We start from the raw sequence: 224,224 nt of genomic DNA, 5'->3' as shown, positions 1-224,224 counted from the left end.
CGTTCGGCCAGCAGCCCGGCCAGTGCCTGATTGACCATGCGGTGCCGGTCCACGCGGGATCGGCCGGCAAAGGCCTCCGCCACGATCTCCACCGTGAAATGGCTTTCGCCGCGCGCGTCATGGCCGGCATGGCCGCGATGTTTCTCGCTGTCGTCGATCACGGCCAGCCGTTGGGGGGAAAGGGCGGAGCGCAGGCTGCGCTCGATCTCGGCCGCGACCGGCCCGGTTTTCTGCTCGCTCATCGCCCCTATATAGGTCGTTTTGCCGGGGAGATGACAAGGTGGCGGACGGGGCACGGAACACACGCTTTCACGGCCGGGTGCCGGGCGAGCGGATGTGCTCGGCACCTGGCTGTTCCCAGCCGGGCGAGTTTCGCGCGCCGCTGGAAAGCGGCCATCGTTCCGATTTCGATGGGCCGGGCGACTGGCGCTTCCTGTGCCTGGATCATGTTCGCGAGTTCAATCAGCGCTATAATTTCTTCTCCGGCATGACGGCGGAGGAGATTGCCGCCCAGCAGCGGCCCTATGCGGGCTGGGAGCGGGAGACGCGCGCTTTCTCTGCCGCAGGCGCCGATCTGCCGCCCAAATGGGCCGATTTCCACGATCCGCTGGATGCAATCCAGGCGCGTTTCCGCGCGACGCGGCCGGAGGAGCGCAAGGATGGGCGGCCGCTTTCGGGCGAGGATCGCACGGCGCTGAAGGTGCTGGGGCTGGAGGTGGATGCTGATCGCCGCGCGCTGCGCGAACGATATTCGGAGCTTGTCCGCCGCTATCATCCCGATCGGAACGGCGGGGATCGCAGCCACGAAGGCGCGCTGCAAAAGGTGATCGAGGCCTATCAGCTTCTCCGGAAAGCGCCCGCTTTCGCGTAAGCCTTTCCGTCACCCGATCCGTTTCGCCACCTCTTCCCATTGCTCGGCCACCTTGGCCCAGCCCTGTTCGAAGCCCATCGCCCTGTGCTGCTCATAGGCGTCCCGGCTCCAGTGGCGCGCGCGGCCGCGATAGAGCGTCTTGGTTCCCTGCGGCTCGAATTCGAAGAAGCCGACCATGAACGGACCGGCCGGCTTCCAGCCCAGCTGGAACGCATCGGTGAACACGATCAGCCGCTCGGGCACCACCTCCAGATAGACGCCCTCGTTGGGCATCACCTCGCCGTTCGGGCCATACATGGTGACGGCCGAACGGCCGCCCGCGCGCAGATCCATCACCTGCACTTCGGCGCGCCACGGCGGCGGGCAGAACCATTCGTTCAGATGATCGGTATAGGCTTTCCACAGCGCCGCGACCGGCACGCCCATCAGCCGTTCGATGGAAAGCTCCAGCGCATCGCTCATGCATCCTCTCCCCGGAAGGCGCGCTCGATCGCGGCCACATCGATCCTTCGCATCGTCATCATCGCCTCCATCGTCCGCCTGGCGGCCGCGCGATCGGGCGAGGCCATCGCCTCGTTCAGCGCGCGCGGCGTGATCTGCCAGGAAAAACCCCAGCGATCCTTGCACCAGCCGCAGGCGCTCTCCACGCCGCCATTGCCGACGATCGCGTCCCAGTAGCGATCCGTCTCCTCCTGATCCTCGGTCTGCACCATCAGGCTCACCGCCTCGTTGGGCTGGAAGATCGGGCCGCCGTTGAGGCCCAGGAAGGGCCTGCCCAAAACGGTGAATTCCACCGTCAGCTCCATGCCCTGATGGCCGCCCGGAAAGTCCGCCGCCGCCGCCGCGACGGGTCCGACATGGCTGTCGGGAAAGACGCTCGCATAGAATGAGGCGGCCTCGCGCGCCTCGCCATGATCGAACCAGAGGCAGGTGACGAGCTTCTCCATCGCCGCCGCCTCAGGTAATCGGGGCGGAGACGAAGCCGACCGCGGCACCCTGCGGATCGATCGCGAGGATCACACGCTCGCCGCCGGGCACCTCCATCGGCCCCATCACCACCTGGCCACCTTCGGCCCGTATCGTCTCCACCGCCGCATCCACATCCGCGATGCGGAAATAGAAGATCCAGGCGGCCACGGGCTGGTTGGGCTGCTGGCGCATCACCGCGCCGAAGGGCTCGGTGCCATGAGCGGTGCGCAGGAAATGATATTCCCCCATTTCGCCCATCGGCATCGCGCCTTCCTTCACGAAGCCGAAGAGCGTGCCGTAGAAATGGAGCGCCGCCGCATCATCCGGCGCGATCAGCTCGTTCCAGCTGCAATGGCCCGGCGCCCGGCGATCATAAGCGGTGCTGCGCTCGTCCGGCTCGCCACGCATCACATAGATGTTCACGCCCTGCGGATCGGCCAGGAAGGCGAAGCGGCCCACGCCGGGCATGTCCATCGCCGGCATGTGCAGCCTGCCGCCCCGCGCCTCGATCGCGTCGACCGCCGCGTCGACATCGTCCACGCCGATATAGCCGTGCCATGTCGGCCGCATCGGCGCGCCATCGGGCAGCTTCATCAGGCCGCCGGCATTCTGGCCGTCAGGCGCGGTGAGGATCCGGTAATCCATCGGGGAAGGCTCGCCGTTCAGCACGGCGCGGGCGATCGTCCAGCCTGCCACTTTCTCGTAAAAGGCCTGCGCCGCGTCCGCATCGCTCGTCAGCAACTCGTACCAGATCCATTCGCCATGATGGTTGCGTGGCATCGTCTCTCTCCTTGCTGGTCGCCTTCCCGATGAGGCCTTATCGATCGAGGATCGGCGCGAATCCGCCGAACATCATGCGCTTGCCGTCAAAAGGCATGTCGGCGGGCGGGGTCTTCATCCGATCATCCGCCAGGAAGGTCTGCATGCCGGTGTCGCGCACAGCGCGGCTCGGCCATTCAACCCAGGAGAAGACGATCGTTTCCCCTTCGGCCGCGTGCGTGGCGCGATGGAAATCGGTGATGTGCCCGTGCGGCACATTGTCGCCCCAGGCCTCGACATAGCGGGTCACGCCATGATCGCGGAAAATCGCGCAAACGGTGCGGGCCAGGCTCAGATAGGCCTCCCGATTGGCCGCCGGCACGGCCAGCACGAAGCCATCGACATAGCCCATGTCGCCGCCCGGCCCCTCGTCCATCATCACGTCGAAGCCGCCATAGATCATGCGCTGTCCGTCGAAGGGCAGGGGAGGCATCTCGCCCATGCGCGGATCGGTCATGATCTTCTCGACGGCGGCGTCATAGGCGGCGCGATCGGGATATTCGATCCAGCTGAACAGCACCGCTTCGTCCTCGCGGCGCTGCACCGCGCCGTGAAAATCGTTCAGCTTGCCCGCCGGCACATCATCGCCCCATGCTTCCACCAGTCGCGTCGCGCCGAATTCCTTGAACAGTGGAAGCGCGCCTGCCGCATGATCGCGATAGGCCGCCTTGTTGGCGATCGGCACGGGCGTGAGAAAGCCCTGCACGTAGGTCATGCCCCCGCCTCCTGCCTTGGCGGTTCGCGCCAGCCGGCCGGCGGCTGGCCGGTGAAGCCCGCCATCTGCGCCGCCAGCGCGCGCTGGAAGGCGGGGCGCTCCGTCCCGCGCGCCACATAGGCTTCCAGCATGGGCTGCGCCTTCAACAGCGGATCCCCGTCCATGATGCGCAGGACCGCGATCATCAGCAGATCGCCCGCGCTGAACGCGCCGTCATACCATTGCCGGTCGCCCAGCCGATCGGCCGTCCGGGCGAAGCGATCCGCGATCCGTTTCTCCACGCCCGGCAGGCGCGGCGCGGACCAGGGCTTGTCCGCCTCGAAGGCGGTGCACATCGCATGATCCATGATGAAGGGCTCGACCGAGTTGATCGCGGCAAAGCTCCATTCCAGCGCCTTGGCGCGGCCGGCGGGGTCGGCGGGCAGCAGCCCGGCCCGCGTTTCGGCGATGTGCAGCACGATCGCACCGGATTCGAAAAGGGCGGTGCCATCGCCCTCATAGGTCGGCACCTGACCATAAGGTTGCAGGGTGCGATGCTCGGGCCGCTTCTGTGCGCCCTGGCTCAGATAGCGCACGTCATAGGGCTGGCCCACTTCCTCCAGCGCCCAGCGCACGCGCAGATCGCGCACCTGGCCCTTGGCGAAATCGGGCACCCAGTCATAGGCGGTGATGACAGGTTTCATCCTCTCTCTCCCGTTTTCGGTTGAACGCACGGGCGCGCGGATCCGTTCGTCGCGCGGCCGGGTCCGCGTGCGGTCAGGCCGGAACCTGCTCCGCCGCCTCGCCCATCGTCTGCGCGGCGGCCGCCATATCCATGAAGAAGGGGCCGTAGCCGTGGCCGTCGAGATCCTCGAAGGCGCGCGAATACATGAAGCCCAGATCCTCCGGATCGTGCAACTCGCGCCCGCCCGCCGCCAGCGCCTTTTCGGTGAAGGCGTCCACATCGGCGCGGCTGTCGAACGCATAAGCGTAGAGCGCGCCGCTCACCGTCCGCGCGTCGATGATCTCCTTGCTGGTGAAGGTGCGATAGAAATCATGGCCCAGCAGCATCACGTAGATCGCGTCGGACCAGACCATTGCCGACGCCTTCTCGTTGGAGAACATCGCGTTCTTCTCGAAGCCGATCGCCTCGTAGAAGGCGGTCGCCTTCGCCACGTCCGCCACGGGCAGGTTCACGAAGATCGTTTTCGCCATCGTCACTCTCCTTTGCGCCGATTCGATTTGCTCAGGATGACAATGTGAGTTATTAAAAACAACTATGAAGTTAGAAAAAGTGACTGACGCCGAAAAAAGGACGCCGAAACGGTGGTATGACGATGCCTGCGGCACGGCGCTGGCGCTGGAGCTGGTGGGCGAACGCTGGTCGATGCTGATCGTGCGCGAGCTGATGTACGGCCCCCGCCGCTTCGGCGAACTGAAGGCGAGCCTGCCGGGGATCAGCGCGAACGTGCTGACGCAGCGGCTGGAAAGCCTGGAAGAGGCCGCGATCCTGATCCGCCGCCGGCTGCCCGCGCCCGCCAATGTACAGGTCTATGATCTCACGGCGTGGGGGCGTGAAAGCGAGACGGCGATCATGGCGCTGGGCAAATGGGCCACGCGTTCGCCGCTGCACGATCCCTCCGCCTTCATGAGCGGGGCTTCGCTGATGATGTCGATGCGCACCCTGCTGGTGCCGGGGCGGATGGGCGATCTGGCCTTCGCGCTCGGCCTGCGGCTGGGCGCGGACCATTTCTCCGCCGAGGTGGGAGGGGACAGGATCGAGGTGAGCCGCGGCCATGCCGGGCAGCCGGATCTGACGATCGAGGCCGAGCAAGCCCTGCCGATCCTCGCCTTTCTCTATGGCAAGATGCCGCCCGAGCCGATGGAGGCCGATGGCCGGCTGCGCATCGGCGGCGATCGCGCGCTCGCGGCTCGATTCGCGGCATTGTTCGAGTTGCCGGCCAAAATCTGAGGGCCGAATGAAGCATTGCGATCACCGCGCCGCCTGCTTAGGCACCGGGCGAGGCACCGGCCTTTCCGTGCCCCGATTTTGAAGTCTTCGAGGATCGCATGACCGACATCCCCAACGTCCAGCCCGACAGTCGCGACGCGACGGTGCTCGATGCGCCGGACAAGATGGTCAAGGTGCGCGACCTGTTCGGCATCGACAGCGATCTGGAGGTGCCCGCTTTTTCCGAAGCGGACGAGCGCGTGCCCGATCTGGATCCGGCCTATGTGTTCGATCCGGAAACCACGCTCGCCATCTGCGCCGGCTTCGCCTTCAATCGCCGCGTGATGGTGCAGGGCTATCACGGCACCGGCAAATCCAGCCATATCGAGCAGGTTGCCGCGCGCCTGAACTGGCCGTGCATCCGCATCAATCTGGATGCGCATATCAGCCGTATCGACCTGATCGGGCGCGATGCGATCGTGCTGCGCGATGGCCAGCAGGTGACGGAATTCCGCGAAGGCCTGCTGCCCTGGGCGCTGCAGACGCCTTCGGCGCTCGTATTCGACGAATATGATGCCGGCCGGCCGGATGTGATGTTCGTGATCCAGCGCGTGCTGGAAACGGAGGGCAAGCTCACGCTGCTCGATCAGAATCGCGTGATCCGCCCGAACCCGTGGTTCCGCCTGTTCGCCACCGCCAACACGGTGGGCCTGGGCGACACGACCGGCCTCTATCACGGCACCCAGCAGATCAATCAGGGCCAGATGGATCGCTGGAACATCGTCATCACGCTCAATTATCTGCCGGCCGCCACCGAGGCGCGGATCGTGCTCGCCAAGAGCGGCGAATATGACAAGCCGGAGGGCAAGAAGACGGTCGACAACATGGTCAAGGTCGCCGAGCTGACGCGCCAGGGCTTCATGGCCGGCGACATTTCCACCGTTATGTCGCCCCGCACCGTGATCTCGTGGGCGCAGAATGCTCTGATCTTCGGCGATATCGGCTTTGCCTTCCGCCTTTCCTTCCTCAACAAGTGCGACGAGGCGGAGCGCGCGCTGGTGGCCGAATATTATCAGCGCGTGTTCGGCAAGGAATTGCCCGAAAGCGTCGTGGCCAAGAAATAGGCGATGGCCGAACGCACGCCCATCGAAGCCTTTCGCGAGGTGCTGGCGGGCACCGCGCGGGCGATGGCGCATGAGCCGGAGCTGGAGCTGAGCTTCACCTCCGAGGCGCCCTCCTCCTCGTTCAAGCAGGTGCGCGTGCCGATGCCGGGGCGGGGGCTTCCGGCGGAGCAGGTGGCCGAGGCGCGGGGCTTCGCGGACAGCTTCGCATTGCGCGAACGCTATCATGATGCGGCGCTCCACGCCCGCAACGCGCCCGCCGAAGCCACCGCGCGCGCCGTGTTCGATGCGGTGGAGCAGGCGCGGGTGGAGGCGCTGGGCGCGCGGGCGATGGAGGGCGTGCGCGCGAACCTCACCCATGCGCTGGAAACGCGTCTGCGCTCCGATCCGCTGACGCGTGCACGCTCCAAGGCCGAAGTCCCGCTCAGCACCGCCGTCGCGCTGATGGTGCGCGAGCGGCTGACCGGGGACGCGCCGCCCGCATCCGCGCGGGCCGGGCTGGATTTCGTGCGCGACTGGATCGAGGACAAGGCCGGTGGCGGGCTGGATGCGCTGGGCCTCGCGCTCGACGATCAATCCGCCTTTGCCGCGCTGGCCAGCCGGCTGCTGCAGGATCTGCAGCTCGTGGAGGCCGAAATCGCGCCGAACGAGCCCGACGACGCGAACGAATCGGATGGCCAGGACGAAGCGGAGGAATCCGGCGAGAGCGAGCAGGATCAGGAACAGCCCGGCGATTCGGATCAGACGCAGGCGGAGCAGCGCGCCGAGCAGGGCCAGGATAGCGAGCAGGATGCCGCCGGCCAGGAGGAGCAGGACGGCGATTTCGAGGGCGACAGCGAAATGGACGAGGATGGGCAGGACGGCATGCTGCCGACCCGCCCGAATCGCCCGGGCGGCGACATGCCCGGCACGCTCGACTATCAGAGCTACACGACCCGCTTCGACGAGGTGGTGGAGGCGACCGAACTCTGCACCGAGGAAGAGCTCACCCGGCTTCGCGCCTATCTGGATCAGCAGCTCACCCATTTGCAGGGCGCGGTGACGAAGCTCGCCAACCGGCTCCAGCGCCGGCTGATGGCGCAGCAGAGCCGCAGCTGGGATTTCGATCAGGAGGAGGGGCTGCTGGATGCGGCGCGGCTCGCGCGCATCGTCGTCAGCCCCGGCCACTCGCTGTCCTACAAGATCGAGCGCGAGACGGATTTCCGCGATACGATCGTGAGCCTGCTGATCGACAATTCGGGCTCGATGCGCGGCCGCCCCATCTCGATCGCGGCGATCTCGGCGGACATCATGGCGCGCACGCTGGAACGGTGCGGCGTGAAGGTCGAGATACTGGGTTTCACCACGCGCGCGTGGAAGGGCGGTCAATCGCGCGAGGCGTGGCTCGCCGCGGGCCGCCCGGCCTCACCGGGCCGGCTCAACGATCTGCGCCACATCGTCTACAAGCGCGCGGACGAGCCCTATCGCCGCGCGCGCAAGAATCTCGGGCTGATGATGCGCGAGGGGCTGCTCAAGGAGAATATCGACGGCGAGGCGCTGCTCTGGGCGCACAATCGCCTGATGGCGCGGCCGGAGGAGCGCAAGATCCTGATGGTGATCTCCGATGGCGCGCCGGTGGACGATTCCACGCTCTCGGTGAATTCGGGAAGCTATCTGGAGCGGCATCTGCGGCAGGTGATCGCCTGGATCGAAAGCCGTTCGCCCGCGCAATTGGTCGCCATCGGTATCGGCCATGACGTGACGCGTTATTATGCGCGCGCGGTGACGATCATGGATGCCGAGCAGCTTGGCGGCACGATGATCGAGCAGCTGGCCGGCCTGTTCGACGACGCCTGATCGGTATCCCGCAAATCCGATTGCCGGCGCCCCTGCGGGAGCAGGAGCCCGCTGCTGCCGGCGAATCGGATGGGATCATCGGTATCCCGCCTGTGCGGGGATGATCTGAAAGGATCGCTCTCAGCAATCCCGATCGATTGCGCGACCCGCCAGCGCGCCTACGCCCGCGCCCACGATGGTGCCGACGCCGCGATCGCCGCGGCCCGCCACCGAATTGCCCAGAAGGCCACCGGCGATCGCGCCGATGATCGTGCCGCCCGTGCCCTTGTCGCACCGGCCACGGCCGCGATAGCCGCGCCGGTCGTTGCCCGGGCCGCGCTGATAGCCGCGATCATCATAGCCATAGCCGCGACGCGAATCGCCACGATCATAGCCGTCGCGCTCGTAGCCGCGCTGATCGATCTGCTGATAATAGCCACGGTTGCCCTGCCAGCGCTGGGCATCGGCCGCAGCGGGCACGGCAGCGGCGGCGGCGAGCATCGCCGCAGCAAAGCCGATCTGCCTGAACATCGCCACTCTCCTAGCACCACGGCAAACATGCCGGGGATGGGACAGTCCCCATCCACGAATCGCTTTGTAGCGATTCGCGGCTGAGTGGCATCTGAATGGAGCCGTTAGCGGAGGTTCAGCCTCCGCCGGGGCACCATTCAGGCAGCGATCTTGGACTTCTCGATCTCGCGCTTCAGGCGACGGGCGCGCAGCGAGAGCTTCTCGGCCGAGGTCTTCAGCAGCCAGTTGTCGAGGCCGCCGACATGCTCGACAGAGCGCAGGCCGTGCGTGGAGACACGCAGGCGCACGCCCTTGCCCAGGGAATCGGAAATCAGCGTCACGTTCTGCAGGTTCGGCAGGAACGTCCGCTTGGTCTTGTTGTTAGCGTGGGACACATTGTGGCCCACCTGCCGACCCTTGCCGGTCAGCTCGCAAATACGCGCCATGCGCTCAAATCCCGTAAAGATCGGTGTTTCCCGGAAGGTCGCGCCCCTTAAGGGACATGGCGCGGTGCGTCAAGGTTGCAGGCGCATTCGCTGCAACCGGAACGGGGGCGAACCGTTGTCCGATGATAATATCGGAAAGGATTCGTCTGTCATGCGCGCGATCGTTTCGCTTCTCGCCCTCGTCGTGATTCTGGGCATCATCGGCGTCGCCACGGGATTCTTCAAATTCTCCGCCACGCCTGGCGAAATGCCGAAGATCGCGGTTTCCGGCGGCTCGCTGCCCCGCGTCAGTGCCGATGCCGGTTCGATCTCCCTTGGCTCCCGCAACGAAGCCGTGTCCGTGCCGGAGGTGAAGGTCGCCACCAAGCAGACTTCGGTGGAGGTGCCTACCGTTGCCGTACGGAAGCCGGACTGATGGAGGTCGCGAATCCTCCCGCGCGCCCTTCGATCGGCGCTCTGATCGCCGCCGTCCTGCTACCGCCGCTGGCCGTGTATCTCGCGCGGGGATTCGGCCCGGCATTCTGGATCTCGGCCGTGCTCACGCTCTTCTGGTGGCTGCCGGGTGTGATTTTCGCCCTCGTGATGCTCTTTACGCCCCCTCCCGCGACGTAAAGCATCGAATAGCAGCCGTCCGATTGACTCGATTTTCCGCCTCGCCCCCAATGCCCTGAAGGGGCGATGAGGGGGGTGAAATGGAGCAGGCGGAAGGGCGTCCGGGGCTGAACCGGCGTGAGATGCTGGCGGCCGCGGGTATCGGTGCGGCGGCCTTCGCGGCTTCGGCGCCGGCAATGGCCGCCGGCGGCTCGCAGCGGCCGATTCTCTTCACCCACATCGGCATCCTCATCGGGGATCGCGTTCGCGAGGACGCGGCCCTGCTGGTGGTGGGCGACAGGATTGCCGCGATCGACGGGACGGATGCATTGCGCGCCGCCCATCCCGATGCGGAGATCCATGACGGGCGCGGCAAGGTGTTGCTGCCCGGGCTGGTCAATTGCCACGCGCATCTTTCGGCCACGATCGCGCGCGGCTTCAACGAGGATTTCGGCTTTCCCAATTCGGCCCGGCTGAAGCTGACGCCGGAGAGCCTGCTTTCGCCCGACGAGCGCCGGCTGATGGTCACGATCGGCGCGCTGGAGGCGATTCGCACCGGAACCACCACCCTCGTCGAAAATGTTTCCGGCATCGCGCCGCATGCCGAGGCGCTCGCCGGATCGGGGCTCCGCATGGTCTTCGCCGAATCGGTGCGCGACAGCGAGAATGTGGCCGGTCCCATGGCGCCCGAAGGGCTCGCCGCCAGCGTCCGGCCGATTTTCTCGCAGAGGAAGCGGGAAGAGGGGATGGCGCGGATCGAATCGCTCCATTCCCGGTGGCATGGCGCCGATGGCGGCCGGATCAGCGTCTTTCCCGCAGCCGCCCTGGCGGAAACCTCCTCGCCCGAATTGCTGCGCGATGTCCGCGCCTTCGCCGACAAGCACGGACTGAGTTACACGATCCACCTGTCACAGAGCGTGGCCGAGGTGGATTTCATGAAGCGCTGGTGGGGCATGAGCCCGCCCGCTTTCCTCGATCGGGCCGGCTTCCTGGGGCCGCGCCTGTTCGCCGCGCATTGCCGCTATCTGGACGATGCCGATATCGCGCTGCTCGGCCGCACGAAGACGATGATCTCGCATCAGGCCGGCATGGCGGCCAATCGCGGCGTGATCCCGCCCATCGCGCGGCTGCGCGCAGCGGGGGCGGGGATCGCGAACGGGACGGACAACAACACCAACGATGTCTTCTCCGTCATGCGCACGGCGCTGCTGACGGAGCGGATCAGCCGCAACGATCCGTTTCCGGGCGTGCTGCCCCAGCCGGAAGACATGTTCGAGGATGCCACGCTGGGCGGCGCCACCGCGCTTGGGCATCGATCGCTGACCGGATCGATCGAGGTGGGCAAGAAGGCCGATCTGATCGTTCTGGATACGCAGCGCGCCTATCTCGTGCCGTGCGGCCGCATCCTTTCCGCCTGGATTCACAATGGCCAGCCGTCGGACATTGTCGCCAGCATGGTGGATGGCCGCTTCCTGATGCGGGAGGGCAGAATCCTCTCGCTCGATGAACCTGCGCTCATCGCCGAGGCGGACAAGGTCGGGCGGCGGATCTGGGGGCAGGTGCACGCGGCGGGCCCGATCGCCATTCCCGGCCGGCCGAACGCATGAGGCGGATGGCCCAAATATTGCGTTGCAGCAAACTGCGTGACTTGGCACATTGATGCTGAAAAGCGGGGCGACGGGGCGATTTCATATGGATAAGCTAGGCAATGCGCCGACACGGCGTGAGCTTCTGACCGCGATCGGCATGATTGGCGGCACCGCCGCCCTGTATCAGGCGATGACGACGATGGCGCATGCCGCCGAGACGCAATTCGCCGGCCCGCCCAATCTTTCCGGCGCGCGCAGGGGGGCCAGCGTCGTCATTCTGGGGGCGGGCCTCGCCGGCATGCTCGCCGCCTATGAACTTGCGAAGGCGGGCTACAAGGTCCGTATCCTCGAATATCAGAACAGGGCCGGCGGGCGGAACTGGTCGCTCTATGGCGGCGATACCTATACCGAGCTGGGGGGTGCCACGCAGAAGGTGCGGTTCGCGCCGGGCAATTATCTCAATCCCGGCCCGTGGCGCATCCCGCACCACCACCGCACCCTGCTCCATTACTGCAAGTCATTCGGCGTGAAGCTGGAGCCGTTCATCCAGTTCAATCACAATGCCTATGTCCATAATGATGCGTTCGGGGGCAAACCGCAGCGTTTCAAGGCGCTTGCCGCCGATTTCGAGGGCAATGTCGCCGAGCTGCTCAACAAGGCGATCGATCAGAAGGCGCTGGATACGGCGCTGACGGCCGAGGATCGCGATCGCCTGAAGGAGGCGCTGCGCGACTGGGGCATGCTCGACAAGGACATGCGCTACGCGAAGAATCTGCGCTCGTCCGAGCATCGCGGCTTCGATCGGCCGCCCGGCGGCGGGGTGAACGGCGCTCCGATCCCGTCCGAGCCCTTCGCGTTCAAGGATGTGCTGGATAGCCGCATCTGGACGCAGATGGCGTTCTTCATGAACTATGAATTCCAGACGACCATGTTCCAGCCGGTCGGCGGCATGGGCATGATCGGCAAGGCCTTCGCCCAGCAGGTCCAGCCGCTCCTCACCTTCAATGCGAAGGTGACGAAGCTGATGCAGGACAGGAAGGGCGTCACCGTCAGCTACACCGATACCGCCACGGGGGAGGCGAAGACGGAGCGCGCCGATTATTGCGTCTGCACGATCCCGCTCGGCATCCTCAACCAGATCGAGAGCAACCTTTCCGATCCGATGAAGGCCGCCGTCTCGGCCGTGCCTTATTCGAATTCGGTGAAGATCGGCCTCGAGATGGGCCGCCGCTTCTGGGAGGAGGATCAGGCCATCTATGGTGGCCACAGCTTCACCAATCAGGAGATCAGCCTGATCTCCTATCCCAATTTCGATTATCTGAAGGATGGTCCCGCCGTGTTGCTGGGCGCCTTCGCCAGCGGCATGGGCGCCTATCGCCTCGGCGGGATGACCCCGGAGGAGCGGATCGAGGCAGCGCTTAGCCAGGGCTCCGTCTTCCACCCGCAGCAATATCGGAAGGAATATCGCAACGGCGCGTCCGTCGCGTGGAGCCGGGTGCCCTGGACGATGGGCTGTTGCGCGCGCTGGAACGAGGATACGCGCAAGGCGCATTACCAGACGCTCGTCGGGGTCGACGATCGGGTGGTGCTCGCGGGCGAACATGCCTCCTATGTCGGCTGCTGGATGGAAGGCGCGCTGCTTTCCTCGCTCGACGCCATCACCCGTCTGCACAAGCGCGCGCTGGAGGCCTGATCCGATGCCGAAGACGATCCGCCGCACCGCCACGCCCCTGCTGGCGATCACGGCCGCCCTGCTCGTGGCCCGCGCGGCGCGGGCCGACGAGCCTGGCCCAGGCGGCACCAAGGCGCCCGTGCCCGTGACGGGCGAACAGGTGTACAAGACGGTCTGCCAATCCTGCCATATGGCGGATGGCAGGGGCGCCGAGGGCGCCGGCCGGATGCCGGCGCTGGCCAGCAATCCGCGCCTCGCCGCCGCAGCTTATCCGATCGTGATGATCGCGAAGGGCCGTGGCGCGATGCCGGGCTTCGTGGGTACGCTAAGCCCCGCGCAGGCCGCCAATGTGGTCGGCTACATCCGCACCCATTTCGGCAACAATTTCGCAGCCCCCGTGACCGAAGCGGATGTGGCGAAGCTCTATGGTGTTCCGCCCGCGGCCGAGCGATAGTCCGGGGACTGCATCACCCTGAATCACGTGCAGGATGCTGAAGTTCCTATTCCAGCATTTCCCGCACCTTCACCGCCAGCGCATCCATCGCGAACGGCTTCGTGAGCAGGGCCATGTTGGGATCGAGCTGGCGATTGCCGATCACGGCATTCTCGGCATAGCCGGTGATGAAGAGCACGCGCAGATCGGGTGACAGCGCCAGCGCGGCATCAGCCACCTGGCGCCCGTTCATCTGGCCGGGCAGGCCCACATCCGTGACGAGCAGATCGACGCGGGCGCCGGATTGCAGGATGCGAAGTGCCGCCGCGCCGTCGCCCGCCTCCAGAGGCGTATGGCCCATTTCCTCCAGGACTTCGGTTACGAGCATCCGCACGGTGGGCTCGTCGTCCACGACCAGAATCGTTCGCGCGTCTGCACTGCGGCCCTGTTCGGCGAGCCCCACCTCGCCGGGCGGCTGTTCCTCGCCATCGGCGGCCCCGTCGTGGCGCGGCAGGTAGATGCACACGGTGGTGCCGATGCCCAACTCCGTATAGATGCGCACCTGGCCGCCCGACTGGCGCGCAAAGCCATAGATCATCGAAAGGCCGAGGCCGGTTCCCTCGCCCAGCGGTTTGGTGGTGTAGAAGGGATCGAAGGCGCGGGCCTGCACCTGGGGGGTCATACCGGTGCCGGTATCGGTCACGCAGATGGACAGATATTGGCCGGGGTCCAGATCGCGTTCCCGCGCCGCGCGGGCATCGAGCCATTTGTTCGCGGTCTCGATCGTGATCCGGCCGCCCTCCGGCATGGCGTCGCGCGCGTTGATGCACAGGTTGAGCACGGCATTTTCCAGCTGGTTCGGATCCACCATGGCCGGCCACAGGCCCATCGCACCGACCACTTCCACCTGAATGGCAGGCCCCACGGTACGACACACGAGCTCCTCGATCCCGGCGATGAGGCGATTCACGTCGACCGGCTTGGGATCCAGCGTCTGCCGCCGCGAAAAGGCGAGCAACCGATGCGTCAGCGCCGCGGCGCGCCGTGCCGCGCCCTGGGCGGCCGTGATATAGCGATCCAGCTCTCCCGCGCGTCCTTGCGCGATCCGTGCCTGCATCATCTCGATCGCGCCGGAAATGCCGGTCAGCAGATTGTTGAAATCGTGCGCCAGGCCGCCCGTCAACTGGCCCACCGCCTCCATCTTCTGCGCCTGGCGCAGGCTGTCCTCGGCGAGCAGCAGATCGCGTGTGCGCGCCTCGACCTGCGCCTCGAGCGAGGAATTGAGCGTCGCCAGTTCCTGTTCCGCGCGGCGCCTTTCCACGGCGAAGCGTGTCCGCTCCGCCACTTCGCGCACGAAGTCGATCTCCTCGCGTGACCAGGCTCGTGGCCGGTCCTGATTGACGAAGAGCAGGGCGACGAACTGGCCGTTCTCGATCAACGGCAGGTTGATGAGCGCGTGGACCTGGAGCGATTTGGGCATGTGTGCCACGCCACGGGTGCGGGGATCTTCGTCGACATCGGCGATGACGACCGCCTCGCCGGCCTGAAGATCGTCGATGAAACTGCCATAATCCCGGAAATGGAGCGTGCCGGGATAGGTCGAAATTCCGGGCGCGGCCCATTCGCGTTCCGGGCGGATCGTCTCGGCGGCGGGATCGACCACGCCATAGCCGGCGCGGCTCGCGCCCAGCGAGCGGCCCAGTACCTCCGCGGCCGCATAAGCGAGATCCCCTGCGTCGCCCGACGCGCCCAGCCGGTCGCCCAGTTCCAGCAAGGCCGCGAGCCTCAGTTCCGCCGATTTGCGGGCATGAATATCGAAGCTCGCGCCTGGAAAGCGCAGCGGTGTCCCGTCTGGCGCCATCTCGCATTGCCCGCGCGATGCCATCCATCGCCAGTGTCCGTCCGGCCCGATCACGCGATATTGGGTGTCGTAGGTCTCGCCGGTGGTGATGGCCCGGTCCACCGCGGCACGGACCTGTTCCACGTCATCGGGATGGACGCCGTCGAAGAATGCAGCGATCGGCGCGCCCTGGGCGGCGCGCGCCGGATCCACGCCGAACAGGGCCGCAAAGCCTTCATCGGCGCGGACCAGATCGTTCTGCACATCCCAGTCCCACATGCCGATGCTGGGCGCGCCGCCGAATGGAATGGCCGGCGGGCGCCCGGCGGCGCCCCGTTCGATCTCGATCGCTACCTGACGGGCCAGCGCCTCCAGCGCCAGCGCCTGCCGGTCGGTCAGCCCCTCCGGTCGCGGTATCACGTCGATCGCGCAAAGGCTGCCGAGGGGATGTCCGCCTGCCGTGACGATCGGATAGCCGGCGTAGAAGCGAATGTGCGGCGGCTGGGTGACGAGGCTGAAATGCCGCGTGCGCGGATCGATCGCGAGATCGGGAATCACGAACAGCGCATCCTGCTCGATCGCCAGCGCGCAGACGGAGGTGTCGACATGCGTCTGCGTGACGTTCACGCCGGTCTTCGCCTTGAACCATTGGCGGTCACGATCGACGAGGCTGACGAGCGCGATGGGCACGTCGCATATCGCGCCGGCGATGGCGACGATATCGTCGAACGGCCCCTCGGGTGGTGTATCGAGGATGTTGGCGTCGATCAGGGCGGCCAGTCGCCGTTGTTCGGAAGGGGAGCCGGGCCGGGCAGCGTGATCGGTCATGCACGGCCATAACCCGCGGGGCGTGATCGCGCTCCCTGAAAATCGGATCGCCGCTTCACAAGTGCGCCACGCTGTGCCAGCCAAGATGGATGAACGAGGAAGAGCGCGAAGCGCGCGAGGCGGCCGCCCGTATCGGTATCGATCTGCCGGATCAGTGCGTGCCAGGCGTCGTCGAAAATCTGCGCCTGCTCGCGCATCACGCCGCCCTGCTGAATGCGGCACCCGAAGAGACGCACGCGGCGTGACGCTCGCCACGATTGCCGCCGATGTCCGGGCCGGGCGCCGGAGTGCCGTCGCCGTCGCGCGCGAAGCGATCGAGGCTCTTCGCGCGGATCCCTATGTTGCGGTCACGCATGTCCTGGAGGCGCGCGCACTGGCGGAGGCGGAGGCCGTGGACGCCATCGTTGCCGGCGGCGGGGATCCGGGGCCGCTGGCCGGCGTGCCCTATGGCGTGAAGGATCTGTTCGATGTGGCGGGCCTGCCCACCACCGCCGGCGCGCGCGCCCGGATCGATGCGCCGCCCGCCGCCACCGATGCGGAGGCGATCCGACGCCTGCGTGCGGCCGGCGCCGTGCTCGTCGCGACGCTGAACATGGATGAATTCGCCTACGGCTTCGCCACGATCAACGCGCATTTCGGCACGACCCGCAATCCCCACGATCCGGCACGGCTCGCTGGCGGTTCTTCCGGTGGATCGGCGGCGGTTGTGGCGGGTGGCCTCCTGCCACTCGCGCTGGGATCGGATACGAACGGATCGATCCGCATCCCCGCAGCCCTGTGCGGCGTCTATGGCCTCAAGCCCACCCATGCCGCGCTTCCGCTGGACGGCGTTTATCCCTTCGTGGACAGTTTCGACGATATCGGCCCCTTCGCTGCCGACATTGCCGGCCTGCGCCTGGCGACGGAGGTGCTGCGAGGGGAGGCCTGGGCCGAAGAGGCGCCGGCGCGGATAGCGATGCTGGGCGGCTGGTTCGCCGAAAATCTCTCGCCGGACATGGCCGCCGCGCGGGATCGCATCGCCGCGCATCTCGGCGCGGGCACGGTCGAGCTTCCCTCCGTCGATATCGCGCGGTCCGCCGCCTTCCTGATGACCGCCCACGAGGGCGGGCAATTCCACACGCCGGGGCTGGCCGATCATGCCCTGCTCTACGATCCCGCCACGCGCGACCGGCTGATCGCGGGTGCCACCCTAGCACCGGAAATCGTGGAGCGTGCCCATCGTTTCCGCCGCTGGTTCGCCGCGCAGGCCGATCGCCTCTTTTCGCGATGGGATGTGCTGATCGCGCCCGCCACGCCCTGCGCCGCGCCGCCGATTGCGGATCCCATGATCGTCTTGGGCGGGCAGCGCGTGCCGGCACGCGCGCATCTGGGCATCTATACGCAGCCGCTGAGCTTCATCGGTCTGCCTTCTCTGGCCGTGCCGCTACGGGCGTGCGGGCCGCTTCCGCTGGGCTTGCAGCTTGTGGGGCCGCCCGGCGGCGAGGCGCGCTTGTTTGCGCTGGCCGCACGGCTGGAGGCGGAGGGATTTGCCGGGGGCTGGCCGCGTCCCGGCTTGTAAGGGCAAGGCTGTGTGCTAGACCGGTACGGTCGGGGGTAGAAACCTTCCCGCATATGCTCGTTTCGTCGGGCATCCCGTTTCTTTTCGACCGAAAAGTGCGGTTTTTGGCGGAGCCGGTAATGAAGGGAGCGGGATGAAAGCCCGCCGAAACGGAGAGGTGGAGTTGCGATCGGGGGACAGGATTTGGCGACATCGTCTTTGGGCGAAATGACATCGGCGGGCTGGCTGGAGCGTCGCTTCGGCCTTGCGGAACGTGGCACCAACGTCCGCACCGAAATTGCCGCCGGGGCGACCACCTTCCTGACCATGGCCTATATCGTGCTGGTCAATCCGGCGATCCTGGGGCAGGCGGGCATGCCCGTCGCGGCCGTCGCCGCCTCCACCTGCTTCGCCGCCGCCTTCGCCTGCATCCTGATGGGCCTCGTCGCGAACATGCCGCTGGCGCTGGCGCCCGGCATGGGGCTGAACGCCTATTTCAGCTTCACGGTGGTGCAGGGCATGGGCGTGCCCTGGCCGATCGCGCTGGGCTGCGTCTTCATTTCGGGCCTGTGCTTCCTTGCCCTGACCCTGGGTGGCGTGCGTCAGGCGATCGTGCGCGCGCTGCCGCCGCATCTGCTGGCTGCTACCGCGGGCGGCATCGGCCTGTTCATCGGCTTCGTCGGGCTGCGCAATGCGGGGATCGTCACCTCGTCCCCGGCCACGATCGTCTCCCTCGGCAATCTGCATGCGCCATCCGCATGGCTCGCCATTCTCGGCCTCATCATCATCACCGGGCTCAGCATCTGGCGGGTTCGGGGCGCGATCCTGATCGGTATCGTCGCCACCACCATTGTCGCCTGGCTGCTGGGCGAGGTGAAGATGACGCCCGATCCCTATGATCTGGGCGCGATCGGCGGCACCGCGTTCAAGCTGGATCTGGCTGGCGTGCTCGGCTTCGGCGGCAAGGCCGGGCTCGGCGTGCTGGAAATCCTGTTCGTCTTCCTCTTCGTCGATCTGCTCGACAATATCGGCACGCTCGTGGGCGTCACCCGCCGGGCCGGCCTGATCGGCGCCGATGGCGAGATCCCCCGCCTGAACCGTATCCTCCTGGCGGATTCGGTCGCCACGATGGCCGGCGCCATTGCGGGGACGAGCACCGTGACCTCCTATGTCGAAAGCGCCGCCGGCGTGGAGGCGGGCGGGCGCACCGGGCTGACGGCGATCGTCACCGGCATCCTGTTCTTCCTCACCATGTTCGTGGCGCCCTATGCGCAGTTGGTGCCGCTGGCCGCCACCGCGCCCGCGCTGATTCTGGTGGGGGCGCTGATGATGGCGCCGCTGGTGGATGTGGAATGGCATGATCCGATGGAGGCGATCCCGGCCTTCCTCACGGTCGCGCTGATCCCGCTCACCTTCTCGATCGCCAACGGCCTCGCCTTCGGCATCACCGCCCATGCGGCGTTGCGCATCATGCGCGGCAAGGCCGGCACGAAGGATGCGGCGCTGCTGATCCTCGCGGGGCTGTTTGTGATCCGCTTCGTCTGGCTTACGGCCGCCTGATGCTGGAAACACCAAGAAGCTACCGGGGCATGGTCACATCGCCCCACCATCTCGCCAGCCAGGCGGGTCTCGATATCCTCAAGGAAGGCGGCACCGCGGTCGAGGCAGCCGTGGCGATGGCGGCGGCGCTTGCTGTCGTCTATCCCCACATGACCGGCATTGGCGGCGACGGCTTCTGGCTTGTCGCGGAGCCGGACGGGCGCGTGCGCGGGATCGATGCGTGCGGGCGCGCGGCGGCGGCCGCCGATCTTTCGCTCTATGCCGGGTGCGATGCGATCCCCACGCGCGGCTCGCTTGCCGCCAATACGGTGGCGGGCACCATTTCGGGCTGGCAGGCGGCCCTGTCCTTCTCTCCCGGCCGCCTGCCCCTCTCGCGCCTGCTGCGCGATGCGATCCATCATGCGGAGGCGGGCGCGCCCGTCTCGCGCAGCTTCGTCGAGACGCTGGCCGCCAAGCGGCATGAGCTGGCGGATCTCCCCGGCTTTCTCGATGCCTATACGGCGGATGGCAGTCGCCTGCGTCAGTTGCGTCTGGGCGAAACGCTGCGGCGCATCGCCGAAGATGGCTGCGATTCCTATTATCGCGGCGCGCTCGCGGCCGATATCGCCGCCGATCTGGCGAGCGTCGGCAGCCCCGTGACGGCCGCCGATCTGGCTGCCCACCGCGCTCTGGACGTGACGCCGCTTTCGGTCGGCGCGTTCGGCGCGACGCTCTATAACATGACCCCGCCCACGCAGGGCCTTGCCGCCCTGCTGATCCTCGCCGTGCTGGAACGGCTGGGCGATCCGGGGCCGCAGGATGGGTTCGGCCATCTTCACGGCCTCGTCGAAAGCGTGAAGCAGGCCTTCCTGATCCGCGACAGGCATGTTGGCGATCCGGACGGGATGACGATCGATCCGCAGGCCCTGCTGGACGATTCCGCCGCGCTGGATGCGATGGCGGCGCGGATCGATCCGGCAAGGGCGCTCCCCTGGCCCCAGCCGCCATCGGCGGGCGACACCACCTGGTTCGGTGCGATCGATGGCGAGGGCCGCGTCGTCAGCGTCATCCAGAGCATCTTCTTCGAATTCGGATCGGGCATGGTGCTGCCGAAGACCGGGATCGTCTGGCAGAACAGGGGCTCCAGCTTCCGGCTGGCGGAGGCCGGCTGGAATCCGCTCCGGCCCGGCGCCAAACCCTTCCACACGCTCAATCCCGCGCTGGCGAAATTCGCCGACGGGCGAACCATGGCCTATGGCACGATGGGGGGCGAGGGCCAGCCGCAGACGCAGGCGCAGATCTTCGCCCGCTATGTCCGCTACGGCGTTCCGCTGCAGGAAGCGGTGACGGCGCCGCGTTTCCTGCTCGGCCGCACCTGGGGCGAGCAGAGCGTGACGCTGAAGCTGGAGGATCGTTTCCCGCCGGATACGGTCGCGGCGCTGCGCGGTGCGGGGCACGATATCGAAATGCTGCCGCCCTTCACCTCCACGATGGGCCATGCCGGCATGCTGGTCCGCTATCCGGATGGCTTGCTGGAAGGCGCCACCGATCCGCGCAGCGATGGTCAGGTGGCGGCGTGGTGAATTCCGCCTCCGGCGCGCGCGCCAGGGCACGGTGCGATGCGCTGGGTGTGGCACCCTATAGCGATAGCGAAACCGGCCTGTTCCGCGCCTATCTCACGCCGGCTCATGCCCGCGCGCAGGAGGCGATCGGGGCGTGGATGGTCGATGCCGGGATGCTGGTGCGGCTGGATCAGGCCGCGAATCTCGTCGGCCGCTACGAGGGCACTGATCCCGCTGCCCCGGCCCTGATGTTCGGCAGCCATATCGATAGCGTGCGCGATGCGGGGCGCTACGATGGGCCGCTGGGTGTGATGCTGGCGATCGAGCTGGTCGCGCGGCTGAACGGGGCCGGGCGCCGCCTGCCCTTCCCGATCGAGGTGGTCGCGTTCGGCGATGAGGAAGGCTCGCGCTTCCCCGCCTCGATGCTCACCAGTCGCGCGGTGGCCGGCACGCTGGAGCCCGGCGCGCTGGACGTGGCGGATCGGGCTGGGGTGACGGTTGGCGACGCCCTTCGCGCTTTTAATCCTGACGATGGTGACGACGGAACGGCGATCACGCCGTGGCCGGATCGGCTCGGTATCGGGACCTTCTTCAAAGCCGCCCGTCCCGTAGGCTCGGTCCTCGCCTTCATCGAGCCCCATATCGAACAAGGCCCCGTCCTCGAATCCGAGGGCCTCGCGGTCGGCACTGTCACCGGCATCGCCGCGCAGCTGCGCTATCAGGTCGCCGTCACCGGTGTCGCGGGCCATGCCGGCACCACCGCGATGGGCCTGCGCCGTGACGCGCTCGCCGCCGCCGCCGAGATGGTCCTCGCGATCGAGACCATCGCGTCCCGCGCGGGCGGCGATGTCGTCGCCACGGTCGGGCGGATGCAGGTCGGCCCCGGCGCGGTCAACGTGATCCCAGGCAAGGTGGATTTTTCCATCGACGTTCGCTCCGGTGATCCGCAGTCGCGCGACGACACCGCCGAGCAGATCGTCGACACGATCGCAGACATCGCCGACCGGCGCGGCGTGGATTTCAACGTGGAGCGCGTGCAGGATCTGCCCGCTGCCCCGTGCGATCCGAAGCTGATGGCGCTGATGGATCAGGCCATCGCCCGCTGCGGGCAGCCGCCGCGCCGGCTGGTTTCGGGCGCCGGCCATGATACGATGGTGATGGCGGCGCTCGCGCCCACGGCGATGCTGTTCCTCCGTTGCCAAGGCGGGATCAGCCACAATCCGGCCGAAAGCGTGACCGACGCGGATTGCGATATCGCGCTCGATGTCCTCACCGCCTTCGTCGATCTTCTGGGAGATGATTTCCTTGCCTGATCTGTTCCGCGAGATCGATCCGCCGCAGCGCCTGCTGATGGGCCCCGGCCCGATCAATGCGCATCCGCGCGTGCTGCGCGCGATGGCGGCGGATCTGCTCGGCCAGTTCGATCCCGAAATGACGGCGTACATGAACGAGGTCATGGCGCTCTACCGGCCGATCTTCGGTACGGAAAATCGCTGGACCTTCCTGGTGGATGGCACGGCGCGCGCGGGCATCGAGGCGGCGCTCGTCTCGCTGGTGGCGCCGGGATCCAAGGTGCTGGTCGTCAATTTCGGCCGCTTCGGATTGCTGCTCACCGAAATCCTGGATCGCATCGGCGCGATCGTGGAGATCGTGGAGGCGCCCTGGGGCGAAGTGGTGCCGCTGGATCAGATCGCGCACGCGATCGAGCGGTTCGGGCCGAAGGTGGTCGCCACCGTCCATGGCGATACGTCGACGACGATGGCGCAGCCGCTGGAAGGGCTGGGCGCGCTCTGCCGCGCGGCCGGCGCGCTTTCCTATGTGGATGCCACCGCCACGATCGGCGGCATGGAAATCGCCGCCGGTCGCTGGGGCGTGGATGTGGTGACGGGCGGCCTGCAGAAATGCCTGGGCGGGCCTTCGGGCTCGGCGCCGATCACGATTTCGGAGGCGGCGGCGGAGAGGATCTTCTCGCGCCGGCATGTCGAGCTGGGGCTGCAGAGCGGCGATGGCCAGGCCGAGGCGCGGGGCCGGCGGATCGGCTCCAACTATTTCGATCTGGCGATGATTATGGATTACTGGTCCGAAAAGCGCCTGAACCACCATACCGAGGCGACGACCATGCTCTATGGCGCGCGGGAATGCGCGCGCATCGTGCTGGGCGAAGGGCTGGAGGCGCGCTTCGCCCGTCATGCCTCGGCCGGCCGCGCGATGACGGCGGGCCTGCGCGCCATGGGCCTCACCGTCTATGGCGACGATCGCTATCGGATGACCAATGTCACCGGCGTGCTGATTCCCGAGGGTATCGATGGGGAGCGCGTGCGCAGGCGGATGCGTGAGGATTTCGAGATCGAGATCGGCACGGCCTTCGGTCCGCTGGCGGGCAAGATCTGGCGGATCGGGGCGATGGGCTACAATGCGATGAAGCATAAGGTGCTCATCACGCTTGGCGCGCTGGAAGCCGCCCTGCGCGCCGAAGGCTTCGTCGCGCCGCCGGGCGCGGGCGTGGATGCCGCGCTGGAGGCGTGGGGATGAGCGGGGCTTTCCCGATCCATTCCGGGGCGAAGTGGCGGGATCGCGGCCGTCTCCCGACTTCGCGGGGCACGAACGGATTATGGGCATGACGCGCAATCTCGCCGGCTATGGCGCCTCGCCGCCCGATCCGCGCTGGCCGGGTGGCGCGCGCGTCGCCGTGCAGTTCGTCATCAATTATGAGGAGGGCGCGGAAAATAGCGTCCTCAATGGCGATAGGGGTTCGGAAGCCTTCCTGTCCGAAATGGTCGGCGCGGCCAGCCATCCCGCCCGGGCGATGGCGATGGAAAGCCTCTATGAATATGGCAGCCGCGCCGGCTTCTGGCGGTTGCATCGCATCTTCACCGAACGGCAGGCGCCTGTCACCGTCTTCGGCGTCGCGAAGGCGATGGAGATGAATCCGGAGGCCGTGGCGGCGATGCGCGCGGCCGATTGGGAAATCGCCAGCCACGGCCTGCGCTGGATCGATTATCAATATGTGCCGGAAGAGGTGGAGCGCGCCCATATCGCCGAGGCGATCGCGCTGCACGAAAGGCTGACGGGCCAGCGCCCGCTCGGCTGGTATCAGGGCCGCACCTCGCCCAACACGGCCCGTCTCGCCGCGGAAGAGGGCGGCTTCGTCTATGATGCGGACAGCTATGCGGACGACCTGCCCTATTGGGATCGGCAGCATGCCGGAGAGACCGGGCGCCCGCAGCTGATCGTGCCCTACACGCTGGACGTGAACGACATGAAGTTCGTGGCACTCAACGGCTTCACCGCGCCCGACCAGTTCTTCGCCTATCTGCGCGATACGTTCGATCAGCTTCGCGCGGAGGGCGGCCGGATGATGTCGGTGGGGCTGCACGGCCGCATCGCCGGCAAGCCCGCGCGTGCCGCCGCCGTGGCCCGCTTCCTCGATCACGTCATCGCCAGTGGCGACGCCTGGATCGCACGCCGCATCGATATTGCCCGCCATTGGATGGAGTTCCACCCGGCATGATCTTCAACGATCCCGATACCGTCGCCGCCGTTCGCAAGGCTTTCGATGCCTATGAGGCGGCGTTGATGGCGGATGACGTGCCGGCGATGGACGCGCTCTTCCATCATGCCGATACCACCGTGCGCTATGGCGTGGGGGAGGTGCTCTACGGCATCGACGAAATACGCGAATTCCGCAAAGGGCGGGGCGGATCGCCGCAGCGCACGCTGGAGCGAGTCGAGATCGCGACCTTCGATACAGATCTCGCGATCACGAACGCCGAATTTCGCCGCGAGGGCGATCCGCGCCGCGGCCGCCAGAGCCAGACGTGGGTGCGCTTTCCGGATGGCTGGAAGGTGGTTTCCGCCCATGTCTCGATGGAAGGAAGCCATTCGTGACGATCGAGGCGATCAACGCGCTTTCGGCGGCGGATTTCATCGCGCGCTTCGGCTTCCTGTTCGAACATTCGCCATGGATCGTGCGCGAGGCCGAGAAGCGCCGCCCCTTCGCCCATATCGTGGCGATGGAGGATGCGATGGCGGCGATCGTCGCCGAGGCATCGCATGTCGACCAGCTCAAATTGCTGCGCGCCCATCCGGAGCTGGCGAGCAAGGCGGCGATCGACAAGACGCTGACCGAGGCCTCCAATGCCGAGCAGGCTTCGGCCGGGCTCGATCGGCTCAGCCAGGAGGAGTTCGATCTCTTCCATGATCTCAACCGCCGCTACCGGGATCGCTTCGGCTTTCCCTTCATCATCTGCGTGAGGCTGACGAACAAGGCCGGCATCCTTGCCTCGATGGAGACCAGGCTCGCCAATAGCGAGGCCGAGGAAATCGCCACCGCGCTGGGCGAGATTGGCAAGATCGTCCATCTCCGCCTGCAGGATGCGATGGCATGAGCCTCGTCGATCTCGAACAGCGCGTCCGCGACGATCTCGCCGCGCTCGATCATGGCAAGCCCAGCTGGGTTCGGCCGCGCGATGGCGTGTACGATGTCGTCATCGTGGGGGGCGGACAATCGGGCCTCGGCGCCGCCTTCGGCCTCATGCGGGAGCGGATTTCGAACATCCTCGTCATCGACGAGAATCCGGCGGGCTATGAAGGCCCATGGGATACCTATGCGCGGATGATCACGCTGCGCACGCCGAAGACGATCACCTCGATCGATCTGGGCGTGCCGAGCCTCACCTTCCGCGCTTATTGGGAGGCCCGGGCCGGCAAGGCGGCGTGGGAGGAGATCGACAAGATCCCCCGGCGCGACTGGATGGCCTATCTGCGCTGGTATCGTGGCGTGCTCGATCTGCCGGTGCGCAACGAGACGAAGCTCGTCCGCGTCGAGCCGCTGGAGGGCGGGGTGCATCGCCTGCACGTCACAGGCGCCGGCGCGCCGGAAGGCGGCATTCTTCTCGCGCGCAAGGTGGTGCTCGCCACCGGCATCCAGGGCGGCGGCGAATGGCATGTGCCGGGTTTCATCCGCGCCAGCCTGCCCGCCTCGCGCTATGCGCACACTTCCGAGCCGATCGATTTCGCCGCGTTGCGCGGCGCCCGTATCGGCATCCTCGGCGGCGGCGCGTCCGCCTTCGACAATGCGCAGCACGCCCTTTCGGAGGGTGTGGCGGAAGTGCATGTCTTCCTGCGCCGCGCCGAGATGCCGCGCGTCAATCCGATCCGCTTCATGGAGGCATCCGGGCTCGTGGGCCGTTTCACCGGGCTCGACGATGCCGGCAAATATGCGGTGATGGAAAGCTTCCTGCGGCGGAACCAGCCGCCCACCAACGATACGTTCGGCCGCGCTGCCGCCTATCCCGGCTTCACGCTGCATCTGGGCGAGCCGTGGGAAAGCGTGCGCGAGGAAGGGGAGGGCGTCGTCGTCGAGACGCCCAGGGGCGCCTACCCCTTCGATTTCCTGATCCTCTCGACCGGGCTGCTCACGGACGTGAAGCTGCGGCCCGAACTGGCCGATGTGGCGGACGACATTCTGCGCTGGGCGGATCGTTATGATGCGCCGGCCGATCTCGCCAATCCGCTGATCGATGCCCATCCCTATCTGGGGCCGGGATTCGAGATGATGGGGCGCGATGTGGCGGCGGAGGCGCGCGTCCATGGCCTGTTCGCGTTCAATTATTCGGCGCTCATCAGCCTGGGCCTGTCGGCCGCCGCGCTTTCCGGCCTCAAATACGCGGTGCCGCGTCTTGTGGAAGGCATAGCACGCCAGATCTTCCTGGATGACCGGGAACAGATTTTGGGCGATTATCATGCCTATGCGGAGCTGGAATTCGTGCAGGACCTCTCCGCCGAGGAGGCACGCGCGTGAGCCTTTCGACGCATGTGCTGGATACCACACATGGCTGCCCGGCGGCCGGGGTGGCGCTCGTGCTCGAACGGGACGGGGAAATGCTGTTCGAAGGGGCGACGGACGGTGACGGCCGCTGCCCCGCGCTGAAAGGTCTGGGCTTCCCGGCCGGGCGCTATACCCTGCATTTCGCGGTGGCGGATTATTTCCGGGCGAGGGGCATCGTGCTCCCCGAGCCTCCCTTCCTCGATCGCGTCCGCATCGATTTCGGCCTCGCTGACGAAGGCGCGCATTATCATGTGCCGCTGCTCGTCTCCCCCTTCGGCTATTCCACCTATCGGGGCAGCTGAGGTGAGCGTGCGTTTCCTTCTCGACGGTGAGGTGATCGAGACCGGGCCGATCGATCCGACCCTCACGCTGCTCGATTTCCTCCGTTACCGCCTGTGCCGCACTGGCACGAAGGAAGGCTGTGCCGAGGGGGATTGCGGCGCCTGCACCGTGCTGGTGGGCACGCTTGCCGAAGGGCGGAATGCGATCGGCTGGCGCGCGGTCAATGCCTGCATCCTGTTCATGGGCATGATCGACGGCCGCGCGCTGATGACGGTGGAAAGCCTGAGCGGGCGGGCGCCGATCCAGCGCGAGATGATCGCGCGGCACGGATCGCAATGCGGCTTCTGCACACCCGGCTTCGTCATGTCGCTCCACGGTCGCAGCATCGGTGCCAGCGGCTGCGAACTTCCGGTGGCGGACGTGATCGCGGGCAATCTCTGCCGCTGTACCGGCTATGGCCCGATCCTTGCCAGCGGCGAGGCGGTGCCGCCGCAAGGCTGGCATGACCATGCGATGGTCGAGGCGCTGGCGGCGATCCAGCGCGAGGAACCGCTGGCCTTTACCTTCTCCGATCCGCTCGCCGGCCGCACGCGCAGCTGGTTCGCGCCGCGCACGATCGATCAGCTGGCCGATCATCTGCTGGACCATCCCGACGCGCGCATCGTGGCGGGCGCCACCGATGTCGGCCTGTGGGTGACGAAGCAGCACCGCATCCTCGACGAGGTCGTCTGGGTCGGCGACGTGCGGGATTTCAACCTGAGCACGCCGCATGACGATGGTTCCTGGACCTTCGCGGCCGGCGTCACCTATGCGAGCGCGCATCCCCTGCTCGCCGAAATCCATCCCGATCTGGGCGAACTCGTCCGCCGCATCGGCGGCTTGCAGGTCCGCAATTCGGGCACGATCGGCGGCAATATCGCCAATGGCTCGCCGATCGGGGACGGGCCACCGGCGCTGATCGCGCTGGGCGCCACGCTCGTGCTGCGCCGGGGCAGCGAAACGCGCGAGTTGCCGCTGGAGGATTATTTCCTCGCTTATGGCAGGCAGGATCGGCGCCCCGGTGAATTCGTGCTGGCCGTGCGCGTGCCACCGGCCCCGTCTTTCTATCGCGTCGTCAAACTGTCGAAGCGGTTCGACAGCGACATTTCCGCCGTCTGCGGTGCCTTCGGCCTTGAGATCGAGGAGGGCATCGTCCGCTCCGCACGCATCGCGTTCGGCGGCATGGCGGCGACACCCAGGCGCGCATCGGCGTGCGAGGCGGCGCTCGTCGGGAAGGCCTGGAGCGAGGCCGCGGCCGAAGCCGCCGCGCTCGCGCTCGCGGAGGATTATGCGCCGCTCAGCGACATGCGCGGCTCCTCGGAATATCGTCTGCTCGTCGCGCAGAATCTGGTCCGCCGCCTCTGGGCGGAAAGTGCCGGTGACGAGCCCGTCTCCGTGCTGGCGCTGGCCGATGGCTGAGCGCGATCCGCCCCGCCCGCGCGCGGTCCGCCAGCCGCTGCCCCATGACAGCGCCGCCGCCCATGTCGCGGGTGCCGCGCTCTATGTGGACGATCAGCCGGAGCCAGCCAATCTGCTGCACCTCGCCTTCGGGCAGAGCGCGCAGGCGCGGGCGCGGATCCTGGCCATGGATCTGTCGGCCGTCCGCGCCGCGCCGGGCGTGGTGGCGGTCTTCGGCCGCGACGACATACCGGGCAAGAACAGCGTCGGCCCCATCTTCGACGATGACAAGCTCTTCGCCGAGGAGGATGCCTATTGCGTCGGGCAGGCTTTGTTCGTCGTCGCCGCGACCAGCGCGGTCGCCGCGCGGCGGGCCGCCAGGCTGGCGAAGGTCGATTATGAGACGCAGCTCCCGCTGGTCACGATTGCTGCGGCGCGCGCGGCCGGTTCGGCCCTCGAGGGCGCGCAGCATATGGGGCGCGGGGACGCTCATGCTGCACTCGATACTGCGCAGTATAGGCTCTCCGGCAGCATCGAGATTGGCGGGCAGGACCATTTCTATCTCGAAGGCCATATCGCGATCGCCACGCCGGGCGAGGGGGGGACGATCCACATCCTCTCTTCCACCCAGCATCCAAGCGAGATCCAGCATATCGTCTCCAAATTGCTGCATATTCCGCATGCGGATGTGACTGTGGAGGTGCGCCGCATGGGGGGCGCGTTCGGTGGCAAGGAAAGCCAGGCATCGCTTTTCGCCGCCGCCTGCGCGCTCGTCGCGAGCAAGACCGGCCGCCCCGCCAAATTCCGTGTCGATCGTGATGACGATATGGTGATGACCGGCAAGCGTCATGATTTCACCGCCGATTATGATGTGGGCTTCGATGATCGGGGCCGGATCGAGGGCATTCGCCTCGAGCTTGCCTCCCGCTGCGGCGCGACCGACGATCTGAGCCGCTCGATCAACGATCGGGCGATGTTCCATGCCGACAATTGCTATTATCTGCCCGTGGTCGAGATCGTCAGCCACAGGCTGAAGACCAATACGGTTTCGAATACCGCCTTTCGGGGCTTTGGCGGCCCGCAGGGCATGGTCGCGATCGAGCGGGTGATGGATGCGATCGCGGATGCGACCGGGCTCGATCCGCTCGCCGTACGCCGGATCAATCTCTATGGATCGCCGGGGGACGGATCGGGCCGCGATGTCACGCCCTATCACATGCAGGTGGCGGACAATATCGCGCCGGAGCTGATCGAGGCGCTGGCGGCGTCCTCCGATTATGCCGCGCGCGCGGCGGCGGTGGAGGAATGGAACGCCACCCATCGCATCATCAAGAAGGGCATCGCGCTCACGCCCGTGAAGTTCGGCATCAGCTTCACGACCACGCATCTCAATCAGGCGGGCGCGCTGGTGCTCGTCTATTCGGATGGCTCGATCCAGCTGAATCATGGCGGCACCGAAATGGGGCAGGGCCTCTATATCAAGGTGGCGCAGGTGGTGGCCGACGTGTTCGGCGTGGGCGTGGATCTGGTGCGGATCACGGCGACCACAACGGCCAAGGTTCCCAATACATCGGCCACCGCCGCCTCCTCGGGCGCGGACCTGAATGGCATGGCCGCCCAGCGCGCGGCCGAGACGATCCGTGATCGGCTGGCGGTGCTGGCGGGCGAACTTCACGGCTGCGCGCCCGATGCCGTGCGCTTCAGCGCCGAAGGTGTTCGCGCGGGCGATGTGCTGGTGCCCTTTTCCGAACTGTGCCGGCAGGCGCATCTCGCGCGCATCTCGCTCGCGGCGACCGGCTTCTACGCGACGCCGGAAATCTTCTACGATCGCGCCACGCACAGTGGCCGGCCCTTCTATTATTTCGCTTATGGCGCCTCCGTCTCCGAAGTCGCGATCGATACGCTGACCGGCGAGCACAAGGTGCTGGCCGTCGATATCCTCCACGATGTCGGCCGCAGCCTGAATCCGGCGATCGATCATGGCCAGATCGAGGGTGGCTTTATCCAGGGGATGGGCTGGCTCACCAGCGAGGAACTGGTGTTCGACGAGGCCGGGCGCCTGCGCACCCACGCGCCATCCACCTACAAGATCCCCACGGCGAGCGATCGGCCGAAGCGCATGGAGATCGCCTTGTGGGATGGGCGCAACGTGGAGCCCACCGTCCATCGATCGAAGGCGGTGGGGGAGCCGCCGCTGATGCTGCCCATCTCGGTCTTTTCGGCTCTCACCCGCGCGGTGGCGGCCGCCGCGCCGGGCAAGGGGCTGCCCGCGCTCGACGCGCCCGCCACGCCGGAGCGGATCCTGCGCGCGATCGGCGAATTGCGCGCGCGGCCCGCCCGCCCGTGACGGAACTGCTCAGAACCCACGCCACCGCCCGGATCACCGTGCTCGCCACCGAGGGATCGGCGCCGCGCGGTGCCGGCACGGCGATGACCGTGACGGTGGATAGCGTGGAGGGCACGATCGGAGGCGGCAATCTGGAATATCGCGCGATCGAGCAGGCGCGCCTGCTCCTCGCTTATCCGGATGGTGCCTGGCGGGTGCAGGATTATCCGCTCGGCCCCCTGCTCGGCCAATGTTGCGGGGGGCGTGTGCGCCTGCTGATCGAGCGGATGGATGGGCCGCTGCCGGAGGGAGATGTGCTCGTCTTCGGGCAGGATCGCGTACGGCGTGAGCCGGGCGATGCGCCGCTTCCCGCCGCGCGCGGCGCCAGGCCGCAGCAGGGCGAGCGCTGGCTTTCACCATCGGATATGCCGCGCACCCCGCTTATGCTGTTCGGCGCGGGCCATGTCGGCCGCGCGGTGGCGCGCGTGCTGGAAGGCCTGCCCTATCTGGTCGGCTGGTATGATACGCGCCCCGATTATGCCGACACGCCGGGCGTCACGCTCTGCGCGGAGACCGATATCGAGCAATGCGTCGCCGAATTGCAGGGGCATGGCGCGATCCTCATCATGACGCACGATCATGCGCTGGATTATCGCCTCGCCCGCAGCGCGCTCGCCGGCACGGCGCGCTATATCGGGTTGATCGGATCGCGCACCAAGCGCGCGCGCTTCGTCTCCCGGCTGGAGGCGGAAGGGCTGGATGTCACCCGCCTGGTCTGCCCCGTCGGGCTGCCCGGCATCGCCGGCAAGGAGCCTGCCGTGATCGCGACCGCCATCGCCGCGCAACTGCTGCTGGAATGCGCGCCATGAGCGCCTGGGGCGTCCGCGCCGAGCTGCTCGCCGTCCGCGCCGATCCAGCCACGGCGGGCGCGGAGGCGATCGTGCATCATGCCGATGGCCTGATCGTGATCGAGGATGGCATCGTCGCCGGCTTCGGCGGGCATGATGCCCTGATCGATCGCCACCCGACCTTGCCGATCGAGGATCGGCGCGGGCTGCTGCTGGTGCCGGGCTTCATCGATTGCCATGTCCATTATCCGCAGACCGAGCGGATCGCCGCGCATGGCCTGCAATTGCTGGACTGGCTGGAACGGCACATCTTCCCGGCCGAACAGGCTTTCGTCGATCGCGCGCATGCGGATGCGATCGCCGCCTTCTTCCTCGATGAGCTGCTGCGCAACGGCACGACCAGCGCGCTCGTCTTCGCGACCGTCCATGCCCAGTCGGTGGATGCGCTGTTCGAAGCGGCGCTGGATCGCGACATGCGGATCATCTCGGGCAAGACGCTGATGGACCGGCAGGCGCCGGCCGCCCTGTGCGACACGGCCGAAAGCGGGCGGGCCGAAAGCGAGGCGCTGATCGGGCGATGGCGCGGACGGGGGCGGCTGGGCTATGCCGTCACGCCGCGCTTCGCGCTCACCTCCACGCCCGCGCAGCTGGCGAGCGCGGGCGATCTGCTGGCGGCGCATCCCGATGCCCTGCTCCATACGCATCTTTCCGAGAATCTCGGCGAAATCGCCGCCGTGGGCGAAGCCTTTCCCGAGGCGGCGGACTATCTGGATGTCTATGCCCGCGCCGGGCTGGTGGGCTCCCGTTCGGTCTTCGCGCATGGCATCCATCTGGATGATGGCGCGATGGCGCGCCTTGCCTCCGCAGGCTCGGCAATCGCCTTCTGCCCCACGTCGAATCTCTTTCTGGGCTCGGGCCTGTTCGATCTCGCCCGGGCCGATGCGCATGGCGTGTGCGTCGGCATGGGCACGGATGTGGGCGCGGGCACCAGCTTCTCGATCCTCCACACGCTGGGAGAGGCCTACAAGGTCTGCCAGATGCGCGGCGCGAGCCTCGATCCGTTCCGCGCTTTGTGGCTGGCGACGGGCGCGGGCGCGGCGGCGCTTTCCATCGCCGATCGGGTGGGTGGGCTGGCGCCGGGGCAGGAAGCCGATTTCGTGCTGCTCGATCCGGCGGCGACGCCGCTGCTCGCGCGGCGGACGGCGGGCTGCACGCTCGCCGAAAAGCTGTTCGCACTACAGATATTGGGCGATGATCGGGCGGTGGCCGAAACATGGCTTGCCGGCCGCCCGGCGCACCGGCGCGCGTCAGACGCTCGCGAGCTTCTCTGACGAGAGCAGGGCCGTGGAAACCGCAGAGGAGAGGCCCGCCAGCGTATAAGGTTTACGCAGAACGTCATGGCCGGCGAAGCTTTCCGCCTCGCCCGCCTCACCGACATAGCCGGTGACGAACAGCACCGCGAGATCGGGATGGCGCGGGCGCACGGCGCTTACCAGTTCGGGGCCGGTCATGCCCGGCATCAGCACGTCGGTAATCATCAGGCGGATATCGTCGCGCGCACCCAGCAGGACGATCGCCTCGTCGCCGCTGTCGCACAGCAGGGGCTCGTAGCCGAGTTCCGCCAGCGCCTCGCCCGTGGCGGAGCGCACGCGGATATCGTCCTCCACCACCAGGATCGTTTCCCGCGCCGTCGGCTGCGACACGATCACGGGCGCGTCCGCGGCGGGCTCGGCGGCCGCCAATTCTCCTTTGTGGCGCGGCAGATAGAGTGAAACGGTGGTGCCTTCGCCCTCGCGGCTCCGCAGGATCACGTCGCCGCCCGATTGGCGCGCGAAGCCGAAGATCTGGCTCAGGCCCAGGCCGGTTCCCTCGCCCACCGGCTTGGTCGTGAAGAAGGGCTCGAACACGCGATCCAGCACCGCCTGGCTCATCCCCTTGCCATTATCCGTCACGGCGATGCGGACATAATCGCCCTTGCCGAGCACGCCGATCGCGCCATCGGCCAGTCTTTCGTTCGTGGCGCTCATGTCGAGGATGCCAGCGCCGCCCATTGCGTCACGCGCGTTTACGCACAGGTTCAGGATCGCGTTTTCCAGCTGGAAGGGATCGATCCAGACCGGCCACAGCTTGGGCTCGGCCGCCATCCGCACCTCGATCCGTTCGCCGATCGTGCGATCGATCAGATCCTGCATGCCGTGGATCAGGCGTCCAGCGTCGATCGCCTGCGGCATCAGCGGCTCGGCGCGCGCGAAGGTCAGCAGGCGGCGGGTGAGCGTCGCGGCGCGCGTGGCACCGTCCATCGCGCTCTCGATATGGCGCGAGGCTTCCGCCGCCTGCTCGGTCACGCGCTTGCGGGCAAGCTCCAGCCCGCCAATCACCACCGCCAGCATATTGTTGAAATCGTGCGCGATGCCGCCGGTCAGCTGGCCCACGGCCTCCATCTTCTGGACCTGCCGCAGCTTGGCCTCCGCCTCCTCGCGGGTCGCCGCCTCCGCCAGCAGCCTGCGGTTGGCGGTGCTCAGTTCCTCGGTGCGCTGCGCGACGGCGCGTTCCAGCGCCATGGCGCGATCCAGCTCCGCCAGCGTTTCCTCATTGGCGATGCGCCGTTCGTTGAGCGCGGTCACCAGCATCCAGCCGGCGGCGATGGCGGAGAGCATCAGCACCGCGCCAACGGCCGACATCATCTTGGTCATCAGATTGGATCGATAGGAAGAGGCGAGGGCCTGGCTGTCGCGCTCATCCAGCAGCACGCGCTCGCTGTCGATGATCTGGCGCAGCAGCAGCGCGATATCCAGCACGTCGTCCGATCGTCCCGCATGGCCGAAGATGGAAAGGGCGGCGCTGTTCTGCTTGTAGTTGAGGCGCGTCGCCGCGTCGCGCAGTTCGTCCCCGCGCTTGTCGTAGAGCGCCTGCAGCGCATCCAGCCGGGCGAGCTGCGGCGGATCGTCGCGCATCAGCGATCGCAGCCGGGAAAGCTTCGTGCCGGCCGTCTGCCATTCGTCGTAGAAGAGGGTGCCCTTCTCGCGATCGGTGTTGATGATCGCCCGGCCGAGCGCGGCCTCCGCGCGCGCCATTGCGCCATCCACCTCGCCGGTCAGCAGGATGACGTTGAAGCTGTGCTGCCGGCGCGCCTGGGCGGCATCCCGCTCCTCGGTCGATCGCTGGACGAGGATGATGAGCGCCGCGAGCAGCAGGGCGGCCAGCAACGTGAACAGCCCCGCCAGGATGCGCGCGCGCAGCGGCCCCGCATCGGCTCTCGCGAAATCACCGCCTTCGGCCATTCCGTCGTCCTTACGCGCTCCGCCGGCCGGGCGAAGACCAGAAGATCAGGCGATATGCCCGATCGCGCGGCCGGCGGCGGCGAAGATATCCAGAATTTCGCCCACCTGCGAATCCGTATGTTCCGCACAAAGCGAGCAACGGAGCAGATAAGTGCCGGCCGGCGTCGCCGGCGGCCGCGCGAGATTCACGTAGAGCCCACCTTCCAGCAGCGCCTGCCACAGCGCCACGGCGGTCTCCTGATCGGGCAGCACCACGGCGATGATGGCGGACTGCGCCGTTTCGGTGGCGATACTGAAGCCCAGCTGGCGCAGGCCGGCATGCAGGCGCCGGCTGTTCTTCCACAGGTGCGCGCGCTTGTCCGATGCATGCATCAGCTTGCGGATCGACGTAGCGGCGGTCGCCACCACCGACGGCGGGAGCGAGGCTGTGAACACATAAGGCCGGCAGACGAGGCGCAGCACCTCGAAATCGGGATGGTTGGAGACGCAGAAGCCGCCGACCGTGCCGACCGACTTCGAAAAGGTGCCGACGACGAAATCGATATCGTCCTCGACGCCCATTTCCTCATAGACGCCGCGCCCGTTCGGCCCGAAAAAGCCCATGCCGTGCGCTTCGTCGCACAGGATCATCGCGCCATGCTTCTTGGCGACGGCCACCATTTCCGGCAGCGGCGCCACGTCTCCGAACATCGAATAGACGCCTTCGAGCACGACGAGCTTGCCCGCATCGGCCGGCAGGCGGCCCAGCCGCTTGTCGAGATCCTCCACGCTATTGTGGCGGAAGCGCACGATCTCGGCATTGCCCAGCCAGCAGCCGTCATAGATGGAGGCATGGCTGTCGGCGTCGAGGATGATGTAATCCCCCTTGCCTGCGATCGTGGAGATGATGCCGAGATTGGCCTGATAGCCGGTCGAGAAGACGATCGCGTGATCGGTCCCGTAAAATTCCTTGAGGGCGTCCTCGCATTCCTTGTGGCCCTGATAGGTGCCGTTGAGGACACGGCTGCCGGTCGTGCCCGCGCCATATTCGTCGAGCGCCTTCTTGCCGGCGGCGACGACATCGGGATCGAACGTCATGCCCATATAATTGTAGGTGCCGAGCAGGATCGTCTTGCGCCCCTGGATGACGGCCTCTGTCGGCGAAGTCACCTGGGTCATGACGATCGAGAAGGGATCGCGCACACCGGTTGCGAGCAGCGCCTCCCGCTCCTCGATCAGGGGCCGGAATTTGGCCATCAGATCGCGGCCGCCGGGGGCGACGCGATCGCTGGTGGCGATCGCGTCGGGCGTTTCTACCGAATCGGTCACTTGTCTGCCTTCAGTTTCTGGACCGCATCGGCGAGCTGGCCCACCGTCTCGATTTCCGCCTGCATGTTCATCGTGATGAGGATGTCGAATTCGTCCTCGATCGCGGCCACGAAATCCATCACGGTGAGGCTGTCCCACTCCAGATCGCCCGCAAACGTGGTCCCTTCCGTCAGCGCTACGCGCTTCTTGTTGAAAGGCTCGATCTGCTCTGCAATCTGGGCGAATATGTCGTCGCGCTCGCTCATCGGGATCCTTTAGGAATGACGGGTCCGCTTGCCAAGCGAATGCGGCGGCGATGTGACGCAAGCCAACAGGGCCGAACCGCCGGATGACCGAAGAGAGAGAGCCGAAGCCGCCGGCCAGCCCGGCAAACGCCATTCACCTGATCCGCACGACGCAGCAGGCGCATTATGCACTCAGCCAGATGGCGGATCAGAAGGCGTCGATCCTGATGGCCGCCACCTTCGTGATCTTCACGATCACGATCGGGCAGGCCAAGGCAGGCACGCCCCCGCCCGCGGCCCTGCTGGTGCTGGGCGGATTCGCCTTCCTTTCCGCCGTGCTGACGATGCTGGCGCTGCTGCCCGCGATCAGGGCGCGGCCGGGCGGCACGCTGAACCTGCTCTTCTTTGGTTCCTTCACCCAGCTGGATCAGGAAGAATATGTCCGGCGGATGCTGATCGCGATGGAGACGGACGAATCCATCTTCCGCACGATGGCGACGGACATCTACCAGAATGGCAAGGTGCTCGCGGGCAAGAAATACCGGCTGCTGGGCTATGCCTATCGCGTCTTCCTGGTCGGGCTCACGGCCAGTCTGCTTACCTTCATCGCCCATTATGTGTGAGGCGCATGGGGCCGAAAGCGGGGCGACGCCCTGACGCCGCGGGCTAGAGCCAGCCCGCCGCCTTGTACCACGCGGCCGTCTCCGCAAGGCCTTGTGCCGTATCCAACTGCGGGCGCCAGAGCCCTTCCGGAGGCCGCCGGGCTGGTGAGATCGTCCAGTCCGGATGGCAGAAATAGGCGACGCGATCGGGCGTCAGCTTGGCGCCGGATCCACGGATCCGGCCATCCGCCGCCGCCACCCAGCGCAATATCCGCGCCGGCACCGACAGGGGCAGCACGCGGCGGCCGATCGCGCGGCCGATCATCCGGGCGAATTCCACATGGCTCCAGCCGCCCTGATGGCCATCATCGGGCTCGTAGAGGTGCGTGATGCTGGCGTGCGCGTCCACGCAGTCGAGCAGCAGGCGGCAGAGATCGGAGACGGCGATGACCGAAAGACTGCCGCCCGGCGGCAGCGGCACCACGCCCGAGCGGGCCAGCCGGAACAGTTCGAGGATCTCCCGATCGCCGGGGCCATAAACGGCGGGCGGACGGATGATCGTCCAGTCGCCGCCCGATGCGATCACGCTCTCCTCGGATTCCGCCTTGGAACGGCCATAAGCGGACAGGCCGGGTTCGCGCGCGGCCAGGGAGGAGACGTGGATGAAACGGCGGATCCCCGCGCGGGTGGCGGCATCGATCATCGCCTCGGTCCCCAGCACGTTGCCGCGCCGAAAATCCTCGTCGCTGCCGTTGATGATTCCCGCCACGTGGATCACCGAATCGCAGCCCTCGACCAGGGCGCCGAGGCTTTCCGGACGGTCGAGCGCGCCTTCGACCCAGACGATGCCCTCGCGCGCCGGCTGGGGGCGCCGCGTGAGCGCGCGCAGCCGGTGGCCGCGCGCCAGTGCCAGATCGATGAGGTGGGATCCGACGAACCCGGTGCCGCCCGTGACGGCGATCAGGCTCACACCAGCACCAGATGATCGCGATGGACCATCGAGGAACGCGGCGCATAACCAAGCAGATCGGCATGGGCGTCGCTCCGCCGGCCGATGATCCGGGCCGCGTCGATCGCATCATATTCGGCAAGACCGCGCGCCAGCAGATGGCCGTCCGCATCGACGATCTCGACGACGTCGCCGCGCGCGAACGCGCCTTCCACGCCTGTCGCACCGGCCGCGAGCAGGCTGCGACCGTCGCGCAACGCCTTCGCCGCGCCCGCATCCACAATGATCCGTCCACGCGCCGTGAGTCGCCCGGCCAGCCAGGCCTTGCGCCCGCGCTTGCCGGCCCCGCCCCAGAAGAGCGTGCCGATGCCCGTGTCGGCGAAGCGGGCGAGGGGGTGATCGACGCGGCCGGACACGATCGCGAGATGCGCGCCCGATCCCTGCGCGATCCGTGCCGCCTCCAGCTTGGAGATCATGCCGCCCGATCCCATGCCGGATGCGGAGCCGCCATCCGCCATGGCGCGGATGCGGGCATCGACGACGCGCACCTCCGGCACCAGCGTCGCGTTCGGATCGACGCCGGGATTGGCCGTATAGAGGCCGTCTATGTCCGAAAGCAGGATCACGCCCTGCGCCGCCGCCGCCTGGCCCACGCGCGCGGCGAGGCGATCATTGTCGCCGAAGCGGATTTCGGTGGTGGCGACCGAATCATTCTCGTTGATGACGGGCACCACGCCCAGCGCGAGCAGGCGATCCAGAGTCGCGGCGGCGTTCAGATAGCGCCGCCTGTCCTCCAGATCATCCAGTGTCACCAGCATCTGCGCCGCGACGAGGCCCTTTTCGTGGAGCAATTGCGCCCAGGCGGAGGAGAGGCCGATCTGGCCGGTCGCCGCCGCCGCCTGCGCATCCTCCAGGCTGACCCTCCCCCCCTTGGGCAGGCCCAGCACGCGCGCGCCCAGGGCGATCGCGCCGGACGAGACGATCGCCACCTGCTGCCCCGCCTTACGGCGCGCGGCGACATCGGCCACCACGGTTTCCAGCCATTCACGCCGGATGTGGCCGGCCTTGTCCACGAGCAGGGCCGAGCCGATCTTGACGATCAGCCGGGGGCAGTTGGCAGGCGAGAGACGGTCGGAGATCAGAGCGGCGACCACTCGATCGCATCCTCGCCCTTATCGTCCTCGTCGACCGAATCATGGTCGGATCCGATTTCCTCGAGCAACCTGTCCAGAACCCAGTCGAGCCCCGTGCCGGCCGCTCCGGACATCGGGATGACGGGCGCGCCGCTGGCCTGCTCCAGCTCGGTCGTGAGCGCCTCGATCAGTTCGTCGTCGAGCGTGTCGATCTTGTTGAGGACGACGACGACCGGCTTGTCGACCAGCCCCGCGCCATAGGCATCCAGCTCGTCACGCACGATGCGGTAGCTTTCGGCCACGTCCTCGTCATTGGCGTCCACCAGATGCAGCAGCACGCGGCAGCGCTCGATATGGCCAAGAAAGCGATCGCCGATGCCGGCGCCTTCGGCCGCGCCCTCGATCAGCCCCGGAATGTCGGCAACCACGAATTCGCGATTGCGATGGCGGACGACGCCCAGCTGCGGGCGTGTCGTGGTGAAGGCATAGGCCCCCACCTTCGCCTGCGCATTGGTGACGGCGTTGATGAAGGTGGACTTGCCGGCATTGGGCAGGCCGACGAGCCCGGCATCGGCCAGCAGCTTCAGCCGCAGCCATACCCACATTTCCTCGCTCGGCCAGCCGGGGCCGTGCTGGCGCGGGGCGCGGTTGGTGGATGTCTTGTAGCTGGCATTGCCGCGCCCGCCATCGCCGCCGCGCAGGAAGACGCGCTTTTCGCCGGCCTTGGTGAAATCCGCGAGCACGTCCTCCTTGTCTTCGGAGAGGATCTGCGTGCCGACCGGAACCTGGATGACGAGATCGTCGCCGCCGGCGCCCGTACGATTCGATCCCGCGCCGCCATGGCCGCGCGGCGCGCGGAAATGCTGGGTATAGCGGAAGTCGATCAGCGTGTTCAGGCCGGGGACGGCCTCGAAGATCACGTCGCCGCCCTTGCCGCCATTGCCCCCGTCGGGGCCGCCATATTCGATGAACTTCTCGCGCCGGAACGACACGGCGCCGGGGCCGCCGGCGCCGGAGCGGATGAAGATCTTGGCCTGATCCAGAAAATGCATGCGCGCCGCTTAGCGCCTTAGGGGCGGGACGTCACCCGGAGAGGGGCGCCGCATGCAAACGATCGGTGCCCCGGCGGAAGCCGGAGCCCAGGGCCGCCTATGTGTCGCCCGGCGGCCCGGTGCTCCCGCCCGCGCGGGGCACGATCACGCGATGGAGAAAATCACGCCGCGAGCGGCGCATTCTCCGCTTGGTCCGATACGGCCTCGCCCCGTGCGAAACGGGGGCGGATGAAGCCCTTCACGTCCATCTCGCCGCGCCTGCCCAGGCTGTGCAGCCGGCCGATCTCGCCGGTCGGCCGGAAGCCGAGCTTGCGCAGCACGGCGCCCGAGGCGGGATTGTCCAGCGCGTGGCTGGCGATCAGGTGCGGCAGGCGCAGCGTCTCGTCGCAGATGGCGACGAGCGCCCGGCCGGCCTCCGTGGCATAGCCCCGCGCCCAATGGGCCCGGGCCAGCCAGTAGCCCAGCTCCGGCGTGCCGTTCACGCCATCGTGGATGCCGATCCCGCCGATCAGTTCGGGTGTGCCGCCCTCCCGGCGGAAGATCAGCATGCGGGGTCGATCCTGCTGCTGGGGTAGCGACAGGAACTGCTCGGCATCGCCGAGCGCATAGGGCCACGGCGCGCGCGCCAGGTTCCGGATGACCGCATGGTCCCCGATCGCCCGGCTCAAGGCGGGGGCATCCTCAATCCAGCCCGGCCGGAGCAGCAGGCGTTCTGTTATGGCAAACATGGGTTACTCTCCCTGCCCTCTTGTTATCGCCCGTGCATTACGCGCGAGCGACAACGGCGTTTCAGAGCGTGTCAGGGAGATACGAAAAAAGGGAGCCGGGGCGACCCGTCTCCCTGATCGTCCGCCGCAGCGGACTTTCGGGTCGCCCTTGGGACGACCCGTTTTCACGTTCGTCCGATTATTCGGCCGCGATCGCGGTGATCACGGATACGTACTTGCGGCCAAGCTTGCCGTCATGAAACGACACGCGGCCTTCGGCCATCGCGAACAAGGTATGATCCTTGCCCATGCCGACGTTCACGCCGGGATACACCTTCGTGCCGCGCTGGCGGATGATGATGTTGCCGCCGATCACTTCCTGACCGCCGAACTTCTTCACGCCGAGACGGCGGCCTGCCGAATCGCGACCGTTGCGGGACGAACCGCCTGCCTTCTTATGTGCCATGGCTCAGCTGCTCCTTACGCTTCGGCGGCGGCCGGCGTTTCCGCCTTGGCAGCCTTGGTCTTGGCCGGCGCCTTCTGGTCGCCGATCGCGGTGATCTTCAGGATCGTGTGATACTGGCGGTGGCCGTTGCGGCGGCGATAATTGTGGCGGCGACGCTTCTTGAAGACGATCACCTTCTCGCCGCGGCCCTGCGCCACGATCTCGGCCGAGACCACGAGGCCCTCGACCGACTTGAGATCGCCACCTTCGCCCGCCAGCAGAACGTCGGAGAGGGACACGGCAGCGCCGGCCTCACCCTCGAGCTTCTCGACGACGATCTTGTCTCCGGCGGCGACGCGATATTGCTTGCCGCCCGTGCGCACGATTGCGAACATGGGCCTCATCTTCTTTCAAATCTGGATCGCGCGCCAAATGGCCACGGAGGGCGCACCCCGCGCGAGAAGCGGCGCAGCTAAGTGATCGTCCCGATTCTGTCAACCTGAGTCTGGCATTGTCGCGCGTTCATGGCGCGGCGGTGGATCTCAGCCGCGCATTTTCCTGCAGGAATTTCTGGAAGCAGCCCGTCTGGCCGAAGCTGCCGATCGGGTTGCAGCTGTTCGGAATGCCCTGCTGGTTCACATTTTCCAGCACCTGCGCGGTGCCGGCCCAGCTTCCGTCACGCGCGGCATTATAGTCCTGTTTCCGCAGCTTGGGCGGAATCCGGTAGCGATCGCTCTCGGGCTGCCGTGCGCACACGACGATCTCGTCATCCGAACTTTTCGGGCAGGGATCGTCGCCATAGACGACCAATGTGGAAATGCGCGTCGGCGGTGCGCCCTCGGTCACCTTCGCGGAAGCGGCCGGCGCGAGCAGGATCAGCATGCCCGCCAGCAGGGAGGCCGCCCCGCGCATCACTGCTGCCCCTTCACGATCGCGCGGATGCCGGTGTCGCCGGTCGGTTCCGAATCGGTCGGCGAGCGCGTCTGCTCGGCCTGCGCCTTCCGTTCCGATCGGGCCTGGTTCATCAGCTTGGACCAGCAGCCCGTCCAGCCGCCGGCGCCCGTGGCCGTGCAGCTCGATGTGCCGCCCGCGCCGGCATATTCCAGGCTCTTGGCGCGATCGGTCCAGCGATCATTCGGCCCCGGATTGGTCGTGCGCAGCTCTTCCGGAATACGATAGCGATCGCTTTCGGGCTTGCGCGCGCAGACCACCACTTCCTCGCCCGCCTTCGTGGTCGGGCAGGGATCCTTGCCATAGACGACGAGCACCCTCTCGCTCGCCTGGGCGGCGGCGGGTGCTGCGATGCCGAATCCTCCGAAGAGGGCAGCCGTTGCGGCGGCGAACAGAAGCGGCTTCGACATGGTTCGGGCTTTCCTGATCGAGAGAGGCGAAACGCGCGAGATCATCCTCATATCCGTTTCGAAAGAGCGATGGCGGCGCGGCAGCCCAGCCTGATCGCGGCCGACAGGACGGGATAGGCGGGCGCGCGCTCCGCGCCGGCGGCCAGCGCCGTATCGCGATGCTCCACCTCCTCGGCCTGGAATTCCTCGATCATGGCGCCGAGTTCGGGATCGTTGCTGCCGAGCTTGCGGCGCTGATCCTCGTAATGATGGTCGATCTCCGTCTCGATCGCGGCAGTGCAGGCCATCGCCGCCTCGGGTGAGATCAGCGCGGTCGCCGCGCCCAGCGCGTGGCCGGCGACGTGCCAGAACGGGGCGAGGAGGGTGGGCCGCACGCCCCGCTCCGTCATCAGAGCGTTGAAGCGGGCGAGATGATTGGCCTCCTGCGCCGCCATGCGGGCGATCGCGCGTGACGCGGGATGGCGATCGCCGAGAATGGCGAGCTGGCCCGCATAGATGCGCGTCGCGCCATATTCCCCCGCCTGATCGACGCGAATCATCGATTCGCGTTCGCGGCGGGAGGGCGGAATCAGCGGGCCGGGCGCGTCAGACATAGAGCCCATATGGCGATGCCGCCGGCCAGGGAGAAGAGCGCATTGAAGCCGGCCATGCTGATGCCGAACAGGCTCCAGGCGGCGGCGTCGCAGCGGATGAGTGGTGCGGCGAGCAGCGCCTTCAATGGATCACCCCCGCCCAGCGAGACGCTGGTGCAGCGCGTGAAACCGGACCACCAATGATATTCCACGCCCGCATGAAACACACCGATCGCGCCCGATGCCAGGATGGCGAGGCCCGCCAGCAGCGTGAAGGCGCGCGAAACGCCGGGCACGCCGCGCATTACGAACGCGAGAATCGCCAGCGGGAGCGCCGTATAATGGGCCCATCGCTGCCAGTGGCACATTTCGCACGGCGGATAGCCGCCGATCAGCTGGAAGCCCCATGCGCCGGCCAGCAGCAGCGCCGGCACGGCAAGCGCCAGCGCGCGCGCCGGCGCGAGCATGCCCTGCCGGGATGCGGCCATCAGCGCGCGCGGGTCTTGGCCGCGCCCGGCTGCGGCGCCGCGCCCGCCATCGCCGTCTGCACGGTGGGCGTGCCGAGGCGGGCGATCGTCTTGATCGCATAATCCAGCTGGAAGTCGGTGATATTCTCCTTCTTCAGCTGTTCCGCCGTGGCGCCGAAGCGGGGATCGGGCTTGCCGTCATCCTCCAGCAATTTGTCGTCGGCCTTCACCTCGTTGATCAGGTGATGGCGCAGATCCGATTCGCGCATCCGCGGCCGCCCGCGGCGATCCGCATCGGTCAGCTGCGGCACGATGATGTCAGGATCGATCCCGCCTTCCTGCACGGAGCGGCCCGAAGGGGTGTAATAACGCGCGATCGTCAGGCGCAGCGCCGTATCGTCGGTCAGCGGCATCACCGTCTGCACCGATCCCTTGCCGAAGCTGCGTTCGCCGAGGATCAGCGCGCGCTTGTGATCCTGTAGCGCGCCGGCGACGATTTCCGCCGCCGATGCCGTGCCCGGATCCACCAGCACCACCACGGGCAGGCCATGCGCGTCGTCGCCCGGCCTTGCATAATAACGCTGGATGTCGGTCTTCTCGCGGCCGCGCTGCGAGACGATCTCGCCATGATCGAGGAAGCTGTCCGAAACCTCGATCGCCTGATCGAGGAGGCCGCCGGGATTGGAGCGCAGATCGACGACATAGCCGAGCGGGCGATGGCCGAGCGCCTTGTCGATCGAGACAATCGCCGAGCGCACGCCCGGCCCCGTCACCTTGGAGAAGCTGTTGATGTTGATGATGCCGACATCACCCTTCACCTCCCACTTCACCGCCTTGATCTCGATCAGCTCGCGCTTGAGCGTCACGTCGAAGGGCTTGTCCCGGCCGGGGCGGACGATGGTGAGGCGTACGTCGGATCCCGGCGGGCCCTTCATCTTGTCGACCGCATCGTCCAGCTGCTCGCCATAGATCAGCTTGCCGTCGACATGGGTGATATAGTCGCCGCTCTTGATGCCGGCGCGATAGGCGGGCGTATCCTCGGTGGGCGTGACGACCTTGATCACGCCGTCCTCGCCCTGCACGGTCAGGCCGACGCCGCCATAATTGCCCTCGGTAGTCGTCTTCATGTTCTTGAAGTCGCGCGCATCGAGATAGGAGCTGTGCGGATCGAGGCTGGAGAGCATGCCGTCTATGGCGCCCTTGATCAGCGTCTTGTCGTCCACCTTGTCGACATATTCGGCCTTCACCCGCTCGAAGATCGACATGAACTGGTCGAGCTCCTTGTAGGTCTCGACATCGCTTGCCGCCGTACTGGCGGTGAAGGCGGGGATCAGCGCCATCGCCGCGACGAGGCCGGCGCTTTTCAGCAGCAGGGATTTACGCATCGCCATCCTTCTCGAACATCCAACCTTTCTAGCGCCTTTATGGAAGGCGGGAAACAGAGGGACGGAACAGGGGAGCCCGCGATTTATCTTCAGGGCCGGAGCGCATCCGCCATCGCGACGATATCCACCGGCCGCCCCGCATGGCGCAATTCGATCAGCAGCCTGCGCCCCGAACGGCCGATCGAGGCGCCCTGGAAGAGATCCGCGCCCAGCTCGGTCGAGGTGCGCGAGAGGCCGGCGACGAGGCTCGTCCAGCCATGGCCATGATCGATGATGACGATATCGCCGTAATTCCGGAACGTGCCTGCATAGAGGACATGACCCGCGGCCGGAGCGGGCACCGGCAGGCCGCTTTCCGTCGCGAGCGTGAGCCCGCGGGACCGCACGCCATCTGCATCGCGCTCATCCGTGCCGGCGACGACGCGGCCGAAGGCCGGCAATCGATAGAGGCCGCCTCCCGGCCGGGCCGGGCCGGTGCCGGGCGCGTCGGGGCGCAACAGCGGGCCGGGCAGGGCGGCCAGCCTTTGGGCGGCTTCATGATCGCGCCGCTCATCACCCAGCGCCGATCCCAGCGCCGCGCTCTCCTCCGCCAGGCCGCGCAGCCGTTCGCGCTCCGCCTCCGCCGCCTCCGCGAGCACGGTGCGCCGCTCGACCAGATCGAGGCGCGATCGGGCGAGCAGCAGACGGCGCTGTTCGAGCAGGCGGCGCGAAGCTGCCAGATCCGCCAGCGCGCGGGCGCTTTCGTCGCGCAGGGCCGTGCGCCTCTCCAGTTCCTCGGCCAGCGCGGCATTCTGCGCAGCGATCCGCTCGCGCATGTGCCGGATCAGCAGGCTCAGATGCGCGGCCTCCTTAAGGCTCGCGCCGCTGACGAGCGCGAGTGCAGGCGGGCGCCGCGCCACGCGCGCCAGCGCGGCCGTCATGCCGGCGATCGGCGCGCGGGTTTCGGCGATGCGCGCCGCCTGTGCCTTTTCGGCGGCGTTGGCGGCGATCACCCGATCGCGCGCGGCGCGCAGCGCAGCCTCGGCCTCGCCCAGTTGCCGGGCCAGTTCGGTGGCCTGCTGATCGGCACGGGCGACGGCGGCGGCGCTGCGATCGTGCTGGCTCGCCAGCGAGGCGGCGCGCCGTTCGGAGCGTGCCTGCTCCTCCTGTGTCCGCCGCAGCGCGCCGGCGGTCCCGTCCTCCTTGGCCGGGATGGCCGCCGACGCGGTGGTCAGCAGCAGAACGGAGAGCAACGCCTTCATCCCTCGCGATGATAGGGATGGCCGGCGATGATACTCGTCGCGCGCCAGAGCTGTTCGGCCAGCATCGCGCGGGCCATCATATGCGGCCAGGTCATCGCGCCGAAGCTGATGAGCAGATCAGCCTGCCTGCGGGCCTCGTCGTCGAAGCCGTCGGCGGCGCCGATCAGGAAGCGCGCCTCGCGCACGCCGTCATCGCGCCAGCGCCCGAGTCGCCCGGCGAAGGCGACGGAGCCGAGCGCCGCGCCCTTTTCATCCAGCATGATGGTGACGGAAGATGTGGCGGGCGGCGGCACCCGGCCGCCACGATCGGGCAGTTCGGTCACCCTGGTGGGCCAGGCGACACGATCGAGATAGCGGGAGACCAGCTCCGCTTCCGGCCCCCGGCCTATCCGCCCGCGGGCGACGATATGGAGCAGCACGCCGGGCTGGATCGGGATCAGGCGGCGCCCAGGCCCGATTCGGTCGGCCGGCCGGGCGCGTCGCCAAATGCCCACATGCGCTCCAGATTGTAGAAGCTGCGGACTTCGGGACGGAAGAGATGGACGATCACGTCGCCTGCATCGATCAGCACCCAATCGGCGGTGGGCATGCCTTCCACGCGGGGGCTGCGCCCGGTCATCGCCTTGATCTTGTCGACCAGCTTGGCAGCCATGGAGCCGACCTGGCGGCTCGACCGGCCGGAGGCGACGACCATGTAATCGGCGATGCTGGATTTTCCGACCAGCGGAATCGAAACCGTTTCAACGGCCTGGTCATCGTCCAGCGAGGCGAGGACCATGGTGTGAAGCTGGTCGCTACTGTCTCCCGGATCGGAAGGAGTCAGCGGTTGGGCGGCAGCGGGCAATTGACCTCCTGGGGAAGCACGCGGCGCGTCAAACGGTCGCGCGGCGTCGGGGATGAGATGGAGACGAACCAATCGGGCCTCAGCCCGCGCGCTTGGGTCGCGGATCGCGGATCGGGGCGGAAGCGCAGCAGCACGAGCGCCGGCAGACTCCACTTCGTCCAGTGTCTCTCCTGGTCTGCGCGCCGGACGAAGCGCCGCAGCCAACCCATCGCAGGTGCGTTGAGGGCGGCGCCATCATAACCCGGACGGGCGATAACCGCAATCGGCATGGTGCGGGCGATCCTGCGCCAGCCTTTCCAGCGATGAAACTGGACGAGATTGTCCGCCCCCATGATCCAGATGAAGCGCCGGCGGGGGTAGAGCCTGACGAGCCGGATCAGCGTATCGACGGTATAGCGCGTGCCTAGCCGCGCCTCGATCGCGGTGGGCACGATCCGCGTGCCGCGCGCCATCCGTTCGGCCGAGGCGAGCCGGGCCGCGAGCGGCGCCATGTCGGGCGCGCCGGCCTTCAGCGGATTGCCCGGCGAGACCAGCCACCACATCTCGTCGAGATCCAGCGCCTCGATCGCCGCCAGGCTGATTCCGCGATGGCCGGCATGGGCCGGATTGAAGGAGCCGCCGAGCAGGCCGGTCGGCCTGCGGCTGGGCTTTCCGGCGCGGCGCGGCCGGACCCCGTCTCTCAAGGCCGGGTCTGACCGGTCCCGCGCACCAGCCATTTGTATGTTGTGAGCCCTTCCAGCGCGACCGGGCCGCGCGCGTGAAGCCGGCCGGTCGAGATGCCGATCTCCGCGCCCAGCCCGAATTCGCCGCCATCGGCGAACTGGGTGGAGGCGTTCCACATCACGATCGCCGAATCGACCTCGGCCAGGAAGGCTTCGGCGGTCGCCTCATCCTCCGTCACAATCGCATCCGTATGGTGCGATCCGTGGGCCGCGATATGCGCCGTGGCACCGGCGAGCCCGTCGACGAAGGTCACGGCGATGATCGCCTCGAGATATTCGGTATCCCAGTCCTCGGCATCCGCGGGAATGGCGCGGGGCTCGATCGCAAGGATTTCGGGCGTGCCGCGCACCTCGCAGCCGGCATCGGCCAGCGCGGCGAGGATCGGGGCGGGATCGGCATAGGCGCGATCGATCAGCAAGGTTTCCGTCGCGCCGCAGACGCCGGTGCGCCGCAGCTTCGCATTGATGGTGAGGGCGAGTGCCTTGGCCGGATCGGCGGCGCGATCGATATAGAGGTGGTTGATCCCGTCGAGATGCGCGAGCACGGGAACGCGCGCCTCTTCCTGCACGCGTGCGACGAGGCCCTTGCCGCCGCGCGGGATGATCACGTCGATCAGGCCCTGCGCGGCCAGCATCGCGCCCACCGCCGCGCGATCCGTGACGGGCACGAACTGGATCGCATCGGCGGGTAGGCCGGCCGCTTCCAGCCCGGCGACGAGGCAATCGTGGATCGCGCGATTGCTGGCCCGCGCTTCCGATCCGCCACGCAGGATCACGGCATTGCCGGCCATCAGCGCCAGTGCGCCGGCATCGGCGGTCACGTTCGGGCGGCTTTCGTAGATGATGCCGACCACGCCCAGCGGAACGCGGACGCGGCTGAGGCAAAGGCCGTTGGGCCGCTCGACGCGGTCGATCGTCGAACCCACCGGATCGGGCAGCGCCGCCACGTCTTCCAGCGCGCCCGCGATGCCCGCGATGCGCTTCTCGTCCAGCCGCAGGCGGTCCAGCATCGCGGAGGAGAGGCCGGCGGCTTCTGCGCGCGCGACATCGTCGGCATTGGCGGAAAGGATCGCGGCCGCTTCGCCGCGCAGGATGCGGGCCGCGTGCGATAAGGCGGCGGCCTTCCGCTCCGTTGGCGCGCGCGCGAGGATCGCTGCGGCGGCACGGGCGCGGACCGCCATCCCGTTCACGAGGGCGGCGGCATCGATGGGAAGCGCGTCTGTCATGGCGCTGCCATTTAGCATGGTCGGGCGGATCTCCTAGCCAATCCTTGCCCTTTCCCACCCTTTCGGCTAGGGCGCCCGCCATTCGTTCCTGACGAACGAGACGATCAGAGCACGACTCCGCCCAGGGAGCGTGTACGCCGGCCGACGAGGTTTCGTCCGCCGGCGCGTCTTGCGTTGGGGCAAATCCGTCCCCGCCTTCAGGCGGAAAAGGTGAGTTCGAGGCCCATGTTCGACAGTCTCAGCGATCGGCTTTCCGCGACGTTCGATCGTCTGCGTGGCCGTGGCGCGCTGAACGAGAGCGATGTGCGGGATGCGATGCGCGAAGTGCGCATCGCCCTGCTCGAGGCCGATGTCGCGCTGCCGGTGGTGCGCGAATTCGTCGACAAGGCCACGGAGGCGGCGGTCGGCCAGAATGTGCTGAAGTCGGTCACCCCCGGCCAGCAGGTCGTCAAGATCGTCCATGATGCGCTGGTCGACATGCTCGGGGCCGAAGCGTCGGATCTGATGCTGGAGGTCACCCCGCCGGCCATCGTGATGATGGTCGGCCTGCAGGGCTCCGGCAAGACCACCACCACCGCCAAGATCGCCAAGCGCCTGAAGGAGCGTGGCGCGAAGAAGGTGCTGATGGCGTCGCTGGACGTCAATCGCCCGGCTGCGCAGGAGCAGCTGGCGGTGCTCGGCGGCCAGGCGGACGTGCAGACGCTGCCGATCGTGCCCGGCCAGCAGCCGGTGGAGATTGCGCGGCGCGCGCTCCAGTCCGCGAAGCTGCAGGGCTTCGATGTGCTGATGCTCGATACGGCGGGCCGCCTCCATGTCGATCAGGCGCTGATGGACGAGATGAAGGCTGTCGCCGACATCGCGAATCCCACCGAGATCCTGCTCGTCGTCGATGCGCTGACCGGCCAGGATGCCGTCAACGTCGCCAAGAGCTTCACCGATCAGGTGCCGCTCACCGGCGTGGTGCTCACCCGCATGGATGGCGATGCGCGCGGTGGTGCCGCGCTCTCGATGCGCGCCGTCACCGGCCGTCCGATCAAGTTCGTCGGCACGGGCGAGAAGCTGGATGGGCTGGAGCAGTTCCATCCCGAGCGCGTTGCCGGCCGTATCCTCGGCATGGGCGACGTCGTCAGCCTCGTGGAGCGCGCGGCCGAGACCATCAAGGTGGAGGAGGCGGAAGCGCTCGCCCGCCGGATGGAAGAGGGCAAGTTCGACCTCAACGATCTGCGCTCCCAGCTCAACCAGATGAAGCGGATGGGCGGTCTTTCCGGCCTCGCCGCGATGCTGCCCGGCGTGAAGCAGGTGAAGCAGGCGATGGCGAGCGGCGCTGCCGACGACAGGCATCTGGTGCGGCTGGAGGCGATGCTCTCCTCGATGACCGCGAAGGAGCGCGCCAAGCCGGAGATCATCGCCGCCAAGCGCAAGATCCGCATCGCCAAGGGCTCCGGCACGACCGTGCAGGACGTCAACAAGCTCCTGAAAATGCATCAGGAGATGGCCGGCATGATGAAGAAGATGAAGAAGATGGGTGGCCTCAAGGGGTTGGCCAAGCTCTTCGGCGGCGGCGGGGGTGACCTCAACGCCATGATGGAAGGCGTAGGCCTTCCGCCGGGCGGCATGCCGCCCATGCCGGGCCTGCCCGGCGGTGGCAATCCGCAGGGCCTCCCTCCGGGTTTCCAGAATTTCCTGAAGAAACGCTGATTTAGACGACCGACCCGAACCATCTCGTCATTCCGGCCCGGGGGCCGGGATCCATGTCTCTCTCCCAACGCACTGTCGCGAGCGGATGGAGAGATGGGCACCGGCCTCCGCCGGGGCGGCGAAACGAAACCTAGAAGAAGGAATATCCCATGTCCGTTTCCATTCGCCTGTCGCGCGGCGGTTCCAAGAAGCGCCCTTATTATCGTATCGTCGTCGCCAATTCGCGCGCCCCGCGCGATGGCGCCTTCATCGAGAAGATCGGCACCTACAATCCGCTCCTCGCCAAGGATGATGCCAAGCGCGTCGTGCTCGACAATGATCGCGCCAAGCATTGGCTGTCGGTCGGTGCGCAGCCGACGGATCGCGTCGCCCGCTTCCTCGACGCGGCCGGTCTGAAGGAGCGCGCCGCGCGCAACAACCCGAAGAAGGCCGAGCCGGGCGAGAAGGCCAAGGAGCGTGCCGAGAAGCTGGCCGCCGCCGAGGCCGCTGCCAACCCGCCGGCGGCGGAGCCGGTGGCAGAAGCCGCGGCCGAAGAGACCGCCGAGGCTTGAGGACCGGATCGGTGGCCTGCGCGTTGTCCTGCCGTGAAAACGACAAGGAGAGGCACGATGGCCACCGCCCCGATTCATACCGATCCCGCCGAAGGGCCGCGCGAGGATGAGCCGGCCGCCGGCAAGGGACGGTTCGACGATGGCGGGCAAGGCGTCTCCGCGCCCGAGCCCGCCGAAGGCGCCGACGACGCCCCTGCGGGCGGACCCGACTCGCCCCGCTGACCCGCCGCCCGCCGCCGCTGCCGTGGGCGAGCGGATGGTGACCTTGGCCGTCATCATCGGCGCGCACGGCATCGCCGGCGAATGCCGCCTGAAGCTCTTCACGGATGATCTGAAGGCTTATCCCGGCGTGCGCGCGGGCGGGCGCGATCTGCGCCTTTTGTCGCTGCGCCATGGCGCCAACGGGGCGATCGCCCGGTTCGAGGGCATCGGGGATCGCAACGCCGCCGAATTGCTGCGCGGCACCGAGCTTTCCGTGCCTCGTTCCGCTTTGCCCACGCTGGGGCCAGGCGAATATTATCATGCCGATCTGATCGGCCTTCCGTGCCTCTCGGATACGGGAGAAGCGCTGGGCCGTGTCGTCGCGGTCGAGAATTTCGGCGCGGGCGACGTGATCGAGATCGGCCGGGAGGGCGGCGGCACCTTCATGGTGCCGATGAACAAGGATGCCGTGCCCGACTGGAATGACGAACGCCTCGTGGTGGACGCCGCCTTCATCGCCTAGTATATACGCCCGTATATACGGAGGCTCGCATGAGCGAGGAATATCGCGCGAAGGTCTTCAAGTCCGGCAATTCGCTCGCGCTGCGTCTCCCCAAGGCACTGGGCTTCCAGGAAGGCGCGGAGATGCTGCTTCGCGAAGAACAGGGTCGCTATGTGGTCGAGCCCGCGGAGCGACCGAAGCGCAAGATCAATCTCGATGGTCTTGCCGGTTCCATGCCCGGATTGCGGCCTTTCGAGCCGGAGGAGCGCGAGTTCGAGGAGCCGCCGCGCATCTGGGACGATGCCGATTGGCCGGGCTGGAAGGCGATCCGCTAGGTGCGATATCTGCTGGATGCCGACGCGTGCATAGCTTTGCTGGCCGGGCAGGATAATCTGGTGCGGCGGGCCTCCGAGTGTGATGAGGATGATTTCGTCATTTCGGCCATCGCCTTCGCGGAGGTTGCCCGCGGAAGCGGGAATGGCACGGCGCCGCCCGTCTCGATGCTGGATGTGCTTCGGCAGCGAATACCCGTCATGCCGTTCGACGAGCTGGCGGCGCAGCACTATGCGATGCTGCCGTTCAGGCGCGGAAGCTATGATCGGCTGATCGCGGCTCATGCTTTGTCGCTCGGATTGACGCTCGTCACGGGCAACGAACGCGATTTCGCCGACATGCCCGGCCTCAAGGTCGAAAACTGGACGCTGCCCCCGGAGCCAATTGCGTGACGCTCGACACCTTCTTCCTGCTGCTCGTGCCCACCTATCTCGTGCTGATCGCCTATGGGCAGGTTGGCGCGCGCAAGCGGAGGCTTTCGGCGCGCGCGCGCGCGATCGCGGCGGTGCTGCGTGTCGCTTTGCCGCCGGTCGCCCTCGTCGCGGTCTTGCTGTGGGAGGGCGATCCGGCCCTGTCCCACGCCTGGCTGCCGGTCGTGGCGGGAATGGCGGCGGCGGGCGCGGTCGTCGCGGCACTGGTCGAGTTCGTCGCGCCGAAGGTGGGCGCGTGACCGGCGCCGTGTGAGATCCTATCGTCTTTCGATCATGGCAGGGGGAAACGGCATGCTTCGGCAGCTCATGGCATTCGTCGCGATGGCGATCGGATGTGGCACAACGGCCGCCGCGGCCGCGCCGGACGGGATCGGGCCGGACAAGGCGGCGCTCGCCGAAGTGGATCGCATCTTCGATCATTGGGCGATCGATGCGCATGTGCCGGGGCTCGTCTATGGCCTCGTTGTCGATGGCAAGCTCGTCCATGTGCGGGGCGTCGGCGTGCAGGATGTCGTCTCGAAAAAGCCCGTCTCGCCTGACAGCCTGTTTCGCATCGCCTCCATGTCCAAGGCGTTCACCGCGCTCGCCATCCTGAAGCTGCGCGATGAAGGCAGGATCGTGCTGGATGCGCCGGCCGAAACCTATGTGCCCGAGCTGAAGGGCTGGAAATATCCCACGGCCGACAGCCCGAAGATCACGGTGCGCAACCTGCTCACCCACTCGGCCGGCTTCGTCGAGGATAATCCCTGGGGTGATCGCCAGCAGGTGATGCCCGAAGCGGAGTTCACCGCCGTGCTGAAGGCGGGCGTGCCTTTCGCCCGCGCGCCGGGTGTGAGCATGGAATATTCGAATTTCGGCTATGCCACGCTCGGGCGGATCGTCTCGAACGTCTCGGGTGTCCGCTACGAGGAGTATATCCGCCGCAATTTCATGATTCCGCTCGGCATGGCGTCCACGGGTTATGACGTCTTCGCCTCGCCCGCCTCCGCCCGCGCGATCGGCTATCGCTGGCAGGACAATGGCTATGTCCGCGAGCCGGATATGAAGGATGGCGCGTTCGGTGCCATGGGCGGCGTCGAGACCAGCGCGAACGATTATGCGAAATGGGTGGAATTCCTGCTCTCCGCCTGGCCCGCGCGCGATGGGGTCGACACCGGTCCGGTCGGGCGCGCCACCGTGCGCGAGATCGTGACCGGCGCGAACTTCGCCACGGCGGCGATGCGCAATCCCGCGATCGGCGGCGCGCCCTGCCGGCAGGCGGTGGCCTATGGCATGGCGTGGCGCGTGATCGACGATTGCGATCTGGGCCGTGTCGTCACGCATACGGGCGGCTATCCCGGCTATGGATCGGTGGTGATGCTGCTGCCCGAAAAGGGCGTCGGCCTCTTCGCCTTCGCCAGCAAGACCTATGGCGGCGCCTCGCTGCCCGCCTTCCGCGCGATGCTGGCCCTGAACAAGGCCGGCGCGCTCCAGGATCGCGGGACGGAGGTGAGCCCCGGTCTCGCCTCGGCCTATGATGCGGCGCGCGCGGTATGGCGGACGGGCGCGATCGAAAGCGCGCCGCTTGCCAACAACATGCTGATGGATCGCGATGCGCCGCGCTGGAAGGCGCTGATCGAGGGGCTGAAGGCACAGGTTGGCACGTGCGATATGGATGCGCCGATCACGCCTTACTGGGCGATGGAGGGCCGCTTCCTGTGGACCTGCGAACATGGCCGGATCGCCGGCCGCGTCCAGCGTGCGCCAACGCCCGCGGTGACGCTGCAGGCGCTGGAATTCGCGGTGCAGGCGCCTTGAGGAGATAAGGTGCCTTGTTCGATCTCGCGATATTATGTCTGGTGTGCGTGGTTCCGACGATCGGGTTCGCGTTTCTGATCGATCGCAGGCGACCTTCATGGAGCTTCGCCAAGACCGCATTCGTCGCTGCGATCCCCTTGCCGCTCCTGGTATCGCTGCTTTTGATCTACATCATCGTAGATGCAGCCCGCACGCCATTCGAGAAATGCGGTGTGGATGCCTGCGCAATGGCGATCGCCTTCTCGGCTGTGGGCATCATATACTGTCTCGCCGCTTATTTTGTGGCGGCTATCATTGCGGCGATTGTTCTGCGTAAGCGGCTCGGGTGATGACCTTCTCCGCCACCGTCCTCACCCTTTATCCCGAGATGTTTCCCGGCCCGTTGGGGCTGAGCCTTGCCGGGCGGGCGCTGGCGGAGGGGCGCTGGAGCATCGATCCGGTGCAGATCCGCGATTTCGCGACGGACAGGCATCGCTCGGTGGATGATACGCCGGCCGGCGGCGGATCGGGCATGGTGCTCCGCGCCGATGTGGTGGCGGCCGCGATCGATGCCACGGCCAAGCCCGGCGTGCCCCTGCTGGCGATGACGCCACGCGGGAAGCCACTCACGCAGGAGCGTGTCCGCAGCCTCGCCGCCGGGCCGGGCGTCGCGATTCTCTGCGGCCGATTCGAGGGATTCGACCAGCGCCTGTTCGAGGCGCGCGCGATCGAGGAGGTTTCGATCGGCGATTATGTGCTTTCCGGGGGCGAAACCGCCGCGATCGTGCTGCTGGATGCTTGCGTCAGGCTGCTTCCCGGAGTAATGGGCGCCGCTTCGAGCGGAGACGAGGAAAGCTTCGAAGCGGGCCTCCTCGAATATCCGCATTATACCCGACCGCAAATGTGGGAGGGCCGCACGATCCCCGAAGTGCTGCGATCGGGGGATCATGCGGCGATCAAGGCATGGCGTCAGTCCATGGCCGAGATCGATACACGGCTAAGGCGGCCGGATCTTTGGGAGCGCCATATCGGCGCTCGGGTCCAGTCGCCCTCTGGCGCGCGGCAGAAGAAGGACGAATGAGATGAACCTCATCCAGCAGCTCGAGGCCGAGCAGATCGCGGCGCTGACCGCCAAGCGCGCCATTCCCGAATTCCGCCCCGGCGATACGCTGAAGGTCGGCGTGAAGGTCGTCGAAGGCGAGCGCACCCGCGTCCAGTCCTATGAGGGCGTGTGCATCGCGCGCTCGAACAAGGGCATGGGCTCCTCGTTCACCGTGCGGAAGATCTCGTTCGGTGAGGGCGTCGAGCGCGTCTTCCCGCTCTATTCGCCGAACATCGATTCGATTGACGTGGTCCGCAAGGGCGTCGTCCGTCGCGCGAAGCTTTATTATCTGCGTGGTCGCACCGGCAAGTCGGCCCGTATCGCCGAGCGTCGCGACAATCGCGAGAAGGCCGTGGCTGAGGCGTAAGCCAGGGATCGGGGCTGGTTCGGCCGGTCCCTTTTTCCGCCACCGGGCTGGTCGTTCCGGTCCGTCAGGCAAAAGAGAAGGCGCCGTCGCGGTCATCCGCGGGCGCCTTTTTCATGTCCGTTGGTCTTTTTGCAGCGGGTGCGGGGATTCCGCATCGTGCCCTTCGAAAAAGCTTTCGGGGCGGGACGGTCCCGAAGGCCGTCGACCGCTCCGCATCCTCGCCTCAGGCGGCGAAGATCGCTCCAACCACCAGCGCCTGCGCGGCAACCGCGATCAGGATGGAGGTGGCAGCTTCGAACTTGAACACGTTAAATCTCCCCAAGGGTGCAAAATAGGCCGCATGCTTGTGCGGTGCCGCGCAGATAGGGATTAAACGCTTAATCGCAACTTAATAACGGTTCGGCGCACATTGCAAAATATGCAAGTTATCATGCAACATCTAAAATACTGATTTTCCTGTATTTTATATTTTGTCCGAAAATATCGCGGGATGCGCGCCAAAGCGTAATATTGCTGCGCTGCGGCACGCCCAGTCATGCTTTTGATGCGAGCGGGGCAACGGGATGGCCGGAGCTGCCGCGATCCGATCGCTCCGGATCGTCGCCTCCCATTTCGCCATTTTCCGTGCCGTCCGAGGCGACGGGCTCAGCCTGAGCCCCGCGAAATCGCCCTACAGGCCGGCATTGTCCCCGATCGCCTTGCCGATCGCGGCCCAATCGATATCGTCGCCGTCGCGCGCGATCGTCTGCAGCAGGTGATCGCGGATGATGCCCAGCAGTGGCATCGGCACGCGCGCGCCATTCGCCGCCTCGGCCACCAGGTTCATGTCCTTCAGGCCCAGCGGCGCGGGAAAGCCGGCGGGGCGGAAGGCGCCCTCGATCAGTGCCGGCCCGTAATTGCGGTAAACCGGGGCGCCGAAGAGCGTGCCCGTCAGAACATCGAACAGGATCTGCCTGTCGAGCCCGTTCTTGGCGGCGAGCGCCATCGCTTCGCCCATCGCCTCGATCGCGGACATGATCATGAAATTGCCGCACAGCTTCACGAGGTTTGCGGTCGCCTGATCCTCGCCCGCCACGAAGGTGCGCTGGCCGATCGCATCGAAGATCGGCTGGGCGAAAGCGATGCTCGCTGGGGCACCACCCGCCACGATATTGAGTTGAGCCGCCTCGGCGGCCGGAGGACGCCCGAAGACGGGCGCGGAAACATAGCGCTCACCCTGCACTTCGGTCAGGCGCCGGGCGAGCGCGAGGCTGATCGTGCTGAGGCCGACATGGATCGGCGCGGCCTTGGCCGAAAGCAGGCCTTGCGCCCCGAAGACGACGGCCTCCACCGCGCGATCGTCCGCCAGCATGGTCAGCACGATCTCGGCCCCTGTCGCCGCCTCGGCCGGGGAGGACGCGCTTCCGGCGCCGGCCTCCACCAGCGACGCGGCCTTGTCCGGAGATCGGTTCCAGACGGTCAGCGCATGCCCGGCCTTGAGGATGTTGCGCGCGATCGCGCCCCCCATATTGCCCAGGCCGAGGAGCGCGACGCGCATCGGATCAGCGCCGGTGCTCGCCCCTGACGCGGCGCACGGTGCCGGAGCTGGCGCGCATCACGATGCTCTCGGTGGTGAGGAAGCCCTTGCGCACCTTCACGCCTTCCAGCAGCGAACCATCCGTCACGCCGGTGGCGGCAAAGATGGCGTCGCCCTTCACCAGATCCTCCAGCTCATAGATCTTGTCGAGATCGGTCACGCCCCACTTGGCGGCGCGGCCGCGCTCGTCATCGTTGCGGAACAGGAGCTTGCCCTGGAACTGGCCGCCGACGCAGGCGAGCGCGGCCGCGGCCAGCACGCCTTCCGGCGCGCCACCCGAGCCGAAATAGATGTCGATCGTCGTATCGGGATTGGTGCAGGCGATCACGCCCGCTACGTCGCCATCGGGGATCAGCATGATGCCCACGCCCAGCGCGCGCAGTTCGGCGATCAGCGCATCGTGGCGCGGCCGATCGAGCACGCAGGCGATGATCTCGTTCGGTGCGACGCCCTTGGCGGCGGCCAGCGCCTTGATATTCTCGGTCGGTGTCTTGGTGAGGCTGACGAGGCCCTTCTCATAGCCCGGCCCGATGGCGAGCTTTTCCATATAGACGTCCGGCGCGTTGAGCAGGCCACCCTCTTCGGCGATGGCCAGCACGGCCAGCGCATTGGGATAGGCCTTGGCCGTGAGCGTCGTGCCCTCCAGCGGATCCAGCGCGATATCGATCCTGGGGCTGCCGGGCGAGGCCTTGCCCACTTTCTCGCCGATATAGAGCATCGGAGCCTCGTCGCGCTCGCCTTCGCCGATCACGACCGTTCCGTCGAAATCCAGCTCGTTGAAGGCTTTGCGCATCGCTTCGACGGCGGCGGCGTCGGCGGCCTTCTCGTCGCCCCGGCCGACGAGGGTGGATGCAGCGATCGCTGCGGCTTCGGTGACGCGCACCATTTCGAGAACGAGAACGCGATCGAGCGCCTTCGAAGCCGTGACTGCCACCCTTTTACTCCCTGACTGTCGGATCCCGCCGGGGATAGGACGGCCATGTTACCTTGTCGAGAAGCGCCATGCTTGACGGCGGCCCCCGATGCGCGCGAAACCGCGCAAATGCACCGGATCGCCTCCCTTCAGACGCAAGCCCGCCGCCCCGGCGGCGCGCGCGCGATCCCGTGCCGGGTGCGGCCTTCCTAGCCGCTCTTCCGCTCGACCGCCGCGACGCGACCGCCTTTCCGGCGGATGCGATCGCGCGCGCCGCCGGCTTTCCCGAACGGAGACCGACATGAGCCTTCACTATCCCGATGACGATGCGATCGCGCGTCTGGGCGAAGCCTTCCTCGCCTGCGCGCTGCCCAAGGCGGAATGGACGCACGCCGCCCATTTCGCCACGACCCTGTGGTTGTTGCGCCGCCAGCCGGAAATCGTGCCCGAGCGCGACTTGCCGGCGCTGATCCGCGCCTACAACGCCTCGGTCGGGGGCGTGAATGACGATCACAATGGCTATCATGAGACGATCACGCGGGCCTCGATCCGCGCGGCCCGCTCTTTCCTCGCCGGGCGGTCGGGGGATGAGCCGCTGCATGAGGCCGTGGATGTGCTGATGGCGGGCCCGCTCGGCCGATCCGACTGGCCGCTGACATACTGGACACGCGACAGCCTCTTTTCGGTCGAGGCCCGGCGTGGCTGGATCGCCCCCGATCTTGCGGCGTTTCCTTCCTAGCGTTCGATTCCCGTGCATTCGGACGTCGCGTTTCAGGCTAATTCAGCCTGGGGGGTGCAAGGTCGGGCCGATGATGTCGAGGTCGAGAAGCCGGATGCGGATCGTGCCGCTGCTGATCGCGCTGGCGGGCGCGGCTCCGGCGCTCGCCAGCGTGGTGGGGCCGCCGGTCCCTGTCGTGCCGAAGCAGACGCCTTTCCAGCAGGCGGTGGCCTTCGCGCATCGCGACGATCCGATTCCGCCGGCGCCCACGCCCGTCAGCTGCAAGAATGCGAAGGGCGAAACCAGCACGGCCTGCGGCGTGAAGGAAGGTGCTCGCCCGCCATCCATGCCCTGCCGCCGCAAGGATGGGGAGATCGTGGTCTGCGCGATCGTCGGCCGCTCGCCCGATCGCATTCCGCTGCCCGATGAGCGCGGCCCCGCCCACCATCCCGGCGAGTTCGCGAAAGCCGATGTCGGGCAGGGGCCGTTCCCGCCGAGGCCCGGCCTCACGCTCATCACCTTCGGCATGAGCAAGGCCGCGAAGGTGCGGAACGAGACGCTGAAGATGATTTATGCGAAGGAAGCCGCCGAGCAGGCCGCGGCCGATCGCGCCGCGCGTCAGGCCGAAGTGGATCAGGCCGCGCTCGACGCTGCCGCCGCACCGGAATAAGCGCGCTCTTTCGAAGCGCTCCGTTCTGCCCCATGCTGGGCAGGGATTTGGAAGGGCGGTGCGCGATGCGAATGGTTGCGATGATCGTCGCGCTCGGGATGGCCGTCTCGGCATCCGCCCAGACCTCCGGCCCGCCCGCGCCGGTCGCCGCAAAGACGAGCCCGGCGGAACAGGCGATCGATGCCTATCAGAAGAGCGAGCAGCCTCGTGCCGCTCCGGCGTCCGCGCGCTGCCGGCCTCGGGGAGGGGGCGATGCAATCACCGTCTGTGGCGTCCGGGAAGGCGCGCGGGCACCCCTGCCCAACGATCAGAGCATCCGCGATGGCGCGCGCACGGCGACAGGCGAACTGCCGTCGACGGCGGGCATTCACTATACCAACCCGGTCGGCATCATGCCGCGCACGGGCGCGCAGGTGACGCTGCGGGGCGATGGCAAGATCAAGGCCAAGGGGATGGGCCAGTAGCGACCGGACAGGTCACGTTCGGCATCGCAGCGGCGCTCCCGTTCCGGCGGTGCGGACCGGCATCGCCCCCGCGAAGCAACGTTCGGCGCCCGGGGACTGGCTTCAAGCCTCCAGGATGTGCATCCACATCGGCGCGGCCGTGAGGCTGGGGGAGCCTTCCAGCTTCTCCAGCGCATGGGCCACCGAACGCTCCGGTCCCTCGTGCGTGACGAGCACGATCAGCACGCCGCCGTCGGCGGCCGGCCCGCGCTGGATGAGGCTTTCGATCGAGACGCCGGCATCGCGCATCGCGGCGGTCAGCTCGGCCAGCACGCCGGGCTTGTCGACCACGGTGAAGCGCAGATAGGCACGGCCAAGTCGCTCGCCCGCGGGGGCCGCGGGCATCGCGGCGAGGCTGGCGACCGGCATGCCGAAGGCCGGGCCATATTCGCCGCGCGCGATATCGATCAGGTCCGCCACCACGGCGCTTGCGGTCGGGCCTTCGCCCGCGCCCCGGCCCTGGAAGAGAAGCCGGCCCACATAATTGCCCTCGGCCACCACCGCGTTCAGCGATCCGGTGACGTGCGCCAGCGGATGATCGACCGGCACAAGGCAGGGGTGGACGCGCTGGACGAGCCCCTTGGCCGTCGCTTCGCCCAGGCCGACGAGCCGGATCTTGAAGCCGAGCGCGGCCGCCTCGGCGATGTCGGCGGCCTTGACATCGCGTATGCCGGTGATTGCCACCGATCCGAAATCCACCTTCGCCCCGAAGGCGAGGCTGGCGAGGATCGAAAGCTTGTGCGCGGCATCCACGCCATCGATGTCGAAGCTGGGATCCGCTTCTGCATAGCCCAGCGCCTGCGCCTCCGCGAGCACGTCGCCGAAGTCGCGGCCGGCGCTCTCCATCGTCGAGAGGATATAGTTGCAGGTGCCGTTGAGGATGCCGAAGACGTGCTGGATCTCGTTGGCGGCGGCGCCTTCGCGCAGCCCCTTGATGACGGGGATGCCGCCCGCCACCGCCGCTTCATATTTGAGCGCCACGCCTTTGGCCTCGGCGGCATCCGCCAGCTCCAGCCCGTGATGCGCGAGCATCGCCTTGTTGGCGGTGACGAAGCTCTTGCCGCCGGCCAGCGTCGCGCGGGCGAGCGTCAGCGCCGGCCCGTCCGATCCGCCGACCAGTTCCACCACCACGTCCACATCGTCACGCGTGGCCAGATCGGCCGCATCGTCGGCCCAGGCGAAGCGGGCGATGTCCACGCCGCGATCACGGCTGCGATCGCGCGCGGAAACCGCGACGATCTCGATCGCGCGGCCGGCGCGCCGTTCGATCAGGGCGGCGTTCGTATCGAGCAGCTTCACGACGCCGGCGCCGACATTGCCGAGGCCGGCGAGCGCGATGCGGAGAGGTTTGGTCATTCCGGTCAATTCTCCAAAAACCATGTGTGCCGAGCGTCGGGCCGTGGCGCCGGGCGAGGACGAGGCGCGCATGGCCTCGCATCCCGGCTTCGCCCGATGCTGTCCATCCCTGGATTATGCCCGGGATGGATGGATCCTGTTGCCTTCTCTATTCATGGCTGCGCCCGAAATCGGGCCGCGCATCGTCCTGGCCCTGTTCGATGATCGATCGGCGGATGGCGCGGGTGCGTGTGAAGAGATCGAACAATTGCTCTCCGTCGCCCCAGCGGATCGCGCGTTGCAGCATCGTCACGTCCTCGGTCAGCCGCTGGAGGATCTCCAGCACGGCCTCGCGATTGTTCAGGAACACGTCGCGCCACATCGTGGGATCGGATGCGGCGATGCGCGTGAAATCGCGGAAGCCGCCCGCCGAATATTTGATCACCTCGCTCTGAGTCACCTCTTCCAGGTCGGATGCGGTGCCCACGATCGAATAGGCGATCAGATGCGGCACGTGGCTGGTGACGGCCAGCACCAGATCATGATGGTGGGCATCCATGATCTCCACCCGCGCGCCCAGCGCTTCCCAGAAAGCGGAGACGCGCATCACGGCGGTGGGATCGGTGTCGCCCTCGGGCGTGAGGATGCACCAGCGGCCGCGAAACAGCGTGGCGAAGCCCGAATCCGGCCCGCTATGCTCGGTGCCGGCGACGGGATGGCCCGGCACGATCACTGTGTGGGGCAATGCCTTGCGGATGGCGGTCGCCACCGAAACCTTGGCGCCGCCCACGTCGCTGACGATCGCGTCCGCCGGCAGATCCGCCGCGATCGCATGGGCGGCGGCGCCCATCGCGCCTACCGGCACGCAGAGCATCACGAGATCGGCATCGATCACCGCCGTCCCGGCCGTATCCGCGATATCGTCGCACAGATCGATCTCGCGGGCGCGGGCGCGCACGGCGGGATCGGCATCGAAGCCCGTGACGCGCACTGTCGGCATCGCCGCGCGTATGCCGCGCGCGATCGAGGAGCCGATCAGGCCCAGCCCGAGGATCGTGACCCGCGAGAAAGCCAGCATCAGGCGCCGATCTCCCCGATCATTTCGCGCAGGCCGGCGATCACGGCGCGCATCGCCGCTTCCTCGCCGATCGTGATCCGAAGCGCATGCGGCAGCCCCTGTCCGGGCAGCCAGCGCGTTGCATAGCCCCTCTCCATCAGCCCCTTGTAGGCGGTTTCGGCCGAAAGCGCGCCTTCGAACAGCACGAGCACGAAATTCGCCTTGCTGGGCACGGCGCGGAGGCCGGCATTGCCGAGGCCCGTAATCTGATCCACGAACCAGCCGCGCCAGCGATCATTGTGCGCCTTGCTGCGCGCGACGAACTCCGTGTCGCCCAGCGCCGCGATCGCCGCATCCAGCCCGCCGGTCGCGACGTTGAAGGGGGCGCGGATGCGCTGCATCGCCTCGATCACCGGCGCCGGGCCGTAGCCCCAGCCGATCCGCCCGGCCGCCAGACCGAAAATCTTCGAGAAGGTGCGCGTCACGATCACGTTCGGCTCTGTCCGCGCGAGGGCGAGGCCGCCATCCTCATCCTCGGGATCCAGATATTCGGTATAGGCCTGATCCACCACGAGCAGGCAATCCTTCGGCAGGCCGGCGTGCAGCCGGGCCAGTTCCGCGCGACTCGTATAGGTGCCGGTGGGATTGTTGGGATTCGCGACAAACACGACGCGCGTCTTCGCGGTCACGGCCGCGAGCAGCGCGTCCACGTCGGTCGCATAATCGCTGTCCGGCGCCTCGACGGGCACGGCGCCGACGCGCCGCGCCGCGATCGGATAGACGGAGAAGCCGTAGCGGACATACAGCACCTCATCGCCCACGCCGGCAAAGGCGCCGGTCGCCAGGTGGAGCACCTCGTCCGATCCGGTGCCGTGGATCAGGCGGTCCGGCTCCAGCCCGTAATGCGCGCCGATCGCGTCGCGCAGGGCGATCGCGCTGCCGTCCGGATAGATTTCCAGCGCCGCGGCGGCCGACGCAAAGGCGGCGCGCGCGGCCGGGCTGGTGCCCAGCGGATTCTCGTTGGAGGAAAGCTTCGTCATCGGGCGCCCGTCGTCGCTCGTCGAGCGGCCGGGGACGTAGGGGGCGATGGCGTCGATCCAGGGTTTGGGGGCGGGCGCGTTCATAAAGGCTCGATCTGGCGAAGGCCGCCCGTCCACGGGATGAGCGGGGGAAGAGAAGATCGTTGCGCCATTAGAGCAGCCCCGCGCAAAACCCAACCCGCCGCCCTTTGTTGACAGCGGGCTGCGCCGGACCTAGCCGCCCGCGATGCTCGCCGCTCCTGCTCTTGACGATCAGCGCTTCGGCCTCGCCCGGCGGGCGGTCCTGCCCGGGCCGCTGATGCTGGATGGCGGCGCCAGCCTCTCGCAGGTCGAGATCGCCTACGAAACCTATGGCGCGCTGAATGCCGATGCCTCGAACGCCATCCTGATCTGCCATGCGCTGACGGGCGACCAGCATGTCGCCTCGGTCCATCCGCGCACGGGCAAGCCGGGCTGGTGGTCGCGCATGGTGGGTGAGGGCAAGCCGGTCGATCCGGCGCGGCATTTCATCATCTGCGCCAATGTGCTGGGATCCTGCATGGGTTCGTCCGGCCCGGCCTCGATCGATCCCGCCACGGGCGTGCCCTATGCGATGCGCTTCCCGGTCATCACGATCCGCGACATGGTGCGCGCGCAGGCGCTGCTGCTCGATCATCTGGGCGTGTGGAATCTGGCGGCGGTGGTCGGCGGATCGATGGGCGGGATGCAGGCGCTGGAATGGGCGGCGACCTATCCGGCGCGCGTACGCTCCGCCGTGGTCATCGCCAGTGCCGCGCGCCATTCCGCCCAGAATATCGCCTTCCATGAAGTGGGGCGGCAGGCGGTGATGGCCGATCCCAACTGGCGCGGCGGCAATTATTACAAAAGCGGCGAGGGGCCCTCGGCCGGTCTCGCCGTGGCGCGGATGGCGGCGCACATCACCTATCTTTCCGAAGTGGGGCTCACGGGCAAGTTCGGCCGCCGCCTGCAGGCGCGCGAGGCGAAGACGTTCGGCTTCGACGCCGATTTCCAGGTCGAATCCTATCTGCGCCACCAGGGACTGAGCTTCGTCGATCGATTCGACGCCAACTCCTATCTCTATATCACGCGGGCGATGGACTATTTCGATCTGGCCGAGGAGCATGGCGGGCTGCTGGCCGATGCCTTCCGGGGATCGAAGACGCGTTTCTGCCTCGCCAGCTTCGACAGTGACTGGCTGTATCCCACCGCCGAATCGCGCGCGATCGTCCACGCCCTGAACGCATCGGGTGCGGCGGCGAGCTTCGTGGAACTGTCCGCGCCCTATGGGCATGACAGTTTCCTGCTCGATGTGCCGGAACTGTTCCGCGTCGTCGATGGCTTCCTGCGGGCGGACGCATGAGCATCACCCTGTCCGACGACAAGGGCCTGCTGGATGTGGCGCGCATCCATGGCTGGCTGGCGAACAGCTATTGGTCGCCGGGCATCGCCCGATCGCTCGTGGAAAAGGCGATCGCGGGATCGCACTGTATCGGCGCCTATGACGAGGCGGGCGTACAGATCGGCTTCGCCCGGATGATCACCGATCATGCGACTTTCGCCTGGCTGGCCGATGTGTTCGTGGACGAAGGCGCGCGCGGGCGGGGTGTGGGCCGCGCGATGGTCGGCTGGTTCCTCGATCACCCCGATTTCGCGGGGCTGCGCCGGATCGGCCTTGTCACCGCCGATGCGCATGGCGTGTATGAGGCGCTGGGCTTCCACGCCCCGCTGCGCCCGGATCGCCATATGGAGCGGCTCTCGCCGGATGCGGCAGCGGCGCTGCGGGAGGCCGCGCGATGAGCCTGCGCCCGGATCTCCAGATCATCGCGAACAATGTCGCGCGCGGGTCGCGCGTGCTGGACGTCGGCTGCGGCGATGGCGAGTTGATGGCATCGCTGCGCGATCTGTGCGGCGTCGATGCGCGCGGGCTGGAGCTGGATCCCGCCAATGTTTCGGCGGCGGTGGCGCGCGGGCTTTCGGTGGTGCAGGGCGATGTCGAGACCGATCTCGCTTACTACCCCGATCGCGCCTTCGATTATGCGATCCTCAGCCAGACGCTGCAAACGGCGCGCTCGCCGGATCGCGTCCTGTCCGAATTGCTGCGCATCGGCGCGCGGGCCTTCGTCTCCTTCCCCAATTTCGGCTATTGGCGGGTGCGCGCCTCCTTCCTGTTCGGCGGGCGCATGCCGGTGACGCCCGCTTTGCCGGTCAGCTGGTATGAGACGGAAAATATCCACCAGCTTACGATCGACGATTTCCGCGCCTTCATCGCGGAACGCGGCGTCACGGTGGAGGGGGAGTGGTTCCTTTCCGGCGCGCGCGGCGTGAAGGGCGCGGCGGCCAATCTGCGCGCCGAACATGCGGTGTTCCTGCTGCGGAAATGACGGTGCCACGCCCTGTCATCCTGAAACGGGTTCAGGATGACGGGTGTTTCTGAAGAAAACCGCGAACGGTCAGCCGCGCAGCCTGGCGCCCGCCTTTTCCGCCGCCGCCACGATCCTGGCCGAAATGGCCTGTAGATCGGCGTCGGTGAAGCTCTTCTCGGCCGGCTGAAGCGTTACCGCCACGGCCAGCGACGCCTCGTCCTCGCCCAGCCCCGCGCCCTCGAAGATATCGAACAGGCTGACGTCGACGATCGCGCCCTTGTCCGCGCCACGGATCGCGCGGAGCAGGCTGTCGGCCGGCATCGCGCGCGGGGCGAGGAAGGCGAAATCGCGCGTCACGGCCTGCAATGCGGGCGGCGCATAGGCCGTGCGCATCCGGCCCGCCTCGCGGCGCGCAGGGATCGCATCCAGATAGATTTCGGCCGCCACGGCCGGCCCCTCGAGATCGAGCGTCCGGAGCAGTGAGGGATGCAGTTCGCCCAGTTCCGCCAGGATCGTCTTCGGCCCCAGCCGCAGCGAGGCGGAGCGGCCCGGATGCCAGATCGATCCGGTCGCCTCCATCACCTGCAGCCGATCGGCCGGCGCACCGGCGGCGGCGAGCAGGGCCGTCACCTCGGCCTTGGCATCCAGCGCATCGAAGCCGCCGGCCTTGCCCGTGCGCCAGTCACGCGCGCCGCGCTCACCCACCAGAAGCAGGCCGAGCGTCGCGCGTTCGCCATCCTTCAGATAGCGGCGGCCGATTTCGAACAGGCGGATGCTGGTGGCGCCGCGTGCCCGGTTGCGTCGTGCCGCCGCGATCAGGCCCGGCAAAAGCGAAGGGCGCATCGCCTTCATGTCGGCGCTGATCGGATTGGCGAGCGTCCAGGCGGCGCCGCCGAAGGCGGCCGCGTCCGCCTCGGAGAGGAAGCTCCAGGTGATCGCCTCGTCTAGCCCGCGCGCGGCGGCGGCGCGGCGCATCCCGCGCTCGATCTTCTGTTCGGGCGTGGCGGTGGGCCGGGCGACCCCGTCCGGGCGGGGAAGCGCCACGGAGGGCACGCTGTCCAGCCCCTCGATGCGCACGATCTCCTCGACGATATCGGCCACGCCGTCCACGTCGCGGCGCCAGCTCGGCGCGCTGACCGTCCATGATCCGTCGACACCGAAGCCCAGGCTCTGGAGGATCGCGCGCTGGCGATCGGCCGCCACCTCGATCCCCGCGATGCGGAGCGTGGCGGCGGGATCATATTTGAACGTGTGGCGCCCGGCCGGCGGGCTGCCCGCTTCCACCACCTCGGTTGGCTTGCCGCCGCAGATTTCGATGACGAGACGCGTGGCGATGGCCAATCCGTCGCCCAGGAAGGCCGGATCCACCCCGCGCTCGAAGCGAGCCCGCGCGTCGCTGGTCAGGCCCAGCTTGCCGCCGGTGCGCGCGATCGCCTCGGGCGTGAAGTAGGCACACTCGATCAAAACGTCGGCAGTCGTCCCCGAAACGCCCGATTCCTCGCCGCCCATGATGCCGCCGATATCGTGGACATGCGCGTCGTCCGCGATCACCGTCATCGTCTCGTCGAGCGCATAGGTCTTGCCGTTGAGCGCCAGCACCGTTTCGCCCGCCTTCGCCCTGCGCGCGACGAGCCCGCCCGAAAGTTTGGCGAGATCATAGACGTGGAGCGGGCGGCCATGATCCAGCATCACATAATTGGTGATGTCGACGAGCGCCGAGATCGGGCGCTGGCCCACGGCGAGCAGGCGGCGCTGCATCCATTCGGGCGAGGCGCCGTTGGTGACGCCCATCACGGCGCGGCCGAAGAAAGCGGGGCAGCCTTCGGGATCCAGCGTGGCGATGGCGATCGGGGCGGGCGTGTCGGTGCGGAAGCCCGGCACGTCCAGCGGCTTCAGCTTGCCGAGGCCGGCGGCGGCCAGATCGCGCGCAATGCCGCGCACGCCCATGCAATCCTGACGGTTGGGCGTGATGGCGATATCGATCACCGGATCGGCAAGGCCCGCATATTCGGCGAAGGCCGTGCCCACCGGCGCATCGGCCGGCAGCTCGATGATGCCGTCATGGCCCTCACCTATCTCCAGCTCCCGGGCCGAACACATCATGCCGTTCGATTCGACGCCGCGGATCGCGGCGACGCGCAATTCCATGCCGTTGGCGGGCACAATCGCGCCAGCTTGCCCGAATACGCCGATCAGCCCGGCACGCGCATTGGGCGCTCCGCAGACGACTTGCAGCGGAACGCCATCGCCGGAATCGACCGTGAGCACCTGCAGCTTGTCCGCCTGCGGATGCGGGGCGGCGGTGAGCACGCGCGCCACGGTGAACCCGCCGAGCCTGGCCGACGGATCCTCGACGCTTTCCACCTCGAGGCCGATGCGGGTGAGCGTGTCGGCGATCACCTCCACCCCGGCATCCGTATCGAGATGCTCCTTGAGCCACGAAAGGGTGAACTTCATGCGCCCACTCCCCCGCTCAGCGTGGGAATATCCAGCGCGCGGAAGCCGTAGTGGCGCAGCCAGCGCAGATCGCCGTCGAAGAAGGCGCGCAGATCATCCATCCCATATTTGAGCATCGCCAGCCGATCGACGCCGGTGCCGAAGGCGAAACCCTGCCACTCGGCAGGGTCCAGTCCCGCGGCGGCGATCACCTTGGGGTGGACCATGCCGGAGCCCAGCACCTCCATCCAGCCGCCATTGGGGCCGTTGGGATCGCCGCCGATCACGCGGCGTCCCTTTTCGACCGAATAGCCGACGTCCACCTCCACCGAAGGCTCCGTGAAGGGGAAATACGAGGGGCGCAGCCGCAGCACGATGTCGTCGCGCTCGAAGAAAGCCTTGAGGAAGGTTTCCAGCGTCCAGCGCAGATGGCCGAGATGGATGCCGCGATCGATGACGAGGCCCTCGATCTGGTGGAACATCGGCGTGTGCGTGGCATCGCTATCCGAACGATAGACGCGGCCCGGCGCGATGATGCGGATGGGCGGCGGCGTCTGCGTCATCGTCCGGATCTGGACGGGGGAGGTGTGCGTGCGGAGCAGCATCCTGCGCCCTTCCGCGTCCACGTCCGGGAAATAGAAGGTGTCGTGCATCGCGCGCGCCGGGTGCGTTTCCGGAATGTTGAGCGCGGTGAAATTGTGCCAGTCGTCCTCGATCTCGGGTCCGGTGGCGACGGCGAAGCCCAGATCGGCGAAGATTTCCGCCAGCTCGTCCATCACCTGCGCGACCGGATGGACCGAGCCTTGCGGGCCGGTCGCCACCGGGCGCGTCATGTCCAACCGTTCGGAGGCGAGGCGCGCGCCGAGCGCGGCTTCGTCGAGCGCCGCCTTGCGGGTCGCGATCGCATCGGCCACCGCCGTGCGCAGGGCCTGAATGGCGGGTGCCTTCTCCTGCCGCTCCTCGGGCGACATCGCGCCAAGGGTCTTCAGCAGCAGGGTGATCGATCCCGATTTGCCAAGGGCCGAAACGCGCAGCGCCTCAAGGCCGGCATCGTCGGCAGCCGCAATCGCCGCGAGGAGGTCGCGTTCCGTAGTCTGTAAGTCTGTCATGGCCCGATCCGTAGTCCGGGCGCCTTTGGCATCCGGCGCCCGCCCAACGCAAGGGCTGCGCGCCCGTCCCGCGCCCCCGCGTTTGATTTATTGCCCCCCCGCCTTATGGTTTGCGGCTCGAAACGGGGTGCGGCGCAGAAACGATGAATCATATCCGTGCGCTCGATGGCCTGCGGGCGCTCGCCGTTTCGATTGTGTTCGTCGCGCATTGCGGGCTGGAGCGGCTGGTCCCCGGCGGTCTCGGCGTCACGATCTTCTTCTTCCTGAGCGGCTATCTCATAACGTCGCTGCTCCGTTCGGAAGTCGCGCAGCTCGGCAAGGTCGATCTGCGCGGCTTCTATATGCGGCGCACCCTGCGCATCTGGCCGTCCCTCTATCTTACGGTCGCCTTCACCGGGCTGGTCAGCCTGTTCATGCCGATCGATCCCCCGATCCAGGCGACGGGCGTGGTGGCGCAACTCGCCTTCCTGTCCAATTATGCCGGGCAACTGGGCCTTGGCGCCGGGGTTCCGTGGATACCGCTCTGGAGCCTGGCGGTGGAGGAGCATTTCTACCTGCTCTTTCCGATCCTGTTCGCCACGATCCTGCTTGGCCGCGCGCCGCGCACCATCGCGCTCTGGTGCGCTGTCGGCTGCCTGCTGGTGCTGGCGGTGCGGATCGTCTCCGTGCCCCTGCTGGGCGAGAATATCGGCCAGATCTATTATTGGAGCCACACCCGGATCGACAGCATCCTCTTCGGCTGTTGTCTGGCCCTGTGGCAGAATCCGGTGCTGGATGAGGCGGCGTGGCGGCCGAAGCCCTGGCATTTCGCGGCCGCCGTCGCGGTGCTGCTGCTGTGCCTGCTCGTCCGCAGCGAACTGTTCCGGCAGACGCTGCGTTACACGCTCCAGGGCGCGGCCCTGTTCGTGATCTTCTCGTTCGTGATCTGGGATCGCGGGCTGATCGCGCGCTGGCTTTCCTGTCGTCCCGCCCGGCTGATCGGGCTTTATTCCTACACGCTCTATCTGGTGCATGTGCCGATCATCGAGCTGATCCGCTTCCTGCGCCCCGGCCTGCCGATCCTGGCGATGATCCCGATCGCGGGGGTTCTCTCGATGCTCTATGCGGCCGCCATGTATCGGCTGGTGGAGGCGCCCGCCGCGCGCTGGCGTCGATCGCTGCATCGCGTGGATGCGGACGTGGACATGGTGCCCGCCGGTTGAGCGCCCAAACGAAAACGGCCCGGCTCGCAGGGAGCCGGGCCGTTCTGTTCCGTCCGTATCGGCTGGCTTACGCCGCGACGCGGGCGCCTTCCGGAAGCGCTGCCTTCGCCTGGGCGACGATCGCCGAGAAGGTGGCGCCTTCGTTCATCGCCAGATCGGCCAGAACCTTGCGGTCCAGATCGATGCCGGCCAGCTTCAGGCCGTGCATGAACACACCATAGGTGAGGCCTTCGGTGCGGACAGCGGCGTTGATGCGCTGGATCCAGAGAGCGCGGAAATTGCGCTTGTTCACCTTGCGGTCGCGATAGGCATACTGACCCGCCTTCTCCACCGCCTGGCGGGCGATACGGATCGTATTCTTGCGGCGGCCGTAATAGCCCTTCGCATCCTCAAGGATGCGCTTGTGCTTCGCGTGCGTGGTTACGCCGCGCTTGACGCGTGCCATGTCCCGCTAACTCCTTACTTGAGGCCGTAGGGCGCCCAGCGCTTCACCGTCGCCGTATCGGCGTCGGAAAGCACGGAAGTGCCGCGGTTCTGGCGGATATATTTCGCATTGTGGCTGATCAGCCGGTGGCGCTTGCCGGCGACGCCGTGCTTCAACAGACCGGTCGCAGTCATCTTGAAGCGCTTCTTGACGCCGCTCTTCGTCTTCAGCTTGGGCATTTTCGTCTCCTTTTCGAGGCGATCAGGAACGGCCACGGCAGCCCACACTAGCCGGGCAGTTCTCGCGATAATCGCTTGGAAGCGCGCGCCTATAGGGAAGTCGCCGGAGATTCGCAACCGGAACCGAGCGTCGCCCCGAAGGGTTGGGCGCAGATGGTCGATTTGTCCAACCATCCGTCCCTGAAGGGCGATCGCGGCGGCGCTTCGGGGCGCCGCGATCCGGCGGCCACTGCGATCGCGACGGGCGTTTCGCTGGTCGCCACGCTCTTCGGCCTGCTGTTTCTCGCCTGGCTGGTGCTGTTCGTCACCAAGGGCCGCTTCCTCAAGCACACGTTCGAACGTGTCGCCAGCCGCATGGCGGAACGCGACATCAAGGTGGCGGGCGACTTCAACTTCTATTTCGATCCGATCGACGTGAAGTTCCTGGCCGAGGGGCTGACGGTTGCCAATCCGTCATGGGCTTCCAGGCCCAATCTTTTCGCCTCGAAGCTGATCGATACGCGGATCGAGACGATTCCGCTGATCTTCGGACGCCGCAATGTGGAATGGCTGAGCCTCATCGACGGCGCGGTCTGGCTGGAATGGGACAAGGCGCACAAGCGCAACAGCTGGACGTTCGGCGATCCGGACAAGCCGGGCGAACCTTTCGAAATGCCGCTGATCCGCAGGGCGGCCGTGACGGGCACCGCCGTCCATTATGGCGATCCGGCGATGCGGCTGTTCGCGGACGTGCGTTTCCAGGCGATCAGCGCGCGCGACACGCGCTTCGCCAGCAACATCCGGTTTGCCGGGGAGGGCACTGCGCGGGGCATCCCCTTCACGCTCACCGGCAGCCAGACGTCGCCCAACGAGGTGATGGCCGGCGGCCGCAACCAGTTCGAGCTTCATGCCCGCGCGGCGCGATCCAGCCTGGACGTTTCCGGCACGCTGCCGGGCGCCACGCAGATCGAAGGCGCGGATCTCGCCGTGCAGGTGCGCGGCCAGAATCTGCGCAACCTCTTCGATCTCGCCGGAATCGCCGTTCCCGATACGCGCGCCTATCGCCTGCGATCGCACCTCACCAAGCGCGGCCGCGATTATGAATTCACGCGCATCGCCGGCAGCTACGGCAGCAGTGATATCGGCGGCGCCATGACGGTCACGGTGCCGCGCGCCGGGACGGCGGATCGCCTGTTTCTGAAGGCCGATCTCGCCAGCCGGCGCGTCGACATGATCGATATCGGGCCGTTCATCGGCTATAACCCCGATGCGCTCGCCACCAGCGGCGCCACCGCCGCCGTGAAGCAGGACGCCGCCTATCCGCGCATCCTGCCCGATGCGCCGCTGCGCGTGGACGCCATCAAGGCGTTTGACGCCAAGGTGACCTATAAGGTGGCCGATATCCGCCAGCCTTTCGTGCCGATCACGAATATCCTGCTCGGCCTCGATCTCGATCATTCGCTGATGAAGCTCAGCCCGCTCAATTTCGATATGGCGGGCGGCCATGTCGACAGCGATATCGCGATCAATGCGCGCGAACCCGCGATCGTCACCGATTATGATATCCGCATGTCGCCCACGCCGATGGGCAAATTGCTCGCGCGCTTCGGCGTCGACAATGGCGGCACGACGGGCACGATCAAGGCGCGCGTGAAGATGACGGGCACTGGCAATACGGTGCGCGATTCGCTGGCGAGCTCCAACGGCCGCATCGCCGTGATCCTGCCGCGCGGCACCTTCTGGACCAGCTATACCCAGCTTTCCGAATTCGATGTCGGCACATTCGTGCAGAAGATGTTCGAAAAGAAGCTGAAGGAACCGGTGCAGATCAATTGCGGCCTGATCGGCTTCACGGTGCGCGATGGCATTGCGGCGGCCGATCCGGTGCTGATCGATACCAGCAAGAATGTGATGACGGCCAAGGGCGGATTCAGCTTCCGCGACGAATCGATGAGCCTGTCCTTCCGGGCGGATGCCAAGAAGTTCAGCCTGTTCTCCGGCCAGTCCCCGGTGGGCATAGGCGGCCACTTTGCGGCGCCAGCGATCCAGATCGTCACGCCGCAATTGCTGGCACGGGGCGGTGCCAGCGTGGCGCTGGGCGTTGCGGCGAGCCCGCTGGCGGCGATCCTCGCCTTCGTGGATCCGGGCGATGCGAAGGCGGCGGCGTGCGGGCCGGTGCTGGCGGGTGCCAGCGCGGCCGCGCAGCGCACCGACAAGGGCGATCCGCGCAAGGACGTCGGCAAGGGCAAGAGTGCCGACTGGAAGGCCCAGCACGACAAGAAGCCGATAAAGCTTTGAGAGAAGGCCAGAAAATGCGCGGAAAAGCGGGTTCTTGAAGGCGTGCCGGCCCGCGCATCATCAAGCTTCCCGGCGGCGGCTTTTCTATGGAAGGCCGGGCAGGGGAGCGCCCCGGCGCCGCTTTATGCCACCTCACGCTGGAAGAGGCGCGGGTCGATCAGGAGGTGAGGGCCGTGATCGCCTCCTCGATCAGCGCGGGATCGCCCGCCGCGATCACCCGGCCGTCGCTCTCGCGGCCGAGCGACTGTCCCGCCCAGTCGGTCATGCGGCCGCCCGCGCCCTCGACCACGGGCACCAGTGCCGCGAAATCATAGAGCTTCAGATTGGCCTCCACGACCAGATCGATATGGCCCGACGCGACAAGCCCGTAATTGTGGCAATCGCCACCCCAGATCGTGTCGCGCACCTGGCCGCGCAGCCGATCGAATCCCGGCTGGTCCGCTTCGGGAAACAGATAAGGTCCCGTAGTGCCCAGATGCGCCCTGGCCAGCGCGGCGCAGGCACGGGTGGCGGCAGGCGCGCCGTTGAAGGTGGTGGGCCGGCCGGCGGCGCCGATCCAGCGCTCGCGCGCGATCGGCTGATCGATCAGGCCCAGGAGCGGCCGATCCTCTTCCAGCAGGGCGATCAGCGTACCGAAGAGGGGGCGTCCGGCCAGAAAGGCGCGCGTGCCGTCGATCGGATCGATCACCCAGATGCGGGCGGCCTCCTCACGCGCGACGCCATATTCCTCGCCGATGATGCCATCCTGCGGGCGTTCGGCTTCCAGAATGGCGCGGATCGCGGCCTCCGCGGCGCGATCCGCCTGCGTGACCGGGGAGGCATCCGGCTTGGTCTCGATCTCGAAACGCGCGCGGAAGAAGGGGCGGATCGCCGCGCCGGCCGCATCGGCCAGCCGCTCGATCAGAAGGATGTCGGCATCGGTCATCGCGCCGGTCTAGCGTCTGGAACGCGCTCCTCCTAGCCGCGCCGGCATCGTCCGATCGGCCCGCATACGTTGCCGGGAGGCGCCGAACCGACCTAGGGATGGGGCAGCGCAACGTCAGGGAGCATGTTTTGATCGGTTCGGAAGGGCAGGAGGAGCGGAGCAAGATCGCGCGCTGGTGGCGGATGATGGTGGTCGGCGGGGTCGATCATGATCGGGTGCTGCGCCAGATCGCGGAGGATTCGGGCTGGTCGGGCCGCTATGCCTTCCTGATCGTGATTTCGGGCGCGATTTCCCTGCTCGGTCTGCTCATGCCCTCCGTAGCGGTGTTGATCGGGGCCATGCTGCTCTCTCCGTTGATGATGCCGATCATCGGTCTGGGCTTCGGCATCGCGACGCTGGATTTCCATGAGATGCGGCGCACCGCGACGGCGCTGTGCGCGGGGGCCGCGATCGCCATCGCCCAGACGGTGGTCTTCGTGTCGATCTCGCCGTTGCAGACCATCACCAGTGAAATTGCGGGGCGCACCCAGCCGACCCTGTTCGATCTGCTCGTTGCCCTGCTGTCCGCGATCGCCGGCGGCTATGCGCTGATTCGCGGGCGCGGCGGCACGGTGGTGGGCGTGGCCATCGCCATCGCCCTGATGCCGCCGCTCGTCGTCGTCGGCTTCGGCATCGCGACCGCGAACTGGACGGTCTTTTCGGGCTCTCTGCTCCTGTTCCTCACCAACGCCGTCACCATCGCGCTCACGGCGGCGCTGGTGGCGCGCGTTTATGGTTTCGGCAGCCATCTTTCGCCCGCTCATACCGGCTGGCAGCTTGTGCTGTTCGTCGTGGCGCTGGGCCTGCTTTCCATCCCGCTCGGCACCACGCTGCGCCGGATCGCGTTCGAGGCGGTCGCCCAGCGCCAGGTGCGCGATGCCGTGCGCGCGCCCTTCCCGGATGGATCCCGCCTCAGCCAGATGGATATCGATCATTCCGCCGATCCGATGCGGATCCGCGCCGTGATTCTCACGCCCCGGCTCGATCCCACGGCCGATCGGCGGATCGCGGCCGATCTGCGGCGCAGGCTGGCACGGCCCGTGGATGTGCATGTCGATCAGCTGCGCATTTCGCTGGATGCGGGTGCTGCCGAAGCCGCCCAGATCGCGCGCGCGACGGAAAATGCCCGCGATGCCGTGGCCGGCGCCCGCGATCGCGCCGTCGGCGATCTGGCGCTGATCGCGGGCGTCGATCCGGGAACCGTTCAGGTGGATATGGCGGCGCACCGGCTGGCGGCGACGGCATCCGCCCTGCCCGGCCTTGGCCTCGCCGGCTATCGCGCGCTGGAAATGCGGGCCGGTCGATCGCTCTCCGGCTGGTCGGTGGCCCTGAGCCCGCCGGCGGACGCCGCTCTGCCGTCGATTTCGATCGATCAGGGCGTGATCGACAGCGTCGCGCTGGATCTCGCGGCCTGGGCTTCGGCCCGGCAGCAGAGGATCGTTTCGGTCGAGGGCGGCCTGCTTGCGCAAAGGCGCGCCGTCGCGGCGGGAATCGTGGCGCGCGGTGGCCGGGCCGAGGCGGGGGATTCGCGCGGTGGCCTGCGGCTGGCCTGGGCCGAAGTGGCGACGGACGAGTCACGCGGAACGACCGCCCTCTCCCGACCGATAGCAAAATAGGGCGATGCGGCCGTTTCTCGCCGAGTGGGAGGAGCGTTCGAAGGTTTGACGATAGCCATCGCCTGCATGATATGTTGCACCTGCGAAGGTGGTGGATGCGGATCGTCATAATCGATGACAGCGGGGCACGGGCGTCGGTCCTTGAGGAAGGGCTGCGCGATGCGGGCTATGAGGACATCCACCTCGTTTCGGCGCGTGGCGCTTTCGTGGCGCGGCTGGAACGGCTGTCCCCCGATGTGGTGCTGATGGACCTCGGCAATCCCAGCCGCGACGCGCTGGAGGAGATGCTGCTGGTGAGCCGGGCGCTGGCGCGGCCGATCGCGATGTTCGTCGATCAATCGGACGATGCCATGATCGGGGCGGCTATCGATGCCGGGGTTTCGGCTTATGTGGTGGATGGATTGCGCAAGGATCGGGTGAAGCCGATCATCGATCTGGCCGTGCGCCGCTTCAACGCCTTCGCGCGGATGCGCAGCGAACTGGATGAGGCGCGGACGCAACTGGCGGACCGCAAGGTGATCGATCGCGCCAAATCGATCCTGATGGCGAGCCGGAACCTGAGCGAACCCGAAGCCTATGCGCTCCTGCGCACATCGGCGATGAACCAGGGAAAGAAGATGGCCGATGTCGCCACCGCGTTGATCACCGCGCACGATCTGCTGGGAGGGGGCGCATGATCCCCGTACGCGCCGCCTTCCTGGGGCTGACGGACGCGGCCGTTCTGGTCGCCGCGCGCGAGCGGGGCTTTGCCGAGGCGGAGGGCGTGGATCTCACGCTGATCCGCGATACGAGCTGGGCGACGTTGCGCGACAGGCTCGTCTACGGTCACGTCCAGGCCGCGCACATGCTGGCGCCGCTGGCCGTGGCGGTGACGCTGGGGCTGAGCCAGCAACCGGCGGAGCTGGCGGCGCCCTACAAGCTGAGCGTCAACGGCAATCTCGTCGTCATGTCGACCGACTTTGCCGCCGCGCTGGATCAGGATCTGGGCGCACGACTGGAGGATCCGCTGGCGACGGCGCATGATTTCGCCGCCGCGATCGGGCTGCATCGGCGCAAGCCCGTGATCGGCGTCGTCCATCGCCATTCCAGCCACGCGCTGATGCTGCGCTACTGGCTGGCGAGCGCCGGGGTCGATCCCGATCGCGATGTGGTGCTGCGCGTGCTGCCTCCTTCGCTGATGGTGGAAGCGATGGCGCTGGGGGAAACGGATGGCTTCTGCGCGGGCGAACCTTGGGGCAGCGCCGCGATCGAGGCGGGGCTGGCCGAAGCGGTGGCCGTGGGCGAGCGGATCTGGCGGCGCGGCGTGGAAAAGACGCTGACCTTCCGGCGCGACTGGATGGAGCGCAATCCCGATACGGTCGATCGGCTGTTGCGCGCGACCGCGCATGCCGCCGCCTGGTGCGACGATCCGGCCAATCGCGAGGCGCTGGTTTCGCTCCTCGGCCGGAGCGACATCGTGGACCAGCCGGCCGAGCTGATCGCCCGCGCGCTTTCGGGAAGCATCCTGCCCCGCCGGGGGGCGCCGCCCGTTCCGATCCGGGATTTCATCCTGTTCTCGCGCGAAGCGACGGGCTTTCCGTGGCGGAGCCAGGCGCTTTGGATCTATTCGCAATTCGTGCGCTGGAAGATGATCGAGCCGAGCGGGGAGCGCGAGGCGGCGGCCGGCGCGGTCTTCCGGCCGGATATTTATCGCCGTGCGCTGGCGGGCACGGACCTGCCGATGCCGGGGGCGAGCAGCAAGGTGGAGGGAGCGCTCGAATCGGCCCAGAGCGTGACGACCGTGCGCGGGGCGCTCACCCTGGGGCCGGACCGCTTCTTCGATGGACGCATCTTCGATCCCGACGATATCGCCAAGTATCTCTCTCAACTTCCATGATATTCGGCGCGCCGATTTTTTGCTTGCCAAAATGGGATAGTTCACGGATTTTTATAGGCAAGCACGCGGTGTCGCGCGCTGCATCGGGATAGCGCCCAGCGCCGGGCCGCCTCTCCCACCTAATCGAACCAGCAAAGCCGCTGTCCGCAGCCTGCATCGCAGGCCGCCGGATCGCGGCTTTTTTTCGTTTCACGCACATTTTTTGGGGGGACATCATGGCCACGGCTGCATGGGATCGCTCGGTGAGCGACGCGAATGAAGGCAAGGCTGGCGGCTTCTGGCAGGCGGGGCACAAGCCCACGTTGATCGCCGCCTTTCTCTATTTCGATCTGGCCTTCATGGTCTGGGTTCTGCTTGGCCCGCTTGGGCCGGAAATCGCCAAGACGCTGCATCTCTCCGCTGCCCAGAAAGGCCTGATGGTGGCAACGCCCACGCTGGCCGGCGCGATCCTGCGCGTCGTGAATGGCCTGCTGGTGGATCGCATCGGCCCGAAGCGCTCGGGCGCGATCAGCCAGGTCATCGTGATCGTGGGTCTCGCCTTTGCTTACTTCACCGGCGTCTCCAGTTTCGCCGGCACGCTGGCGCTGGGCGTGATCCTCGGTTTTGCCGGGGCAAGCTTCGCGATCGCGCTGCCGCTCGCCAGTCGCTGGTATCCGGCGGAGCATCAGGGCAAGGCGATGGGGATCGCCGGAATGGGCAATTCGGGCACGGTGCTCGCCTCGCTCTTCGCGCCGATGCTGGCAAAGCTGTTCGGCTGGAATGCCGTGCTGGGCCTTGCCTGCATCCCGCTCGCGATCGTGCTGGTGCTCTACCTTGTCATGGCGAAGGATGCGCCGAACGCGCCCGCACCGCGCCGGATCAAGGATTATGCGGAACTGCTGAAGACCGCCGATGCGTGGTGGTTCATGGCTTTCTACAGCGTCACCTTCGGCGGGTTCGTCGGTCTGGCCGCATCACTGCCCATCTACTTCACCGATCAATTCGGGCTGACGACGATCATGGCCGGCTATTGCACGGCGGCCTGCGTATTCGCCGGTTCGCTGATCCGTCCGATCGGCGGCGCGGTGGGCGACCAGATCGGCGGCGTGAAGACGCTCGCCATCGCTTATGTGATCGCCGCCCTCGCCCTGATCGGGGTCAGCAGCGCATCCACGGTGGCGATGGCGCTGGGCCTGTTCGTCGTGGCGATGCTGGCACTGGGCGCGGGCAATGGCGCGGTTTTCCAGCTCGTGCCGCAGCGCTTCGCCAGCGACATCGGCATCATGACCGGGCTGGTCGGCATGGCAGGCGGCATCGGCGGCTTCTACCTCGCCTCCTCGCTCGGCTTCGCCAAGCAACTGACCGGCAGCTTCCAATATGGCTTCCTGATCTTCGCGGGCCTTGCCTGCGCGGCATTGATCGGCCTGAACCTCGTCAAGCATCGCTGGCGGCGGACGTGGGGCGCGACGATTTCCGCCAGGATCTGAATTCGAGGGGCCGGGGAAGGATGCTCGTTCCTCCCCGGTCCACGAGGCCAGCCTCCCGGGGGGCGGGCGGCCTGCCAAAGGGGGACATATGCGCAATCTCATGATGACGGCGGCCTGCGCGGCCGTCGCGGGGCCGGCCTGCGCCGCGCCCATCACGCTGAAGCCGATCGCCGAGCTTCGTTTTCGTTATGAAAATGTCGATCAGGAGGGCCTCGCCCACACATCCGGAGACGATTTCTCGATCCGCGGGCGGCTGGGCCTCTCGGGCACGAGCGGGAGGATTTCCGCCATCGTGATCGGGCAGGGCGCGGTCTCTCCGGCCGGAGATGCCTATGATGGGCTGAACGGCCTCGCCAATCGTCCGCTGGTGGCCGATCCGGACAATATCGCGCTCTATGTCGCCCAGATCCAGTACAGGGCGCCGGGCGTGACGGTGACGGCGGGCCGCCAGCGCATCGTGCTGGATGACGAGCGTTTCGTCGGAAATGTCGCCTTCCGCGACAATGCCCAGACCTTCGATGCCGTGCGGGCGGAGGCGACGCCGATCAGGGGCCTGAAGGCGGACGTGAGCTATGTGTGGGGCGTTCGCACGATCTGGGGTTTTCAGGGAACCGGCGCGCGGCAGCAGGCCGTATCCGGCGATACCGTCCTCGCCAACCTTTCCTATGTGACCAGCCTCGGCACGCTGACGGGCTTCGGCTATTGGATCGATCAGGACGAGGCCGCCGTGCAGGGCTTTCGCCTGTCCAGCAAGACGGTCGGCGCGCGTTTCGCGGGCAGTCACGCTTTTTCGAAGACGGCGAAGCTCAGCTATCAATTGAGCTACGCGCACCAGACGGATTTTCACAACAATCCGAACGCTTATGCGGCCGATTATTATCTGGCGGACGCGATGCTTGAATGGCGGATGCTCCGGATCGGCGCCGGATATGAAGTGCTGGGCGCCGACAGGGGCGTGGCGCTGACCAGCTTCCAGACTCCACTGGGCACCAATTTCAAATTCCAGGGATGGGCCGACAAATTCCTGACGACCCCGCCGAATGGCGTGCGCGATCTTTATGGAAGCGCGGGCTATGGCTGGAAGAAAGCGGGGCCTTTTGCCGGCGTGCTCGCGCAGATCGTCTATCACGATTTTCGCAGCGATCGGCTGGATCAGCATTATGGAACCGAATGGGATGTGATCCTGTCCGGCAAGATCGGCAAGACGACCCTTTCCGTGCGCTATGCGGATTATGATGCCCGGCGCTTTGCTGCGGATACGCGCAAGATCTGGCTTCAGGCGGACTGGGCGTTTTGATGATCGGGATCGATCGGGACGCTTGCAAAAGCGGCCGATTCGGGGCATTGCTGGGGGGTGAGGGCAACGATGCCCGAGCCCCCATAATTCCGGCGATCCGAGGAAGGCTCGATCCGGAATGCGTCGCTCCGGCCCCGGCCGGCTTACGATGAATGGCAAGGCCGCCATCCAGACCACGGTTCATCCCGTGGTCCGGATGGCGGCCTTTTTCGTTTCTGGAGCTTGGACATGGACTTTCAGGAATTCGACCGGCCCGAAGACACTGCTCTGACCGAAGCGGTGACGATCCCCGACCGCGCGCGCCTGATCGTGATCGGGAACGGCATGGCCGGGTGCCGTGCCGTGGAAGAACTGCTGGCCCGCGATGCCGGCCGCTATCGCGTCACGATCTTCGGGGCCGAGCCACATGTGAACTACAACCGGATCATGCTCTCGCCGGTGCTGGCCGGAGAGAAGACGTTCGAGGAGATCGTCATCAACGGGCATGGCTGGTATGCCGATAATGAGATCGATCTGGTTACCGGGGATCCGGTGATCGCGATCGATCGCGATGCGAAGACGGTGACGGCCCAATCCGGCCGGATCGCGCATTATGACAAGCTGCTGATCGCCACCGGATCCGATCCGTTCATCATCCCCGTGCCGGGCAAGGATTTGCCGGGCGTGATCAGCTTCCGCGACATGAAGGATGTCGATGCGATGCTGGCGGCCGCCGGAAAGGGCGGCGACGCGGTCGTGATCGGCGGCGGCCTGCTCGGGCTGGAGGCGGCGCACGGCCTTACCCTGCGGGGCATGAAGGTGACGGTCATTCACCTGATGCCGACGCTGATGGAACGACAGCTGGACGAGGCGGCGGGCTGGCTGCTCAAGACGGCGCTGGAAGCCCGCGGCCAGACGATCCTGACCGGCGCGGATACGGCGGAAATCTTCGGCGACGGCAAGGTGCAGGGTGTGCGCCTGAAGGATGGTCGCGAAATCCCGGCAAGCCTGGTCGTCATGGCGGTTGGTATCCGTCCGTCCACGGCGCTGGCCCGCGCCGCCGGCCTGGAGGTCAATCGCGGCATCCGCGTCGACGATCATATGGTGACGTCCGATCCGGACGTGCTCGCCGTCGGCGAATGCGTCGAGCATGACGGCAACGTCTATGGCCTCGTGGCCCCCCTGTGGGAGATGTGCCGCAGCCTGGCCGACGGTCTGGTCATGCGGCCAAGCGGCTATCGCGGCTCGGTCACCTCGACGAAGCTGAAGGTCGCGGGCCTCGATGTCTTTTCGGCGGGCGATTTTTCGGGTGGCCCGGGCGCGGAGGATATCGTGCTGCGCGATGCCGCGCGCGGCATCTACAAGCGTGTCGTGCTGCGCGACGATCGCGTGATCGGCGCGGTGCTTTATGGCGATACCGTCGACGGCAGCTGGTATTTCGATCTGCTGAAGAAGGGCGAGAGCGTCGCCGACATTCGCGACGTGCTGATCTATGGCCAGGCCTTCGCCTCCGGGGGTGGGCTGGCGGACCCTAAGGCGGCCGTTGCGGCGCTCTCGGACGATGCCGAGATTTGCGGCTGCAACGGCGTCAGCAAGGGGCAGGTCGTGGCTTCCATCGCGGGCGGCGCATGCAGCCTGGATGCGGTGCGCTCCACCTGCAAGGCTTCGGCCAGCTGCGGATCGTGCACCGGCCTGGTCGAGACGCTGCTGGCGCTGACGCTGGGTGACGGCGTCCAGTCCGGCCCGAAGACGATGTGCAAATGCACGAGCTTCGGCCACGATGATGTCCGCCGCGAGATCGTGGCGCAGGACATGCGCTCCATCCCCGAGGTGATGCAGAAGCTGCACTGGTCGACGCCCGACGGCTGCTCCTCCTGCCGGCCCGCGCTCAATTACTATCTGCTGTGCGCGCTGCCCGGCGATTATGTCGACGATCAGCAGAGCCGCTTCGTCAACGAGCGGCTGCATGCGAACATCCAGAAGGACGGTACCTACTCGGTCGTGCCGCGCATGTGGGGCGGGCTGACCAATCCCCGCGAACTGCGCGCCATCGCCGATGTCGTCGAGAAATATGATGCACCGATGGTGAAGGTGACGGGCGGCCAGCGCCTCGACATCTTCGGTATCAGGAAGGAGGATCTGCCCGCCGTCTGGGCCGATCTCAACGCCGCCGGCATGGTTTCCGGGCACGCTTATGGCAAGGCGCTGCGCACCGTGAAGACCTGCGTCGGCTCCGAATGGTGCCGCTTCGGCACGCAGGACTCCACCGGGCTCGGCGTGAAGCTGGAACGCGGCTTCTGGGGCAGCTGGATGCCCCACAAGTTCAAGATGGCGGTTTCCGGCTGTCCGCGAAACTGCGCCGAGGCGACGATCAAGGACTTCGGCATCGTCTGCGTGGATTCGGGCTATGAGCTTCATGTCGGCGGCAATGGCGGAATCCATGTCCGCGCGACCGACCTGCTGGCGAAGGTCACGACCGAAGAGGAGGCGATCCATCATGCCGCCGCCTTCGTGCAGCTGTATCGCGAACAGGCCCGCTATCTGGAGCGCACCGCCCCCTGGATCGAGCGCGTCGGCCTCGATCATGTGAAGCGGCATGTGGTGGAGGATGAAGCGGGCCGGGACGCGCTGGCCGCGCGCTTCTGGCATTCGCAATCCTTTTCCCAGGACGATCCCTGGGCGGAGCGGGCCTCGGGCGACCGCGCCGATCTCCACCAGCCGCTTTCCCCCGCTTTTGCGTTCGCGGAGTGACGCGCATGACAGACTGGATCGATATCGCGGCTTTCTCCGATATTCCCCTGCGCGGCAGCCGCACGCTGGACTGGGGCGGAACGCCGGTTGCCATCTTCCGCACGCATGACGATGAGGTGTTCGCGCTGGTGGATCGCTGCCCTCACAAGGGCGGCCCGTTGAGCCAGGGCATCGTCCATGGCCATGCCGTCGCCTGCCCGCTGCACAACGTCCGGATCGCGCTGGCGACCGGGGCGGCGATCGGCGACGACAGCGGCTGCACGCCGACCGTGCCCGTCCGCAGGGATGGCGATCGCGTGCTGATCGCGATGCCGGTCCGGGCTGCGGCCTGAGATGGCCGAGCCCGTCCGCACGACCTGCGCCTATTGCGGCGTCGGCTGCGGCATCCTGGCCGAGCGGACGGGCGAGCGCGCGCTCTCGATCAAGGGCGATCCCGATCATCCCGCCAATCGCGGTCGGCTCTGTTCGAAGGGGACGCATCTGGGCGAGACGGTGGGGCTGGAAGGGCGCCTGCTGCATCCGATGATCGGCAGGCGCCGGGCGAGCTGGGACAAGGCGCTGGATCTCGTCGCACGTCGCTTCGCCGAGACGATCGCCGCGCACGGGCCGGACAGCGTGGCCTTCTACGTCTCCGGCCAGTTGCTGACCGAGGATTATTACCTCGCCAACAAGCTGATGAAGGGCTTCATCGGATCGGCCAATATCGACACCAATTCACGCCTTTGCATGTCGAGCGCGGTCGCGGGGCATATGCGGGCGTTCGGCGAGGATATCGTGCCGGCCACCTATGGCGATCTGGACGAGGCCGATCTGGTCGTGCTCGTCGGATCGAACACGGCCTGGTGCCATCCGATCGTCTATCAGCGGATCATGGCGGCGCGCGCCGCGCGCGGCACGAAGCTGGTGGTCATCGATCCGCGCCGGACGGAGACGTGCGAGGAGGCGGATCTGCACCTGCCGCTCCGCCCCGGCAGCGACGTGGCATTGATGAACGGCCTGCTCGCACACTGCCGGCGCGAGGGGCTGATCGACGAAGCCTATCTGGCGGCGCGGGTGGAAACGCCCGAAGGCTTCTGGGAGGAGATCGGGACGGGCGATGATCTCGGCTCCGTCGCCGCCGCCTGCGATCTGGCGCCCGCCGATCTCCAGCGCTTCTACGATCTGTTCGCGGCGAACCCGCGTACCGTCACGCTGTTCAGCCAGGGGATCAACCAGTCGATCCGCGGCACCGATCAGGTCAACGCGATCATCAATCTGCATCTGGCGACGGGGCGGATCGGCAAGCCGGGCGCGGCGCCCTTCTCGATCACCGGGCAGCCCAATGCGATGGGCGGGCGCGAGGTGGGGGGGCTGGCCTCCACGCTCGCCGCGCATCGCGGCTTCGGCGCGGAGGACATCGCCGATGTCGGCCGCTTCTGGGCCTCCCCAGGAATGGCGACGAAGCCGGGGCTCAAGGCGGTCGATCTGTTTCGCGCGATCGGCGAGGGCCGGATCAAGGCTTTGTGGGTGATGGCGACCAACCCGGCCGTGTCCCTGCCCGATGCCGGCCGGGTGCGCGAGGCGCTGGCGACCTGTCCGTTCGTCGTCGTGTCGGACGTGATCGCCGAAACGGACACCAGCCGCTACGCCCATGTTCGCCTTCCCGCATCCGCATGGGCCGAGAAGGATGGCACCGTGACCAATTCGGAACGCCGCGTCAGCCGCCAGCGCGCCGTGCTGCCGCCGCCGGGCGAAGCGAGGCCCGACTGGTGGATCATCAATCAGGTCGGGCGTCGAATGGGGTGGAAGAGTGCGTTCGTCTATGATCGCCCGGCCGACATATGGCGCGAACATGCGCGGCTCACCGCCTATCGCAACGATGGCCGGCGCCTGCTGAACCTGCGTGCGAAGGCCGCGATCGGCAACGCCGATTATGATGCGATGGAACCGTTCATCTGGGGGGGCGATGCCTTCGCCTCGCATCCCTTTTCCACGCCGGACGGCAAGGCGCGCCTGATCCCGGTACGCCAGCGTGCGATCGATGCGCCGTTGCGCGAATGGCCGATGACGCTGAACACCGGCCGCTATCGCGATCAATGGCATACGATGACGCGCACCGGACTTTCACCGAAGCTGGCGCGCCATCGCGAGGAGCCGGTCGTCGAGATCCATCCGCGCGATGCGGAGGAACGGGGGGTCCACGAAGGTGAGCTCGCGCGCATTTCCACGCCGGTCGGATCCAGTCTTTTTCGCGTGGGCATCAGCGAAGGGCAGAGGCGGGGAGAGCTTTTCACCCCGATCCACTGGACGGACCGGACATCGACGGCGGGGCGCACGGGCCTTTTACCCCGCCCCCTCGTCGATCCCCATTCCGGCCAGCCGGGCTTCAAGAATACGCCGGCCCGGATCGAGCCCGTGTCGATCGACTGGCGCGGTTTCCTGATCGTCAGGGGTGCCGCACCCGCGATCGATTGCCTGTGGGCGACGAAAGTGGCGGTGCCGGGCGGCACCCTCGTCGAACTTGCGGGCGTGGGCGATCCCGCCGCGATCGAACGCGCGCTGCCGAAAGGCGAACGGATCGAAGCGAGCGATCCCGCGCGCGGCAGTCGCCGGATCGCGATCCTTGAGGATGGCCGCCTGATCGCGACCCTTTTCCTCACGGCGAGCGGCGAATTGCCATCGCGCGACTGGCTGATCGGCCAGCTGGACATGATACAGGGGCTTGCCGTTCTGGCGGGGCGCGCGCCGGGCGCGCGCGCCGATACGGGGCCGATCGTCTGCGTCTGCTTCAATGTCGGCCTGCACGCGATCATAGCCGCGATCCGCGATCAGCGGCTCGCGACCGTGCCGGAAATCGGCACCGCGCTTTCGGCGGGCACCAATTGCGGCTCCTGCCGCCCGGCCCTTTCCCGAATTCTCACCGATCAGCTTGCGGAGACGACCGATGCAGGATGAGTTCGCCCCCGGCAGCGTCTGGCTCGTGGGCGCCGGACCCGGCGATCCGGATCTGTTGACCCGCAAGGCGGAACGGCTCCTTGCCCGCGCCGATATCATCTTCCACGATGCGCTGGTCGGCCCGGAAATCCTGAAGCTGGCGCCACAGGCCGAGCTTGTCTCGGTCGGCAAGCGAGCCGGGCGGCATTCCAGGGATCAGGGAACGATCGATCGCCTGCTGGTGGACGCGGCAACCGCAGGCCGGCGTGTGCTGCGCCTCAAGGGTGGAGATCCCTCGATCTTCGGGCGATCGAATGAGGAACTGACGGCGCTGGCGGCGGCGGGTATCCCGGCGCGCATCTGCCCCGGCATCACCGCCGCCAGCGCCACTGCGGCCTCCGCCGGGCTGTCGCTCTCGCTGCGTGGCATCGCCCGGCGGGTGCAGTTCGTGACGGCCCACAGCCGGCGCGGCATGGCGCTGGATCTCGATTGGCAGGCGCTGGCCGATCCGGCCTGCACCCTTGCCGTCTATATGGGGCGGGATGCCGCGCCCGAGATCAGCCGCTCGCTCGTCTCCGCCGGCTTGCCCAGCGATACGCCGGTGCTCATCGCCTGCAACGTGTCGCTGCCGGAAGAGCAGATAGTGCGTACCCGGCTCGATCTGCTTCCGATTGCGGCGCGGGCGATCGTTGAAGGCGCGCCGGCGCTTATCCTGATCGGGGAGGCCGTTGGCGCAGAGCCTGCCGCGCCGCGCCAGGCGAGGAGCAATGCGCCCATGGCAACGCCGCGCATCGATCACGGCCAGGCCGTTCGGAAAAAATCGGAGATTGCGACGCGAGATAATCTCGCAAAATCGCCTCTAAGCTATTGAAAGCCTAGAATGGTGACCCCTACGGGAATCGAACCCGTGTTTCAGCCGTGAAAGGGTCGGAATAGGCTGTATTCCATGTTCACGCAAGTTCAACTCGCTCGCCCTGGAAGAGGAATGTTGATCGGGATTGTTCGCACAGATTCACGAAGGTATATTCGACGCATAATTGACGATTTCGAAGGCTGACACGTGGCTAAGACGCTCCGCGAAACCCAGATTAGCGGTCGGGCTGAGCGGAAGCGGCTGCCCATCAGCCCGAAGCCATACTGGCGCGGGATCGATCCAGACGTTCATCTAGGTTATCGGAAGGGAAGCCGCGGCGGAAAGTGGTTGGTTCGCTGGCGTGTGGATGAAGGCTATCAACAACGGCCGCTCGGAACCGCCGATGACGAGCTGCATGAGGGAACGCTGGACTTTACTGCCGCAATCAAAGCCGCCCGCTCAGTCGTTTCAAAAGCCAGAGTCGAAGCTCGCTCAGGCGTCGAGAGTCCCCCAATCAACGTCGCTACTGCGCTCGAAACTTATATAGCGGCTCGGGACGCACGCGACGCGATGCGGCGGGGGCGCCCGACGCACTCCGATGCTCACAACCGGCTTCGCAAGTATGTAATCGGCCGAGAGCGTTCAGGTAAGCGAAGCGCGATTGATCCTTCGCCGCTTGCATCCATCTCCCTCAGGGATCTCGACGAGCGCCACTTGGACGAGTGGCTGGACGGACTTCCGATCTCGCTGAAACACACGTCCAGACAGCGCCTAACCAATGATCTCAAAGCAGCGTTGAATGAGGCTTATGCAGCCAACCGCAGCGCTTTGCCGACCATGCTACCTGCGATCGTGAAGCATGGCTTGCGTCCGCGAAAGCGTGATGAGGCGCCTGCAGACGATCTGGCCCGTCCCAATCAGCTTTTGAGCGATGAGAAAGTGAAGCTGGTGCTGGAAGCCGCCAGACAGGTCGATTCAGAACAAGGGTGGGAAGGAGACCTCTTCCGGTTGTTTGCCGTTCTCGCCGCGACAGGAGCTCGCTTTTCACAAGTGGTTCGAATGCGGGTCGGTGACGTTCAAGAAGCGTCCCTTCGTCTTATGGTGCCGGTCAGTCGGAAAGGGTGGGGCGAGCGTCGCGGCACCGTGCCGGTGGCGGTCGGACCGGATATATTGAGCCTTCTCACGCCAATTCTAAATCGGCCACTCGCTGCTAACCTGCTCGAGCGTTGGCGAAAAAGGCAGGTATCTGGGACGATCCGATGGGAACGAGCCAGTCGTGGCGCGTGGCTCACGCCCGCTGAAATTGTGCGACCTTGGGCGCGTATCCGGCAAATAGCTCACTTGTCGGAGGAAACTGTCCCCTACGCCTTGCGGCACTCGAGCATTGTTCGGGCAATCCGTCAAAATCTCCCCATCCGCCTAGTTGCGTCAATTCATGACACCTCGGTCCAAATGATTGAACGTCACTATGGTCGATATATCGCTGACGGATTGGACGAGTTAGCTGCTCGGGCCGTCGTACCACTAATATCTTCTGAGCCGCGCCCGGATTTAGCGAATTAGGGGGGGCAATTAGTGAAATCGTTATATAATCAGCGCATGCCCTTTAAAGATCGACGCTTTATATGGAGGGTAGAATCGGGGAAAGTCCCTCACTGGTTTCAAGTTTATGTCGGGCTTGCCTATCGAGATTTGACCGCCTTTGCCGCTTATTTGTTGCATCACGGATACGTACCCGACTCGGAACTTCGTAATAATTTGTTGGATTTGTGTTCCGACGATCCATCAAAAACAGGTCTTAGATTGTACCTCGGTAAGTACGTTCTTCCATCAGAGCTTCAGGCCCTGATGCTGGCAGCCGAAAGACTGACCAAAATTGACCTTGAAAGGCTTTTGCGCGTTTTAACCGCGCAGTCAGGGCGGCGCGTCGTCGTGCGTCAGCACCCCGGACTATCACGTGCGGCCCGCGGCGCCGTCGACGAGACGCGAATGGCAGGTGCCGGACTGGCGATCGCGAAACACCTTCAGAGTGTTGGAGCGGACCAACACGGGAAGCTTAAACGCGCCAAATTTGAGGCCGGCCAGACCTTTGGTATTAGCCCGCGTTCCGTTGAGGCTGAATGGTCGAAGTGGAAGGACACCCTCACCAGGCGCCAAATCGCGTTGGACAAACTGCGTGCGGATCGCGATCCACAGTAGGCACGGAATTTGCGGATATTCAGCTTTGCGGCACGTTTAGGGCGCCGATAGATACTCTGCCGGTCCAACGCGAACGCCAGCGGCGTTCTACCAGGAGTCCGGAAATGTCTGAACTTTCGCCACTAGCGTATTCAATCGCAGAAGCTTGTCGCGTGTCCTCGCTTGGCAGAACATCAATGTTCGCCGCGATCGCAAGGGGCGACCTCCAAGTGACGCGTATCGGGCGCCGCACGCTAGTGCAGGCCGAATCGTTGCAACGGTTCGTCGGAGCAAGACCGTGACGCTCGACTATCTTATCGGCGGCCCAAGCATCGGCTGCAATCTTGAACACGTTGAGGCGATCCGAGAAGATAATTCTCAAGGCGAACACGCTGATTTTACGCTGATTTCAGCCGATGCCTCGTGCGTACACGTGGGCGCGGCAGAGATCAGTTCGCCATCAAGTTCTGAATTTGGCTTTCGGATTGAGGATCGGGGTACGCGGCGCCACGGCGGAGTAACACGTTCGCATGTAGCCACCGCAGCACTAAGCAACACTCGCGTCCGGGAGATCATCTCAGCCGCGCAGGAGGCCATCCTGATGGGTCTGCCTCTGAACGCCTTTATCACGATCGACCTTGAACTGGGCGGTATCACCGACTGCGTTTCAGCAACCGGGGAGTTCCTGAGGCACGCGAAACGCTGGCTGCGAGGCCGAGGCGTCGAGACCGCGCATGTTTGGGTGCAGGAGCCCGGAGAGGTCGTCGGGCAGCATGTTCACCTGCTGCTGCATCTGGCCCCTACCGTCCGCCGGGAGTTCTTCCGTCGACATCGCGGCTGGCTGAAACGTTGCGGCGCTAAGTCGGCGGCGGGGTTGGTCGACAGCAGCGCGGTTGGAAAGTCGTATGAAGCGGCACTGGGAGACACGCTGTCCCGCAACGACTACCTCATCAACCTTCGCCACGTGATTGACTACGTGGTGAAAGAGGCCAGCACAGAGACGCACCTCGCCTTCGGCCTCCGGACGCCGGCCAAAGGCGGGATCGTGATCGGGAAGCGCTCGTCCAGTTCTGAGAACATCAACCGTGCGGCCCGCGCTCGCCGTGGGCGGGAATATGGGCCAGGGTCGCCCTGGCACATTGCCCTCGCTGACCTCTCCCAATGCACCGACCCGAGCCGCGAGCCTACCGAGAGTGAGCATTCGCCTTCTCGGTCAGAAGCGAGAGGGCTGCCGCATGGCTGACGAGAGAGCACTTGATACGAGCGGCGCCGCGACGGCAGCCGGGACGACGCCACCTCCCGCGTTGAACGATACGGAGGCCCTTATGGCCAGCTTTTCGAGCTCGTGGCGGCCTCACGGTTGCAATGTACCTCAGTTCTCGACCCCGGCGCGTAGCGCGCCTCCGCGCCAAGCGCCCGTGCCGCTGCAACCGCGCTCATCACCCCCGGAGGATATTCGCCGCGCGGGGGCCGCCGCCCGCGTCCGCACCGGCAAGCGGCGACCAAGCCTCGGGCTAGCGATCGACGTTACCGAAGAGGGTTATGCACTCGGCCCGCCCCATGACGACCAAGATGGCTGGGAGGCCATGCTGTGTGACCTATTTGGGACGGGCTCAGTCGTCACGGCAACATATCACCTGGGGCAATTGGCCCAGATGTGCCGCACAGAGTTACATGAGCAAACAGGACAGAATGTCCCGTCGCACGCAGAGCTGCTCGCCGCTCTCAACATGGTGGCCGGTTTTCGACCGCGCAACGAAGCGCAGTGCGCTGTCGCTGTTGGCGCAGTTGCCATGCACCTTATGATGATGCGTTTGGCAACTGACACGCTGTCGACGATGCAGATCCGCCATCCGGACGCAGCATTATCGGCAAAGCTCGGCCGCACGGTCGCCATGCAAGTTCAGACGCTATCTGGTCTTCAAGGCAAAACGAGCCAGCAGCGCATAATTGTGAAGCAGGAGCGCCATGATCACCGACATCAGCATATTCACATCGAGGGGGGTTCCGCGAAAATCAACGACCAACCCCATGGACCAAGCTCTCTCCCTATCGACACCGCCAATGGAACTCGCTGCGATGCGGTTGGCCAACCTTCGGGCTGCGCCGCGCTGTCTGGCAAAGGGTCGAAGCGGAAAGCCGTGTCAGTCACCGGCGACAAAGGGTAAAGCGCGCTGCAGGCTGCATGGCGGTGCCGTTGGAAGCGGCGCCCCTCACGGGTCGCGCAATGGGGCATTCACAAATGGCGCTTGGACTGAGGAGGCTATTCGTCAGCGTCGCGATGCGGATCGGATTCTCGCTTCGGCGAGGGCACAGCTCGCCGCTCTGCGAGGTTGACGCTTCGTTCGGCTCCGACACCAAGTTGAGGTGTCGTGTCATTCGGATTGCCCGCGCCGATCCAGCGCAGGACGACCTGTCCTGTCCCGATAATTGAAGACGGCCTCAGGTCGCTATCGAGCTGGAGACGGATCTGATGGCCACCAGAGGCATGCTGCTTGATGTCTCCCCGAAACAGGCATAGCTTAATTTTATCCGTCCGGGTCTGAACAGCCTTGGCGGTGCGCATGACGCGCTGAGCACGGGTCCGCTCTGTCGGGCGGCTCCCGAAATACAATAGCCTCCTGGCGAATACGGGAGGCGTGCTGCCCCGTGCTCGCACGTGTTCAACCACCCGGCTCCGGCCGGGAGAGCAGGGGGAATGGTATGAAGCTCGTCGCTTTGATCGGAATTATCTCGCTTCCAAGCGCTGCGTTCGCTGGGGTGTGCCCGGACGGCAGTTATGTCTCGGGCGAATGCAAACTAGCGCCGAATGGCCGATTTGTGGGAGGAACGCCGACGCTAGCGCCCAATGGCGCATACGTAGGCGGAGCGCCTCGTCTCGCTCCGAATGGCCAGTTTATCGGCACCGGTAACGCTGGTCGTTCGACCTCGACGAAAATGTGCCCAGACGGGAGCTACGTGGTTGGCTCCCGCTGCAAAATGCAGCCGGATGGAACCTATACCGGTGAATAGTGGCGCGTTTCTTGGATATAAAAATAACATGACAAAAAAAGATTGGGATGGCGCTTCGCGCATGTCAGTTTGGTGGGGCGTGATCAACCTGCTCGTGAGCCGTTGGATCCCCCCATCGGTCGGGACGGTGTTCTTTTACATGGCCGTCTTTTTTGTCATTCTTGGCATGCTCAACCTTCCGAAGCGTCCAACAACCAAAGAGCAATTATTCGACCCCAACTTTTAAGGCGTCAGCCTCTCGCCGTTTTCATTTGCGTCGGCATACCAGCTTAAAAGCGAGGGGCGATGGATCGCCTTCAAGATTGCACTCACGCGACAACCGCGATCTTCCGATTGCAACAATGCTCTATCTCCGTTCTGGTATGTGCGGATGGCGAGTTGAACTGCATTGGAGCACGAACATGCAGCATGACGTGCGGCTGAGAGCCGGCGCGCGGGCGATCTGCTACCCGTCCGAAGATTGGTTGCCGGTCGCCTGTTCAGAAGCCCAAGATAGGGATTGCGACGAAGTCGCACTTCTTTTCCGTAGACATTAAATAAGAACCGCAGCGCCTCCCTTCGTTTAGAATAACGCGCGACAATTGCGTAAAAGGACGGAATCCTATGATGTTGCTCCCACCGCCGACGTAAACGCGCTCGAATCGGCAAACTGGGGCAAAATTGCAAATCCATGATGCGCTGCAGCGCAGAATGCGTTAACGTGTGTCCGTGGGGAACCTTCGTGCCTTTGCGCGCTCGCGACATCTAGCCGCTCTGTGGCTTCTCGCGGCTGTGTTTCTGATCAGAGCAGTTGTTCCCACTGGCTATATGCTGGCCTGGAATGGCTCTGCTCCGACCGTCGAACTATGCGATGGCATGGCGACGACGCCCATGCAGTCGATGCACATGCCCATGATGGGGCACCACAGTGGCCACGAAGAGCCAACCAAGAAGTCGAGCAGGGACCAAATGCCCTGTGCGTTCGGAGCAGCAACCGCACATTCCAGCGTGAGCGTGGATCCCGCCCTGCTTGCGGCGGCGATCATTTTCATCGTCGTTACGGTTGCCTTCAGCCCGGTTGCGCAAGGTCGGCTCGCCCGGGCTCGTCCGTACCTGCGGCCGCCTCTGAGAGGTCCACCAGTCCTCTAAACGGTGTCGCGCGCTCGCGTATCGAGCGCGCCTTTGCTGTTCGCTCCGTAAGCGAGAAGCACGATCGTGTCGGCCTACGCCGGCACTGCTGACACTCGGCACGCGCCGTTCATCGGCGCGCCCAAAATTGGACCATCGATGATCAAGATGAAGATGCTCGCCGCCATATCGGTGGCGGCGCTGGCGGCCGCGCACGTCGATGCGCAATCCACAGCGGAGCGACGGGCGGAACTGCTTCGCCAGCGTGCGGCGATCGATGCTGAACTGCAGGCGCTCGACACGAACGAACCTCGACAAGACGACTCCGCTGCTGGTCGGACCGCGACCGCATCGTCGGCTCCCGGCCGTACGTCAGAAGTAACTGGCGATGAAATCCTCGTCACCGGAAAAGCGTTGTCGCTCACGACGCAAGTGACCGGACAGACGGTTACCACCGTTGCCGACACCGCCTTTCGAAACACGCCGGCAACCACCATCGCCGACATCGTGAAGCTGTCGCCCGGCATCGCGGTGATCCAGGGCAATGGTCCCCGCGACGTCGGTGTCTCAATCCGTGGTTCGAACGCCCGCAACAGCTTCGGGGCTCGCAACATCCAGGTGTTCGAGGACGACTTTCCTGTCACTCAGCCGGACGGCCTCGCGCGCTTCGATCTGACCGATCCACATGCCTATGGCGCGGTCGACATCGTTCGCGGCCCGTCTTCCGCCCGCTATGGAAACTACGGCATAGGCGGAGCGGTCAATTTCCGCACGCGTCGCGGGCGCGACATCAAAGGCGCGGAGATCGGCCTCGATGGCGGCAGCTACGGCTATGCCAGCCTCTACGGCACGGTCGGCGATGCCGGCCCCAACTTCGAATATGCGGTGTTCGGTAGCTTCGTCCGCGCCGATGGCTCGACCGAACATAATCATTATGAGACGGGCACCATCAATGCGCTCGCCACTTACGCGCTGTCCGATCGCGATCGAGTGACAGCCAAGGTGATCTACAATGAGGGCGAGTTCCAGCTCTCGACCCGGCTTTCCTACAACCAGTATCTGCAGAACCCCTATCAGGACGGCTGCAAGGTCGCCGCGACGGTTGCTCCCGGATGCGGCACCATCTCTGTGCTGGCGAACGGTATTAATGGCACCCGGATCGCCCAAACGGCGACCGAAGGCGACCTCGCGCGCAACGACCGCCGAACGATCATCGGCGCGCGCTACGAGCATGACTTCGCCTCGGATCTCACTTGGCGGACGCAGGCTACGTTCGACAGCCGTGTCGTCAATCAACCGACCAGCGCGACCCCGTTCAAGGGCACGCTCGACAGCTACAACATCACCTCGGACCTAACCTATCGCGGCGGCCTGTTCGGGCTGGAGGGCACAAGCTTCCTCGGCGTTTTCTACAATTATCTCGATAATCAGAGCTACTCGTTCAACAAGACGCCGGCTGGCCGGAACGGCTTCGGCGCATTGACCCAGACCGTGTTTGGCGACGTGCGTAACATGGGTGTACGGGCACGGCAGGAACTGACGCTCACCGGCAGCCTCCAGTTCATCGCTGGGATCGGCGTGGAACGGTCGATCCTGAACGTTCGTCAGACGGCCTATACCTATCCGGTCAACGCCAATCCGACACTGACGCTGATCCCGGCGCTCCGCCACTATTTCAACATCGCACCCGAGGCGGCCTTGTTCTGGCAGGCCACGAAAGCGGTTCGGCTGCATGCGCGGGTCGGCACCGGCTACGGCATCCCCCAGGCGGGAAACCTGTTCGTTACCGATCAAGGAGTGCCCGGCAACAATACCGCGCTCAAGACGCAAAAGAATGTCGGCGTCGATCTCGGTGCGGAGCTGGCCCTGAGCGACAATCTCAAGGCCGAACTCACCGGCTATTATGAGTGGTTCCGCAACGAGCAGCTCAGCCAGTCGGCCGGCGTCAATTTGCTCAACTACGTCACCAACGCCCCGCGCTCGATCCATAAGGGCGTGGAGCTTGGGCTTGCCTGGAAACCTCTGCCCAGCATCCTGCCTGGAGCGAAGCTTGAGGCCGCCTACAGCTACAACCACCAGAGCTATACGAATTATGTCGAGCGGCTGACCTCTGGCGCAGTCTCGGCTCAGTTCGATCGCGACGGCAACCACATACCCGGCGTGATCCCAACGTTCGTCAACGGCCGCGCTGGCTATGATCAGCCCGACGGACCGCTCGCCGGCCTCGGCGGGTTTGCAGAGCTAAGCTATCGCAGCAGCTACTTCATCGACAATGGCAACTTGCTGAAGATCCCTGACATCACGCTGGTCAACCTCAACCTTCATTACGATCCTCCGAAGGGCCTGGGCGTGTGGTCCCGGATGAGCTTCTTCGCATCGGTCCAGAATGTGTTCGACAAGACCTATGTCGGGTCTGCCTCGATCATCTCGGACAGCCTGAACGTGGCGACGGGTCAGCAGAACCCGGCCACCACGCTAATGAACACCACCGGGTCCATCTACGCGGGCTTCCCGCGCAGCGTGTTCGCCGGCGTCAAGACGCGGTTCTGAGGAGGTCATCCATGACAGACACGCTCGTCCGCAAGCCCACCTTCTACAATTCGGTATGGCGTTGGCACTTTTACGCCGGCCTATTCTGCATTCCGTTCGTGATCTGGCTGGCTCTGACCGGGGCTATCTATCTCTGGCGTCCGCAGATCGAAGCTTGGCTTGATCGACCTTACACGCATCTAGCCTTGAATGGAGCCGCCGCCACGCCTGACGCCCAGGTTGCGGCCGCCTTGGAGGCTGTTCCCGGCTCCAGTTTCGCCAAATATGAACTTCCGCAGGCTTTCGATAGCGCTGTGCAGATCCTTGTCCAAAAGGATGGCGAGGCCAGTCGGGTGTATGTTCACCCGGCGACGGCCGAGGTGCTCAACGTGGCGGTCGAGGAAAGCCGGCCGCTTCGGCTGGTGTTTCATCTCCACGGCGAGCTGCTCGCGGGGCCAGTCGGCAGTTATCTTGTCGAAATAGCAGCTTGCTGGGCGATCGTGATGATCGTGACGGGACTCTACCTCTGGTGGCCCCGAAGCGCGAAGGGTGTTGCCGGCGTGCTGTATCCCCGGCTGCGCAGTGGATCTCGTATCTTCTGGCGGGACATCCACGCCACAACCGGAATCTGGGTCTCGTTTTTCGCTCTGATCCTGATCCTGACCGGGCTTCCCTGGGCTAAGGCGTGGGGAAGCTATCTCGGCGAAATCCGACAGATCACTGGGACTGCATCCGGACCTATCGACTGGACGATCGGAGGCAAGGCGCCGGACGCCGGTGACGGCGGTGGTGAGCACGCCGGGCATATGGGAATGGGCCACATGGCGGGCATGGCGATGCCAGTCGCGGAAATGATGCGCCCTGGAGATCTTATGCGCGTTATCACCGCAGCCGTTCCCGCAGGACTGGCACCGCCGGTCCAGATCTCACCGCCCAAAAAGGTAGGCGGAGCGTGGTCGGTGTCGTCAAACGCCGCTGATCGGCCACTGCGCGGCGACATGAAGGTGGACGGTGCCACCGGGCGGGTCATATCGCGGACGGACTTCGAACAACGCCACTGGATCGATCAGATGGTCGGATATGGCGTCGCCGTCCATGAGGGCGCGCTGTTCGGTTTGCTCAATCAGATCATCGGCACGCTGACGGCGCTGTTCCTTGTCATGCTCGCCGTCTCTGGAATGGTAATGTGGTGGCGGCGTCGGCCTACGGGACTACTCGGGGCACCGATCCCGCTCAGCCGTCCGCGATTTGGCTTGGGGTTAATCGCCATCATTGTGGCGCTCGGCATTTATCTGCCGATGTTCGGTGCGACCCTACTGCTCGTGCTCGCGACCGAAAAGCTGTTGCTGGTTAGAGTTCCTGGCACGCGCCGCTGGCTTGGGCTCCGCGCGCCCGCTGTAGCCTGACCAGACGAGGGAAAAAAGATGCTGACAGGGATGCTTTTGCTCGCAGCGACAGCCGCCGCTGACCGACAGGTCGAGATCAACTTCGAGGGCGTGGTCGGCGCCACGCCTTTTCGATGCGGTCAGACCTATGCCGGAATCGGCAAGCCCGCTGCGACCGTCCGGCCCACTGACTTGCGCTTCTATGTGACCAACGTGGCTTTGATCGACGGCAAGGGGCACTCGACGCCGGTAAAGCTCGACCAAGATGGGCTCTGGCAGCAACGCGATGTGGCGCTGATCGATCTGGAAGACGGATCGGGGCCATGTCGCGGCGGCAATTCCGGCATCAATCGAGCGGTGAAAGGCAAGGTGCCGGCGGGCGCCTATGTCGGTCTCTCTTTCCGCGTTGGGCTGCCGGAGGATCTCAACCACGGCGATGCGACCATCGCCAAATCGCCGCTCAACTTCACCGCGATGTTCTGGAGTTGGCAGGCCGGTTACCGGTTCTTCAAGGTCGATCTGGAGACGGTCGGCGCGCCGATGGCGGACTTGCCCGGGACGGGCGGCATGGCTGGCATGAAGGGCATGAGTCGGCAGACCGGCTTCGCCGTCCATATCGGCAGCACGGGATGCGGAGCCGGAGCGATGACGGCGCGGCCGGCCGCGACTTGTTCCGTTCCGAACCGCGCGGCAGTCCGCTTCGAGAAGTTCGATCCCGCAAAGGACAAGGTGGTCGTCGATCTTGCGGCGATCCTGTCCGGCACTGATGTCGGGCATAATACGCCGAACACCGCGCCCGGCTGCATGTCTGGCGATGATCCGGATTGTGGGCCGATCTTCGCGGCGTTCGGTCTGCCTTTCCCAGGTCAGCCCGCGCCTGCGCAGCGCGCCTTCTCGAAGCGCTAGAAGGCTGGCTGTCCAATGGCGGGACGTCGCTTGCTGCACGCCTTCATGGCATTCGGTGCTGCGCTATTTGTCATGGGCGCGGCACGGCAGCAGACCTATCGCTTCGCTGTTCCGTCCTGGGTGCCTCAGCCTCCAGCCGAGGAAGTGGCGGGCATGAGCGCCGCCAAGATCGCGCTCGGTCGACAGCTCTTCTACGACACCCGCCTTTCCTCGAACGGGTCGCTTTCGTGCGGGAATTGCCACGAACAGGCCCATGCTTTCACCGATGGCCTACGCGTCCATGTCGGTGTCCACGGCGATGACGGCATTCGCAACGTGCCGAGCATCGTTAACCTGGCGTGGATGCCCGCGCTCAACTGGGCTAATCCGGCGCTCAGCCGGCTGGAAGCGCAGGCGCTGATCCCGCTGTTCGGCTCGACGCCCGTCGAAATGGGGATGGGCGGCACCGAGGAAAAGCTGTTTGACACGCTGACGAGGGACCCGGCGATGTTCGCCCTGCTGAAGGCGGCTTTTCCGGACAAGGATCGGTTCGATCTCGAAGCGCTGACTGGTGGTCTGGCGGCGTTCATCAAGACGATCATTTCGTTCGACAGTCCTTATGATCGCTACAAAAGAGGCGGCGATCCCCATGCGATCTCGGCGGCTGCCAAGCGCGGCGAGGCGCTCTTCTTCAGCGAGCGGCTGGAGTGCGCACACTGCCACGGCGGTCTCAATTTCAGCGACAATTTCCAAAGTGCGGATGCGCCGTTCCCCGAGTTCGGCTTCCACAATACGGGTCTCTATAACGAGGACGGGCAGGGCGCATATCCGAAGCTCAACACCGGCGCGCGAGAGATCACCGGCATAGCCGACGACGAGGGCCGCTTCCGCTCGCCCTCTCTGCGGAACGTGGCGATTACGGCCCCCTACATGCACGACGGCTCGATCGCGACCTTGGCCGAGGTGATCCGCGACCATTATGCCATTGGGGGACGAGCGGCCAAGGGGCCGCATGGCGCGAGCCCGCTGCGCGATCCGCTGATCACGGGCTTCGAGATCAGTGACGCCGAGATCGCCGATGTCGAAGCGTTCCTCGCGACGCTCACGGATAAGGCACTGACGACCAATCCGGCTTACAGCGATCCGCACAACGGGCGCGCTGATATGGACGGCAAGTTGGCGACGATCCCCGCTGGCAAGTGATGGCATGCGTCACGCTAGTTGAAGAGCCACCCAGCAACAGGTTCGACGTTTGTATCGGAAACGACCGGATGCGAGCCCCATTCATAGACTGCATCGGAAAATAGCTTGACGGGGTTTCGATCCGCTCTGTAAATGAGAGCCACGATTTCGATACGGGAGATCATCGTCCCATGGCTCGCACCTTCGCCTACTGCCGCGTCAGCACCGTTGACCAGACCACCGACAATCAGGCCCATGAGATCGAGGCGGCAGGCTTCGCCGTGGAGCCCAAGCGGGTCGTAGCTGAGACCGTCTCGGGGTCAGTGGCTGCGATGGAGCGCAAAGGCTTCGCCTCGCTGGTTGCCCGGATGGAGGACGGCGACGTGCTGATCGTCACCAAGCTGGACCGGCTCGGGCGCAACGCGATGGACGTGCGCGCCACGGTCGAGCGGCTGGCGGCGGAAGGCGTCCGCGTACACTGCCTCGCGCTCGGAGGCGTCGATCTCACCAGCGCCGCCGGCAAGATGACCATGGGCGTCCTGAGCGCAGTGGCGGAGTTCGAGCGCGACCTATTAATCGAGCGGACGCAGGCGGGCCTCTCCCGGGCCAAGGCTGAGGGGAAGGCCCTCGGGCGTCCCACGGCGCTCTCCAAGGCGCAGCAGGAGACCATCAGGGCGCGGCGGGCGACCGGGGCGTCGCTGGGCGTGCTGGCGAAAGAGTATGGCGTCAGCCGCGCTGCGATCCAGCGGGTTGAGAAGCGTGTGGCGGGCGCTTTGTCCTCGATGATCGGGTGAGGCTTAGAAGCTCAAACCGGCGCGTGCATTTCGGGATCGCCGGGCGGAAGATACCCCCGTGAGGTGTATTCTAAACGCGTCCGGGACTGCCTTGCTTACAAACCCCGTCGCCTTGGCATTTGTTCACAGCGTTGCGAGCACCGGTTGCACGGGCCGCCGCATGAAAAGCGTTGGCTTTCCGTACTGATTGCCATTCAAACCGTCCAAAGTGTGAGTGATGTCGTAGCCTTGGCCAAGCTTACTGGTCCAGCGGTCGGCGGAGAGCATTCGCGCGGCATGTTTCGGCCGACCAAGCTTCTCGTAAAGCACAATTTTCTCGAAACCGTCTTCCCATTCGCCGTCATCACAAGCAGCGTAGCCGATCGTCTCAAACGCCCTGATAAACGCCAAACGCGTATCAGTAGTAGGCGCGCCCGGGGGCCAATTCCCCTTCCCGGGCCACCAAAATTCCTGATTTTTCCCAGCCGCCCATGCGATGCAGTTATAAACAGCGTCGCATGGGCTGGTGATCTCAAAGTGAGTACCTTCGAGCCTTGGAAACCGTTGAATAGCCCAAGCGCGAGTGCCTGGATTATCTAGCGCTCCAGCCACTTCAGCCAAATCCGCACGGTTTCACCGAGATTGCCCTGAGCCTCTGCCGTGACCGGATCGGCTCCCGTAATTTCTTCCAATGCAAGAAAGATGAAAGACGGCTGGCGGCGCAGCGCCGAGGCGATCCAAGGTATCGCGCGGTCGCCGCGTCCCACGATGGCTCGATAGCTGTCATGGTCGCGCATGTCGTCTGGAAGCGAGTCGAGTTCCGAATCTTCCAGCCACTGTTGATAGTCAGCACGAAACGCCGCGCGATCCGCGCCGAAGGGCAATACGACCGGAGCCGGTATTTGATAGATCGGGACGCTGGCAAACCCCTCCCTCTCGGGCGGGGAAAAATATGCGTCAGCCTGTAAGCTCAGTTCGTGGAACTGCGTCTGCGGCCTGTATTCGGTGAGGGTAGCACTAAATGCTGTAGCCATCTTGCTCTCCCCAAAATTTTCTTCCTGCTTGCGTTACGCTCGCGAGGAAAACTCCGTTCACAGCTGAAACTGCGAGATTGAAAAAATCCTCTAGGCCCTTGCGCCCAGTGCTCAGCGGGGCACCGCGTGCAACGATGTCCAGACGAAACGCCAACGCGCTGTCTTGAGCTCGGATCGCTGGCTGACCCATCGTATGCACTCGCCCCAAAGGACGTCCGTCCTCATCCGTAAAAATATGGCGAGAACCAACTATCTGCTGCTCAAGCCGCACCGAACGGCAAGGGTTTGCAACGTCCGGTAGCTTAACGACTGTAGCCACATCGCTAAGAGTCTCTCCGACATCTTCGACTGGGACCACATTGACGTTCGTAAGCTCGCATTGATCGAACTGCAGCGCTCCCAGCCCTCGATCTGCCGCGAACCTCTCGAAGAGAGTGAGTAAATCGAAAAAACGCTCCAGCGTCACCTCGGAGTGCGGATAGGCGTGATCGACGCCGGTCTTTATCCAGTTGAAGGTGAAACGATCAGGCTGAATTTGAACGAGTTCGCCAGACGTTGCATTGCGAAACAGAGCGCGCGGAAGAGAGCCGCCATCTACTATCGAAATTTGCTGCTCTGCCGGCCGAAATCCGTCGTATTGCTCGATATTGGGTGGCGTCCGCCCCGCAGACTCTGAAAGCGGGAACCCGTCCCTGATAATCGACCAGAACAGACCGTAATCGCCGAGAGTGAAGCCTGATAACTCCGCAAAATGAACAGAAATAGCCCGCTCGATAAGAGGCGGATTCGTAAATTTCGGCCGGATCGGCGTCACTGCAACCCTATCACAATCGATTCCTACCCCGACGGAATCAAGCGGCGGCACGGGAGTTCCCGCGCCGCCGCCGGCGGCTGTTTTGAATCGCGCGCTTGAAGAAGTCAACGGAAAGATCGGACGGACGTCCGGCTCAGCGATTTGCGAGATTACCGATTCGGCCTGATTACCGATGCCTTCCTAGGGATCCGAACTCATCGCCTCCGCCTTCCGGCGGGAGCCGACAACCCTGACAAGTCATACAGGAGGGCGAGCTCCTGCGTTGCACCAACCTACATATTAGGGGTGATGGCAAAATGACCTGCTACCGATCAAATAAGCGGTGTCTGGGAGCCAACGCATCATACGGCGCGATGCCGCATCGCGGCCTCCGTGTTCGTCGAAATGCGCTTACGTCCGCCCCCGTTTATTCGATGAAAAATCGATAGGCGGACAACGTCAGGCGCTAAGTCCTTGAAAAGCCTGGTGACCCCTACGGGAATCGAACCCGTGTTTCAGCCGTGAAAGGGCCGCGTCCTAGACCGCTAGACGAAGGGGCCGTCCGGGTCCGGGGCGCTTAGGGAAGGCGAGGCGGAAGGTCAACCTGTGCGATCCATCCTTGCGCACGCAGCCGATCATATTCAATCGGCCCAGGCGGCATCGTCGATATGCAATTCGGCCTTGTCGCCCCCCGACCAGTCATCCCGCCGCGCACGGCCGGCCAGCCACAGGCGGCGATGCGGGCCAGCGCCGAGCAGCGCGAGGCCCAGAGGAGAGGTGGCCTGGCGGAAGGCGATCGTCTTGATCGAGCCGCCATCATCGCCGGCCACGATCGCACGAACATGGCCATTGCCGACGATATCGGCCTTGATGATTCGCACCGGCCCGGTTGCGACACGCGGCGCCGGCCAGCCCGCGCCATAGGGGCCCGCCGCGTCTAGCGCGTCGACCAGCGTGCCGGCCACGCCGCGTGCGCTGACGACGGCATCGAACAGCAGGGCGCGATCATCACGCGCGCGCGCGACATCGGCGGCGAGGCGATCGTCGAGGAAGGTGGCGAGCGCATCCACGGCGGCCGCATCGATGGTGAGGCCCGCCGCCATTGCGTGGCCTCCGCCCGCCACCAGCAGGCCGCTATCCCTGGCCGCCAGCACGGCTGCGCCCAGATCCACGCCGGCGATCGATCGGCCCGATCCCTTGCCCGTCTCGCCATCCAGCGCGATCACGATGGTGGGGCGGCCGAGCCTTTCCTTCAGCCGGCCGGCGACGATGCCGATCACGCCCGGATGCCAGCCTTCCCCCGCCACCACCGCCACGGCGCGATTGCCCTGCGTGGCGGCGATCTGTTCGGCGGCCTCCGTCACCATCTGCTCGATCGCGCGCCGCTCGCCGTTGAGCCGATCCAGTTCGGCGGCGATCTCGTCCGCCTCGCCCTCGTCCTCGGTGACGAGCAGGCGCACGCCGAGATCCGATTTGCCGACGCGGCCGCCGGCATTGATGCGCGGGCCGAGCGCGAAGCCCAGATCGGTGGCCGTCGGCGGCTTGGTGAGCCCGGCCGCCCTGGCGAGCGCCGCGAGGCCGATATTGCGCCCCTTCCGCATGATCTTGAGGCCCTGCGACACGAAGGCGCGGTTCAGCCCGCGCAGCGCCGCGACATCGGCCACCGTGCCCAGCGCGACCAGATCGAGCAATTCCATCAGCGAGGGTTCGGGCCGGCTTTCGAACCAGCCACGCCTGCGCAGCGTGCGCAGCAGCGCCGCGCCGAGCAGGAAGGCGACGCCGACGGCCGCGAGATGGCCGTGCGCGGCGCCCTCCTCCTCGTCCAGCCGGTTCGGATTGACGAGGGCGAGCGCACGGGGAAGCTCGGCCGTGCATTTGTGATGATCGACGACGATCACGTCGACGCCCGTTTCTGCCGCCCGCGCCAGCGCGTCGAACGCCTGCGCGCCGCAATCGACCGTGACGATCAGATCCGCGCCGCCCGCCGCGATTCCGGCGAGTGCATCGCCGCTCGGGCCATAGCCTTCCAGCAGGCGATCCGGGATGTAGGAGCCGGGGTTGAGTTCCAGCGCGCGGAGCAGGCGGATCAGCAGCGCCGAGGAGGTGGCGCCATCCACGTCATAATCGCCGAAGATGGTGACGGACTGCCGCTCGACCACCGCCTTCGCAAGCCGTTCCGCGGCGACGTCCATGTCCCGGAAGATGGAGGGATCGGGCATGAAGCCGCGAATCGTTGGCTCGCGATGTACGGCCAGCGCATCGCGCGTGACGCCGCGGGACATCAGCAACTGATCGGTCAGATCAGTGGCCGCGCAATCCGCTTCCCCGGCCAGGCTGCGCCAGCGCCAGGGCTGGCCGAGGATCGAACATGTGACGGAAAGCGCGGACATGGCGCCATCCTAACCGAGCGCGGCGGGGCCGGGAATCCCCGACCATGATGTCCGCCATGCCTCCACGGGGGAGGCATGATGCGGGGCCGGCCGCCCCGGCGCCGGGGCTCAGGCGAACAGGCCGGCCAGGAAATAGGCCGCGGCGGACATTAGTGCTGCGGCCGGCAGCGTCAGGAACCAGGCGACGACGATGTTCGAGGCGACGCCCCAGCGCACCGCCGACATGCGCTTGGACGCGCCGACGCCGACGATCGCGCCGGTGATGGTGTGCGTGGTGGAGACGGGGATACCGCCCAGCGTTGCCATGAAGAGGGTGAGTGCGCCGCCCGTTTCCGCGCAGAAACCCTGCGGGGGGGAGAGGCGCGTGATCTTCGAGCCCATCGTGTGCACGATCTTCCACCCGCCGACGAGCGTGCCGATGCCCATCGCCGCCTGGCAGGCGAGCACGACCCATGTTGGCACGTGGAATTCGCCGTGCAGCATGCCCTGCGAATAGAGCAGCACGGTGATGATCCCCATCGTCTTCTGCGCATCATTGCCGCCATGGCCCAGCGAATAGGCCGCGGCCGAAAGCAGCTGGAGGCGACGGAAGACGCGATCGGCACCGGCCGGCGTGAAGCCGCGGAACAACCAGGAGGTGATCAGCACCATCACGAGCGCCAGCACCATGCCGATGGCCGGCGAAAGGAAGATCGCCGCCACCGTCTTCAGCACGCCGGACCAGACGATCGCATCGATCCCGGCCTTGCTGATGCCCGCGCCCAGCAGGCCACCGATCAGCGCATGGCTGGAGGAGGACGGGATGCCGAAGCCCCAGGTGATGAGATTCCAGCCGATCGCGCCCATCAGCGCGCCGAATACGACCTGCGCATCGACGACGTCGGCCAGGATGATGCCCTTGCCCACGGTGGCCGCCACGCTGTGGCTGAAGACCATGAAGGCGATGAAATTGAAGAAGGCTGCCCAGACGACCGCGACCTGCGGGCTGAGCACACGCGTGGAGACGACCGTCGCGATCGAATTGGCCGCGTCGTGAAGCCCGTTGAGAAGATCGAACAGCAGGGCGATGCCGATCAGGCCGATCAGCAGCGGCATATCGATGTGAGTCATGATGGCCGGCCCTGATCAGGCGTGGTCGATCACGAGACCCTGGATCTCGTTTGCGACGTCCTCGAACCGGTCGACGATCTTTTCCAGATGCGAATAGATTTCGCGCCCGACGATGAACTCCTTCATGTCCGGGCCGCTGCTGCGCTGGTAGAGCGCCTTGAGGCCGGCATCGTGAATATCGTCGGCGACGCCCTCAATCTCCACCATGCGGGCGGTCAGCTCGAGGATGCGCGTGCTGTTCTTGGCGACGGAGCGCAGAAGCGGCAGCACCTCGGCCGTCAGCCGCGAAGCTTCCACGATGATGCCGCTCATGTCGCGCATCTCGGGGGCGAACTCGGTGAGATCATACAGCGTGATCGCCTTGCCCGTCTTGTTCATCTGATCGATCGCGTCGTCCATCACGGCGATCAGGCCGGAAATGGCGGTGCGATCGAAGGGCGTGATGAGGACGCGGCGCACATCCTGCAGCACATCGCGCGTGATCGCATCGGCATCATGCTCCCGATCCTGAATCTCGCGGACGAGCGCCGGAATGTCTCCTCCGCCCTTCAAAAGCCGCGCAAGCGCATCCGATCCTGCGACCAGAGTCTTGGCATGCTCTTCAAATTGCTCAAAAAAACGGCCCTGTTTGGGCATCAACGCCTGGAACCAGCGCAGCATTGCGAACCTTTCCCCGCTCTTAGTTCGCGCCCATGACAATATGCGCGCCATCCGTCCAGCCCGCCTCAAAGGCGCGCGGAACCCGCCGATAAGACGTTTAAGTTCCGGTTCTGTGACAGCGTGGCTGGCACTTTCGAGATCGAACCAGCGCGTTTCGCGTTCGTCGCGCTCCGGCCAGTCGTTGAGCTGTTCAACCACCGCCACGGGATAGAGCGCCACCGTGGCTGGCTGGAGCGATCCATCGCGCTTGCGCTTGTCGTAGCGGAAATGGCCGAGCGCGGCGGGGCAGGTGATGCCCACGACGCCCGCTTCCTCATAGGCTTCCTGCGCGGCCGCCTCGTGCGCCGACAGGCCGCGGATCGGATTGCCCTTGGGCACCACCCACCGGCGCGTCTCGCGCGACGTCACCAGCAAAACGCTGAGCGCGCCGGAATCCTCGACACGATAGGGCAGAGCGGCGACCTGGCGGATGGCGATCTCCTTCAGGCGCAGCCTATCCTGTTATGGCCCCGAAGGGAATCCCGGCCGTCTTAACGGCCCAGCATCTCCAGGAGCCGGGTCATGAAGGCTGCGCCACGCTCCAGCTGCGCGATGGCGACATATTCATCGGGCTGGTGCGCCTGTTCGATCGATCCCGGCCCGCAGATGATCGTGGCGAAGCCCGCGCCCTGGAACTGCCCGGCCTCCGCCGCATAGGAAACGACGCGCGGCGGCCCGTTGTCGCCGGCCAGCCGCCGCGCGATCCGCTCGGCCGGGCTATCCGCCACCGGCGCCAGATAGGGGGTGGCGGATCGGCGGGCCACGGCCACGCCCGCTTCGGGAAAGCGTGCCTTCATCTCGGCATCCAGCCGCCCGGCCGCCTCGAGGAAGGGCGCCACGATGCGATCCGGATCCTGGCCGGGCGGGCAGCGCAGATCGAAGACGAAACGGCACTGGCGCGCCAGGATGTTCACGGCGGTGCCGCCCTCGATCTGCCCGATCGTGAGCGTGGCGTGCGGCGGATGGAAAGGCGAGGCCGGATCCGCCTGCGCCTCCAGCTCCCCGGCGATCCCCGCCAGCTGCGCCATCAGGCGGATCGCGGCCATGTTGGCGGAAAGGCCGAGATGCGTGAGGCTGGAATGCGCCTCGTGGCCGGTGACGGTGACCGTCCAGGTGGAGATGCTCTTGTGGCCGCTCACCACCTCCATATTGGTAGGTTCGCCCACGATGACGGCGGCTGGCGCAGGCAGCGTTTCCGCGATGCGCGCGATCATGGAGGGCGCGCCGAGGCACCCCACCTCCTCGTCATAGGAGAAAGCCAGGTGGATCGGCCGCACGAGCGGCGCGCCCGATTTGGCGGCGGCCAGCGCCAGGGCGAGGAAGCCCTTCATGTCGCAGGTGCCGCGCCCGTACAGGCGGCCGTCGCGCTCGGTGAGCGTGAAGGGATCGCTGGACCAGGGCTGGCCATCGACGGGCACCACATCCGTATGGCCGGAGAGCACGATGCCGCCCGGCACGGCCGGGCCGATAGAGGCATAGAAATTCGCCTTACCGCCATCTTCGTTTGCGACGCGCGCGCCCTGCACGCCGATCGCCCCGAGCTCGGCCTCCACATATTCGACCAGGGCGAGATTGGAGAGGCGCGACGTCGTATCGAAGGCGATGAGCCGGGCAAGCTGCCGTCGGGCTTCGGCGAAAAGGGCGGCGGGCTGGGTGTGATCCGTCATCGCGGGCGACGATAGGACGGCGCCGGCGATGACGCAAAAGGTGGCTGGATCGTCGGCCTCCTTCCGAAACGACGTTGCTCCGCCACGGAACGGGACTATGCCTCTGGGAATGGACGAGACGGACGATATGCGCCCCTGGGAGGGAGGCTGGTCGGTGATCGCCCGCGTCGGGGATCGGCGTCTCGTCTTTCCGGCGGCCGAAGTCTCGTCCGTCCTGCCCGTGCCGCCTCTGTGGCGGCCGCCGACATCGCCGAAGCCGGTCGTGGGTTTCCTGCCCGTCGCCAGCGAGGCGATGCCGGTGCTTCACGCGGCGCTGCTGCTGGGCCTGCCGGAGCCGGAGCGGCCGGATTTCTATGCGCATATCCTCGTTCTGCCCGCGCTGGGCGGGGCAGGCGGTGGTCTGCTGGTGGACCGGGCCGAGGAGACGGTGATGATCGCGGCCGAGGCGATCGCGCCGCTGGATCCGGCGGATACGCTGAACGGCTGCGCGATCGCGCTGGCCGATACGGGGCACGGGCTGGTGCCGGTGCTCTCGGTCGCGCGGCTGCTGGCGACGGCCGAGACGGCGGCACTCGCCGAACTGACCGATCTCGCCTCGCGCCGGCTGGCGGCGTGGGAAGTGCCGGCATGAGCGCGATCCACCGGATTCCGACGCCGACGGGCGATCCCGCCTTTCCCGATCTGAAGGCGCTGATCGTCGCGCGGACCGGCCATCATTATTATGATGACAAGGAGGAGCAGCTGGGCGAGCGGCTGGCCAAGCGCATGGCCGCGCTCGGCATCTCCGATCCCGCGCTGTATCTGGAGCGGCTGCGCGACGCCGCCGCCGGCCCCCGCGAATGGCGGCTGCTGGAGAGCGAACTCACGATCAAGGAGACGTTCTTCTTCCGCTTCGCCGAGCAGTTCGCAGTGCTGAAAAGCCAGATCCTGCCCGCGATTCTCGCGCGGCATACGGAGGATCGCCACGTCCGGATCTGGAGCGCGGGCTGCTCCACGGGGGCGGAACCCTATTCTCTGGCGGTGCTGATCCACGATCTGCTGGGCGATGCTGCGGCGGACTGGAGCATCTCGATCCTCGGGACGGACCTAGACGAGCGGGCGCTGGGCGATGCGCGTGCGGCGCTTTACGGCGGCTGGGCGCTGCGGGCCGTGCCGGCGGAGGAACGCGCCCGTCTGTTCACGGTGGAGGATGGCCGCTGGCGGCTGAAGCCGGCCTTCCGGGGGATGGTCCGCTTCGAGCGACAGAATCTGCTCGACCTGCTGGATCCCGTGCCGGTGATCGGGCGCAACGATTATGATCTGATCCTCTGTCGGAACCTGCTCATCTATTTCCATCCCGATGTGGCCGCCGCCGTCGTCACCGCGCTTGGCGGGCGGCTGGCGGCGCACGGCAAATTGATGCTGGGCCATGCCGAGGCCGGGATCGCCGCTGCCAGCCGCCTCGCCCCGATCGATGTGCACGGGATCGTCGTCTATGTGCGTGACGAGGCACCGCGCTCCGGCGAACCGCCCGGCGAGGCGCCCGCCCCGCCGGCTCCACGGCCCCGGCCGCCGCTCCCGCCCCGTCGCGGCCCCCGCCGCCCGGTTCGGCGCGAGCCCGCCGCGCCCCCGCCGCCCAGGCCCGCCGATCCCGCGCCCTCTTCGCTGGACGAGGTGCGCGGGCTCCTCGCGCGTGGTGCCACGGGCGAGGCGCGCCGCGCGATCGAGCAACTGCGGCCGGCGCGGCGGAGCGATCCCGTGCTGCTCTATCTGGAGGCGCTCGGCGCGCTGGCGGAGCGGGATATGGCCGTGGCAGAGAAGGCGCTGCGCGGCGTGCTCTATCTCGATCGCGGCTTCGCCATGGCCCATTATCTGCTGGGCGAGCATTTGCTGCGCGAGGGGAAACCGCGCGAGGGGCGCCGCGCACTCGCCAACGCGGCGGAGGCGGTCGCCGATGCCGATCCCGAGACGCTCGTGCAGGAAGGCGAGGGGCTGACCGTGGCCGATCTGCACGAGGCGATCCGGCATCGCCTTGCGCAGGATCCGGGGGTGAGTCGGTGAGCGGCGACGTCATCCGGGCGGCCGATATCGAGTTGCGGGCGGATGGGATGGACGCCGCCGTGGCGGCCCGCCTGCTCGCGCGCCGGGCAGCGACCGTGCGGACGGCGCCGGTGCCGGAAGAGCCCGGCGCGGCGGTGATGGTGTGGACGCTGGGCGAGGAAAGGTTCGCCCTGCCGCTGGACGATATCGCGCTGGTGCTGGCGGCGGGCCGGATGACGCCGGTTCCGGGAGCCCCGTCGGCGCTTGTGGGGCTTGCCTCGCGGCGCGGGCGGCTCATCAATGTCGTGGATCCTGCGGCGGCCCTCGGGCTGGGACCCGCCGTACGAGACGGGCATCTTCTGGTGCTGCGCGGAACGCAGCCGCAACTGGCGCTGCTCGTCGATCGGGCGGAGGGCCTCGCCACGCTCGCGCGCGAGCAGGCGGAGGCTCCGGAGGATGGGGGGTCGACGCGTCAGGTCGCGATGGCGGACGGCGGACGATTGTCGCTGGTAGACAAGACCGGGCTGGTGGAGGCGCTGGGCCTCTCCGGCCGGCAGAGAGGGGTGTGAAGGTGTCGGTTTCCAATCGGATCGTGCTTGGCTTCGCGATCGTGACGGCGCTGCTCGTCGCGCTTGGCTTCTATTCGATCGGGCAGGTGGGCCGGGTGCGCGCCACGCTGGATGCCGTGGTGAAGCGCGACATGGGCACGCTGGACCGGCTGGATGCCGTCCAGTCCTCGCTGGCGCGGATGGTGGAACTCAGGACGGCTGCCGTTCGCCGCCTCGCGATCGGCCAGGCCGAAGGCGAGACCGATCCGACCGACAACTGGCGCAGGGCCGTGCAGGATTCGCAGGACGGGATCGCCACGCTGCGCCGCGACGTGGACAGCTATATCGCCATTCCCATTTCGGCGGATCGCACCCGTCGCTGGACCGAAATGGCGGGTCAGTTGGATGCGACGGCCAGTGCGCTGACGACTTTGCGCACCGATGTCGAGGCGCAGTTCGCGGCGATTTCCAGCGGTGATCGCACCGCGATGCTCGCGCAGGAGCCGGTCGTCGTGGCCGATCGCGCGCGTGTCATGCAGGCGATGACGGCCATGCGCGAGACGCTGAAGCAGATCGATGAGGCGGGCCTTGCCGAGGGCGCGCGCGTCTATGAATCCAGCCGCCTTTCCGTGCTCCTCTGGATCGTGGCGGCCGTCGCCGTCAGCATCGGCGTCACCTGGGCGATTCGCCGCTCCGTGATCGGGCCGCTGGCCGGTTTCATGGCGTTCAGCGAGCATGTCGGCGCGGGCGATCTCACCCGCAACGTGGAGACGGGCAAAGACGAACTGGGCAAGCTCGGCCAGCAGCTGAACCAGATGGTGGAAGGTTTGCGCGGGCTGGCCCGCCAGAGCCGGGGCGCGACCGAAAACCTCAACGCCGCCGCGACCGAGATCCGCGCCTCCACCCAGCAGCAGGCGGCAAGCGTGGAGGAACAGCTGGCGGCGATTCAGGAAACGGCGGCTACCGTCGACGAGATCACCCATTCGGGCACGCAGATCAGCCGGCGCGCGCAGGCCGTGATCGCCGCCGCGCAGGAAACGACGCAGACGACCGAGGCGGGCATCGTCGCGATCGAGGGCACCGTGCAGGCGATGGACCTGATTCGCGAGCAGGCTGAGACGGTCGCGCAGAATATCGTCTCGCTTTCGGAGAAGACGGCGGCGATCGGCGACATCATTTCCACCGTGAACGACATATCGGAGCGCGCGCACCTGCTGGCGCTGAACGCCGCGATAGAGGCGGCTGCGGCGGGCGAGCAGGGGCGCAGCTTCGCGATCGTGGCGGCGGAACTGAAGACGCTGGCCGATCAGGCGAAGGATTCGACCCGGCAGGTGCGCAGCCTGCTGGGCGAGATCCAGCGCGGCATCAACGGATCGGTGATGCTGACGGAGGAGGGCGTGAAGCGCGTCGCCGCGGGCAAGGAGCGCACGGATACGGCGCAGGCGACGATCGAGGAGATGTCGGCGCGGATCCAGGAGAGCGTACAAACCTTCCAGCAGATCGTGGCTTCCACCAACCAGCAGCAGATCGGCATCGAGCAGGTGACGCTGGCGCTGCAGAATATCCGGCAGGCGAGCCAGCAGACGGCATCCTCCACCCGACAGCTGGATCAGGCGGCGCTGGATCTCGCCAATCTCGCGCAGACCTTGCTGACGCTCACCGAGCGCTACCGGATCTGAGGCGATGGAGGATCTCCGCCTGCAACTGGCGCGCGTCTTCGCGGCAGAGCTCGCGGAGCATCTCGCGGCGCTGCGCGCCGGGATCGCGCTGGCGGAAGGCGGCGGGATGCCCGATCTGCGCGATCTCTTCCGCCGCGCCCACAGCCTGAAGGGGGCGGCGCGCGCGGCGGATCAGCCCGGGATCGAGGATCTCTCTCACACGCTGGAGGGATTGCTGGAGCAGGCTGAGGCGCAGGGGCATTTTGGCCCCGCGATGCTGGCCGACGCGCGTGGGCTGATCGATGCGATCGAGGATGCGGGCGATCCGGAAGGATCGGAATCGGCGGACGAAGGCGCCCTGCCGGCGGCGGACGAGCCCGGGGACGAGATCATCCGCATCTCCTCCCGCCATCTCGGGGAACTGACCGAATCGCTGCGCTCGCTGCGCGAGGAGCTCGATTTCCGATCGGCCATAGCCAGCAATTTGCGCGCGACGCGGGATGAGCTGGACAGCATCAGGCGGGCCAGCATCGCGCCGGGCGCCAGGATGGCCGATATTTCGGCACGCCTCGCCCGCCTTCACTTCGCCATGCTGCAGATCGCCGGGCACAGGACGGAGGCGGACGATCGCGTCAACCGCGCCGTCGCCGCGGTGGATGCGGATGCCGAACGCCTGATGCTCGTGCCCGCGGAGAGCCTTGCCACCGGGCTGGAGCGGATGACCCGCGAACTGGCGGAGGAGGCCGGCAAGCATGCGCGCCTGATCGTGGAGGCGGACGGTGCCGAGGCCGATCGCCGCCTGATCCAACGGCTGCGCGATCCCCTGATGCAGATCATGCGCAACGCGATCGGCCACGGGATCGAGGCGCCGGCCCGGCGTGCGCGTGCGGGCAAGGCTGAGGAAGGGCTGATCCGGCTGGAGATACGCGCCCGCAGGGGCAGCCTGATCGTTGCGGTGGAGGATGACGGTGCCGGCCCCGATCCGGGCGCGATCCGCGCGGCGGCCACCCGGCGCGGGCTTGTGCCGCCGGATGCTGCGGCGGGCGAGGCGGCATTGTTCGCCTTGCTGTTCGAACATGGTGTCTCGACGAGCGTCGAGGCGGATCATCTTTCCGGCCGGGGCGTGGGGCTGGCCGTGGTGGCGGATGCGGTGCGGCGGCTGAACGGATCGGTGCGGCTGGCGCGCGGCGCCCGGGGCGGCACCCGGATCGAGATGGCGGCGCCGCTCACGATCACGCGGCGCGCGGTGCTTCTGGTGGAGGCGGGCGGCCAGTGCTTCGCCTTGCCCACCAGCGCGGTCGTCAGGTTGATGCGGCTCGATCCTGCCACCGCCATCTCCCTTGGGGGGCGGCCCGCTTATCATGTGGAGGTAGGCGGGGAGGCTCGCGCGGTGCCGATCGTGGCGCTGGCCGGCCTGCTGGGGCTGGAGGGCGCGCCGGCGCAGGAGGGCGCGCCGGCGCTGCTGATCGAGCGCGACGGGACGGCGGTGCTGCTGATGGTGGATGCGCTGCGCGACGTACGCCCGCTGGCATTCGGCGATCCCGCCCATGTTGCCGTCGAGATGCCGCTGATCCTCGGCACGGCAAGCGACGCGGATGGCGAAGTCATGCTGGTGCTTTCGATCGACGCGCTGCTGGCGCGGGTGCGCTCGGCGGCGGGCGAGGCGGGCGCGCCGGTCTTCGCCACGCCGGAGCGGCAGCGGACCATCCTGGTGGTGGACGATTCAATCACCACGCGCACGCTGGAGCGTGGCATTCTCGAAAGCCATGGCTATCGCGTGCTGCTGTCCGTCGACGGAATCGATGCGCTGGATCGGTTGCGCGCGCCGGGGGCCGAATTCGATCTGGTCGTGGCCGATGTGGAGATGCCGCGCATGGATGGTTTCGCGCTGCTGGCCGCCATTCGGAACGATCGGGTTCTGGCCGGCATTCCTGTCATCATGATGACGTCTCGCGATGCGCCCGATGATATTCAGCGCGGGCTGGATCTGGGGGCCGACGCCTATGTGACGAAGCAGAGCTTCGAGCAGGGCGAACTGCTGGCCACCGTGCGGCGGCTGACCTGAGATGCGCGGCAAGGGAGGTCCCCCGATCCGCGTCATGATCGTCGAGGATTCGCCTGTCGTGCAGGCGTTGCTCACGCATATCATCGGGCAGGCTCACGATCTGGAGGTGGCGGGGGCGTTTGCCAGCGCGGAGGAAGCGCTGGCGGCGCTGCCGGCCGTGCGGCCCGACATCATTTCCATGGATATCCGCCTGCCGGGAATGGACGGGCTGGAGGCCACGCGGCGCATCATGGCCGAACGGCCCACGCCGATCGTGGTGATCTCCGCCAGCGTGGAGAAGGAATCTCTCGGGCGGACGATGGAGGCACTCAGCAGCGGTGCGCTCTCCGTGGTGGAAAAGCCCGTGGGCATAAGCCACGCCGATTATGCCGGCGTCGCGCAGGAGATCCGCACCCAGCTGCGCATCATGGCCGATGTGCCGGTGGTGCGGCGGCGGCTGCGTTCGGTGCCGTTGCGGAGCGATAGGCCTGGCCGCCAGGGCGTGGCGCCGAAGCTGATCGTCTGCGCCGCATCCACGGGCGGTCCGCAGGCGCTGGCCCGCCTGTTCGCCGTGGTGCCGCCCACGATCGGCCTGCCGGTGCTGCTCGTCCAGCATATGGGCGTGCCTTTCATGGAGGGTTTTGCGCGCTGGCTGGATGGCGTGCTGCCGTGGCGGGTCGCGGTCGCCACCGCGGGTGAGCGGCTGGAGCCGGGCACGATCCTCGTCGCGCCGGGCGATCATCATCTGCGGCTCGATCGGACGGGCCATGCCGCGATCGATCGGGAGCCCGCGCTGCGCGGCCAGCGCCCGGCGGCGACGGCCCTGTTCGAATCGGCGGCGGCTCATGCCGGCGCGGCCGCGATCGGCGTGATGCTGACCGGCATGGGCGAGGATGGCGCGCCGGGCGTGCGAGCGCTGCTGGCGGCGGGGGCGCCGGTCTTTGCCGAGGATCGATCGAGCGCGATCGTCTATGGCATGCCGGCGGCGGCGGTGCGCGAAGGTGCCACGGCCGTTCCGCTGGACAAGATGGGCGATGCGATCGCGCGGGCGATCGGCCGGGCGGGCGCGCGCGCATGATGGGTGCGCCGGCTTCCTCCTCCCCCGCTTCCAGCATCCTGATCGTCGAGGATTCGGATACGCAGGCGATGCAGCTTCGCCTGCTGCTGGAGCAGGAAGGCTATTCGGTGGAGCGGGTGACCTCTGCCGAGGCCGCGCTGGATCAGATGGCGCGGGCACAACCGGATCTGCTGGTGGTGGATTATCATCTGCCCGGCATGAATGGGGATGAACTCGTCCGGCTCGTGCGGATGAATGGCCAGACGCGCGCGCTGCCCGTGCTGATGCTGACGGGCGGCGCATCGCGCGATCTGGAGCGGCACGGGCTGGACAGCGGCGCGAGCGCCTATGTGCCCAAGTCCGCCGAAAGCGCCCTGCTGCTGGGGCGGCTGCGGGCATTGCTGCGCCAACGCCGGCCCGAAGGTGGCGCCGCCGGCGTGGAGGGCTTTCGCCGGGCACGGATGCTGCTCGTCTCGGCGGCCGACGATGCGGCGCCCTTTCGGGATATGCTGACCGGTGAGGGATATGAGCTGGGTGTGGCGGCCGATCCCGCCGGCGCGGAGCAGATGCTGGCGCGCGGCGGCATCGATTGCGTGGTGGTGGATGTCGACGGCGCCGGTTTCGACGGTTTCGCGTTCTGCCGCGATCTGGACGCGCGGCGCGGCGGCGGTTTCGAGATCGTCGCGCTCGGCCAGCCGCGCGCGGGCGGCGATCTCGCGCTGCAGGGTTTCGCGGCAGGCGCCGACGACGTGCTCGCCAAGGCGGAGGAGCGCGAGACGCTGGCCGCGCGCATCCGCGCCGTCGTCCGCCGGAAATTCGCGCGCGATGAGGAGGCGCGGCATGCCGAGCATGAGCGCCAGCGCGAAAGCGCGCTCGCCGCCGCCCGCGCCGAGGCGGAGGGGGCCGAGGCGCTGTCGCTCGCCAATCGCGAACTGGCGGCGGCCAACGCCCAGCTTTCCTCGACCCAGGCCCAGCTGATCCAGGCGGCGAAGATGGCGTCGCTGGGCGAACTCGTCGCCGGCATCGCGCACGAGATCAACAATCCGCTCGCCTTCATCCTCGCGCATCAGGCGACGGTGCAGCGGCTGATCGGTGAAGCGCGCGGGGGCATGACGGGCCTTGAGGCCGCGAAGCTGGATCGCGCGGCGGACCGGCTGGGATCGATGCAGGCGGGGCTGGCGCGCATCCAGCAACTGGTGGTGAAGCTGCGGCGTTTCTCCCGCCTCGACGAGGGCGATCGGGTGATGACCGACATTCCCGAATCGATCGAGGCGGTCGTTACGTTGCTGGCGCCCAAACTGGGCGATGCCATCCTGATCGAGCGGCGTTATGACGCCATACCGACGCTGCGCTGCTCGGCGGCGCTGATTAATCAGGTGGTGATGAACATCCTTTCCAATGCCGCCGACGTGCTGCCCCACGGAGGGAGGATCGGGATCGAGACCCGGATGGCGGATGGCCGCTATGAAATCGTGATCGGAGATAGCGGGCCGGGCGTGCCGGAAGAGGCGCGCGGGCGGATCTTCGAGCCTTTCTACACCACCAAGGATATCGGCGTGGGCACCGGCCTGGGCCTCGCCATCGCTTATGGCGTGGTCCGTTCGCATGGCGGCGAAATCGGGATCGGGACGAGCCTGCTGGGCGGGGCCGAATTCACCATCGCCGTGCCGGTGGAGTCGGCATGACCGGGGCCGCGCCCGACATGCCGACCATCCTGCTCGTGGATGACGAGGCGGAGATCCTCGTCGCGTTCGAGGATCTGCTGGACGGCGATTATCGCGTGCTGACCACCACATCGCCCGCGCGCGCGCTGGACATGCTGGCGGCCGAACCGGACGTGGCCGTGATCGTATCCGATCAGCGGATGCCGGAAATGCCGGGCCACGTCTTTCTGGCGCGGGCGCGGGAGATCAGCTCCGCCGAGACGCTGCTGCTGACCGGCTATGCCGATATCGAGGCTGTGATATCGGCCGTGAACGAGGGCCGCATCGGGGGCTATGCGCACAAGCCGTGGGAGCCGGAGGCGCTGCGCAGCATGATCGCGCAGGCGGCCGAGCGAACGCGGCTGCGGCGCCAGCTCGCCTTCGAGCAGCAATTGTTCACCGCGCTGATCGAGCGTTCGCCCGATCTGATCGGCGTGATCGACATGCAGGGCCGCGTCGTGCGGGGTGATCCCGAAGTGGCCTATCAACCCGGCCGCGCGCAGGACGAGGCCGCGATCGCGAGCGGCCGGGTGGGCGACGAGGAATTGCGCGAGATCGGCGCGGATGGCCAGCCGCGCTATCGCCGCGTGCGCCGCTTCCCGCTGGAGATCGAGGGCGCGACCTATCTGCTCAAGGTGATTTCCGACGAGAGCGAGCAAAGACTGCTCCAGCTTCGCCTGCAACAATCCGAAAAGCTCCAGGCGCTGGGCACGCTTGCGGGCGGGATCGCGCATGACTTCAACAATCTGCTGACGGCGGTGCACGGCAATCTGGAGCTTGCCGCGGCGCGGGCACAGGATGCGCGGCTGCAACGCTATATCGAAAGCGCGACTGAGGCGGCGCGGCGCGGCACGAACCTCACCAAGCGCCTGCTGAGCTTCACCCGGCAGGGCGAGATGACGGTGGAGACGGCCAATCCCAACGGTATCCTGCTGGGGATGCGCGAACTGATCCTGCGCACGACCGAACTGGATGAGGTGGCGTTCGATCTCGCGCCGGATGTCTGGTCCGTTCACACCGATCCCGAGCAGTTGGAACTGGCGATCCTGAACCTCGCGATCAACGCGCGCGATGCGATGCCGCGCGGCGGCGGCGTGGCAATCACGACCAGCAATGTCACGGTGACCCGGGGTGATCCGGACCTGCGTGCCGGCGACTATGTGACGATCGCGCTGGCCGACGAGGGCGATGGCATGACGCCCGAAGTGGCGGCGCGGGTGTTCGAGCCCTTCTTCACCACCAAGGAACGGGGCCGCGGCACCGGGCTGGGCCTGCCGATGGTGAACGCGATGGCGGTGAATGCGGGGGGACGCGTGACCCTGGAAACCGGGGCGGGGCAAGGCACGACCGTGACGATCTGGCTACCGCGTTCGGATGCGGAGCCGGCGTCGCGGCAGGAGGCCGTGGCGCCGGAGGGAATCCGCGTGCTGCGCGTGCTGCTGGCCGAGGATGATCCGGACGTGCGCGCCATATCCGAGGAATATCTGCGCCAGCTGGGCCATCAGGTGATGTCGGTTCGGGATGGCGGCGAGGCGCTGGATCGCGTTGCGGCGGGCGAGCCGTTCGATCTCGTGATGACCGATTTCGCGATGCCGGGCCTGTCCGGCGCCGAAATTGCGGAGGCCGTGCTGCATCGCAGGCCGGGCACGCCCGTGCTGATCGTGACCGGATTTGCCGATGTCGCGGCTTTGCCCGCCCATGTGGGCACGCTGCGCAAGCCCTTTACCCGGAACGAGCTGGAAACGGCGCTCTGCGCCGCGCTGGAGCAAGCTCATCCATAGTGCCGGCGCCTGAAATTCCGGATCGCGCCGTGATCCAGGCGGGGCGGCCGTAGAAGAATCTTCGGCCGCCCAAGCAGAAGCATCTGGAACTGGAAGAGGCCGTACCTATTTTACTGTCACGGCCCGGCGCTTTCCTCCCTAGAGCGCAAGGGCCGGCTCGGCGGTATCCCCGTCCGCCGACGACAATGGGCCCGGCTCGTTTCCCCCGCGAGCCGGGCCTTTTTCCTGTCCGGACTGTTTCAGCGCCCGCCCGGACATGAGGGCCGGCTCCCTGACAGGCGAGCGTCACCCGCCATACGCGCGCAAGGAGCCGTGCACTTTCGTTCATCGTCGAAATATTCGCGACATGCTGGGGAGACGTTTCCGGCCCACCTCCGAAGCAACGGAGGCAATGACGATGGCGACCGCATTCAAGATGGAACCGTATATCTGCGCCAACGGCCAGCATCGGCCGAAGCGCGTTCCCGTTCGCAACAATGTGAGCGCGACGATCCAGACGACGTGCCGGGATTGCGGCTGCATGCTGATCCGCACGCAGGCCACGCGCCGCTGGTTCTATTCCGGCCCGCTGGCCTGACACTCGTTCGCGCGCCGCGCGACGCGCCGAGCGAGCTCCCGCGAAAGATCTAAGGGCGCGGGAGCCCCTGGCGCTTCTATTCTGCCGACCAGTGAATATCGATCGCCTGCTCGGCTTCGGCCAGCACGCGGCCGATCGGCAGGCGCGAGCCGGGGCCTTCCTCGATCGCGCGTTCCAGAATCTCGCGCTTCTTCTGGCCCGTCAGCGCGATCATCAGCGCGCGCGCTGAGAGAATCGCCGATTTCGTCATCGTGACGCGCGGGAAGGGCGCGTCCTTGGGCAGGGGATCGGGCATCACGCCGATCGCCCGGCGCGCCTTGGGCGCATCCAGCGCCGCATCGAAATCGGGGCCGGGGAAGATCGAGGCGGTGTGGCCGTCCTCGCCCATGCCGAGCAACACGAGATCGGGCGGCCAGGGCAGATCCTGCAGGCGCGCATCGGCGGCGGCGCCTGCCTGTCTGTAATCCTTGTTGTCAGCACCCAGCGGCACGACGCGCGCGCCCCTGGGCAGGAAGATCTTGGCCAGCATGCCCACGTTGGAGGCGGGATCGTCCACCTTCACCAGCCGATCGTCGACTGGAATGATCGTGACCTTCTTCCAGTCCAGCTTCTGCTTGGCGAGCTTCTCATAGGCGGCCACCGGCGTCTTGCCGCCGGAAAGGGCGAGCAGGCAATCCTTGCGCGCCTCGAGCGCGCTTTCGATGATGAAGCCGATATCGCCGGCGACCGCATCGACGAATTCGTCGCGCGCATCATATTCCCACCATTCGGCTTCAATCATTCCAACTCACTCCATCTCGTTCCGTCAGGGCGATCGCGGCGGCTGGCCCCCATGTGCCCGCCGCATAGGGCTTGGGGCTCATGCTGTTTGTGGCCCAGCCCTCGCGGATCGCGTCGATCCATTGCCATTGCGCCTCCACCTCGTCGCGGCGGACGAACAATGTCGGCAGACCCTCGATCAGATCGATCCACAACCGCTCATAGGCGATCCGCTTGCGCACGTCGGCGAAGGCATTGGGCATGCGGATATCCAGCGGCACTTCGCGCAGGCGGATGCCGCCCCGATCGAGGCCGGGCTGCTTCGCCATCATCGTCAGGCTGATATTCTCGTCCGGCTGGATCGAGATGACGAGGCGGTTGGGATGCAGCGCCGCGCTGCGGCCGGCGAAGATCGAATGCGGGACGGCGCGAAACTGGATCACGATTTCCGACTTGCGCGTCGGCAGGCGCTTGCCGGTGCGCAGATAGAAGGGCACGCCGTGCCAGCGCCAGTTATCGACATGGGCCTTGATCGCCACGAACGTCTCGGTTTCCGAAGGGGCGCCCAGTTCGTCGATATAGCCGGGCACGGGCTTCCCGCCGACCGCGCCCGCCACATATTGGCCGATCACGGTTTCCCGCGCGGCGGCGGTCGCATCGATCGGGCGCAGGGCGCGCAGCACCTTCACCTTCTCGTCGCGCACGGCATTGGCGGCGAATTCGGTGGGCGCCTCCATCGCGACGAGCGCGAGCAGCTGGAGCATGTGATTCTGCACCATGTCGCGCAGCGATCCCATCCCGTCGAAATAGCCGGTGCGCCCCTCGAGCCCGACCGTTTCGGAAACCGTGATCTGGACGTGTTCGATCCCCTGCGCGTTCCACAGCGGCTCGAACAGGACATTGCCGAAGCGCAGCGCGATCAGATTCTGGACGGTTTCCTTGCCCAGATAATGATCGATGCGGAAGGTGCGGTCCTCGGGGAAGACGCGGGCGACGGCATCGTTGATCTCGCAGCTGGAGGCGAGATCCTGGCCCAGCGGCTTTTCCAGCGCGAGGCGCACTTCGGGGCCGGCCAGCCCGGCCTGCTCGAGCCCGGCGATGGTCGATTCGAACAGGCTGGGCGCGGTCGAGAGGAAGATGGCGAGCCCATCCTTCACGCGATCGCGGATCGCATCGCTGAGCGCATCGAAGGTGCGCGGATCCGAGGCATCGGCCGCGACATAGGAGAGCCGCGCGACGAAGCGATCGAGGATCGCCCTGTCCAGCCCGCGATCCGCCACGATCGGCTCCAGCGCCTCGCGCGCCGTCTGCCGCAGCCCATCGTCTCCGATCGGCTGGCGGGCCGTGCCGAAGATGCGCAGGCCCGCCGGCAGTAGCCCATCCGAATCGAGATTGAACAGGGACGGCAGCAGCATCCGGCGTGACAGATCGCCGGTGACGCCGAACAGCAGGAGGGTGTTGGCCGGCGTTCCCATGATCGCGTTTCTCCGAAAGAAGGGTTTTAAGGCGCGAGGTGGCGGAAGGGTCTTATTTGCGCGGTGCGTATAGCGCGTCGAGGCTGCTTGGCCCCTTCGCCGTCCGTTCCAGATGCGGATAGCGCAGGCCGCCATTCCAGGCCACGTCCACCGTCCGGAAACTGTCACCCTGCTTGATGAGCAGCTGGATCGGCATGGTCTTGCCCTTGGCGGCCTTGATCGCGTCCTTCAGATCATCATCCGAATAGGCCTGGCCGGAAATGGCGAGCAGCTTCGTGCCGGGGGTGATGCCGGCGTTGAAGGCGGGGCTGTCCCACATCACGCTGCCGACCGCGCCATCCTTGCCCACCGTGATGCCGATCGAATAGGTGAGGTTGATCGACTTGCGCTTCCGCTCGCCCGAGCTCCAGTAGCTGCCGGGCTCCTCGGTGAAGACCAGCTTGTAGCCGCCGCGCGTGATGCCTTCCAGCGGGGCATGGGGGCGGACGGTATCGACGCGATCGTGGAGGAAGGTGGCCCAGTCATAGGGCTGCACCGTGTTGAGCGTGGCGACGACCTCGTCGAAATCATAGGTCAGTTCGCCCCAGTCGCCATCCTTCACGCCGAAGAAGGCGCGCGCGAAATCATCGAGCGACTTCTTGCCCCCCGATTTCTCGCGGATGATCGAATCCGCCTCCAGCCAGATGAGCTGGCCTTCTTCATAATAATCCTCGAAGCGCGAATAGCTGCGATAGGCCATCGGGCGGCGGGGATTGATGATCTCGTCATTGACGGTGTCGATCAGCGGGCGCCATGCGCGGCCCGGCAGATATTCGTAGGAGGCGGCGGTCGCGGCGAGGGCGTCGCGCGCCTCGTCCTGGCTCATCAGGCCCGATCGGGCGGCGAGCACCTTGCCCCAGAATTGTGTCTGCCCCTCATACACCCACAGATAGGTGTTGCGCATCGGCGTGCGATAATCGGGCGTCCACAGATCGGCGCCGCGCCGGAATTTGCCATCCCAGCTATGCGTATATTCGTGGGCCAGAAGATCGCGGCCGGAGGCGTTGTCCTTCCACTTGGTGAAATAATCGGTGTCGTGCGAATTTTCGGACGAGCGATGATGCTCAAGGCCGATGCCGCCCAGCCGATCCGTGAGCGCCAGCAGGAAATCATAATGATCGTAATGCTGGGCGCCGTAGAGCTTCGTCGCCTGATCGACGAGATCCTTGTGGATCTTCAGTTCCTCCGGCGTGATCTCCAGATTGGCCGGCTTGTCCGCGAAGACGTTGAGCGTGACCTTGGGGCTCAGCACTTCGCTGCGCGCATATTTGCCCGCGAAGACCGGTGAATCGACGAGCGTATCGAAGGCGACGGGCGCATAATCGACAAGGCCGCCCTTGGCGGTGGACGGGCCGGACGGGCGCAGCGCCGTGGCCGATGTCCAGCCGTCCGGATAGATGGCGCTCGGCTTGAAGGTGATGCCGCGCGTATAATAGCCCGCCGGATAGAGCGCGACCGAATCCCACTGAAGGTTCAGCATTTCGGGCGTCATCACGACGCGGCCCTGATTTTCGGCGGTGGGCGACAGATACTGGAAGGTGGCGGTGATCTGGGTCGTGCCGGCGGGCACATCGAGATGGAAGGCGAAGACATCGACCATGTCGCGCTTCCACGGGATCGTCTTGCCATCGGCCGTGATGACGAGGCCGGCGAGCTTATCGATCACGCCTGAAGGCGCGTGCGCGCCCGGCAGCCATTTCGGGAAGAGCAGGGTGAGCGGCCCGGCCGAGACGGGGATCGTCTCGGTCATGCGGAACACGCCGTGGATGATATCCGTCGCGTCCACCTTCAGCGTGATCGTGCCGGGATAGGGCACGTCCTTCGGCGGCGCGATCGTATCGACGATCGGCAGCGGCTGGGGCTTCGATGTGCCGGTCGGCGCGGGATCGACCTGGGCTGAGGCGGCGGTGGCGAGAAGGGCGGCAAGCCCGAAGGCGGCAGAAGATCGGATCATGTTCGCGCTGTTGCGCCGCAACGACGTGGCTGTCCAGCCTTGGCGGCGGTGCTTTAGCTCGAACTGCCGAGGACGTTGATCGTGAAGGCGATGATGCCGAGGTTGAAGACGAAGGCGGCCAGGCAGTGCGCAGTCACGGCCTTGCGGAAGCGGCCATTGTTGATCTCCACGTCGGACGTCTGGAAGGTCATGCCGAGGCAGAAGGCGAAATAGACGAAATCCCAGTAATCGGGCTCCCCCGTGTCCGGGAAGCTCAGGCCGCCGCTATCCTTGCCCGCCTCCTTCGCGCTCTCCGTGTAGAAGAGATGGGCGTAGTGGAGCGTGTAGATGCTGTTCGAGAACAGCCACGCCAGCACCAGCGTGCCGATGATGCCGGCGAGTGCGAGTGGCTGGGGGTTCCTGCCCTCTTTCAGTTCGGCCGCGACCGCGACGAGCACCGCCACCATCACGATGCCGGTGATGGCAAGCAGACCCAGCCGGTTGGCGTCATTATGCTTGGCAATCTCCCGCATCCCCTTTGCGTTGGCCGAAAGGAGCGGGATCAGGCTCAGTAGGAAGACGGTTGCCGCGATATCGAACGCGATCATTCCGCCGACGCGCACGCCGTGCAGCGGCGAGGCTATCGGCCACCCGATCGCGAACAGGGCGATGAAGGTGAGGAAGCGCGGCGGCGCGATCCTGTTGCCGAGGCGAAAGGAGCGAGTGTGGGGGCTCGGCATATTCCCCTCAACAAAAATGTTGCGCCGGCGTTCCAAAGCCAGGCCCCGGCCAAAAACGCCTCAGGGCTCAAATTCCCTGCAAGGCGGCGACGGCGGTGGCCACGACGGGTATGCTATGGGCTTGTCGCCGAAATATCTCTTCACGATCCGGGCACGTCGTTCGAACTCGTCCTCATCCTTGTCGATCTCGTCGGCAAAGGTGAAATGGGCATGGAAGCTATTGTTGCGAATGACATATTCCATTTCGGCCCAGCGTTTCTCGGGGTCGGCGGCATCCCAAAGATCCTGGAGCGCTTCGATCAATCTATCACTATAGACCCATCGATAAACCGCGCTGGTGCCATCATCCTTGAAGACAGATGCGCTCACCATGCCCGGCTCAACTTCGGCATAGAGCAGGGTGTTCTCGATAGGATATCGTGTATCGCTTTCAAGAATTTCTCCAATAAACGCGAGAAGTAGTTCGGTCTCATCGTTTGGCATTTGGCTTCTCCTGGCGCTCATTGGGAAAGCTGCGGCGGTAAAGAATTCCATTTACTTCATATGAAACAACAATTTGCGATGGTCGCTTTGATTGTCCCAGGTAGAAGGCCATAATCCGGACATCGACCCTCTTTCCGGCTTTCTCAGCCTTGTCCCATCGATCTTCGATCGTGCGATAGGCGCCGCGGTTGAAATTGGCGTCCTGCGCGAAGTGGTTGAAATCTTCGGCCGGTCCGTTGAAGCGGACTGCAATGAAATGACCTCCGTCATCTGTCGGGCGGCGATCAGGCAGCCCTGCCCGGCTCTGCTCGCGGCGTGCGCGTGCGTTCGGATTGCCCCGGTTTATCGTCCCCTGCACGTCCTTGGTCCGGCCGATGGCGTCCAGATCGAAAGTGTATCCGTTACGACGGATCCTTCGGAGCGGCGCTGGGGCTTTGCGCACCACCGACACACCAGTCGATTGCTCAGCCGACGTCTTGTGCGGGACTGGCCCAGAAGTCGTGCGCGGCTTGCGCGGCTTTGGTGGCCCCCAATCCTCAGTCGCGCTGGCTCCTCCTCCGCCGAAACCATCGCCTCCACCGCTGGTGAATCCACCACCACCCCAAGAGCCATCGTGGCGACCCGCGCCGGCCTGCGTGAACTGGCCGTTCCGCGCGTCGTGCCAGTGATTATATTTTACCTCGACGGAGGTGCCTGCCCGCCTTTGACGCCCGGTGCGAAGCCGGGTCGCAAAGGCCCGTCGCTCTTCGTCCACAGAGTGAAACATCGCCGCTCCTCGATTCGAAACGACGGGAACATCTGAGCAACGCAATCCAACAAGTCAAGCGTATGTTCTTTTTTTGTTCTATAAGGCGCCCCGTCTCGGTCAGGCAGCGCTCTCCGAGGCTCTAGCTGTCGAGCGCGCCTGCAATCAGCTTGCGGCTGTTCTCCAGCCCGTAAAGCGCGATGAAGCTGCCCATGCGCGGCCCCTGCGATGAACCCAGCAGCGTTTCGTACAGCGCCCTGAACCAGTCGCGCAGCGCCTCCTTGCCGAAATGGGCCTTGCCCACCTCATAAACCTCGTTCTGGAATGCCTCCGCATCGCCATTCGGAAGGGCGGCGAGGCGGGCGTCGAGATCGCGCAGGGCGGCGGCCTCCTTCTCATCGGGCGCGCGGCGGGCGAGGCCGGCGGCGGCCACATCGCGATGATAGGCGATGGCGAAGGGAATGAGGGTGGCGAGAGCGGGCGAGGCCTGCGGCGTCGCCCCCGGCGCATAGCGGCCGAGATAGGACCAGACCTGATCCGGCGTCGCATCCGCGCCGAGCACGCCGACGAGATTGAGCAAAAGGCCGAAGCTGACCGGAGGGGCGGCAAGCGGCGGCGGGCCATCATGGATGTGGCGCACCGGATTGCTCAACTGCTGGTCGATCGTCTGGCCGGCGAAATCGGTCGCGGACTTCCAGTAATCTTCGATCGCGCGCGGGATCACGCCCATGTGCAGCTGCTTGGCGCGCTTGGGCTCGCGATAGGCGAAGTAGGCGAGGCTCTCCTCGGGGCCATAGGTGAGCCATTGTTCGAGGCTGAGGCCGTTGCCCTTGGACTTCGAGATCTTCTCGCCATGCTCGTCGAGGAACATCTCGTAATTGAAGCCTTCAGGCGGCTTCGCGCCGAGCACGCGCGCGATCTTCGACGATTGCTGGACGGAATCGATCAGATCCTTGCCCGCCATCTCATAATCCACGCCCAGCGCCACCCAGCGCATCGCCCAGTCCACCTTCCATTGCAGCTTCGCGCCGCCGGACAGGATCGACTGCTCGATCATCTCGCCCTCATCCTCGAAGCGGACGAGGCCGGCCTCGGCATCCACCACCGTGACGGGCACCTGGAGGACGATGCCGCTCTTGGGGCTGACGGGCAGGACGGGCGAATAGGTGGCCTGCCGTTCCTTGCGCAAGGTGGGCAGCATCACGCCCATGATCGCGTCATAATGGCGCAGCACGCCCTTCAGCGCCTCGTCGAACTTGCCCGAACGATACATTTCGGTGGACGACAGGAATTCATACTCGAAGCCGAAGCGATCGAGGAATTCGCGCAGCATCGAATTGTTGTGATGCGCGAAGCTTTCAAACTTGCCGAACGGATCGGGGATGGCGGTCAGCGGTTTGCCGAGGTTGGCCGCCAGCATCTCCTTGTTCGGCACATTGTCCGGCACCTTGCGCAGGCCGTCCATGTCGTCCGAGAAGGCGATCAGGCGCGTCGGCACGTCCGACAATTGCTGATAGGCGCGGCGGACCATCGTGGTGCGCAGCACCTCGTTGAACGTGCCGATATGCGGCAGGCCCGAGGGGCCATAGCCCGTCTCGAACAGGATCTCCCCCTTGGCCGGGCCTTGCGGATAGCGGGCGAGCAGCTTGCGCGCCTCTTCATAGGGCCAGGCCTTCGAGGCGAGTGCTGCCTCGCGGAGAGCGGGATCGATGGTGGGCATAAGCCGCGCCTGTAGCGGCGCGCGCTCGCGGGGGGAAGGCTGGTCGCAGTAAAGGGAGGGGGCGTGCGGCGGCTGGGGCGTGCGGCAGGACTGCGCGAAGGGGGTTTGACTTGTAGGAAAATGTTCTTCAAATGTTCCGGCCTTCGCCGATTCGGAGGGGCAAATGCAGGGCTTGGAGGACAGTCGACGGGGGGCCTTTTCATACTGGCTGCGGACGGGCCGGCGGGTGGCCAGCCCCAAAGACCGGGACGTCGAGCACAAGTTCAATCCGTGGCATGACCCGCGAGACGGAAAGTTCACATTTGCGGGAGCGGGCCGCTACGCAGCGGGGGGAAGCCGGGCATCGACCCCGCCCGTCGGCCGCCATGTGCCGAAGATCGAATATGCCGAGGATTTCAGCAGGCCGCCGGTGGCGAGCCTGGCCGAGGCTGATGCATGGCGCGCCCGCGAACTTGCGAAATACCGGGGCGATAAGGATGCCGCCGCAGCGATTCAGGCGCGATATCAGCGGTACAGGCAGGCTTTCGCGCCGCGATCCGACGAGGCTTTGCAATCCGTGGCGAGCCGCACCGCCGATTTCGCGCGCGGCGTGGGTGACGGCGTGTTCGATACGGCCAAGGGGACGGCGACCGGCCTATACGCGCTGGCAACCACCAACCCTCTGACGACCGCCAGGAAGGTTGGGCGGGGCATAGCCGAGGCGATCGATAGCGCGATCGCTGCAGAGGATGTGCCGGCGTCTATCCAGATCGGCCGGACGGCGAACTCGATTGCCAATGCCTCGGCCTATGACATTGGTCATGCGGTGGGCGCCGTTGGCGGCAACGTGGGCTTGACCGTTGGGCCGGGGGCTTTGGCGGGCAAGATAGCCCGCGCCGGGCGCAGGGCCGGGGTAGCCGAAAGCCTCGCGACGGCCGAAAGAGGCGCGCCGGAGGTCACATGGGTTGACGAGAGCAACGGCCTCAAGAATCCGGCCAAGGACTATAATGACTCCGCAACGGGCGCACGTTCCAACGTGGAAACCAGGCGAGGGCAGGCTCCGGCGCTCAAGCGGGCTATGTCGGATGGCACAACCCGGTTCGTGAAGTTCGATGGTGTCGATGGCAGAGCCATGATCGACAGAAAATGGTCGATCGCTCGTTCTCGCAAAGCCAAGGATCAGGCATTGCGGCAATCTGATGTGCTGAAGCAGCATGGGCTTATCGGAATATGGGAGGTGTCGACGGAGTTCGAACGCAGGCAGGCTATGAAATTGTTGGAAAATCTAGAAATTTCTAACATAAAAGTCAGGGTGATCGAAGCATGGTGAGCAATCAGATAGCAATTGCCATAGCAAACATGGCAATATTCTTGGAATTTTGCTCAGATGATATTTTGAATGAAGATACGGCCGTACAGGCTATGGAGCAGCTTGCAGGCGATCTAAAGGCGTTGGACGAAAATTCGCGGCGCGAACTGGCAGCCAGCTTCCGCCTGATCGCGCCCCGCTACGAAGGGGAGGCGCGCACTTTCGTGGAAGACATGCCTTATGCCTTCGGAATAGAATAATACCGATCGCTGGCCGGTGAGTGGTGGATATTGCCATCGGTTCGGAATGGCCGGTTTGACATCTTGGTGGCGATCAATGTCCACGCTATGTTCGCGTGGGCCGGGAGACGCTACTCCCGTTGCCTTCGCGGAAAAGCCCCATGGACGAACAGGATGCGACGATCAGCCTGCCCGCGCTCCGCCGGGTGGACCAGCGGCCGGAGCGCATCCTCTATGTGGCGCGCGCGGGGCTGGGCGCTCTGCCCTCCGGATCCGGCACGATCCTGATCTTCATGATGCCGCAGATCCTGTCGCTGGGCTTTCTCGTCTGGGCGATCTGGTGGCCTTATCCGGCATCGGCGCATGCCTTCGCCCGCGCGATCCTGTGTTCGATCGTGCTGGCGGGCGCGGTCGCGGCGGTGGCGACCCTGCTGATCCGGCGCAATCGCGGCTTCATCACGGCCGTGATCCGCGCGCCCTTCACAAGCATCACCGTGACCGATCGGCGCATGCTGTGGACGGTGCCGTGGGATAATCAGCCGCTGATGGAGATACGGCGTGGGCGGATGCTGCGCGGTGTATTGGGCACGGTCGATCGCAAGGGCCGGGGCAATGCCGCCGTGCAGCTTGTCGCGGGCGATCCGGCGGCCGACATAGACGGCCACATCCATTTCGATCGGCTGCCGGAGGTGGTCCGTTTCGTGAGCGCGGTCGGCAGCTGGTGATGCAGAACGGAGCGGCGGGGGCGATCGGCCTGCCCGCCATCCATGCGACGCATGGCGGAATCTGGCTGGCGGACGGGGAGGGCCATGTGCGCGCGGTTTCGCGCGGGGAGGCGCTGGCGGCCTGCGCCGGCACGCCCACGATCCTGCTCAACGCGCCGCTCGTCGCCGCGCGGCTGGGCCTGCCCGAGCTTTCGGGGCTGGATCTGCTGGAGCTGTTCGCCTTCGTCCATCCCGCGCGCTTCGCCGTGCCGACGCCGCCAGGCATGGCGCGCGCGCTGGGGATCGCGCCGCCTTTGGACGAAGCGGCGGCGGCGACCTTCTATCAGCGCGCCGCCGCCGCCCTGCTCGCCCGGCCCGGCGAGCAGGACTGGGCGGAACGCGAGGGGGCGTGGACGGCGGCGCAGGCTCTCGGGCGGCTTCGCTGGCCGTGGGCCGGCCTGATCGCGCCGCGGATCGCGAAGCCCGATCAGGGCGAGAGATGGCTCTTCTCGCGTCTGCCCCAGTGGGAGGAGACGGGCGGGCGGCCGGAGGCGCGGCCGGTGCGGCTGGACGAGGAGGCGACGCAGGATCGGCTTCGGGCGCTGCTGGGCGCCGGCGCCGAGCCACGCGAAGGCCAGCGCGCCTATGCGGCGGCGGCGGCGCGCGCCTTCGATCCCCGGCTGGAGGCGGGGCGGCCGCGCCTCGTGCTGGCGGAGGCGGGCACGGGCATCGGCAAGACGCTCGGCTATCTGGCGCCCGCCTCGCTCTGGGCGGAGAAGGCCGGGGGCACGGTCTGGGTTTCCACCTATACCAAGGCACTGCAACGCCAGCTTGCGGGCGAGGGCGCTAGGCTTTTCCCCGACGGGGCCGAACGGCGCGAGAAGATCGTCGTGCGCAAGGGGCGGGAAAATTATCTGTGCCTGCTGAATCTGGAGGATGCGTTGCAGGGCGGCTTTGCGGGCCGCGCGGCGATCCTGGCGCAGCTCGTCGCGCGCTGGGCGGCCTATAGCGCCGATGGTGACATGTTGGGCGGGGATCTGCCCGGATGGCTGCCCAGCCTGTTTCGCCGTGCGGGCGCGACCGCGCTGACCGACCGGCGCGGCGAATGCGTCTATGCGGGCTGCCCCCATTACCGGAAATGCTTCATCGAACGCGCAGCGAAGGCGAGCGAGGGGGCGGATCTCGTTATCGCCAATCATGCGCTGGTGATGCTGCTGGCGGCGCGTCAGGCGGAAGGCGGCCAGCCGCTGGCGCGGATCGTGTTCGACGAAGGGCATCATTTGTTCGACGCCGCCGATTCCACCTTCGCCGCGGCGCTGACCGGGCAGGAGGCGATCGAGCTTCGTCGCTGGATCGTGGGGCCGGAAAGCCGATCGCGCGGGCGCAGGCGCGGGCTGGCAGCGCGGCTGGCGGATCTGGCATCCTATGACGACGAGGGCGCGCGCGCGATCGAGCAGGCCGTGGCCGCCGCGCATCAGCTGCCGGCCGATAGCTGGCTGGGACGGCTGGCCGAGGATCTGCCGTTCGGGCCGGTCGAGACGCTGCTGGCGCGCGTGCGCGAGACCGTGCTGGCGCGCGCCAGCGCCGCCGATGCGGGCTTCGGTCTGGAAACGCATGCCGCCGAACTGGATGCTCCGCTGATCGAGGCGGCGGCACCCGCGATCGAGGCGCTGGAGGGGCTGATGCGCCCGCTCGCGCGGCTGCGCCAGCGGCTGATCGCGGTGATCGAGGACGCGCCCGACTGGCTGGATCAGGCGGCGCGCGCGCGGATCGAAGGCGCGCTGGGCGGCCTCTTGCGTCGGGGCCAGACGCTGGCGGCCTGGATCGCGATGCTGGCGCGGCTCGGCGGGGCGGCGGACGAGGATTATGTCGATTGGCTGGCCGTCGATCGTGTCGAGGGGCGCGAATTCGACGTGGGCCTTCACCGCCACTGGCTGGATCCGACGCGCCCGCTGGCCGAGGCGGTGCTGAAGCCGGCGCATGGCGTGATCGTCACCTCCGCCACGCTGACCGGCGGGGGCGACTGGTCCGTGGCGGAGGCGCGTAGCGGGGCCGTGCATCTGGATGCGCCGCAGACCAGTTTCGCGATCGAAAGCCCGTTCGATTATGCGAACCAGGCCGAGGTGCTGATCGTCACCGATATCCGCAAGGGAGACATGCCGGCATTGGCCGGCGCCTATGCCCGGCTGATCGAGGCGTCGGGCGGCGGGGCGCTGGGCCTGTTCACCGCGATCGGCCGGCTGAAAGCGGTGCATGCGCGCATCGCGGACCGGCTCGCCCGCGAAGGGCTGCCACTTTACGCGCAGCATGTGGACCCGATCGACACGGGCACGCTCGTCGACATTTTCCGCGACGAGCCGCACGCCTCCCTGCTCGGGACGGACGCGTTGCGCGACGGGGTGGACGTGCCCGGCGATTCGCTGCGGCTTGTGGTGCTGGAAGGCGTGCCATGGCCACGGCCGACCGTGCTGCACGGCGCCCGGAGGGCTGCGAGCGGCGGCAGCGCGCATGACGATCGTATCGTGCGGGCGCGCCTGGCGCAGGGCTTCGGCAGGCTGATCCGGCGCGCGGGCGACCGGGGCTGCTTCGTGCTGCTTTCGGCGGCGATGCCATCCCGCCTGCTTTCGGCTTTTCCGCCCGGCGTGCCGATCCGGCGTCTGCCGCTTGACGAGGCGGTGGCCCATGTCTCTTCGCGTCTTTCGCCCGTCGCATCTTTCGGGCATCAGGACGCCGACAAGGAGGACGCAGCGGGAACGCATGAAGAAGCTCACTCTGCTGCGACACGCGAAGGCAGGCGATGACGGGCTGGCCGCCCGCGATATCGATCGCCGCCTGAACCCCAAGGGCCGCCGTGCGGCGCGCGCCATCGGGCGCCATCTGCGCGAAACGCAGACCCGCTTCGACCGGGTCGTCGCATCGCCCGCCACGCGCGTGGCGGAGACGGTGGAGGAGGTTGCGACGGGCTATGGCCGCGGGCTGGATCCGGCATGGGACCGGCGCATCTATCTCGCCTCCGCCCAGGAATTGATGGATCTGATCCGCGAGCAGCCGTCCCGCGCGGAACGGATGCTGCTGGTGGGCCACAATCCGGGGCTGGAGGATCTGGTGCTGGAACTGGTGCGCCACGACGATGGCAAGCGCGGCGAGGTGGCGGTGAAATATCCCACCGGCACACTGGCCGAGATCGATCTGCCGATCGACGACTGGGCGGAGCTTGCCCCCGCAACCGGCCAGCTTGCCCGCTTCGTGCGGCCGCGCGATCTGGATCCCGAACTGGGCCCCGATTTCGCATGACAGAAACGATGCGGCGCGCGACGCCGGCCGATGCGGGCCGGCTGGCGCTGCTCGGCGGGGCGACTTTCCTCACCGCCTTCGCCTTCGACCATCCGGGCGACGCCATCGTCGATCATGTGACCGCTCATCATGCGCCGGAATGGTATCGCCGCATCCTCGCGGACCCGGCCTGCGCGGTGTGGATCGTCGAGACCCCGCTGGGCGCGCCGGTAGGCTATGCCGTGATGACGCCGCCCGACGTGAACCACCCGACCGATCCTTCGGATCTGGAGCTGAAGCGTATCTATGTGCTCCACGGCTGGCAGCAGGGCGGGTGGGGCGCGAAGCTGCTCCGCGCCGTGGAGGCGGAGGCGAAGGCGCGCGGGGCCGCGCGGCTGTTGCTGTGCGTCTATACCGTCAACCATCGCGCCCAGCGTTTTTATGCGCGCGAAGGCTTTGCCGATACGGGATCGATGCAGACCTTCCACGTCGGCGATGTGCCGTTCGAGGATATGATCTGGGCGAAATCGCTGTAGGCGCGAAGCGCGCGAGCAAGGGAAATCACGATGACGGACGATGAGGACGCCTTCGTCTATGACGAGGCCAGCGGCGAGTGGATCAGCGCGGCCGATGCGCGCGCCAAGCCCGATGCGGATGCGATCGAGGTGCGCGATGCGGTGGGCAATGTGCTGGCCGATGGCGATCAAGTGACGCTGATCAAGGATCTGGCGGTGAAGGGGGCGGGCCAGACGCTGAAGCGCGGCACGCTCATCAAATCGATCCGGCTGACCGGCGATCCGCAGGAGATCGACTGCAAATATGATGGCATCAAGGGGCTGGTGCTGCGCGCCGAATTCGTGCGCAAGCGCTGATCCGGCGCGGCCCGGCTGAGGGATGGGAGAAACGGTGGGCATGGCTGAGGCGGCGTCGGACGTGAAGCTGCACGAAAGCTGGCGTGCCCCGCTGGCCGAGGAATTTTCCAGCCCCTACATGGCGGCGTTGCGGGCCTTCCTCGTGACCGAGAAGCAGGCCGGCAAGCGTATCTTCCCCAAGGGCGGCGAATGGTTTCGCGCGCTGGATCTGACGCCGCTCGACAAGGTCCGTGTCGTGATCCTCGGGCAGGATCCCTATCATGGCGAGGGCCAGGCCCACGGCCTGTGTTTTTCCGTGCGCCCCGGCGTCCGCACGCCGCCCAGCCTCGTCAACATCTACAAGGAACTGAATGCCGACCTTGGCATCGCCCCGCCGCGCCACGGCTTTCTCGAACATTGGGCGGCGCAGGGCGTGCTGCTGCTGAACAGCGTGCTGACGGTGCAGATGGGCCTCGCCGCCAGCCACAAGGACAAGGGCTGGGAGCGCTTCACCGATGCCGTGATCCGGCTGGTGGCGGCGAAGGAGGAGCCGGTCGTGTTCCTGCTCTGGGGCAGTTATGCGCAGAAGAAGGCGGCCTTCATCCAGAGCGTGGAGAAAGGCGGGCGGCACCTGATCCTGAAGGCGGCGCACCCCTCGCCCCTTTCCGCGCATAACGGCTTTCTCGGCTGCCGGCATTTTTCGAAGGCCAATGCCTTTCTGGAAGCGCACGGCCAGAAGCCGATCGACTGGGCGCTCCCGCAGATCGGATAGGGAAGAGAGGCCGGGGCCTCGCTTTTTCCGCGATGACCGATGGCCGGAATCCATGTTCCGTCCGGCGCATGCCGCCGCAGACTGAAAGAGGGGCGGGGTACCCCACGCCGGCCGAAGGCCGTGGCGAGCGCTATCTGATGCGCTTGGCCCGCCGCGTATCGCCGGATTGCGGAGGGGCGGGCGCCTTTGGGGTGGGCGAAAGGCCTCCGCCACCGCGCCTCGCCCTCACGATCGGCGGGATGGCGAGCAGGATCGCCGCCACCAGCCCGCCCACCGCCAGCAGACCGAGCGGCGTGGCGCGGGCTTCCGCTTCCATCACGAAGCGATCGCCCACGCGGATCGCCGCCCGCGCGCCCTGCGGCGCCAGCAGGGGATTGGCCGCTTCCGCAGCCATGCCGGCGCCGTCGATCAGCCCTTGAGGAAGCCGCTCAGCTTTCCCAGCAGGCCTTCCGATCCGCCATTTTCCTGCAGCAGGCTGGCGAACTGGGCGAGCGATCCCTCGCCACCGATATGGCCGATAATCTCCTGCAGCTTGTCCACCGGCAGGCCGGTCTGGTCCGCCGCGAGCTGCGCCGTATCGCCGGGCTCCGGATGGGCGAGGCCGAGCGCCTGGACGGCCTGTTCCACCTGCTCGGGCGAGAGGCCGATCTTGGCGGCGAGATTCTGGATGTCCACATGTTCGGCAACCTGACCGAGCAGTCCGTCGAGCAATCCCATCGTCCGAGTCCCTTCCGTTGAAGTTGGGTCAGGCTAGCACAGGCGGGCGGCGTGTCGAAGATCGTTCGAAGGCCGAAAGGTGCGGAAATTTGCGGGGCGGGTGTCGCGCATCCTCCTGAACTTCGCGCCCCGGAGGAGGATGGCGACGGCATATTGTCGGCCGGAGTGCGAAGCCGAGATATGAAGGGGGGCTTTGTCAGACGGCCGATGTAAAGCGGCGGCGCTGAGTCGCTGTCGACCTTTGTCCCTAACATCGCCTGCCGGTCGACGGCGCGGCGCGATTATGTCCATGGGCCGGAGCGTGATGCGAAGATGCTCGGATCGGCTGAACGGGCCGATCGAGGAATGCCGGCGGCATCCATTCACATCGGTGATAGCGAGCCCTTCAATCGCTCCTCTCAATCGTGCTCTCGCCCGCCCGAGCCCATGTAAAGCTCGCTGCCCGTCTCGCGGAACACTTTGCTCATCTCGGCCATGCCGGCTTCCGCTTCGGCCTCCTCCAGCTTCGGGCTGGCCGCGAGGAAATCGTTCGCCTCGCTATTCTGCTTGGCCGCGAAATCGCGCACTTCCTGCGTGATCTTCATCGAGCAGAATTTGGGGCCGCACATGCTGCAGAAGTGCGCGGTCTTGGCGCCTTCGGCGGGCAGCGTCTGATCGTGATATTGTTCGGCCGTGTCGGGATCGAGCGACAGATGGAACTGGTCGCGCCAGCGGAATTCGAAGCGGGCACGTGACAGGGCATCGTCGCGCAGCTTCGCGGCGGGGTGGCCCTTGGCGAGATCGGCGGCGTGGGCGGCGAGCTTGTAGGTGACGACACCGACCTTCACGTCATCGCGATCGGGCAGGCCGAGATGCTCCTTGGGCGTGACGTAGCAGAGCATCGCCGTGCCGAACCAGCCGATCATCGCGGCACCAATGCCCGACGTGATATGGTCGTAGCCCGGCGCGATATCGGTGGTGAGCGGCCCCAATGTGTAGAAAGGGGCCTCGCCGCAAGCCTCCAGCTGCTTATCCATATTGGCCTTGATCTTGTGCATCGGCACATGGCCGGGCCCCTCGATCATCACCTGCACGTCCTGCGCCCAGGCGCGCTTCGTGAGTTCGCCGAGCGTGGCGAGTTCGCTGAACTGGGCTTCATCATTGGCGTCCGCGATCGAGCCGGGGCGCAGGCCATCGCCCAGCGAATAGGCCACGTCATAGGCCTTCATGATCTCGGTGATCTCGTCGAAGCGCTCGTAGAGGAAGCTCTCCTTGTGGTGGGCGAGGCACCATTTGGCCATGATCGAGCCGCCGCGCGAGACGATGCCGGTCACGCGCTTCGCGGTGAGCGGGATATAGGGCAGGCGCACGCCCGCATGGATCGTGAAATAGTCGACGCCCTGCTCGGCCTGCTCGATCAAAGTGTCGCGGAAGATCTCCCACGTCAGATCCTCGGCGATGCCGCCGACCTTCTCCAGCGCCTGATAGATGGGCACCGTGCCGATCGGCACGGGCGAGTTGCGCAGGATCCATTCGCGCGTGTCGTGGATGTTGCGGCCGGTGGAGAGGTCCATCACCGTATCCGCGCCCCAGCGGATCGCCCACACCATCTTGTCGACTTCGTTGGCGACATCGGATGCGACCGCCGAATTGCCGATATTGGCGTTGATCTTGACCAGGAAATTGCGGCCGATCGCCATCGGCTCCGATTCCGGGTGATTGATATTGTTGGGGATGATCGCGCGGCCACGGGCGACCTCGTCGCGCACGAATTCGGGCGTCACATAATCGGGGATCTCGGCGCCCCAATCCTGCCCGTCGCGGAGCAACTTTTCCTTCAGCGCCTCCCGACCCACATTTTCGCGGATGGCCACATATTCCATCTCGGGCGTGATGATGCCGGCCCTCGCATAGTGCATCTGGCTGACATTGGCGCCGGCCTTCGCGCGCAGCACGCGCTTGCGGACATGGGGGAAGGGCTGGACGCCGCCGCTCCGGTCCGGGCCCTTGAGGCCGTTATCTTCCGGCTTCACCTCGCGCTGGGTGACCTCCTCGACATCGCCGCGCGCGCGGATCCAGTCACGGCGCAGTTCGGGCAGGCCCGCCATGATGTCGATGCGGGCGGTGGGATCGGTATAGGGGCCGGAGCAGTCGTAAACGCGGATCGGCGGCTCGTTGGCGGAAGGCTCCAGCGCGATCTCGCGCATCGCCACCCGAATGCCGCCCGGCCCCTCGACATGGATCTTTTTCGATCCCCGGATCGGGCCGGTCGTGACGGCCAGTTCGGTGCGGGCGGGAATATCGGCCATGTGCGCGTCCTTCCGTAATCCGGACAGAGATCACGCCCTTGCGGCCGCCCCTCCCTCCGCCGGTCTCAACCGGATCAGGTTCGACGGGTCGCGAGGAAACGCCTCGCCTCTCAGCCGCCGATCATGCGGCCCCCCGGGGATGGCCCAAGTCTAGGCGTGGTTGGCGCCGATGTGAAGCCATGGGTGGCGGATCGCTTGCCACCTCCGATCCGGACGTGGCAGATCGCCCGGCGACGGCGCTGCGGGGGCAGCGCCGTGAATGAGGGGGACTATCGAACATGACGATGATGTCGCGCTTCGGCGCGCTGCTGGGCCTCGCGCTGATCGCGGCCGGCCCGGCCGGGGCGGAGCCCCTGACGGTGGAGAATATCGTGGCGCTTTCGGGCGCGGGCATCGGGGACGAGGCGGTGATCGCCAAGGTGAAGGCTTCGGGCACGCGCTTCGATCTTTCGGCCGATCAGATGATCGCACTCAAGCAGAAGGGCGTTTCCGGGGCGGTGATCGCGGCGATGCTGTCATCCGGGCCGACGGCGGTGGCATCACCCGATTCGCCCGATCCGGGCGTGGCGCATCCGACCGGCGCCTATCTTCTGATGTCCGACAAGATGACACGCATGAACGCGACCGTCTCCAACCAGTCCAAGACGGGCGGCATCATCGGCTATGCCCTGACGGCGGGCATCGCTTCGGCGAGCGTGAAGGCATCGATCCAGAACGAAACGTCGCGCATCCAGACGCCGGACAAGCAGCCGACCTTCTACTTCTTCTTCGACGAGGCCAATGCCGATGGCCGGGTGAGCTCCACCTGGACATCCGGCAACGGCAGCGCGATCCTGTCTCCCAGCGAATTCACGCTCGTCAGGCTCATGAAGAAAGGCGGCCGGCGCGAGGCGCGCGTGGGCAGCTTCAATATCGGCGGCGCGAAGGCGGGCGTGATGGACAAGGACCGCATCCCCTTCGATTTCGCGCTCGTGCGGCCGGGCGTCTACAAGGTGACGGCCAACAGTCCGCTGACGCCGGGCGAATATGGCTTTCTCTTCTCGCTGCAGGCGGGCGCCGGCGCGACGGGCGCCGCCGGCGCGCGGATCTTCGATTTCACGGTGATCTGAGCAGGGATCCCCGCCCCCCGGAGGGGGCGGGGCCTTCCCCCTCAGCGATAGGCGGTGATCGTGCCCTTGCGATCCATCGTGACGAGCATGTTGTTCGCCACGATCGGTGCGAGCTGGAAGGGGCCGCTACCCTTCAGGCGATCGCGAATCACGCCGTCCACGGCCTGGATGCCGATGATCTCGCCCTTGTCGGAAACCACCCACAGGCGGCCGCCGGCCAGAACAGGGCCGGACCATTCGATGGGATTTTCGCGCTTCTTCTTGTTCCGGAAGCGCTCCAGCTGCGTCATCCAGCGCACCTTGCCGGTGGCGCGGCTGACGCAGAGCAGCTTGGCCTCGTCCGTCACCACGAACAGCCAGTCGCCCACGATCCAAGGCGTTTCGCCGCCTCCGACATTCAGCTCCCACAGGCGCTGGCCGGCGAGCAGATCCATGGCGACCATGCGGCCGCCCTCGCCGATCGCATAGACGCGATCGCTGTCGATCACGGGCGAGGCATCGATATCCGAGATCGACGCGACGGACGTGGTGATCGAGGTGCGCGCGAGCTGATCCTGCCAGATGACGCGGCCATTTTCATAGCGCAGCGCCGAAAGCTCGCCCGAGGAGAAGCCGGCGACGACGGTGCCGCGGCCGAGTGCGGGGGCGGCCACGCCGAACACGCCGGCCGCCTCCAGCGTGGCGCTGTCCGTCCAGGCGGTTTCGCCATTCTCGGTCTTGAGTGCGAAGATCTGATTGTCCTGCGTGACGACATAGACATTGCCGAGGCCGACCGTGGGCGCGCCGCGCAGCGGGCCACCGGGGCGGACCTTCCACAGTTGCTTTCCGGTCGCCGCCTCCATCGCCACGGCATCGCCGAGGCCGTTCACCGCATAGAGCTTGCCATCGTCGAAGGTGACGCCACCGCCGAACAGCGCGCCACGATCCTTCTTCTTCTCTCCGCCGAAGCCCTGTTTCCAGACCTGTGCGCCCGTATCCAGCGAGAAGGCATGCACGACGCCTTCGGCATCCATCACATAGAGATGGCCGTTGGCGATCACCGGGGCCGCGCCAAAGCGGCGCTGCGGCGTGCTCTTGGGAATATGCGCGCTCCAGACGCGGACGGGCGAGAGGCCCAGCGCCGGATGGCCCATCGATTTGGTAGCATTGCCGCCCGGCTGCGCCCAATCCGCATTCACGGTGGCGGCGGGCAGCGTGACCTGCGTTTCGGACAGCGAGGGATCCACCTCGGCATCATTCTGGGTGGCGAGAACGGGGATACGCTCGCCGAGCACAGCCGTCTTGGGCTTGTTGCTGCCCTTGAAGATTCCGCAGCCGGCCACGCTGGCGGCCAGCGCGATCATGCAGACCGCGCGAGAGACGTTCCTCATCCTCATCCCTTTGAAACCGTATCCGCAGGCTCGACCGTTTCGCCCAGCGTGGTGGCCAGCCCGGCGGCGCGGCCGCGCAGCGTGGCCGGTGCCGTCTTGTCGCGCGCGATCGCCGCGAGCAGCTTGGCCGCATTGGCGGTGTGGCCAAGCTTCAGTTCGGCCAGCGCGGTATATTCGGCGGCGCTGGGGAAGAAGGGATTGCCGGGCGTCATCAGCGGCTTGAGCGTGGCGATCACCTGCGCCGGCGGCAGCGTATCGTAGCGGACCGCGACCGAGCGAAGCAGGGCGACGTTGCGCACCGGCTCCGCCACCGACGAATCCGCGGCAATATCCGAATAGCGCTTGGCCGCGCCGGCCGCGTCGCCCTTCATCGCGGCGGTATCGGCCAGGGCCAGGCCGCCCAGCGCGCGATAGCCGTCGCGCGGGGAGGTGGCGACGTCCGCCAGTGACTTGGCATCCGCGCCAGCAGGCGAATTTCCCTGCTCCAGCGAGGCGAGGGCAGGCGTCAGCTTCTCGCTGTCGAGCCCGGCGACCTGCGCCAGATGGCTCTTCCACCACAGCCAGCCGGCGAGCGCGACCAGGCCGAGCACGACCAGGCCGGCAATCAGCTTGCCATAGCGGGAGGCGAAAGCGACCATCCTGTCGCGGCGGACATCCTCGTCCACCTCGCGGAAGAAAGCCTCGTTATTCTGCGGTGTCAGCGCCAATCAATGTCCCCGGGAACGCACGCCCGAGCCTTGGGCGCGGGTCCTCTTAGAGCCTGATCGCCGGGGGTGGAAGGGCCGCGCCTTCCACCCCCGGCGCAGGGCGTTCATGCGCCGGTATCAGATGAACGCAAGCTGAGAGCTCCGGTCAGCGCCAGCCGCGCCCGCGATAACCGCGATCCCAGTCGCCCTGGCCCCGGCCGCGCCCGCCGCGATCCCAGTGGCGATCGCGCCGATCCCACCGGTCATAGCGATAGCCATGGCCGCGATAGGGGCGACCATAATAGCCATAGGCCGGGCCGCCATAATAAACCGGGCGACCATAAAAGCCGCCGCCATAATAGCCCCGGTCATAATAACCGACGCGCGTATAGCCGCCATGATCGGATGCGAGCGCCGCGCCGACGCCGAGGCCGACAATGCCGGCGGCGACGACCGCGCCGCTATTGTCGCGCGCCTGCGCGGGCTGGATGGCGCCGAGCGAGGCGGCGGCGATCGTGAAGGCGGCGAGGCCGGCCCTGAACATGGTACGCATCTTACTCTCCATCTGCCGATCCGGGATTTCCGGAGCGATGAGAGAGGGATAGGCGCGCCCGACTTAATCGGGCCGGAACATGCGGTGCAGCCGGCGTTCAGATTTTTCCGTGCGATCGCGTGCTTGTGCCGGCACCCGAAGACTATCCGGCCGCAGGGCGGTGCAGGCCCCGGAAGCGATGCTGCGAAAGCGCATCCATCACCGCTTCCGCCGCGCGATCGCTGGCATGGCCATCATCGCCGCCCATCATCCGCGCGACATAGGCCCGCTGCACGGGCGCGAAAGCGGGGTGCGCGGAGAAGGCACGATCCAGCGCGCGATCCAGCTCCGCCAGATCCCGCGCGACATCGCCCATCGTCCAGTGGCTGAAGCGCGGATCGGCCACCCAATCGATCCGGTCCGGATTGAGGAAGATGGCGGGGCGGGGATGCTCGGCAAATTCCAGTACCTGGCTGGATCCGCAGCCAAGATAGATATCGGCCACGTCGATATAGGTCTGGTCGGCCAGCCGGAAGGATCCGGTATCGATGTGCATGTTCGGCAGATCGCGAAAGCGCGCGACGCGGGCCTCCAGATCGGGCACGAATTCGGGCAGGCGGATGTGTGGCGCGAAGATCAGATTGTAGCGATCTGACCGCGCGACATGATCCAGCACCGCCTCCCCGATCGACCACCAGCTGGATTTGTCCCGCTTCCAGTGGGGGACATAGACGATGGTGGGCCGCTTTTCCGCGAAGACGGGCGTGGGGCGGATCGCCGCGACGGCGCGCAGATAATCGCGCTTGATATAGCCGACGGTGACGATCGGCGCATCGCGGTGGCCGCTTGCCCGTACGCAATCCGCCATGCCCTCGCCCGGCATCAGGATGCGCGCGGCGGCGCGGTTGCGCGGCGCGGAGAAGTTCGCATGGGGGCCGGCACCATGCTCGTTATAGACGAAATCCGCGCCGATATTCCGCGCGGCGCGGGGCAGCCACAGGCTCGTCCGTTCGGCGCAGACGGCGATGTCGTGGCGCAATATCGGAAGCGCGTTGCGGAGCAGCAGGCCCGGCTTCCACGGAAGATGCGGCATATCGCGCGAGCCCTGCGGCAGGCGCAGATAGCCGCGCGCGTGGCGCATCGGCAGCGAGAGGCCCGCCGCGGCGAGCGCCTCCGCGATGATCTCCTCATGCGCGCTGGAGATGACGAGCAGCGTGATGCGCGGCGCATCGGGCCGCCGTGCGAGCGCCATCGCGATCGGCAGGAGATGCGGGATCAGGAAAAGCTCGCCCAGGAACAGGAAGACGACCGAGCCGGGCTCGCGTCTTTCGGGATGGTCGAGGGCGGCGGGCATATGGCGGCGGCATAGACGTTGCGATCGGCGGCGGCGAGCGGCATCCTGATCGCGGCGAGGGAGGCATGATGGCGACGGCGTTTTCGCATGGCACCGTGCACCAGGCGGGCGAGGATCTTCAGGCGGCGCTGCGGGCTGATCCGGCGCTGCTCCTCTCATGGGAGGCGCTGACGCCGCTCGGCCGCAACGAATTCATCTGCTGGGTGGAGGATGCGAAGCAGCCGGCGACACGCGCGCGGCGCATCGTGCGGACGTGCGAGGAATTGCGGGAGGGAAAGAAGCGTCCCTGCTGCTGGGCGGGCTGCATCCACCGGACAGACAAGGCACCGGGCCGATGGCAACAGGCCGTGCTGATCGAGGGAAAGCGGGGCGGGCGAGGTTGAGACCGCGCCGCGCGCGCGAAGGCCGGAGCCCATGATTGTCCGGTGGCGCGCATGACGCTCTTGGCTCCGGCCTTCGCCGGAGCATGGTGGCGTCCGGCTTGCGGGCCGCCTTCCGGCCGGCTTTAGCCCGCCAGTGCCTTCCGGCTTTTCATGAGCGGCTGGATGCGCGTGCCGAAATTCTCCACGCCCTCCACGAAATCGTCGAAGGTGAGCAGCACGCCGCCCGTATTGGGCACGCCGGCCATCTCGTCCAGCATGCGGGCCACGCTTGCATAGCTGCCGACGAGCGTGCCCATGTTGATGTTCACCGCCCCTTCCGGGGCGGCGAGCTGGCGCACGTTGGTATCCTTGTTGACCTTGTCCTTCGCGCCCTGATCCATCAGCCACTGGATCGCCTTCAGATCGATCCCGTCATTGTAGCTCTTCCATTTGGCCATCGCGGCTTCGTCCGTCTCGTCGGCGATGATCATCATCAGCACGAACATGCGTACGTCGCGGCCATTCGCGTCGATATAGGGCTGGAGCTTCTCGTTGTTGAAGGCGAAGGCGGTGGGCGTGTTGACGCCCTTGCCCAGGCAGAAGGCATAATCCGCCCATTTGGCCGAGAAGGCCATGCCATCGTTGGAAGAGCCAGCGCAGATGATCTTCATGTCGCCTGTGGGCTTCGGCCACACGCGGCAATCCTCCATCCGATAATATTCGCCCTTGAAATCCGACGTGCCGGTTTCCCACAGTTCGCGCAGGATGCGGGCATATTCATCCAGCACCTGATAGCGATTCTTGAAGTGCGCCTCGCCGGGCCACATCCCCATCTGCGTATATTCGGGCGGCTGCCAGCCGGTGATGAGGTTCAGGCCGAAACGGCCGTGGCTGATCGAATCGATCGTGTTGCACATGCGCGCGGCGAAGGCGGGCGGCACCAGCAATGTGGGGCAGGTGGCGTAAATCTTGATCCGCTCCGTCACCGCCGCGAGGCCCGCCATCAGCGTGAAGCTTTCGAGGCCATATTCCCAGAATTCGGTATCGCCGCCGAAGCCGCGCAGCTTGATCATAGAAAGCAGGAAATCCAGGCCGTGCTTCTCCGCGCTGAGCGCGATCTGCTTGTTGAGATCGAAGCTGGGCTTGTATTGCGGCGCCGCCTTCGAGATCAGCCAGCCATTATTGTTGATGGGAACGAAGACGCCGACCTGCATGATGTTCAGGGCTCCTGTGTCTGGCGGGCGAGAAAGGGCAGTACGGCCTGCGCGAAGCCCTGCGGATCGGTGATGTTCACGGCATGGCCGCCCCATTGCAGCGAGGCCAGTTCGGCGCGGGGCAGCAGTGCGGCGAGGCGGCGGCCGGCATCGGACGGGACGAGCATATCGTCTTCCGAAACGATCACCTGTACCGGCGCCATGATCCGATCCGCGACGGGCGTGATATCGAAGGCGGCGAGCGCCGCGATGCGCCGTTCGACGATCTCCGCGCCGGGGAAGGAGGCGATCTGGTGTGGCAGTTCCATTTCCAGTTCGTCCGTGTGCGCCGAGATCCAGTTGGCCGGGTAGAGGAAGATCGGCTGCGCGCGCAGGAACGCCTCCGTGCCCGCGCCACGGAGGATGGCGAGCCGGGCGGCGAAGCAGCGCAGGAAATGCGGATCCGCCTTCGCCCAGCCGTTGATCGTCACGATGCTGCGCACGCGATCCGGCGCGCGCGCGGCCAGATCCATCGCGATCATCGCGCCCGCCGCATGGCCGATGATATGGGCCGCCGGAATATCGAGAGAATCCATCAGATCGATCACGTCGCCAACCATGCCGGCATCGGGCAGATCGGCGTGCGGTAGCGCCCGTTCGCTGCGCCCGGTGCCACGATGATCATAAGCGAGAATGCGGTGATCGGCCGAAAGGGCGGCCAGGTTCGGCGCCCAGTAGGATGCGGAACCACCGAGCCCGGAGGACAGGATCACGGGCGGCGCGCCCTCCGGCCCATGAAGTTCATAATGGAGGCCGGCGGCGTAGGGCATCAGCCGATATGCGCCACGCTGGCGATCTCGACGAGGCAATCGGGCTTCACCAGCGGCGCCTGGATACAGTAGCGCGCCGGCTTCTGGCCCGGAAAATATTCGGCATAGACGGCATTAACCTCCGAATAATCCACGAAATCCTTGAGGAAGATGTGGTTCATCACAACATCCGCCATCGTGCCCCCGGCAGCCTCCACGGTGATGCGGATCGCCTCCAGGATATGGCGCGCCTGCGCGGCCGCATCGTTCACATGCAGCACGGTGCCGCCCTCGCCCAGCGCGAGCATGCCCGAGACATAGAGGACGTTCCCAGCTTTCGCGCCGGCCGAATAGGGCGCGATCGGCGTGGGGAAGGCGGCGGGGTTGATCGCTTCGAAGGGCATGGTTCCGTCCTCTGCTTGATCCATCATGCTATCGGTCCGTTCGCCCCGAGCGTTCGAACGGTCCTCAAGCGATACGTTTTACAGCCCGTGCTTCGGCCTCACGCGGCACGAACGGGAAAGGAAATGCCGCGGCCTCAACCCTCCATCTGCCCGAAGCTTCCGCAGAAATCCGCCGTGGTGGAAACCCAGCCGAAGAAGCGTTCGACATTGTAGACCGAGGCTTCCTGCATCGCCGGCGGCCCCAGATGATGGGTCGCATCCTCCAGCATCACGCCGAAATATTCGAGGTGGAAGCCGTCGCGCAGCGTGGATTCCACGCAGACATTGGTGGCGATGCCGACGAAGACGATCGTGCGAATGCCGCGCGCGCGCAGCACGCTATCCAGTTGGGAATTGAAGAAAGCGGAATAGCGCGTCTTGTGCAGGCTGATGTCGCCGGGCCGGGGCTTCAGCCGATCCACCAGCGCATAATCCCAGGTGCCCCGCGCCAGCAGCTGGCCCTTCAACTCTGGGCGCGCGCGCATCGTCTTCAGCGCATTCGACTTGTGATAATTGGGGGACTGGCCCGCCGTGCCCGCCTCGACATAATCGGCATCCCAGCCATTCTGGAGATAGATGATCTGCACGCCGGCGGCGCGGCCCGCATCCAGCACGGTAGCGATCTTCTCGATCGTGCCCGCGGCGCCCGATATGTCGAAGCCGGCGAGATCCACATAGCCGCCGAGGCTGGCATAGGCATTCTGCATGTCGATCACGACGATCGCCGTCTCGTCGGCGGCTACGCGGATCGGTTCGGGCCGGGCCGGCAGCGTCACCATGCGCTTTCCGGGCGCAGCGCCCACTTCGACGACAGGGGCGCCGGGGCTTGGGGTTTCGGGCAAAGACACGCTCCGATGCTGTTAAGGCATCAGTCTGACGAAGGCTTGGCGGGGAGGCAAGCGGCCTTCCGGGGGGTGCCGGCCACCGCAGGACGGGCGCGCGGCGGGCCGCCCGGCGCCGGGACCGGGCCACGCAAAGCGCTTTCCCTCGCGGCGATCAGGCTCTAGCGGGCGGGCATGGCGAACCCGCTGACCGACATTCTCGACGAATATGAGTTCCTCGATGCCGACGATCGCTATCGCCTGCTGATCGATCTGGGCAAGGCGCTGGAGCCGATGCCAGACGCGCTGAAGACCGATGCCACGCTGGTGCGCGGCTGTTCCGCCTCCGTCTGGGTCTATCCGACGAAGGCGGCGGAAGGGCGGCTGCATTTCCTGGCCGATTCGAACGCGGCGATCACGAAGGGGATCATCGCGCTGGTGCTGCAGGCCGTGCAGGACAAGACGGCCACCGAAATCGGCGCGATCGATATCGAAGGCGCGCTGGCGCCGTTCGACCTGAAGGCACAGCTCAGCTCCAACCGCACGCAGGGCATACCAAACATGATCGCGCTCATTCGCGAGACGGCGGCGCGGCAGGCCTGACGCCAGTCGGCATCGATCGACGCCGTTTGTCCTGAAGGATAAGCGGGCTTCGAAGCCCCCCGGAGAGTCCGGAATCCGGATGCCGATCCGGCCTAGCGCAGCGCCCGCGCGGCGAGGCGGGCGCAATCGGCATCGGCGGCCAGCGGCTGCGGCTTGCCGGAGAGCGCGCGGCCGATGGCCCTGAAGATGCCGCGCGTGGATTTTGCTTCAGGCGCGCTGACCTCCGGTGAAAAGAGCGGGCCGGTCACGCGGATCGGGCCGGGGATGCGCAGCACGCTCTTCTGCTTGGGCGCACCGGTGAGCGTGAGATCGACTCGCTCATGCGTGAGATCGATCAGCCCGGTGGCGTCGGCGCGGGCGACGCTGGTATCGATCAGCAGGATCTCCGGCCGGGCCTGTCCGTGGCGGACATCGAAGGCGCCGACTCCGCAGCGCAGGAGGGCGGAATCCTCATCCTTCGCGCGCAGCCCCCGGCCGAGATCCTGCCCGAGCAGCAATGCCGTCTTGCGGCCGAGCGTGCCGTCGCTGCCGACGAGGGCGAGGCGGCCATCCGCCGTACCGAGGGCGGCGCGGATCGTCGGCCCGGCGCCATCGAGCCGGAAATGGCCGGCGAGCGCGCCGGAAAAGGCGCCCGTATCGCTGGCGAGCGCCTCGATCCGGCCGCCCGAAAGGCGCAGATCGAGGTGGAGGCGCGTCGTGCGATCCGCCTGCGCGATCCGGATCACGCCCGCGAGCATGCCCGCATCCAGCCTTGTGGCGAAATGCGATATGGCGAGCGTACCGTGATCCAGCGCCATATGGCCGCGCATCGCCCGGAAGATGGTCGGCGTGCGGAACAGCAGCCGGCGGATCTCGACATCCAGATCGCCATCCGTCTTCATCAGATGATCCAGCGCGATGCGCGTATCGGGCAGGCGGCGGCCGGGGGATGCGGCGCGCCGGGCCGCCCCCCGCGCCCGCCCCTCGGCATTGGCGAGATCGTCGAAATCAAGCGCGCTGGCGACGACGCGGCCGGAAAGCCGCGTGCGCCCATCATCCTGCTTCGTCACGTCGAGCGCGCCTGTGGCCTGCGAGCGGCCGAGCGTGATCGCGAAGCTTCGGATCGACCAGTCGGGTCGATCGTGGCGAACATCGGCCGTGATCCGCGCGGGCGCGGTGCCGGGCAGGCCCGCTTCCACCAGCAGATCGAGATGCGCGAGATCATCGCCCCAGGCCGTGGCCCGCGCCGAGAAATGGCCGATGTCCAGCGGCTTGTCCGCGCGGCCGACAAGCGTGGCGTTGGCGATGGGCGAACGATATTCGAGGCGGAAAGGCCAGGCGCCGCCGCCGACAAGGCCGGGCCCGGACAGGGCGAGGCGGGTGGGCCGGCCGATCAGCGTGCCCGTGCCCGTCAGGCGGAAGCCGGCATCGTCCGCCGAGAGCGCGGCGCGGAAGAAATGATCGCGCTTGAAATCGTCGAAGCGGATCCCGCCGTCGCGGATCGCGAAATGGCGGGGGCCACCGCCGCTCGCGCCGCCACCGCCGCTCGCGGGCAGGCCCTTCCAGTTTGCGTGCTGCGCGTCGCGGCGGATGAGGTGGAGGCGAAGGCCCTCCAACTCGATCGAATCGGGGCGGATGGCGCCGCGCAGCACGGGCAGGATCGGCAGGACGATTCGCGCCCGGCGGATCGTGGCGAATTCTCCGCCGCCGACCCAGCCGGGCTGGGCGACGCGAATATCGTCGATCGCGAGCGTGGCATTCGAGACGCCATGATCGATCCGGCGAACCGATCCGATCGTCACGGCGCGCCCCAAGCGGGCGCTCAGCTGCCGCTCAATCGGATCGTGCAGCCACGCCCAGCCATAAGTGAGCAGGGCGAGCGCCGCGATCAGGAGCAGCAGGAGCGTACCTGCGATCGCGGCGAGGGCGATGCGGAGGCGGGAATGGGAGGTCAGCGGCATGCGCACCGCGAGATGACGCGCCATGGCCGCCTTCGTTCCGGCCGGGCGTGGACTGGCAAGGGGCCGTGCGGTTCAGCGCGGGAGAATCGGAAGCTTCGCGAGCCCTCAGAAATCGACAGCGATTCCCTTGCGCTCCCAATCCCCATAACGGGTGGGGGCGAGGGGCCGATCCGGATCCGGCGCCCCGTCGGAAGGGCGGGGCTCCGGCACGGGCGGGCTCTTCGAGAGATGAGCGGGCGGCTTCACATGCGCGGGGCGGCGGGAGGGTTCGGCGGACATGCTGCGGCTCCTCATAGGCCGATGACGTTGCGGTGGGCTCGCTTCGCGGCCACATGAGCGCAGATGGCCACTTCCCCCGATCCCGACAAGTCCGCACCAGCAGGCTTCCCCGCGCGCGCCGCTGCACTTCGCCTGCTGGATGCCGTGCTCCGGCGCGGTCTGCCGCTGGAAGGCGCGCTGGACAAGGCCGCCAAGGGCCTGGATCGGGCGGAGGATCGCGCGCTGGCCCATGCGATCGCGGGTGCCGTGCTGCGCCACCTGACCGATCTGGACGCGGCGATAGACGGCGCGACGCGCCAGCGGCTGCCCGATGATGCGAAGGCGCGCTTCGTGCTGCGCATCGCGCTGGCGCAATCGATCCTGCTGGGCACGCCGCCCCACGCCGCGATCGCGACCGCCCTGCCGCTGGTGGATGGCGGGCCGCGCAAGCTGGTGCATGGCGTGTTCGGCACGCTTTCGCGCGCGGGCGTCACGCTGCCCGATCCGCCCAGCCTGCCCGGCGATGTCGCCGCGCGCTGGGAGGCGGCCTGGGGCGAGGCGATGGTGGAAGCGGCGATGCGCGCGGCGGCCACGCTGGCGCCGCTGGATCTTTCGCTGCGCGCGCCGGCCGGGACGGAGGAATGGGTTGCGCGGCTGGGCGCGACCAGCCTTGCGCCCGGCCATCTGCGCCTGCCCGCCGGCACGCGCATGACCGAACTGGAGGGATTCGAGGACGGCGCCTTCTGGGCACAGGACATCGCGGCCTCCCTCCCTGCGCGTCTGCTGGGGCCGGGCGCGGGGCGTACGGTGCTGGATCTGTGCGCGGCGCCGGGGGGCAAGACGATGCAGCTGGCTGCCGCGGGCTGGCGGGTGACGGCGGTGGAGCTGGCCGAAAATCGCGTGAAAAGGATGCGCGACAATCTGGCGCGTACGAAGCTGGCGGCGGCGGTGAGGATCGGCGACGCGCTTACCTTCTCTCCGGAGGGGCCGGTGGATGCCGTGCTGCTGGATGCGCCCTGCTCCGCCACGGGCATCTTCCGGCGCCATCCCGACGTGCTCCATCGCGTCCGCCCGCGCGCGATCCAGCAATTGGCGGAGCGGCAGCGCGCGATGCTGGCGCGCGCGGCGGGCGCGCTGAAGCCGGATGGCACGCTCGTCTATGCGGTCTGCTCGCTGGAGCCGGACGAGGGCGAGCGCACGATCGAGGCCTTCCTCGCGAGCCACGGCGGCTTCGCGATCGTGCCGCCCGAGGCGGGCGAACTGCCGGGGGGAATCGTCGCGAGCCCTGAGGGCTGGGTGCGCGTGCTGCCGGGGATGCTGGAAGCGGAGGGCGGCGCCGACGGCTTCTTCATCGCGCGGCTGCGTCGCGGCTGATCGCGCGGCCAGCCGAGGAACGCGGATCGGCACGCGGCGTTCGCCACCCACCCATCAGGGTTGGAGAGACGGAATGAAGAAAATGATCGCGATCGCGCTGGCGGCAAGCGCCGCCATCGCCGGTGTCGCCGCAAGCGCGCCCGCCGATGCGGCGCAGGGCTGCGGCGCAGGCTTCCATCGCGGGCCGGCGGGCCGTTGCCGCCCCAATGGCCGCACCGTCGTGGTGCGCGAGCGCTATGTCGTCGGCCGCCATTATCCGGGGCGCGGCTATTGGTATCAGAATCGCTGGTGGCGTGAGCGCTATCGCTATCATGGCGGCTGGCGCTACCGCTGAGCGGTTCATTCGGGAGCGAGAGCGGCCGGCGGGGGCGATCCCGCCGGCTTTTTGCTGGGGAGGCCGTTTTTCGGTGATGCCGTTCGGTGCGGATCTGTTCCGGGCGACCGAGGGGGAGGGGCTGGAGGCGGGGGCGCCGGAAAGGGGGCCGGTGTTTTAATCTGCCCCCCCCCCCCCGGCGGGCACGGGGATGAGGATCGATCCGACCTAGCCTCTTGCCGCCTGTGCCTCCTACTTCGTAAGGCGGGCGGATGTTCCGGCCCGCGCTTCCTTCGTCCATCCCGCCCAAGGGGTGGTGGAACAGCAGCTGGTTCCTCACGCTGATGGCGCTGGCGGCGGCGATCCCGCTGATCTGGCCGATCACCCCGCCGCTGACCGACCTACCCGGCCATATGGGCCGCTATCGCGTCGAGATCAGCGATCCCAGTTCGCCGCTGCGCCAGCTCTATTTCGGCTATGAATGGCGCTTCCTCGCCAATCTGGGCGTGGATATCGCGATCATTCCCATGGCCCGCCTGTTCGGGCTGGAACTGGGCCTGAAGCTGATCGTGATCGCGATCCCGGTGCTGATGGCGTCGGGCCTGCTGTGGACGGCCAGGGAAGCGCATGGGCGGGTGACACCACCGGCCCTGTTCGCCCTGCCGCTGACCTACAGCTTCCCCTTCATCTGGGGCTTCCTGAATTTCAGTTTCTCGATGGCGCTGGCGCTCAACGCCTTCGCCCTGTGGCTCCGTCTTGGGCGCCAGGGGCGGTTCCGCCTGCGGAACTGGCTGTTCGTGCCGATCGGCATCGCGCTTACCGTCGTCCATGTCTTCGGCTGGGCGGTGCTCTGCCTGCTCGCCTATGCGGCGGAGGTGGTGCGCCAGCGCGATCAGGGGCAGGGCTTCTGGCGATCGCTGTGGAATGGCGGCTGGGCCTGCCTCTCGATCGCGCCGCCGATCCTGCTGCTGCTCGCATGGCGTGCGAGCGATCAGGCGGCGGAGGGGACGAGCGCCAATGCCGACTTCTTCTTCTGGCGCGCGAAATACATCTACCTGCTCTCGTCGCTGCGCACCCACTGGATGGTGGTGGATATTGCCGGCGTCTATCTGCTGTGGGGGCTGATCGCCTTCGGGCTCGGCGGTGTCTGGGTGCGGATGAACCGGACGCTGGGCATTGCCAGCCTGATGCTGATGATCGCCTATGCGCTGCTGCCGCGCATCCTGCTGAACTCGGCTTATGCGGATATGCGGCTGGCGCCCTATGTGATCGCCGTTGGCACGATCGCGCTGACGCTGAAGAGCAACGTGCGCTGGCAATCGGCGGCGGTGGCGGCGGCGGCGGTGCTTTTCTATGCGGGCCGGCTGGCGATGCTGACGGTGAGTTTCGCGCATCACGATGCGGCCAACCAGCGCCAGCTGGAGGCGCTGGATCATATCCGGCCCTATAGCCGCGTGTTCGTGCAGGCATCGCTCCAGTGCCTGAGCCAGTGGGAAACGACCCGCATGGATCATCTGGGATCGATGGCGATCGTGCGGCGCGGCGCCTTCATGAACGGCCAGTGGGCCGATCCGGGCGCGCAGTTGCTGGTGGTGAAATATGTGCCGCCCGACGATTACGACAAGGATCCGAGCCAGATATTGCGGCCCTTCCGCTGCCGGCAGGCGGACGCCAAGACCTTCCCGGAGGCCGTCAACGCGCTGCCGCGCGGCGCCTTCGATTATGTGTGGCTCATCAATCTGCCGCAGAAGAGCTGGGCGAGTTTCCCCGGCCTGATGCCGATCTGGACGGGCGAGAAGCGCGGCATCCTCTACCGGGTGATGCCCGAGCACAAATATCTGCCGATGCCCAACCTGCCCCGGCCGCCGAAGAAGAAGCGCCGCGCGCCGGGATCGGATCCTGCCAAGATCCCGACGCCCAAGACGGACAAGCTTTGAGGCATGCCCGTCGTCCGGCCGGCATGGGCCGGACGACGGGCGCAGGGATCGGCCTTCGGGAGGCTGGCGGGCGCTCCGAAGGCCGGGATGGGCGATCGTGCGCGCCTCACATGTTGGCGGCGGTGGGGCGGACGATCACCTCGTTGATGTCCACCCCCTCGGGCTGTTCCAGCGCATAGCGGATCGCGCGGGCGATCGCATCGGGCGTGAGCGATTTCTGCCGCCATTCCTTGAGCGCGGCGGCCACCTGCGGATCGCTGATGTCGTCGCCCAGTTCGGTCGCGGTCACGCCTGGCGAGATGATCGTGGAGCGGATCTCGTCATGCTCCTGGCGCAGGCCCTCCGTGATGGCCCAGACGGCATATTTGGTGCCGCAATAGACGGCCGCCGTCGGCAGCACGAGATGCGCGCCCACCGACGCGACGTTCACGACATGCCCGCCTTTCTGCGCCACGAAGCGGGGCAGGACGGCGGCGATGCCATTCAACACGCCGTGGATGTTCACGTCGATCATCCGCTTCCATTCGTCCCGCTTCAGCGCGGCGAGCGGCGAGAGCGGCATCACGCCGGCATTGTTGACGAGCGCGTCGATCCGTCCGAACCGCGCCTCGGCGGCGGCGACGAACGCATCGAAGCTCGCCTCGTCCGTCACGTCCAGTTCGCTCCACGCCACCGTCTCGCCCAGCTCCGCGGCCAGCGCCTTCAGCCGATCGCCGCGGCGCGCACCGATGAAGAGGTTGGCGCCGGCCGCCGCCAGTTCGCGCACCGTCGCCTCGCCGATGCCGCTGGATGCTCCGCTGATCAGCACAACCTTGTCCTTCACGCCCGACATGATCTTTCCTTTCGCTTGGAATGTCGGGATCAAGGTGACGTCAGGCGCGGCGAAGCGTTAGGCCGATCGCCCGAAGGGCTTGCACGATCCTCCAAATCGCGGCCTTGCCGGTTGCGGCGCGGCGCGGGCTCGTGGATCAGGTGAGGCATGAACAGCATCGCCGATCTCGCCAGCGCGATCACCCGCCACGCCCCGCATACGGGCATGGCCGGGACGAACGTGCCGCGCCTCACGCTGATCCGGGCCAATGGGCCGAGCGAACCCGTGCCCGCCGTCTATGAGGCATCTCTTTGCCTGATCGCCCAGGGTGCCAAGAGCGTATCGCTGGGCGATCGCAAGGTTGTCTACGATGCCGCGCGCTATCTGCTCGTCTCGGTCGATCTGCCGCTGGTGGGACATGTCCTGGAGGCCAGCGCCGATGCGCCCTATCTGTGCTGCAAGATCGATCTGGACCAGAGCGCGCTGGCGGACCTGATCGTGGCGGAAGGCGGCGCCGGCCCCCGGCACGACCTTTCCGCGCTGGCCGTCTATCCCGGCGATCCGGATCTGATCGATGCGGCCTGCCGGCTGGTGAGGCTACTGGATCGTCCGGAAAGCATCGCGACGCTGGCGCCGCTGATCGAGCGCGAGATCCTCTATCGGCTGCTCACCGGGCCGCACGGGCCGATGCTGCGCCACCTGGCATCGGTGGATAGCCATATCGGCCAGGTGGGCCGCGCGATCGCAACGATCCGCAATGGCTTCCACACGCAATTGCGGATCGATGACATCGCCAGCGCGGCGGGCATGAGCCCTTCCTCGCTTCATGCCCATTTCAAGGCGATCACGCGCATGACCCCGCTGGATTACCAGAAGCAGTTGCGCCTGCAGGAAGCACGCCGGCTGATGCTGGTGGCTGGCGCGAGCGCGGGCTCGGCGGGCTTCGCCGTCGGCTATGACAGCCCTTCGCAGTTCAGCCGCGAATATCGCCGCCTGTTCGGCGCGCCGCCGCGCCAGGACATAGAAAGATTGCAGGCGGCCGAGGACGTCGCGTTCGCGGTTTGACGATTCCGAAGACGCGCCAGGCGCGGGAGTGGAAGCCCGGCCCTCAGGGTACGCGTCGGTCGTCCGCTATTTGAACACCCACCAGCGGTTGATCGCGAAGATCATGAAGGGCGTGACGAACCAGATCGGGATCTGCACCGTCCAGTGCGGCAGATGCAGGAAGGTGGCGAGCAGCCATGTCCAGAAGGCGTTGACCGCGAAGCTGGGCAGCGCGGCCAGGAAGAAGCGGACCCACGCGCGCCAGCCGCGATCCCCCTGCCCGGCGAAGGTGATGCGGCTGTGCAGATTGTAGCCCACCACCACCGACACGAGAAAGGCCGCGAGATTGCAGAGCTGGATGGGGGCATGGGTGAACGTATCCAGCCCGACATAGATGGCGGTGTAGATGCCGGTGACGACCACGCCATTGATGCCGTAGCGGATCAGCTGGCCGAGCAGCCTGCCCTTGCCCGCGTCGCTGCCACCCGCTTCGCCGCCGCCCGTCTCGCCGCCCGCCGTCGCCATCGTATCGATCGACCCTCGCTCTTTCGCATCCGTCCGCCTTCGCGGACGCGCGTGGCGCTTCCACCCCGGGCGATCAGGCCCTAGAGGCGGGCGCCGAAGATGGAAAGCTGGATCACCACCGACCGCAACGACCCGGCGCCCGAATGGCGGCGCTGGTTCCTCCTGTTCTGGCTCGTCGCCTGCGTCTGGCTGATCCACTACAAGTGGAATGCGATCCACTGGTTCGCGCTGTCCGACACGGACGACAATATGCGCTTCGCGCAGGTGCGCGCGCTGCTGGGCGGGCAGGGCTGGTATGATCTGCGCCAGCACCGGATCGATCCGCCGGACGGCATCTCCATCCACTGGTCGCGCATCGTGGATCTGCCGATTGCGGGGCTGATCCTGCTCCTGCGCCCGATCCTGGGCGGGGAACTGGCGATACGCTGGGCCTGCGCGATCGCGCCGCTGCTGGCGATGGGCGCGGGGCTTTATGGCCTGATGCTCACGGTGCGCCGCCTCGTCGCGCCGCAGGCCTATGTGCTGGGGGCCGCGATCCTGGCGTGCGCGCAGGCGACGCTCAACATGTGGATGCCGCTGCGCATCGATCATCATGGCTGGCAACTGGCGACGCTCATCGTCGCCGTGGCCGGCATGGCCGATCCGAAGGGCACGCGCGGCGGTGTGACGACCGGGATCGCGACGGCGGTGAGCCTGACGATCGGGCTGGAACTGATGCCCTATCTGGCGACGGCGGGCGCGCTGATCGCCTTGTGGTGGGTGCTGGATGGCGGGCAGGCGGATCGGTTGCGGGCCTATGGCGCGAGCCTAGCGGCGGGGGCCGCCGCCGGCTATGCGGCCTTCGCCTGCTACGACAACGCCCAGCCGCTGTGCGACGCGCTGACGCCCGTCTATCTTTCCACCCTGCTGGAGGCGGGGGCCGCGCTGGTGCTGCTGACGGCGATACCGGTACGCTCCCTGCCCGTGCGGCTGGCGCTGGGCGTGGTGGCGGGCGGCCTGATCGCAGGCGCCTTCGTGCATTTCTGGCCGCAATGCCTGGGGCGGCCGGAGCATATCTCGCCCGAGGCCGAGAAGCTCTGGTTCAGCCATATCCGCGAGGCGAAGCCGCTCTACGAGCATAGCTGGCGCGTCTCGATCCCGATCGTCGCGCTTTCGGTGGTGGGGTTTGCCGGCAGCCTCTTCGCCCGCTGGCGCGCGCGGGGCACGGCGCTGGCCATGCCCTGGACGCTGGTGGCGCTCTTCTCGCTCTTCTCGCTCCTGATGCTGCTGTGGCAAACGCGCGCGGGGCCGGCATCGCAGTTGATGGGCGTGATCGGCGCAACCGCGCTGGGCCAGCCCCTTGTGAGCTGGACGCTCAACCATCGGACGATGGCGGTGCGCGTGCTGGGATCGGTGGCGGCGTTCGTGGCGGTTTCGGGCGTGGCCGCGGGGCTCATCATCCAGTGGATTCCCGAGCACAAGACCGCCTATCGCAAGAAGGTGGATCAGGCGAACCGGCGCTGCCCGACGCTGCCGGCGCTGAAGCCGATCGCGCAGCTGCCGCCCGCCACCTTCCTGACCTTCACCGATCTGGGGCCGCGCCTGATCGCGGTGACGCATCACAGCGCGATCGCCGGCCCCTATCATCGCGCCTGGCGCGACATTCTCGATGTGCAGCACAGCTTCCGCAGCGATGATCCGGAAGTGGCGCACGAAGTGATGAAGCGGCATGGGGCGACGATGCTGCTGCTGTGCCCGGGCATGAGCGAATCCACCGTCTATGCGGCGGAGAACAAGCAGGGCTTCTACATTCAGCTGAACCGGGGGACGGTGCCCCGGTGGCTGGAGCGCGTGGAACTGCCGAAGAATTCGCCGTTCAAGCTCTGGCGGCTGGTGGGATAAGCGACACCCGATAGATGGGGGAGGTCATCGGGGCCTGACCTTTTCGAACACGGGCGGCATGGGTTTACTGCGCTCTGGCGAAGGCCGGAGCGTTGCCGCGATACCGAATACCCCTGCGGCCCGCGCTCCGGCCCTCGCCGAAGCACGGTGCATGCTCGAGGGGAATGAGCCGCAACCGGCTTCAGGATGCCGGGCCGAGGAGCCGGCCGGCCCGGATCAGCCGAAGCTTGCCTTCAGTCCGTCCACCACGAACTGCGTGGCGAGTGCCGCCAGGATCACGCCCAGCATACGTGTGATGACCGCTTCGATCCGGGCGCCCAGCACGCGCATGATCGGCCCGGCGGCGAGCAGGGCGAGCGCCATCAGCCCCATCACCGTGACGAGCGCGGCCAGCACCGTAACGAGCGCGAGGCCGTGATTGTGCGAGGCGAAGAGCATCACGGTGGCGATCGATCCGGGGCCGGCGATCATCGGGATCGCCATCGGGAAGACGGAAATGTCCTCGATCTCGCGATGTTCGGCCTCGGCGCGCTTGGCGATCTCCTCGGCGCGGCCCTCGCGCCGCTCGGTGCGTTTCTCGAACACCATTTCCAACGCGATCAGGAACAGCATGATGCCGCCGGCGACGCGAAACGCCTCCAGGCTGATGCCGAGCGCCCGCAGCAATGGCTCTCCCACGATCGCGAAGACCATCAGGATCGCGCTTGCGATCAGCGTGGCGCGGATCGCCATCGCGCGCCGCTGGCGCGGGCCGGCCCCGCGCGAGAGCCCCGCATAGATGGGGGCGCAGCCGAGCGGATCGATCACGAGGAAGAAGGTGACGAAGGCGGAGATGAACAGGGTAATCATGTGCCTACAACGCGATCGGCGACGATCTCCCACCGGCCCGTCACCGAGGCGAGCACGCGCATCCTGTAGGCCACGCCATCCTTCGTGAGGCTCCAGCGCAGCGAGCCATCGCGCGAGGCGCCACCGGCGAGCGCGCCGGGCATTTCGGGCGGGGGCGGAAGGCGGCGGCAGCGGACGCCGCGCGTGGCGAAGGCCCGATCGCCGGCAAGGCTGCCGCCCGGCTCGTCCGCGCCGCCGCCGTCATAGAGCCATTTCCAGCCGCCATCGGGCTGGCGCTGCCAGATGGTGAGGAAACGGCCATGGCCCCTGGCCGAGCGCCACGGCCCGGTGGAGAAAGCCAGGCTGCCGTCGCACGACGTGACGGTGCGGGCCGGCCACCACATGATCGCGACGCGCGGATCCTTCAACGGGGCCAGGAATTTCGCGGCATCGACGGGGCCGTCCGTCAGGATCAGCGCGCCGGGCGCCATGAAGCGGCGAAAGGCGGTCCACTGGCCATCGGTCTGCGCGGCCGAGGCGAAGGCGCGCTCGGCCTGCTCCACAGGCTGGCCGGCCGCGATCCCGGCGGCGAGCAGGAGCCCGATCACAACGCGCCCTTTTCCAGCGCGACCCCCGCATTGCGATGCGCGGCGACGATCGTGTTGCGCAGCAAAACCGCGATCGTCATCGGGCCGACGCCGCCCGGCACCGGCGTGATCGCGCCCGCGATCTCCACCGCTTCGTCGAACGCGACGTCGCCCACCAGCTTCGTGCCGCCATCCGGCAGATCGATCCGGTTGATGCCCACATCGATCACGATCGCGCCCGGCCTGATCCAGTCGCCCCGGATCAGTTCCGGCACGCCGACGGCGGCGACGACGATATCGGCGCGGCGCACGGTGGCGGGAAGATCGCGCGTGCGGCTGTGCGCGATCGTCACGGTGCAGCTTTCGGCCAGCAGCAATTGCGCCATCGGCTTGCCGACGATGTTCGAGCGGCCGACGACCACCGCTTCAAGGCCGGACAGGCTGCCGAGCTGATCCTTGAGCAGCATCAGGCAGCCGAGCGGCGTGCAGGGCACGAAGCCGTGCAGGCCACTGGCGAGCCGGCCGGCATTGACCGGGTGGAAACCGTCCACATCCTTGTTCGGATCGATCGCGGCGATGATCGCCTGCGTGTTGATCTGCGGCGGCAGGGGGAGCTGGACGAGAATGCCATCGACGCCGGAATCGGCATTCAGCCGGGCGACCAGCGCGAGCAATTCATCCTGCGTGGTCGTCGCGGGCAGGCGGTGGACGCTGCCGGCGATATTGGCCTGGACGGACGCGCGTTCCTTTGAGCGCACATAGACCGAACTCGCCGGATCCTCGCCCACGAGCACGACGGCCAGCCCGGCGGGGCGGCCGGCGGCGGCGGCGAAATCGGCGGCAAAGCGGCCGACGCGGGTGCGAAGCGAGGCGGCGAAGGCCTTGCCGTCGATGATGCGCGCGCTCACGTCCGCCTCAGCCCAGCCCCGCCATCGACATGGCCAGACGCGGAATCACGATCGATCGCAGGATATTGATGATGAGCAGCACCACCAGCGGCGAAAAATCGAGCGCGCCGAAATCGGGCAGGATCCGCCGGATCGGCCGATAGAAGGGCTCCGTCATCCGGCCGAGCGCGAACAGCACCTGGCGGACGAAATCATTGGAGGTGTTCACCACGTTGAACGCGACGAGCCAGGAAAGCACCGCCTGGATGATGATGATCCACATCAGCACCGACAGCAGCAGATCGAGGATCTGGAGAAGCATGATCATGGGCGGCAGGGTCCGGCGTTCGAGGGAGGTGTCTTAGTGGCCTATAACATCGGTATCGGCCAAGGTTAATTCCAGAGGGCCCTAACCCTGGCGCACCAGCGTGCCCGCACCCTGCTTCGTGAAGATCTCGATCAGCATGGCATGCGGCACGCGGCCATCGAGGATGACGGCGGCATCGACGCCGCCTTCCACCGCATCGATGCACGTCTCCAGCTTCGGGATCATGCCGCCGGAGATGGTGCCATCCACGCGCAGCATCTTGATCTGGCTGGGCGTGAGATCGGGGATGAGATTCTTCTGCTTGTCCAGCACGCCGGCCACGTCCGTCAGCAGGAACAGGCGTTCGGCGCCGGTGGCGATGGCGAGCGCGCCGGCCATCGTATCGGCATTGATATTGTAGGTCTCGCCATCCGGTCCCACACCGATCGGCGCCACGACCGGGATCATGCCCGCCTTGGAGATGGTATCCAGCACGCGCGTGTCGATATCGTCGGGTTCGCCGACGAAGCCGAGATCGTCGGTCGGGTGCTGTACCTTCTCGACCGTGACGAGGCGGCCATCCTTGCCGGAAATGCCCACGGCGCGGCCGCCCGCGCGGCTGATCCAGGAGACGATCTCCTTGTTGATCGCGCCGGACAGGACCATCTCGGCCGTCTTCATCGTGGGCGCGTCCGTCACGCGCAGGCCATCGACGAAGCGGCTCTCGATCCCCTGCGCCTTCAGCATCGCGCCGATCTGCGGGCCGCCGCCATGCACGACGATGGGATTGATGCCGACGGCCTTCAGCAGCACCACATCCTCGGCGAAATCGGTCGCGGCCTCGGCATTGCCCATGGCGTGACCGCCATATTTCACGACGAAGGTCTGGCCCGCATAACGCTGCATATAAGGCAGCGCCTCGGCGAGCGTCTCGGCCTTGGCGAGGAGATCCGGATTCGGGGCGTGGCTGGTCATGCGCCGGCCCTTAGCGGCAGAGGGCCGGGGGGTGAACCCTTTGCGGCTTGTCCGCGCCTGTCCCTCGCTCCGTCGGGACGAACGGAGGGGGCTGAGGTGCGTGGTCAGCCTTCCGCCGCCGCCTTCCGCCTTCGCGTATCCCATCCCTTGCGCGCGGCGGCCGAGCGCTGCTCGGGCGAGCCGGACTTGTGTGCGCGCCCGCCGCGCGAGGAGGAAACATGCGTATCGGGCGTGCCGCGCCCGGAGCCGGACTTGTTGCCGCCGCCCGATTCCCTGTTCACCGTCGCCCAGGCGCGGGCCACGGCCTCCTTCCTCGGCGTGCCGCGCGCCTCATAGCTTTTCTCGATATGTCGCGCCTTGCGCTTCTGCTTGTCGGTGTAAGCGCTCTTGTCACCCTGGGGCATTTCGCTCTCCATCGTCCGATGGAGCGGAAACGCCCGGAGCGTCCCCGCGTTGCGCTCATTCCTCGTCGGGATAGGGGCCGATCCCGCCTTTGGCGATGAAGCCGTCCACCGCCTGATCCAGCACGGGCAGCGGCACCGATCCCAGTGCCAGGATCATGTCGTGGAAGGCGCGGATGTTGAATTTCGGGCCGAGCGCCTTCTCGGCCTTCGCGCGGCCCTGCCGGATCGCCATTTCGCCCAGATAATAAGAAAGGGCCTGCCCCGGCCAGCTGATGTAGCGATCCACCTCCGTCTCGATCTCGTGCTGGGAGAGGGCGGTATTGTCGCGCAGATAGGCCTGTGCCTGCTCCCGGCTCCAGCCCATCGAATGCAGCCCCGTGTCGATCACCAGCCGCGCCGCGCGCCACGCCTGATAGGAAAGCATGCCGAAGCGATCATAGGGCGTCTCGTAAAGGCCCATCTCCTCGCCCAGGGTTTCGCAATAGAGCGCCCAGCCCTCGCCATAGGCCGAGATGTAGAGATTGCGGCGGAAGGGCAGGCGATCCCTGTTCTCGCGGGCGAGCGGGATCTGGAAGGCGTGGCCCGGCGCGGATTCGTGGAGGGTGAGGGCGGCGAGCTGGTAAAGCGGGCGCGAGGGAAGATCATAGGTGTTGAGCAGGTAGATGCCGTCGCCGCCGCGCCCCGCCGTGTAGAAAGGCGCGATGTCGGCCGGCACCGGTACGATCGCGAAGCGGCGGCGGGGCAGGTGGCCGAAGTAGGTGGCGGCCTTGCCGTCCATCTGCTTGGCGATCCACGCGGCCTGCTTCAGCAGGTCCTCCGGCGTCTTCGCGTAGAAGCGCGGATCGGTGCGCAGGAAGCCCAGGAAGGCAGGGAAATCGCCCTGAAAGCCGGTTTCGGCCATCACTCCCGCCATGCGCGCGCGGATCGCGGCCATTTCCGTGAGCCCGATCCGGTGGATTTCGGCGGGCGTCATCGCGACGGTGGCATATTCGGCGATCTGGGCGCGATAGAAGGCTTCGCCATCGGGAAGGGCTGCGGCCGAAAGGGTGGTGCGCGCCTTCGGGATATAATCGGCCTTCACGAAGCCACGCAGCGCCCGATAGGCCGGGATGGCGGCGCGGATCGCCTCGGCCGCCTCCGTGCGCAGCCCGGCGGCGGTGGCCGGCGCCATGCCGGCGGGCATCTTCGCGAAGGGCTTGTAGAGGCTGGTGGCCGTGGGATCCGCCGCGTCGGCGATCGCGTCCAGCGAGGCTTCCCGACCGGCCAGTGTCATCCGGGGCGGGGTGAAGCCGCGCGCCATGCCGGCGCGCATGTTTACGGTCTGGTCCGCAAACCAGGCGGGCAGCTGACGCAGCTGGGCGATCCAGTTGCGATAATCCGCCTCGGTGCGAAAATCGCGGCCGGCCGTGTAGCCGAGATTGCCCCAGAAGCTGCTGTCGGAATTGAACGGCATCTCCCAGTTGCGGAAGCGCAGGCGGGCGATGCGCGTATCGAGCTGATAACGATAGATGGCCGCGTCGGTGCGGCGCCCCTCGCCGAGGGCGTTCGGATCGATCGCGGCGAGGCGGCGGGCGTATCCCTCCAGCGTGGCGAGGCGCTTCGCCTGCGCGGGCGGCGTCACGTCCGGCAGGCGGGGGGCGATCCGGTCGTCATCCTCGCCGTCGATCAGGCCGCGATCGGCCTGCGACCAATCCTGATCCTCCTTCGCCAGCGCCTCGAACGCCGTGTCGGCGGGGCTTGCCGAAAAGGCCGGGGCAGCGGCGAGCAGGGCGAGAAACGGGAGAAGGAAGCGCATCGGCATTTCGCTTTGTTGACTTGGGGCGGGGGGCGGTTCCAAGCCGGAAACCATGCGCTTCTTCTCCGACAATGCCGCCCCCGTCCATCCCGCCGTCTTCGCCGCGATGCAGGCCGCCGATCAGGTGGACACGGCCTATGACGGCGATGCCCTGAGCAAGGCGCTGGACGCGCGCTTCTCCGCCTTGTTCGGGCGGGATGTGGCGGCGCTCTGGGTCCCGACCGGCACGGCGGCCAATGCGCTGGCGCTGGCCGCGCTCTGCCCGCCCTTCGGCGGCGTGCTCTGCCACCGGGATGCCCATGTCCAGAATGACGAATGCGGCGCGCCCGAATTCTTCACGCATGGTGCCAAGCTGCTGCTGTGCGAGGGGGCGGGCGCGAAGGTGACGCCTGTGACGGTGGCGGCGACGGCGGATGCGATCGCCAGCGACGTGCATCGCGTGCAGCCGCGCGCGCTTTCGATCACCAATGCCAGCGAATATGGCTGCGTCTATTCGCCGGATGAGGTGGCGGCGCTGGGCGCGCTCGCCCGGGCGCGGGGCTGGGGCTTTCACATGGATGGCGCGCGCTTCGCCAATGCGGTGGCGCATCTTGGCTGCACGCCGGCGGAGCTGACCTGCGATGCGGGCGTGGACGTGCTGAGCTTCGGTTTCGTGAAGACGGGCGGGCTTTCGGCGGAGGCGCTGATCTTCTTCGATACGAAGCTGGCCGAGGATACGAAGCGCCGCCGCAAGCGCGCGGGCCATCTGCTCTCCAAGGGGCGCTATCTGGCGGCGCAGATCCACGCCATGCTGGAGGGAGACGTGTGGCTGGAAACGGCGCGCTCGGCCAATCGGGCGGCTGCGATGCTGGCGGGGGCGGCGGGCGCCCGGCTGCTGCATCCCGTGCAGGCGAATGAGGTCTTCCTGAGGGCGGACGCGGCGGAGGCGGCGGCGCTGCGCGCCCGGGGCTTTGATTTCTACGATTGGGCGGAGGGCGAGATCCGCCTCGTCACCCATTGGGCGAGCGATCCGGGGGAGGTCGCGGCGCTGGCTGCCGCCATCGCCGCGCTATGAGGCTCGCGCCGCCGCTGGGCGAGGCGACCAAGGGGCGCGTGATGATCCCGTTCGCGATCGTCACCTTCCTGTGGGGATCGACCTGGCTCGTCATCCGTGGCCAGCTGGGTGATGTGCCGGTCGGCTGGTCGGTCTGCTATCGCTTCCTCACGGCGGCGGTGACGATGTTCGTCGTCGCGCTGGCGACGCGCACGCGGCTGCGCCTGACCTGGACGGAGCAGGGACTGCTGGCGCTGATGGGCGTCTGCATCTTCTGCCTGAATTTCAACTTCATCTATCGGGCGGAGGCGCATGTCACCTCCGGCATCGTGGCCGTCGTGTTCGCGCTGCTGCTCGTCTACAATGCGGTGGCGGGCTGGGTGTTTCTCGGCCAGCCCCTCTCGCGCCCGTTCCTGGCCGGATCGGCGGTGGCGATGGCCGGGATCGGCCTGCTGTTCGAGCATGAGCTGCGCGCCTCGCCGCGATCCCCGCATGAAACGGCGCTGGGCATCGGCTTCGTGCTGATCGCGCTCGTCTTCGCCTCGATCGCCAACGTGATGCAGTCCACGGCGCGGATGCGCGCCATCCCGATGCCGGCGATGCTGGCCTGGGGGATGACGTGGGGGGCGCTGGCGAACGCGCTGTTCGCATATGTCACGACCGGGCCACCGCATATCCTGCTCACGCCCGTCTATATCGGCGGGGTGCTGTATCTGGGCATCTGCGCCTCGGCGCTGGCCTTCACGCTCTATTTCGGGCTGATCCGCGCGATCGGGCCGGCGCGCGGCGGCTATGTGAATGTGCTCACACCGGTGCTGGCGATGATCCTCTCAACCATCTTCGAACATTATGTCTGGTCGATCGAGGCGGCCGCAGGCGGGCTGCTGGTGATCGCCGGGCTGATCGTGGCGATGAGGGCGCGGATGCCGACCAGATAGGTGGGGTAGAGCGGCCGCCAGCCGAGCTCCCGCTTCGCCTTGCCGTTCGCGACGCGCCGGTTTTCGGCATAGAAAGCGCGCGCCGCGGGCGACAGGCGCGCATCCTCCAGCGCCAGCAAGGGAGGGAGCGGCAGGCCGAGCGACAGGCATGCATGCTCGATCAGCGCATTTTGCGGCGCGGGCAGATCGTCCGCTATATTGTAGATACCGGGCGGCCCTCGCCTGGCCGCCGCGAGCACGGCCGAGGCGATGTCATCCACATGCACGCGGCTGAAGACCTGTGCGGGCAGGGCGATCCGGTGCGCGGCGCCCGAGGCGAGGCGATCGAGGATCGAGCGGCCCGGGCCGTAGATTCCGGGCAGGCGGAAGATGCGCGCGCCGAGCGCCGTCCATGCCAGATCGGCGGCGATGCGTGGCCCCCTGCGGCCGGCAAGCGGCGCGCTTTCGTCCACCCAGGCGCCCCGGGCGTCGCCATAGACGCCGGTGGAGGAAAGATAGCCGATCCACGGCACGCGCGCGATTTCCGCGCCATAGGGTACAAGGACGGGATCCATGTCGCCTTCCGGGGGGACGGTGGAGACGATGTGCGTCGCGGCGGCGAGGGCGGCGCGGACGTCATGCGGATCGGCGGCGCGGCCGAAGGGGATGACGATCGCGCCCTCTGCCTCGAACGCGGCGGCGATGCGGGCGCCCGCAAAGCCGGGGCCGAACAGGATCAGTCTCATGGCCTCTCCCTAACCAGCCCTGACCCGTTCGTCCCGGGCGAAGTGGCGGCCAGGGCGGGGGCGGGCATGGCCAAGGCCCGCCGGGCAAGCGCGCATCCCGGCCACGTTCGATGCCGTCCGTCCCCGGTTCCGCCCGGCACAAGCGGAAAGGGAGATCGGCTTAGCCCCTTCCATCGCCCGGCCCGTCGCCATACATCCCCCCCATGCTGGATGCCGCCACCCCCCTTTCCGCCACCCCGCCCGTGATCCGTCGCGAGGATTATCGTCCGCCCGAATGGCTGGTGCCGGAGATCGCGCTCGATTTTCAGCTGGGTGCCGACGCGACGCGCGTCACCGCGAAGCTGACGGTACGGCGGCAGGGCACGCACGCCCATCCGTTGCGGCTGGATGGTGGCGGCGGGCTCGCGCCGATCAGCGTTTCGATCGACGGCGAGGAACTGCACGATGCCTGGCGGCTCGACGGCGACCAGCTGGTGATCGATCTGCCCGGCGACGATCATCTGGTGGAGACGGTGGTGCAGATCGCACCCTCCGCCAATTCCACGCTGATGGGGCTTTACGAGAGCGGCGGGCTGCTCTGCACCCAATGCGAGGCGGAGGGCTTTCGCCGGATCACCTTCTTCCCCGATCGGCCTGACGTGCTGAGCCGCTATACGGTGCGGATGGAGGCGGATACGGCGCGCTATCCGGTGCTGCTGTCGAATGGCGATCATGTCGACGGCGGCCCGGTGGGCGAGGCGCGCCATTATGCGCTGTGGCGCGATCCCTTCCCCAAGCCCTGCTATCTCTTCGCGCTGGTGGCGGGCGATCTGGCCTGCAACGCCGACAGCTTCGTCACGCGCAGCGGCCGCACGATCGAACTCGGCATCTGGGTGCGCGAGGCGGACCTGCCTAAGACCGAACATGCGATGGCGAGCCTGAAGGCCAGCATGGCCTGGGACGAGCGTGTCTACGGCCGCGAATATGATCTGGCCGTGTTCAACATCGTCGCCGTTTCCGATTTCAACTTCGGCGCGATGGAGAATAAGGGCCTCAACATCTTCAATTCGCGCTACATACTGGCGGATCCGGACACGGCGACGGATGCGGATTTCGATGCGATCGCCGGCGTCGTCGCGCACGAATATTTCCACAACTGGTCGGGCAATCGCGTCACCTGCCGGGATTGGTTCCAGCTTTCCCTGAAGGAAGGCTTCACCGTGCTGCGCGACCAGCAATTCTCGGCCGATCAGGGCAGCCCCGCCGTGAAGCGGATCGAGGATGTGCGCGCGCTGCGCGCCGCGCAGTTTCCGGAGGATGCGGGGCCGCTCGCGCATCCGATCCGGCCCGATTCCTATATCGAGATCAGCAATTTCTACACGGCGACCATCTATAACAAGGGCGCCGAGGTAATCCGCATGATGAAGCTGATCCTGGGGCCGGAGGGCTTCCGCGCGGGCACCGATCTCTATTTCGACCGGCATGACGGGCAGGCCGCCACCTGCGAGGATTTCATCGTGGCGATGGAGGATGCCACCGGCACGGATCTCACGCGTTTCCGCCTCTGGTACAGCCAGGCGGGCACCCCGCGTGTGAAAGCCTCGCTCACGACGGACGCGCCGGGCGGCCGCGCACGGCTGCACCTGTCGCAGATCGTACCTTCGACGCCGGGCCAGCCGGAGAAGCAGCCGATGCCGATCCCGCTGAAATTCGCGCTGCTGGGCGCCAAGAGCGGCCGGGCGATGGGGGGCGAGCAGTTCGTGATCCTCGACGAGGCGGAGAAGGAATTGCTGTTCGAGGGGCTGACCGAGGCCCCCGTGCTTTCGATCAACCACGGTTTTTCCGCGCCGATCTGCCTGGAGACGGACCGGGGTGCGGCGGACCTCGCCTTTCTCTCCGCGCACGACGAGGATCCGTTCGCGCGCTACGAGGCGATGCAGCAATTGATGCTGGATACGCTCGTCGCCGCCGCCAGGGGCGCGACGGTGGATCATGCCGCCGTGATCGATGCGGTGCGCAACACGCTCACCGATCCGCATCTGGACGCGGCCTTCGTGGCGGAGGCGGTGCTGCTGCCGTCCGAAGCCTTCATCGGCGATCAGCTGGACATGGTGGATCCGGAGCGCGTGGCCGTGGTGCGTGAGGCGCTCCGCAACGATCTGGGCACCGAATTGCTGGATTTGTGGCGCAGCGCCTATGCGGGCGCGCAGGCCAATCGCTACGAATATTCGCCCAGCGCCAAGGGGCTGCGTCGCCTGCGCACGGTGGCGCTCGGCTTCATCGCTGCCGCCAAGGCGCCGGACTGGGCGGAACTGGCCTTCGAGCAATATCGCCAGTCCGACAATATGACCGACCGGCAGGGCGCGCTGGGCGTACTGGCAAACAACGAGGCGCCGGAACGGGAGAAGGCGCTCGCCGATTTCCACGATCGCTATGCGGCGGACGCGCTGGTGATCGACAAATGGTTCACCACGCAGGCGCTTTCGACGCGTCTGGATACGCCCGAGAAGGTGGAGGCGCTGGCTCGCCATCCCGATTTCACGATCACCAACCCCAATCGGCTGCGTTCGTTGGTGGGCGCCTTCGCCGTGAACCAGCGCGCCTTCCATGACGTTTCGGGGCGTGGCTATCGCTTCGTGGCGGACATGATCCTGGGCGTGGACAAGTTGAATCCGCAGACGGCGGCGCGGCTTGTACCCAGCCTCGGCCGCTGGCGTCGCTACGAGCCGGTGCGGGGCGCGCTCATGCGGGCGGAGCTGGAACGGATTCTCGCCGTGCCGGGGCTTTCGAAGGACGTGTTCGAGCAGGTTTCGAAGAGCCTGGGGTGATCCCATCCTCCTCGAGCAGACTCGAGGAGTTTTTCCGGTGCCATGTCACACCGGGCCGGCCCGTCTCGTCATGTCTCCAGAGGCGCAGGATGCGCGCTCGTGAGGAGACAGACGATGACGACGCCCCGCATTCGCAACGCCCAGGCCTACAAGCTCGCGCCCGAACAGCTGAAGGCGATGATGGCGCTGGAGGAAAGCTTCAGGGACAGTGGCCTGGAGGCCGAACTGCTGGAACTCATCAAGCTGCGCGTGTCGCAGATCAACGGCTGCGCCTTCTGCCTGCACATGCACAGCAGCGATCTCATCAAGCTCGGTGTGGATCCGATGAAGCTGCATGTTCTCGCCGCATGGCGCGAGTCCGGCTATTATTCGGCGCGCGAGCGCGCCGCCTTCGGATGGGCCGAGGCACTGACCCTGGTGAGCCAGACCCATGCGCCGGACAGTGATTACGAGGCGCTGAGAGCCGAATTTTCGGAGGAGGAGCAGGTGAGGCTGACCTACGCGATCGGCGCGATCAATACGTGGAATCGCCTCGCCGTCGGTTTTCGCTTCGCGCATCCGATCGAGCAGGTCCGTGCCGCGGCCTGACGAGAGGCTCCGCGATTTCGAGGCGCAGCGGCCCCGGCTGCGGCGCCTCGCCTATCGCATGACCGGATCGCTCGCCGAGGCGGAGGATCTGGTGCAGGAGGCGTGGCTGCGCTGGGCGCGCACCGGGGAATCGGTGGACGCGCCGGCCGCCTTCCTCACGCGGATCGTGACGCGGCTGTGCCTCGACCACATGAAATCCGCGCGCGTGCGGCGGGAGAGTTATGTGGGCGCGTGGCTGCCCGATCCGCTGGTGGGATCCTTCGATCCGCGCGACGCGGGCGACGGCGCCGCCGGGGATCTGACGCTCACGCTGATGCTGGCGCTGGAGCGCCTCTCCCCGCTGGAGCGCGCGGCCTTCCTGCTGCACGATGTGTTCGGCATGGCGCTGGGTGAGGTGGCGACGGCGCTGGATCGCGATCCAGCGGCGGTACGCCAGCTGGCGGCGCGCGCGCGCAAGCATGTGCACGAGGCGCGGCCGCGCTACCGGGTGGAGCAGGCCGAGGCGGACCGGATCGCGCGCGCCTTCTTCGCGGCATCCCGCGACGGCGACATCGCGACACTGAAGGCGATGCTGGCGGACGATGTGATCGTGCGTTCGGATGGCGGCGGCAAGGTGATCGCTTTCCTCAACATCATCCGGGGCATCGACAAGGTGCTGCGGCTGTTCGCCGGCATCGCGCGCAAGTTTCAGGACAAGCCGGTGATGCTCGCCCGCGTCGAGATAGACGGGCTGCCGGGCTATATCAGCCATGATCGTGGCGGCGTGCTCCGGACGACCGCCCTGGAGATATCCGACGGCCGGATCGCGGCGATCTACATCATGCGCAATCCGGACAAACTGCACCATGTGGTGGCCGCGCTGGCGGCGGAGGGGGCGATACGGGAGGCGGGCGCTTCCTCCCCGTCATCCTGATCGCGTCCGGTGCCGATCTCCGCTCACCGGGGGGACGAATGCGCCTTCGTACTCCGGCGAAGGCGGCTTGCGGGCGGTGACGGGACGCGGTTCCTCCCCGGCGCTCCGGCCTTCGCGGGAGCACAGCGGATGCCTGTGATGAACATGTGCCGGATCTGCGTCTGGATGACGCAGTGGATGCCTATGCCTCCAGTTCGACATCCCAGTAGAGCCAGTCGCGCCAGCTGGTGTGGAGATAGTTGGGCGGGAAGCTGCGGCCATTTTCCTGAAGCTGCCAGCTCGTCGGCCGATAGGGGCCTTCCATCAGCGCCATGCCCGCCTGCTTCGGCGTGCGGCCGCCCTTGCGCAGATTGCAGGGCGCGCACGCCGTGGAGACATTCTCCCATGTCGTGCGCCCGCCCTGCGCGCGCGGCACGACATGATCGAAGGTCAGATCGCTGGGGCTGCCGCAATATTGGCAGATGAAGCGATCGCGCAGGAACAGGTTGAAGCGCGTGAAGGCGGGATGCGCGGACGGCCGCACATATTGCCGGAGCGCGATCACCGACGGCAGCTTGATGGCGTGGTTCGGGCTGCGTACCTCGCGCTCATAATGCGAAACGATGTCCACGCGTTCGAGGAACACGGCCTTCACCGCCGTCTGCCACGGCCACACGCTGAGCGGATAATAGGAAAGCGGCGTATAATCGGCGTTCAGAACGAGTGCCGGGCACCCGTCTGGATGGCGAATGAGATCGGGATGGTACATGGAACGACCAGGCCTCCGTTTGCACGGAGCCTTGGCATCCTGAACAAGCTTCGCCGTCCCGTCGCACCCGGAACGCCGGGCCTGGCGGCCGCCGCGTCTCCGTTGTCACCCCCGTTGCCAGCGAAGCATGACAACCGCATTGCAGCAGGCTCGCGACTCGCGGTCAAGAGTCATCGCGCATGTCAATGATGATTTCCCGTTTCGCCCCCAGCCCCACCGGGCGGCTGCATCCGGGCCATGCCTTTTCGGCGGTGCGCGCGCATGATCTGGCGCGGGCCGCGGGCGGGCGCTTCCTGCTCCGGATCGAGGATATCGATCCGGGGCGGAGCCGCGAGGCGTTCGTTTCTGGCATCGAGGAGGATCTGCGTTGGCTGGGCCTCGCGTGGGACGGGCCGGTGCTGCGCCAGTCGGAGCGGCTGGATCTCTACGCCGGGGCGCTGGAGCGGCTGAAGGCGGCCGGCCTCGTCTATCCCTGCTTCTGCACGCGCGCCGAGATTGCCGGGAGCGTCGCTGCGCCGCACGGGGCGACGCCCGTCTATCCCGGGACGTGCCGTGGGCGACCGGTCGATCCGGCGGAGCTTCAGGCGCGCCCGCATGGCTGGCGGCTGGATATGGCGAGGGCGCTGGCGGCCCTGTCTCCAGGCGAGCGAGGCCTGTTCTGGCATGACGCGACGGCGGGCAGGGTGATGGCAACGCCCGCGATTCATGGCGATGTGGTGCTGGCGCGCAAGGATGCGCCGACCTCCTATCATCTGGCCGTCACGATCGATGATGCGGCGCAGGGCGTGACGGACGTGGTGCGCGGAATGGACCTGTTCGAGGCGACGCATGTGCACCGGCTGCTCCAGGCGCTGCTGGAGCTGCCGACGCCGGCCTATCACCACCATCCGCTGCTGACCGGGCCGGACGGGCGGCGGCTGGCCAAGCGCGACGGGGCGAAAAGCCTGGCGGAGCTGCGCGCCGAAGGCGCCGATCCGCAGGCGCTGCTGGCCATGCTGCGGCGCAAGGATGACGAAGGCCGCGGGAAGGCGTAGGACAGGCCCATGCAGACTTTCCTCTTCGTCCTGATCGTGCTGGCCGCTCTCGGCGCGCTCGCGTCGATCGTGCGCGGCGTCTATTATTTCCTGCAGACCCAGCATGAGGAAATCCGCACCGGCCAGCCGAGTGAGACGGGACTGAAGCAGAACCGGATGATGTGGCGGCGCATCCAGTTTCAGGCGGCGGCCATCGTCTTCGTGATCCTTTTCCTGCTGGTTGCGCGCGGCCACGCCGGCTGAGGCGTTTCGGGGCGCGGCGATGGTGAAGCTCAACAGGATCTATACGCGCACGGGCGATGGCGGCACGACCGGCCTGGTCGACGGATCGCGCGTGTCAAAGGCCGATGCGCGCATGGCGGCGATCGGCGACGTCGACGAGGCGAACAGCGTGATCGGCATGGCGATCGCGGCACTGGGCGAGGGGGGGCATGCGGAGATGCTGGGCCTCATTCAGAACGAGCTGTTCGATCTGGGCGCCGATCTCGCCACGCCGGGCGAACAGTTCGAGCCCGATGAAATGACGCTGCGGATCACGGCCGCGCAGGTTGCCCGGCTGGAGCAGGAGATCGACGGGATGAACGAGGGGCTGGCACCGCTGCGTTCCTTCATCCTGCCCGGTGGATCGGCGGCGGTGGCCGCGCTGCATCTGGCGCGCGCCGTGACGCGGCGGGCGGAACGATCGATGGTGGCGGCCGCCACCGGCGTCGCGCTGAACCCGCAAGCGCTGGCTTATATCAACCGGCTTTCCGATCATCTGTTCGTGCTGGCGCGTCTCGTCGCGGCGGCGGGCGGCGGCGAGATCCTGTGGGTGCCGGGGAAGAGCCGCTGAGGCTCCGCAGCGCAATCGGCCTCCCTGGGCCGGCGCTTGTGTGGCAGGGGACGCGTCGGATGGATTTCCGGTGCTCCGGCGGAGGCCGAAGCATTTTCGCTATTACGGGCCGTGCCTCCGGCACTCCGGCCTTCGCTGGAGCGCGATGCGCGTTCTAACGCAGGCTCCAGCCGGAAACGTCTGGATTGACGGGCATGTTAGCGGGCGAGGCGGCCGCCGTTCCGTTTGGGGATCCGCAGTCGGGCGCCCTCGCGGCTGGCCGGAACCACTGGCGCAACCTTTTCGGCCTCTATATGTTCTTCTGCGGCGGGGAGGCGTTTCCTTACCATGGCTGCACGTGCTGAACCCCTTGTCGACGGGGAGGATCTGTCGGCGCGCTTCGCGGCAACGCGTGCGCTGAGTCTCGATCTCGTGGCGCCGCTGTCCGATGCGGATGCCACGATCCAGCCGCATCCCGATGCCTCGCCGGCCAAATGGCATCTCGCGCACACCACATGGTTCTTCGAGACATTCGTGCTGCGCGATCATGTAGCGGGGCACCGGCCCTTCGATCCGCGCTTCGCCTTCCTGTTCAACAGCTATTACGAGGCCGAGGGCGAGCGGCATCCGCGCGCGCACCGGGGCATGCTGAGCCGCCCTTCACTGGCGGAGATCGTCGCGTGGCGCCATGCCGTGGACGAGCGGATCGCGGCCGTGATCGATGATCTGCCGGAAGGCGCGCGCGACCTGATCGAGCTGGGCGTGCAGCACGAGCAGCAGCATCAGGAATTGCTGCTGACCGATCTGCTCGCCACCTTCGCCGAAAATCCGATCGCGCCCGCCGTGTGGGCGCATCCCCGGCCGACGCCCGCGCCGCTGCCCGGCCCGATGGGCTGGATCGAGGGGCGCGAGGGCCCCGCGATGATCGGCCATGGCGGCGCCGGCTTCGCCTTCGATTGCGAAGGCCCGCGCCACGCCGTGATGCTGCACAGGCACGCCATCGCCGACCGGCTCGTCACCAATGCCGAATGGAAGGCGTTCATGGCCGATGGCGGCTATGCGCGCGCCGATCTGTGGCTGTCGGACGGCTGGGCGTGGGTGAAGCGCGAGCGGATCGAGGCACCGCTCTACTGGCGGCGGGCGGGCGGCGCGCGCGATCGGGATGCGGATTGGGTACAGTTCGGGCTGGACGGGCTCCATCCGCTGCATCCGGCCGCCGCCGTCACGCATGTTTCGCATTATGAGGCGGATGCCTATGCGCGCTGGGCCGGCGCGCGCCTGCCCACCGAGGCGGAATGGGAAAGCGCGGCCCACGGCCTGGATCCGGCGGCAGGCAATCAACTGGACGAGGCGGGGCCGGTGCGCCCGCGCGCGGCCAGCCGATCGGGCAGTCCCGCCCAGATGTTCGGCGATGGCTGGCAATGGACCGGTAGCGCCTATCTTCCCTATCCCGGCTTCCGCACGGCGCCGGGGGCGGTGGGCGAATATAATGGCAAGTTCATGAGCGGGCAGGCCGTGCTGAAAGGCGCGAGCTGCGCCACGCCGCGCGGGCACAGCCGCGCTTCCTATCGCAATTTCTTCTACCCCCATCAGCGCTGGCAGTTCACCGGCGTGCGGCTGGCCCGAGACATCTGATGCTGTTGCTCGACGAACGACGCGGGGTGGCGCCCGAGGCCGATCCCGCCTTCCTCTCCGATGTGCTGGCGGGCCTCGCGCAGGGGCAGAAAGCGATTCCGGCGCGCTGGTTCTACGATCATCGCGGATCCGAACTGTTCGAGGAGATCACCCGCCTTCCCGAATATTATCCGACGCGGGTGGAGACGGGCCTGCTCGAAAAGCATTGCCCCGAAGTGGGCCGGATCGTGGGCGCGGGCCGGGCGGTGGTGGAATTCGGATCGGGATCGAGCCTGAAGACGCCGCATCTGCTGCGCGCCATTTTCCCCGCGGCTTATGTGCCGATCGATATTTCGGGCGATTTCCTGCGCGAGAGCGTGGCCGATCTGGGGCAGGCCTTCCCCGCGCTGCCGGTCTTCCCGGTGGAGGCGAATTTCATGGGGCCGGTCCGCCTGCCGGCCGAGATCGCGGGCGCCGCCAAGCTGGGCTTCTTCCCCGGCTCCACCATCGGCAATCTCGTGCCGCGCAGCGCCGTGGATCTGCTGCGCGGCATGATCGATACGCTGGGCATCGGCGCGATGCTGCTGATCGGGATGGATCGCGTGAAAGACGAAGACGTGCTGGTGCCCGCCTATGATGATGCGGCCGGCGTGACGGCGGCGTTCGACCTGAACCTGCTCCACCGGATCAATCGCGAACTGGGGGGGGACGTGCCGATCGATCTCTTTCGCCATCAGGCGCGCTGGAACGATCTGTGGGCGCGGATCGAGATGCACCTCGTGGCGACGGCGGATCTGGCGTTCACGATCGCCGGGCACCGCTTCGTGATGAAGGCGGGCGAGACGATCCACACCGAAAACAGCCACAAATATGATCCGCGCAGCGCGCGCCAGCTATTGGCGGCGGGCGGCTGGAGCCCGATCCGCGAGTGGCCGGATGCGGATGGCATGTTCTCGTTGTTCCTGGCCGAGGCGCGGCCGGAGCCGATGGCGCCCTGAGGGCAGCGATTGGCGGAGGATTTGTGCGGGGCTGACGGGCGCCTCCGATCGCGGGCGCCCGTCTTCTGTCGCTCAGTGCAATTGTTCTTCGCCCACGACGGGCGGAGCCGGCGGATTGCCGGCCACGAAGCGATAGACGATTCCGCCCAACAGGCCGCCGATCAGGGGGGCGGCCCAGAAGAACCACACCTGCTGCAGCGCGACGCCACCGACGAAGAGGGCCGGCCCGAGCGAGCGGGCCGGGTTCACGGACGTGTTCGTCACGGGAATGCTGATCAGGTGGATCAGCGTGAGCGCGAGGCCGATCGCGATGGGAGCGAAGCCGGATGGTGCGCGCGTATCGGTGCTGCCGAGGATCACCACCAGGAAGCCCAGGGTGAGCACCACTTCGGTGAGGAAGCAGGCATAAAGGCTGTATCCGCCGGGCGACATGGCGCCATAGCCGTTCACGGCCAGGCCGTTGGCCGCCAGCTCGAAACCGGGCTTTCCACTCGCGATGCACAGCAGCAGGGCGGCCGCGAACGTGGCGCCGATCACCTGGGCGATCCAATAGGGAATGATCTCGCCTGCGGGGAAGCGCCCGCCTGCCCACAGGCCGGCGGTGACGGCCGGATTGAGGTGACAGCCCGAAATATGGCCGATCGAATAGGCCATGGTCAGCACCGTCAGGCCAAAGGCCAGAGCCACACCCGCAAAGCCGATGCCGAGGGCCGGAAAAGCGGCGGCGAGCACGGCGCTGCCGCAGCCGCCGAATACGAGCCAGAACGTGCCGAAAGCCTCGGCGAAGAGACGCTTGCTCAACGGAGCCATTTTTCATCCTCCCGATCTCTGTCGGATCGATCATACCACAGGCGCAACGACCGTAGCATAGCCCGTTTGGCGGAGTGACCCCGTAAATCCCGCAGGTGCCGCCGCACCGGGATCGTGACGGCCTCCGCCCAGGGCGGGCGCTGGCGGGGATCGGGCGGAAAGCGCGTCGGATGCCGCCCCTCCCTACGGCCACTTTTTCCGCGTGACAGCTTCGGGTCAGTCGCTAGGGTCCGGCGATGACCGAAGCCAAGTCCCCGCTGCTCTGCCGCTCGCTTTTTGTCTTCTCGCTTCTCTATGGCGGCATGGTCGTGATTGCGGGCGTGCTGGGGGTGAAGCAGGTGGCGCTGGGGCCGCTCGCCGTGGAAGCCGGCATCTTCGCCTTCCTGCTGCTGGTGGCGATGGGCAGCGCGGTGGCCGAGCTGCACGGGCGCGCGACGGCGGATGCGATCGTGCGCTGGGGCTTCCTCCCGCTGATCGTCTCGGCCTGCCTGATCCAGATCGTGCTGGCGCTGCCGGCCGATGCCGGCATGTATCCCCCGGCCGTGGATGCCTTTCCAATCGTCGTCGGCCAGGGCGCGCGGATGATGCTGGCGGGGCTGATCTCCTACGGCACCTCGCAGACGCTGAACGTGCTGATCTTCTCGAAGCTGAAGCGCGCGGAGGGCGAGGGCAAGCTCGTCTGGCTCCGGGGCATGATCGCCTCGATCGTCAGCCAGATCGTCGATACGGTGCTGTTCATCACCATCTCCTTTTATGGGGAAAGGCCGATCCTGGCGCTGATGACCGGCCAGATGCTGACGAAAGTGGCGCTGTCGGTGGTGCTGGTGCCATGGCTGATAACCGGCTTCGTCGCGCTCGGACGGCGGCTCGACCGCTAAGAGGCGGCCATAGCGTAGCGAAAAGCGCGGCTGAACGCCGCCGAAGCGCATTTTTGCGCCATTCTTCCACGCGCCGGAATGGCTCGCTTGTGGAACAAACCATAACGTCCTAAGTATAGACGACAGACTTAACTGATCATTCCCAAGGTCGGGCGTCTGATCTCGCAGTGCAACATGAAGTTGTTGCGGTGCGGCAAGTTACGGTTGAATGATTGTGTCATGACAGACACATGTCAGGCACGCAGGAGAGAAGGAAGTTTCCATGTCCATCAAGAAGAGCTTTGGCTCGGCGTTTACCAAGGGCGCGTTGAGCGTCGCGGCGACTTGCCTGCTCGCCGGCGGGGCGTTCGCCCAGTCGGTCATCATCGCGGATGCGCCGGCGGCCTCCAAGATCACGATGCAGAAGCAGGTCCGCTACAACGATCTCGATCTTTCCACCTCGCACGGCCGGGCCAAGCTGAACGAGCGCGTCCGTTTCGCGGCGAGCGACGTGTGCGATGGCCGGAACGTGAGCAACACGCGTTCGCCGGTCGACTATCTCAACTGCTATTCGATCGCGATGCGCGATGCGAACCGGCAGCTGAGCCAGCGCTTCGCCGCCGTGCAGGGCAGCACGGTTTCGGCCGTCCGCTGATGCAAAGAGCGGTTTCGATCCGGTCGCACCGGATCGGCCGCGCGAGCGTATGATCCATAGCGATGGTCGAACTGGCGGGTGATCCCGCCTGTTTCGCCATCGCTTCAGATAAGGGCCCGAAGCGATCGGGTCCGCATGCCCGCCCCGAGCAAGACGGGGCGTGGCCGGGGCGGTTTCCCCCAAGCCGCCCCTCCCTCGGCCGGTCCGGCGTCCTGCCGGCTGGCCGATTTGATTCCGCCATGTCCCCGGCGTGACGGAGCCTGGCATCGCGCGATGCGCGCGGGCGGGCTCACTCCTCGTCGTCGGCCAGGGCCTTGCGCAGCTTGTCCAGCGCGGCCTTCTTGATCTGGCAGATGCGCGCGGCGCCGACGTTCAGCACTTGGCCGATCTCGTCCAGATTCATCTCCTCGACGAAATAGAGCTGGAGGACGAGCGCCTCGCGCTCCGGCAGGGCGCTGATATGTTCGGCCAGCATGCGGCCCAGCTGCTCGCGCTCCAGCGTCTGGTCGACGCGCTCCTCGACGTCGGCGAACCACATCGACTGATCCGAATAAACCTCGTCGAGCGATTCCTGGCGCACGGCGATCGCACTATCGGCCAGCTCGCGGAATTCGGCGGGGTTGAGGCCCATCGCGACGGCCAGTTCCGCCTCGCTCGGCGCGCGGCCGAGCAGACTTTCCAGCTTGGCGGTCTGCGCGCCCAGCTCCTTGCGCTTGGCCATGGCCGATCGGCAGATCGTGGCGTGCCGCCGCAGATGATCGATCATGGCACCGCGAATGCGCATCGACGCATAGGTGGAGAAAGCGTGGCCGCGATCCTCATAGCCGTTGGCGGCCTCGACTAGGGCGACCATGCCGATCTGGACGAGATCCTCGATATCGATCGCGGACGAGACGCGCCCGTGGACGTGCCACGCAATCTTGCGGACGAGCGGCATGTGCGCGCGGGCGAGCTGGCCGCTGTCCGTGCGCGCCGGTCGGCGCTGATAGGTGGCCGCGAAGGGCTCCTGCTGGCCGGCTGCGAGGCTCATCGTGCCATCTCCGGCTGCTGGGTCAGCGCGTGTCCGCCCTGTCCGCCGTTGGAACCGACGATGGCGACGACTTCGACGGGCTTGCCGTCGGGGATTTCAAGGAATGACAACACCGGCGTCTCCGGCAGGTGGGGTTTAAGCAAACGGGCCAGCGCGCGACGCGCCAGCGGCGAAGTGACGATCGCGAAACGCGCCGCCGTATTGACGAGCGGAGCGGCCGCCTGGCCGACCGCGCCGACGATCCGGCTCGCAAGAGCCGGCTCGAACGGATGCTGGGCATTGCCGCCCACGCGGATCGCGTTGGCGAGGAGGCCTTCCAGCTCGGCATCCAGGGTGATGACGGGCAGCGGCATGCGGACCGGCACCACCGTCTGCACGATGAGCGCGCCGATGCGGCTGCGAACCTGTTCGACAAGCGCGACCGGATCGGTCGTTTCGCGCGAACTGTCGACGATCGCCTCGGCGATGCGACGGAAATCCTTGAGCGGCACGCCTTCGTTGAGCAGCGCGCGGCTGACCGCGGCAAGCTGGGCGAGACTGAGCGGATTGGGCGTGAGGCCGGCGACCAGCTGCGGCGCGCTTTCCTTGAGCGCGTCGAGCAGCTTCTGCATCTCGTCCATGCCGAACAGATCGGACGCGGCGTTGGCGACCAGCTGGTTGAGATGGGTGGCGATGACGGTGGACCCGTCCACCACGGTATAGCCCGCGACGACCGCGGCGGCACGCTGCTCGGGACGGATCCAGATCGCATCCAGCCCGAAGCTGGGATCCTTGACGGCGCGGCCATCGACCGTGCCCTGCAGATCGCCGCTGTCGAGCGCCAGAAGATCATCGGGCCAGCATTCATCCTCGCCCACGACGACGCCGGCCACCGAGATGCGATAATTGTTTGGCCCCAGCGCCAGATTGTCGCGGACGCGCACCAGCGGCACGACGAAGCCCAGCTCGCGCGAAAGCTGGCGGCGGATGCCGGTGATGCGCGCCATGAGCGGGGCGCCCTTGCGCTCGTCGACCAGGCCGATCAGGCCATAGCCCAGCTCCAGCGAGAGTGCCGCGCCATCCGAAACCTCGTCCCAGCCGATGGCCGAGGGATTGGCCGGGGCGGCTGCCTCGACCGCCGTATCGGGGGTCGCATCGCCGGCCGGGGTGGCGGTCTTGAGCTTCCACGCGACGAAACCGGCGAGGCCGGCGGCCGGCAGGATGATGAAGTGCGGCATGCCGGGCAGGATGCCGAGAATGCCGAGAATGCCCGCAACCGGCGTCCACGCCTTGGCCGAGCCGAACTGGCTGGTGATCTGGTTGGAAAGATCCATCGGGCTGGAGACGCGCGTCACGATCGCGGCGGCGGCGATCGAGAGCAAAAGCGCCGGCACCTGCGCCACGAGCGCATCGCCGATGGCGAGCTGGATATAGGTGGAGGCCGCCTCGCCGACCGCCATCTTGTGGCTGACGACGCCGAGGATCAGGCCGCCCAGGATGTTGATCGCGAGGATCAGCACGCCGGCGACGGCATCGCCCTTCACGAACTTGGACGAACCGTCCATCGATCCGTAGAAATCGGCTTCGGTGGCGACTTCCTGGCGGCGCAGCTTGGCCTGTTCGGGCGTGAGGAGGCCGGCATTCAGATCGGCATCGATCGCCATCTGCTTGCCGGGCAGCGCATCCAGCGTGAAGCGCGCGGACACTTCCGAAACGCGGCCGGCACCCTTGGTGATGACGACCATGTTGATGATCATCAGGATACCGAACACGAACAGGCCGACGGCATAATCGCCGCCGATCAGGAATTCGCCGAAGCTTTCGATCACATGGCCGGCGGCGGCCGCGCCATTATGGCCGTTCACCAGCACGACGCGGGTGGAGGCGACGTTGAGCGCGAGGCGCAGAAGGGTGGCGAAGAGGAGAACGGTGGGGAAGGCCGAGAAATCGAGCGGCTTTTCCGCATTTAGCGCGACCATCAGCACGGCGAGCGAGATCATGATGTTCGCGATGAAGCCGATGTCGAGCACGATGCTCGGCACGGGCACGATCATCAGGCCGACGAGCATGAGCGTCGCCAACGGAAGGATCGCGCCTTTCGCGGATCCCAGCCAGAGCCTTTTGTTGATCGCCTTGGTGGCCATTCGATACCTCGTAAGTTCGAGATATCCAAAGCAAGGGGCGTGCCAGTTCGGATGAAGCGCTTCGGCTAAGAACGGACGGGGCGAAAGCGGCTTTAGGGCGTGTCGCGAAAATTTTCCGGAGAGCGCTGCCGATTATCGACAGGCGCGCGTACGAACCGGGGCGCGGACGGGATGCGGATCGAACCTCACCAAGGGGCGGGATCAGCCGGATGGGCTGTGTGCGATCCTGGCGGCAGTTCCGGAAGCGCTCCCATGGGGGCGGATCTTATGATGTGAATTCAGATGGATATGGAAAGCGGCAAGCGGCGGCAAGGCTTTGCCGGCAGGAACTTGCCGGATCAGGCGTAGCGCCCGCGACGTCCATAGGCTTCGGCCTGGGGGCGGCCGGTGAGTGCGGTGAGGCGCTCGATGCGGCGACGATTGTCATCCGCCAGATAATTGACGCGGCCCCCGGCCGCCTCGGCGAGGCGCAGCGATTGCGTGACGCGATCCTTGAGATCGCGCCGCTCGCTCCAGCCGCCCGAGGCAGCAACCGCCGCCAGCGCGGCGGCCATGTCGCGCGTCAGGCGCTCGACGGCACCGATATCGCCGGCATCCAGCGCCGCGACGAGCGCTTCTTCCCGTTCGATCAGTTCCTCGAGCGCGGCGGCGGTCATTTGGAGGCTTCCGGAAGGTCGAGCGAAATCATCCGGTCGGCGATGGCCTGGGCGTCGATCTTGTAGGTGCCGGCCTCGAGCGCGGCCTTGATGGAAGCAACCTTGCCGCTGTCGATCGGGGCGCCCTCGGCGGCCAGCAGGGCAGCCGGGGTCGCGGGCGCGGCCTCCTCGGCGGCGACCGTCTTGGCGGCCGCTGCTCCGGCCTTGGTGCCGGTGGTGCGGGCCATGTCGATCATGCGCTGCGTGCCCGTAGGCCCGATTGCGGAAATCATCGTCACTTCCTTTCGCATCACGCTAGCTCGACCATTCTGCCCTACGATCGAGATAACGGCACAAAGTCCAATCAGTTAAATCCTGGTAATCTGACGCGGCCGGCGTCAACCACTTCGGCGAACAATATCTGACCCTGAGGGCGTCCGTCACGCTCGGTTTTCACCCGAATCCGGGCGCCCGGCGCGCCATCTTCCTGTGCCGTGGCGGTGACGCTGACGCTGAAGCCGCCGGTTTCCGCGATGAGATCGACGGGATCGCCCCGCCGCACGACCGGATCCACCTTTTCGGGCCGGGGGGCGGCGGCATAGGCCACCGGCCTTCCGGCGGGCGCGGCGCCCTGGAGCCGCTGGATGGGTACGCGGATGCGCCAGCCTATGGCGGGGCAGCGCAGCGCCACCGCGCCCAGCGCGGGCGGCTCGATCGTCACCGGCTGCGGGCAGGTCGCCAGCTTCAGCCGGCGATCGATCGGGCTGGCGAGGCCGCCGGGCTCGCCGACCCCGGCGCCGAGCGCGTTGATCAGCCGCGCCTCAAGCGCGTCCAGATTCTGGAAGGGGGCGGCGGCGGCCGGCGCGGCGATCGCAAGCAGCGGCAGCAGAATGGTTACGGTTTTCATGCGCCATGTGATGCACGAAGCGTGCCAGCATATTTACGCTTCGTCATCCCGATGCGGCGAAGGCGGTTATTCCGCTATGAGCGAAAGGCGCTGGGGGCGCCCCTCCGTCCGATCGATCGCAAGGAGGACGCGATCCTCCGCAATTCCCGCCGCGACGAGCGCGCGGGCGACGGCGGCGGCGCGCGCGGCGGCGAGTTCCCACGCGTCGAGACGGCTGGTGGCGCGATCGGCGCCGAGGCTTTCGAGACGGATGCGGCCCTTGCCCGTCCTCACGCGATCGATCCGCGCGAAGGCGGCGATGCGATCGCGGCCGGCGGCGGTGAGCACGGCTTCGCCCGGCTCGAACAGGCGCGCGGCGATCAACTGCGCGGCGGCGCCGGGCGGCTGATCCTTGGGCGCGCCGGGCATGCCGGCTGCGAGTTTCGCGCGATCCGGCCTGGCCTGGGCGAGAATGAGGAAGCCGAGCAGCAGCAGGCACAGATCGGCGAAGCTGATCGCCCAGCGCGCGTTGACGGCTTTCGTCGCCCCTCTCATCGCGCGAGGCTGCGCGCGAGCGAACGCTGGAGCCCGATCGCCTGATCCAGTTCGGCGCGCGCCATCGCCGCGAACTGGGCGATCGTCCGCTCCTGCCAGGCGAGTTCCGCGAGCGAGAGGCGTTCCAGCCGGTCCGCGATCGGGCCGGCGACGAGATTGGCGACGACGAGGCCCAGCAGCGTGGCGACGAGCGCGCTCGCCATCGGCGCCCCGATCTGGGAGGCATCGGCCATCTGGCGGAACATCCGGATCAGGCCGATGACAGTGGCGATCATGCCCATGGCCGGCGCGCTATCCGCCATCGCCCGCCAGAAGGCGACGACACCGGCATGGCGGCGGCGGCGGGCCTCCAGCGCCTCTTCGGCCCAGTCCACGAATTCCATGCTGGTGCGCGCGTCGGAAAGCCGGCGGATGGCCTCCGCCAGGAAACGGCCGGTGGTGGCGATGCGATCGACGCAGACGATGCTCTTGGTTTCAGCGATGGCATGGGCGCGGGAGACGGCGGTGCGGGCGGCGGCGGCATCGGCCTCCGGATCGGCGCTAACCAGCGGGCGGAGCGCGGCGAAGGCGCCCTGCCGCTCCGATCGGGTCGCGCGCAGGCAGGCGACGAGCAGCGAGCCACCCACCACGAGACCGAGCGCCCAGGGATCGAACCAGGCGAGGAAATTCAACGCACCGCCCATTCAACGCCCCACTCGCGCGGCACCGGCAAAATCTTGCCGGGGCCGGCAAAACCTTGCCGCCTGCCCCCAAAACACCTCGAAAAACCGGGTTTCGGACATTCGGCGGGCAATTGGCACGCCGTTTGCATCGAGGTCTGCGAGGCCATTGGGGCCATGACTGTTCACGACCGGTTGGCGCCGGTCTTTAGCGAAGGAAGGGACAAAGATGGCCGACGATCCGCTTTTCGGCGTCCACGGAAACGCGCTGGCGCTCCGTTCGCAGCGCATGGCGATGCTGGCGTCCAACATCGCGAATGCCGCGACACCCAATTACAAGGCGAAGGACTTCGATTTCCAGAAGGCGCTCGCCGCCGCCAGCGCTGACAGCGGCGCCGGCGCGGATGCGAGCCTCGACAGCGCCGTGGAAGGCGCGACGGGCTATCGTGTGCCGCTGCAGGCGAGCCTCGATGGCAATACGGTGGAGCTTTCCACCGAACAGACGCTCTTCGCCGAAAATGCCGTCCAGTATCGGGCGACGCTCTCCTTCCTCCAGGGCCGCATCGGCACCGTGATGACGGCGCTGAGGGGAGAATAAGGCATGGCCAACAATTTTTCCGTTTTCGACATTTCGGGCCGCGCCATGTCGGCGCAGCTCGTGCGTCTTTCGACGAGCGCGTCGAACCTCGCCAATGCCAATTCGGTCGCGACGAACAAGGCCGATGCCTTCCGCGCGCTGAAGCCGGTCTTCAAGACGATCGGCGGCCAGGAGGGCACGGCCACGGTGGGCGTCACCCAGGTGGTGGCCAGCCAGACCGAGCCGACCCAGCGCCACGATCCGGGCAATCCCCTCGCCGACAAGGACGGCAACGTCTGGGAAGCCGGCGTCGATAGCGCCGCCGAGCTCGTCGAGATGATGGAGACGGCCCGTCAATATCAAAACAACGTCCAGGTGTTGCAGACCGCAAAGTCTCTGACCCTCGACACGCTGAGGCTCGAAAAATGACCATATCGACCGGTAACAGCTATCTGGATTCGCTCGCGAACAGCTCGTCCACCAGCACGACGACGACCAAGTCGAACAACACGATCGACCAGGCCGGCTTCCTCAAGCTGCTCACCGCGCAGCTGACCACGCAGGATCCGACCGAGCCGATGGACAACAACCAGATGGTCCAGCAGATGGCGACGTTCAGCCAGGTGGCCGGCACCACCGAGATGAACGAATCCCTGAAGACGATCTCGTCCGATATCGCCGCGAGCCGCTTCGGCGATGCCTCCGGCTGGATCGGGCGCGCCGCGCTGGTGAGCTCCGACATCGCCGCGCCGGCATCGAACGGCGCCTATGCGGGAGAGATCACGCTTCCTTCCGATGCGAAGAGCGTGACGCTGAACCTCGTCAATTCGGACGGCCAGATCGTCTACAATGCCGAACTGGGCGCCAAGTCTGCCGGAGCGGTCAACTGGAGCTGGGACGGCAAGGACGAGAGCGGAAACGCCGTCGCCGGTCCGTTGCAGATCAGCGTCAGCGCCACGGGCACCGATGGCACCAGTAGCGTGTCCCCCACGATCGCGGCCTGGACGGAGATCGCCTCCGTCCAGTCGCCGGCGAGCGGCACGACCAAGCTCATCACCGGCCTCGGCAGCTTCTCGCCGACCGACGTGCAGGCCCTTTCCTGATCCGATCTCGCCCTTTTCTCAGTTTCTTCGGGAGTAACCCATGTCCTTCTTCACGTCGCTTTCCGGCCTCAAGGGCGCCCAGTCCGACCTGTCGGTGATTTCGAACAATGTGGCGAACGTCGCCTCGATCGGTTTCAAGAAGAGCCGCGCGGAATTCGGCGACCTGATCTCTGCCTCGCCGCTCCAGTCCGGCACGGTCGCCGGCCAGGGCACCCGCCTGAAATCGATCAGCCAGCAGTTCACCCAGGGCGGCTTCCAGACTTCCGATCGCGCGCTGGACCTCGCCATTTCCGGCCAGGGCTTCTTCGTGACGAAGACGGACTCGCAGATCAGCTTCACCCGCAACGGCGCCTTCTCGATCGACGAGAATCGCTACCTCATCGATTCCAACGGCTCCGACGTGCAGGTGCTGCCGGTCGACACGAACGGATCGGTCACCGCGACCGGCATCGCATCCGCCCAGAACCTGCAGATTCCCTACACGGCCGGCACGCCCAAGGCTTCGACCACGCTCGACCTGAACGTGACGCTGCCCACCGACGCCGATCTGCCCGCCAACCGCGAGGCCTATCAGAGTTCGATCCCCTATGCGTTCGATCGCTTCGACACGCAGAGCTACAATTATTCCTCCGCGACGACCGTCTATGACTCGGCCGGCAAGCCGCAGCAGGCCACCATCTACTACACCCGCATCACCGCGCCGGATGAGACGACCGGGCAGAGCAAGTGGGAAGCGCGCCTCTTCATCGGGGACCAGGCCGCCAGCGCCGACGGCACGACCACGACCGATCCGACCCCGCTGGAACTGACCTTCAATTCGGACGGCACGCTGGCCTCGCCCACCGGATCGACCCAGTTTTCGGCGGTATTGCCCTCGGGCGCATCGGAGCCGATCAGCCTCCAGCTGACCTACGGCACGTCGACGCGTCAGGCGTCCTCGACCTTCTCGCCCTCCAGCTTCCGCCAGGACGGCAAGGCCGCGGGCCAGCTCAACAATATCGCGGTCGCCTCCGACGGCCTCATCACCGCTACCTTCTCCGACGGCACGACGCAGAAGCTCGGCAAGATCATGATCGCCAATTTCGCAAATCCGAACGGCCTGCGCCAGCTGGGCGACAGCCGCTGGGGCGTGACCGGCCTTTCCGGCGATCCGATCGTCAGCGAGGCGGGCTCCGGCTCGGCCGGCCTGATCCAGTCGGGCGCGCTGGAGCAGGCGAATGTGGATATCACCGAGGAACTTGTCGCGCTCATCACCGCGCAGCGCAACTTCTCGGCCAATTCCAAGGCGATCGAGACTGCGAACAACATGACGCAGACGATCGTCAACCTGCGGACCTGATGGCGGCTGGCACGGGGAGCTAGAGCATGGACCGGCTCATCTATTCATCGCTGGCGGCGATGCGCGGTGCGATGTCGCGTCAGGCGACGATCGGCAACAATCTCGCCAACGTGAACACCTCCGGCTTCCGGGGCGAGATGACGCATGCCCAGGCGATGTGGCTCTCCGGCAAGGGGCTCGACACACGGGCCACCGTCTCCGGCGAGGTGGCCGGCGCCGACATGAGTGCCGGCGCCGTCGCCGAGACGGGCCGCACGCTGGACGTGGCCGTGAATGGCGATGCGATGCTGACGGTGCAGGCGGCGGACGGATCCGAAGCCTATACACGCCGTGGCGACCTGCAGATGAGCGACAGCGGCCTGCTCACGACCGGCGACGGCAAGCCCGTGATGGGCGATAGCGGCCCGATCACGCTGCCGCCTTATGACAGCCTTTCGATCGGCAAGGACGGGGCGATCTCGATCATTCCCGTCGGCGGCAAGCCGCAGGACATCCAGGTGGTGGACCGGATCAAGCTGGTCAGCTCCAAGGGATCCACGATCGCCAAGGGATTGGACGGACTTTTCCGCGAAGTTTCAGGTGGCACGCTTCCTGCCGATCCCGATGCGACGGTGACCGCCGGCAGCCTTGAGGGATCCAACGTGAACGCTTCTTCCGCCCTGATCGACATGATCGACGCAAGCCGATCCTGGGAGACGCAGGTGAAGATGCTCACCACCGCCCAGGATCTCGACAAGTCTTCCGCCGATCTGATGCGCCTGCCCGACTGAGCCGGCCCCCGAAGGATAGAGAAAGATGACCAACGCCGCCCTCCACGTCGCCCGCACCGGGCTCGATGCGCAGAACGAGCGCATGCGCGTGATCGCCAACAACCTGGCGAACGTGAACACGACCGGCTTCAAGCGCGATCGCGCCCAGTTCGAGACGCTCGCCTATCAGTCGATCACGGCGCCGGGCGCGCCTTCCTCGGCCGACAACAAGTTTGCCACCGGGCTCAATCTCGGCTCGGGCGTCTCGATCGCGGCCACCTCGCGCATCGATACGCAGGGTTCGCTGCAGCAGACCGAAAATGCGCTGGACATGGCGATCGAGGGCGGCGGCTTCTTCCAGGTCTCGCAGCCCGACGGATCGATCGCCTATACGCGCGACGGCAGCTTCACACTTTCCGATCAGGGCACGATCGTCACGTCAGACGGCATGCCGCTGGAGCCGCAGATCCAGGTGCCGGACGGCGCTACCAAGATCACGATCGGCGCGGACGGCACCGTTTCGGCCCAGCTCCAGGGCCAGACCGAGACGACCACGCTCGGCAAGATCCAGACCGCGCGTTTCACCAATCCGAACGGGCTGGAAGCGATCGGCAACAACATGCTGCGCGAGACGGCGGCCTCCGGCGCGCCGCAGATCGGCGATCCGGGGACGGACGGGCGCGGCGCCGTGCGCGGCGGCAACCTCGAATCCTCGAACGTGAACATCGTGGAGGAGCTGGTCGACATGATCGAGACGCAGCGCGCCTACGAGGTGAATTCGAAGCTGATCAAGGCGACGGACGAGATGCTGCAATATGCGAACCAGCAGCTCTGAGGCCCGGCCGATGCGTGCTGCCTTCGCCCTCATTGCCGGCATCGCCGCCGGCACGATCATCCTCGCCGTGCCGGCGCCCGCCCATGCGGGCCTGTTCGGCAAGAAGAAGGATCAGGTCTCGGCCTTCGCGCCAACCTATGCTCCAGCCGTTTCCGCGCCGGTGGCGGATGGCGCCATCTTCCACGCGGCCAACGGCTATGCGCCGCTGACATCCGGCATGCGCGCCGCCCAGGTGGGCGATGTCGTGACGATCACGCTGGTCGAGAAGACGCAGGCGCTGAAGAGCACCAGCGCTTCCACCGATCGCAGCGGCAGCATCAGCCTGACCCCGCCGGTGACCGGCCCGTTCGATCTGATCAAGGGCACCGATGTCGGCGCGTCCGGCGGCTCCAAGTTTGATGGCAAGGGCAATGCGGCGCAATCGAACCAGCTTTCGGGCGAGATCAGCGTGACGATCGCGCAGGTCTATCCCAACGGCACGATGCTGGTGCGCGGCGAGAAGCAGCTGACGCTGAATCGCGGCGACGAGACGATCCGCATCTCCGGCATCATCCGCCCCGCCGACATCGGCCTCGACAATCGCGTGCTTTCCACGCGCGTCGCCGATGCCCGCATCACCTACACCGGCAAGGGCGAGATCGCACGGGCCAGCCGCCAGGGCTGGCTCAACAAGTTCTTCTCGATGCTGAGCCCCTTCTAGGACCGATGATGACCCTTCGCCTCCCCCGCTTCCTGTTCCTCGCCGCAGCGGCGCTCGCCGCGCTGGCGCCGGCGCAGGCCGAACGGATCAAGGATCTCGGCTCCTTCCAGGGCCTGCGCACCAACCAGCTGACCGGCTACGGCATCGTCGTGGGCCTGGCCGGCACGGGCGACGACAGCCTGGATTATGCCACACAGGGCATGAAGGGCGTGGCCTCGCGCTTCGGCCTGGCGCTGCCCGCCAACATCAATCCGGCGCTGAAGAATGCAGCCGCCGTGATGGTGACGGCGGATCTGCCCGCCTTCGCCAAGCCGGGCCAGAAGCTGGACATCACCGTTTCCGCGATGGGCAAGGCCAAGAGCCTGCGCGGCGGCACGCTGGTGATGATGCCGCTGCAGGGCGCGGACGGGCAGGTCTATGCGATGGCGCAGGGCAATCTCGCCGTGGGCGGCCTCGGCATCGACGCGGCCGATGGATCGAAGGTGACGGTCAACGTGCCGACCGCCGGCCGCATCCCCGGCGGGGCCACGGTGGAGCGCGCGGTGGACGCGGGCTTCGCGACCACGCCCGAAGTGATGTTCAACCTTTCCGAAGCCGATCTCACCACTGTCGGCCGGGTCGCGGCCTCGATCAACAAGGCGCTGGGCGTGGGCCGGGCGCGGGCGATCGACGCCGCCACCGTCGCCATCTCCGCACCCCAGGGGGCCGAGATCCGCACGGCGCTGATGGGCCAGATCGAGGATCTGCTGGTGGATCCGGCGGATGCGCCGGCCCGCGTGATCGTGAATGCCCGCACCGGCACCGTCGTCATCAACGGCGCGGTGCGCATCGCGCCGGCCGCCGTGAGCCACGGCAAGCTGACCGTGAAGGTCAACGAGAATTACCGTGTCTCGCAGCCCGAGCCCTTCAGCCAGGGCCAGACCGCCGTGGTGCCCAAGAGCGGCATCACCGTGGATGAGGAGAAGCGCCCGATGTTCCGTTTCGCCCCCGGCGCCAGCCTGGCCGATATCGTGAAGGCCGTGAACGCGATCGGCGCCTCGCCCGCCGATCTGGTCGCGATCCTGGAGGCCCTGAAGCAGGCCGGCGCGATGAAGGCGGAGCTTGTGGTCCTGTGACGGACGCGGTCTCCTCCTCCGCCGCGACGCAGGGCGTGCAGCCCACGGCGCAGATCGATCAGCTCAAGAAGGTCGCCAAGCAGTTCGAGGCGGTCTTCCTTCGCCAGATGATCGGATCGATGCGCTCGGCCAGCGCCAGCGAGGGAATCTTCGATTCCAGCGCGACCCAGCAGTTTCGCGACATGAGCGATTCCAAGCTGGCGGATGACATGTCCGACAAGGGCGTGCTCCACGTCGCCGATCTGCTGGTGAAGCAGTTCGGCGCGCGCCTGTCGGGCAGCGCTGCGACCACCGCCGCCGGCAGCACCACCAAGGGTGAGACGCCATGAGCGACCTGCTTTCGATCGGCCGATCCGGCGTGCTCGCCTACAAGGGCGCGCTTCAGACGATCGGCGAAAACGTCACCAATGCGGATACGGCCGGCTATTCGCGCCGCAGCGTCGTCCTCTCCGAGCAATCGACCTATTCCGGGCCGACGACGCTCAACCGTTCGGCGAGCGCCTTCGGCGGCGTGCAGGCGGTGGGCGTCTCGCGCGTGTGGGATCAGTACAAGGCGTCCAATGCCTGGACGACCAATTCCGATTCCAGCAATGCCGATACGCGCACCCAATATCTGACGACGATGGAATCGCTGCTGAACGACACCGATGCGGGCGTCGGCACGCGGCTGACGGCGGTGTTCACCACCGCCACGCAGCTTTCGGCCAATCCCGCCGATACCAGCGTGCGCCAGACCTTCCTCGCATCGATCTCCGATGCCGCGTCCGCGATCCGCACCACGGCATCGAACCTCACCCAGCTTTCGGGCACGATCACAACCCAGGCGACCCTCCAGACGAGCGAGGCCAACGACACGCTCGGCGCGCTGGCCAAGATCAACCTGGCGCTGCGCACGTCGCCCACCAATTCGCCGGCGCGCGCGCAGCTGGAGGATCAGCGCGATAGCCTGCTCGGCTCGCTTTCGGGCGTGATGGCGATCAATACGGATTTCGCCGCCGATGGATCGGTGACGGTGCGTATGAATGACGTGACCGGTCCGCTTCTTCTCTCCAACACCGCGGTCCTGCCTTCGGACGTGTCGCTGCAGACGGCGAGCGACGGCAGGCTGGCTATGACGGTGCGCGATGGCGATACCGTGACGGCCGCCACGCCCACGGGCGGCTCGCTCGCGGGGCTGATCGACAGCGCGAACGTCAATGCCGGGCGTCGCGCGCAACTGGATGGCATCGCCACCGGCATGATCGACCTGCTCAACAACTTTCAGGCCAACGGCCTGACGGATGCGGGCGTGGCCGGGCCAGACCTGATGACCGGCACGGATGCGGCTTCGATCAACCTTTCCGGCACGGTCACGATCGCGGACATCGCCGCCGCCAGCCCGGATGCGACCGGCACCGCGATCGGCACGGCCAACGGCAATCTCCTCTCGCTCGTTTCGAACGGGCGCGGCGCGGACGGGCTGGAGCAGAAGTGGAAGACGATGGTGACCGATCAGTCGCTGCTCGTCTCTTCCGCCAAGCTGCAGCAGAGCGCGGCGTCGGCCCGCAAGAGCACCGCCTTCACCGCGCTGGACGAGACGACAGGCGTCGATCTCGACAACGAGGCGGCCGAATTGCTGCGCTTCCAGCAGGCCTATTCGGCTTCGGCGAAGGTTATCCAAGCGGCGCGCGAAACGCTGCAAGACATATTGAACCTGTTCTGAGGATAGCGCCATGATCGGTTCGACCCGCTACACCGCCAGCGTCGAGATCCAGCGGCAGACGAGCCTGGCCGCCGAAATCTCGAAGCTGCAGCAGAGCGTCTCCAGCAACAAGCGACTGACGGCGGCCTCCGACGATCCGAAGGCCGCCGCGCGCATCGCCGATATCCGCCAGAACCAGGCGGACAATACGGTGTGGAAGCGCAATGCCGATATCGGTGCGGGAATCGCCGCTTCCGCCGATACGGCGCTGAAGAGCCTGTCGTCGCTCACGCAGCGCGCCAAGGAACTCATCATCGCCGGCGCCAACGACACGAACGCGAACCTCAACCGCACGCAGATCGCGGCCGAGCTGCGCTCGATCGCCGGCGAGATCACCGCGCTCAGCCAATCCAAGGATCCGAACGGGCAGCCGCTCTTCCCGACCGGCGATCCGCTGCAGATCCCGGTTTCGAATGGACGCAGCCTGCCCGCCACCGCCTCCGCCACCGAAGTGTTCGGCACCGTGAAGACCGCGCAGGGCGATCGATCGATGGTCGATATCCTGAACAATGCGGCCGCCGCGCTGGAGCTCGGCCCGGATGCCAAGCTTCCCTATACAGATGCGGACGGCAACACGACCGATGCCGATGGCAACCCGCTGGAATGGACGCAGACCGAGGCGCTCGCCGCCAGCGTCGCCGCGATCGGCAATGCCGACGATCATGTGCTCAGCGTCCAGACCGACCAGGGCATACGCGCGCAGCGCTTCGATACCGAGAAAGCCAGTCTTTCCAGCGGCGGCGACGACATGACGGTGGAACGGTCCTCACTGGAGGATACCGATCTCACCTACGCTGTCGCCGCCTATCAGGCGAAGAGCCTTTCGCTCCAGGCCGCGCAGACTATGTTCGCGCAGACCCACAAGAATTCGCTGTTCGATCTGATCGGCTGATCCGCCGATCAGTCGATCGCCCGTCCGGGCATGCGCGAGGGGCGCCTGCCCGGACGGGAACCGGTTCCCGCACCGTTCCGCTTTCCGGCCCGACGCATTCCCGAGGGGAAGGCGGGGCGGGGGCGGCGCGTGCCGTTTCGCGCCCGGAGCTGGCCCGATCACGGCCCGGGAAGCCGGAAAATCCTCCCCTCCCCGCCATAAAGAAGATGGCTCCCGCGCCGTTAATCATGAGGAGCGGGGGCGGGCTGCGTCCCCAGTCGATCCAAATCGGGGAATTCACGTCTTATGTTCGCAGCGATCGGCCTCGTCGTCCTCCTCGTCATGGTGTTCGGCGGTTTCGCCTTCACGGGCGGCTCGCTCGGCCCCGTGATGGAGGCCATCCCGCACGAGATGATCATCATCGGCGGCGCGGGCATCGGCGCCATCGTGGCCGGCAATTCGATGAAGGAGCTGAAGCAGTTCGGCGGCGGCTTCGCAAAGGTCTTCAAGGGGCCGAAATACAAGAAGCAGGATTATCTCGACACGATCTTCCTGGTTTCCAAGCTGATGAAGATGCTGCGCACCGAAGGTCCGGTGGCGCTGGAGCCGCATATCGAGGATCCGAAATCATCGGCGGTGTTCGGCGAATATCCGAAGCTGCTGAAGGATTCGACGCTGATCCACATGATTACGGATACGCTGCGGCTGGTCGTCATTTCATCCGGCACGCTGGATCCGATGGCGGTGGAGGACGTGATGGACAATGCGCTGAAGACGCATCACCACGACGACATCCGCCCGGCGGACATGCTGCAAAATCTTGCCGACGCCTTGCCGGCCCTGGGCATCGTCGCCGCCGTGCTGGGCGTGGTGAAGACGATGGGATCGATCGACAAGCCGCCGGCGATCCTGGGCGCGATGATCGGTTCGGCCCTCGTCGGCACCTTCATGGGCATTCTGCTCGCCTACGGCATCGTCGCGCCCTTCGCGAACCGCTGCAAGCAGGTGATCGAGGCGGATGCCGCCATCTATGGCGTGGTGAAGCAGATCATCATCGCCTCGCTCCACGGCCATCCGCTGCCGCTGGTGATCGAGGCGGCGCGCTCCGGCATCACCCATTCGAACCAGCCGGCCTTCGCCGACGTGTTTGATGGCATGCGCGGCCGTTAAATCCGAGGCCGCACTGGCCCGCTCCCCCACCCGGCCCCCCATCTAGGATGCTCTGTTTGGGAGGCCGGGTGGGGGAACGGGCCGGCGCGGGTTTCGCGCAGCGAAACTGATAAGGAAAGACTCTCATGGCGGCACCGGCGAAGCGGGGGAAGAACGAGCCCGAACCCCGCCCGATCATCGTCAAGAAGATCATCGAGGCCGGCCATGGCGGCCATCATGGCGGCGCCTGGAAGGTGGCCTATGCCGATTTCGTGACGGCGATGATGGCCTTCTTCCTGCTGATGTGGATCCTTGGCGCCACGACCGAAAAGCAGCGCAAGGGCATTGCCGATTATTTCACGCCGACGATCATCGAGATCAAGCAGAAGAGCGCCGGATCGAACGGCGTGCTCGGCGGCGATTCGATTGTCGACAAGGATAATTATCCCCATCGTGCCGCGCAGACCGGCACCAAGAGCCTGACCATTCCCAAGAGCGCGATCGGCGGCCCGCTGGAAGCCGAACGCGCGAAGGAAAAGCGCCGCTTCGGCATGCTCGCCAAGATGCTGATGGACAAGATCCAGCAGAATCCGGCGCTGAAGAAGTTCGCGCAGAACATCCGCTTCACCGACACGCGCGAGGGCCTGCGCATCGATCTGGTCGACAAATCGGATTTCTCGATGTTCGCGGTCGGCACCACGATCCTCCAGCCCGAGGCGCGGCTGCTGATGGATCAGGTGGCGCAGATCATCGAGGCGGCGCCCAATCCCGTGATCGTGCGCGGCCACACCGATGCGCTGCCCTATGCGCGCGACCGGATGGTGAACAACTGGACGCTTTCCAGCGGCCGGGCCGAGGCGACGCGCCAGGCGCTGGCGCTGGCGGGCGTGCCGCAGAACCGCTTCTACCGGATCGAGGGTGTTGCCGATCGCGAGCCCTTCATCCCGGGCGATCGTTACGATCCACGCAATCGCCGCATGTCGATCACGCTTGCCTGGATGGATTCGGCGCAGGAAGAAGGAATGGAGCGCGAGCTGCCGGGCGGCGGCGAGAAGACGGCCGGGGCCACGGGCGACAAGCCGGCCTGGGCCGATGCCCCGCCTTCGGACAAATTGCCCGCGCATTGAGGCGGTCCGCCCGTCCGAAGCCTGGGGGCTGTCCTGCGCGAAACCGGGGCAGGGCGCGGGCGATCGACGCGCGCGGGGGCGAAAAGAGGGTGAGGGCGTGCGCTCTCAGACGCTGGGCATCGAGAGCATGAGATAGGCGAGCCGCGCCTGCGCGGGCGTGGGGCGCAGCACGTTCATGCGGCTCTGCTCCAGCGCGGCGAGCGTCTGGGCGACATCGCCGGAGGCGGAGGCATCGGTCGCGACGCTATCGTCCACAGCGAGGCGGAAGCCGTTAATGCCTGTCGAGGGCGGCTCGACGACGAGGCTGCCCGGCTGGAGGCCGAAATCGGGGGTGGCGCCCGCGCCCGTCGCCGCGCCGCCATCCATGTCGGCGCCGTTCCGCGCGAGCTTGTTGCCCATCACCTGATAGACTTCGGAAAGGCTGCGGGCCGATCCGTCGCGATCGTAGAAAATGCCGCGGTTGGACTGCGCCTCACGCGGGAAGAGCGAGGCGGCCGTGGCGCCCGGCGATGCGTTGCACGCCTGCAGGAAGCGGGTTGCCCCGCCCAGCCCCAGGAAATGGCACATGTAGAGATCGGTGGCGTTGGCATCGCGCCCGATCGAGCGACCCAGGCTCTGGGCATTGTCGCTCGCATAGGAGGCCGCCATCAGCGAGGCGGGGCCGGCCTGCTCGCGCAGGGCCATCACCGCCTGTCGATATTGGGGCGCGACGGTGAAGCCGCCGCCCGCCTTGGGCGTGATCGCGTCCGCCGCCCAGCCATAGCCATGCTCGGTGCCATGCTTCTTGACGATGGCAAGCCAGCTCTGGTCGAGAAACTGGTAAAGGCCGGTGGCGCTGCTGTTGCCGGCCCTGGCCGTGGGATTGAGGCCGCTTTCGCTTTTCGCCTGCGCCAGCAGATAGGAGAAATCGACGCCGGTGCGCTGGGCCGCCGTGCCGATCGCGGAGCGCACGTCATCGCGCGCGCTCTCGATACCGGAGGGGAGGCGACTGATGGACACGGGTACACGAGGCTCCGACTGGCTCGTGCACAGTGTCGTCAATAATGGTTAAGGAAAGGTAACCACGCCTGCGGGACTCGTTAACGGCCGCGATGCCGGCCTTTTTAGCCCCGGCCGGCGAAAAAATGCCGGGATGCGACGAACCGTGCGTCAGCGGATCGGGCCGCGCGCCGATTCGTAGGCGGCGCCGAGCGCGAGCAGCCTCGCCTCGCTCCACGCCGGGCCGATGAAGCTGAGGCCCACCGGCAGCCCCTTCACCGCGCCCATCGGCACCGTGAGGTGCGGATAGCCGGCGACGGCGGCGATGCTGCCCGTGCCCGGCCCGCGCCGGCCGCTGTCTCCGTTGACCGGATCGATCAGCGAGGCGGGATTACGGGTGGGGGCGACCAGCACGGCCACGTCATTGTCGCGCAGCAGGCGATCAATGCCGTCCGGCCCGGCATGGCGCTTCGCCCGATCGCGCGCGGCGAGATAATCGGGATTGTCCGGCGGCCTGCCCGCTTCGGCCTCCACAAAGCTTTCCTGCCCGAACAGGGGCATTTCCATATCCGCATGCGCGCTGTTGAACGCGATCAGATCGGCCAGCGTGCGCGTGGCGACGGCGGGCGCGGCATCGGCCAGATAGGCGTTCAGATCCGCCTTGAACTCGGTCATCAGCACGACATGCTCGTCCGCGCCGATCGTGGAATCGAAGCCGCTCCTCGCGATATCGACGAGGATCGCGCCCTGCGCGCGGAGACGCGCGAGCGCCGTTTCGAACACCGCGTCCGTGCCGGCTGAGAAGCCGGTGTCGAAGCGCATCACGCCGATGCGAACGCCCTTCAGCGCGCCGGGCACGAGCGTGGCGGCATAATCGGTGCGGTGCGCGTCCGCCTGCGCCGTGGCCGGATCGGCGGGATCGCTGCCGGCGATGGCGGCCAGAACCAGCGCCGCATCGCGCACCGTGCGCGTCATCGGGCCGGGCGTATCCTGGCTGTGGCTGATCGGCACGATGCGTGCGCGGCTGACAAGGCCCACCGTGGGCTTGAGGCCGACAATGCCGTTGAAGGCGGCCGGGCCGGTAATCGATCCGTCCGTCTCGGTGCCGATCGCCAGATCGACGAGCCCCGCCGCGACGGCGGCGCCGCTTCCCGCCGAGGAGCCGCCGGGGCTGCGCGCGGGATCGTGCGGATTGCGCGTCTGCCCGCCAACCGCGCTCCAGCCCGAGACGGACGCGGTGGAGCGGATGTTCGCCCATTCGCTGAGATTGGTCTTGCCGAGGATCACCGCGCCGGCGCGGCGCAGGGCCGCCACGATCGGCGCGTCGCGGCCGGTGACGTTCGCGGCGAGCGCGAGGCTGCCCGCCGTGGTCGGCTGGTCGGCCGTCTCGATATTGTCCTTGATGAGGATCGGGCGGCCAAAGAGGAGCCCGCGCGCCATGCGCTGCCGATCCAGCGTGCGTGCCTGCGCGATCGCGGCCGGATTCGTCGCGATCACGGCCTTCAGGCTGGGATCTTCCCGCGCGATCCGGGCGAGCGCCTCGATCGTCGCCCGTTCGGCGGGGCCGGGGGGAGGGGCGGCGGCGGGGGCGCTCACGGCGGCGAGTGCCGTGATGAGCAACCCCGCCGCCCGCCGGATCAAAGCTGCTTGGCGCCCGCGTCGGTGCCGGTCTCGGCCTTCTTCTTGGCGGCCAGCTCGATCGCCTCGATGATGATCTGCTTCGCTTCGGCCGTATCGCCCCAGGCGCCGATACGGACCCACTTCTTCTTCTCCAGATCCTTGTAATGGGTGAAGAAGTGCTCGATCTGCTGCATCACGATCTCGGGCAGATCGCCCTTTTCCTCGACATCGTGATAATAAGGGAAGGTGGAGTCCGTGGGCACGCAGACGAGCTTCTCGTCACCGCCGGCCTCGTCTTCCAGCTTCAGCACCGCGATCGGGCGTGCGCGGACGACACAGCCCGGAATGAAGGGCGAGCGCGAGATGACGAGCGCGTCGAGCGGATCGCCGTCCGGCGAAAGCGTGTGCGGCACGAAGCCGTAATTCGCCGGATAGCGCATCGGCGTGTGCAGGATGCGATCGACGAAGAGCGCACCGGATTTCTTGTCGAACTCATATTTGATCGGCTCGCCCCCGGTGGGCACTTCGATCACGACATTGAGTTCGTGCGGCGGGTTGGAACCCGTGGGGATGAGATCGATGTTCATAGCGAGCGGGGGTCGTAATGGTGCGGCGCAGCAGGGGCAAGCCGCTTCTCGACTAAGACTTTTTGGCGACAGGTGACGCCCGCCCGGCAATTCTCTATCTGCGCGCGCAGATATGGCGAAGATCGAGACACCGAAGGCCGTGCGCGGCACCCAGAGTATGTTGGGCGAGGAGGCGCAGCGCTTCGCGAAGGTCGTGGAGACGTTCGAACGCGTGCGCCGTCTCTACGGATTCGGCCGGGTGGAAGTGCCCGTGTTCGAGGCGACCGCCGTCTTCTCGCGGTCGCTCGGCGAGACGACCGATGTCGTCTCCAAGGAGATGTACACGTTCGAGGATCGCGGCGGCGACAGCCTCACGCTGCGCCCCGAATTCACGGCGGGCATCGCGCGGGCCTACCTTACCGAGGGGTGGCAGCAATATGCGCCGCTGAAGGTGGGCACGCACGGGCCGCTCTTTCGCTACGAACGCCCGCAGAAGGGGCGCTTCCGCCAGTTTCACCAGCTGGACGCCGAAGTGATCGGCGCGGCGGAACCCCAGGCTGACATCGAACTGCTCTCTTTCGCGGATAACCTGTTGCGCGAACTGGGCGTGGCCGATGGTGTGACACTGCAACTGAACACGCTGGGCGATTCGGAAACACGCGAGGCGTGGCGAAAGGCGCTGGTCGCGCATTTCGAGGGCGCGAAGGATGCGCTATCCGAAGAGAGCGTCGCGCGGCTGGCGAAGAATCCGCTGCGCATCCTGGACAGCAAGGATCCGCGCGACCGGCCGGTGGCGGATGCCGCGCCGAGCATCGATGCCTATATGTCGAGGGAGGCGGGCGCCTTCTTCGAGGCGGTCGAGAAAGGCCTGCAGGCGGCCGGTGTCGCGTATCAGCGTAATGCGCGGCTGGTGCGCGGCCTCGATTATTACCGCCACACCGCCTTCGAATTCGTCACGGATCGGCTGGGCGCGCAGGGCACGGTGCTGGGCGGCGGGCGATATGACGGGCTGATCGAGACCTTGGGCGGCCCGCATACGCCGGCCGTGGGCTGGGCGGCCGGGATCGAGCGTTTGGCGATGCTGATCGATGTGCCGGCGCGCGATACGCCTGTGTTCGCGGTATTGGCAGATACTCCCGCCGACGAAATCCACGCCGCGACCGTTACGCGCAAGCTTCGCGAGGCGGGATGCGAGGTCAACAATGGTTATGCGACCAAGGTGAAGCGAAAGGCGGAACTGGCCCGGAAAGCGCGCGTCGATGCGATGGTATATGTTCGCGGTGTGCCGGGTGAACTGGTACGCCTGAATGTAAGCGTACCGGAAAACAGTGCCTTTTCCGCTGGGCAGCTTGACGCAATCGTGCGTGCGGTCATCACAGATGACGTGCTTAGGACGCTCACTGTTTCATGATCACCATACCCCTCGAACGCATCCGCCAGATCGAGGCGCGACGCGACGAACTCGCGGCGCAGATGTCGCGTGGTGATCTCGCGGCGGATCAGTTCGTGCGGCTTTCCAAGGATTATGCCGAGCTGGAGCCGGTGGCGCAGGCCGCCTCCGAAGTGCGACGCTATCGGCAGGAGCTGGATGCCCTCTCCTACATGATCGAGGATGAGGAGGCCGATCCCGAGTTGAAGAGCATGGCCGGCGAGGAACTGGCCGATCTGAAGGACAAGCTGGTCGCGGCGGACCGCCGGCTCGCGCTCGCGCTGCTGCCCAAGGATGCGGCGGACGAGCGCTCCGCCATCCTCGAAATCCGCGCCGGCACGGGCGGGGACGAGGCGGCCCTGTTCGCGGGCGATCTCTTCCGGATGTATCAGCGCTATGCCGACGATCGCGGCTGGCGGGTGGAAATGATGTCCGCCTCCACCGCCGAAATGGGCGGTTTCAAGGAAGTGGTCGCCGCGATCACCGGTGCGGGCGTGTTCGCCAGGCTGAAGTTCGAGAGCGGGGTGCATCGCGTGCAGCGCGTGCCCGTCACCGAAAGCGGCGGGCGCATCCATACCTCCGCCGCCACCGTGGCCGTGCTGCCCGAGGCCGAGGAGGTGGACGTGCAGATCGCGGACAAGGATCTGCGGATCGACGTCTATCGCTCGTCCGGCCCCGGTGGCCAATCCGTCAACACCACGGATTCGGCGGTGCGGATCACGCATCTGCCCACGGGCACGGTGGTGATCCAGCAGGACGAGAAATCGCAGCACAAGAACAAGGAAAAGGCGATGAAAGTGCTGCGCGCCCGCCTTTACGAGGCCGAGCGCGAGCGGCTGGCGAACGAGCGTTCGGGCGCCCGCAAATCCATGGTGGGTTCAGGCGACCGGAGCGAGCGTATCCGCACCTACAATTTCCCGCAGGGGCGCGTGACCGATCATCGCATCAACCTGACGCTGCATCGCCTGCCCGAAATCCTGGAGGGCGGCGGGCTGGAGGAACTCGTCTCCGCGCTGATCGCGGAGGACGAGGCCGAGCGGCTGGCGCTGCTCTCGGAATGAATTTGGGGGTATGACGTCGGAATCATGCCACTCCTGCTGATCCTCGCGCTGGCGATGGCGGATCCGCCGACCGAGCCGATCGCGGCGGCGGGCGCGGAGGTGCGCCAGAAGATCGTGGAGGCGATCCGCAACTGCCCGGACAATAAGGGGGAGGAAATCGTCGTCTGCTCCAGGGATCGCGGCATCGCCGAATCCTATCGCCTGCCCAAACTGGATCCGCGCTACGCCGATGCGGAGCCGAAGCTGAAGACCACGCAGGAGGCGCTGGACGGCACGGGCGACGGTGGCTTCGGATCGTGCGGCGCGGTCGGCATCGGCGCCGGCACGGGCTGCGCGCTTCGGGATTATAACGCCTGGGGGGACTGGAAACGCCGCCAGCGCGCCGCGCGGCAGGCCCAGGGCGGGCGGTGACGCGGATAGTGACGAGCACGGTGACGAGCCCTGGCGAGGGGCGGCCGCTGATGACTGTCGACGGCGCGCTGCGGGATGCGGCCGCGCGGCTTTCCGGGATCAGCCCCACCGCGCGGCTGGATGCCGAGCTGCTGATGGCCCATGCGCTGGGCATCGATCGCGGCGGGCTGCTGCTGGGCGATCGCGGTGGCGCGGCGCCCGATGCGTTCGCCGGCTATGTGGCGCGGCGGGCGGCGCGGGAGCCCGTGGCCTATATCACCGGCCGGCGTGATTTCTGGACGATCAGCCTGGCGGTGACGCCCGACGTGCTGATCCCCCGGCCGGACAGCGAGACGCTGATCGAGGCGGCGATCGATCATTTCGCCGGCCGCGCGCCGCCGGCCCGTATCCTGGATCTGGGCACGGGATCGGGCGCGCTGCTGCTCGCGGCGCTTGCCGAATGGCCGGAGGCGACGGGCGTCGGCGTCGATATCTCCGCGCCCGCGCTGGCGGTGGCACGGGCCAATGCGGCGGCGCTGGGCTTTTCCGGACGCGCGCATTTCGTGGAGGGCGGATGGCGGGGCGATGCGCGGGCCGATCTCGTCCTGTGCAACCCCCCCTATATCGGCACGGACGAGGCGTTGCCCGCGGGCGTGACGGATTATGAGCCGGCCGGCGCCTTGTGGGCGGGTGCGGACGGGCTGGACGATTATCGCGCGATCGCGCCGTTGCTGGATTTCGCGGAAGGCGGCGTCGCCGTAATCGAGATCGGCATCGGGCAGGGCGAATCGGCCGCCCGCCTGTTTCGCGATGCCGGCTTCGCGGTGGCCGTTCGCCGCGATCTGGAAGGGCGGAATCGTGCCCTTGTCGTCACGCGCTGAAACAATCGCGTCGCATTGCGGCAAATCACGATTTCTTACGCTTCGTTAACCCTGTTTCCCCTTGTGGAGAGGGCGGTGAGCCATTACATGGGCGGGCAGGACATGGGTGAGCCAGCAGCGTGAAGCGCAGCTTTCCCCAACCCCAAACCTCCAGGCTAGGCCGTCCCTTCGGCGTCTCGGCAGTGTGAGTGACCATGGTGTGCCGTTCGCACGCCATCGGCCTGGGCTTGGGCTGTTATTCCGGGCGGGATGCCCGGAACCGATCTTCCGGGAAGGGCCCGGAATGGGAGTGGTAACGACCACCAGTGACTGAAGGATCAGGCGAAGTTGATGAATAATCGTCAGAACGGCCGCAGGCGCGGCCGTGGCGGTCAGCAGGCGCGCAATGGTCAGCCGGGCAGCCAGGATCGCGGGAATCGTATCGATAATCGCGCGCGCGGCAATGCCGCCCAGCTTCTCGAAAAGTATAAGAGCCTTGCGCGCGACGCCCAGATGGCCGGCGACCGCGTGAACACCGAATATTATCTGCAGTTCGCGGATCATTATTTCCGCGTGCTGGCGGAAAGCCGCAGCCGCTTCGAGGAGCAGCGCCCGCAGCAGGCGCGCCACGAGAATTTCCGCGACGATTTCCAGGATGGCGACGACGAGCAGGAAGGCCAGAACGGCTTCGACCAGCGCGCCGAGGGCCAGAATGGCTGGAATGACGGCGAGGATGAACGTCCGCGCCAGGATGAGCGCCAGCGCCAGCAGGATCGTCCGCGTCGCTTCGAGCGCCAGGAGCGCAACGAGCAGCGCGCCGAGCCGCGTGGCGAACGCGCCGCCGAGGGCAACGATCAGCCCGCCGCCGTGGCCGAGGATGCAGCGCCGCGCGGCGAGCGCCGCCCGCGCCGTGAGCGTGCGCCGCGCACCGGCCAGGCACCGCGCGCCGAAGCGGGCGAGGCAGAGCCTTCCGAGCGGATCGAGGTGGATCGCCTGCCGGCCGGCTTCGCCACCATCCCGGCCGCGCCTGTCGCCGCCGATCAGGGCGAGGCCGGCGAGGTGGAGGCACCCCGCCCCCGCCGCCCGCGCGCGCCCCGCAAGCCCAAGGCGGAAACAGCCACCGTCGACGCCTGAACGCCTGCGCGAGACAGAGGAGGGAGCGGCTTTCGGGTCGCTCCCTTTTTTGTGCCCGCGCGCCTTGGCCTCGCCGCATTGGCGCGACGCGCCGCCGGCTATTTCCCGCCGGCGATCCTGCGCGCTTCGTCCAGCCCGGCATTGATCGAGGCGATGATGCCGTCGCCCATGCTGGGAGCCGCGATCGCCATCAGCACGAGGCCGGCAAGGAGGGTGGCGGGCAGGCCGACCGCGAACAGGTTCATCGCGGGTGCCGAGCGCGAGAGCATCCCCATCACGATCTGCACCAGGATCAGCGCGAAGCCCACGGGCAGCGCGATCGAGAGGCCGGCCGCGAACAGATCGCCCCCGAACATGACGAGCCCGCGCAGGCTTTCCGACGCGGGCATGGCCGCGCCCACGGGCAGCGCGCGATAGCTGTCCACGATGATCGTCGCGAGGCTGAGATGGCCGCCGATCGACAGGAACAGGAAGGTGGCGACGATCGAGAGGAACTGGCCGAGCGCGGGGCTGCCCGATCCCGAATGCGGATCGATCATCTGCGCGAAGCCGAGGCCCATCGTGTTGCCGATCGTCTCGCCCGCCAGCAGCGCCGACGAAAAGCCGATCTGCACGGCGAAGCCGAGTGCGAGGCCCGCCATCACCTCCCCGATCACCAGCACGACGCCTGCGACCGAGGTGACCCCGTCCGGCGGCAGCTGGAACGGAACCGCCATCAGCCCGGCCATGCCGACGGCGAGGCTGACGACGAGGCGAAGCTGCACCGGCACCGAGGCCATGCCGAAGATGGGCGCGGCGAAGAAGGCCGCACCCGGCCGGATCATCGCCACCAGCCAGAGCCAGAGCTGATCCTCGACATGTTCGAAGCCCTGCGGGAACATCAGCCGGCCATGCCCCGGCCGGCGCGGGAGCGTGGGGCCGCGGGCGGATCGCCGGGGAAGCGGGGCGCCCGCATGCGCGGGGGCACGGCCGCGCAGGCGCGCCTCATCGCACCAGATCGGGGATGCGGGCGAAGATATCGCGCGTGAAATCCGCGATCAGATAGAGGATCGCGCCGCCAAACAGCGCGAGCGCGATGCCGACGATGATGAGCTTGGGGACGAAGGACAAGGTCTGCTCGTTGATCGAGGTGGCGGCCTGGATCATGCCGAGGATCAGGCCCGCCGCCAGCGCCGGAATCAGGATCGGCGAGGCGGCCAGCGCGAGGATCCACAGCGCCTGCTGCGCGACGCCGATGAAATAATCGGGCGATGCGGGCTCCATCAGCCTCTCCCGTTCGCGAAGGGCGCGGCATGCCCGCGCACGCACCCGGGCCGCACGTTCACGTCTGGAAACTCGCGGCGAGGCTGCCCATCGTCAGCGCCCAGCCATCGACCAGCACGAACAGCAGCAGCTTGAACGGCATCGAGATGATCGAGGGCGAGAGCATCATCATGCCGAGCGCCATCAGCGTGGAGGCGACGACGAGATCGATGATGAGGAAGGGCAGGAAGATCAGGAAGCCGATCTGGAAGGCGGTCTTCAGTTCGGAGGTGACGAAGGCTGGCAGCAGGATCGAGAAGGGCACTTCTTCGGGCCGGTTGAACTTGGGCGCCTTGCCCATGTCCGCGAAGAGCTTGAGATCCGTCTGGCGCGTCTGCTTGATCATGAAGCCATGCAGCACGTTGCCCGATCGCGCGATCGCCTCCTCGATCGGGATCTGGCCCGCGCCATAGGGGCGATAGGCGCTCTGCGTGATCTGATCGATCGCGGGGCGCATCACGAACATCGAGAGGAAGAGGGCGAGGCCGACCAGCACCTGATTGGGCGGCGTCTGTTGCAGGCCCAGCGCCTGCCGCAGGATCGAGAGGACGATGATGATGCGCGTGAAGCTCGTCATCATCAGCACCAGCGACGGCAGCACCGTCAGCAGGCTCATCAGCAGCAGGATCTGCAGGCTGAGCGACAGCGGCTGGCCGGTGCCGCCGATCGTGCGCATGGCGCGATCGAGGCCACCCGAGGGATTGGGGGGCGGCGCGGGCGGGGTGATGCCGGGCGCGGCCTGCGCCAGCGCCGGATGGGCGAGGATCAGCGCAAGGAAAAAGGCGAGTGCCAGAAGAAGCCCGGCCTTGAGCGCTCCGCGTCTTGCGGGCGACGTGGAAGAGCGGGTTGCCAGCGTTGCACCGGGTGCCGGCGCTTCGAGGCGCTCGGCACGAACGGCGGAGCGGAGAGCCCACTCCGGCACGTTACTCGCCATCCGGCACCACGAAGGTGGGGGCGTCGGTCTCGGCGATCTTGTCGACCCGCCCGCGCGAGACGGCGAGGAGATAGCGTTTGCCCGCGAATTCCACGACGGCGAGCCGGCTCAGCGGCCCCATCGGCATCGCATCCACGATGCGGATGGCGCGCTCGCGCTGGCCGAAGGCCAGGCCCGGCTGGAAGCGGCGGTAGAGCCACAGCGAAAGGAAGGCGAGGCCGCCCACCAGAGGCACCAGCAATAACAGCCGGGCCAGGTATTCCAGCATCATTTCCGGCGTTCGAGTCCTCCCAGTCGCGCCTCGGCGGCCACGACATCGACGACCCTTATGCCGAACTTGCCACCCACAGTCACCACCTCGCCGCGCGCGACGAGCGTGCCGTTGACGAGGATGTCCAGCAATTCGTTGGCGGCGCGATCCAGCTCCACCACGGAGCCTTCCGCCAGATCCATCAGCTCAGCCAGCTTCAGGCTGGTGGAGCCCACCTCGACCGACAGGCGCAGCGGAATATCCGCCAGCAGCCGATAGTTACGGCCGGCGAGCGCCGATTCCGAGCTCATCGTCGGGGCTTCCATCATGTCGCTCATCATTCAACCTACTCTTTCGACTAGCATAGCGGCGCGCCCATCCTGTTCGCCGATCTGCCCTTCCGCGACGGTGCGGTTGGCGATCAGCAGGGGGGTACGCGGCAATATCTGGATCGGGATCACGTCGCCCGGCTTCAGCGTCATCAGCTGCGCGACCGAGATTTCCGGCCGGGCGAGGATGCTGCGCACAGGCAATTGCACTTCCGCGAGCGAGGCGGCGAGCATCGAGCGCCAGGCCGTGTTGCCCGAGGGCGCCTCGTCATGCACGCGCTTCGACATCTGCTCCTCGATCGGCCGCAGCATGGCGAGCGGATAGAGGACGGTGATCGTGGCCGGCTGGCCTTCCGTCGGCGTGATCGTGAAATTCTGGACGACCACCTGATCGTCGGGGCGCACGAAGCGGATATGAAAGCGGCTCGTCTCGCGCTGGGCCAGCATCGCCTCGACCGGCATGATATCGCGCCATGCCTCGACGAGGAGGCCGGAGACCTTTTCCAGCAGGCGGGCGAGCAGCAATTCCTCGCTTGCGGAAAATTCCATCCGCTTGCTGGCGTTTGGCTGCGGGCCGCTATGCCCGCCATAGAAACGCTCGATCAGCGCGGCGACGAAATCGGCGGGCACGGCGATCAGCATGCCGCCCTTCATCGGCTGCAGCCGGTAATGGCTGAGGCTGATGAGGTTGGGCTGCGCTTCCAGCCAATCGTCGAAGGCGCGCGTCGTGAGTGGCACGACGGAAACCTGCGTGCGCACCTGGACGAAAGGCTCGATCACGGTGCGCAGCGAGCGGGCGATCTTCTCGCCCATCCGCTCAAGGCCGCTCAGGCGCTCGGCCGGGCGGAAACTGTCGCTGCCCAGCGCGAAAGCGCGCACCTCGGGGCCGTGGCGCGGCGCTTCGTCCGTCCCTTCCGAGAGGATGTCCGCGCTGCCCATCGACGAGAAAGGATCGCCGGCGGCGTCGGTCATTGGATGATGAAGCTCGTGAAGAAGACGTCGGCGACACCGCCAAAGCCCTCATTCTGTTTCAGCGTCTGGTTGATCGAATCGCGCAGCTGCTTGCGCAGTTCCGATTTGCCCTGCGGCGTGCTGAGCGCCTCGGCATGCTGCTGGCCCAGCACCTGCAGGATCGCCGAGCGCACCGGCATGTCGGCCGCCTTGAGATTGTTGACCACCTTCATGTCGTAGAAGGTGGAGACGCCGATGCCCACCTGCAGGAAACCGTCCGTATCCGCCAGGTTCGACGTGAACGGCTGCTCCATCGCATAATAGGTCGCCTGATATTGCGAGGGATCGGGATTGGCCGGTTCCGGGCCGGTATCGGGCGTGCCGCCGCCGCCGGAGATATTGCTCTTCTCGCCGCCGCCCTCACCGTGGCCGCCGCCCTCGCCGCCGCCTTCGGAATGGCCGTCCTCGCTCTTCAGCATCAGCTTTGGGCGATTCGGATCTTCCTTCTTCTCATGCGCGCCGCCGCCGGATTTGCCGGCAGCCCACAGGCCCGCGCCCGCGCCGCCGCCCACCAGCACGAGCGGCAGCACGCCGAACATCACCAGCTTCTTGACCAGTCCGCCCTTCTTCTTGGGCTTCGGATCGGCGGGGGCGTCGCTCATGCCTTACATTCCCTACGCATAAAGATCGGATCGGCTGCCGGCCTGGCTGGCCGGCGCCGTCTCATCCGCTTCTGCGGGATTAAGGTTAACAAATGTCTGATCGCGGGATGGATCGCGCTGCGATTGCCCTTGCGCGAGGCTGGAAAAGGAGGACGCGCCCCCCTGCTGGCCCGACGAACCCGCGCCGGAGCCGCCGAGGTCCACGCTCGTTTCCCGCAGGGTGAGCCCCTGCGCGCGCGCTTCGGCGGCGAGTCGCGGCTGGGCATCCTGCAGCATCGCGCGGCCGGCCTCCGTATCGGCGCTCAGGCGGATCGAGGCACCGTCGGCGCTGTGCGCGATATGGACGGTGAGGCTGCCCAGATGGTGCGGATCGAGGCGGAAACTGAGCGAGCCATCCTTGCCGGCCGTCGCGGCGATATCGCGCGCCAGCGTATCCAGCCACTGGCCATCCTGCGCGACCGAAAGCTCGCGCGTGACGGCCGCATCCGTTGCGGGCGCGGCGGGGCCGGCGGCGCCGGCATCCTGCGTCGCGCCGGTCGTCTGGACGGAGGGGGAGAAAAGCGCGGCCGCCGGATCCGGGGTGGCCGTGAGCGGATCCTTCGATCGATCGGCGGTAGCGACTGTCGCTTCCGCGACCGAAGCGGTGGAGGCGGCGTGGGTGGGGGCCTGCGCATCGCGCGATACGGCGTTGCGGATCGCGGCCAGCACTTGCTGGTCGGCTGCCGAGGGGGCCGCCTTGGCGGTGTCGGTTGTGCCGGCCTTGGCGGCCGCTGCCGCCGTCTGGTTCCCTTCTGCGGTCGCGGCCGGGGCGACGCCCGCGAAAAGGCGCGCGGCGATGCCGGCAAAGCGGGTGGAACGGGCCTGCGTCGAGGAATCGGCGGCGGGCTGGCTGTCCGCCTCGGCCGTCGCGGCGTCCGCCGGCATGCCCTTCGTGGCCGTGCCGATCGCGCGCGCACCTGTTGTGGTGGGATCGACGGCTGCCGTCGCGGTGGTGGTCGTCGCCGGCGCTGCCGTCGCAACCGGCACGGCCACGGCCGGAGGCGGCGGCGCGAGCGCCAGCATCATGGCCAGCTGCGGATCATCCTTGCCCTCCGCATCATCCGAACCATCGTCCTTCGGCGCATCGCCCGTCTCTTCGCCGTCCTGCTCCAGAACGGGCAGGGTTTCCGGCGCGGCCGGTGTCGCAGGCGCGGGCGTCTTCGTGGCGGGCGTGCCGGCGATGGCGACTGGCACCGGAATCGGCGGCGTGGTCGTGTCCGGGGTGGCGGTCGCCGGATCGGTCGCGGGGGCGAGCGAGGCAAGCAGGGCCGCGAACGGATCGGGCGCGCCATCGGCGGACGCCGCTGTGGAGCCCGCGGCCGGCGACGTGCTGGTGCCGGGCGTGGCGGGTGCGGCCGTGGGGGGCGCGATCGAAAGGGTCGCGATATCAGTCATTCCCGGCTTCCTTGCGACGCGGGCGGAAGGACGCCGCCATCCGCTCCTCGATCATCTTGTGCATTTCCGCGACGGCGCGGACCTGCAGCCGCTCGGCGCTTTCGCGTGCGATGTGGGCGCCGATCCGCTCCTGCGAGCGCAGTTCCACGGCTTCCTTCGCCGAACCGATCGCCTTGCTGAGGCCGTGGCGCACGTCATCCAGCCGCATCGCCAGTTCGCGCGCATTGCCAAGCGCGGCGCCGCTGGTGATCCCCGCTTCGCCCGAGAGGCTGGCGCGCAGGGTTTGCAGCCGATCGGCATTGCCTTCGAGCTGCACGAGCTTGCTCTCGGCCTGCGCGGCGGCGCCGACTGCCTGGAGATGCTGGACCCGGCGGACGCGGGCGATTCGGGCGCGTTGAGCGGCTAGGGACTTCATGAGCCGAAGTTTGCGATCAATGTGGTAACCGAGTCGTTAAGCGAAACGAGTTCTTTCTGCCCCTGGCGCACGAAATCGAGGATGACCGGCATGTGCGCGATCGCGGCATCGATCATCGGATCGGAACCCTGGCGATAGGCGCCCATCAGGATGAGATCGCGATTCTCATCATAGGTGGACCACAGGCGGCGCAGCGTGCGCGCCGCATCCTGCTGCTCCGGGCCGGTAATGTCGGACATGACGCGCGACAGGGATTTGCCGACATGGATGGCGGGGAAGACGCCCTGTTCGGCCAGGCTGCGCGCGAGCACGATATGCCCGTCCACGATGGCGCGCGCCGTATCCACGATCGGATCGTCGGTGGTGTCGTCGCCATCCGCCAGCACGGTATAGAGCGCGGTGATCGATCCGCCGGTGCGCGAATCGGCGCCGGCGCGCTCGCACAGGCGCGGGATCAGGCCGAGCGCGGAAGGCGGATAGCCCTTCATCGTGGGCGGCTCGCCCAGCGACAGGCCGATCTCGCGCTGGGCATGGGCGACGCGCGTGAGCGAATCGATCAGCAGCAGCACGCGCTTGCCCTGATCGCGGAAATATTCGGCGATGGCGGTGGCGCGCATCGCGGCGCGCAGGCGCAGGATCGGCGGATGATCGGCGGGCACGGCGACAACCGCCGTCTTGGCGCGCACATCGCCGCCGAGCTTGGTTTCGAGAAAGTCGGAGACTTCGCGGCTGCGCTCGCCGACCAGGCCCACCACGATCACGTCGGCCTCCGCCCCGGCGAGGATCTGCCCCATCAGCACCGATTTGCCGACGCCGGAGCCCGCGACGATCGCGATGCGCTGGCCCACGCCCGCCGTGAGCAAGGCGTTGATCGCGCGCACGCCGGTATCGAACGGCTCGGTCACGCGCGCGCGATCCAGCGGGTTGGCGCGCGTGCCGGCGAGCGGCCAGCGGCCCTTGGTGACGATCGGGCCGAGCCCGTCGAGCGGATTGCCGAGCGCATCCACCACGCGGCCGAGCAGGCCCTCGCCCACATCCACCGTGGTGCCGCGCCGATCGGGCTCCACGCGCGCGCCGGCCGAATGGGGCGCATCGGCGTCCAGCGCCATCAGCAGCGTGCGATCGCCGCGAAAGCCGACCACCTCGGCCAGCGCGGCGCGGCCATCCGCATCGATCACGCGGGCATTGGAGCCCACCGGTTCCTGAAAGCCGGTCGCCTCCAGCATCAGCCCGTCATAGGAAGCGAGCCGGCCGATGCGGCGCGGGCTCATATGGCCGATGTCCAGGCTTTCCAGAATCTGGGCCGCGCGCGCGGCGATGCTGGCGGGGGCGGGGCCGGAAGGGGCGGTGGAGCTGTGCATGCGGATCCGCTTCTGACGGCAAATCCTTAAAAAGAGGGTTAAGGCGGATTAAGCCCGGGAGGCTGGCCGCTCCGATATGGCGGCTGTTGGTGGTTAAGCGACGGCGGCTTTCGGGCCGCTGTTGCATCTTGGAAAGCCCGATTGGGGTAACCGGGCAAGCTGCTAATGATCGAACCGAGTTCCGATTTTATCGTGATCGTCGCTCCAGTAGATGTACATGGCCCTGCCAACGAGAGCATTCAGAGGCACCATGCCGACTCCACCCAATGATCGGGGGACACGACTATCAGCCGAAAAATCTCTATTGTCACCCAATACAAAAAAATGATCCTCAGGAACAAGAGTCTGCTCCATATTATCGAATTCGAAGGTGCCGGCGTCGAATATATCGTGCGGGTAAGTCTCTCCCGGCAAGCGCTCGATCAATATTAAAACGGGCTTCTCTACTCCATAACCTCTGAATATCTTTGATCCATGCGGGGTCCGTGTTGCGGGCTGTCCATTCACGATCGGCACGCCGTTCCGCATGGCAATCCGATCCCCTTCGATCGCAGCGATGCGACTTATCCGAACACCGTCTGGTCCCCTAAAGAGAACAACCTCTCCGCGTCTCAGCGGCCCCCGCCACCGCATATCAGCTATAACTTTGTCATTCTTTGCGGCGGTTGGAGCCATGCTATCGGACGGTAGATAATAGCCCTTATAGAAGTTCTGCATTAGCGGTGGCATGAATTGCATCAGAAGAAGAACAGAAACTGCGATGGCCAGGATCGAATACCAATGAGACCACCACTTTAGAGGTGCTCGTACCCTGCTTCTGGTCCAAGTCAGGGTGATAGGTATGAGGTAGAGTGCCGCTAGCGAGATAAAAGTCAGAACAAGTGCGATCGTCGCGCTAAAATATCCGACGATGGGGAAATTTCCCTGACCGAACACGAACAGGATAACGACGACGAATGGAGCGAATAGCAGCGGTACGCCCGTCCGCCAGTCGTTCAAACGAATAAGGCCGAGGCCAGGGGTTATCAGGTTTAACGCCACGATCCCTATTCGGGCCAAAAACCCGCGTCTTTTGGAGCGATCGATAACAGCGTCGTCCATGGCTCGCCCCTTCCGTGCGCCGCTTGTATGACTGGTATTTGGGGCTGGATAAAGACTCCCTCAGTTTCGCAACTGGGGTGCAGGCCGCTACTCGGTCCAACCCGAGGATCGGCATATATCGCACCTGTCCTCGGGCACCAGTCACAGGCCGCCGCGCGCTTTCGGTCAGCGGCGGCTGCTCATCGCATCCAGCAGGGTGCGCAGTTTTTCCATGCGGATGGCGGGGCCATCCTCGATCCAGCCGGTGGCGGTTTCGGCGACGACCGAGCCTTCGGCGATCGTGGGATCGGCGACGAGCTTCAGATCGGGGCGCAACCCTTCGATGCGGGCAACATCGGCCGGATTGAGCCGCAGCCTGGCCGGGGCGCCATCCTCCGCGATCATGGCGGCGACGGTATTGGTGCGCTCGGCCAGCAGATCGGTGTCGATCGCGGCGGCTTCGCCCACCACCTGGCGGACGAGCCGCGAGACGGTTTCGGAAAGCAGGCGGGCGAGATCGGCGGGCGGCTCCGCGCCGACGCCGGCCAGCGCGGCAGCGAGGCGATCGAACGCCGCATGCTCGGTTTCCAGCGCGGCGAGCGCGGTGCGATGCCCCTCGTCAAAGCCCTGAGCATAGGCCTCGGCGCGCTGCGCCTCGCTGTCATCGATGGCGTCGGCCGGGCCTTCCGGCTGGGGCGGGCTCGGCTCGCTGGCCCAGGCGGAGAAGCCCGAACCGCCATTGCCGGAGGGCGTGGCGGTGAAGCGCCTCGGCGCGGGACGCGTCCATACCGGCACGGCCGGCGCATCGGCAAAGGCGCTGTTATTGGCGAGAAAGCCCGACATATCAGACATAATCGTCGTCCTTGCCGCCAAGATTGATCGTGCCTTCGCTGGCGAGGCGGCGGGCGATGGAGAGCATTTCCTTCTGCGCTTCCTGCACCTCCGCCAGACGCATCGGGCCGCGATCCGCGATCGAATCCTGGATCGACTGGGCCGCGCGGCTGGACATGCAGCCGAACATCTTGGCCTTGAGCGCCTCGCTCGCGCCCTTGAGCGAGACGACCAGCACGTCGCTCTCCACGGTGCGCAGCAGCGTGCCGAGGCTCTTGTCGTCAAGCGACATGAGATTGTCGAAGACGAACATCTCGTCCTCGATCGTGCGGGCGAGATTCTTGTCGAGCTTCTGCAGCGCCTTGAGGATGCGGCTCTCGGCGGCCTTGCGGCTGTTGTTGACGATCTGCGCGGCCTCGCTGGTGCCGCCGCGGCGGGTGGCGGCGCCGGACTTGGGCTGCGAAACCGGGCGGAGCAGCAGGCGCTCCACATCCTGCAACGCTTCCGAGCTGATCGGCCCCAGCGTAGCGACGCGGTGGATGAGCTGCGGCTGGAGATCCTCCGGCATCTGCTGGAGCACGTCGGCCGCGATCGGCGGCTCGAGATGGGCGAGCACGACGGCGATCAGCTGCGGATGCTCATTCTCGATCAGCAGCGCAATGGTCATCGGATCCATCCACTTCAGCGCATCGAGGCTGGGTCCGCGCGTGGGCGGCGTGATGCGATCGAGGATCGTGCCGGCGCGCTCGGGGCCGAGCGCGCGCTCCATCATGCCCTTGATCTGCTGATCTGCGGCATAGCCGATCGTGGTGCGCGTCTTGGCACGGTTCACGAATTCGTCGAGAACGCCGTTCACCTCGCGCTCGGACACGTCCGTGACGTGGAACATCGCGCCGCCGAGATGCTCCACCTCGGGCGGATCGAGCCGGCCGAGCACCTCGGCGGCTTCCTGCTCGCCAAGCAGCATCAGCAGGATCGCGGCGGCCTGGCTGCCGGTGGGAGTGGGTACGCCCGAGGCGCCCGACGCGGCGGAGCCGGTGCCGAAGGCGAGCGGTCCCTGAGGTTCGGCCATGGCGGTTTATCCGTTCTGCGCGGCGCCGGGCATGTCGGCGCGGATGAGATCGCGAACCACCAGCGCGGCGCGCGCGGGATCCTGGCGGACGAAGTTGCGGATCAGCGCGGCACGATCCGTATAGCCGGGCGCGGCCTCGATCATGTCGAGCGTCACCGGGCGGGTGGGATCGGCGGCGGCCTCCGATGCGATCGCGGCCGCGATCTCGCGCTGGATTTCGGGGCTGGGCGGCGTGGTGGCGTCCAGCGATCCGGCGATGCCCGGCATGGTGCCGGCGGAGCCGGCCGCGCCCGCCTTCGCCGCCTTGCCGCCGCGCTTCATCAGCGGCTTGGCGATGCCGAAGAAGACGAGCAGCGCGATCAGCAGCGCCGATCCGTTGCGGGCGGCGATCGAAACCCACGAGGCCTCGTACCATTTCGCGGCATTGTCGTTGGCGGCGATGTCGGCGAAGGCGCGGCTGGAAAGCGCGAACTGGTCGCCACGCTGCTGATCGAAGCCGACGGCACCCTTCACGAGCTGCTCGATCTGGGCCAGCTCGGCGACGCTGCGGGGCTTGGCGCCCTGCTTCAGGGCGACGGCGACCGACAGGCGCTTGATCGTGCCGACCGGATTGCGGGTGACGGACACTTCGCGGCCCAGCTCGAACGTGCGGTTATAGGTTTCGCTCGTCTTGCCCATGTCGGCCGCGGCGGTGGTGCCGGGCTGCGCGCCGGGCACCTGGCCGGCGGGCGGCTGCACCTGGCCCGGAGGCGTGGCGGTGACCTGCGCGGTCGTCGGCGGCTGATTGGCGATCGCGCCGGGGATGCCGCCGGCCTGGCCGTTGCCGGCCTGATCCTTGTTCCAGCCGCCGGCCTCGGCCTTCAGCGCGGCCGTGTCCTTGGGATAGCTTTCGCGCGTCGCCTGCACCTCCGCGAAATCCAGATCGGTGTGGACCTCGGCGGTGAAGCCGTCCGCGCCCACCAGCGGCGTCAGCAGCTTGGTGATCGCATCGATATAGCGCTGCTCGGTCCGCTGCTGCAGCTCCAGCTGGCGATCGCCGGTGGCATCACCGCCCTGGCGCGACAGCAGCCGGCCGGCCTGATCGACCACCGAAACATGATCCGGGGACAGGCCCGGGACGGAAGCCGCGACGAGATTGACGATCGCCTGCACCTGGCCGTCCGAAAGCGCGCGCCCCTGGCGAAGGCGCAGCATGACGGAGGCGGCCGCCGGTGACTGATCGCGCACGAACACGCTCGGCTGCTCCACGGCGAGGTGGACCTTGGCGGTGTCGACCGCGTCGATCGCCTCGATCGTGCGGGCCAGATCCATTTCGCGCGCGCCCCGCAGGCGCTCGCCTTCCACTGCGCGGCTGGCGCCCATCGGCAGGGCCGAGATCACGCTGTCGCCGTCGGGCGCGCTCTTGGGCAGGCCGGCCTGGGCCAGCAGCATCTTGGCACGATAATAATCATTTTCGGAAACGGTGACGGCGCCGGTGCCGCGATCGATCTGATATTTGATCCCCCCGCTGGTCAGCTGATCGGCGACGGCGGCCTTGTCCGCATCGCCCAGCCCGGCGAACAGATCGCGCTGCGGGCCGGTCGCGAACGTCATCCAGGCGGCGAAGGCGATCGCCAGCGCGCCGAGGATGCCCACCATCGGCAGGCTCTTCGCCACGGCGGGCTGGCGCGCGAAGCCGCGGATGCGCTCCAGCACGTTGCCGGCATCGGGGATCGCCGCCGGAAGGCGGTTGGCGGCGGAGGCCGCGACGGGGAGGGTTGCTGCGTCGCTCATATCAGACCGGCATGCTCATGATGTCCTTGTACGCGGACAGAAGTTTGTTGCGGACCTGCAGCGTCGCCTGGAAGCCGACCGAGGCATGCTCGCGGGAGAGCATGACCTGGGCGATGTCCGTGGTTTCGCCACGCTCGTAGGAATTGGTGACGGCCTCGGCCTTCGACTGGAGGCCGTTCACCTGCTCCAGCGCGCTCTTCATCGCGCCGGTGAAGCCGGTGGAGTCGGTGGTGGGGGCGATGCCGCCGACCGGCGAGGTGCCGCCGACGCCGCCAGCGCCGGCGGCTTTCTGCAGCGCGCTGTTCTGCTGGAGGATGGCGCTGCGCATGGCCAGCAGGGAGGATGGGGTGATGCTCGTCATCGTTCAGCTCAGGCGGCCTGACGGCGCAGATCGGCGAGGCGATAGCGCAGCGTCCGTTCGGAAATGCCGAGGCGCTCGGCCGCGCGCAGGCGATGGCCGCCGCATGCTTCCAGCGCTTCCTCGATCGCGGCGGCTTCGGAAGAGCGCGCGGCATCGGCCAGGCGGACCGGGCTCCGCGACGTGGCGGGAGCGAAACGCCGCTCGCGCGCCTCGGGGCGGACGACCTGCGCGGCGGCAGCCAGCGTGCCGGCCTCGATCGCCAGATCATCGGCCTCGATACGGTCGCCACGACGCAGCAGCATCGCGCGCTGGAGGACATTTTCCAGCTCGCGCACATTGCCCGGCCAGCCATGCGCCATCAGGCGATCCAGCGCGGCGTTGGTGGGCCAGGGGAAAGCCTCGCCTTCCTCGATGTGGCGCAGCATCAGCGTGGCCGTGATCGCGCGCACGTCGAGCCGGCGCTGCGAGAGCGGTTTCAGCATCAGCGGCATCACGTTCAGACGCCAGTAGAGATCGGCGCGGAAGCGGCCCTCGGCGACTTCCTCGGCCAGCTCGCGGTTGGCGGCGGCGACGACGCGCACATTGACGGCGATCGGCCTGGTCGCGCCCACCGGCAGAACCTCGCGCTCCTGGAGCGCGCGCAGCAGCTTGGCCTGCAGCGGCAGCGGCAGTTCGGCCACCTCGTCCAGCAGCAGGGTGCCGCCCTCGGCGGCGCGGAACAGGCCCTCGGATGCGGTGCCCGCGCCGGTGAAGCTGCCCTTGGCATGGCCGAACAGCATCGCTTCCAGCATGGTTTCCGGCAGCGCGGCGCAATTGACCGCCACGAACGGGCCATCGGCACGCTTCGAGCAGGCATGGATGAAGCGGGCGATGCCCTCCTTGCCGGTGCCCGTTTCGCCAAGGACGAGCACGGTCGCGTCGCTCTTCGCGATGCGCGATGCCAGCGTGAGGAAGGCGGCGCTTTCGGGTTCGCCGGCGGCGGGGCGATCGGCCGGACGGATCAGCTCGGCGATCAGCGCATGGCCGAAGGCGGCATCCGTCATGCCGAACTGGATCTCGGCGGGGCGGCCATTGGCGGCGGCCCTGTAGGAAGGCTGGCCGTCCGCGATCGTGACGATCAGGTCACGGTGGCGGGCATGGGCACGTTCTGAAACATCCAGGATGCGGATCTGATCGCGCGGAGCCGGTGCCGCCGCGTCGATGCGGACCACGGCCAATCCGACGCCGGACAGCCATGCCGCCAGCATCGGATTGGCCCGGCCCGCGCCCTCGCTCAACCCTGTCTCGACCATCAGCCAAAGCCCTCGTGAACCATTTCGGGAGGTGGATCTCCTCCCTCGTGAAGGCTGGTTACACCCGAATTAACTATCAAATCCTTAAAGGCACCCGCGTGTTATGCGGGCACGCGATGCGCGGCCCGTGCGTGAGCGCGACGGAAACCGTGCTTCCCGGCGCCCCCGAGACCCCTCCGAAAAAATTCTGGTTAAAGCCCCGGCGACGACGGTCGTTATCCGGTTTCGAGGCGGCAAGGACACTCCCCTGTCCGACGCCTGGGATTAAGCGGGGAAAGGAACCAACCTGTGACTGTGATCAACACCAACATCGCGGCGCTCCGGGCGCAGGCTGGCTCGAACGCCGCCTCGTCCATGACGCAAACCGCCATGGAGCGCCTGTCGACTGGCAAGCGCATCAACTCTGCCAAGGACGACGCCGCCGGCCTCGCCATCTCCAGCCGCATGACCTCCACGGTCCGCGGTCTGGCGGTTGCGGTCCGCAACGCCAATGACGGCATCAGCCTCGCCCAGACGGCGGAAGGCGCGCTCGGCCAGGTCACCAACATGCTGCAGCGCATGAAGGAACTGGCTGTCCAGTCGGCCAACGGCACGCTGGGCGACTCCGAACGTGCGGCGCTCCAGAACGAGACCTCGCAGCTCCTGTCGCAGGTCAACGACATCGCGAAGACGACGAACTTCAACGGCATCAGCCTGCTCGACAGCAAGGACAAGACCGTCACGCTGCAGACCGGCACCAATGCCAGCGACACCGTGCAGATCAGCCTGGGCTCGGTTTCGACCACGACGCTCGGCCTGGCCGGTGCGCAGCTCGTCACGGGCCGCGTCGGCGGCGGCACCGCGATCACGACCGGCCTGCAGATCAACGGCACGGCCGTCTTCGCCTCGGCGACCACGGTGGGCACGGCCAAGGATCTGGCCGACGCGATCAACAGCAACAACGCCCTGGGCGTCACCGCGACGGCGACCAACAGCGTGAGCAGCTCCGCGCTGTCCGGCTCGATCGCCAGCGGCACGATCAACGGCAAGGCGATTGCCGGTGCGCAGAGCGCCGCCGATCTTGTGTCGACGATCAACAACAACGCCGACACCTATGGCGTCACCGCCAAGCTGAACGACGACAACACGATCACGCTGTCCAACACCGATGGCTCGGACATCAGCACGGCCGGCGGCGCGTTCGGCACGAACACCAACGTTCACGGCTATGTCTCGCTGAACAACAATGACGGCTCTGCCCTCTCCGTTGCCAGCGCCACGGCCACCGATCTGTCGCAGCTCGGCCTGAATGCCTCGAACGGCGTGGCTTTCACCGGCGCGACGCTGACCGGCACCGACCTTGCCGCGACGAGCCTGAAGATCAACGGCACGACGATCGACATCGCCGCCGGCACCGGCGGTGAAACGGCGGCGGCCTATGTGACCCGTGCGATCGGCCTGATCAACGCCCAGACGGCCAACACCGGCGTCATCGCCGGCGCGGATACGGCCGGCACGGCGCTGACGCTGACGTCCGACAACGGCAAGCAGGTCCAGGTGACCGGTGGCGCCAACATCGGCTTCAACGACCAGGGTGGTTCGGGCAACGAAGGCACGGGCGTCGATCTCTCGACCGCCGCCAGCGCCTCCCGCTCGCTCGCCATGATCGACAAGGCGCTCGACACGGTTTCGGCCAAGCGCGGTGATCTCGGCGCGATCCAGAACCGCCTGGAAGTGACCGTCAACAACCTGACCACCTCGTCGACGAACCTGCAGGACGCCCGTTCGCGGATCGAGGACGCCGATTTCTCGGCGGAAACGACCAACCTCGCCAAGTCGCAGATCCTCTCGCAGGCCGCGACCGCGATGCTGGCCCAGGCCAATCAGAGCTCTCAGAACGTTCTGAGCCTGCTTCGGTAAGCCCTGAACTCACCTTCGGGCTGACCTAGCCCCCGGCGCTCCCTCCCCTCGGCGCCGGGGGCTTACTTTTTTAGGGCAGGCCCCGCCGGAATGCGGGTCGGCCGGCGGCGGGCACCGCTTCGGCCTCAGAAAATGCCGAAGCCCATCCACAGGCGCACGATCCCGACGAGGACCACCGCCAGATTGAGCAGCCGCCCCGAATTGTGGCTCGACAGCAGCCCCAGCACGAGGCCCACCAGCGCGACCGGCACGATCAGCCAGTACATCCAGCCGAGAAAAGGCAGGAAGGCGAGCAGCGCCGCCGGCAATGTGATCAGCCCGATGAGCAGGGACAACAGGTTCATGGCGCGGATATTGGCATTGCCGGGCGTATTATCAAGATACAACACCGGGGCGTAAAAAGCCCCATGTTCCGCGCCATTTCGCGCTGCTAGCCTTTGCGCGGGCGAATGCGGGGGCGATGATGGCGGATGGAATGGACGATATGGGCGCGGGCGTCACGCGCCGGGGTCTGTTGCGGGGTGCGGCGCTGGCTGCGGCGGCGGCGCCTGCCGCGGTTTCGGCGGCGGCCGGGCGCGCGCCGGGCGCGGGCCTGCGCGGCGAATTGCTGCTCGATCCCGGGCTGCTCTATTTCAACGCGGCCAATATCGCGCCCACCTTCCGCGGCGTGATCGACGTGCAGGAAAAGGAGTTGCGCGCGTTCCAGGCCAATCCCTCGCGCGAATATCGCGAGAAATATCCGGTCGCGGCCGATCGCCTGCGCGCACGGCTGGGCAAGAGGCTGGGCGTGACGGCCGAGGAGATCGCGCTGCTGCGCAACAGCAGCGAGGCCAATACCGTCGCGGTGCTCGGGCTGGACCTGAAGCCCGGGGACGAAGTGATCGTGACCGAGCATAATCACCAGTCGACGCTGGACAGCTGGAAGCTTCGCGCCCGGCGCGAGGGGCTGGCGCTCAAGGTGCTGCCCACGCCTCATGCGGCCACGTCGCCGCAGGCGGTGGCGGATGATTTCGCGCGCGCCGCCAGCCCACGCACGAAGGCGATCTTCCTGAGCCACGTCACCAACGTAACCGGCCTGCTCTATCCGATCCCGGCGATCGCGGAGGTGGCGCGGAAATCCGGCGCGTGGCTGCACGTGGATGGCGCCCAGACCTTCGGCTGGATGCGGCTCGACCTGCCGGCACTCGGCGTCGATTCCTATGCGGGCAGCACGCACAAATGGATGATGGGGCCGCTGGAGGCGGGGCTGCTCCATGTGCGGCGCGATCGGCAGGACGCGCTCAACCCGACGATGCTGAGCCACGGCTACTGGCTCACCGACACGCGCAACATGGAAACCGCGCAGCGCTACGAGATATTGGGCCAGCGCGACGATCCCAAGCTGGAGGCGGTGGAGGCCGCGCTCGATCGGCTGGATGCGCTGGGCGAAGGCTGGATTGAGAGCGAGACGCGCGCGCGGGCGGCGGAGATGCGGCGGATTCTGGCGGGCGTGAAGGGTGCGAAGCTGGTCGGCAGCGGCGATCCGGCACTGTCCGGCGCGATCATCACCGTCGCCTTTCCGGGGCGGGACGTGGGCGCGATGCGGGCCAGGCTGTGGAAGGAGCACAGGCTCGCCTGCGCGCAGGCCGCCGCCGGAGGGGATGCGCTGATCCGCTTTTCGCCCCATATCTATAATAGCCGCGACGAAATGGAGCGCGTGGCCGATCTGCTCGTTCGGGCATGATGATCGTCAGGAGAGAGATTCAGTGAGCGTGGCCTTTCGTCGCGAGAGCGACGAGGAACATCTGGAGCCGAAATTCGAGCTGCCCATCCCGCCCGGCGCCAATCCGGTGACCGAGCGCGGCTATCGCCTGATCGAGGCGCAGGTGACGAAGCTGGAGGCCGCCGTGCAGGCGGAGGCGGACGAGGATGCGCGCAAGGGCATTGCGCGCGAGCTGCGCTACTGGCGCAGCCGGCTCGCCTCCGCCGAGATCGTTTCCCCGCGCGAAAGCGAGGAAGCCCTGTTCGGATCGCGCGTGCGCTTCCGCCTGAACGGGCGCGAACAGGAGATCGTGATCGTCGGCTATGACGAGGCGGATCGCGCCGACGGCACCGTATCGCAGGATGCGCCGCTCGCCCGCGCGCTGATCGGTGCGGCGGAAGGCGACGTGCTGGCCTTTGCCGGACGCGAGGATGCGATCGAAGTGCTGGAGGTGGGATTGGCGCGCTGATTTAGCGCGAACGGGGTTGGCGACTCACGGCGTCGGTGCGACCGCGTCCATGATCGTGATCTTGCGGCCCGTATCCTCGCCGACGCTGGATTGGGTGACGAGGATCGTGCTGCCCGGCACGAGCACGGCCTTCACCGCATTATAAAAGGCGCGGGGCATGCGCACGCGGTTGATTGTCGCCTCGTCCAGCTCGCGGCCGGCATCCTCGCCGTGGCCCGGCAGGCCGACATAGATCCAGCGCGGCTTGCCGTCCTTGCCCGTCGTGAGGCTGATGACGTGGCTGCCGGGATCGTCATCCTTGATGATCGCCACGCTGCGGCCAATCTCCTTGCCGTTGCGCAGCACCACCACCGCCTGATCCTGCTTGGAGACGATGATCGTCAGCGGGCCGGTGGGCGAAAGCTGCGGCTTCCAGCGATATTCGCCGGAGCCGAGCAGCGCCTGTTCGGCTGGCGCGCCGGTCGGCAGGATTGGCTGGATCAGGCCGGCGGGCGAGGAGCGGACATGATCGGCCTTGTCATCCTGCACGACCACGGTGGCTCCCAGCTTCGTGATGCCGAACAAAGCCTTGGCGAAGCCGAGCGGCAGATGGACGCAGCCATGGCTTTCCGGATAGCCGGGCAGGCCGCCGGCATGGAGCGCGATCCCGTCCCACGTCAGCCGCTGCTGATAGAACATCGGCGCATTATTATATTTGTTCGATCGGTGATCGGCATCCTTCTGCAGGATCGTGAATACGCCCGTCGGCGTCTCATAGCCGGGCTTGCCCGATGAAATGGTGGAAACCGCGATGCGGACGCCGTTGCGATAGACGGTCGCGCGCTGGCGCGAGAGATCGACATAGACGAGCAGCGGCCCGGCCGGCGAAACCTGCGGCGCCCACACCCACTGGCCGGGCTTCAGCGTGTCGGCGATGCGGGCCAGTTCCGGCGCGGAACTGACGGCGGCGCCCTGAGCGTGGACGGGGCCGGCGGCGGCCAGCAGGAGCGGCAGAAGGAAAGCGCGGCATGGTTTCATGCGCGCAACGTTAGAGCCGCCCGATCGTTCGGCAAGGCCGTTGGCGCGAGGCATCTCGTTTCAACTCTCAACGAGATATTCACCTTGTTCCTTTAGATCCATTTTTCGGGCCGAAACGGCCCCGGTAGAGGCCGTCATGACGAAGTTGCGTGTGCTTGTGGTAGACGATTCGCTCACGATCCGGGCGACGCTGGAGGAAATACTCCAGCGCGGCGATCGCTGCCGCGTGGTGGGCAGCGCCGCGACGATCGAGGAGGCGCGCGCCCTGATCCTGTCGCAGGATCCCGACGTCATCACGCTGGACCTCGCCCTGCCCGGCATGGACGGACTGAGCTTTCTTGACGAGCGGAAGGCGCCCCATCTGGCGCCGTCGATCGTGATCTCCTCCTCCACCCCTCCCGGCACGCCCGCGAGCCGGGAGGCGATGGCGCGCGGCGCAGCCGCCTGTTTCGACAAGGGCAGGCTCGTGGCGGAAGGGCCTCGGCTGGTGCGCGAATTGCAGCTGGCGGCGCTCACCCATCTGCGCCAGCGCGTGGCCAAGCTGGAACGCGATCTGAAATTGTCCGGCCAATCCTGCTGAGCCCCGGAGCGTTGTCCCCGCGCGCGCGGCTCAGGACGGCAGCGTAATCGACGCCAGCAGGCCGGAGCCTTCCTCCCGATCCCGCAGGCTCAGCCCGCCACCATAGAGCAGGGCGAGATCTCGCGTGATGGCGAGGCCGAGCCCGGCGCCCGGCTGCGTATCATCCAGCCTGACGCCGACATCGAGCACCCTGCCGCGTGCAGCGGGCGGGATTCCGGGGCCGTCATCCTCCACGCTGATGTGCGTTCCGGCCGGGTCTGTCGCCGCCGAGACGCGAACGGACGTGGCGGCCCATTTGCACGCATTGTCGATCAGGTTGGACAGCATCTCACTGAGATCGCCGGGATCGCACTGCACCGCGATTCGCCCCCCGATCGCGACGTGGATCGCGATGGCGCGCCCGGCATGGAGGCGGCGCATCGCTTCCGCGATGGGATCGACGAAGGCGCGCAGATCGCTGACCGCGCCGGCCCCGCGCGCGCCGGCGGCGGCGGCGCGCTTCATCTGATAATCGATCTGGCGCTGCATCCGATCGCATTGATCGAGGATGAAATGCGCGGCCTGATCGTGCCCCGCATTGGCGAGTTGCTCCGCCTCGCCCGCCACCAGGGCAAGCGGCGTGCGCAGATTATGGCCGAGATTGCCCGCCTCCACCCGCGCCCGTGCCACCAGCGCGGCCTGCGCCTCGATCAGTTCGTTCAGCCGGCGGACGATCCCCTCGAATTCGCTCGGTACGTCTTCCGGAAGGCGGCTGCGCTCGCCCCGGCGCAGATCGTCGATCCACAGGGCCAGCCTTTCCGTCGGCCGCAAGCCATAACGTACCTGGAGGATCGCGCCCGCCAGCATCAGCGCGGCGAAGGCGCCGAGCGAGATGGCCAGATCGGTGCGGAAGGCGTGCAGCTCGGCATCCAGCACGCGGCCGGACGCCGTGATGCTGTATCGCAGGCCGCCTTGACCAGCCCGATCGATCCGCAGCAGCCATTCGCCATGATCGCGCGTCCATGTCGGTTCGGCCTGTTCGCCGGGGCGGGATGGCAGCAGATGATGGCCGGCGAGCGAGGTGGAGGTCAGCGCCGCCCGCCCGTCCCGTTCGATCTGCCAGTAGAAGCCGGATCGCGATTCCTGGAAGCGGGGATCGGAAAGCGGCCGGTTCATGGCCGGCGCGCCGCCCGCGCCAACCGTGGTGAGGCTGGTCAGTTCGTCCAGATGATTGGTCAGATCGGCAACGAAAGTGTGCGTCACGTGGCGTCGGTAGAGCCCGCTGATGACGAAGCCCGCGATCAGCGTGCCGATGCCGATCCAGAGGAGCGAGGCGATCGCGAAGCGAAAGCGCAGGCTCTGGGTGCGCGAGGCGCTCACGGCATGAGCCGATAGCCGAAGCCGCGCATGGTGGCGACGCGCGCATGGCCGATCTTGCGGCGCAGGCGCCCGATCAGCACCTCCACCGTATTCGGATCGCGCTCCGTTTCCAGCGCATAGAGACGATCGAGGATCGCCTCGCGCGAGAGCGTGCGCCCGGGCTCCAGCAGGAAGGCGCGCAGGAGGCGGAATTCGTTCTTCGTCAGCTCGACCGGCGCGTCCGCCAGCCAGGCCTCGCCCGTTTCGGTGTCCAGCGCGAGCTGCCCCTCCTCCAGCCGGGCCACCACATGGCCCGCTACCCGGCGCGCCAGCGCGTGGAGCCGGGCGATCAGCTCCTCCGCGCGAACGGGCTTCACCAGGAAATCGTCTGCGCCCGCATTGAGGCCCTCCACCTTCTCCTCCCAGCTGCCCCGTGCCGTCAGGATCAGGATGGGGGTCGCCACGCCGCGCCGTCGGAGCAGCCGCACCAGTTCCAGC

Annotated in this window: 230 protein-coding genes, 1 tRNA gene, 4 pseudogenes and 1 riboswitch (2 of these 236 running past the window's edge); of the genes and pseudogenes, 124 read left to right on the top strand and 111 right to left on the bottom strand. The window is 66.8% G+C overall.

Features of this window, described 5'->3' with window-relative positions; all coding sequences use genetic code 11:
• A protein-coding gene (locus DI605_RS01690; protein ID WP_293968318.1) for a BolA family transcriptional regulator crosses the window boundary here: on the bottom strand, nt 1-242 show its 5' portion. It extends 46 nt beyond the left edge of the window; the window shows 242 of its 288 coding nt (coding positions 1-242); its start codon is at nt 240-242; its stop codon lies off the left edge, out of view.
• A gap of 92 nt (nt 243-334) precedes the next feature.
• On the opposite strand from DI605_RS01690, the gene DI605_RS01685 reads away from it, so the two are divergent.
• Nucleotides 335-871, top strand: coding sequence for a J domain-containing protein (locus DI605_RS01685; protein WP_293968868.1), 537 nt, complete (start codon nt 335-337; stop codon nt 869-871).
• Between the two features lie 9 nt (nt 872-880).
• Here the strand turns inward: DI605_RS01685 and DI605_RS01680 are convergent, their stop codons facing one another.
• The 7 genes and pseudogenes from DI605_RS01680 to DI605_RS01650 all read right to left on the bottom strand — a co-directional run bounded on the left by DI605_RS01680 (nt 881) and on the right by DI605_RS01650 (nt 4,568).
• Nucleotides 881-1,333 carry an SRPBCC domain-containing protein gene (locus DI605_RS01680; protein ID WP_293968315.1) on the bottom strand — a complete coding sequence of 151 codons (453 nt, stop codon included), beginning with the start codon at nt 1,331-1,333 and terminating at the stop codon, nt 881-883.
• Complete coding sequence (locus tag DI605_RS01675) at nt 1,330-1,818, bottom strand: VOC family protein (RefSeq protein ID WP_293968313.1); 489 nt, start codon at nt 1,816-1,818, stop codon at nt 1,330-1,332. The genes DI605_RS01680 and DI605_RS01675 overlap by 4 nt, the downstream gene beginning before the upstream one ends.
• A gap of 10 nt (nt 1,819-1,828) precedes the next feature.
• The gene (locus tag DI605_RS01670; RefSeq protein ID WP_293968311.1) at nt 1,829-2,620 is read right to left on the bottom strand and encodes a VOC family protein; all 792 of its coding nucleotides are present in this window, start codon (nt 2,618-2,620) and stop codon (nt 1,829-1,831) included.
• 37 nt (nt 2,621-2,657) lie between these two features.
• Nucleotides 2,658-2,993, bottom strand: a pseudogene (locus DI605_RS01665) (DUF1428 domain-containing protein); the annotation flags it as partial.
• 51 nt (nt 2,994-3,044) lie between these two features.
• A pseudogene (locus DI605_RS01660) lies at nt 3,045-3,374 on the bottom strand (DUF1428 domain-containing protein); the annotation flags it as partial.
• Nucleotides 3,371-4,057, bottom strand: coding sequence for a glutathione S-transferase family protein (locus DI605_RS01655; protein WP_293968308.1), 687 nt, complete (start codon nt 4,055-4,057; stop codon nt 3,371-3,373). The pseudogene DI605_RS01660 and the gene DI605_RS01655, both read right to left, overlap by 4 nt.
• Before the next feature lie 73 nt (nt 4,058-4,130).
• Entirely contained in the window at nt 4,131-4,568 is a 438-nt protein-coding gene (locus DI605_RS01650) for a VOC family protein (RefSeq protein WP_293968306.1), read from the bottom strand.
• 79 nt (nt 4,569-4,647) lie between these two features.
• On the opposite strand from DI605_RS01650, the gene DI605_RS01645 reads away from it, so the two are divergent.
• From DI605_RS01645 to cobT, 3 genes are all read left to right on the top strand, one after another.
• Nucleotides 4,648-5,325, top strand: coding sequence for a helix-turn-helix domain-containing protein (locus DI605_RS01645; RefSeq protein ID WP_293968304.1), 678 nt, complete (start codon nt 4,648-4,650; stop codon nt 5,323-5,325).
• Nucleotides 5,326-5,423: 98 nt separating this feature from the next.
• The gene (cobS, locus tag DI605_RS01640; RefSeq protein WP_293968303.1) at nt 5,424-6,428 is read left to right on the top strand and encodes a cobaltochelatase subunit CobS; all 1,005 of its coding nucleotides are present in this window, start codon (nt 5,424-5,426) and stop codon (nt 6,426-6,428) included.
• Between the two features lie 3 nt (nt 6,429-6,431).
• A complete protein-coding gene (cobT, locus tag DI605_RS01635) occupies nt 6,432-8,261 on the top strand; it encodes a cobaltochelatase subunit CobT (protein ID WP_293968300.1) in 1,830 nt (609 codons plus the stop codon).
• A 120-nt stretch (nt 8,262-8,381) separates the two neighbouring features.
• Here cobT and DI605_RS01630 read toward each other — a convergent pair whose 3' ends face one another.
• Complete coding sequence (locus DI605_RS01630) at nt 8,382-8,771, bottom strand: glycine zipper 2TM domain-containing protein (protein WP_293968297.1); 390 nt, start codon at nt 8,769-8,771, stop codon at nt 8,382-8,384.
• A gap of 137 nt (nt 8,772-8,908) precedes the next feature.
• Nucleotides 8,909-9,196, bottom strand: coding sequence for a 50S ribosomal protein L28 (gene rpmB / locus DI605_RS01625; RefSeq protein ID WP_293968294.1), 288 nt, complete (start codon nt 9,194-9,196; stop codon nt 8,909-8,911).
• Between the two features lie 151 nt (nt 9,197-9,347).
• Between rpmB and DI605_RS01620 the strand changes: the two genes are divergently transcribed.
• The 5 genes from DI605_RS01620 to DI605_RS01600 all read left to right on the top strand — a co-directional run bounded on the left by DI605_RS01620 (nt 9,348) and on the right by DI605_RS01600 (nt 13,502).
• Nucleotides 9,348-9,611, top strand: coding sequence for a hypothetical protein (locus DI605_RS01620; protein ID WP_293968291.1), 264 nt, complete (start codon nt 9,348-9,350; stop codon nt 9,609-9,611).
• Nucleotides 9,611-9,808, top strand: coding sequence for a YqaE/Pmp3 family membrane protein (locus DI605_RS01615; protein ID WP_293968288.1), 198 nt, complete (start codon nt 9,611-9,613; stop codon nt 9,806-9,808). The genes DI605_RS01620 and DI605_RS01615 overlap by 1 nt, the downstream gene beginning before the upstream one ends.
• A gap of 80 nt (nt 9,809-9,888) precedes the next feature.
• Nucleotides 9,889-11,394 carry an amidohydrolase family protein gene (locus tag DI605_RS01610; RefSeq protein ID WP_293968285.1) on the top strand — a complete coding sequence of 502 codons (1,506 nt, stop codon included), beginning with the start codon at nt 9,889-9,891 and terminating at the stop codon, nt 11,392-11,394.
• 85 nt (nt 11,395-11,479) lie between these two features.
• Nucleotides 11,480-13,069: a flavin monoamine oxidase family protein gene (locus DI605_RS01605; RefSeq protein ID WP_293968282.1), complete on the top strand. Its 1,590-nt coding sequence runs from the start codon at nt 11,480-11,482 to the stop codon at nt 13,067-13,069.
• A gap of 4 nt (nt 13,070-13,073) precedes the next feature.
• Nucleotides 13,074-13,502: a cytochrome c gene (locus DI605_RS01600; protein WP_293968279.1), complete on the top strand. Its 429-nt coding sequence runs from the start codon at nt 13,074-13,076 to the stop codon at nt 13,500-13,502.
• 46 nt (nt 13,503-13,548) lie between these two features.
• Here DI605_RS01600 and DI605_RS01595 read toward each other — a convergent pair whose 3' ends face one another.
• Nucleotides 13,549-16,149, bottom strand: a complete 2,601-nt coding sequence (locus DI605_RS01595; protein ID WP_293968277.1) for a GAF domain-containing protein — start codon at nt 16,147-16,149, stop codon at nt 13,549-13,551.
• A gap of 89 nt (nt 16,150-16,238) precedes the next feature.
• On the opposite strand from DI605_RS01595, the gene DI605_RS01590 reads away from it, so the two are divergent.
• From DI605_RS01590 to guaD, 15 genes are all read left to right on the top strand, one after another.
• On the top strand, nt 16,239-16,394 hold the full coding sequence (locus DI605_RS01590; protein ID WP_293968274.1) for an AtzG-like protein: 156 nt from the start codon (nt 16,239-16,241) through the stop codon (nt 16,392-16,394).
• Nucleotides 16,391-17,707 (top strand): AtzE family amidohydrolase, encoded by a 1,317-nt coding sequence (locus tag DI605_RS01585; RefSeq protein ID WP_293968271.1) that lies wholly within the window; start codon nt 16,391-16,393, stop codon nt 17,705-17,707. Before DI605_RS01590 ends, DI605_RS01585 begins: the two co-directional genes overlap by 4 nt.
• 207 nt (nt 17,708-17,914) lie before the next feature.
• Nucleotides 17,915-19,246, top strand: a complete 1,332-nt coding sequence (locus DI605_RS01580) for an NCS2 family permease (RefSeq protein WP_293968864.1) — start codon at nt 17,915-17,917, stop codon at nt 19,244-19,246.
• Nucleotides 19,246-20,808, top strand: a complete 1,563-nt coding sequence (locus DI605_RS01575) for a gamma-glutamyltransferase family protein (RefSeq protein WP_293968268.1) — start codon at nt 19,246-19,248, stop codon at nt 20,806-20,808. Before DI605_RS01580 ends, DI605_RS01575 begins: the two co-directional genes overlap by 1 nt.
• On the top strand, nt 20,802-22,100 hold the full coding sequence (locus DI605_RS01570) for an allantoate amidohydrolase (protein ID WP_293968265.1): 1,299 nt from the start codon (nt 20,802-20,804) through the stop codon (nt 22,098-22,100). Before DI605_RS01575 ends, DI605_RS01570 begins: the two co-directional genes overlap by 7 nt.
• Nucleotides 22,084-23,319 carry an alanine--glyoxylate aminotransferase family protein gene (locus DI605_RS01565; RefSeq protein WP_293968263.1) on the top strand — a complete coding sequence of 412 codons (1,236 nt, stop codon included), beginning with the start codon at nt 22,084-22,086 and terminating at the stop codon, nt 23,317-23,319. Before DI605_RS01570 ends, DI605_RS01565 begins: the two co-directional genes overlap by 17 nt.
• 85 nt (nt 23,320-23,404) lie before the next feature.
• On the top strand, nt 23,405-24,298 hold the full coding sequence (gene puuE, locus DI605_RS01560; protein WP_293968260.1) for an allantoinase PuuE: 894 nt from the start codon (nt 23,405-23,407) through the stop codon (nt 24,296-24,298).
• Nucleotides 24,295-24,675 (top strand): oxalurate catabolism protein HpxZ, encoded by a 381-nt coding sequence (hpxZ, locus tag DI605_RS01555; RefSeq protein WP_293968257.1) that lies wholly within the window; start codon nt 24,295-24,297, stop codon nt 24,673-24,675. The genes puuE and hpxZ overlap by 4 nt, the downstream gene beginning before the upstream one ends.
• A complete protein-coding gene (uraD, locus tag DI605_RS01550) occupies nt 24,672-25,175 on the top strand; it encodes a 2-oxo-4-hydroxy-4-carboxy-5-ureidoimidazoline decarboxylase (protein ID WP_293968255.1) in 504 nt (167 codons plus the stop codon). Before hpxZ ends, uraD begins: the two co-directional genes overlap by 4 nt.
• The gene (locus DI605_RS01545; RefSeq protein WP_293968253.1) at nt 25,172-26,590 is read left to right on the top strand and encodes an NAD(P)/FAD-dependent oxidoreductase; all 1,419 of its coding nucleotides are present in this window, start codon (nt 25,172-25,174) and stop codon (nt 26,588-26,590) included. The genes uraD and DI605_RS01545 overlap by 4 nt, the downstream gene beginning before the upstream one ends.
• The gene (gene uraH / locus DI605_RS01540) at nt 26,587-26,919 is read left to right on the top strand and encodes a hydroxyisourate hydrolase (protein WP_293968251.1); all 333 of its coding nucleotides are present in this window, start codon (nt 26,587-26,589) and stop codon (nt 26,917-26,919) included. Before DI605_RS01545 ends, uraH begins: the two co-directional genes overlap by 4 nt.
• 1 nt (nt 26,920) lies before the next feature.
• Nucleotides 26,921-28,357: a xanthine dehydrogenase small subunit gene (gene xdhA / locus DI605_RS01535; RefSeq protein ID WP_293968249.1), complete on the top strand. Its 1,437-nt coding sequence runs from the start codon at nt 26,921-26,923 to the stop codon at nt 28,355-28,357.
• On the top strand, nt 28,350-30,683 hold the full coding sequence (gene xdhB / locus DI605_RS01530) for a xanthine dehydrogenase molybdopterin binding subunit (RefSeq protein ID WP_293968246.1): 2,334 nt from the start codon (nt 28,350-28,352) through the stop codon (nt 30,681-30,683). Before xdhA ends, xdhB begins: the two co-directional genes overlap by 8 nt.
• Nucleotides 30,680-31,531: a xanthine dehydrogenase accessory protein XdhC gene (gene xdhC, locus DI605_RS01525; protein WP_293968244.1), complete on the top strand. Its 852-nt coding sequence runs from the start codon at nt 30,680-30,682 to the stop codon at nt 31,529-31,531. Before xdhB ends, xdhC begins: the two co-directional genes overlap by 4 nt.
• Nucleotides 31,528-32,841 (top strand): guanine deaminase, encoded by a 1,314-nt coding sequence (guaD, locus tag DI605_RS01520; RefSeq protein WP_293968242.1) that lies wholly within the window; start codon nt 31,528-31,530, stop codon nt 32,839-32,841. Before xdhC ends, guaD begins: the two co-directional genes overlap by 4 nt.
• Here guaD and DI605_RS01515 read toward each other — a convergent pair.
• From DI605_RS01515 to DI605_RS01505, 3 genes are all read right to left on the bottom strand, one after another.
• Nucleotides 32,818-34,791, bottom strand: a complete 1,974-nt coding sequence (locus DI605_RS01515) for an ATP-binding protein (RefSeq protein WP_293968240.1) — start codon at nt 34,789-34,791, stop codon at nt 32,818-32,820. The two genes, guaD and DI605_RS01515, sit on opposite strands and share 24 nt — an antisense overlap.
• Before the next feature lie 45 nt (nt 34,792-34,836).
• Nucleotides 34,837-36,027 (bottom strand): aminotransferase class I/II-fold pyridoxal phosphate-dependent enzyme, encoded by a 1,191-nt coding sequence (locus DI605_RS01510; RefSeq protein ID WP_293968862.1) that lies wholly within the window; start codon nt 36,025-36,027, stop codon nt 34,837-34,839.
• Nucleotides 36,028-36,095: 68 nt separating this feature from the next.
• A complete protein-coding gene (locus tag DI605_RS01505) occupies nt 36,096-36,344 on the bottom strand; it encodes an acyl carrier protein (RefSeq protein ID WP_293968238.1) in 249 nt (82 codons plus the stop codon).
• Between the two features lie 83 nt (nt 36,345-36,427).
• Between DI605_RS01505 and DI605_RS01500 the strand changes: the two genes are divergently transcribed.
• Nucleotides 36,428-36,946: a Pycsar system effector family protein gene (locus tag DI605_RS01500; protein ID WP_293968236.1), complete on the top strand. Its 519-nt coding sequence runs from the start codon at nt 36,428-36,430 to the stop codon at nt 36,944-36,946.
• 43 nt (nt 36,947-36,989) lie between these two features.
• On the opposite strand, the gene DI605_RS01495 is transcribed toward DI605_RS01500, so the two are convergent.
• The 16 genes from DI605_RS01495 to DI605_RS01420 all read right to left on the bottom strand — a co-directional run bounded on the left by DI605_RS01495 (nt 36,990) and on the right by DI605_RS01420 (nt 49,029).
• The gene (locus tag DI605_RS01495) at nt 36,990-37,895 is read right to left on the bottom strand and encodes an NAD(P)-dependent oxidoreductase (protein ID WP_293968234.1); all 906 of its coding nucleotides are present in this window, start codon (nt 37,893-37,895) and stop codon (nt 36,990-36,992) included.
• On the bottom strand, nt 37,892-39,028 hold the full coding sequence (gene proB / locus DI605_RS01490; protein WP_293968232.1) for a glutamate 5-kinase: 1,137 nt from the start codon (nt 39,026-39,028) through the stop codon (nt 37,892-37,894). The genes DI605_RS01495 and proB overlap by 4 nt, the downstream gene beginning before the upstream one ends.
• Nucleotides 39,013-40,059 carry a GTPase ObgE gene (gene obgE, locus DI605_RS01485; RefSeq protein ID WP_293968230.1) on the bottom strand — a complete coding sequence of 349 codons (1,047 nt, stop codon included), beginning with the start codon at nt 40,057-40,059 and terminating at the stop codon, nt 39,013-39,015. The genes proB and obgE overlap by 16 nt, the downstream gene beginning before the upstream one ends.
• A gap of 161 nt (nt 40,060-40,220) precedes the next feature.
• A complete protein-coding gene (locus DI605_RS01480; RefSeq protein ID WP_293968227.1) occupies nt 40,221-40,787 on the bottom strand; it encodes a GNAT family N-acetyltransferase in 567 nt (188 codons plus the stop codon).
• Nucleotides 40,788-40,965: 178 nt separating this feature from the next.
• Entirely contained in the window at nt 40,966-41,232 is a 267-nt protein-coding gene (gene rpmA, locus DI605_RS01475; RefSeq protein WP_293968224.1) for a 50S ribosomal protein L27, read from the bottom strand.
• A gap of 14 nt (nt 41,233-41,246) precedes the next feature.
• Nucleotides 41,247-41,606 carry a 50S ribosomal protein L21 gene (rplU, locus tag DI605_RS01470; RefSeq protein WP_293968222.1) on the bottom strand — a complete coding sequence of 120 codons (360 nt, stop codon included), beginning with the start codon at nt 41,604-41,606 and terminating at the stop codon, nt 41,247-41,249.
• A 127-nt stretch (nt 41,607-41,733) separates the two neighbouring features.
• Nucleotides 41,734-42,123: a hypothetical protein gene (locus tag DI605_RS01465; RefSeq protein ID WP_293968220.1), complete on the bottom strand. Its 390-nt coding sequence runs from the start codon at nt 42,121-42,123 to the stop codon at nt 41,734-41,736.
• Nucleotides 42,123-42,572: a hypothetical protein gene (locus DI605_RS01460; protein WP_293968218.1), complete on the bottom strand. Its 450-nt coding sequence runs from the start codon at nt 42,570-42,572 to the stop codon at nt 42,123-42,125. The genes DI605_RS01465 and DI605_RS01460 overlap by 1 nt, the downstream gene beginning before the upstream one ends.
• A 47-nt stretch (nt 42,573-42,619) precedes the next feature.
• Nucleotides 42,620-43,111 carry a demethoxyubiquinone hydroxylase family protein gene (locus DI605_RS01455; protein WP_293968216.1) on the bottom strand — a complete coding sequence of 164 codons (492 nt, stop codon included), beginning with the start codon at nt 43,109-43,111 and terminating at the stop codon, nt 42,620-42,622.
• Between the two features lie 29 nt (nt 43,112-43,140).
• On the bottom strand, nt 43,141-43,632 hold the full coding sequence (locus tag DI605_RS01450; protein WP_293968214.1) for a disulfide bond formation protein B: 492 nt from the start codon (nt 43,630-43,632) through the stop codon (nt 43,141-43,143).
• Complete coding sequence (locus tag DI605_RS01445; RefSeq protein WP_293968212.1) at nt 43,632-44,996, bottom strand: S41 family peptidase; 1,365 nt, start codon at nt 44,994-44,996, stop codon at nt 43,632-43,634. The genes DI605_RS01450 and DI605_RS01445 overlap by 1 nt, the downstream gene beginning before the upstream one ends.
• Nucleotides 44,997-45,085: 89 nt before the next feature.
• On the bottom strand, nt 45,086-46,228 hold the full coding sequence (locus DI605_RS01440; RefSeq protein ID WP_293968210.1) for a peptidoglycan DD-metalloendopeptidase family protein: 1,143 nt from the start codon (nt 46,226-46,228) through the stop codon (nt 45,086-45,088).
• Between the two features lie 5 nt (nt 46,229-46,233).
• On the bottom strand, nt 46,234-46,656 hold the full coding sequence (locus tag DI605_RS01435) for a 23S rRNA (pseudouridine(1915)-N(3))-methyltransferase RlmH (protein ID WP_293968208.1): 423 nt from the start codon (nt 46,654-46,656) through the stop codon (nt 46,234-46,236).
• 17 nt (nt 46,657-46,673) lie between these two features.
• Nucleotides 46,674-47,015 (bottom strand): ribosome silencing factor, encoded by a 342-nt coding sequence (gene rsfS, locus DI605_RS01430; protein WP_293968860.1) that lies wholly within the window; start codon nt 47,013-47,015, stop codon nt 46,674-46,676.
• A gap of 41 nt (nt 47,016-47,056) precedes the next feature.
• A complete protein-coding gene (locus DI605_RS01425; RefSeq protein ID WP_293968206.1) occupies nt 47,057-47,797 on the bottom strand; it encodes a nicotinate-nucleotide adenylyltransferase in 741 nt (246 codons plus the stop codon).
• Nucleotides 47,761-49,029: a glutamate-5-semialdehyde dehydrogenase gene (locus tag DI605_RS01420; protein WP_293968204.1), complete on the bottom strand. Its 1,269-nt coding sequence runs from the start codon at nt 49,027-49,029 to the stop codon at nt 47,761-47,763. Before DI605_RS01420 ends, DI605_RS01425 begins: the two co-directional genes overlap by 37 nt.
• Before the next feature lie 225 nt (nt 49,030-49,254).
• Here DI605_RS01420 and ffh point away from each other — a divergent pair, with 225 nt between their 5' ends.
• The 11 genes from ffh (at nt 49,255) to rplS (ending at nt 55,990) form a co-directional block, all read left to right on the top strand.
• A complete protein-coding gene (ffh, locus tag DI605_RS01415) occupies nt 49,255-50,727 on the top strand; it encodes a signal recognition particle protein (protein WP_293968202.1) in 1,473 nt (490 codons plus the stop codon).
• 149 nt (nt 50,728-50,876) lie between these two features.
• The gene (gene rpsP / locus DI605_RS01410; protein ID WP_293968199.1) at nt 50,877-51,278 is read left to right on the top strand and encodes a 30S ribosomal protein S16; all 402 of its coding nucleotides are present in this window, start codon (nt 50,877-50,879) and stop codon (nt 51,276-51,278) included.
• A gap of 57 nt (nt 51,279-51,335) precedes the next feature.
• Complete coding sequence (locus DI605_RS01405; protein ID WP_293968196.1) at nt 51,336-51,500, top strand: hypothetical protein; 165 nt, start codon at nt 51,336-51,338, stop codon at nt 51,498-51,500.
• Nucleotides 51,501-51,534: 34 nt separating this feature from the next.
• Nucleotides 51,535-52,002: a ribosome maturation factor RimM gene (gene rimM / locus DI605_RS01400; RefSeq protein WP_293968194.1), complete on the top strand. Its 468-nt coding sequence runs from the start codon at nt 51,535-51,537 to the stop codon at nt 52,000-52,002.
• A 29-nt stretch (nt 52,003-52,031) separates the two neighbouring features.
• Entirely contained in the window at nt 52,032-52,316 is a 285-nt protein-coding gene (locus DI605_RS01395; protein ID WP_293968191.1) for an AbrB/MazE/SpoVT family DNA-binding domain-containing protein, read from the top strand.
• Entirely contained in the window at nt 52,317-52,706 is a 390-nt protein-coding gene (locus DI605_RS01390) for a type II toxin-antitoxin system VapC family toxin (RefSeq protein ID WP_293968189.1), read from the top strand. It begins immediately after the preceding gene.
• Complete coding sequence (locus DI605_RS01385) at nt 52,703-52,984, top strand: hypothetical protein (RefSeq protein ID WP_293968187.1); 282 nt, start codon at nt 52,703-52,705, stop codon at nt 52,982-52,984. Before DI605_RS01390 ends, DI605_RS01385 begins: the two co-directional genes overlap by 4 nt.
• 52 nt (nt 52,985-53,036) lie before the next feature.
• Nucleotides 53,037-54,542: a serine hydrolase gene (locus tag DI605_RS01380; protein WP_293968184.1), complete on the top strand. Its 1,506-nt coding sequence runs from the start codon at nt 53,037-53,039 to the stop codon at nt 54,540-54,542.
• A gap of 14 nt (nt 54,543-54,556) precedes the next feature.
• A complete protein-coding gene (locus DI605_RS01375) occupies nt 54,557-54,871 on the top strand; it encodes a hypothetical protein (RefSeq protein ID WP_293968181.1) in 315 nt (104 codons plus the stop codon).
• On the top strand, nt 54,871-55,602 hold the full coding sequence (gene trmD, locus DI605_RS01370; RefSeq protein WP_293968858.1) for a tRNA (guanosine(37)-N1)-methyltransferase TrmD: 732 nt from the start codon (nt 54,871-54,873) through the stop codon (nt 55,600-55,602). Before DI605_RS01375 ends, trmD begins: the two co-directional genes overlap by 1 nt.
• Nucleotide 55,603: 1 nt before the next feature.
• Nucleotides 55,604-55,990 carry a 50S ribosomal protein L19 gene (rplS, locus tag DI605_RS01365; RefSeq protein WP_293968178.1) on the top strand — a complete coding sequence of 129 codons (387 nt, stop codon included), beginning with the start codon at nt 55,604-55,606 and terminating at the stop codon, nt 55,988-55,990.
• 670 nt (nt 55,991-56,660) lie between these two features.
• Here the strand turns inward: rplS and DI605_RS01360 are convergent.
• The gene (locus DI605_RS01360) at nt 56,661-57,527 is read right to left on the bottom strand and encodes an NAD(P)-dependent oxidoreductase (protein WP_293968176.1); all 867 of its coding nucleotides are present in this window, start codon (nt 57,525-57,527) and stop codon (nt 56,661-56,663) included.
• A gap of 4 nt (nt 57,528-57,531) precedes the next feature.
• On the bottom strand, nt 57,532-58,500 hold the full coding sequence (glpX, locus tag DI605_RS01355; RefSeq protein ID WP_293968173.1) for a class II fructose-bisphosphatase: 969 nt from the start codon (nt 58,498-58,500) through the stop codon (nt 57,532-57,534).
• A 280-nt stretch (nt 58,501-58,780) separates the two neighbouring features.
• On the opposite strand from glpX, the gene DI605_RS01350 reads away from it, so the two are divergent.
• The 3 genes from DI605_RS01350 to DI605_RS01340 all read left to right on the top strand — a co-directional run bounded on the left by DI605_RS01350 (nt 58,781) and on the right by DI605_RS01340 (nt 60,331).
• The gene (locus DI605_RS01350) at nt 58,781-59,218 is read left to right on the top strand and encodes a hypothetical protein (RefSeq protein WP_293968171.1); all 438 of its coding nucleotides are present in this window, start codon (nt 58,781-58,783) and stop codon (nt 59,216-59,218) included.
• A 94-nt stretch (nt 59,219-59,312) separates the two neighbouring features.
• The gene (locus DI605_RS01345) at nt 59,313-59,867 is read left to right on the top strand and encodes a hypothetical protein (protein ID WP_293968168.1); all 555 of its coding nucleotides are present in this window, start codon (nt 59,313-59,315) and stop codon (nt 59,865-59,867) included.
• Between the two features lie 65 nt (nt 59,868-59,932).
• On the top strand, nt 59,933-60,331 hold the full coding sequence (locus DI605_RS01340; protein ID WP_293968165.1) for a hypothetical protein: 399 nt from the start codon (nt 59,933-59,935) through the stop codon (nt 60,329-60,331).
• A 102-nt stretch (nt 60,332-60,433) separates the two neighbouring features.
• Here the strand turns inward: DI605_RS01340 and DI605_RS01335 are convergent, their stop codons facing one another.
• The 3 genes from DI605_RS01335 to DI605_RS01325 all read right to left on the bottom strand — a co-directional run bounded on the left by DI605_RS01335 (nt 60,434) and on the right by DI605_RS01325 (nt 63,886).
• Nucleotides 60,434-61,726: a homoserine dehydrogenase gene (locus DI605_RS01335; protein WP_293968162.1), complete on the bottom strand. Its 1,293-nt coding sequence runs from the start codon at nt 61,724-61,726 to the stop codon at nt 60,434-60,436.
• 148 nt (nt 61,727-61,874) lie between these two features.
• A complete protein-coding gene (locus DI605_RS01330; RefSeq protein ID WP_293968158.1) occupies nt 61,875-62,783 on the bottom strand; it encodes a prephenate/arogenate dehydrogenase family protein in 909 nt (302 codons plus the stop codon).
• Entirely contained in the window at nt 62,783-63,886 is a 1,104-nt protein-coding gene (locus tag DI605_RS01325) for a histidinol-phosphate transaminase (protein WP_293968156.1), read from the bottom strand. The genes DI605_RS01330 and DI605_RS01325 overlap by 1 nt, the downstream gene beginning before the upstream one ends.
• Before the next feature lie 142 nt (nt 63,887-64,028).
• Here DI605_RS01325 and DI605_RS01320 point away from each other — a divergent pair, with 142 nt between their 5' ends.
• The 3 genes from DI605_RS01320 to metW are packed head-to-tail and all read left to right on the top strand — an operon-like array spanning nt 64,029 to nt 66,183.
• The gene (locus DI605_RS01320) at nt 64,029-65,162 is read left to right on the top strand and encodes a homoserine O-acetyltransferase (protein ID WP_293968153.1); all 1,134 of its coding nucleotides are present in this window, start codon (nt 64,029-64,031) and stop codon (nt 65,160-65,162) included.
• Nucleotides 65,159-65,599, top strand: coding sequence for a GNAT family N-acetyltransferase (locus DI605_RS01315; RefSeq protein WP_293968151.1), 441 nt, complete (start codon nt 65,159-65,161; stop codon nt 65,597-65,599). The genes DI605_RS01320 and DI605_RS01315 overlap by 4 nt, the downstream gene beginning before the upstream one ends.
• The gene (gene metW / locus DI605_RS01310) at nt 65,596-66,183 is read left to right on the top strand and encodes a methionine biosynthesis protein MetW (protein WP_293968148.1); all 588 of its coding nucleotides are present in this window, start codon (nt 65,596-65,598) and stop codon (nt 66,181-66,183) included. Before DI605_RS01315 ends, metW begins: the two co-directional genes overlap by 4 nt.
• A 69-nt stretch (nt 66,184-66,252) precedes the next feature.
• Here the strand turns inward: metW and pheT are convergent, their stop codons facing one another.
• Together pheT and pheS are read right to left on the bottom strand one after the other, a co-directional pair.
• Nucleotides 66,253-68,622, bottom strand: a complete 2,370-nt coding sequence (gene pheT, locus DI605_RS01305) for a phenylalanine--tRNA ligase subunit beta (protein ID WP_293968145.1) — start codon at nt 68,620-68,622, stop codon at nt 66,253-66,255.
• Nucleotides 68,619-69,710: a phenylalanine--tRNA ligase subunit alpha gene (pheS, locus tag DI605_RS01300; protein ID WP_293968143.1), complete on the bottom strand. Its 1,092-nt coding sequence runs from the start codon at nt 69,708-69,710 to the stop codon at nt 68,619-68,621. Before pheS ends, pheT begins: the two co-directional genes overlap by 4 nt.
• 143 nt (nt 69,711-69,853) lie before the next feature.
• Here pheS and DI605_RS01295 point away from each other — a divergent pair, with 143 nt between their 5' ends.
• Nucleotides 69,854-70,912 (top strand): acyltransferase, encoded by a 1,059-nt coding sequence (locus DI605_RS01295; RefSeq protein ID WP_293968140.1) that lies wholly within the window; start codon nt 69,854-69,856, stop codon nt 70,910-70,912.
• 67 nt (nt 70,913-70,979) lie between these two features.
• Here the strand turns inward: DI605_RS01295 and rplT are convergent, their stop codons facing one another.
• Both rplT and rpmI read right to left on the bottom strand, forming a co-directional pair.
• The gene (rplT, locus tag DI605_RS01290; RefSeq protein WP_293968137.1) at nt 70,980-71,357 is read right to left on the bottom strand and encodes a 50S ribosomal protein L20; all 378 of its coding nucleotides are present in this window, start codon (nt 71,355-71,357) and stop codon (nt 70,980-70,982) included.
• A gap of 14 nt (nt 71,358-71,371) precedes the next feature.
• On the bottom strand, nt 71,372-71,575 hold the full coding sequence (gene rpmI, locus DI605_RS01285; RefSeq protein ID WP_293968134.1) for a 50S ribosomal protein L35: 204 nt from the start codon (nt 71,573-71,575) through the stop codon (nt 71,372-71,374).
• A 153-nt stretch (nt 71,576-71,728) separates the two neighbouring features.
• Here rpmI and DI605_RS01280 point away from each other — a divergent pair, with 153 nt between their 5' ends.
• Nucleotides 71,729-73,852: an AsmA family protein gene (locus DI605_RS01280; RefSeq protein ID WP_293968131.1), complete on the top strand. Its 2,124-nt coding sequence runs from the start codon at nt 71,729-71,731 to the stop codon at nt 73,850-73,852.
• Between the two features lie 157 nt (nt 73,853-74,009).
• Here the strand turns inward: DI605_RS01280 and hisN are convergent, their stop codons facing one another.
• Nucleotides 74,010-74,777 (bottom strand): histidinol-phosphatase, encoded by a 768-nt coding sequence (gene hisN, locus DI605_RS01275; protein ID WP_293968128.1) that lies wholly within the window; start codon nt 74,775-74,777, stop codon nt 74,010-74,012.
• Between the two features lie 128 nt (nt 74,778-74,905).
• On the opposite strand from hisN, the gene DI605_RS01270 reads away from it, so the two are divergent.
• The 14 genes from DI605_RS01270 (at nt 74,906) to DI605_RS21475 (ending at nt 92,082) form a co-directional block, all read left to right on the top strand.
• Complete coding sequence (locus DI605_RS01270; RefSeq protein WP_293968125.1) at nt 74,906-76,432, top strand: DUF389 domain-containing protein; 1,527 nt, start codon at nt 74,906-74,908, stop codon at nt 76,430-76,432.
• 95 nt (nt 76,433-76,527) lie between these two features.
• Nucleotides 76,528-77,109, top strand: a complete 582-nt coding sequence (locus DI605_RS01265) for an ANTAR domain-containing response regulator (protein WP_293968122.1) — start codon at nt 76,528-76,530, stop codon at nt 77,107-77,109.
• Nucleotides 77,106-78,308: a CmpA/NrtA family ABC transporter substrate-binding protein gene (locus DI605_RS01260; RefSeq protein ID WP_293968119.1), complete on the top strand. Its 1,203-nt coding sequence runs from the start codon at nt 77,106-77,108 to the stop codon at nt 78,306-78,308. The genes DI605_RS01265 and DI605_RS01260 overlap by 4 nt, the downstream gene beginning before the upstream one ends.
• A gap of 215 nt (nt 78,309-78,523) precedes the next feature.
• Nucleotides 78,524-79,774: a NarK/NasA family nitrate transporter gene (locus DI605_RS01255; RefSeq protein ID WP_293968116.1), complete on the top strand. Its 1,251-nt coding sequence runs from the start codon at nt 78,524-78,526 to the stop codon at nt 79,772-79,774.
• A gap of 88 nt (nt 79,775-79,862) precedes the next feature.
• Nucleotides 79,863-81,071, top strand: a complete 1,209-nt coding sequence (locus DI605_RS01250) for a hypothetical protein (protein ID WP_293968114.1) — start codon at nt 79,863-79,865, stop codon at nt 81,069-81,071.
• Nucleotides 81,072-81,299: 228 nt separating this feature from the next.
• Nucleotides 81,300-83,801 (top strand): nitrite reductase large subunit NirB, encoded by a 2,502-nt coding sequence (gene nirB, locus DI605_RS01245; RefSeq protein ID WP_293968111.1) that lies wholly within the window; start codon nt 81,300-81,302, stop codon nt 83,799-83,801.
• Nucleotides 83,802-83,806: 5 nt separating this feature from the next.
• Entirely contained in the window at nt 83,807-84,133 is a 327-nt protein-coding gene (nirD, locus tag DI605_RS01240; RefSeq protein WP_293968108.1) for a nitrite reductase small subunit NirD, read from the top strand.
• A 1-nt stretch (nt 84,134) separates the two neighbouring features.
• Nucleotides 84,135-86,735, top strand: coding sequence for a nitrate reductase (locus DI605_RS01235; protein WP_293968105.1), 2,601 nt, complete (start codon nt 84,135-84,137; stop codon nt 86,733-86,735).
• Nucleotides 86,725-87,585 carry a uroporphyrinogen-III C-methyltransferase gene (gene cobA / locus DI605_RS01230; protein WP_293968102.1) on the top strand — a complete coding sequence of 287 codons (861 nt, stop codon included), beginning with the start codon at nt 86,725-86,727 and terminating at the stop codon, nt 87,583-87,585. Before DI605_RS01235 ends, cobA begins: the two co-directional genes overlap by 11 nt.
• Nucleotides 87,586-87,915: 330 nt before the next feature.
• Nucleotides 87,916-89,130 carry a site-specific integrase gene (locus tag DI605_RS01225; RefSeq protein WP_293968100.1) on the top strand — a complete coding sequence of 405 codons (1,215 nt, stop codon included), beginning with the start codon at nt 87,916-87,918 and terminating at the stop codon, nt 89,128-89,130.
• Nucleotides 89,131-89,166: 36 nt separating this feature from the next.
• Nucleotides 89,167-89,766, top strand: coding sequence for a hypothetical protein (locus tag DI605_RS01220; RefSeq protein ID WP_293968098.1), 600 nt, complete (start codon nt 89,167-89,169; stop codon nt 89,764-89,766).
• 277 nt (nt 89,767-90,043) lie between these two features.
• Nucleotides 90,044-90,988 (top strand): hypothetical protein, encoded by a 945-nt coding sequence (locus DI605_RS01215; protein ID WP_293968095.1) that lies wholly within the window; start codon nt 90,044-90,046, stop codon nt 90,986-90,988.
• 175 nt (nt 90,989-91,163) lie between these two features.
• Nucleotides 91,164-91,913 (top strand): hypothetical protein, encoded by a 750-nt coding sequence (locus tag DI605_RS01210; protein ID WP_293968093.1) that lies wholly within the window; start codon nt 91,164-91,166, stop codon nt 91,911-91,913.
• Nucleotides 91,810-92,082, top strand: a complete 273-nt coding sequence (locus DI605_RS21475; RefSeq protein WP_367120024.1) for an HGGxSTG domain-containing protein — start codon at nt 91,810-91,812, stop codon at nt 92,080-92,082. Before DI605_RS01210 ends, DI605_RS21475 begins: the two co-directional genes overlap by 104 nt.
• Here the strand turns inward: DI605_RS21475 and DI605_RS01205 are convergent.
• Nucleotides 92,009-92,311 carry a hypothetical protein gene (locus tag DI605_RS01205; protein WP_293968090.1) on the bottom strand — a complete coding sequence of 101 codons (303 nt, stop codon included), beginning with the start codon at nt 92,309-92,311 and terminating at the stop codon, nt 92,009-92,011. The two genes, DI605_RS21475 and DI605_RS01205, sit on opposite strands and share 74 nt — an antisense overlap.
• Before the next feature lie 396 nt (nt 92,312-92,707).
• On the opposite strand from DI605_RS01205, the gene DI605_RS01200 reads away from it, so the two are divergent.
• The 6 genes from DI605_RS01200 (at nt 92,708) to DI605_RS01175 (ending at nt 100,639) form a co-directional block, all read left to right on the top strand.
• On the top strand, nt 92,708-92,983 hold the full coding sequence (locus DI605_RS01200; RefSeq protein ID WP_293968088.1) for a hypothetical protein: 276 nt from the start codon (nt 92,708-92,710) through the stop codon (nt 92,981-92,983).
• 1,040 nt (nt 92,984-94,023) lie between these two features.
• Nucleotides 94,024-96,414 carry a TonB-dependent receptor gene (locus DI605_RS01195; protein WP_293968086.1) on the top strand — a complete coding sequence of 797 codons (2,391 nt, stop codon included), beginning with the start codon at nt 94,024-94,026 and terminating at the stop codon, nt 96,412-96,414.
• A gap of 11 nt (nt 96,415-96,425) precedes the next feature.
• The gene (locus DI605_RS01190; protein WP_293968085.1) at nt 96,426-97,799 is read left to right on the top strand and encodes a PepSY domain-containing protein; all 1,374 of its coding nucleotides are present in this window, start codon (nt 96,426-96,428) and stop codon (nt 97,797-97,799) included.
• Between the two features lie 18 nt (nt 97,800-97,817).
• A complete protein-coding gene (locus tag DI605_RS01185) occupies nt 97,818-98,684 on the top strand; it encodes an MbnP family copper-binding protein (RefSeq protein ID WP_293968084.1) in 867 nt (288 codons plus the stop codon).
• A gap of 15 nt (nt 98,685-98,699) precedes the next feature.
• Nucleotides 98,700-99,866, top strand: coding sequence for a methanobactin export MATE transporter MbnM (locus DI605_RS01180; RefSeq protein WP_293968081.1), 1,167 nt, complete (start codon nt 98,700-98,702; stop codon nt 99,864-99,866).
• Nucleotides 99,867-100,036: 170 nt separating this feature from the next.
• On the top strand, nt 100,037-100,639 hold the full coding sequence (locus tag DI605_RS01175) for a recombinase family protein (RefSeq protein WP_293968078.1): 603 nt from the start codon (nt 100,037-100,039) through the stop codon (nt 100,637-100,639).
• A gap of 123 nt (nt 100,640-100,762) precedes the next feature.
• On the opposite strand, the gene DI605_RS01170 is transcribed toward DI605_RS01175, so the two are convergent.
• From DI605_RS01170 to argE, 8 genes are all read right to left on the bottom strand, one after another.
• Nucleotides 100,763-101,029, bottom strand: coding sequence for a hypothetical protein (locus DI605_RS01170; protein ID WP_293968075.1), 267 nt, complete (start codon nt 101,027-101,029; stop codon nt 100,763-100,765).
• Between the two features lie 185 nt (nt 101,030-101,214).
• Entirely contained in the window at nt 101,215-101,652 is a 438-nt protein-coding gene (locus DI605_RS01165) for a hypothetical protein (protein ID WP_293968073.1), read from the bottom strand.
• Nucleotides 101,636-102,517 (bottom strand): TIGR04255 family protein, encoded by an 882-nt coding sequence (locus tag DI605_RS01160; RefSeq protein WP_293968071.1) that lies wholly within the window; start codon nt 102,515-102,517, stop codon nt 101,636-101,638. The genes DI605_RS01165 and DI605_RS01160 overlap by 17 nt, the downstream gene beginning before the upstream one ends.
• Nucleotides 102,518-102,929: 412 nt before the next feature.
• Nucleotides 102,930-103,005: transfer RNA gene (locus DI605_RS01155), tRNA-Glu, on the bottom strand.
• Nucleotides 103,006-103,086: 81 nt separating this feature from the next.
• Nucleotides 103,087-104,835, bottom strand: a complete 1,749-nt coding sequence (gene recJ, locus DI605_RS01150) for a single-stranded-DNA-specific exonuclease RecJ (RefSeq protein WP_293968070.1) — start codon at nt 104,833-104,835, stop codon at nt 103,087-103,089.
• A gap of 108 nt (nt 104,836-104,943) precedes the next feature.
• On the bottom strand, nt 104,944-105,945 hold the full coding sequence (locus DI605_RS01145) for an inorganic phosphate transporter (protein WP_293968067.1): 1,002 nt from the start codon (nt 105,943-105,945) through the stop codon (nt 104,944-104,946).
• A 15-nt stretch (nt 105,946-105,960) separates the two neighbouring features.
• Nucleotides 105,961-107,076 (bottom strand): DUF47 family protein, encoded by a 1,116-nt coding sequence (locus tag DI605_RS01140; protein WP_293968856.1) that lies wholly within the window; start codon nt 107,074-107,076, stop codon nt 105,961-105,963.
• Nucleotides 107,077-107,135: 59 nt separating this feature from the next.
• Nucleotides 107,136-108,311 carry an acetylornithine deacetylase gene (gene argE / locus DI605_RS01135; protein ID WP_293968064.1) on the bottom strand — a complete coding sequence of 392 codons (1,176 nt, stop codon included), beginning with the start codon at nt 108,309-108,311 and terminating at the stop codon, nt 107,136-107,138.
• 97 nt (nt 108,312-108,408) lie between these two features.
• On the opposite strand from argE, the gene DI605_RS01130 reads away from it, so the two are divergent.
• From DI605_RS01130 to DI605_RS01090, 9 genes are all read left to right on the top strand, one after another.
• Nucleotides 108,409-108,942 (top strand): chemotaxis protein CheW, encoded by a 534-nt coding sequence (locus DI605_RS01130; RefSeq protein ID WP_293968061.1) that lies wholly within the window; start codon nt 108,409-108,411, stop codon nt 108,940-108,942.
• Nucleotides 108,939-110,351, top strand: a complete 1,413-nt coding sequence (locus tag DI605_RS01125; protein WP_293968058.1) for a protein-glutamate O-methyltransferase CheR — start codon at nt 108,939-108,941, stop codon at nt 110,349-110,351. Before DI605_RS01130 ends, DI605_RS01125 begins: the two co-directional genes overlap by 4 nt.
• On the top strand, nt 110,348-110,899 hold the full coding sequence (locus tag DI605_RS01120; protein WP_293968056.1) for a chemotaxis protein CheW: 552 nt from the start codon (nt 110,348-110,350) through the stop codon (nt 110,897-110,899). The genes DI605_RS01125 and DI605_RS01120 overlap by 4 nt, the downstream gene beginning before the upstream one ends.
• A 2-nt stretch (nt 110,900-110,901) precedes the next feature.
• Nucleotides 110,902-112,557, top strand: coding sequence for a methyl-accepting chemotaxis protein (locus tag DI605_RS01115; RefSeq protein WP_293968054.1), 1,656 nt, complete (start codon nt 110,902-110,904; stop codon nt 112,555-112,557).
• 4 nt (nt 112,558-112,561) lie between these two features.
• Entirely contained in the window at nt 112,562-114,601 is a 2,040-nt protein-coding gene (locus DI605_RS01110; protein WP_293968052.1) for a response regulator, read from the top strand.
• Nucleotides 114,602-114,635: 34 nt separating this feature from the next.
• Nucleotides 114,636-115,658 (top strand): chemotaxis protein CheB, encoded by a 1,023-nt coding sequence (locus DI605_RS01105; protein WP_293968050.1) that lies wholly within the window; start codon nt 114,636-114,638, stop codon nt 115,656-115,658.
• The gene (locus DI605_RS01100) at nt 115,655-117,322 is read left to right on the top strand and encodes a response regulator (RefSeq protein WP_293968048.1); all 1,668 of its coding nucleotides are present in this window, start codon (nt 115,655-115,657) and stop codon (nt 117,320-117,322) included. The genes DI605_RS01105 and DI605_RS01100 overlap by 4 nt, the downstream gene beginning before the upstream one ends.
• Nucleotides 117,319-119,121 carry a response regulator gene (locus DI605_RS01095; RefSeq protein WP_293968046.1) on the top strand — a complete coding sequence of 601 codons (1,803 nt, stop codon included), beginning with the start codon at nt 117,319-117,321 and terminating at the stop codon, nt 119,119-119,121. Before DI605_RS01100 ends, DI605_RS01095 begins: the two co-directional genes overlap by 4 nt.
• A gap of 397 nt (nt 119,122-119,518) precedes the next feature.
• Complete coding sequence (locus DI605_RS01090; protein WP_293968044.1) at nt 119,519-119,698, top strand: hypothetical protein; 180 nt, start codon at nt 119,519-119,521, stop codon at nt 119,696-119,698.
• Nucleotides 119,699-119,774: 76 nt separating this feature from the next.
• Here the strand turns inward: DI605_RS01090 and pgl are convergent, their stop codons facing one another.
• From pgl to DI605_RS01055, 7 genes are all read right to left on the bottom strand, one after another.
• A complete protein-coding gene (pgl, locus tag DI605_RS01085; protein ID WP_293968042.1) occupies nt 119,775-120,479 on the bottom strand; it encodes a 6-phosphogluconolactonase in 705 nt (234 codons plus the stop codon).
• A complete protein-coding gene (gene zwf, locus DI605_RS01080) occupies nt 120,472-121,932 on the bottom strand; it encodes a glucose-6-phosphate dehydrogenase (RefSeq protein WP_293968040.1) in 1,461 nt (486 codons plus the stop codon). Before zwf ends, pgl begins: the two co-directional genes overlap by 8 nt.
• 52 nt (nt 121,933-121,984) lie before the next feature.
• Nucleotides 121,985-123,925, bottom strand: coding sequence for a peptidase M61 (locus DI605_RS01075; protein ID WP_293968038.1), 1,941 nt, complete (start codon nt 123,923-123,925; stop codon nt 121,985-121,987).
• A 53-nt stretch (nt 123,926-123,978) separates the two neighbouring features.
• A complete protein-coding gene (locus DI605_RS01070) occupies nt 123,979-124,644 on the bottom strand; it encodes a DUF1345 domain-containing protein (protein ID WP_293968036.1) in 666 nt (221 codons plus the stop codon).
• A gap of 60 nt (nt 124,645-124,704) precedes the next feature.
• Nucleotides 124,705-125,127 (bottom strand): hypothetical protein, encoded by a 423-nt coding sequence (locus tag DI605_RS01065; RefSeq protein ID WP_293968034.1) that lies wholly within the window; start codon nt 125,125-125,127, stop codon nt 124,705-124,707.
• Complete coding sequence (locus DI605_RS01060; RefSeq protein WP_293968032.1) at nt 125,114-125,893, bottom strand: DNA/RNA non-specific endonuclease; 780 nt, start codon at nt 125,891-125,893, stop codon at nt 125,114-125,116. Before DI605_RS01060 ends, DI605_RS01065 begins: the two co-directional genes overlap by 14 nt.
• Nucleotides 125,894-126,014: 121 nt before the next feature.
• The gene (locus tag DI605_RS01055) at nt 126,015-127,592 is read right to left on the bottom strand and encodes a lysine--tRNA ligase (RefSeq protein WP_293968030.1); all 1,578 of its coding nucleotides are present in this window, start codon (nt 127,590-127,592) and stop codon (nt 126,015-126,017) included.
• Between the two features lie 163 nt (nt 127,593-127,755).
• Between DI605_RS01055 and DI605_RS01050 the strand changes: the two genes are divergently transcribed.
• The 8 genes from DI605_RS01050 to ung all read left to right on the top strand — a co-directional run bounded on the left by DI605_RS01050 (nt 127,756) and on the right by ung (nt 134,719).
• Nucleotides 127,756-128,901: a hypothetical protein gene (locus tag DI605_RS01050; protein ID WP_293968028.1), complete on the top strand. Its 1,146-nt coding sequence runs from the start codon at nt 127,756-127,758 to the stop codon at nt 128,899-128,901.
• Nucleotides 128,895-129,140, top strand: coding sequence for a hypothetical protein (locus tag DI605_RS01045; protein ID WP_293968026.1), 246 nt, complete (start codon nt 128,895-128,897; stop codon nt 129,138-129,140). The genes DI605_RS01050 and DI605_RS01045 overlap by 7 nt, the downstream gene beginning before the upstream one ends.
• 140 nt (nt 129,141-129,280) lie before the next feature.
• Nucleotides 129,281-129,844 (top strand): hypothetical protein, encoded by a 564-nt coding sequence (locus DI605_RS01040; protein ID WP_293968024.1) that lies wholly within the window; start codon nt 129,281-129,283, stop codon nt 129,842-129,844.
• Nucleotides 129,844-132,624 carry an ATP-dependent DNA helicase gene (locus tag DI605_RS01035; protein ID WP_293968022.1) on the top strand — a complete coding sequence of 927 codons (2,781 nt, stop codon included), beginning with the start codon at nt 129,844-129,846 and terminating at the stop codon, nt 132,622-132,624. Before DI605_RS01040 ends, DI605_RS01035 begins: the two co-directional genes overlap by 1 nt.
• Nucleotides 132,581-133,117 carry a histidine phosphatase family protein gene (locus DI605_RS01030; RefSeq protein WP_293968020.1) on the top strand — a complete coding sequence of 179 codons (537 nt, stop codon included), beginning with the start codon at nt 132,581-132,583 and terminating at the stop codon, nt 133,115-133,117. Before DI605_RS01035 ends, DI605_RS01030 begins: the two co-directional genes overlap by 44 nt.
• Entirely contained in the window at nt 133,114-133,632 is a 519-nt protein-coding gene (locus DI605_RS01025) for a GNAT family N-acetyltransferase (protein WP_293968018.1), read from the top strand. The genes DI605_RS01030 and DI605_RS01025 overlap by 4 nt, the downstream gene beginning before the upstream one ends.
• Nucleotides 133,633-133,662: 30 nt before the next feature.
• Nucleotides 133,663-133,968: an alkylphosphonate utilization protein gene (locus DI605_RS01020; RefSeq protein ID WP_293968016.1), complete on the top strand. Its 306-nt coding sequence runs from the start codon at nt 133,663-133,665 to the stop codon at nt 133,966-133,968.
• A gap of 40 nt (nt 133,969-134,008) precedes the next feature.
• Nucleotides 134,009-134,719, top strand: a complete 711-nt coding sequence (gene ung, locus DI605_RS01015; protein WP_293968014.1) for a uracil-DNA glycosylase — start codon at nt 134,009-134,011, stop codon at nt 134,717-134,719.
• Between the two features lie 130 nt (nt 134,720-134,849).
• Here ung and DI605_RS01010 read toward each other — a convergent pair whose 3' ends face one another.
• The 3 genes from DI605_RS01010 to thiC all read right to left on the bottom strand — a co-directional run bounded on the left by DI605_RS01010 (nt 134,850) and on the right by thiC (nt 137,724).
• Nucleotides 134,850-135,113 carry a hypothetical protein gene (locus tag DI605_RS01010; protein WP_293968012.1) on the bottom strand — a complete coding sequence of 88 codons (264 nt, stop codon included), beginning with the start codon at nt 135,111-135,113 and terminating at the stop codon, nt 134,850-134,852.
• A gap of 14 nt (nt 135,114-135,127) precedes the next feature.
• Entirely contained in the window at nt 135,128-135,436 is a 309-nt protein-coding gene (locus DI605_RS01005; RefSeq protein ID WP_293968010.1) for a hypothetical protein, read from the bottom strand.
• Between the two features lie 398 nt (nt 135,437-135,834).
• Nucleotides 135,835-137,724, bottom strand: coding sequence for a phosphomethylpyrimidine synthase ThiC (thiC, locus tag DI605_RS01000; protein WP_293968007.1), 1,890 nt, complete (start codon nt 137,722-137,724; stop codon nt 135,835-135,837).
• Nucleotides 137,725-137,771: 47 nt separating this feature from the next.
• Nucleotides 137,772-137,864, bottom strand: a riboswitch (TPP riboswitch).
• A 138-nt stretch (nt 137,865-138,002) separates the two neighbouring features.
• On the opposite strand from thiC, the gene DI605_RS00995 reads away from it, so the two are divergent.
• A complete protein-coding gene (locus tag DI605_RS00995) occupies nt 138,003-138,833 on the top strand; it encodes a hypothetical protein (RefSeq protein WP_293968004.1) in 831 nt (276 codons plus the stop codon).
• Between the two features lie 41 nt (nt 138,834-138,874).
• Here the strand turns inward: DI605_RS00995 and DI605_RS00990 are convergent, their stop codons facing one another.
• The 4 genes from DI605_RS00990 to DI605_RS00975 all read right to left on the bottom strand — a co-directional run bounded on the left by DI605_RS00990 (nt 138,875) and on the right by DI605_RS00975 (nt 142,775).
• Nucleotides 138,875-140,203, bottom strand: coding sequence for a PQQ-like beta-propeller repeat protein (locus DI605_RS00990; RefSeq protein ID WP_293968002.1), 1,329 nt, complete (start codon nt 140,201-140,203; stop codon nt 138,875-138,877).
• A gap of 2 nt (nt 140,204-140,205) precedes the next feature.
• On the bottom strand, nt 140,206-140,910 hold the full coding sequence (locus tag DI605_RS00985) for a tetratricopeptide repeat protein (protein WP_293967999.1): 705 nt from the start codon (nt 140,908-140,910) through the stop codon (nt 140,206-140,208).
• Between the two features lie 145 nt (nt 140,911-141,055).
• A complete protein-coding gene (locus DI605_RS00980; protein ID WP_293967997.1) occupies nt 141,056-141,442 on the bottom strand; it encodes a hypothetical protein in 387 nt (128 codons plus the stop codon).
• A 142-nt stretch (nt 141,443-141,584) separates the two neighbouring features.
• Complete coding sequence (locus DI605_RS00975; RefSeq protein ID WP_293967994.1) at nt 141,585-142,775, bottom strand: hypothetical protein; 1,191 nt, start codon at nt 142,773-142,775, stop codon at nt 141,585-141,587.
• A 68-nt stretch (nt 142,776-142,843) separates the two neighbouring features.
• On the opposite strand from DI605_RS00975, the gene DI605_RS00970 reads away from it, so the two are divergent.
• Complete coding sequence (locus DI605_RS00970; protein ID WP_293967991.1) at nt 142,844-143,158, top strand: YdeI/OmpD-associated family protein; 315 nt, start codon at nt 142,844-142,846, stop codon at nt 143,156-143,158.
• Nucleotides 143,159-143,280: 122 nt separating this feature from the next.
• Here the strand turns inward: DI605_RS00970 and rutA are convergent, their stop codons facing one another.
• The 4 genes from rutA to rutB all read right to left on the bottom strand — a co-directional run bounded on the left by rutA (nt 143,281) and on the right by rutB (nt 146,361).
• Entirely contained in the window at nt 143,281-144,351 is a 1,071-nt protein-coding gene (gene rutA, locus DI605_RS00965; protein ID WP_293967989.1) for a pyrimidine utilization protein A, read from the bottom strand.
• A gap of 5 nt (nt 144,352-144,356) precedes the next feature.
• Nucleotides 144,357-145,160 (bottom strand): pyrimidine utilization protein D, encoded by an 804-nt coding sequence (gene rutD / locus DI605_RS00960; RefSeq protein WP_293967986.1) that lies wholly within the window; start codon nt 145,158-145,160, stop codon nt 144,357-144,359.
• Complete coding sequence (rutC, locus tag DI605_RS00955) at nt 145,160-145,543, bottom strand: pyrimidine utilization protein C (protein WP_293967984.1); 384 nt, start codon at nt 145,541-145,543, stop codon at nt 145,160-145,162. The genes rutD and rutC overlap by 1 nt, the downstream gene beginning before the upstream one ends.
• 134 nt (nt 145,544-145,677) lie before the next feature.
• Nucleotides 145,678-146,361 (bottom strand): pyrimidine utilization protein B, encoded by a 684-nt coding sequence (rutB, locus tag DI605_RS00950; RefSeq protein WP_293968854.1) that lies wholly within the window; start codon nt 146,359-146,361, stop codon nt 145,678-145,680.
• Between the two features lie 237 nt (nt 146,362-146,598).
• On the opposite strand from rutB, the gene DI605_RS00945 reads away from it, so the two are divergent.
• Nucleotides 146,599-147,006 carry a SufE family protein gene (locus DI605_RS00945; RefSeq protein ID WP_293967982.1) on the top strand — a complete coding sequence of 136 codons (408 nt, stop codon included), beginning with the start codon at nt 146,599-146,601 and terminating at the stop codon, nt 147,004-147,006.
• A gap of 92 nt (nt 147,007-147,098) precedes the next feature.
• On the opposite strand, the gene DI605_RS00940 is transcribed toward DI605_RS00945, so the two are convergent.
• Both DI605_RS00940 and DI605_RS00935 read right to left on the bottom strand, forming a co-directional pair.
• Nucleotides 147,099-148,970, bottom strand: coding sequence for an AsmA family protein (locus DI605_RS00940; RefSeq protein ID WP_293967979.1), 1,872 nt, complete (start codon nt 148,968-148,970; stop codon nt 147,099-147,101).
• Nucleotides 148,971-149,051: 81 nt separating this feature from the next.
• On the bottom strand, nt 149,052-149,225 hold the full coding sequence (locus tag DI605_RS00935) for a DUF1674 domain-containing protein (RefSeq protein ID WP_293967976.1): 174 nt from the start codon (nt 149,223-149,225) through the stop codon (nt 149,052-149,054).
• A gap of 63 nt (nt 149,226-149,288) precedes the next feature.
• Between DI605_RS00935 and DI605_RS00930 the strand changes: the two genes are divergently transcribed.
• The 3 genes from DI605_RS00930 to DI605_RS00920 all read left to right on the top strand — a co-directional run bounded on the left by DI605_RS00930 (nt 149,289) and on the right by DI605_RS00920 (nt 152,828).
• Nucleotides 149,289-150,578, top strand: coding sequence for an RsmB/NOP family class I SAM-dependent RNA methyltransferase (locus tag DI605_RS00930; protein WP_293967974.1), 1,290 nt, complete (start codon nt 149,289-149,291; stop codon nt 150,576-150,578).
• A gap of 73 nt (nt 150,579-150,651) precedes the next feature.
• Entirely contained in the window at nt 150,652-150,912 is a 261-nt protein-coding gene (locus DI605_RS00925; protein ID WP_293967971.1) for a hypothetical protein, read from the top strand.
• A gap of 251 nt (nt 150,913-151,163) precedes the next feature.
• Nucleotides 151,164-152,828 (top strand): hypothetical protein, encoded by a 1,665-nt coding sequence (locus tag DI605_RS00920; RefSeq protein ID WP_293967968.1) that lies wholly within the window; start codon nt 151,164-151,166, stop codon nt 152,826-152,828.
• 106 nt (nt 152,829-152,934) lie between these two features.
• Here the strand turns inward: DI605_RS00920 and DI605_RS00915 are convergent, their stop codons facing one another.
• Nucleotides 152,935-153,660, bottom strand: coding sequence for an SDR family oxidoreductase (locus DI605_RS00915; RefSeq protein ID WP_293967965.1), 726 nt, complete (start codon nt 153,658-153,660; stop codon nt 152,935-152,937).
• 147 nt (nt 153,661-153,807) lie between these two features.
• On the opposite strand from DI605_RS00915, the gene DI605_RS00910 reads away from it, so the two are divergent.
• Entirely contained in the window at nt 153,808-154,704 is an 897-nt protein-coding gene (locus DI605_RS00910; protein ID WP_293967962.1) for an AraC family transcriptional regulator, read from the top strand.
• A 66-nt stretch (nt 154,705-154,770) separates the two neighbouring features.
• Here the strand turns inward: DI605_RS00910 and DI605_RS00905 are convergent, their stop codons facing one another.
• Nucleotides 154,771-155,208, bottom strand: coding sequence for a GtrA family protein (locus DI605_RS00905; RefSeq protein WP_293967960.1), 438 nt, complete (start codon nt 155,206-155,208; stop codon nt 154,771-154,773).
• 99 nt (nt 155,209-155,307) lie between these two features.
• Here DI605_RS00905 and DI605_RS00900 point away from each other — a divergent pair, with 99 nt between their 5' ends.
• The gene (locus DI605_RS00900; protein WP_293967957.1) at nt 155,308-157,089 is read left to right on the top strand and encodes an AcrB/AcrD/AcrF family protein; all 1,782 of its coding nucleotides are present in this window, start codon (nt 155,308-155,310) and stop codon (nt 157,087-157,089) included.
• A gap of 216 nt (nt 157,090-157,305) precedes the next feature.
• Here the strand turns inward: DI605_RS00900 and DI605_RS00895 are convergent, their stop codons facing one another.
• From DI605_RS00895 to DI605_RS00865, 7 genes are all read right to left on the bottom strand, one after another.
• Nucleotides 157,306-157,938 (bottom strand): MarC family protein, encoded by a 633-nt coding sequence (locus DI605_RS00895; RefSeq protein WP_293967955.1) that lies wholly within the window; start codon nt 157,936-157,938, stop codon nt 157,306-157,308.
• The gene (locus tag DI605_RS00890) at nt 157,935-158,525 is read right to left on the bottom strand and encodes a hypothetical protein (protein WP_293967953.1); all 591 of its coding nucleotides are present in this window, start codon (nt 158,523-158,525) and stop codon (nt 157,935-157,937) included. The genes DI605_RS00895 and DI605_RS00890 overlap by 4 nt, the downstream gene beginning before the upstream one ends.
• A complete protein-coding gene (gene folD, locus DI605_RS00885; RefSeq protein WP_293967950.1) occupies nt 158,522-159,412 on the bottom strand; it encodes a bifunctional methylenetetrahydrofolate dehydrogenase/methenyltetrahydrofolate cyclohydrolase FolD in 891 nt (296 codons plus the stop codon). Before folD ends, DI605_RS00890 begins: the two co-directional genes overlap by 4 nt.
• A 7-nt stretch (nt 159,413-159,419) precedes the next feature.
• Nucleotides 159,420-159,719, bottom strand: a complete 300-nt coding sequence (locus DI605_RS00880; RefSeq protein ID WP_293967948.1) for a YggT family protein — start codon at nt 159,717-159,719, stop codon at nt 159,420-159,422.
• Between the two features lie 81 nt (nt 159,720-159,800).
• Nucleotides 159,801-160,673 (bottom strand): acetylglutamate kinase, encoded by an 873-nt coding sequence (gene argB, locus DI605_RS00875; protein WP_293967945.1) that lies wholly within the window; start codon nt 160,671-160,673, stop codon nt 159,801-159,803.
• Between the two features lie 104 nt (nt 160,674-160,777).
• Nucleotides 160,778-161,077 carry a plasmid stabilization protein gene (locus DI605_RS00870; protein ID WP_293967942.1) on the bottom strand — a complete coding sequence of 100 codons (300 nt, stop codon included), beginning with the start codon at nt 161,075-161,077 and terminating at the stop codon, nt 160,778-160,780.
• A gap of 55 nt (nt 161,078-161,132) precedes the next feature.
• Nucleotides 161,133-162,872, bottom strand: a complete 1,740-nt coding sequence (locus tag DI605_RS00865) for a DUF885 family protein (protein ID WP_367120015.1) — start codon at nt 162,870-162,872, stop codon at nt 161,133-161,135.
• A gap of 52 nt (nt 162,873-162,924) precedes the next feature.
• Here DI605_RS00865 and DI605_RS00860 point away from each other — a divergent pair, with 52 nt between their 5' ends.
• Complete coding sequence (locus DI605_RS00860; protein WP_293967936.1) at nt 162,925-163,926, top strand: low specificity L-threonine aldolase; 1,002 nt, start codon at nt 162,925-162,927, stop codon at nt 163,924-163,926.
• Complete coding sequence (locus DI605_RS00855) at nt 163,923-164,843, top strand: DMT family transporter (protein WP_293967933.1); 921 nt, start codon at nt 163,923-163,925, stop codon at nt 164,841-164,843. Before DI605_RS00860 ends, DI605_RS00855 begins: the two co-directional genes overlap by 4 nt.
• Here the strand turns inward: DI605_RS00855 and DI605_RS00850 are convergent.
• The gene (locus DI605_RS00850) at nt 164,753-165,568 is read right to left on the bottom strand and encodes an SDR family NAD(P)-dependent oxidoreductase (RefSeq protein WP_293967930.1); all 816 of its coding nucleotides are present in this window, start codon (nt 165,566-165,568) and stop codon (nt 164,753-164,755) included. The genes DI605_RS00855 and DI605_RS00850 overlap by 91 nt on opposite strands.
• Before the next feature lie 203 nt (nt 165,569-165,771).
• Here DI605_RS00850 and pepN point away from each other — a divergent pair, with 203 nt between their 5' ends.
• The 3 genes from pepN (at nt 165,772) to DI605_RS00835 (ending at nt 169,876) form a co-directional block, all read left to right on the top strand.
• Nucleotides 165,772-168,375: an aminopeptidase N gene (gene pepN / locus DI605_RS00845; RefSeq protein ID WP_293967928.1), complete on the top strand. Its 2,604-nt coding sequence runs from the start codon at nt 165,772-165,774 to the stop codon at nt 168,373-168,375.
• A 114-nt stretch (nt 168,376-168,489) separates the two neighbouring features.
• Nucleotides 168,490-168,963, top strand: a complete 474-nt coding sequence (locus DI605_RS00840) for a carboxymuconolactone decarboxylase family protein (protein WP_293967925.1) — start codon at nt 168,490-168,492, stop codon at nt 168,961-168,963.
• The gene (locus DI605_RS00835; RefSeq protein WP_293967923.1) at nt 168,950-169,876 is read left to right on the top strand and encodes a sigma-70 family RNA polymerase sigma factor; all 927 of its coding nucleotides are present in this window, start codon (nt 168,950-168,952) and stop codon (nt 169,874-169,876) included. The genes DI605_RS00840 and DI605_RS00835 overlap by 14 nt, the downstream gene beginning before the upstream one ends.
• Before the next feature lie 181 nt (nt 169,877-170,057).
• On the opposite strand, the gene DI605_RS00830 is transcribed toward DI605_RS00835, so the two are convergent.
• The gene (locus tag DI605_RS00830; protein ID WP_293967920.1) at nt 170,058-170,624 is read right to left on the bottom strand and encodes an HNH endonuclease; all 567 of its coding nucleotides are present in this window, start codon (nt 170,622-170,624) and stop codon (nt 170,058-170,060) included.
• Between the two features lie 179 nt (nt 170,625-170,803).
• Between DI605_RS00830 and gluQRS the strand changes: the two genes are divergently transcribed.
• The 5 genes from gluQRS (at nt 170,804) to egtD (ending at nt 175,081) form a co-directional block, all read left to right on the top strand.
• On the top strand, nt 170,804-171,658 hold the full coding sequence (gene gluQRS / locus DI605_RS00825) for a tRNA glutamyl-Q(34) synthetase GluQRS (RefSeq protein WP_293967917.1): 855 nt from the start codon (nt 170,804-170,806) through the stop codon (nt 171,656-171,658).
• Between the two features lie 9 nt (nt 171,659-171,667).
• Nucleotides 171,668-171,901, top strand: coding sequence for an HIG1 domain-containing protein (locus tag DI605_RS00820; protein ID WP_293967914.1), 234 nt, complete (start codon nt 171,668-171,670; stop codon nt 171,899-171,901).
• Nucleotides 171,902-171,920: 19 nt separating this feature from the next.
• On the top strand, nt 171,921-172,490 hold the full coding sequence (locus DI605_RS00815; protein WP_293967911.1) for a cob(I)yrinic acid a,c-diamide adenosyltransferase: 570 nt from the start codon (nt 171,921-171,923) through the stop codon (nt 172,488-172,490).
• A 327-nt stretch (nt 172,491-172,817) separates the two neighbouring features.
• Nucleotides 172,818-174,104, top strand: a complete 1,287-nt coding sequence (gene egtB, locus DI605_RS00810) for an ergothioneine biosynthesis protein EgtB (protein ID WP_293967908.1) — start codon at nt 172,818-172,820, stop codon at nt 174,102-174,104.
• Nucleotides 174,104-175,081, top strand: a complete 978-nt coding sequence (gene egtD, locus DI605_RS00805) for an L-histidine N(alpha)-methyltransferase (protein WP_293967905.1) — start codon at nt 174,104-174,106, stop codon at nt 175,079-175,081. The genes egtB and egtD overlap by 1 nt, the downstream gene beginning before the upstream one ends.
• Before the next feature lie 72 nt (nt 175,082-175,153).
• On the opposite strand, the gene aqpZ is transcribed toward egtD, so the two are convergent.
• A complete protein-coding gene (gene aqpZ / locus DI605_RS00800) occupies nt 175,154-175,891 on the bottom strand; it encodes an aquaporin Z (protein ID WP_293967902.1) in 738 nt (245 codons plus the stop codon).
• 236 nt (nt 175,892-176,127) lie between these two features.
• Here aqpZ and DI605_RS00795 point away from each other — a divergent pair, with 236 nt between their 5' ends.
• Both DI605_RS00795 and DI605_RS00790 read left to right on the top strand, forming a co-directional pair.
• Nucleotides 176,128-176,769, top strand: a complete 642-nt coding sequence (locus DI605_RS00795; protein ID WP_293967899.1) for a queuosine precursor transporter — start codon at nt 176,128-176,130, stop codon at nt 176,767-176,769.
• Nucleotides 176,770-177,031: 262 nt separating this feature from the next.
• Nucleotides 177,032-177,403: a UrcA family protein gene (locus DI605_RS00790; RefSeq protein ID WP_293967896.1), complete on the top strand. Its 372-nt coding sequence runs from the start codon at nt 177,032-177,034 to the stop codon at nt 177,401-177,403.
• 289 nt (nt 177,404-177,692) lie between these two features.
• On the opposite strand, the gene DI605_RS00785 is transcribed toward DI605_RS00790, so the two are convergent.
• From DI605_RS00785 to DI605_RS00755, 7 genes are all read right to left on the bottom strand, one after another.
• Nucleotides 177,693-178,433, bottom strand: a complete 741-nt coding sequence (locus DI605_RS00785) for a FliA/WhiG family RNA polymerase sigma factor (RefSeq protein ID WP_293967894.1) — start codon at nt 178,431-178,433, stop codon at nt 177,693-177,695.
• Nucleotides 178,430-180,556, bottom strand: a complete 2,127-nt coding sequence (gene flhA / locus DI605_RS00780; RefSeq protein ID WP_293967891.1) for a flagellar biosynthesis protein FlhA — start codon at nt 180,554-180,556, stop codon at nt 178,430-178,432. Before flhA ends, DI605_RS00785 begins: the two co-directional genes overlap by 4 nt.
• Before the next feature lie 338 nt (nt 180,557-180,894).
• Nucleotides 180,895-181,212 (bottom strand): hypothetical protein, encoded by a 318-nt coding sequence (locus DI605_RS00775; protein ID WP_293967888.1) that lies wholly within the window; start codon nt 181,210-181,212, stop codon nt 180,895-180,897.
• Entirely contained in the window at nt 181,209-181,448 is a 240-nt protein-coding gene (gene flgM / locus DI605_RS00770; RefSeq protein WP_293967885.1) for a flagellar biosynthesis anti-sigma factor FlgM, read from the bottom strand. Before flgM ends, DI605_RS00775 begins: the two co-directional genes overlap by 4 nt.
• A 107-nt stretch (nt 181,449-181,555) precedes the next feature.
• A complete protein-coding gene (locus DI605_RS00765; RefSeq protein WP_293967883.1) occupies nt 181,556-182,098 on the bottom strand; it encodes a flagella basal body P-ring formation protein FlgA in 543 nt (180 codons plus the stop codon).
• A gap of 66 nt (nt 182,099-182,164) precedes the next feature.
• Nucleotides 182,165-182,632, bottom strand: coding sequence for an OmpA family protein (locus DI605_RS00760; RefSeq protein ID WP_293967880.1), 468 nt, complete (start codon nt 182,630-182,632; stop codon nt 182,165-182,167).
• Entirely contained in the window at nt 182,629-183,315 is a 687-nt protein-coding gene (locus DI605_RS00755; RefSeq protein ID WP_293967877.1) for a MotA/TolQ/ExbB proton channel family protein, read from the bottom strand. The genes DI605_RS00760 and DI605_RS00755 overlap by 4 nt, the downstream gene beginning before the upstream one ends.
• A 205-nt stretch (nt 183,316-183,520) precedes the next feature.
• Here DI605_RS00755 and flgB point away from each other — a divergent pair, with 205 nt between their 5' ends.
• The 13 genes from flgB to DI605_RS00690 all read left to right on the top strand — a co-directional run bounded on the left by flgB (nt 183,521) and on the right by DI605_RS00690 (nt 194,597).
• Nucleotides 183,521-183,889 (top strand): flagellar basal body rod protein FlgB, encoded by a 369-nt coding sequence (gene flgB, locus DI605_RS00750; protein WP_293967874.1) that lies wholly within the window; start codon nt 183,521-183,523, stop codon nt 183,887-183,889.
• A 3-nt stretch (nt 183,890-183,892) separates the two neighbouring features.
• Entirely contained in the window at nt 183,893-184,297 is a 405-nt protein-coding gene (gene flgC / locus DI605_RS00745) for a flagellar basal body rod protein FlgC (RefSeq protein ID WP_293967871.1), read from the top strand.
• Nucleotides 184,294-184,971 (top strand): flagellar hook capping FlgD N-terminal domain-containing protein, encoded by a 678-nt coding sequence (locus tag DI605_RS00740; protein WP_293967868.1) that lies wholly within the window; start codon nt 184,294-184,296, stop codon nt 184,969-184,971. Before flgC ends, DI605_RS00740 begins: the two co-directional genes overlap by 4 nt.
• 40 nt (nt 184,972-185,011) lie before the next feature.
• Nucleotides 185,012-186,310 carry a flagellar hook protein FlgE gene (locus tag DI605_RS00735; RefSeq protein WP_293967865.1) on the top strand — a complete coding sequence of 433 codons (1,299 nt, stop codon included), beginning with the start codon at nt 185,012-185,014 and terminating at the stop codon, nt 186,308-186,310.
• A 26-nt stretch (nt 186,311-186,336) separates the two neighbouring features.
• The gene (flgF, locus tag DI605_RS00730) at nt 186,337-187,080 is read left to right on the top strand and encodes a flagellar basal-body rod protein FlgF (protein ID WP_293967862.1); all 744 of its coding nucleotides are present in this window, start codon (nt 186,337-186,339) and stop codon (nt 187,078-187,080) included.
• A gap of 25 nt (nt 187,081-187,105) precedes the next feature.
• Nucleotides 187,106-187,894: a flagellar basal-body rod protein FlgG gene (gene flgG, locus DI605_RS00725; protein ID WP_293967859.1), complete on the top strand. Its 789-nt coding sequence runs from the start codon at nt 187,106-187,108 to the stop codon at nt 187,892-187,894.
• Between the two features lie 10 nt (nt 187,895-187,904).
• The gene (locus tag DI605_RS00720; RefSeq protein ID WP_293967856.1) at nt 187,905-188,594 is read left to right on the top strand and encodes a flagellar basal body L-ring protein FlgH; all 690 of its coding nucleotides are present in this window, start codon (nt 187,905-187,907) and stop codon (nt 188,592-188,594) included.
• 8 nt (nt 188,595-188,602) lie between these two features.
• Entirely contained in the window at nt 188,603-189,709 is a 1,107-nt protein-coding gene (locus DI605_RS00715; protein ID WP_293967853.1) for a flagellar basal body P-ring protein FlgI, read from the top strand.
• A gap of 35 nt (nt 189,710-189,744) precedes the next feature.
• Nucleotides 189,745-190,038 (top strand): rod-binding protein, encoded by a 294-nt coding sequence (locus DI605_RS00710; RefSeq protein WP_293968852.1) that lies wholly within the window; start codon nt 189,745-189,747, stop codon nt 190,036-190,038.
• Entirely contained in the window at nt 190,035-191,411 is a 1,377-nt protein-coding gene (gene flgK, locus DI605_RS00705) for a flagellar hook-associated protein FlgK (RefSeq protein ID WP_293967850.1), read from the top strand. Before DI605_RS00710 ends, flgK begins: the two co-directional genes overlap by 4 nt.
• A gap of 10 nt (nt 191,412-191,421) precedes the next feature.
• Nucleotides 191,422-192,342 (top strand): flagellin-like protein, encoded by a 921-nt coding sequence (locus DI605_RS00700; RefSeq protein ID WP_293967847.1) that lies wholly within the window; start codon nt 191,422-191,424, stop codon nt 192,340-192,342.
• 285 nt (nt 192,343-192,627) lie between these two features.
• On the top strand, nt 192,628-193,491 hold the full coding sequence (gene motA, locus DI605_RS00695; protein ID WP_293967845.1) for a flagellar motor stator protein MotA: 864 nt from the start codon (nt 192,628-192,630) through the stop codon (nt 193,489-193,491).
• 125 nt (nt 193,492-193,616) lie between these two features.
• Nucleotides 193,617-194,597, top strand: coding sequence for a flagellar motor protein MotB (locus DI605_RS00690; protein WP_293967842.1), 981 nt, complete (start codon nt 193,617-193,619; stop codon nt 194,595-194,597).
• Nucleotides 194,598-194,702: 105 nt separating this feature from the next.
• On the opposite strand, the gene DI605_RS00685 is transcribed toward DI605_RS00690, so the two are convergent.
• The 3 genes from DI605_RS00685 to ppa all read right to left on the bottom strand — a co-directional run bounded on the left by DI605_RS00685 (nt 194,703) and on the right by ppa (nt 197,782).
• Nucleotides 194,703-195,596, bottom strand: a complete 894-nt coding sequence (locus tag DI605_RS00685; protein ID WP_293967839.1) for a transglycosylase SLT domain-containing protein — start codon at nt 195,594-195,596, stop codon at nt 194,703-194,705.
• Between the two features lie 150 nt (nt 195,597-195,746).
• Nucleotides 195,747-197,195, bottom strand: coding sequence for an amidase (locus DI605_RS00680; RefSeq protein ID WP_293967836.1), 1,449 nt, complete (start codon nt 197,193-197,195; stop codon nt 195,747-195,749).
• Nucleotides 197,196-197,212: 17 nt separating this feature from the next.
• Nucleotides 197,213-197,782: an inorganic diphosphatase gene (gene ppa, locus DI605_RS00675; RefSeq protein WP_293967833.1), complete on the bottom strand. Its 570-nt coding sequence runs from the start codon at nt 197,780-197,782 to the stop codon at nt 197,213-197,215.
• Nucleotides 197,783-197,894: 112 nt separating this feature from the next.
• Between ppa and hisS the strand changes: the two genes are divergently transcribed.
• The 5 genes from hisS (at nt 197,895) to DI605_RS00650 (ending at nt 202,635) form a co-directional block, all read left to right on the top strand.
• Nucleotides 197,895-199,172 (top strand): histidine--tRNA ligase, encoded by a 1,278-nt coding sequence (gene hisS / locus DI605_RS00670; protein WP_293967830.1) that lies wholly within the window; start codon nt 197,895-197,897, stop codon nt 199,170-199,172.
• The gene (gene prfA, locus DI605_RS00665; RefSeq protein ID WP_293967828.1) at nt 199,169-200,251 is read left to right on the top strand and encodes a peptide chain release factor 1; all 1,083 of its coding nucleotides are present in this window, start codon (nt 199,169-199,171) and stop codon (nt 200,249-200,251) included. Before hisS ends, prfA begins: the two co-directional genes overlap by 4 nt.
• 24 nt (nt 200,252-200,275) lie before the next feature.
• Nucleotides 200,276-200,662 (top strand): hypothetical protein, encoded by a 387-nt coding sequence (locus DI605_RS00660; RefSeq protein ID WP_293967825.1) that lies wholly within the window; start codon nt 200,276-200,278, stop codon nt 200,660-200,662.
• A 50-nt stretch (nt 200,663-200,712) separates the two neighbouring features.
• Nucleotides 200,713-201,522, top strand: a complete 810-nt coding sequence (gene prmC / locus DI605_RS00655) for a peptide chain release factor N(5)-glutamine methyltransferase (RefSeq protein ID WP_293968850.1) — start codon at nt 200,713-200,715, stop codon at nt 201,520-201,522.
• A 330-nt stretch (nt 201,523-201,852) separates the two neighbouring features.
• Nucleotides 201,853-202,635, top strand: coding sequence for a DUF4167 domain-containing protein (locus DI605_RS00650; protein ID WP_367120013.1), 783 nt, complete (start codon nt 201,853-201,855; stop codon nt 202,633-202,635).
• Nucleotides 202,636-202,733: 98 nt separating this feature from the next.
• Here DI605_RS00650 and fliR read toward each other — a convergent pair whose 3' ends face one another.
• From fliR to DI605_RS00570, 16 genes are all read right to left on the bottom strand, one after another.
• Nucleotides 202,734-203,516, bottom strand: coding sequence for a flagellar biosynthetic protein FliR (gene fliR, locus DI605_RS00645; RefSeq protein WP_293967820.1), 783 nt, complete (start codon nt 203,514-203,516; stop codon nt 202,734-202,736).
• Between the two features lie 103 nt (nt 203,517-203,619).
• Complete coding sequence (gene fliQ, locus DI605_RS00640) at nt 203,620-203,898, bottom strand: flagellar biosynthesis protein FliQ (RefSeq protein ID WP_293967818.1); 279 nt, start codon at nt 203,896-203,898, stop codon at nt 203,620-203,622.
• A 58-nt stretch (nt 203,899-203,956) separates the two neighbouring features.
• Complete coding sequence (gene fliP, locus DI605_RS00635) at nt 203,957-204,730, bottom strand: flagellar type III secretion system pore protein FliP (protein WP_293968848.1); 774 nt, start codon at nt 204,728-204,730, stop codon at nt 203,957-203,959.
• A 130-nt stretch (nt 204,731-204,860) separates the two neighbouring features.
• Nucleotides 204,861-205,142, bottom strand: a complete 282-nt coding sequence (locus tag DI605_RS00630) for a flagellar biosynthetic protein FliO (protein WP_293967815.1) — start codon at nt 205,140-205,142, stop codon at nt 204,861-204,863.
• Nucleotides 205,139-205,459: a flagellar motor switch protein FliN gene (fliN, locus tag DI605_RS00625; protein ID WP_293967813.1), complete on the bottom strand. Its 321-nt coding sequence runs from the start codon at nt 205,457-205,459 to the stop codon at nt 205,139-205,141. The genes DI605_RS00630 and fliN overlap by 4 nt, the downstream gene beginning before the upstream one ends.
• A gap of 3 nt (nt 205,460-205,462) precedes the next feature.
• The gene (locus DI605_RS00620) at nt 205,463-206,422 is read right to left on the bottom strand and encodes a flagellar motor switch protein FliM (protein WP_293967810.1); all 960 of its coding nucleotides are present in this window, start codon (nt 206,420-206,422) and stop codon (nt 205,463-205,465) included.
• Nucleotides 206,419-207,063 (bottom strand): flagellar basal body-associated protein FliL, encoded by a 645-nt coding sequence (gene fliL, locus DI605_RS00615; protein ID WP_293967807.1) that lies wholly within the window; start codon nt 207,061-207,063, stop codon nt 206,419-206,421. The genes DI605_RS00620 and fliL overlap by 4 nt, the downstream gene beginning before the upstream one ends.
• Nucleotides 207,064-207,075: 12 nt before the next feature.
• On the bottom strand, nt 207,076-208,497 hold the full coding sequence (locus DI605_RS00610; protein ID WP_293967804.1) for a flagellar hook-length control protein FliK: 1,422 nt from the start codon (nt 208,495-208,497) through the stop codon (nt 207,076-207,078).
• Nucleotides 208,490-208,912 carry a hypothetical protein gene (locus tag DI605_RS00605; protein ID WP_293967801.1) on the bottom strand — a complete coding sequence of 141 codons (423 nt, stop codon included), beginning with the start codon at nt 208,910-208,912 and terminating at the stop codon, nt 208,490-208,492. Before DI605_RS00605 ends, DI605_RS00610 begins: the two co-directional genes overlap by 8 nt.
• Nucleotides 208,909-210,183 (bottom strand): FliI/YscN family ATPase, encoded by a 1,275-nt coding sequence (locus tag DI605_RS00600; protein ID WP_293968846.1) that lies wholly within the window; start codon nt 210,181-210,183, stop codon nt 208,909-208,911. Before DI605_RS00600 ends, DI605_RS00605 begins: the two co-directional genes overlap by 4 nt.
• Nucleotides 210,184-210,435: 252 nt before the next feature.
• Nucleotides 210,436-211,374: a signal peptidase I gene (lepB, locus tag DI605_RS00595; RefSeq protein ID WP_293967799.1), complete on the bottom strand. Its 939-nt coding sequence runs from the start codon at nt 211,372-211,374 to the stop codon at nt 210,436-210,438.
• Between the two features lie 165 nt (nt 211,375-211,539).
• Complete coding sequence (locus tag DI605_RS00590; protein WP_293967796.1) at nt 211,540-212,205, bottom strand: FliH/SctL family protein; 666 nt, start codon at nt 212,203-212,205, stop codon at nt 211,540-211,542.
• Nucleotides 212,198-213,256 (bottom strand): flagellar motor switch protein FliG, encoded by a 1,059-nt coding sequence (gene fliG / locus DI605_RS00585; protein ID WP_293967794.1) that lies wholly within the window; start codon nt 213,254-213,256, stop codon nt 212,198-212,200. Before fliG ends, DI605_RS00590 begins: the two co-directional genes overlap by 8 nt.
• Before the next feature lie 6 nt (nt 213,257-213,262).
• Entirely contained in the window at nt 213,263-215,029 is a 1,767-nt protein-coding gene (gene fliF / locus DI605_RS00580; RefSeq protein ID WP_293967792.1) for a flagellar basal-body MS-ring/collar protein FliF, read from the bottom strand.
• Between the two features lies 1 nt (nt 215,030).
• Nucleotides 215,031-215,390: a flagellar hook-basal body complex protein FliE gene (fliE, locus tag DI605_RS00575; protein ID WP_293967789.1), complete on the bottom strand. Its 360-nt coding sequence runs from the start codon at nt 215,388-215,390 to the stop codon at nt 215,031-215,033.
• A gap of 8 nt (nt 215,391-215,398) precedes the next feature.
• The gene (locus DI605_RS00570; protein WP_293968844.1) at nt 215,399-216,637 is read right to left on the bottom strand and encodes a sigma 54-interacting transcriptional regulator; all 1,239 of its coding nucleotides are present in this window, start codon (nt 216,635-216,637) and stop codon (nt 215,399-215,401) included.
• A 333-nt stretch (nt 216,638-216,970) separates the two neighbouring features.
• Here DI605_RS00570 and DI605_RS00565 point away from each other — a divergent pair.
• Both DI605_RS00565 and DI605_RS00560 read left to right on the top strand, forming a co-directional pair.
• Nucleotides 216,971-217,375: pseudogene (locus DI605_RS00565) on the top strand (flagellin protein FlaA); the annotation flags it as partial.
• A 942-nt stretch (nt 217,376-218,317) separates the two neighbouring features.
• A pseudogene (locus DI605_RS00560) lies at nt 218,318-218,581 on the top strand (flagellin); the annotation flags it as partial.
• A 125-nt stretch (nt 218,582-218,706) separates the two neighbouring features.
• On the opposite strand, the gene DI605_RS00555 reads toward DI605_RS00560, so the two are convergent.
• Nucleotides 218,707-218,970 (bottom strand): hypothetical protein, encoded by a 264-nt coding sequence (locus DI605_RS00555; RefSeq protein ID WP_367120012.1) that lies wholly within the window; start codon nt 218,968-218,970, stop codon nt 218,707-218,709.
• A gap of 71 nt (nt 218,971-219,041) precedes the next feature.
• Between DI605_RS00555 and DI605_RS00550 the strand changes: the two genes are divergently transcribed.
• Both DI605_RS00550 and DI605_RS00545 read left to right on the top strand, forming a co-directional pair.
• Nucleotides 219,042-220,304, top strand: a complete 1,263-nt coding sequence (locus tag DI605_RS00550; protein ID WP_293967787.1) for an aminotransferase class V-fold PLP-dependent enzyme — start codon at nt 219,042-219,044, stop codon at nt 220,302-220,304.
• A gap of 22 nt (nt 220,305-220,326) precedes the next feature.
• Nucleotides 220,327-220,791 (top strand): GreA/GreB family elongation factor, encoded by a 465-nt coding sequence (locus tag DI605_RS00545; protein WP_293967784.1) that lies wholly within the window; start codon nt 220,327-220,329, stop codon nt 220,789-220,791.
• Between the two features lie 24 nt (nt 220,792-220,815).
• On the opposite strand, the gene DI605_RS00540 is transcribed toward DI605_RS00545, so the two are convergent.
• Nucleotides 220,816-221,808, bottom strand: a complete 993-nt coding sequence (locus DI605_RS00540) for a L,D-transpeptidase (protein ID WP_293968840.1) — start codon at nt 221,806-221,808, stop codon at nt 220,816-220,818.
• A 136-nt stretch (nt 221,809-221,944) separates the two neighbouring features.
• Between DI605_RS00540 and DI605_RS00535 the strand changes: the two genes are divergently transcribed.
• Nucleotides 221,945-222,388: a response regulator gene (locus DI605_RS00535; protein ID WP_293967782.1), complete on the top strand. Its 444-nt coding sequence runs from the start codon at nt 221,945-221,947 to the stop codon at nt 222,386-222,388.
• A gap of 30 nt (nt 222,389-222,418) precedes the next feature.
• Here the strand turns inward: DI605_RS00535 and DI605_RS00530 are convergent, their stop codons facing one another.
• Entirely contained in the window at nt 222,419-223,747 is a 1,329-nt protein-coding gene (locus DI605_RS00530; protein ID WP_293967780.1) for a HAMP domain-containing sensor histidine kinase, read from the bottom strand.
• Nucleotides 223,744-224,224 carry the 3' portion of a response regulator transcription factor gene (locus DI605_RS00525; protein WP_293967777.1) on the bottom strand. Its footprint extends 161 nt past the window's final position, so the window shows 481 of its 642 coding nt (coding positions 162-642); its start codon lies beyond the right edge, outside the window; the stop codon is at nt 223,744-223,746. Before DI605_RS00525 ends, DI605_RS00530 begins: the two co-directional genes overlap by 4 nt.

The organism is Sphingomonas sp. (assembly GCF_003248515.1).
Classification (GTDB): domain Bacteria; phylum Pseudomonadota; class Alphaproteobacteria; order Sphingomonadales; family Sphingomonadaceae; genus Sphingomonas_I.
The sequence above is the reverse complement of the archived record's forward strand: the minus strand, read 5'-3'. Positions and strand labels throughout refer to the sequence as shown.

Bases quoted from the DNA above. Each gene is read 5' to 3' on its own strand.
- DI605_RS01565 (WP_293968263.1), top strand. From the start codon at position 22,084: ATGATTTCCTTGCCTGATCTGTTCCGCGAGATCGATCCGCCGCAGCGC.
- DI605_RS00850 (WP_293967930.1), bottom strand. From the start codon at position 165,568: ATGAGACTGATCCTGTTCGGCCCCGGCTTTGCGGGCGCCCGCATCGCC.
- pgl (WP_293968042.1), bottom strand. From the start codon at position 120,479: ATGATTGAAGCCGAATGGTGGGAATATGATGCGCGCGACGAATTCGTC.
- DI605_RS00915 (WP_293967965.1), bottom strand. From the start codon at position 153,660: ATGTCGGGCGTGAAGGACAAGGTTGTGCTGATCAGCGGAGCATCCAGC.
- rsfS (WP_293968860.1), bottom strand. From the start codon at position 47,015: ATGGTCCTCGCCTCGCTGGACGATGACCAGGCCGTTGAAACGGTTTCG.
- DI605_RS00970 (WP_293967991.1), top strand. From the start codon at position 142,844: ATGGCGACGGCGTTTTCGCATGGCACCGTGCACCAGGCGGGCGAGGAT.
- fliR (WP_293967820.1), bottom strand. From the start codon at position 203,516: ATGTTCCCGCAGGGCTTCGAACATGTCGAGGATCAGCTCTGGCTCTGG.
- DI605_RS01460 (WP_293968218.1), bottom strand. From the start codon at position 42,572: ATGTCGAAGCCGCTTCTGTTCGCCGCCGCAACGGCTGCCCTCTTCGGA.
- rutC (WP_293967984.1), bottom strand. From the start codon at position 145,543: ATGCCCTTCGAAGCGATCAACCCCGCCGCCTTCCCCACGCCGATCGCG.
- rpmI (WP_293968134.1), bottom strand. From the start codon at position 71,575: ATGCCCAAGCTGAAGACGAAGAGCGGCGTCAAGAAGCGCTTCAAGATG.
- DI605_RS01050 (WP_293968028.1), top strand. From the start codon at position 127,756: ATGCAGGGCTTGGAGGACAGTCGACGGGGGGCCTTTTCATACTGGCTG.
- DI605_RS01005 (WP_293968010.1), bottom strand. From the start codon at position 135,436: ATGGGATTGCTCGACGGACTGCTCGGTCAGGTTGCCGAACATGTGGAC.
- motA (WP_293967845.1), top strand. From the start codon at position 192,628: ATGTTCGCAGCGATCGGCCTCGTCGTCCTCCTCGTCATGGTGTTCGGC.
- trmD (WP_293968858.1), top strand. From the start codon at position 54,871: ATGACCTTCTCCGCCACCGTCCTCACCCTTTATCCCGAGATGTTTCCC.
- egtD (WP_293967905.1), top strand. From the start codon at position 174,104: ATGCTGTTGCTCGACGAACGACGCGGGGTGGCGCCCGAGGCCGATCCC.
- DI605_RS01505 (WP_293968238.1), bottom strand. From the start codon at position 36,344: ATGAGCGAGCGCGACGACATATTCGCCCAGATTGCAGAGCAGATCGAG.
- DI605_RS00820 (WP_293967914.1), top strand. From the start codon at position 171,668: ATGCAGACTTTCCTCTTCGTCCTGATCGTGCTGGCCGCTCTCGGCGCG.
- DI605_RS01595 (WP_293968277.1), bottom strand. From the start codon at position 16,149: ATGACCGATCACGCTGCCCGGCCCGGCTCCCCTTCCGAACAACGGCGA.
- fliG (WP_293967794.1), bottom strand. From the start codon at position 213,256: ATGGCCGAACCTCAGGGACCGCTCGCCTTCGGCACCGGCTCCGCCGCG.
- DI605_RS00935 (WP_293967976.1), bottom strand. From the start codon at position 149,225: ATGTCCGCCGAACCCTCCCGCCGCCCCGCGCATGTGAAGCCGCCCGCT.
- rutA (WP_293967989.1), bottom strand. From the start codon at position 144,351: ATGCAGGTCGGCGTCTTCGTTCCCATCAACAATAATGGCTGGCTGATC.
- DI605_RS01685 (WP_293968868.1), top strand. From the start codon at position 335: ATGTGCTCGGCACCTGGCTGTTCCCAGCCGGGCGAGTTTCGCGCGCCG.
- flgB (WP_293967874.1), top strand. From the start codon at position 183,521: ATGGCCGACGATCCGCTTTTCGGCGTCCACGGAAACGCGCTGGCGCTC.
- argB (WP_293967945.1), bottom strand. From the start codon at position 160,673: ATGACCAGCCACGCCCCGAATCCGGATCTCCTCGCCAAGGCCGAGACG.
- pheS (WP_293968143.1), bottom strand. From the start codon at position 69,710: ATGACAGACTTACAGACTACGGAACGCGACCTCCTCGCGGCGATTGCG.
- DI605_RS00900 (WP_293967957.1), top strand. From the start codon at position 155,308: ATGGAAAGCTGGATCACCACCGACCGCAACGACCCGGCGCCCGAATGG.
- DI605_RS01395 (WP_293968191.1), top strand. From the start codon at position 52,032: ATGAGCGAGGAATATCGCGCGAAGGTCTTCAAGTCCGGCAATTCGCTC.
- DI605_RS00855 (WP_293967933.1), top strand. From the start codon at position 163,923: ATGAGGCTCGCGCCGCCGCTGGGCGAGGCGACCAAGGGGCGCGTGATG.
- DI605_RS00975 (WP_293967994.1), bottom strand. From the start codon at position 142,775: ATGCCCGCCGCCCTCGACCATCCCGAAAGACGCGAGCCCGGCTCGGTC.
- DI605_RS01250 (WP_293968114.1), top strand. From the start codon at position 79,863: ATGCGCAATCTCATGATGACGGCGGCCTGCGCGGCCGTCGCGGGGCCG.
- fliE (WP_293967789.1), bottom strand. From the start codon at position 215,390: ATGACGAGCATCACCCCATCCTCCCTGCTGGCCATGCGCAGCGCCATC.
- DI605_RS00610 (WP_293967804.1), bottom strand. From the start codon at position 208,497: ATGACTGATATCGCGACCCTTTCGATCGCGCCCCCCACGGCCGCACCC.
- DI605_RS00865 (WP_367120015.1), bottom strand. From the start codon at position 162,872: ATGCGCTTCCTTCTCCCGTTTCTCGCCCTGCTCGCCGCTGCCCCGGCC.
- rpmB (WP_293968294.1), bottom strand. From the start codon at position 9,196: ATGGCGCGTATTTGCGAGCTGACCGGCAAGGGTCGGCAGGTGGGCCAC.
- DI605_RS01110 (WP_293968052.1), top strand. From the start codon at position 112,562: ATGGAGGATCTCCGCCTGCAACTGGCGCGCGTCTTCGCGGCAGAGCTC.
- ffh (WP_293968202.1), top strand. From the start codon at position 49,255: ATGTTCGACAGTCTCAGCGATCGGCTTTCCGCGACGTTCGATCGTCTG.
- DI605_RS01650 (WP_293968306.1), bottom strand. From the start codon at position 4,568: ATGGCGAAAACGATCTTCGTGAACCTGCCCGTGGCGGACGTGGCGAAG.
- DI605_RS01295 (WP_293968140.1), top strand. From the start codon at position 69,854: ATGAATCATATCCGTGCGCTCGATGGCCTGCGGGCGCTCGCCGTTTCG.
- DI605_RS00840 (WP_293967925.1), top strand. From the start codon at position 168,490: ATGACGACGCCCCGCATTCGCAACGCCCAGGCCTACAAGCTCGCGCCC.
- DI605_RS00550 (WP_293967787.1), top strand. From the start codon at position 219,042: ATGATGGCGGATGGAATGGACGATATGGGCGCGGGCGTCACGCGCCGG.
- hpxZ (WP_293968257.1), top strand. From the start codon at position 24,295: ATGATCTTCAACGATCCCGATACCGTCGCCGCCGTTCGCAAGGCTTTC.
- DI605_RS00590 (WP_293967796.1), bottom strand. From the start codon at position 212,205: ATGTCTGATATGTCGGGCTTTCTCGCCAATAACAGCGCCTTTGCCGAT.
- flhA (WP_293967891.1), bottom strand. From the start codon at position 180,556: ATGGCCACCAAGGCGATCAACAAAAGGCTCTGGCTGGGATCCGCGAAA.
- flgG (WP_293967859.1), top strand. From the start codon at position 187,106: ATGACCAACGCCGCCCTCCACGTCGCCCGCACCGGGCTCGATGCGCAG.
- hisN (WP_293968128.1), bottom strand. From the start codon at position 74,777: ATGACCGATGCCGACATCCTTCTGATCGAGCGGCTGGCCGATGCGGCC.
- guaD (WP_293968242.1), top strand. From the start codon at position 31,528: ATGAGCGCCTGGGGCGTCCGCGCCGAGCTGCTCGCCGTCCGCGCCGAT.
- DI605_RS01205 (WP_293968090.1), bottom strand. From the start codon at position 92,311: ATGCGCACCGCCAAGGCTGTTCAGACCCGGACGGATAAAATTAAGCTA.
- DI605_RS01130 (WP_293968061.1), top strand. From the start codon at position 108,409: ATGCCTCTGGGAATGGACGAGACGGACGATATGCGCCCCTGGGAGGGA.
- DI605_RS01590 (WP_293968274.1), top strand. From the start codon at position 16,239: ATGAACGAGGAAGAGCGCGAAGCGCGCGAGGCGGCCGCCCGTATCGGT.
- puuE (WP_293968260.1), top strand. From the start codon at position 23,405: ATGACGCGCAATCTCGCCGGCTATGGCGCCTCGCCGCCCGATCCGCGC.
- flgM (WP_293967885.1), bottom strand. From the start codon at position 181,448: ATGATCGACATGGCCCGCACCACCGGCACCAAGGCCGGAGCAGCGGCC.
- egtB (WP_293967908.1), top strand. From the start codon at position 172,818: ATGGCTGCACGTGCTGAACCCCTTGTCGACGGGGAGGATCTGTCGGCG.
- nirD (WP_293968108.1), top strand. From the start codon at position 83,807: ATGACAGACTGGATCGATATCGCGGCTTTCTCCGATATTCCCCTGCGC.
- rutB (WP_293968854.1), bottom strand. From the start codon at position 146,361: ATGGTGACGCTGCCGGCCCGGCCCGAACCGATCCGCGTAGCCGCCGAC.
- DI605_RS01320 (WP_293968153.1), top strand. From the start codon at position 64,029: ATGCTCGCCGCTCCTGCTCTTGACGATCAGCGCTTCGGCCTCGCCCGG.
- DI605_RS00570 (WP_293968844.1), bottom strand. From the start codon at position 216,637: ATGCTGGCGGCATGGCTGTCCGGCGTCGGATTGGCCGTGGTCCGCATC.
- DI605_RS01010 (WP_293968012.1), bottom strand. From the start codon at position 135,113: ATGGCTGCGGAAGCGGCCAATCCCCTGCTGGCGCCGCAGGGCGCGCGG.
- DI605_RS01235 (WP_293968105.1), top strand. From the start codon at position 84,135: ATGGCCGAGCCCGTCCGCACGACCTGCGCCTATTGCGGCGTCGGCTGC.
- DI605_RS01545 (WP_293968253.1), top strand. From the start codon at position 25,172: ATGAGCCTCGTCGATCTCGAACAGCGCGTCCGCGACGATCTCGCCGCG.
- fliL (WP_293967807.1), bottom strand. From the start codon at position 207,063: ATGAGCGACGCCCCCGCCGATCCGAAGCCCAAGAAGAAGGGCGGACTG.
- DI605_RS01220 (WP_293968098.1), top strand. From the start codon at position 89,167: ATGCCCTTTAAAGATCGACGCTTTATATGGAGGGTAGAATCGGGGAAA.
- nirB (WP_293968111.1), top strand. From the start codon at position 81,300: ATGGACTTTCAGGAATTCGACCGGCCCGAAGACACTGCTCTGACCGAA.
- DI605_RS00920 (WP_293967968.1), top strand. From the start codon at position 151,164: ATGTTCCGGCCCGCGCTTCCTTCGTCCATCCCGCCCAAGGGGTGGTGG.
- pheT (WP_293968145.1), bottom strand. From the start codon at position 68,622: ATGAAGTTCACCCTTTCGTGGCTCAAGGAGCATCTCGATACGGATGCC.
- DI605_RS00775 (WP_293967888.1), bottom strand. From the start codon at position 181,212: ATGACCGCCGCCGCGCTCGAGGAACTGATCGAACGGGAAGAAGCGCTC.
- fliN (WP_293967813.1), bottom strand. From the start codon at position 205,459: ATGAGCGACATGATGGAAGCCCCGACGATGAGCTCGGAATCGGCGCTC.
- DI605_RS01125 (WP_293968058.1), top strand. From the start codon at position 108,939: ATGAGCGCGATCCACCGGATTCCGACGCCGACGGGCGATCCCGCCTTT.
- DI605_RS01445 (WP_293968212.1), bottom strand. From the start codon at position 44,996: ATGCGTAAATCCCTGCTGCTGAAAAGCGCCGGCCTCGTCGCGGCGATG.
- DI605_RS01180 (WP_293968081.1), top strand. From the start codon at position 98,700: ATGGCGGGACGTCGCTTGCTGCACGCCTTCATGGCATTCGGTGCTGCG.
- DI605_RS00910 (WP_293967962.1), top strand. From the start codon at position 153,808: ATGAACAGCATCGCCGATCTCGCCAGCGCGATCACCCGCCACGCCCCG.
- rplT (WP_293968137.1), bottom strand. From the start codon at position 71,357: ATGGCACGCGTCAAGCGCGGCGTAACCACGCACGCGAAGCACAAGCGC.
- DI605_RS01605 (WP_293968282.1), top strand. From the start codon at position 11,480: ATGGATAAGCTAGGCAATGCGCCGACACGGCGTGAGCTTCTGACCGCG.
- fliQ (WP_293967818.1), bottom strand. From the start codon at position 203,898: ATGGAGCCCGCATCGCCCGATTATTTCATCGGCGTCGCGCAGCAGGCG.
- DI605_RS01060 (WP_293968032.1), bottom strand. From the start codon at position 125,893: ATGTTTCACTCTGTGGACGAAGAGCGACGGGCCTTTGCGACCCGGCTT.
- fliF (WP_293967792.1), bottom strand. From the start codon at position 215,029: ATGAGCGACGCAGCAACCCTCCCCGTCGCGGCCTCCGCCGCCAACCGC.
- DI605_RS01105 (WP_293968050.1), top strand. From the start codon at position 114,636: ATGATCGTCGAGGATTCGCCTGTCGTGCAGGCGTTGCTCACGCATATC.
- DI605_RS01350 (WP_293968171.1), top strand. From the start codon at position 58,781: ATGAGCCTTCACTATCCCGATGACGATGCGATCGCGCGTCTGGGCGAA.
- DI605_RS00880 (WP_293967948.1), bottom strand. From the start codon at position 159,719: ATGATCATGCTTCTCCAGATCCTCGATCTGCTGCTGTCGGTGCTGATG.
- DI605_RS01500 (WP_293968236.1), top strand. From the start codon at position 36,428: ATGACCGAAGAGAGAGAGCCGAAGCCGCCGGCCAGCCCGGCAAACGCC.
- DI605_RS01255 (WP_293968116.1), top strand. From the start codon at position 78,524: ATGGCCACGGCTGCATGGGATCGCTCGGTGAGCGACGCGAATGAAGGC.
- cobT (WP_293968300.1), top strand. From the start codon at position 6,432: ATGGCCGAACGCACGCCCATCGAAGCCTTTCGCGAGGTGCTGGCGGGC.
- rplU (WP_293968222.1), bottom strand. From the start codon at position 41,606: ATGTTCGCAATCGTGCGCACGGGCGGCAAGCAATATCGCGTCGCCGCC.
- DI605_RS00860 (WP_293967936.1), top strand. From the start codon at position 162,925: ATGCGCTTCTTCTCCGACAATGCCGCCCCCGTCCATCCCGCCGTCTTC.
- DI605_RS00630 (WP_293967815.1), bottom strand. From the start codon at position 205,142: ATGATGCTGGAATACCTGGCCCGGCTGTTATTGCTGGTGCCTCTGGTG.
- DI605_RS01035 (WP_293968022.1), top strand. From the start codon at position 129,844: ATGCAGAACGGAGCGGCGGGGGCGATCGGCCTGCCCGCCATCCATGCG.
- DI605_RS00905 (WP_293967960.1), bottom strand. From the start codon at position 155,208: ATGGCGACGGCGGGCGGCGAGACGGGCGGCGGCGAAGCGGGTGGCAGC.
- DI605_RS01175 (WP_293968078.1), top strand. From the start codon at position 100,037: ATGGCTCGCACCTTCGCCTACTGCCGCGTCAGCACCGTTGACCAGACC.
- DI605_RS00925 (WP_293967971.1), top strand. From the start codon at position 150,652: ATGAAGAAAATGATCGCGATCGCGCTGGCGGCAAGCGCCGCCATCGCC.
- DI605_RS01510 (WP_293968862.1), bottom strand. From the start codon at position 36,027: ATGGCCAAATTCCGGCCCCTGATCGAGGAGCGGGAGGCGCTGCTCGCA.
- flgC (WP_293967871.1), top strand. From the start codon at position 183,893: ATGGCCAACAATTTTTCCGTTTTCGACATTTCGGGCCGCGCCATGTCG.
- DI605_RS00735 (WP_293967865.1), top strand. From the start codon at position 185,012: ATGTCCTTCTTCACGTCGCTTTCCGGCCTCAAGGGCGCCCAGTCCGAC.
- DI605_RS01580 (WP_293968864.1), top strand. From the start codon at position 17,915: ATGACATCGGCGGGCTGGCTGGAGCGTCGCTTCGGCCTTGCGGAACGT.
- rimM (WP_293968194.1), top strand. From the start codon at position 51,535: ATGGTGACCTTGGCCGTCATCATCGGCGCGCACGGCATCGCCGGCGAA.
- DI605_RS00700 (WP_293967847.1), top strand. From the start codon at position 191,422: ATGATCGGTTCGACCCGCTACACCGCCAGCGTCGAGATCCAGCGGCAG.
- flgF (WP_293967862.1), top strand. From the start codon at position 186,337: ATGGACCGGCTCATCTATTCATCGCTGGCGGCGATGCGCGGTGCGATG.
- DI605_RS01330 (WP_293968158.1), bottom strand. From the start codon at position 62,783: ATGCTGGCTTTCTCGCGGGTCACGATCCTCGGGCTGGGCCTGATCGGC.
- DI605_RS01620 (WP_293968291.1), top strand. From the start codon at position 9,348: ATGCGCGCGATCGTTTCGCTTCTCGCCCTCGTCGTGATTCTGGGCATC.
- lepB (WP_293967799.1), bottom strand. From the start codon at position 211,374: ATGGACGACGCTGTTATCGATCGCTCCAAAAGACGCGGGTTTTTGGCC.
- DI605_RS01450 (WP_293968214.1), bottom strand. From the start codon at position 43,632: ATGGCCGCATCCCGGCAGGGCATGCTCGCGCCGGCGCGCGCGCTGGCG.
- DI605_RS01055 (WP_293968030.1), bottom strand. From the start codon at position 127,592: ATGCCCACCATCGATCCCGCTCTCCGCGAGGCAGCACTCGCCTCGAAG.
- DI605_RS21475 (WP_367120024.1), top strand. From the start codon at position 91,810: ATGGAACTCGCTGCGATGCGGTTGGCCAACCTTCGGGCTGCGCCGCGC.
- DI605_RS01610 (WP_293968285.1), top strand. From the start codon at position 9,889: ATGGAGCAGGCGGAAGGGCGTCCGGGGCTGAACCGGCGTGAGATGCTG.
- thiC (WP_293968007.1), bottom strand. From the start codon at position 137,724: ATGGCCGATATTCCCGCCCGCACCGAACTGGCCGTCACGACCGGCCCG.
- DI605_RS01260 (WP_293968119.1), top strand. From the start codon at position 77,106: ATGATCCCCGTACGCGCCGCCTTCCTGGGGCTGACGGACGCGGCCGTT.
- DI605_RS01405 (WP_293968196.1), top strand. From the start codon at position 51,336: ATGGCCACCGCCCCGATTCATACCGATCCCGCCGAAGGGCCGCGCGAG.
- DI605_RS01675 (WP_293968313.1), bottom strand. From the start codon at position 1,818: ATGGAGAAGCTCGTCACCTGCCTCTGGTTCGATCATGGCGAGGCGCGC.
- DI605_RS01340 (WP_293968165.1), top strand. From the start codon at position 59,933: ATGCGAATGGTTGCGATGATCGTCGCGCTCGGGATGGCCGTCTCGGCA.
- DI605_RS01045 (WP_293968026.1), top strand. From the start codon at position 128,895: ATGGTGAGCAATCAGATAGCAATTGCCATAGCAAACATGGCAATATTC.
- DI605_RS01145 (WP_293968067.1), bottom strand. From the start codon at position 105,945: ATGACTCACATCGATATGCCGCTGCTGATCGGCCTGATCGGCATCGCC.
- DI605_RS00980 (WP_293967997.1), bottom strand. From the start codon at position 141,442: ATGCGTACCATGTTCAGGGCCGGCCTCGCCGCCTTCACGATCGCCGCC.
- DI605_RS01095 (WP_293968046.1), top strand. From the start codon at position 117,319: ATGACCGGGGCCGCGCCCGACATGCCGACCATCCTGCTCGTGGATGAC.
- DI605_RS01185 (WP_293968084.1), top strand. From the start codon at position 97,818: ATGCTGACAGGGATGCTTTTGCTCGCAGCGACAGCCGCCGCTGACCGA.
- DI605_RS00660 (WP_293967825.1), top strand. From the start codon at position 200,276: ATGCCACTCCTGCTGATCCTCGCGCTGGCGATGGCGGATCCGCCGACC.
- DI605_RS01680 (WP_293968315.1), bottom strand. From the start codon at position 1,333: ATGAGCGATGCGCTGGAGCTTTCCATCGAACGGCTGATGGGCGTGCCG.
- flgK (WP_293967850.1), top strand. From the start codon at position 190,035: ATGAGCGACCTGCTTTCGATCGGCCGATCCGGCGTGCTCGCCTACAAG.
- gluQRS (WP_293967917.1), top strand. From the start codon at position 170,804: ATGTCAATGATGATTTCCCGTTTCGCCCCCAGCCCCACCGGGCGGCTG.
- DI605_RS00940 (WP_293967979.1), bottom strand. From the start codon at position 148,970: ATGGCGCGTCATCTCGCGGTGCGCATGCCGCTGACCTCCCATTCCCGC.
- zwf (WP_293968040.1), bottom strand. From the start codon at position 121,932: ATGGGAACGCCGGCCAACACCCTCCTGCTGTTCGGCGTCACCGGCGAT.
- DI605_RS01030 (WP_293968020.1), top strand. From the start codon at position 132,581: ATGAAGAAGCTCACTCTGCTGCGACACGCGAAGGCAGGCGATGACGGG.
- DI605_RS01515 (WP_293968240.1), bottom strand. From the start codon at position 34,791: ATGGCCGAAGGCGGTGATTTCGCGAGAGCCGATGCGGGGCCGCTGCGC.
- DI605_RS00690 (WP_293967842.1), top strand. From the start codon at position 193,617: ATGGCGGCACCGGCGAAGCGGGGGAAGAACGAGCCCGAACCCCGCCCG.
- DI605_RS01280 (WP_293968131.1), top strand. From the start codon at position 71,729: ATGGTCGATTTGTCCAACCATCCGTCCCTGAAGGGCGATCGCGGCGGC.
- metW (WP_293968148.1), top strand. From the start codon at position 65,596: ATGAGCCTGCGCCCGGATCTCCAGATCATCGCGAACAATGTCGCGCGC.
- rplS (WP_293968178.1), top strand. From the start codon at position 55,604: ATGAACCTCATCCAGCAGCTCGAGGCCGAGCAGATCGCGGCGCTGACC.
- DI605_RS00870 (WP_293967942.1), bottom strand. From the start codon at position 161,077: ATGCCCCAGGGTGACAAGAGCGCTTACACCGACAAGCAGAAGCGCAAG.
- DI605_RS00815 (WP_293967911.1), top strand. From the start codon at position 171,921: ATGGTGAAGCTCAACAGGATCTATACGCGCACGGGCGATGGCGGCACG.
- DI605_RS01630 (WP_293968297.1), bottom strand. From the start codon at position 8,771: ATGTTCAGGCAGATCGGCTTTGCTGCGGCGATGCTCGCCGCCGCCGCT.
- DI605_RS01575 (WP_293968268.1), top strand. From the start codon at position 19,246: ATGCTGGAAACACCAAGAAGCTACCGGGGCATGGTCACATCGCCCCAC.
- aqpZ (WP_293967902.1), bottom strand. From the start codon at position 175,891: ATGGCTCCGTTGAGCAAGCGTCTCTTCGCCGAGGCTTTCGGCACGTTC.
- obgE (WP_293968230.1), bottom strand. From the start codon at position 40,059: ATGCATTTTCTGGATCAGGCCAAGATCTTCATCCGCTCCGGCGCCGGC.
- DI605_RS01465 (WP_293968220.1), bottom strand. From the start codon at position 42,123: ATGCGCGGGGCGGCCTCCCTGCTGGCGGGCATGCTGATCCTGCTCGCG.
- DI605_RS01065 (WP_293968034.1), bottom strand. From the start codon at position 125,127: ATGCCAAACGATGAGACCGAACTACTTCTCGCGTTTATTGGAGAAATT.
- DI605_RS00990 (WP_293968002.1), bottom strand. From the start codon at position 140,203: ATGAGGAACGTCTCTCGCGCGGTCTGCATGATCGCGCTGGCCGCCAGC.
- prmC (WP_293968850.1), top strand. From the start codon at position 200,713: ATGACTGTCGACGGCGCGCTGCGGGATGCGGCCGCGCGGCTTTCCGGG.
- DI605_RS01480 (WP_293968227.1), bottom strand. From the start codon at position 40,787: ATGTTTGCCATAACAGAACGCCTGCTGCTCCGGCCGGGCTGGATTGAG.
- ppa (WP_293967833.1), bottom strand. From the start codon at position 197,782: ATGAACATCGATCTCATCCCCACGGGTTCCAACCCGCCGCACGAACTC.
- DI605_RS00535 (WP_293967782.1), top strand. From the start codon at position 221,945: ATGACGAAGTTGCGTGTGCTTGTGGTAGACGATTCGCTCACGATCCGG.
- DI605_RS00760 (WP_293967880.1), bottom strand. From the start codon at position 182,632: ATGAGAGGGGCGACGAAAGCCGTCAACGCGCGCTGGGCGATCAGCTTC.
- DI605_RS00755 (WP_293967877.1), bottom strand. From the start codon at position 183,315: ATGGGCGGTGCGTTGAATTTCCTCGCCTGGTTCGATCCCTGGGCGCTC.
- DI605_RS01670 (WP_293968311.1), bottom strand. From the start codon at position 2,620: ATGCCACGCAACCATCATGGCGAATGGATCTGGTACGAGTTGCTGACG.
- DI605_RS00605 (WP_293967801.1), bottom strand. From the start codon at position 208,912: ATGAAGTCCCTAGCCGCTCAACGCGCCCGAATCGCCCGCGTCCGCCGG.
- DI605_RS00715 (WP_293967853.1), top strand. From the start codon at position 188,603: ATGACCCTTCGCCTCCCCCGCTTCCTGTTCCTCGCCGCAGCGGCGCTC.
- hisS (WP_293967830.1), top strand. From the start codon at position 197,895: ATGGCGAAGATCGAGACACCGAAGGCCGTGCGCGGCACCCAGAGTATG.
- argE (WP_293968064.1), bottom strand. From the start codon at position 108,311: ATGACGGATCACACCCAGCCCGCCGCCCTTTTCGCCGAAGCCCGACGG.
- cobA (WP_293968102.1), top strand. From the start codon at position 86,725: ATGCAGGATGAGTTCGCCCCCGGCAGCGTCTGGCTCGTGGGCGCCGGA.
- DI605_RS01615 (WP_293968288.1), top strand. From the start codon at position 9,611: ATGGAGGTCGCGAATCCTCCCGCGCGCCCTTCGATCGGCGCTCTGATC.
- DI605_RS01075 (WP_293968038.1), bottom strand. From the start codon at position 123,925: ATGATCCGATCTTCTGCCGCCTTCGGGCTTGCCGCCCTTCTCGCCACC.
- rpmA (WP_293968224.1), bottom strand. From the start codon at position 41,232: ATGGCACATAAGAAGGCAGGCGGTTCGTCCCGCAACGGTCGCGATTCG.
- DI605_RS00795 (WP_293967899.1), top strand. From the start codon at position 176,128: ATGACCGAAGCCAAGTCCCCGCTGCTCTGCCGCTCGCTTTTTGTCTTC.
- DI605_RS01455 (WP_293968216.1), bottom strand. From the start codon at position 43,111: ATGATTCGCGTCGATCAGGCGGGGGAATATGGCGCGACGCGCATCTAT.
- DI605_RS01020 (WP_293968016.1), top strand. From the start codon at position 133,663: ATGACGGACGATGAGGACGCCTTCGTCTATGACGAGGCCAGCGGCGAG.
- recJ (WP_293968070.1), bottom strand. From the start codon at position 104,835: ATGTCCGCGCTTTCCGTCACATGTTCGATCCTCGGCCAGCCCTGGCGC.
- DI605_RS00830 (WP_293967920.1), bottom strand. From the start codon at position 170,624: ATGTACCATCCCGATCTCATTCGCCATCCAGACGGGTGCCCGGCACTC.
- DI605_RS00620 (WP_293967810.1), bottom strand. From the start codon at position 206,422: ATGACCGACGCCGCCGGCGATCCTTTCTCGTCGATGGGCAGCGCGGAC.
- DI605_RS01655 (WP_293968308.1), bottom strand. From the start codon at position 4,057: ATGAAACCTGTCATCACCGCCTATGACTGGGTGCCCGATTTCGCCAAG.
- DI605_RS01420 (WP_293968204.1), bottom strand. From the start codon at position 49,029: ATGACAGACGCGCTTCCCATCGATGCCGCCGCCCTCGTGAACGGGATG.
- DI605_RS01600 (WP_293968279.1), top strand. From the start codon at position 13,074: ATGCCGAAGACGATCCGCCGCACCGCCACGCCCCTGCTGGCGATCACG.
- cobS (WP_293968303.1), top strand. From the start codon at position 5,424: ATGACCGACATCCCCAACGTCCAGCCCGACAGTCGCGACGCGACGGTG.
- DI605_RS00540 (WP_293968840.1), bottom strand. From the start codon at position 221,808: ATGAAACCATGCCGCGCTTTCCTTCTGCCGCTCCTGCTGGCCGCCGCC.
- xdhB (WP_293968246.1), top strand. From the start codon at position 28,350: ATGGCTGAGCGCGATCCGCCCCGCCCGCGCGCGGTCCGCCAGCCGCTG.
- DI605_RS01195 (WP_293968086.1), top strand. From the start codon at position 94,024: ATGATCAAGATGAAGATGCTCGCCGCCATATCGGTGGCGGCGCTGGCG.
- DI605_RS00930 (WP_293967974.1), top strand. From the start codon at position 149,289: ATGGCCACTTCCCCCGATCCCGACAAGTCCGCACCAGCAGGCTTCCCC.
- DI605_RS01070 (WP_293968036.1), bottom strand. From the start codon at position 124,644: ATGCCGAGCCCCCACACTCGCTCCTTTCGCCTCGGCAACAGGATCGCG.
- DI605_RS01315 (WP_293968151.1), top strand. From the start codon at position 65,159: ATGAGCATCACCCTGTCCGACGACAAGGGCCTGCTGGATGTGGCGCGC.
- DI605_RS00740 (WP_293967868.1), top strand. From the start codon at position 184,294: ATGACCATATCGACCGGTAACAGCTATCTGGATTCGCTCGCGAACAGC.
- DI605_RS01345 (WP_293968168.1), top strand. From the start codon at position 59,313: ATGCGGATCGTGCCGCTGCTGATCGCGCTGGCGGGCGCGGCTCCGGCG.
- prfA (WP_293967828.1), top strand. From the start codon at position 199,169: ATGATCACCATACCCCTCGAACGCATCCGCCAGATCGAGGCGCGACGC.
- pepN (WP_293967928.1), top strand. From the start codon at position 165,772: ATGCTGGATGCCGCCACCCCCCTTTCCGCCACCCCGCCCGTGATCCGT.
- DI605_RS01100 (WP_293968048.1), top strand. From the start codon at position 115,655: ATGATGGGTGCGCCGGCTTCCTCCTCCCCCGCTTCCAGCATCCTGATC.
- DI605_RS00720 (WP_293967856.1), top strand. From the start codon at position 187,905: ATGCGTGCTGCCTTCGCCCTCATTGCCGGCATCGCCGCCGGCACGATC.
- DI605_RS00600 (WP_293968846.1), bottom strand. From the start codon at position 210,183: ATGAGCCCGCGCCGCATCGGCCGGCTCGCTTCCTATGACGGGCTGATG.
- DI605_RS01190 (WP_293968085.1), top strand. From the start codon at position 96,426: ATGACAGACACGCTCGTCCGCAAGCCCACCTTCTACAATTCGGTATGG.
- DI605_RS01425 (WP_293968206.1), bottom strand. From the start codon at position 47,797: ATGGCTGGTGCGCGGGACCGGTCAGACCCGGCCTTGAGAGACGGGGTC.
- DI605_RS00650 (WP_367120013.1), top strand. From the start codon at position 201,853: ATGAATAATCGTCAGAACGGCCGCAGGCGCGGCCGTGGCGGTCAGCAG.
- DI605_RS00785 (WP_293967894.1), bottom strand. From the start codon at position 178,433: ATGAGCCTCGCAGCCGGCCAGCAGGAGCCCTTCGCGGCCACCTATCAG.
- DI605_RS00945 (WP_293967982.1), top strand. From the start codon at position 146,599: ATGGCGAACCCGCTGACCGACATTCTCGACGAATATGAGTTCCTCGAT.
- DI605_RS01265 (WP_293968122.1), top strand. From the start codon at position 76,528: ATGCGGATCGTCATAATCGATGACAGCGGGGCACGGGCGTCGGTCCTT.
- DI605_RS01360 (WP_293968176.1), bottom strand. From the start codon at position 57,527: ATGCGCGTCGCGCTCCTCGGCCTGGGCAATATGGGGGGCGCGATCGCG.
- DI605_RS00895 (WP_293967955.1), bottom strand. From the start codon at position 157,938: ATGATTACCCTGTTCATCTCCGCCTTCGTCACCTTCTTCCTCGTGATC.
- rutD (WP_293967986.1), bottom strand. From the start codon at position 145,160: ATGCCCTACGCCGCCGGCCTCCATTATGAACTTCATGGGCCGGAGGGC.
- DI605_RS01025 (WP_293968018.1), top strand. From the start codon at position 133,114: ATGACAGAAACGATGCGGCGCGCGACGCCGGCCGATGCGGGCCGGCTG.
- DI605_RS01380 (WP_293968184.1), top strand. From the start codon at position 53,037: ATGCTTCGGCAGCTCATGGCATTCGTCGCGATGGCGATCGGATGTGGC.
- DI605_RS01040 (WP_293968024.1), top strand. From the start codon at position 129,281: ATGGACGAACAGGATGCGACGATCAGCCTGCCCGCGCTCCGCCGGGTG.
- DI605_RS01335 (WP_293968162.1), bottom strand. From the start codon at position 61,726: ATGACCAAACCTCTCCGCATCGCGCTCGCCGGCCTCGGCAATGTCGGC.
- DI605_RS01325 (WP_293968156.1), bottom strand. From the start codon at position 63,886: ATGAACGCGCCCGCCCCCAAACCCTGGATCGACGCCATCGCCCCCTAC.
- DI605_RS01165 (WP_293968073.1), bottom strand. From the start codon at position 101,652: ATGGCTACAGCATTTAGTGCTACCCTCACCGAATACAGGCCGCAGACG.
- DI605_RS00790 (WP_293967896.1), top strand. From the start codon at position 177,032: ATGTCCATCAAGAAGAGCTTTGGCTCGGCGTTTACCAAGGGCGCGTTG.
- DI605_RS00765 (WP_293967883.1), bottom strand. From the start codon at position 182,098: ATGAAAACCGTAACCATTCTGCTGCCGCTGCTTGCGATCGCCGCGCCG.
- ung (WP_293968014.1), top strand. From the start codon at position 134,009: ATGGCTGAGGCGGCGTCGGACGTGAAGCTGCACGAAAGCTGGCGTGCC.
- rpsP (WP_293968199.1), top strand. From the start codon at position 50,877: ATGTCCGTTTCCATTCGCCTGTCGCGCGGCGGTTCCAAGAAGCGCCCT.
- DI605_RS01090 (WP_293968044.1), top strand. From the start codon at position 119,519: ATGGCGACCGCATTCAAGATGGAACCGTATATCTGCGCCAACGGCCAG.
- DI605_RS00995 (WP_293968004.1), top strand. From the start codon at position 138,003: ATGACGATGATGTCGCGCTTCGGCGCGCTGCTGGGCCTCGCGCTGATC.